The organism is Cytobacillus oceanisediminis 2691, from assembly GCF_000294775.2.
GTDB classification, from domain to species: domain Bacteria; phylum Bacillota; class Bacilli; order Bacillales; family Cytobacillaceae; genus Cytobacillus; species Cytobacillus pseudoceanisediminis.
In genome coordinates this window covers 4,127,420-4,358,105 of sequence record NZ_CP015506.1, presented here as the reverse complement: position 1 = coordinate 4,358,105, position 230,686 = coordinate 4,127,420, and the positions used below count along the sequence as shown (strand labels likewise).

The 230,686-nt window shown below is 41.6% G+C and carries 228 protein-coding genes, 1 tRNA gene, 1 other RNA gene, 1 pseudogene and 5 other annotated features (2 of these 236 cut by a window edge); of the genes and pseudogenes, 203 read left to right on the top strand and 28 right to left on the bottom strand.

What is annotated here, in order from left to right:
* The 24 genes from A361_RS21915 to A361_RS21800 form a co-directional block, all read left to right on the top strand.
* Positions 1-360, top strand: the 3' portion of a protein-coding gene (locus A361_RS21915; protein WP_009333183.1) for a MarR family winged helix-turn-helix transcriptional regulator. Its footprint begins 99 nt before the window's first position; 360 of the gene's 459 nt are visible here — the last part of the coding sequence; the start codon falls outside the window, past its left edge; its stop codon occupies positions 358-360.
* A gap of 10 nt (positions 361-370) precedes the next feature.
* Positions 371-1,165, top strand: coding sequence for a glutamate racemase (gene racE / locus A361_RS21910; protein ID WP_019383254.1), 795 nt, complete (start codon positions 371-373; stop codon positions 1,163-1,165).
* A gap of 281 nt (positions 1,166-1,446) precedes the next feature.
* The gene (gene recQ, locus A361_RS21905) at positions 1,447-3,588 is read left to right on the top strand and encodes a DNA helicase RecQ (RefSeq protein WP_019383253.1); all 2,142 of its coding nucleotides are present in this window, start codon (positions 1,447-1,449) and stop codon (positions 3,586-3,588) included.
* 170 nt (positions 3,589-3,758) lie between these two features.
* Positions 3,759-4,826, top strand: coding sequence for a GerMN domain-containing protein (locus A361_RS21900; RefSeq protein ID WP_009333180.1), 1,068 nt, complete (start codon positions 3,759-3,761; stop codon positions 4,824-4,826).
* A 175-nt stretch (positions 4,827-5,001) separates the two neighbouring features.
* Positions 5,002-5,772, top strand: a complete 771-nt coding sequence (gene rph, locus A361_RS21895) for a ribonuclease PH (RefSeq protein ID WP_009333179.1) — start codon at positions 5,002-5,004, stop codon at positions 5,770-5,772.
* Position 5,773: 1 nt separating this feature from the next.
* A complete protein-coding gene (locus A361_RS21890) occupies positions 5,774-6,385 on the top strand; it encodes an XTP/dITP diphosphatase (RefSeq protein ID WP_019383251.1) in 612 nt (203 codons plus the stop codon).
* Complete coding sequence (locus A361_RS21885; RefSeq protein WP_019383250.1) at positions 6,382-6,900, top strand: metallophosphoesterase; 519 nt, start codon at positions 6,382-6,384, stop codon at positions 6,898-6,900. The genes A361_RS21890 and A361_RS21885 overlap by 4 nt, the downstream gene beginning before the upstream one ends.
* A 144-nt stretch (positions 6,901-7,044) precedes the next feature.
* Positions 7,045-7,121, top strand: a tRNA-Arg gene (locus A361_RS21880).
* A gap of 467 nt (positions 7,122-7,588) precedes the next feature.
* Positions 7,589-7,844: a binding site (T-box leader), on the top strand.
* 80 nt (positions 7,845-7,924) lie between these two features.
* The gene (gene ilvB, locus A361_RS21875) at positions 7,925-9,646 is read left to right on the top strand and encodes an acetolactate synthase large subunit (protein WP_019383249.1); all 1,722 of its coding nucleotides are present in this window, start codon (positions 7,925-7,927) and stop codon (positions 9,644-9,646) included.
* Positions 9,643-10,161 (top strand): acetolactate synthase small subunit, encoded by a 519-nt coding sequence (ilvN, locus tag A361_RS21870; RefSeq protein WP_009333175.1) that lies wholly within the window; start codon positions 9,643-9,645, stop codon positions 10,159-10,161. The genes ilvB and ilvN overlap by 4 nt, the downstream gene beginning before the upstream one ends.
* A 240-nt stretch (positions 10,162-10,401) precedes the next feature.
* Positions 10,402-11,424, top strand: coding sequence for a ketol-acid reductoisomerase (ilvC, locus tag A361_RS21865; RefSeq protein WP_019383248.1), 1,023 nt, complete (start codon positions 10,402-10,404; stop codon positions 11,422-11,424).
* The gene (locus tag A361_RS21860; protein WP_009333173.1) at positions 11,411-12,955 is read left to right on the top strand and encodes a 2-isopropylmalate synthase; all 1,545 of its coding nucleotides are present in this window, start codon (positions 11,411-11,413) and stop codon (positions 12,953-12,955) included. The genes ilvC and A361_RS21860 overlap by 14 nt, the downstream gene beginning before the upstream one ends.
* Positions 12,956-13,065: 110 nt before the next feature.
* Complete coding sequence (gene leuB / locus A361_RS21855) at positions 13,066-14,178, top strand: 3-isopropylmalate dehydrogenase (protein WP_019383247.1); 1,113 nt, start codon at positions 13,066-13,068, stop codon at positions 14,176-14,178.
* Between the two features lie 96 nt (positions 14,179-14,274).
* Positions 14,275-15,690: a 3-isopropylmalate dehydratase large subunit gene (leuC, locus tag A361_RS21850; RefSeq protein WP_019383246.1), complete on the top strand. Its 1,416-nt coding sequence runs from the start codon at positions 14,275-14,277 to the stop codon at positions 15,688-15,690.
* A gap of 16 nt (positions 15,691-15,706) precedes the next feature.
* On the top strand, positions 15,707-16,300 hold the full coding sequence (gene leuD / locus A361_RS21845) for a 3-isopropylmalate dehydratase small subunit (protein WP_019383245.1): 594 nt from the start codon (positions 15,707-15,709) through the stop codon (positions 16,298-16,300).
* A 101-nt stretch (positions 16,301-16,401) separates the two neighbouring features.
* Positions 16,402-17,430, top strand: a complete 1,029-nt coding sequence (locus tag A361_RS21840) for a tetratricopeptide repeat protein (RefSeq protein ID WP_019383244.1) — start codon at positions 16,402-16,404, stop codon at positions 17,428-17,430.
* Between the two features lie 162 nt (positions 17,431-17,592).
* A complete protein-coding gene (tig, locus tag A361_RS21835; protein ID WP_019383243.1) occupies positions 17,593-18,879 on the top strand; it encodes a trigger factor in 1,287 nt (428 codons plus the stop codon).
* Between the two features lie 574 nt (positions 18,880-19,453).
* Complete coding sequence (gene clpX / locus A361_RS21830) at positions 19,454-20,719, top strand: ATP-dependent protease ATP-binding subunit ClpX (RefSeq protein ID WP_009333167.1); 1,266 nt, start codon at positions 19,454-19,456, stop codon at positions 20,717-20,719.
* Positions 20,720-21,020: 301 nt separating this feature from the next.
* Positions 21,021-22,688, top strand: coding sequence for an ATP-dependent protease LonB (lonB, locus tag A361_RS21825; protein WP_009333166.1), 1,668 nt, complete (start codon positions 21,021-21,023; stop codon positions 22,686-22,688).
* A 285-nt stretch (positions 22,689-22,973) separates the two neighbouring features.
* Entirely contained in the window at positions 22,974-25,301 is a 2,328-nt protein-coding gene (gene lon / locus A361_RS21820) for an endopeptidase La (protein ID WP_009333165.1), read from the top strand.
* A complete protein-coding gene (gene yihA / locus A361_RS21815) occupies positions 25,298-25,879 on the top strand; it encodes a ribosome biogenesis GTP-binding protein YihA/YsxC (protein ID WP_009333164.1) in 582 nt (193 codons plus the stop codon). Before lon ends, yihA begins: the two co-directional genes overlap by 4 nt.
* A 329-nt stretch (positions 25,880-26,208) precedes the next feature.
* Positions 26,209-26,994, top strand: a complete 786-nt coding sequence (locus A361_RS21810; RefSeq protein ID WP_019383241.1) for a transporter substrate-binding domain-containing protein — start codon at positions 26,209-26,211, stop codon at positions 26,992-26,994.
* Positions 26,995-27,096: 102 nt separating this feature from the next.
* The gene (locus A361_RS21805; protein WP_175502145.1) at positions 27,097-27,723 is read left to right on the top strand and encodes an amino acid ABC transporter permease; all 627 of its coding nucleotides are present in this window, start codon (positions 27,097-27,099) and stop codon (positions 27,721-27,723) included.
* A 14-nt stretch (positions 27,724-27,737) separates the two neighbouring features.
* Positions 27,738-28,475 (top strand): amino acid ABC transporter ATP-binding protein, encoded by a 738-nt coding sequence (locus A361_RS21800; protein WP_009333161.1) that lies wholly within the window; start codon positions 27,738-27,740, stop codon positions 28,473-28,475.
* A 472-nt stretch (positions 28,476-28,947) separates the two neighbouring features.
* Here the strand turns inward: A361_RS21800 and A361_RS21790 are convergent, their stop codons facing one another.
* Positions 28,948-29,433 (bottom strand): LiaI-LiaF-like domain-containing protein, encoded by a 486-nt coding sequence (locus A361_RS21790; RefSeq protein WP_009333160.1) that lies wholly within the window; start codon positions 29,431-29,433, stop codon positions 28,948-28,950.
* Positions 29,434-29,661: 228 nt separating this feature from the next.
* Here A361_RS21790 and hemA point away from each other — a divergent pair, with 228 nt between their 5' ends.
* The 9 genes from hemA to ysxE all read left to right on the top strand — a co-directional run bounded on the left by hemA (position 29,662) and on the right by ysxE (position 39,404).
* The gene (gene hemA / locus A361_RS21785; protein WP_009333158.1) at positions 29,662-31,011 is read left to right on the top strand and encodes a glutamyl-tRNA reductase; all 1,350 of its coding nucleotides are present in this window, start codon (positions 29,662-29,664) and stop codon (positions 31,009-31,011) included.
* A gap of 14 nt (positions 31,012-31,025) precedes the next feature.
* The gene (locus A361_RS21780; protein WP_009333156.1) at positions 31,026-31,859 is read left to right on the top strand and encodes a cytochrome c biogenesis protein; all 834 of its coding nucleotides are present in this window, start codon (positions 31,026-31,028) and stop codon (positions 31,857-31,859) included.
* A gap of 555 nt (positions 31,860-32,414) precedes the next feature.
* On the top strand, positions 32,415-33,350 hold the full coding sequence (hemC, locus tag A361_RS21775; protein ID WP_009333155.1) for a hydroxymethylbilane synthase: 936 nt from the start codon (positions 32,415-32,417) through the stop codon (positions 33,348-33,350).
* Positions 33,347-34,129, top strand: a complete 783-nt coding sequence (locus A361_RS21770) for a uroporphyrinogen-III synthase (protein ID WP_019380292.1) — start codon at positions 33,347-33,349, stop codon at positions 34,127-34,129. The genes hemC and A361_RS21770 overlap by 4 nt, the downstream gene beginning before the upstream one ends.
* Positions 34,129-35,109: a porphobilinogen synthase gene (gene hemB, locus A361_RS21765; protein WP_009333151.1), complete on the top strand. Its 981-nt coding sequence runs from the start codon at positions 34,129-34,131 to the stop codon at positions 35,107-35,109. The genes A361_RS21770 and hemB overlap by 1 nt, the downstream gene beginning before the upstream one ends.
* A 64-nt stretch (positions 35,110-35,173) precedes the next feature.
* Complete coding sequence (hemL, locus tag A361_RS21760) at positions 35,174-36,460, top strand: glutamate-1-semialdehyde 2,1-aminomutase (protein ID WP_009333149.1); 1,287 nt, start codon at positions 35,174-35,176, stop codon at positions 36,458-36,460.
* Between the two features lie 79 nt (positions 36,461-36,539).
* Complete coding sequence (locus A361_RS30320) at positions 36,540-36,710, top strand: hypothetical protein (protein WP_162272014.1); 171 nt, start codon at positions 36,540-36,542, stop codon at positions 36,708-36,710.
* A gap of 254 nt (positions 36,711-36,964) precedes the next feature.
* On the top strand, positions 36,965-38,236 hold the full coding sequence (spoVID, locus tag A361_RS21755; protein ID WP_019380293.1) for a stage VI sporulation protein D: 1,272 nt from the start codon (positions 36,965-36,967) through the stop codon (positions 38,234-38,236).
* Positions 38,237-38,345: 109 nt separating this feature from the next.
* Positions 38,346-39,404, top strand: a complete 1,059-nt coding sequence (ysxE, locus tag A361_RS21750) for a spore coat protein YsxE (RefSeq protein ID WP_009333146.1) — start codon at positions 38,346-38,348, stop codon at positions 39,402-39,404.
* A gap of 13 nt (positions 39,405-39,417) precedes the next feature.
* On the opposite strand, the gene A361_RS31005 is transcribed toward ysxE, so the two are convergent.
* Positions 39,418-39,609 (bottom strand): hypothetical protein, encoded by a 192-nt coding sequence (locus A361_RS31005; protein WP_019380294.1) that lies wholly within the window; start codon positions 39,607-39,609, stop codon positions 39,418-39,420.
* Positions 39,610-39,848: 239 nt separating this feature from the next.
* Positions 39,849-40,105 (top strand) — a binding site (T-box leader).
* Positions 40,106-40,160: 55 nt separating this feature from the next.
* On the opposite strand from A361_RS31005, the gene A361_RS21735 reads away from it, so the two are divergent.
* The 22 genes from A361_RS21735 (at position 40,161) to pheA (ending at position 62,594) form a co-directional block, all read left to right on the top strand.
* Positions 40,161-42,806, top strand: a complete 2,646-nt coding sequence (locus A361_RS21735; RefSeq protein WP_019380296.1) for a valine--tRNA ligase — start codon at positions 40,161-40,163, stop codon at positions 42,804-42,806.
* 72 nt (positions 42,807-42,878) lie between these two features.
* Positions 42,879-44,186, top strand: coding sequence for a bifunctional folylpolyglutamate synthase/dihydrofolate synthase (locus A361_RS21730; RefSeq protein ID WP_019380297.1), 1,308 nt, complete (start codon positions 42,879-42,881; stop codon positions 44,184-44,186).
* Between the two features lie 152 nt (positions 44,187-44,338).
* Positions 44,339-45,988, top strand: coding sequence for a sensor domain-containing diguanylate cyclase (locus tag A361_RS21725; RefSeq protein WP_019380298.1), 1,650 nt, complete (start codon positions 44,339-44,341; stop codon positions 45,986-45,988).
* Between the two features lie 280 nt (positions 45,989-46,268).
* The gene (locus A361_RS21720; RefSeq protein WP_026041594.1) at positions 46,269-47,021 is read left to right on the top strand and encodes a prepilin peptidase; all 753 of its coding nucleotides are present in this window, start codon (positions 46,269-46,271) and stop codon (positions 47,019-47,021) included.
* Between the two features lie 194 nt (positions 47,022-47,215).
* A complete protein-coding gene (locus tag A361_RS21715) occupies positions 47,216-48,295 on the top strand; it encodes an SPOR domain-containing protein (protein ID WP_019380301.1) in 1,080 nt (359 codons plus the stop codon).
* Positions 48,296-48,527: 232 nt separating this feature from the next.
* A complete protein-coding gene (locus tag A361_RS21710) occupies positions 48,528-49,097 on the top strand; it encodes a Maf family protein (RefSeq protein ID WP_019380302.1) in 570 nt (189 codons plus the stop codon).
* 51 nt (positions 49,098-49,148) lie between these two features.
* Positions 49,149-49,838, top strand: a complete 690-nt coding sequence (gene radC, locus A361_RS21705) for a RadC family protein (protein ID WP_009333132.1) — start codon at positions 49,149-49,151, stop codon at positions 49,836-49,838.
* A 160-nt stretch (positions 49,839-49,998) separates the two neighbouring features.
* Complete coding sequence (locus A361_RS21700; protein ID WP_009333129.1) at positions 49,999-51,021, top strand: rod shape-determining protein; 1,023 nt, start codon at positions 49,999-50,001, stop codon at positions 51,019-51,021.
* A gap of 178 nt (positions 51,022-51,199) precedes the next feature.
* Positions 51,200-52,084, top strand: coding sequence for a rod shape-determining protein MreC (gene mreC / locus A361_RS21695; protein WP_019380303.1), 885 nt, complete (start codon positions 51,200-51,202; stop codon positions 52,082-52,084).
* Positions 52,081-52,596 carry a rod shape-determining protein MreD gene (mreD, locus tag A361_RS21690; protein WP_019380304.1) on the top strand — a complete coding sequence of 172 codons (516 nt, stop codon included), beginning with the start codon at positions 52,081-52,083 and terminating at the stop codon, positions 52,594-52,596. Before mreC ends, mreD begins: the two co-directional genes overlap by 4 nt.
* 273 nt (positions 52,597-52,869) lie before the next feature.
* Positions 52,870-53,547 carry a septum site-determining protein MinC gene (gene minC, locus A361_RS21685; protein ID WP_009333124.1) on the top strand — a complete coding sequence of 226 codons (678 nt, stop codon included), beginning with the start codon at positions 52,870-52,872 and terminating at the stop codon, positions 53,545-53,547.
* A 1-nt stretch (position 53,548) separates the two neighbouring features.
* Positions 53,549-54,352, top strand: a complete 804-nt coding sequence (minD, locus tag A361_RS21680) for a septum site-determining protein MinD (RefSeq protein ID WP_019380305.1) — start codon at positions 53,549-53,551, stop codon at positions 54,350-54,352.
* A 137-nt stretch (positions 54,353-54,489) separates the two neighbouring features.
* Positions 54,490-55,266, top strand: a complete 777-nt coding sequence (locus tag A361_RS21675; RefSeq protein ID WP_009333122.1) for a M23 family metallopeptidase — start codon at positions 54,490-54,492, stop codon at positions 55,264-55,266.
* On the top strand, positions 55,259-56,125 hold the full coding sequence (locus A361_RS21670; RefSeq protein ID WP_009333121.1) for a M50 family metallopeptidase: 867 nt from the start codon (positions 55,259-55,261) through the stop codon (positions 56,123-56,125). The genes A361_RS21675 and A361_RS21670 overlap by 8 nt, the downstream gene beginning before the upstream one ends.
* 60 nt (positions 56,126-56,185) lie before the next feature.
* Positions 56,186-57,634: an Rne/Rng family ribonuclease gene (locus A361_RS21665; protein WP_019380306.1), complete on the top strand. Its 1,449-nt coding sequence runs from the start codon at positions 56,186-56,188 to the stop codon at positions 57,632-57,634.
* Positions 57,635-57,832: 198 nt separating this feature from the next.
* Positions 57,833-57,911, top strand: a sequence feature (ribosomal protein L21 leader region).
* Between the two features lie 13 nt (positions 57,912-57,924).
* Positions 57,925-58,233 carry a 50S ribosomal protein L21 gene (gene rplU / locus A361_RS21660; protein ID WP_009333117.1) on the top strand — a complete coding sequence of 103 codons (309 nt, stop codon included), beginning with the start codon at positions 57,925-57,927 and terminating at the stop codon, positions 58,231-58,233.
* Positions 58,234-58,246: 13 nt separating this feature from the next.
* Positions 58,247-58,585, top strand: a complete 339-nt coding sequence (locus tag A361_RS21655) for a ribosomal-processing cysteine protease Prp (protein ID WP_009333116.1) — start codon at positions 58,247-58,249, stop codon at positions 58,583-58,585.
* Positions 58,586-58,879 carry a 50S ribosomal protein L27 gene (rpmA, locus tag A361_RS21650; RefSeq protein WP_009333115.1) on the top strand — a complete coding sequence of 98 codons (294 nt, stop codon included), beginning with the start codon at positions 58,586-58,588 and terminating at the stop codon, positions 58,877-58,879.
* A 238-nt stretch (positions 58,880-59,117) separates the two neighbouring features.
* Complete coding sequence (locus tag A361_RS21645) at positions 59,118-59,669, top strand: sporulation initiation phosphotransferase B (RefSeq protein ID WP_009333114.1); 552 nt, start codon at positions 59,118-59,120, stop codon at positions 59,667-59,669.
* A gap of 141 nt (positions 59,670-59,810) precedes the next feature.
* Complete coding sequence (gene obgE / locus A361_RS21640) at positions 59,811-61,103, top strand: GTPase ObgE (RefSeq protein WP_009333113.1); 1,293 nt, start codon at positions 59,811-59,813, stop codon at positions 61,101-61,103.
* 25 nt (positions 61,104-61,128) lie between these two features.
* Positions 61,129-61,584 carry an ACT domain-containing protein gene (locus A361_RS21635; RefSeq protein ID WP_009333112.1) on the top strand — a complete coding sequence of 152 codons (456 nt, stop codon included), beginning with the start codon at positions 61,129-61,131 and terminating at the stop codon, positions 61,582-61,584.
* Positions 61,585-61,715: 131 nt separating this feature from the next.
* Positions 61,716-62,594: a prephenate dehydratase gene (pheA, locus tag A361_RS21630; protein WP_019380307.1), complete on the top strand. Its 879-nt coding sequence runs from the start codon at positions 61,716-61,718 to the stop codon at positions 62,592-62,594.
* Positions 62,595-62,661: 67 nt separating this feature from the next.
* Here pheA and A361_RS21625 read toward each other — a convergent pair whose 3' ends face one another.
* Together A361_RS21625 and A361_RS21620 are read right to left on the bottom strand one after the other, a co-directional pair.
* The gene (locus A361_RS21625; RefSeq protein WP_009333110.1) at positions 62,662-63,204 is read right to left on the bottom strand and encodes a transcription repressor NadR; all 543 of its coding nucleotides are present in this window, start codon (positions 63,202-63,204) and stop codon (positions 62,662-62,664) included.
* A gap of 65 nt (positions 63,205-63,269) precedes the next feature.
* Positions 63,270-64,412, bottom strand: coding sequence for an IscS subfamily cysteine desulfurase (locus A361_RS21620; protein ID WP_019380308.1), 1,143 nt, complete (start codon positions 64,410-64,412; stop codon positions 63,270-63,272).
* 141 nt (positions 64,413-64,553) lie between these two features.
* Here A361_RS21620 and nadB point away from each other — a divergent pair, with 141 nt between their 5' ends.
* From nadB to yajC, 14 genes are all read left to right on the top strand, one after another.
* The gene (gene nadB / locus A361_RS21615) at positions 64,554-66,137 is read left to right on the top strand and encodes an L-aspartate oxidase (RefSeq protein ID WP_019380309.1); all 1,584 of its coding nucleotides are present in this window, start codon (positions 64,554-64,556) and stop codon (positions 66,135-66,137) included.
* On the top strand, positions 66,106-66,942 hold the full coding sequence (nadC, locus tag A361_RS21610) for a carboxylating nicotinate-nucleotide diphosphorylase (protein ID WP_019380310.1): 837 nt from the start codon (positions 66,106-66,108) through the stop codon (positions 66,940-66,942). The genes nadB and nadC overlap by 32 nt, the downstream gene beginning before the upstream one ends.
* A gap of 307 nt (positions 66,943-67,249) precedes the next feature.
* Complete coding sequence (gene nadA, locus A361_RS21605; protein WP_019380311.1) at positions 67,250-68,356, top strand: quinolinate synthase NadA; 1,107 nt, start codon at positions 67,250-67,252, stop codon at positions 68,354-68,356.
* A gap of 421 nt (positions 68,357-68,777) precedes the next feature.
* On the top strand, positions 68,778-70,787 hold the full coding sequence (gene safA, locus A361_RS21600) for a SafA/ExsA family spore coat assembly protein (protein ID WP_064328224.1): 2,010 nt from the start codon (positions 68,778-68,780) through the stop codon (positions 70,785-70,787).
* The gene (locus A361_RS21595) at positions 70,771-71,763 is read left to right on the top strand and encodes a phosphotransferase (RefSeq protein ID WP_033196616.1); all 993 of its coding nucleotides are present in this window, start codon (positions 70,771-70,773) and stop codon (positions 71,761-71,763) included. The genes safA and A361_RS21595 overlap by 17 nt, the downstream gene beginning before the upstream one ends.
* 110 nt (positions 71,764-71,873) lie before the next feature.
* Positions 71,874-72,617, top strand: coding sequence for a YhcN/YlaJ family sporulation lipoprotein (locus A361_RS21590; protein ID WP_009333102.1), 744 nt, complete (start codon positions 71,874-71,876; stop codon positions 72,615-72,617).
* A 163-nt stretch (positions 72,618-72,780) separates the two neighbouring features.
* Entirely contained in the window at positions 72,781-73,329 is a 549-nt protein-coding gene (locus A361_RS21585) for an intercompartmental signaling factor BofC (RefSeq protein ID WP_019382921.1), read from the top strand.
* A gap of 239 nt (positions 73,330-73,568) precedes the next feature.
* Positions 73,569-74,132, top strand: coding sequence for a tyrosine-type recombinase/integrase (locus A361_RS21580; RefSeq protein WP_019382920.1), 564 nt, complete (start codon positions 73,569-73,571; stop codon positions 74,130-74,132).
* Between the two features lie 162 nt (positions 74,133-74,294).
* Positions 74,295-74,906, top strand: coding sequence for a Holliday junction branch migration protein RuvA (gene ruvA, locus A361_RS21575; protein ID WP_019382919.1), 612 nt, complete (start codon positions 74,295-74,297; stop codon positions 74,904-74,906).
* Positions 74,907-74,959: 53 nt separating this feature from the next.
* Positions 74,960-75,961: a Holliday junction branch migration DNA helicase RuvB gene (gene ruvB / locus A361_RS21570; RefSeq protein WP_019382918.1), complete on the top strand. Its 1,002-nt coding sequence runs from the start codon at positions 74,960-74,962 to the stop codon at positions 75,959-75,961.
* The gene (locus A361_RS21565; protein ID WP_009333097.1) at positions 75,958-76,164 is read left to right on the top strand and encodes a DUF2905 domain-containing protein; all 207 of its coding nucleotides are present in this window, start codon (positions 75,958-75,960) and stop codon (positions 76,162-76,164) included. Before ruvB ends, A361_RS21565 begins: the two co-directional genes overlap by 4 nt.
* Before the next feature lie 27 nt (positions 76,165-76,191).
* Positions 76,192-77,220 carry a tRNA preQ1(34) S-adenosylmethionine ribosyltransferase-isomerase QueA gene (gene queA / locus A361_RS21560; protein ID WP_019382917.1) on the top strand — a complete coding sequence of 343 codons (1,029 nt, stop codon included), beginning with the start codon at positions 76,192-76,194 and terminating at the stop codon, positions 77,218-77,220.
* 91 nt (positions 77,221-77,311) lie between these two features.
* Entirely contained in the window at positions 77,312-78,451 is a 1,140-nt protein-coding gene (gene tgt, locus A361_RS21555; protein ID WP_009333094.1) for a tRNA guanosine(34) transglycosylase Tgt, read from the top strand.
* Positions 78,452-78,525: 74 nt separating this feature from the next.
* Positions 78,526-78,810, top strand: a complete 285-nt coding sequence (gene yajC / locus A361_RS21550) for a preprotein translocase subunit YajC (RefSeq protein WP_009333093.1) — start codon at positions 78,526-78,528, stop codon at positions 78,808-78,810.
* Positions 78,811-78,850: 40 nt separating this feature from the next.
* Here yajC and A361_RS29545 read toward each other — a convergent pair whose 3' ends face one another.
* Complete coding sequence (locus A361_RS29545) at positions 78,851-79,177, bottom strand: TIGR04086 family membrane protein (RefSeq protein WP_311316025.1); 327 nt, start codon at positions 79,175-79,177, stop codon at positions 78,851-78,853.
* Positions 79,178-79,435: 258 nt separating this feature from the next.
* On the opposite strand from A361_RS29545, the gene A361_RS21545 reads away from it, so the two are divergent.
* Positions 79,436-80,086 (top strand): DUF421 domain-containing protein, encoded by a 651-nt coding sequence (locus tag A361_RS21545; protein ID WP_019382916.1) that lies wholly within the window; start codon positions 79,436-79,438, stop codon positions 80,084-80,086.
* A gap of 55 nt (positions 80,087-80,141) precedes the next feature.
* On the opposite strand, the gene spoVB is transcribed toward A361_RS21545, so the two are convergent.
* The gene (gene spoVB, locus A361_RS21540) at positions 80,142-81,707 is read right to left on the bottom strand and encodes a stage V sporulation protein B (RefSeq protein ID WP_019382915.1); all 1,566 of its coding nucleotides are present in this window, start codon (positions 81,705-81,707) and stop codon (positions 80,142-80,144) included.
* A gap of 122 nt (positions 81,708-81,829) precedes the next feature.
* On the opposite strand from spoVB, the gene A361_RS21535 reads away from it, so the two are divergent.
* The 8 genes from A361_RS21535 (at position 81,830) to dtd (ending at position 92,062) form a co-directional block, all read left to right on the top strand.
* Positions 81,830-82,126, top strand: coding sequence for a post-transcriptional regulator (locus tag A361_RS21535; RefSeq protein WP_019382914.1), 297 nt, complete (start codon positions 81,830-81,832; stop codon positions 82,124-82,126).
* Positions 82,127-82,431: 305 nt separating this feature from the next.
* Complete coding sequence (gene secDF, locus A361_RS21530) at positions 82,432-84,696, top strand: protein translocase subunit SecDF (RefSeq protein WP_019382913.1); 2,265 nt, start codon at positions 82,432-82,434, stop codon at positions 84,694-84,696.
* 140 nt (positions 84,697-84,836) lie between these two features.
* A complete protein-coding gene (locus A361_RS21525; protein ID WP_009333088.1) occupies positions 84,837-85,739 on the top strand; it encodes a cation diffusion facilitator family transporter in 903 nt (300 codons plus the stop codon).
* A gap of 24 nt (positions 85,740-85,763) precedes the next feature.
* Positions 85,764-86,081: a LapA family protein gene (locus A361_RS21520; RefSeq protein WP_019382912.1), complete on the top strand. Its 318-nt coding sequence runs from the start codon at positions 85,764-85,766 to the stop codon at positions 86,079-86,081.
* A gap of 162 nt (positions 86,082-86,243) precedes the next feature.
* Positions 86,244-88,613 (top strand): single-stranded-DNA-specific exonuclease RecJ, encoded by a 2,370-nt coding sequence (recJ, locus tag A361_RS21515; RefSeq protein ID WP_026041804.1) that lies wholly within the window; start codon positions 86,244-86,246, stop codon positions 88,611-88,613.
* Positions 88,604-89,116: an adenine phosphoribosyltransferase gene (locus A361_RS21510; protein WP_009333085.1), complete on the top strand. Its 513-nt coding sequence runs from the start codon at positions 88,604-88,606 to the stop codon at positions 89,114-89,116. The genes recJ and A361_RS21510 overlap by 10 nt, the downstream gene beginning before the upstream one ends.
* A 295-nt stretch (positions 89,117-89,411) precedes the next feature.
* The gene (locus A361_RS21505; RefSeq protein WP_019382910.1) at positions 89,412-91,607 is read left to right on the top strand and encodes a RelA/SpoT family protein; all 2,196 of its coding nucleotides are present in this window, start codon (positions 89,412-89,414) and stop codon (positions 91,605-91,607) included.
* A gap of 14 nt (positions 91,608-91,621) precedes the next feature.
* Positions 91,622-92,062 (top strand): D-aminoacyl-tRNA deacylase, encoded by a 441-nt coding sequence (gene dtd / locus A361_RS21500; RefSeq protein ID WP_009333083.1) that lies wholly within the window; start codon positions 91,622-91,624, stop codon positions 92,060-92,062.
* Positions 92,063-92,124: 62 nt separating this feature from the next.
* Here dtd and A361_RS21495 read toward each other — a convergent pair whose 3' ends face one another.
* On the bottom strand, positions 92,125-93,867 hold the full coding sequence (locus A361_RS21495) for an SH3 domain-containing protein (protein WP_236887922.1): 1,743 nt from the start codon (positions 93,865-93,867) through the stop codon (positions 92,125-92,127).
* 187 nt (positions 93,868-94,054) lie between these two features.
* On the opposite strand from A361_RS21495, the gene A361_RS30315 reads away from it, so the two are divergent.
* From A361_RS30315 to A361_RS21470, 5 genes are all read left to right on the top strand, one after another.
* A complete protein-coding gene (locus A361_RS30315) occupies positions 94,055-94,273 on the top strand; it encodes a hypothetical protein (RefSeq protein WP_162271991.1) in 219 nt (72 codons plus the stop codon).
* A 112-nt stretch (positions 94,274-94,385) separates the two neighbouring features.
* Positions 94,386-94,625: a binding site (T-box leader), on the top strand.
* 132 nt (positions 94,626-94,757) lie between these two features.
* Positions 94,758-96,032, top strand: coding sequence for a histidine--tRNA ligase (gene hisS, locus A361_RS21485; protein WP_019382907.1), 1,275 nt, complete (start codon positions 94,758-94,760; stop codon positions 96,030-96,032).
* 28 nt (positions 96,033-96,060) lie between these two features.
* On the top strand, positions 96,061-97,836 hold the full coding sequence (gene aspS, locus A361_RS21480) for an aspartate--tRNA ligase (protein WP_019382906.1): 1,776 nt from the start codon (positions 96,061-96,063) through the stop codon (positions 97,834-97,836).
* 187 nt (positions 97,837-98,023) lie between these two features.
* A non-coding RNA gene (gene ssrS, locus A361_RS21475) (6S RNA) lies at positions 98,024-98,211 on the top strand.
* Positions 98,212-98,499: 288 nt separating this feature from the next.
* Positions 98,500-99,261 carry a tRNA threonylcarbamoyladenosine dehydratase gene (locus A361_RS21470; protein ID WP_009333078.1) on the top strand — a complete coding sequence of 254 codons (762 nt, stop codon included), beginning with the start codon at positions 98,500-98,502 and terminating at the stop codon, positions 99,259-99,261.
* Between the two features lie 60 nt (positions 99,262-99,321).
* Here the strand turns inward: A361_RS21470 and A361_RS21465 are convergent, their stop codons facing one another.
* Positions 99,322-99,840 (bottom strand): hypothetical protein, encoded by a 519-nt coding sequence (locus tag A361_RS21465; RefSeq protein ID WP_019382905.1) that lies wholly within the window; start codon positions 99,838-99,840, stop codon positions 99,322-99,324.
* Positions 99,841-100,011: 171 nt separating this feature from the next.
* Between A361_RS21465 and A361_RS21460 the strand changes: the two genes are divergently transcribed.
* A complete protein-coding gene (locus A361_RS21460) occupies positions 100,012-100,953 on the top strand; it encodes an ABC transporter ATP-binding protein (RefSeq protein WP_019382904.1) in 942 nt (313 codons plus the stop codon).
* On the top strand, positions 100,931-101,890 hold the full coding sequence (locus A361_RS21455; protein WP_019382903.1) for an ABC transporter permease: 960 nt from the start codon (positions 100,931-100,933) through the stop codon (positions 101,888-101,890). The genes A361_RS21460 and A361_RS21455 overlap by 23 nt, the downstream gene beginning before the upstream one ends.
* A gap of 44 nt (positions 101,891-101,934) precedes the next feature.
* On the opposite strand, the gene A361_RS21450 is transcribed toward A361_RS21455, so the two are convergent.
* The gene (locus tag A361_RS21450) at positions 101,935-103,200 is read right to left on the bottom strand and encodes a replication-associated recombination protein A (RefSeq protein ID WP_026041801.1); all 1,266 of its coding nucleotides are present in this window, start codon (positions 103,198-103,200) and stop codon (positions 101,935-101,937) included.
* Between the two features lie 254 nt (positions 103,201-103,454).
* On the opposite strand from A361_RS21450, the gene A361_RS21445 reads away from it, so the two are divergent.
* The 25 genes from A361_RS21445 (at position 103,455) to A361_RS21340 (ending at position 126,088) form a co-directional block, all read left to right on the top strand.
* On the top strand, positions 103,455-104,141 hold the full coding sequence (locus A361_RS21445; protein ID WP_009333073.1) for a YczE/YyaS/YitT family protein: 687 nt from the start codon (positions 103,455-103,457) through the stop codon (positions 104,139-104,141).
* Entirely contained in the window at positions 104,141-104,560 is a 420-nt protein-coding gene (gene cymR, locus A361_RS21440; RefSeq protein ID WP_019382901.1) for a cysteine metabolism transcriptional regulator CymR, read from the top strand. The genes A361_RS21445 and cymR overlap by 1 nt, the downstream gene beginning before the upstream one ends.
* A 68-nt stretch (positions 104,561-104,628) precedes the next feature.
* Positions 104,629-105,771, top strand: coding sequence for a cysteine desulfurase family protein (locus A361_RS21435; protein ID WP_019382900.1), 1,143 nt, complete (start codon positions 104,629-104,631; stop codon positions 105,769-105,771).
* 56 nt (positions 105,772-105,827) lie between these two features.
* The gene (mnmA, locus tag A361_RS21430; RefSeq protein WP_019382899.1) at positions 105,828-106,943 is read left to right on the top strand and encodes a tRNA 2-thiouridine(34) synthase MnmA; all 1,116 of its coding nucleotides are present in this window, start codon (positions 105,828-105,830) and stop codon (positions 106,941-106,943) included.
* Between the two features lie 115 nt (positions 106,944-107,058).
* A complete protein-coding gene (locus A361_RS21425; RefSeq protein ID WP_019382898.1) occupies positions 107,059-107,724 on the top strand; it encodes a tetratricopeptide repeat protein in 666 nt (221 codons plus the stop codon).
* A gap of 24 nt (positions 107,725-107,748) precedes the next feature.
* A complete protein-coding gene (locus A361_RS21420) occupies positions 107,749-110,175 on the top strand; it encodes an ATP-dependent RecD-like DNA helicase (protein ID WP_019382897.1) in 2,427 nt (808 codons plus the stop codon).
* 63 nt (positions 110,176-110,238) lie between these two features.
* Positions 110,239-110,400: a hypothetical protein gene (locus A361_RS30620; protein ID WP_019382896.1), complete on the top strand. Its 162-nt coding sequence runs from the start codon at positions 110,239-110,241 to the stop codon at positions 110,398-110,400.
* Between the two features lie 37 nt (positions 110,401-110,437).
* Positions 110,438-110,590 (top strand): hypothetical protein, encoded by a 153-nt coding sequence (locus A361_RS30615; RefSeq protein ID WP_009333066.1) that lies wholly within the window; start codon positions 110,438-110,440, stop codon positions 110,588-110,590.
* A 101-nt stretch (positions 110,591-110,691) separates the two neighbouring features.
* Positions 110,692-111,162: a PRC-barrel domain-containing protein gene (locus A361_RS21415; protein ID WP_009333065.1), complete on the top strand. Its 471-nt coding sequence runs from the start codon at positions 110,692-110,694 to the stop codon at positions 111,160-111,162.
* A gap of 15 nt (positions 111,163-111,177) precedes the next feature.
* On the top strand, positions 111,178-111,369 hold the full coding sequence (locus tag A361_RS21410; protein WP_009333064.1) for a hypothetical protein: 192 nt from the start codon (positions 111,178-111,180) through the stop codon (positions 111,367-111,369).
* 15 nt (positions 111,370-111,384) lie between these two features.
* The gene (locus A361_RS29540) at positions 111,385-111,510 is read left to right on the top strand and encodes a YrzQ family protein (protein WP_236887920.1); all 126 of its coding nucleotides are present in this window, start codon (positions 111,385-111,387) and stop codon (positions 111,508-111,510) included.
* 173 nt (positions 111,511-111,683) lie between these two features.
* A complete protein-coding gene (locus A361_RS21405; protein WP_019382894.1) occupies positions 111,684-112,772 on the top strand; it encodes an AI-2E family transporter in 1,089 nt (362 codons plus the stop codon).
* Between the two features lie 383 nt (positions 112,773-113,155).
* Entirely contained in the window at positions 113,156-115,789 is a 2,634-nt protein-coding gene (gene alaS, locus A361_RS21400) for an alanine--tRNA ligase (RefSeq protein WP_019382893.1), read from the top strand.
* Between the two features lie 42 nt (positions 115,790-115,831).
* Positions 115,832-116,035, top strand: coding sequence for a hypothetical protein (locus A361_RS30310; protein WP_019382892.1), 204 nt, complete (start codon positions 115,832-115,834; stop codon positions 116,033-116,035).
* On the top strand, positions 116,032-116,298 hold the full coding sequence (locus A361_RS21390; protein WP_009333061.1) for an IreB family regulatory phosphoprotein: 267 nt from the start codon (positions 116,032-116,034) through the stop codon (positions 116,296-116,298). The genes A361_RS30310 and A361_RS21390 overlap by 4 nt, the downstream gene beginning before the upstream one ends.
* 2 nt (positions 116,299-116,300) lie before the next feature.
* Positions 116,301-116,717, top strand: a complete 417-nt coding sequence (gene ruvX / locus A361_RS21385; RefSeq protein ID WP_026041800.1) for a Holliday junction resolvase RuvX — start codon at positions 116,301-116,303, stop codon at positions 116,715-116,717.
* A 14-nt stretch (positions 116,718-116,731) separates the two neighbouring features.
* Positions 116,732-117,016 (top strand): DUF1292 domain-containing protein, encoded by a 285-nt coding sequence (locus A361_RS21380; RefSeq protein ID WP_009333059.1) that lies wholly within the window; start codon positions 116,732-116,734, stop codon positions 117,014-117,016.
* A 298-nt stretch (positions 117,017-117,314) separates the two neighbouring features.
* Positions 117,315-118,448, top strand: coding sequence for an endolytic transglycosylase MltG (mltG, locus tag A361_RS21375; RefSeq protein WP_019382891.1), 1,134 nt, complete (start codon positions 117,315-117,317; stop codon positions 118,446-118,448).
* Positions 118,449-118,985: 537 nt separating this feature from the next.
* Positions 118,986-119,621, top strand: coding sequence for an O-methyltransferase (locus A361_RS21370; RefSeq protein ID WP_009333057.1), 636 nt, complete (start codon positions 118,986-118,988; stop codon positions 119,619-119,621).
* A gap of 5 nt (positions 119,622-119,626) precedes the next feature.
* Positions 119,627-120,556, top strand: a complete 930-nt coding sequence (locus tag A361_RS21365) for a peptidase U32 family protein (RefSeq protein WP_019382889.1) — start codon at positions 119,627-119,629, stop codon at positions 120,554-120,556.
* Between the two features lie 35 nt (positions 120,557-120,591).
* On the top strand, positions 120,592-121,860 hold the full coding sequence (locus tag A361_RS21360; RefSeq protein ID WP_009333055.1) for a peptidase U32 family protein: 1,269 nt from the start codon (positions 120,592-120,594) through the stop codon (positions 121,858-121,860).
* A 3-nt stretch (positions 121,861-121,863) separates the two neighbouring features.
* Positions 121,864-122,499 carry a uridine kinase gene (gene udk / locus A361_RS21355; protein ID WP_009333054.1) on the top strand — a complete coding sequence of 212 codons (636 nt, stop codon included), beginning with the start codon at positions 121,864-121,866 and terminating at the stop codon, positions 122,497-122,499.
* 229 nt (positions 122,500-122,728) lie between these two features.
* Positions 122,729-123,205, top strand: coding sequence for a transcription elongation factor GreA (gene greA, locus A361_RS21350; protein ID WP_009333053.1), 477 nt, complete (start codon positions 122,729-122,731; stop codon positions 123,203-123,205).
* Between the two features lie 56 nt (positions 123,206-123,261).
* Positions 123,262-125,055 carry a peptidoglycan D,D-transpeptidase FtsI family protein gene (locus tag A361_RS21345; protein WP_019382888.1) on the top strand — a complete coding sequence of 598 codons (1,794 nt, stop codon included), beginning with the start codon at positions 123,262-123,264 and terminating at the stop codon, positions 125,053-125,055.
* 364 nt (positions 125,056-125,419) lie between these two features.
* Positions 125,420-126,088: a YrrS family protein gene (locus A361_RS21340; RefSeq protein WP_019382887.1), complete on the top strand. Its 669-nt coding sequence runs from the start codon at positions 125,420-125,422 to the stop codon at positions 126,086-126,088.
* 28 nt (positions 126,089-126,116) lie between these two features.
* Here A361_RS21340 and A361_RS21335 read toward each other — a convergent pair whose 3' ends face one another.
* The gene (locus tag A361_RS21335) at positions 126,117-126,323 is read right to left on the bottom strand and encodes a YrzA family protein (RefSeq protein ID WP_009333050.1); all 207 of its coding nucleotides are present in this window, start codon (positions 126,321-126,323) and stop codon (positions 126,117-126,119) included.
* 223 nt (positions 126,324-126,546) lie between these two features.
* Here A361_RS21335 and mtnN point away from each other — a divergent pair, with 223 nt between their 5' ends.
* The 4 genes from mtnN to sigK all read left to right on the top strand — a co-directional run bounded on the left by mtnN (position 126,547) and on the right by sigK (position 129,778).
* Positions 126,547-127,245: a 5'-methylthioadenosine/S-adenosylhomocysteine nucleosidase gene (gene mtnN / locus A361_RS21330; protein WP_009333049.1), complete on the top strand. Its 699-nt coding sequence runs from the start codon at positions 126,547-126,549 to the stop codon at positions 127,243-127,245.
* A 231-nt stretch (positions 127,246-127,476) separates the two neighbouring features.
* The gene (locus tag A361_RS21325; RefSeq protein ID WP_009333048.1) at positions 127,477-127,737 is read left to right on the top strand and encodes a YrhC family protein; all 261 of its coding nucleotides are present in this window, start codon (positions 127,477-127,479) and stop codon (positions 127,735-127,737) included.
* A 374-nt stretch (positions 127,738-128,111) separates the two neighbouring features.
* Entirely contained in the window at positions 128,112-128,252 is a 141-nt protein-coding gene (locus A361_RS29535) for a YrzI family small protein (protein ID WP_019382886.1), read from the top strand.
* An 806-nt stretch (positions 128,253-129,058) separates the two neighbouring features.
* Positions 129,059-129,778, top strand: a complete 720-nt coding sequence (gene sigK / locus A361_RS21320; protein WP_009333047.1) for an RNA polymerase sporulation sigma factor SigK — start codon at positions 129,059-129,061, stop codon at positions 129,776-129,778.
* Between the two features lie 304 nt (positions 129,779-130,082).
* On the opposite strand, the gene A361_RS21315 is transcribed toward sigK, so the two are convergent.
* Positions 130,083-131,048 (bottom strand): F510_1955 family glycosylhydrolase, encoded by a 966-nt coding sequence (locus tag A361_RS21315; protein ID WP_019382884.1) that lies wholly within the window; start codon positions 131,046-131,048, stop codon positions 130,083-130,085.
* A gap of 448 nt (positions 131,049-131,496) precedes the next feature.
* Here A361_RS21315 and A361_RS30610 point away from each other — a divergent pair, with 448 nt between their 5' ends.
* Both A361_RS30610 and A361_RS21310 read left to right on the top strand, forming a co-directional pair.
* Positions 131,497-131,652, top strand: coding sequence for a hypothetical protein (locus A361_RS30610; RefSeq protein WP_009333045.1), 156 nt, complete (start codon positions 131,497-131,499; stop codon positions 131,650-131,652).
* Positions 131,653-131,777: 125 nt separating this feature from the next.
* Entirely contained in the window at positions 131,778-133,574 is a 1,797-nt protein-coding gene (locus tag A361_RS21310) for a M3 family oligoendopeptidase (RefSeq protein ID WP_019382882.1), read from the top strand.
* 40 nt (positions 133,575-133,614) lie between these two features.
* On the opposite strand, the gene pssA is transcribed toward A361_RS21310, so the two are convergent.
* Complete coding sequence (gene pssA / locus A361_RS21305; RefSeq protein ID WP_019382881.1) at positions 133,615-134,154, bottom strand: CDP-diacylglycerol--serine O-phosphatidyltransferase; 540 nt, start codon at positions 134,152-134,154, stop codon at positions 133,615-133,617.
* A gap of 271 nt (positions 134,155-134,425) precedes the next feature.
* Here pssA and A361_RS21300 point away from each other — a divergent pair, with 271 nt between their 5' ends.
* The gene (locus A361_RS21300; protein WP_019382880.1) at positions 134,426-135,202 is read left to right on the top strand and encodes a phosphatidylserine decarboxylase; all 777 of its coding nucleotides are present in this window, start codon (positions 134,426-134,428) and stop codon (positions 135,200-135,202) included.
* A 74-nt stretch (positions 135,203-135,276) separates the two neighbouring features.
* Here A361_RS21300 and A361_RS21295 read toward each other — a convergent pair whose 3' ends face one another.
* Positions 135,277-135,417 carry a sporulation histidine kinase inhibitor Sda gene (locus A361_RS21295; protein WP_009333041.1) on the bottom strand — a complete coding sequence of 47 codons (141 nt, stop codon included), beginning with the start codon at positions 135,415-135,417 and terminating at the stop codon, positions 135,277-135,279.
* Between the two features lie 529 nt (positions 135,418-135,946).
* Here A361_RS21295 and A361_RS21290 point away from each other — a divergent pair.
* From A361_RS21290 to A361_RS21255, 8 genes are read left to right on the top strand one after another with little or no spacing between them, the layout of a single operon-like run.
* Complete coding sequence (locus A361_RS21290) at positions 135,947-136,462, top strand: YqeG family HAD IIIA-type phosphatase (RefSeq protein WP_009333040.1); 516 nt, start codon at positions 135,947-135,949, stop codon at positions 136,460-136,462.
* A 3-nt stretch (positions 136,463-136,465) separates the two neighbouring features.
* Positions 136,466-137,572, top strand: a complete 1,107-nt coding sequence (yqeH, locus tag A361_RS21285; protein ID WP_009333039.1) for a ribosome biogenesis GTPase YqeH — start codon at positions 136,466-136,468, stop codon at positions 137,570-137,572.
* A 47-nt stretch (positions 137,573-137,619) separates the two neighbouring features.
* Positions 137,620-138,459, top strand: coding sequence for a shikimate dehydrogenase (gene aroE, locus A361_RS21280; RefSeq protein ID WP_019382878.1), 840 nt, complete (start codon positions 137,620-137,622; stop codon positions 138,457-138,459).
* Positions 138,453-138,743, top strand: coding sequence for a ribosome assembly RNA-binding protein YhbY (gene yhbY / locus A361_RS21275; protein WP_019382877.1), 291 nt, complete (start codon positions 138,453-138,455; stop codon positions 138,741-138,743). Before aroE ends, yhbY begins: the two co-directional genes overlap by 7 nt.
* A gap of 40 nt (positions 138,744-138,783) precedes the next feature.
* Complete coding sequence (locus tag A361_RS21270; RefSeq protein ID WP_019382876.1) at positions 138,784-139,353, top strand: nicotinate-nucleotide adenylyltransferase; 570 nt, start codon at positions 138,784-138,786, stop codon at positions 139,351-139,353.
* The gene (gene yqeK / locus A361_RS21265) at positions 139,343-139,909 is read left to right on the top strand and encodes a bis(5'-nucleosyl)-tetraphosphatase (symmetrical) YqeK (protein WP_009333034.1); all 567 of its coding nucleotides are present in this window, start codon (positions 139,343-139,345) and stop codon (positions 139,907-139,909) included. Before A361_RS21270 ends, yqeK begins: the two co-directional genes overlap by 11 nt.
* 4 nt (positions 139,910-139,913) lie before the next feature.
* Positions 139,914-140,270: a ribosome silencing factor gene (gene rsfS / locus A361_RS21260; RefSeq protein ID WP_009333033.1), complete on the top strand. Its 357-nt coding sequence runs from the start codon at positions 139,914-139,916 to the stop codon at positions 140,268-140,270.
* Complete coding sequence (locus A361_RS21255; protein ID WP_019382875.1) at positions 140,267-141,016, top strand: class I SAM-dependent DNA methyltransferase; 750 nt, start codon at positions 140,267-140,269, stop codon at positions 141,014-141,016. The genes rsfS and A361_RS21255 overlap by 4 nt, the downstream gene beginning before the upstream one ends.
* Before the next feature lie 82 nt (positions 141,017-141,098).
* Here the strand turns inward: A361_RS21255 and comER are convergent, their stop codons facing one another.
* Positions 141,099-141,923 carry a late competence protein ComER gene (gene comER, locus A361_RS21250; protein ID WP_019382874.1) on the bottom strand — a complete coding sequence of 275 codons (825 nt, stop codon included), beginning with the start codon at positions 141,921-141,923 and terminating at the stop codon, positions 141,099-141,101.
* An 89-nt stretch (positions 141,924-142,012) separates the two neighbouring features.
* Here comER and A361_RS21245 point away from each other — a divergent pair, with 89 nt between their 5' ends.
* The 3 genes from A361_RS21245 to A361_RS21235 all read left to right on the top strand — a co-directional run bounded on the left by A361_RS21245 (position 142,013) and on the right by A361_RS21235 (position 145,728).
* Positions 142,013-142,651, top strand: coding sequence for a helix-hairpin-helix domain-containing protein (locus tag A361_RS21245; RefSeq protein ID WP_009333030.1), 639 nt, complete (start codon positions 142,013-142,015; stop codon positions 142,649-142,651).
* A gap of 115 nt (positions 142,652-142,766) precedes the next feature.
* Positions 142,767-143,330: a ComE operon protein 2 gene (locus A361_RS21240; RefSeq protein WP_009333029.1), complete on the top strand. Its 564-nt coding sequence runs from the start codon at positions 142,767-142,769 to the stop codon at positions 143,328-143,330.
* Positions 143,331-143,397: 67 nt separating this feature from the next.
* The gene (locus tag A361_RS21235; RefSeq protein ID WP_019382873.1) at positions 143,398-145,728 is read left to right on the top strand and encodes a DNA internalization-related competence protein ComEC/Rec2; all 2,331 of its coding nucleotides are present in this window, start codon (positions 143,398-143,400) and stop codon (positions 145,726-145,728) included.
* Between the two features lie 135 nt (positions 145,729-145,863).
* On the opposite strand, the gene A361_RS29170 is transcribed toward A361_RS21235, so the two are convergent.
* The gene (locus A361_RS29170) at positions 145,864-145,998 is read right to left on the bottom strand and encodes a YqzM family protein (RefSeq protein ID WP_019382872.1); all 135 of its coding nucleotides are present in this window, start codon (positions 145,996-145,998) and stop codon (positions 145,864-145,866) included.
* 357 nt (positions 145,999-146,355) lie between these two features.
* Here A361_RS29170 and holA point away from each other — a divergent pair, with 357 nt between their 5' ends.
* The gene (gene holA / locus A361_RS21230; protein WP_019382871.1) at positions 146,356-147,393 is read left to right on the top strand and encodes a DNA polymerase III subunit delta; all 1,038 of its coding nucleotides are present in this window, start codon (positions 146,356-146,358) and stop codon (positions 147,391-147,393) included.
* A 141-nt stretch (positions 147,394-147,534) separates the two neighbouring features.
* Here holA and rpsT read toward each other — a convergent pair whose 3' ends face one another.
* Positions 147,535-147,801, bottom strand: a complete 267-nt coding sequence (gene rpsT / locus A361_RS21225; RefSeq protein ID WP_009333026.1) for a 30S ribosomal protein S20 — start codon at positions 147,799-147,801, stop codon at positions 147,535-147,537.
* A 236-nt stretch (positions 147,802-148,037) separates the two neighbouring features.
* Here rpsT and gpr point away from each other — a divergent pair, with 236 nt between their 5' ends.
* From gpr to deoC, 15 genes are all read left to right on the top strand, one after another.
* The gene (gpr, locus tag A361_RS21220; RefSeq protein ID WP_019382870.1) at positions 148,038-149,165 is read left to right on the top strand and encodes a GPR endopeptidase; all 1,128 of its coding nucleotides are present in this window, start codon (positions 148,038-148,040) and stop codon (positions 149,163-149,165) included.
* 69 nt (positions 149,166-149,234) lie between these two features.
* On the top strand, positions 149,235-150,440 hold the full coding sequence (gene spoIIP / locus A361_RS21215) for a stage II sporulation protein P (RefSeq protein ID WP_019382869.1): 1,206 nt from the start codon (positions 149,235-149,237) through the stop codon (positions 150,438-150,440).
* A 17-nt stretch (positions 150,441-150,457) separates the two neighbouring features.
* Positions 150,458-150,802 carry a YqxA family protein gene (locus tag A361_RS21210; protein WP_009333023.1) on the top strand — a complete coding sequence of 115 codons (345 nt, stop codon included), beginning with the start codon at positions 150,458-150,460 and terminating at the stop codon, positions 150,800-150,802.
* 197 nt (positions 150,803-150,999) lie between these two features.
* Complete coding sequence (gene lepA, locus A361_RS21205) at positions 151,000-152,835, top strand: translation elongation factor 4 (RefSeq protein ID WP_019382868.1); 1,836 nt, start codon at positions 151,000-151,002, stop codon at positions 152,833-152,835.
* 123 nt (positions 152,836-152,958) lie between these two features.
* Complete coding sequence (locus A361_RS21200; protein ID WP_236887919.1) at positions 152,959-153,219, top strand: hypothetical protein; 261 nt, start codon at positions 152,959-152,961, stop codon at positions 153,217-153,219.
* Positions 153,212-154,345, top strand: coding sequence for a radical SAM family heme chaperone HemW (hemW, locus tag A361_RS21195; RefSeq protein WP_019382867.1), 1,134 nt, complete (start codon positions 153,212-153,214; stop codon positions 154,343-154,345). The genes A361_RS21200 and hemW overlap by 8 nt, the downstream gene beginning before the upstream one ends.
* 122 nt (positions 154,346-154,467) lie before the next feature.
* Positions 154,468-155,499: a heat-inducible transcriptional repressor HrcA gene (gene hrcA, locus A361_RS21190; RefSeq protein ID WP_009333019.1), complete on the top strand. Its 1,032-nt coding sequence runs from the start codon at positions 154,468-154,470 to the stop codon at positions 155,497-155,499.
* A 95-nt stretch (positions 155,500-155,594) separates the two neighbouring features.
* On the top strand, positions 155,595-156,206 hold the full coding sequence (grpE, locus tag A361_RS21185) for a nucleotide exchange factor GrpE (protein ID WP_009333018.1): 612 nt from the start codon (positions 155,595-155,597) through the stop codon (positions 156,204-156,206).
* Positions 156,207-156,231: 25 nt separating this feature from the next.
* Positions 156,232-158,061, top strand: a complete 1,830-nt coding sequence (gene dnaK / locus A361_RS21180; RefSeq protein WP_009333017.1) for a molecular chaperone DnaK — start codon at positions 156,232-156,234, stop codon at positions 158,059-158,061.
* A 286-nt stretch (positions 158,062-158,347) separates the two neighbouring features.
* Positions 158,348-159,466, top strand: a complete 1,119-nt coding sequence (dnaJ, locus tag A361_RS21175; protein ID WP_019382866.1) for a molecular chaperone DnaJ — start codon at positions 158,348-158,350, stop codon at positions 159,464-159,466.
* Between the two features lie 19 nt (positions 159,467-159,485).
* Positions 159,486-160,427 (top strand): 50S ribosomal protein L11 methyltransferase, encoded by a 942-nt coding sequence (gene prmA / locus A361_RS21170; RefSeq protein WP_009333015.1) that lies wholly within the window; start codon positions 159,486-159,488, stop codon positions 160,425-160,427.
* Positions 160,428-160,506: 79 nt separating this feature from the next.
* Positions 160,507-161,256 (top strand): 16S rRNA (uracil(1498)-N(3))-methyltransferase, encoded by a 750-nt coding sequence (locus A361_RS21165; RefSeq protein WP_019382864.1) that lies wholly within the window; start codon positions 160,507-160,509, stop codon positions 161,254-161,256.
* Positions 161,257-161,262: 6 nt separating this feature from the next.
* Positions 161,263-162,615: a tRNA (N(6)-L-threonylcarbamoyladenosine(37)-C(2))-methylthiotransferase MtaB gene (mtaB, locus tag A361_RS21160; protein WP_009333013.1), complete on the top strand. Its 1,353-nt coding sequence runs from the start codon at positions 161,263-161,265 to the stop codon at positions 162,613-162,615.
* Positions 162,616-162,730: 115 nt separating this feature from the next.
* Positions 162,731-162,889 (top strand): hypothetical protein, encoded by a 159-nt coding sequence (locus A361_RS30605; protein ID WP_009333012.1) that lies wholly within the window; start codon positions 162,731-162,733, stop codon positions 162,887-162,889.
* 147 nt (positions 162,890-163,036) lie between these two features.
* Positions 163,037-163,708, top strand: a complete 672-nt coding sequence (deoC, locus tag A361_RS21155; protein WP_019382863.1) for a deoxyribose-phosphate aldolase — start codon at positions 163,037-163,039, stop codon at positions 163,706-163,708.
* A gap of 129 nt (positions 163,709-163,837) precedes the next feature.
* Here the strand turns inward: deoC and A361_RS21150 are convergent, their stop codons facing one another.
* Positions 163,838-164,758 (bottom strand): Na/Pi symporter, encoded by a 921-nt coding sequence (locus tag A361_RS21150; protein ID WP_019382862.1) that lies wholly within the window; start codon positions 164,756-164,758, stop codon positions 163,838-163,840.
* Between the two features lie 236 nt (positions 164,759-164,994).
* On the opposite strand from A361_RS21150, the gene rpsU reads away from it, so the two are divergent.
* The 27 genes from rpsU to A361_RS21020 all read left to right on the top strand — a co-directional run bounded on the left by rpsU (position 164,995) and on the right by A361_RS21020 (position 190,964).
* A complete protein-coding gene (gene rpsU / locus A361_RS21145; protein ID WP_009333009.1) occupies positions 164,995-165,168 on the top strand; it encodes a 30S ribosomal protein S21 in 174 nt (57 codons plus the stop codon).
* Between the two features lie 15 nt (positions 165,169-165,183).
* Complete coding sequence (locus A361_RS21140) at positions 165,184-165,627, top strand: GatB/YqeY domain-containing protein (protein WP_019382861.1); 444 nt, start codon at positions 165,184-165,186, stop codon at positions 165,625-165,627.
* Between the two features lie 250 nt (positions 165,628-165,877).
* On the top strand, positions 165,878-167,209 hold the full coding sequence (locus A361_RS21135; protein WP_019382860.1) for an NfeD family protein: 1,332 nt from the start codon (positions 165,878-165,880) through the stop codon (positions 167,207-167,209).
* A 20-nt stretch (positions 167,210-167,229) separates the two neighbouring features.
* Positions 167,230-168,228 carry a flotillin-like protein FloA gene (floA, locus tag A361_RS21130; protein ID WP_009333006.1) on the top strand — a complete coding sequence of 333 codons (999 nt, stop codon included), beginning with the start codon at positions 167,230-167,232 and terminating at the stop codon, positions 168,226-168,228.
* A 34-nt stretch (positions 168,229-168,262) separates the two neighbouring features.
* Positions 168,263-168,742 (top strand): hypothetical protein, encoded by a 480-nt coding sequence (locus tag A361_RS21125; protein ID WP_009333005.1) that lies wholly within the window; start codon positions 168,263-168,265, stop codon positions 168,740-168,742.
* Positions 168,743-169,027: 285 nt separating this feature from the next.
* Positions 169,028-169,318 carry a sporulation protein YqfC gene (yqfC, locus tag A361_RS21120; protein ID WP_009333004.1) on the top strand — a complete coding sequence of 97 codons (291 nt, stop codon included), beginning with the start codon at positions 169,028-169,030 and terminating at the stop codon, positions 169,316-169,318.
* Positions 169,319-169,336: 18 nt separating this feature from the next.
* A complete protein-coding gene (gene yqfD, locus A361_RS21115; protein WP_019382859.1) occupies positions 169,337-170,530 on the top strand; it encodes a sporulation protein YqfD in 1,194 nt (397 codons plus the stop codon).
* On the top strand, positions 170,527-171,489 hold the full coding sequence (locus tag A361_RS21110; protein WP_009333002.1) for a PhoH family protein: 963 nt from the start codon (positions 170,527-170,529) through the stop codon (positions 171,487-171,489). Before yqfD ends, A361_RS21110 begins: the two co-directional genes overlap by 4 nt.
* A gap of 266 nt (positions 171,490-171,755) precedes the next feature.
* Positions 171,756-173,927 carry an HD family phosphohydrolase gene (locus A361_RS21105; protein ID WP_033196614.1) on the top strand — a complete coding sequence of 724 codons (2,172 nt, stop codon included), beginning with the start codon at positions 171,756-171,758 and terminating at the stop codon, positions 173,925-173,927.
* On the top strand, positions 173,924-174,394 hold the full coding sequence (gene ybeY, locus A361_RS21100) for an rRNA maturation RNase YbeY (protein ID WP_009333000.1): 471 nt from the start codon (positions 173,924-173,926) through the stop codon (positions 174,392-174,394). The genes A361_RS21105 and ybeY overlap by 4 nt, the downstream gene beginning before the upstream one ends.
* On the top strand, positions 174,372-174,764 hold the full coding sequence (locus A361_RS21095; protein ID WP_019382857.1) for a diacylglycerol kinase family protein: 393 nt from the start codon (positions 174,372-174,374) through the stop codon (positions 174,762-174,764). Before ybeY ends, A361_RS21095 begins: the two co-directional genes overlap by 23 nt.
* Positions 174,765-175,186: 422 nt before the next feature.
* On the top strand, positions 175,187-175,585 hold the full coding sequence (locus A361_RS21090; RefSeq protein WP_009332998.1) for a cytidine deaminase: 399 nt from the start codon (positions 175,187-175,189) through the stop codon (positions 175,583-175,585).
* A complete protein-coding gene (gene era / locus A361_RS21085) occupies positions 175,578-176,498 on the top strand; it encodes a GTPase Era (protein ID WP_009332997.1) in 921 nt (306 codons plus the stop codon). The genes A361_RS21090 and era overlap by 8 nt, the downstream gene beginning before the upstream one ends.
* 159 nt (positions 176,499-176,657) lie before the next feature.
* Positions 176,658-176,801 carry a YqzL family protein gene (locus A361_RS29165; RefSeq protein WP_009332996.1) on the top strand — a complete coding sequence of 48 codons (144 nt, stop codon included), beginning with the start codon at positions 176,658-176,660 and terminating at the stop codon, positions 176,799-176,801.
* Positions 176,802-176,831: 30 nt separating this feature from the next.
* Positions 176,832-177,584 carry a DNA repair protein RecO gene (gene recO / locus A361_RS21080; RefSeq protein ID WP_009332995.1) on the top strand — a complete coding sequence of 251 codons (753 nt, stop codon included), beginning with the start codon at positions 176,832-176,834 and terminating at the stop codon, positions 177,582-177,584.
* Positions 177,585-177,669: 85 nt separating this feature from the next.
* Positions 177,670-177,855 (top strand) — a binding site (T-box leader).
* Between the two features lie 106 nt (positions 177,856-177,961).
* Positions 177,962-178,852, top strand: coding sequence for a glycine--tRNA ligase subunit alpha (gene glyQ / locus A361_RS21075; RefSeq protein WP_019382855.1), 891 nt, complete (start codon positions 177,962-177,964; stop codon positions 178,850-178,852).
* Positions 178,845-180,917 (top strand): glycine--tRNA ligase subunit beta, encoded by a 2,073-nt coding sequence (gene glyS, locus A361_RS21070; RefSeq protein WP_009332993.1) that lies wholly within the window; start codon positions 178,845-178,847, stop codon positions 180,915-180,917. The genes glyQ and glyS overlap by 8 nt, the downstream gene beginning before the upstream one ends.
* 255 nt (positions 180,918-181,172) lie before the next feature.
* The gene (locus A361_RS21065) at positions 181,173-181,808 is read left to right on the top strand and encodes a helix-turn-helix transcriptional regulator (protein WP_009332992.1); all 636 of its coding nucleotides are present in this window, start codon (positions 181,173-181,175) and stop codon (positions 181,806-181,808) included.
* A 28-nt stretch (positions 181,809-181,836) separates the two neighbouring features.
* Entirely contained in the window at positions 181,837-182,655 is an 819-nt protein-coding gene (locus tag A361_RS21060; protein ID WP_009332991.1) for a pyruvate, water dikinase regulatory protein, read from the top strand.
* 370 nt (positions 182,656-183,025) lie between these two features.
* Entirely contained in the window at positions 183,026-183,493 is a 468-nt protein-coding gene (locus A361_RS21055; RefSeq protein ID WP_026041796.1) for a YaiI/YqxD family protein, read from the top strand.
* Between the two features lie 39 nt (positions 183,494-183,532).
* Positions 183,533-185,350 carry a DNA primase gene (gene dnaG, locus A361_RS21050; protein WP_009332989.1) on the top strand — a complete coding sequence of 606 codons (1,818 nt, stop codon included), beginning with the start codon at positions 183,533-183,535 and terminating at the stop codon, positions 185,348-185,350.
* A gap of 112 nt (positions 185,351-185,462) precedes the next feature.
* Positions 185,463-186,587, top strand: a complete 1,125-nt coding sequence (gene rpoD / locus A361_RS21045; RefSeq protein WP_009332988.1) for an RNA polymerase sigma factor RpoD — start codon at positions 185,463-185,465, stop codon at positions 186,585-186,587.
* A gap of 74 nt (positions 186,588-186,661) precedes the next feature.
* Positions 186,662-187,189, top strand: a complete 528-nt coding sequence (locus tag A361_RS21040; protein ID WP_009332987.1) for a hypothetical protein — start codon at positions 186,662-186,664, stop codon at positions 187,187-187,189.
* A 104-nt stretch (positions 187,190-187,293) separates the two neighbouring features.
* The gene (locus A361_RS21035; RefSeq protein WP_009332986.1) at positions 187,294-188,433 is read left to right on the top strand and encodes an acyl-CoA dehydrogenase; all 1,140 of its coding nucleotides are present in this window, start codon (positions 187,294-187,296) and stop codon (positions 188,431-188,433) included.
* A 187-nt stretch (positions 188,434-188,620) separates the two neighbouring features.
* Positions 188,621-188,986, top strand: a complete 366-nt coding sequence (gene cccA / locus A361_RS21030) for a cytochrome c550 (RefSeq protein WP_009332985.1) — start codon at positions 188,621-188,623, stop codon at positions 188,984-188,986.
* 158 nt (positions 188,987-189,144) lie between these two features.
* On the top strand, positions 189,145-189,852 hold the full coding sequence (locus tag A361_RS21025; RefSeq protein ID WP_009332984.1) for a tRNA (adenine(22)-N(1))-methyltransferase: 708 nt from the start codon (positions 189,145-189,147) through the stop codon (positions 189,850-189,852).
* On the top strand, positions 189,849-190,964 hold the full coding sequence (locus A361_RS21020) for a Nif3-like dinuclear metal center hexameric protein (protein WP_019382854.1): 1,116 nt from the start codon (positions 189,849-189,851) through the stop codon (positions 190,962-190,964). The genes A361_RS21025 and A361_RS21020 overlap by 4 nt, the downstream gene beginning before the upstream one ends.
* Before the next feature lie 42 nt (positions 190,965-191,006).
* Here the strand turns inward: A361_RS21020 and A361_RS21015 are convergent, their stop codons facing one another.
* Together A361_RS21015 and vrrA are read right to left on the bottom strand one after the other, a co-directional pair.
* Positions 191,007-191,957, bottom strand: coding sequence for a 4-hydroxy-3-methylbut-2-enyl diphosphate reductase (locus A361_RS21015; protein ID WP_019382853.1), 951 nt, complete (start codon positions 191,955-191,957; stop codon positions 191,007-191,009).
* 169 nt (positions 191,958-192,126) lie between these two features.
* Complete coding sequence (gene vrrA / locus A361_RS21010; RefSeq protein ID WP_019382852.1) at positions 192,127-192,696, bottom strand: VrrA/YqfQ family protein; 570 nt, start codon at positions 192,694-192,696, stop codon at positions 192,127-192,129.
* Between the two features lie 318 nt (positions 192,697-193,014).
* On the opposite strand from vrrA, the gene A361_RS21005 reads away from it, so the two are divergent.
* Both A361_RS21005 and A361_RS21000 read left to right on the top strand, forming a co-directional pair.
* Positions 193,015-194,325, top strand: a complete 1,311-nt coding sequence (locus A361_RS21005) for a DEAD/DEAH box helicase (protein WP_019382851.1) — start codon at positions 193,015-193,017, stop codon at positions 194,323-194,325.
* A 260-nt stretch (positions 194,326-194,585) separates the two neighbouring features.
* Positions 194,586-195,479, top strand: coding sequence for a deoxyribonuclease IV (locus tag A361_RS21000; RefSeq protein ID WP_009332979.1), 894 nt, complete (start codon positions 194,586-194,588; stop codon positions 195,477-195,479).
* A 70-nt stretch (positions 195,480-195,549) separates the two neighbouring features.
* Here A361_RS21000 and A361_RS20995 read toward each other — a convergent pair whose 3' ends face one another.
* Positions 195,550-195,804, bottom strand: coding sequence for a DUF2624 domain-containing protein (locus A361_RS20995; RefSeq protein WP_019382849.1), 255 nt, complete (start codon positions 195,802-195,804; stop codon positions 195,550-195,552).
* A gap of 159 nt (positions 195,805-195,963) precedes the next feature.
* Between A361_RS20995 and A361_RS20990 the strand changes: the two genes are divergently transcribed.
* The 3 genes from A361_RS20990 to A361_RS20980 are packed head-to-tail and all read left to right on the top strand — an operon-like array spanning position 195,964 to position 198,069.
* Positions 195,964-196,764: a metal ABC transporter ATP-binding protein gene (locus A361_RS20990; protein WP_019382848.1), complete on the top strand. Its 801-nt coding sequence runs from the start codon at positions 195,964-195,966 to the stop codon at positions 196,762-196,764.
* Entirely contained in the window at positions 196,761-197,603 is an 843-nt protein-coding gene (locus A361_RS20985) for a metal ABC transporter permease (protein ID WP_009332976.1), read from the top strand. Before A361_RS20990 ends, A361_RS20985 begins: the two co-directional genes overlap by 4 nt.
* 52 nt (positions 197,604-197,655) lie before the next feature.
* Positions 197,656-198,069, top strand: coding sequence for a Fur family transcriptional regulator (locus A361_RS20980; protein WP_019382847.1), 414 nt, complete (start codon positions 197,656-197,658; stop codon positions 198,067-198,069).
* Positions 198,070-198,400: 331 nt separating this feature from the next.
* On the opposite strand, the gene A361_RS20975 is transcribed toward A361_RS20980, so the two are convergent.
* Positions 198,401-198,976 (bottom strand): 5' nucleotidase, NT5C type, encoded by a 576-nt coding sequence (locus tag A361_RS20975; RefSeq protein ID WP_019382846.1) that lies wholly within the window; start codon positions 198,974-198,976, stop codon positions 198,401-198,403.
* A 386-nt stretch (positions 198,977-199,362) separates the two neighbouring features.
* Here A361_RS20975 and A361_RS30040 point away from each other — a divergent pair, with 386 nt between their 5' ends.
* Together A361_RS30040 and A361_RS29530 are read left to right on the top strand one after the other, a co-directional pair.
* Positions 199,363-199,722, top strand: a complete 360-nt coding sequence (locus tag A361_RS30040; protein ID WP_157380206.1) for a hypothetical protein — start codon at positions 199,363-199,365, stop codon at positions 199,720-199,722.
* A 128-nt stretch (positions 199,723-199,850) separates the two neighbouring features.
* Positions 199,851-201,184 (top strand): IS3 family transposase gene (locus A361_RS29530; protein ID WP_099049179.1). Its coding sequence is split into 2 segments (ribosomal slippage): positions 199,851-200,223 and positions 200,223-201,184, totalling 1,335 coding nucleotides; the frame shifts between segments, so codons are not numbered across the junction.
* Between the two features lie 86 nt (positions 201,185-201,270).
* On the opposite strand, the gene ispG is transcribed toward A361_RS29530, so the two are convergent.
* The 3 genes from ispG to A361_RS20945 all read right to left on the bottom strand — a co-directional run bounded on the left by ispG (position 201,271) and on the right by A361_RS20945 (position 203,770).
* Positions 201,271-202,383, bottom strand: coding sequence for a flavodoxin-dependent (E)-4-hydroxy-3-methylbut-2-enyl-diphosphate synthase (gene ispG, locus A361_RS20955; RefSeq protein WP_180321107.1), 1,113 nt, complete (start codon positions 202,381-202,383; stop codon positions 201,271-201,273).
* 118 nt (positions 202,384-202,501) lie between these two features.
* Positions 202,502-202,828, bottom strand: a complete 327-nt coding sequence (locus A361_RS20950) for a hypothetical protein (RefSeq protein ID WP_019380397.1) — start codon at positions 202,826-202,828, stop codon at positions 202,502-202,504.
* 171 nt (positions 202,829-202,999) lie between these two features.
* A complete protein-coding gene (locus A361_RS20945; protein ID WP_019380398.1) occupies positions 203,000-203,770 on the bottom strand; it encodes a DUF1189 domain-containing protein in 771 nt (256 codons plus the stop codon).
* Between the two features lie 234 nt (positions 203,771-204,004).
* Here A361_RS20945 and A361_RS20940 point away from each other — a divergent pair, with 234 nt between their 5' ends.
* The 10 genes from A361_RS20940 (at position 204,005) to phoU (ending at position 215,518) form a co-directional block, all read left to right on the top strand.
* The gene (locus tag A361_RS20940) at positions 204,005-205,636 is read left to right on the top strand and encodes a Na/Pi cotransporter family protein (RefSeq protein WP_009332969.1); all 1,632 of its coding nucleotides are present in this window, start codon (positions 204,005-204,007) and stop codon (positions 205,634-205,636) included.
* A gap of 152 nt (positions 205,637-205,788) precedes the next feature.
* Positions 205,789-206,271: a DUF456 domain-containing protein gene (locus A361_RS20935; protein WP_009332968.1), complete on the top strand. Its 483-nt coding sequence runs from the start codon at positions 205,789-205,791 to the stop codon at positions 206,269-206,271.
* A 210-nt stretch (positions 206,272-206,481) separates the two neighbouring features.
* A complete protein-coding gene (locus A361_RS20930) occupies positions 206,482-207,090 on the top strand; it encodes a superoxide dismutase (RefSeq protein WP_009332967.1) in 609 nt (202 codons plus the stop codon).
* Between the two features lie 141 nt (positions 207,091-207,231).
* Positions 207,232-208,449 (top strand): MFS transporter, encoded by a 1,218-nt coding sequence (locus A361_RS20925; RefSeq protein WP_009332966.1) that lies wholly within the window; start codon positions 207,232-207,234, stop codon positions 208,447-208,449.
* Positions 208,450-208,582: 133 nt separating this feature from the next.
* The gene (locus A361_RS20920) at positions 208,583-210,763 is read left to right on the top strand and encodes a peptidoglycan D,D-transpeptidase FtsI family protein (RefSeq protein ID WP_019380399.1); all 2,181 of its coding nucleotides are present in this window, start codon (positions 208,583-208,585) and stop codon (positions 210,761-210,763) included.
* Positions 210,764-211,001: 238 nt separating this feature from the next.
* Positions 211,002-211,970: a PstS family phosphate ABC transporter substrate-binding protein gene (locus A361_RS20915; RefSeq protein ID WP_009332964.1), complete on the top strand. Its 969-nt coding sequence runs from the start codon at positions 211,002-211,004 to the stop codon at positions 211,968-211,970.
* Between the two features lie 133 nt (positions 211,971-212,103).
* Positions 212,104-213,060, top strand: a complete 957-nt coding sequence (gene pstC, locus A361_RS20910; RefSeq protein WP_019380400.1) for a phosphate ABC transporter permease subunit PstC — start codon at positions 212,104-212,106, stop codon at positions 213,058-213,060.
* 1 nt (position 213,061) lies between these two features.
* Positions 213,062-213,946, top strand: coding sequence for a phosphate ABC transporter permease PstA (pstA, locus tag A361_RS20905; RefSeq protein ID WP_009332962.1), 885 nt, complete (start codon positions 213,062-213,064; stop codon positions 213,944-213,946).
* 18 nt (positions 213,947-213,964) lie between these two features.
* Positions 213,965-214,792 carry a phosphate ABC transporter ATP-binding protein PstB gene (gene pstB, locus A361_RS20900; protein WP_009332961.1) on the top strand — a complete coding sequence of 276 codons (828 nt, stop codon included), beginning with the start codon at positions 213,965-213,967 and terminating at the stop codon, positions 214,790-214,792.
* Positions 214,793-214,858: 66 nt separating this feature from the next.
* A complete protein-coding gene (gene phoU / locus A361_RS20895) occupies positions 214,859-215,518 on the top strand; it encodes a phosphate signaling complex protein PhoU (protein ID WP_026041601.1) in 660 nt (219 codons plus the stop codon).
* Positions 215,519-215,587: 69 nt separating this feature from the next.
* Here the strand turns inward: phoU and A361_RS20890 are convergent, their stop codons facing one another.
* A complete protein-coding gene (locus A361_RS20890; RefSeq protein WP_019380401.1) occupies positions 215,588-216,073 on the bottom strand; it encodes an endolytic transglycosylase MltG in 486 nt (161 codons plus the stop codon).
* Complete coding sequence (locus A361_RS20885) at positions 216,066-216,467, bottom strand: hypothetical protein (protein WP_372675454.1); 402 nt, start codon at positions 216,465-216,467, stop codon at positions 216,066-216,068. Before A361_RS20885 ends, A361_RS20890 begins: the two co-directional genes overlap by 8 nt.
* A gap of 314 nt (positions 216,468-216,781) precedes the next feature.
* On the opposite strand from A361_RS20885, the gene A361_RS20880 reads away from it, so the two are divergent.
* From A361_RS20880 to A361_RS20815, 15 genes and pseudogenes are all read left to right on the top strand, one after another.
* Entirely contained in the window at positions 216,782-217,441 is a 660-nt protein-coding gene (locus tag A361_RS20880) for a DUF4912 domain-containing protein (RefSeq protein ID WP_019380403.1), read from the top strand.
* On the top strand, positions 217,419-218,654 hold the full coding sequence (locus A361_RS20875) for a glycosyltransferase family 4 protein (RefSeq protein WP_019380404.1): 1,236 nt from the start codon (positions 217,419-217,421) through the stop codon (positions 218,652-218,654). The genes A361_RS20880 and A361_RS20875 overlap by 23 nt, the downstream gene beginning before the upstream one ends.
* A gap of 230 nt (positions 218,655-218,884) precedes the next feature.
* Positions 218,885-219,526, top strand: coding sequence for a hypothetical protein (locus A361_RS20870; protein WP_019380405.1), 642 nt, complete (start codon positions 218,885-218,887; stop codon positions 219,524-219,526).
* Between the two features lie 77 nt (positions 219,527-219,603).
* Positions 219,604-219,753: a 50S ribosomal protein L33 gene (rpmG, locus tag A361_RS29525; RefSeq protein WP_009332954.1), complete on the top strand. Its 150-nt coding sequence runs from the start codon at positions 219,604-219,606 to the stop codon at positions 219,751-219,753.
* A gap of 118 nt (positions 219,754-219,871) precedes the next feature.
* Positions 219,872-220,447 (top strand): 5-formyltetrahydrofolate cyclo-ligase, encoded by a 576-nt coding sequence (locus A361_RS20865; RefSeq protein WP_019380406.1) that lies wholly within the window; start codon positions 219,872-219,874, stop codon positions 220,445-220,447.
* Positions 220,440-221,228: a DUF92 domain-containing protein gene (locus A361_RS20860; protein ID WP_009332952.1), complete on the top strand. Its 789-nt coding sequence runs from the start codon at positions 220,440-220,442 to the stop codon at positions 221,226-221,228. Before A361_RS20865 ends, A361_RS20860 begins: the two co-directional genes overlap by 8 nt.
* A 50-nt stretch (positions 221,229-221,278) precedes the next feature.
* A pseudogene (locus A361_RS20855) lies at positions 221,279-222,222 on the top strand (L-lactate dehydrogenase).
* Between the two features lie 92 nt (positions 222,223-222,314).
* Positions 222,315-222,515, top strand: a complete 201-nt coding sequence (locus tag A361_RS20850) for a hypothetical protein (protein ID WP_009332950.1) — start codon at positions 222,315-222,317, stop codon at positions 222,513-222,515.
* A gap of 226 nt (positions 222,516-222,741) precedes the next feature.
* Positions 222,742-224,262, top strand: a complete 1,521-nt coding sequence (locus A361_RS20845; RefSeq protein ID WP_019380407.1) for a rhomboid family protein — start codon at positions 222,742-222,744, stop codon at positions 224,260-224,262.
* A gap of 173 nt (positions 224,263-224,435) precedes the next feature.
* A complete protein-coding gene (locus A361_RS20840) occupies positions 224,436-225,896 on the top strand; it encodes a spore germination protein (RefSeq protein ID WP_009332948.1) in 1,461 nt (486 codons plus the stop codon).
* Between the two features lie 160 nt (positions 225,897-226,056).
* The gene (locus A361_RS20835) at positions 226,057-226,257 is read left to right on the top strand and encodes a YqgQ family protein (RefSeq protein WP_009332947.1); all 201 of its coding nucleotides are present in this window, start codon (positions 226,057-226,059) and stop codon (positions 226,255-226,257) included.
* A gap of 19 nt (positions 226,258-226,276) precedes the next feature.
* Positions 226,277-227,239 (top strand): ROK family glucokinase, encoded by a 963-nt coding sequence (locus A361_RS20830; RefSeq protein WP_019380408.1) that lies wholly within the window; start codon positions 226,277-226,279, stop codon positions 227,237-227,239.
* 139 nt (positions 227,240-227,378) lie between these two features.
* Positions 227,379-228,566 carry a M14 family metallopeptidase gene (locus A361_RS20825; protein WP_019380409.1) on the top strand — a complete coding sequence of 396 codons (1,188 nt, stop codon included), beginning with the start codon at positions 227,379-227,381 and terminating at the stop codon, positions 228,564-228,566.
* 224 nt (positions 228,567-228,790) lie between these two features.
* Positions 228,791-229,954, top strand: coding sequence for a hypothetical protein (locus tag A361_RS20820; protein WP_019380410.1), 1,164 nt, complete (start codon positions 228,791-228,793; stop codon positions 229,952-229,954).
* Positions 229,955-229,970: 16 nt separating this feature from the next.
* Positions 229,971-230,285, top strand: a complete 315-nt coding sequence (locus tag A361_RS20815; RefSeq protein WP_009332943.1) for an MTH1187 family thiamine-binding protein — start codon at positions 229,971-229,973, stop codon at positions 230,283-230,285.
* Between the two features lie 98 nt (positions 230,286-230,383).
* On the opposite strand, the gene A361_RS29160 is transcribed toward A361_RS20815, so the two are convergent.
* Together A361_RS29160 and A361_RS20810 are read right to left on the bottom strand one after the other, a co-directional pair.
* Entirely contained in the window at positions 230,384-230,557 is a 174-nt protein-coding gene (locus A361_RS29160; RefSeq protein ID WP_009332942.1) for a DUF2759 domain-containing protein, read from the bottom strand.
* Positions 230,558-230,682: 125 nt separating this feature from the next.
* On the bottom strand, positions 230,683-230,686 hold the final stretch of the coding sequence (locus tag A361_RS20810) for a hypothetical protein (protein ID WP_009332941.1). The gene runs 476 nt beyond the window's last position; only the last 4 of its 480 coding nucleotides appear in the window; its start codon lies off the right edge, out of view; its stop codon occupies positions 230,683-230,685.

Genomic DNA, 230,686 nt, shown 5'->3' with positions numbered 1-230,686 from the left:
AGGGAAATTCTAAGTGATTTCACCATTACCCCTCCTCAGTTTGTTGCATTGCAATGGCTTTTTGAAGAAGGCGATATGACCATCGGTGAGCTATCAAACAAAATGTATCTTGCATGCAGCACGACAACAGATCTTGTTGACCGAATGGAGAAAAACACCCTTGTGAAGAGGGTTAAAGACCCAAATGACCGAAGAGTGGTCAGGATCCACCTGCTTGAAGAAGGAGAACGGATTATTGAAGAAGTTATAAAAAAACGCCAGGATTATCTAAAAGAAGTTTTAAAAAATTCTTCACATAATGAGGTCTTGTTCCTAAAAGATAACTTAATGAAATTACACCATGATATGCGAGGAGAATGAGGCGGTACTTGTGAAACAACCTATAGGAATTATTGACTCCGGAGTCGGAGGCTTAACAGTCGCAAAAGAAATCATGCGGCAGCTGCCAAATGAAGATATTGTTTACCTTGGAGATACAGCCCGATGCCCCTATGGCCCCCGGCCTGGTGACGAGGTAAAATCTTTTACCTGGCAAATGACGAAATACTTGCTTGAAAGAAATATTAAAATGCTGATCATTGCCTGTAATACTGCTACTGCTGTAGCCCTTGAAGAAATACGCAGGGAACTCACGATACCGGTTATCGGTGTCATTTTCCCTGGGGCCAGAACAGCTATAAAAGTAACAAAAAATCATAAAATTGGTGTCATTGGCACAGAAGGCACAGTCAGAAGCAAGGCATATGAAAATGCGCTGATTCAGTTAAACAGGAGATCTGATGTGCATAGTCTGGCATGCCCTAAATTCGTTCCTCTTGTAGAGAGCGGGGAGTATGAAGGCTCTGTTGCCAAAAAAATCGTGGCTGAGACTCTTCAGCCTATTAAAGGCAAAGGAATGGATACACTCATTCTCGGGTGTACCCATTATCCTTTATTAGAACCAATTATAAAAAATGTAATGGGAAAAGACGTAAATGTCATCAGTTCCGGTGAGGAAACAGCAAGGGAAGCAAGTACCATTCTGCATCACTATGGAATGCTAAAAGCTGTTGCTGAGAACCCTGAATATAAATTCTGCACAACGGGCTCAACAGCCATTTTTTCTAAAATTGCTTCAAAATGGCTGGGGTCTCCCGTAAATACCGTAGAAAAAATATCGCTTTAATAAATGCAGACATCTTCTGAACTTTTTCAGAAGGTGTTTTTTTAAGATAAGTATAAAATTTTGAACGCGGATAACTGTCTAGCTCCAGCGCCTTGCCCAGCCCCTCGAGGTGAGGCCCCCAGGATGGGGGTCATGCAGACGTTGCCACAGGACGTGGCGTTCTTAGTCTGCGTTCCTTCGCGGGCAAGGCGCTTCCGCTTTTCTTTTAGGATTACATTTTAAAAAAGCTTTGGTATCATGAGAATGATAGACAAATTATATTAGTTGAGTTGGTGATCAATTTGCTGGCACAAGCCGAAAACTATCTGAAAAAATATTTTGGATATACCTCTTTCCGCCCTGGCCAACAGGATATTATTCAAAATATCCTTTCTCAAAACAATACTCTTGGCATTCTCCCAACTGGAGGCGGAAAGTCAATCTGCTTCCAAATACCCGCTCTTGTACTCCCCGGAACGGCCATTGTGATCTCTCCCTTAATTTCCCTGATGAAAGATCAAGTAGATGCTCTTAGCCTTGCCGGCATCCCGGCTGCTTTTATCAACAGCACGCTGTCTTCAGCTGAGTATCAGCATGTTATGGCCGGAATACGCAATGGTGAATATAAGCTCGTGTATGTGGCGCCGGAACGATTTGGTTCCATGGCCTTTTTGGAATTATTAAACGATATTTCAATTAGTGCTATCGTCTTTGATGAGGCGCACTGCATCTCTCAATGGGGACATGATTTCAGACCAAGTTATCGTTCCGTTGTCGAAGAGCTAAACAGCCTGTACCAGAAACCTGTAATCGCTGCTTTGACAGCAACAGCAACACGTGATGTCGCAGAGGATATTCGCAGGCTTTTAAACATAGGAGAGGAACATACGTTTATTACCGGTTTTGCAAGGGAGAATTTATCTTTCCACGTTTTGAAAGGTGTTAACAAAAGGGACTTTATATTGCAGACCATAAAGAAACATAAAAACGAAGCGGGAATTATATATACTTCAAGCCGCAAGGAAACGGACCAGCTGTACCAATTTTTAAAAAGCAAGAACTGCTCAGCTGCCAAGTATCATGCAGGCTTAAAGGAAGAAGAACGAAAAGAAGCACAGAATTCCTTTGTATACGATGAATCAGACATTATGATCGCCACGAATGCTTTTGGAATGGGGATTGATAAATCCAATGTCAGATTTGTCATCCACTATAATCTTCCGCGGAACATTGAAGCCTATTATCAGGAAGCGGGGAGGGCTGGCAGAGATGGCGTGGATAGTACATGCTACCTGCTGTTTGCCCCTCAGGATATCCAGCTGCAGAAGTTTTTGATAGAGGAGAGCAGTCTGAATCAACAAAAAATGGAGCAGGAATACAGCAAGCTAAAGGATATGGTGAATTACTGCCATACAGAAAAATGTCTCCAGTCCTATATCATTGAATATTTTGATGAAAATGCCGATCCTATTCGATGCGGCAAATGCAGCAGCTGTCTGGATGAACGGACAAGCATGGATATTACTCAGGAAGCATTAATGATTTTCTCATGCATTAAGCGGATGGGAGAAAGATTTGGCATTACTTTGACAGCCCAGGTTTTAAAAGGCTCCAATAATAAGAGAATCCGCGAAATGAATTTTAATAAACTTTCAACATTTGGATTGCTGAAAAACCGCAAAGAAAAAGAGATTGCTGATATGATAAACTATCTTCTGGCCGAGGACTATCTGGCTTTAACAGATGGGAAATATCCAACAGTAAGGCTGTCAGCCAGTGCGGTTCCCGTGTTGAAGGGGCAGAAAAGATTATTTATGAAAATAAGCGAACCGGTGCCTGTTCAGGAAACAGATGAAAACATTGAGCTCTTCGAGATGCTGAGAAAGCTCAGGAAAAAGTTTGCAGATGAGGAAAATGTCCCTCCTTTCGTAGTATTTGCTGATGCATCATTAAAAGAAATGAGCCGGTATTTTCCAGTCAGCAAGGACATGATGTTAAATATTAAAGGTGTAGGGCAAATGAAGTATGAAAAGTATGGGGAAGACTTTATCCAGGCTATCAGAGAGTTTGCCGAAGAACATAATATTTCGCCTAATCCGGCTGCAGAAGCACCTTCAAAAACAGAGGAACCAATAGATGATCGCCCAAGCTACCTGATTTCCTTTGACTATTACAAGGATGGAGATTCAATAAGAGAAATAGCCAAAAAGCGAAATTTCTCACCGATAACAATTCAAGAGCATATATTTCGCTCTGTCAGAGAAGGCAATGTAATTGACTGGTCAGAAATATTCAATGAAACTGAAGAAAAGCTCGTTTTACAGGCTGCTGAAAAAGCTGGAAGAGACAAACTTAAACCAATCAAAGAAGAACTTCCGGAAGAAATAGATTATTTTAAAATCAAAGCCGTCCTGGTAAAAGATGAACTGCAGAAACAAATATGACAAAGAAGCTCCTTATGGGGGCTTCTTTTTTAATGGATGCCATTTCAAACCTTTCTTTCGGTTTGTCCAAATTTGTCAAAAATCTATTAACACTTTTATCCCAAAAGCCGGTCTAAATTTCAGATAGGCTCGTATACATGTAGTACAAACTGTCTCAGGGGGGATTATGTATGTCTATAAATAAAAAAACGTCTATAGTGTCAGCTGTGCTGGTATCATCTGTTCTATTATCAGGATGCGGATTGTTCGGAAGCCAGGGGAAGGAAAAGGTCGATCCGCCAAAAGCAGTATCTTATACCGATGAAGGCGAGAGTGTAGCCGAAGAAACAGCTGGAAAAGAAACAGCCGAAAATGAAGAGGGTGTTACGGCAAATCTTAAAACAGAGCTTTACTTGATTGATAAGAACGGGTATGTCGTTCCCCAGACTATTGACTTGCCAAAAACTAATTCAGTTGCTACACAGGCGTTAGAATACCTGGTAGAAAACGGTCCTGTTACAGAATTTCTTCCTAATGATTTCCGTGCAGTCCTTCCGGCTGATACAAAAGTTTCGGTAAATATTAAAGATAAAGTTGCAACCGTCGATTTTTCAAAAGAATTTAAGGAATATGCTAAGGAGGATGAAAAGAAAATTCTCCAATCAGTAACCTGGACACTTACACAATTTGATTCCATTGATAAAGTTAAGCTGACATTAAACGGACATGAATTAAAGGAGATGCCTGTGAATGGCACTCCGGTCAGTTCGGCGTTAAGCAGAGCCAATGGAATAAACATGGATACAACGGAAGTAGTGGATATCACGAATACGAAGCCGGTTACCGTTTATTATCTGGGCGGGGATGAAGAAAACTATTATTACGTGCCTGTCACCAAGCGTGTCAGCAATGATATGGACAATAAAGTTGAAGCGGTTGTATCCGAACTGATAAAAGGGCCGAACTATGCTTCTAATCTGGTGACAGACTTCCTTCCGGATGTAGAGCTGCTTGAGGCTCCAAAAGTTGAAGAAGGAAAAGTCACATTAAACTTCAATGAGAATGTTTTCAGCAGCTTCGAAGAGAAAATGATTTCCAAGCACTTGCTGAATACACTTGTCCTTTCACTGACAGAACAAAAGGGCATCGAAAGCGTGGCTGTCACAGTCGATGGCAAAGCAGAGATTGTCAATGAGGATGGCCAAAAACTATCTGAGCCTGTAACCCGTCCTGAAAATGTGAATACAGGAAGTTTTTAATAGAGCAGATTTTGTTATACTATATAATAACAGGAAAAAGAGGTTGGCATTTAATGCCGCCTCTTCTTTGTTGGTAAAATGAAGGCATGCCAATGTACCTGGACAAAAACATACTTAGGGCGATGCTCTGGATAAATTATTTTTTTACATATGGAAAAGAAGGGGGAATCAGCTTATGCGTGCAGATGGACGTGAACCGAAGCAGCTTAGGCCTATACATATTGAATCAGATTACTTAAAGCATCCTGAGGGCTCTGTGCTTATAACTGTGGGAGACACGAAGGTGATTTGCACAGCAAGTATCGATGAGAGGGTCCCTCCTTTTATGAGGGGACAGGGGAAAGGCTGGATAACAGCTGAATATTCCATGCTTCCAAGAGCAACCGAACAGAGAAACATCAGGGAATCGGCAAAAGGGAAAATCTCAGGTAGAACAATGGAAATCCAGCGTCTGATCGGCCGTGCTCTCCGCGCAGTGGTGGATCTTGATGCGCTTGGCGAAAGAACGGTTTGGCTTGATTGCGACGTAATCCAGGCGGATGGAGGGACCCGGACAGCATCTATTACAGGAGCCTTTGTCGCTATGTCACAGGCGATGGATAAACTGTACAGCAGCAAGAAACTTGCTCACTACCCAATCAATGATTTCCTTGCTGCCACAAGCGTGGGAATTCTTAAAAATAAGCAGGCTGCAGTGGATTTGAATTATATTGAAGACTCCTCAGCGGAAGTAGATATGAATGTCGTTATGACTGGCAGCGGTGAGTTTGTGGAGCTTCAGGGAACGGGAGAAGAAGCGACTTTTTCTTATACCCAGCTGCAGGAAATGCTGGGTGCTGCACAGGAAGGGATATCAGAGCTGTTTGAGTTTCAAAAGGCTGCGCTTGGAGAGAAAATCACAGAAAGTATTCTAAGTAAAAGAGAAAAGCTGGAGGGGAGGTCATAGCATGCAGGAAGTGATTATCGCTACTAAAAATGCAGGCAAAGCCAGAGAGTTTGAACGGATGTTCAAACCTCTTGGGTATGAAGTTAAAACGCTGCTGGATTATCCTGATTTTCACGATGTAGAGGAAACAGGAAGCACGTTTGAAGAGAATGCCATTCTGAAAGCGGAAGCCGTTTCTGAAGCTTTTGGAAGAATGGTAATTGCCGATGATTCAGGATTGATCATTGATGCGCTTGGAGGAAAGCCAGGCATCTATTCAGCCCGCTATGCAGGAGAAGAAAAAAACGACCAGAAAAACATGGAAAAGGTTCTGGATGAGCTCGAAAGTATTCCGGATCATAAGCGGCAGGCGCGGTTCTATTGTGCTCTTGCAATCGCTGCACCCGGAAAAACTACTGTAACAGTTGCAGGAACTTGTGAAGGCCATATCTTAAGAGAAAAAAGAGGGACTAATGGATTTGGCTATGATCCTATTTTCTTTACAGAAGAAAAAAACAAAGCAATGGCTGAATTAATGCCGGAGGAAAAAAGCCAGATCAGCCATAGGGCGAATGCTCTCAAAAAGCTGGAGGAGCTGCTTCCTTCTTTTGTGACCGGAGCTGAGAACTCATGAAGGTTCTGATAGTCAGTGATAGCCATGGGTTAACCTCTGAACTCAGCCAAATCCGCGAAATGCATCCTGATATGGATTTGATGATTCATTGCGGAGATTCTGAGCTTCAGGCAGATCATGACTCATTAAGAGGCTACGCTGCTGTAAGAGGAAATTGTGACTTTGAGGCAGCGTTCCCGGAGGATAGAGTAGAAGAAGCTGGGGGACTCCGCTTTTTCGTCACACACGGCCACAGATATTCCGTTAAGTCTACCTTAATGAATCTATCATACAAGGCACGTGAAATGGAAGCAGATATCGTATGCTTTGGCCATTCACACGGTCTGGGAGCTGAAATGTCCGATGGGATATTATTTATTAACCCCGGAAGCATATGGCTGCCCAGAGGAAGAAAGGAAAAAACATATGTCATACTGGAAGCCAGGGGAAAGGATGTTACACTGGATGTGTATGACTTATCTAATGGGAAAATTCCTGAACTGACACAAAATTTTTCACTGGTAAAAAGCGAGTAATTTGAATATAATAACTGAGGGAAGCCAGTCTTCCCTCAATAATAAAAAAATATCTTACAAAGTGTTGACTTCTTAACATTTGTTTAATATAATAAATCTTGTCGTTGAGTTAATTAATCTCAATCAAGAAAAAATATTCAATACGTCCCAGTAGCTCAGCTGGATAGAGCAACGGCCTTCTAAGCCGTCGGTCGGGAGTTCGAATCTCTCCTGGGACGCCATTTACACATCTGGCAGCACTACATATCTTACCGAATTCTTACTCACCTTTTTGGTGAGTTTTTTTATTTTTAATTTAGTTTTAATAGCAGTAGTCTGCCAGTGGAACCTTCAGTACTTAAGCCATTTTAAAACCTCTTAAATTTAAACCGATTTCAGCTGTTATACCCCTTCATAAAAAAATTATCTAAAATTTTTTTGTCCCAGAGAATGTGAATATATCAACAATGTAAGCGGATACACAAAAACAGACTAATCGAAATTATCAAATAATTCATAAAAAGGGTGTTGACGGCTGATAAAAATGGGCGTAAGATAGTCCTCAATATAAGAAATTCACACCTTTAAGTTAAATAGAATTATAACCTTCATCTTAGTGAAAATATTCTTGTAATAAGCTTCTTGGGTTTTTTTTATTTAATAATTCAACGGTTTAAAGCGTTAGTGTAATGAGGTTGAAATCAGAATATGAAAAGCGTAGAAGAGGATAAGTAGTTTTATGACAGGCATTCACAGAGAGCCGGACCTGCTGAAAACCGGTAATGCCCTCTTAAAATGAACTCACCTCTGAGCGCAGTCCTGAAAGATGATCGATTAGGGGCTGCCGGGTGTTCTTCACCCGTTATCAAAACGGACAGCATTTGGCTGTTCATGAGTGCACGCACTATAAGCGTGAATCAGGGTGGTACCGTGGAACAGGTTATCAAAGCCTTTTCATCCCTTATACCTACAATCGATAGGTGTCTTTAGGGGTGGAAGGGCTTTTTATATTGGAATTATATAAACATGAGGAGGTTATCAACAAATGCTGCAGGAAGCTGCCTTAACAGAAACAAAAACGGAGACACATCCTGTCACCGGTGCTGATCTGTTATTAAGAGCCTTGGAGAAAGAAAATGTTGAAGTGATTTTTGGTTATCCTGGAGGAGCTGTTCTTCCACTCTACGACAAACTGTATCATTCAGAGATTCTTCATGTGCTGCCGCGTCATGAACAGGGAGGAATTCATGCTGCTGAAGGGTATGCCCGGATAACTGGAAAGCCGGGTGTTGTAATTGCCACTTCAGGCCCAGGAGCCACTAATATTGTTACCGGGCTTGCGGACGCAATGATGGATTCACTTCCGCTGATTGTTTTTACAGGCCAGGTGGCAACGGGAGTCATTGGATCAGACGCCTTTCAGGAGGCAGATATCCTGGGGATAACCACTCCAATTACAAAATACAATTATCAGGTCCGCAGCATTGAAGATATCCCGAGAATTGTTAAAGAAGCTTTTTATATAGCTTCAACCGGCAGGCCAGGACCAGTACTGATCGATATACCTAAAGACATCGCTGCGGGAGTTTCAGATCAGCCTGAGGAAGAAAAGGAAGTGAATCTGCCGGGATATCAGCCGACATTAAAACCAAATTACCTGCAAATAAGGAAATTAACTGAAGCGGTCAGCAGATCGAAAAAGCCTGTCATCCTGGCTGGTGCGGGCGTGCTTCATGGAAGAGCATCCAAAGAATTAAAAGAGTATGCGGAGCAGCAGCAAATTCCTATTATTCACACACTCCTGGGCCTCGGCGGGTTCCCGGCAGATCATCCATTATTTATCGGAATGGCAGGGATGCATGGCTGTTATGCAGCCAATATGGGACTTACAGAATGTGACTTGCTGATAAATATTGGAGCCCGATTTGATGACAGATTAACTGGAAACTTACAGCATTTTGCACCACATGCAACAGTCGCCCATATTGATATTGATCCTGCTGAAATCGGCAAGAACGTTCCGACTTCCATTCCGATTGTCGCAGATGCAAAAGAAGCTCTAGAGCAGCTGATTCTGCAGGATGGAAAACCGCCGGCCCATAAAGAATGGATGGAAACCATCATGGGGTGGCAGGAGGAATATCCATATTTCTATGATAAAGAGTCTGGACGATTGAAGCCCCAGAGAGTCATGGAAATGCTTCATTCAAAAACGGAAGGGAATGCCATCGTCGTAACAGACGTAGGACAGCATCAAATGTGGGCAGCCCAATACTACCGCTTTAATAAGGCAGACAGGTGGGTGACATCAGGAGGGCTTGGTACAATGGGATTTGGTTTCCCTGCCAGCATCGGAGCTCAGTTGGCCGACCCGGAAGCATGCGTACTCGCTATTTGCGGAGATGGAGGGTTCCAAATGTCAACGCAGGAGCTTGCCATTATACAGGAAATGAACCTGCCGGTGAAAATTATCATTTTTAATAATATGGCCCTTGGCATGGTCCGGCAATGGCAGGAGATATTTTATGAATCCCGTTTCTCTCACAGCAAAATTCCAGTACAGCCATCATTCGTAAAATTGGCAGAAGCCTACGGAATAAAAGGATATGTCATTCAATCTGAAGAAGAAGCTGAAGAGTTATTGGATGAAGTGCTTCATAACCGCGAACCAGTACTTATCGACTTCCGGGTGGATCCGGATGAAAACGTGTATCCGATGATTGCGCCTGGAAAAGGACTTCATGAAATGGCAGGTGTAAAACCATGAAAAGAGTCATATGCCTGACTGTTATGAATCGGCCGGGTGTGCTAAACAGAATCACGAATTTATTTTCTAAAAGAAACTTTAATATCGAAAGCATTTCAGTTGGGCTGTCTGAACATGAAGGGATGTCGCGCATCACTTGTGTGGTCCATGTTGAGGACTCCAGTGCCAGTGAACAAATTACGAAACAGCTAAACAAGCAAATCGATGTGATAAAAGTGACTGATATCACGGATCAGTCGATAGTGGCAAGGGAGCTCGCCCTCATAAAAGTTCAGGCGGTCCCTTATACAAGAAATGAAATATACTCTTTGATTGAACCTTTTAGAGCTTCTGTCATAGATGTCAGCAAGGATAGCATGACTGTTCAGATTACAGGTGAATCTGATAAAGTAGAAGCTTTCATTGAACTGATTAAACCTTATGGAATCAAAGAGCTTGCCCGGACGGGAACAACGGCATTCCCAAGAGGAACACAGCGTACTTCCCAGCAGTCCAAATCATATTCAATTGTTTAATTATTAATTACTGAGTTGATTGTAGCGGAAGGTGCGAGACTCCTGCAGGAGTAGCGGGACAGGTGAGACCCCGCAGACGCGCAGCGTCGAGGAGGCTCACCGCCCGCCCCGCGGAAAGAGAGCAGCCTGGAGCGGAAATCAACGGACAGCATTGATAAAAGAAACACTACAATTTATACGAATAGAGCCAAAAATTAATTATAAAAAATAATAAATTTTAATAGGAGAGGGAGATAAAACATGGCAAAAATGTACTATAACGGAGATGCAAATGCAGCTTATTTAAACGGAAAGAAAGTAGCGGTTATCGGATACGGTTCTCAGGGACATGCGCATGCGTTAAACATGAGGGACAGCGGAGTTGAAGTTGTAATCGGCCTTAGAAAAGGGAAGTCTTGGGATAAAGCAGAAGAAGACGGCTTCCAGGTATATTCGGTCGCTGAGGCTGCTGCACAGTCTGATGTAGTGATGATCTTATTGCCGGATGAACTCCAGCCAAAAGTATACAAGGAAGAAATTGAACCGAATCTATCAAGCCAGGCATTAATGTTTGCTCATGGATTTAACATTCATTTTAATCAGATCGTGCCTCCAAAAGAGTGTGATGTACTGCTTGTAGCACCTAAGGGACCAGGCCATTTGGTCAGAAGAACATATGAACAGGATGCAGGTGTCCCAGCACTGTTTGCAGTCCATCAGGACGTAACGGGAGAAGCGAAGGAACTGGCCCTTGCTTACGCTAAAGCCATTGGATCTCTTCGCGCAGGTGCATTAGAAACAACGTTTAAAGAAGAAACCGAGACAGATCTATTTGGCGAACAGGCAGTGCTATGCGGCGGGTTGACTTCTTTGGTGAAAGCAGGATTTGAAACTCTTACAGAAGCTGGGTATCAGCCGGAACTGGCATACTTTGAATGTCTCCATGAGCTAAAACTCATCGTTGACCTTATGTATGAAGGCGGTTTGGAAGGAATGCGCTATTCCATCTCAGATACTGCTCAATGGGGAGATTTTGTCAGCGGCCCGCGGGTAGTAGATGCAAGAGTGAAAGAAGAAATGAAGGCAGTTTTGAAAGATATCCAGGAAGGCAATTTTGCTAAAGGCTGGATTTTGGAAAACCAGGCAAATAGACCGGTATTCAATGCCGTAAATCAGAGAGAAAATGAGCATCCGATCGAGCAGGTTGGAAGAGAGCTTCGCAAGATGATGCCGTTTGTCAATAGCAGCAAGAAGAAAGAAGTGGTCGTAAGTGCGAACAATTAAGATATTTGACACAACCTTAAGAGATGGCGAACAATCGGCCGGTGTAAACCTTAACTTTTCCGAAAAGTTAGAAATTGCCAGACAGCTGGAGCGCTTGAATGTTGATATTATTGAAGCTGGTTTTCCTGCAGCGTCAAAAGGTGATTTTGCTTCTGTTCAGAAAATTGCCCAGACTATTAATAACTGCTCGGTCACAGGCCTGGCGAGAGCAGTTATCTCTGATATAGATGCCGCATGGGGAGCATTAAAGGACGGGGCTGAGCCAAGGATACATACATTCCTGGCAACCTCTCCGATTCACAGACAATATAAGTTAAAGAAAACGAAAGAAGAAGTGGTTGAAACAGCAGTTGAAACAGTTAAGTATGCTGCTTCAAAGTTCCCGATCGTCCAGTGGTCTGCGGAGGATGCTACCAGGACGGAATTGCCTTTTCTTGCTGAAATAATTGAAAAGGTCATCCAGGCTGGGGCGACGATCATTAATATACCGGATACTGTGGGATACACAACACCGCAGGAATATGGAGAGATTTTTCAATATTTAAGAAATCATGTTCCTTCTATTGATAAAGTATCCTTATCAGCTCATTGCCATGATGACTTGGGAATGGCCATAGCTAATTCCCTTTCAGCTATAGAAAATGGAGCAACACAGATTGAGGGCACTATCAACGGGATTGGTGAAAGAGCAGGAAATGCGGCATTGGAGGAACTGGCGGTAGCCCTTTACATCCGAAATAATCATTATCAGGCTTCCACCCGTCTGAATCTTCAGGAAATCAGCAGAACGAGCAGCCTGATCAGCAAGCTGACAGGCATGGTGGTACCAGCCAATAAAGCGATTGTCGGAAGAAATGCTTTTGCACATGAATCAGGAATACACCAGGATGGGGTACTGAAGGAAAAAACAACTTATGAAATTATTTCCCCTGATCTAGTCGGATTCCAATCCAATTCCATGGTGCTTGGAAAACACTCTGGACGCCATGCCTTTAAAAATCGTCTGAGTGAACTGGGGCTTGAAGTAGCAGATGAAGAAGCAAACCGGCTATTCACAGTTTTCAAGGATTTGGCTGACCGCAAAAAAGAGATGACAGACGATGACCTTGCAGCCATTGTACTTGAAGAGAAGCTCTCCAAGGAACAACGATTCTATGATTTGATCGGAATCCAAATTCAATATGGCACGAACTCTGTTCCAACGGCAACTGTTACTCTGTCAGGATCAAATAACGAAGTGATCCAGGAAGCCGGTACTGGAGCAGGAAGCATAGAAGCTCTGTATAACACATTGGAAAAATGCTTGAATGGAACAGCTAACCTTCTTGATTACCGCATTCAATCCGTAGGGGCAGGAAGAGACGCTTTAGCTCAGGTTTATGTAAAGCTGAACTACGAAGGAGTGGAAACCAGCGGCCGCGGATTGGCTCAGGATGTGCTCGAAGCTTCCTCAAAGGCTTACTTGAACGCTGTTAATAGAGTGATATATATGAAAGAAAAAGCACAGGCGCAAGCGGTAGAGGCGAATTAATAGAAGCTCCTGTTCCTCCCCGCGGGTTTGCTATAGTGCCCCGTGCTGAAATCAATAACCAAAACAATAATCTATAAGAATAAACAAAAAAACAGACGGAGGGATTAAAAATGAAAAAACGTATCGCAGTACTTCCAGGAGATGGGATCGGCAAAGAAGTGGTGAAGGGAGCAATTGAAGTCCTGCAGGCCGTTGGAGAACGGTTCGGACATCAATTCCAATTTTCATATGGCAAAATTGGCGGTTCTGCTATTGATGCAGCCGGAACTCCACTGCCTGATGAAACACTGGAGCTTTGCAAAGAAAGCGATGCGGTCATGCTGGGAGCGGTTGGAGGGCCTAAATGGGACCGGCAGCCTCCCCACCTTCGTCCTGAAAAGGGTCTCTTGATGATCCGAAAGGAATTGAATCTCTATGCAAATCTGCGGCCAACTCAATATTATTCCAGCCTTTCTGATACTTCTCCATTAAAAAATGAAGTAATTGAAGGTGTGGATATGCTGATGGTCAGAGAATTAACTGGCGGCCTGTATTTCGGAAAGCCAAGCGAGAGGACCCAGCAAAACGGAAAAGATGCTGTGGTAGATACATTGTTTTATCAAAAAGAAGAAATGCGGCGAGTCATTAAACTGGCCTTTGAACTTGCCGGAAGCCGCCGTGGCAAGGTGACTTCTGTTGACAAGGCAAATGTTCTGGAATCAAGCCGAATGTGGAGAGAGGTAGCGGAGGAAATTGCAAAGCAATATCCGGAAGTGGCATTGGAGCATATGCTTGTTGACAATGCAGCGATGCAAATGATTAAAAATCCGAAGCAATTCGATGTTGTAGTAACGGAAAATATGTTTGGTGATATTTTGAGCGATGAAGCTTCTGTATTGACTGGCTCTTTAGGGATGCTTCCTTCTGCCAGTATCTCGGAAAATGGGCCATATTTATACGAACCAATCCATGGTTCAGCACCGGATATTCAAGGGAAGAATGCAGCCAATCCTATTGCCATGATTTTATCAGCAGCGATGATGCTTCGATTATCTTTCGGAATGGAAGAGGAAGCTGAAGCGGTTGAAAATGCTGTTAATCAAGTACTTGAAGCTGGCTATCGTACAAGAGATATTGTTTCATTTGGAAAAAAGGTGGTAACTACTTCTGAAATGATTGAAGAGGTGAAGGCTACCCTTTTGGATAACGAAGCGATTCTAAATATCATGGGGGCTTATGCATAAAGCTGAAATGATGGCTGGACACAGTTTCAGCTGATTTTAAAAACTGAGACACGGCCTTCATCGGCCGTGTTTCTTTTAAAAAGGGAGTGGAACAGAATGGGAAAATCAATAATAGATAAGATTTGGGAAAAGCATGTAGTCCACAGGGAAGAGGGGAAGCCGGATTTGATGTACATAGACCTCCACTTAGTGCACGAGGTTACATCCCCTCAGGCTTTTTCAGGTTTAAGAATGAAAAACAGAAAAGTCAGAAGGCCTGATAAAACGTTTGCTACAGTTGACCATAATATTCCTACTGATAACCGAAAAGTCATCAATGATCCTGTTGCACTGAACCAAATGACTACTTTAGAAAAAAACTGTCTGGAATTCGGCATCCCTCTTGCAGGCCTGGATAGTCCTGAACAGGGGATAGTCCATGTTATCGGGCCGGAGCTGGGGCTTACTCAGCCAGGCATGACAATTGTTTGCGGTGACAGCCATACATCGACTCATGGAGCTTTTGGATCAATAGCATTTGGCATTGGAACAAGTGAAGTGGAGCATGTCATGGCTACCCAGACTTTATGGCAAAGCAAGCCTAAAACATTAAAACTGGAGATAAATGGCGAGTTGAAAAAAGGGGTTACCGCTAAAGATGTCATACTTTATATTATTGCCAAAAACGGAATTGGCTTTGGTACGGGCCATATTATTGAATATTGCGGAGATGCCATTGCGAAAATGTCAATGGAAGAAAGAATGACGATTTGTAATATGTCCATTGAAGGAGGAGCAAGGGCAGGGCTTGTCAGTCCTGATGAAACGACGTTTGCTTATCTGCAAGGACGGAAGTATGCACCAAAAGGAGCTGAATTTGCGCAGGCGGTAGAGAATTGGAAAGAGCTTGTATCCGATCCTGATGCGGCATACGATAAAACCATTCAAATTGATGCAGCAGATATTGCGCCAATGGTCAGCTGGGGGACAAATCCTTCTATGACTTCCAAAGTGAATGAACTGCTTCCAAAACTTGAGGAATGCAAAAACGAGCTTGAACAAAAATCACTTTCTAGAGCTTTAGATTATATGGGGCTGCAGGAAGGGCAGAAAATTGAAGACATTCAGATTCAGCATGTATTCATCGGGTCCTGTACAAATTCCCGGCTGGAAGACTTAAAACAGGCCGCGGAAATAATTAGAGGGAAGAAAGTTCATCCTCAAGTCCGTGCACTTGTTGTTCCGGGGTCACAGCAGGTCAAAAAGCAGGCGGAGGCTGAAGGACTGGATCTTATCTTTAAGCAGGCTGGTTTTGAATGGAGGGAATCAGGCTGCAGCATGTGTTTGAGCATGAATAATGATATTGTGCCAAGCGGCGAGCATTGTGCATCAACATCAAACCGAAATTTTGAAGGACGCCAGGGATCAGGGGCCAGAACACATCTTGTCAGTCCATTAATGGCGGCTGCGGCAGCTTTGTACGGACATTTTGTGGATGTAGGTGCTTTGCTAAGCGCAGAAACAGTTCAATAAGAAGGAGGAGAACAAAATGAGCGGATTTAAAACACTGCAAGGGAAAGCTGCTGCTTTAGATAGAGCAAATGTGGATACTGATCAGATTATCCCCAAGCAATTTCTTAAGAGAATTGAAAAAACGGGGTTTGGACAGTATCTGTTCTATGACTGGAGATTTACAAAAGATGGTTTGCCTAATCCTGAGTTTGAGTTGAATAAGGAAGAAAACCAGGGTGCCCCTATCCTCATTGCTAATGAAAACTTCGGCTGCGGTTCTTCGAGGGAGCATGCACCATGGGCTTTGGGAGATTATGGATTTAAAGTCATCATTGCCCCTTCATTTGCTGATATTTTTCATCAAAATTGCTTAAAAAATGGACTTTTGCCAATCACTCTTCCGGCTGAAACAGTCGAATATCTGCTCAAGCGTGCTAAAAGCCAGCCATACGAATTAAAGGTTGATTTGCAGAATCAAGTAATTGAAGATGAACATAATTTTTCAGCATCATTCTCTATTAATGATTACTGGAAAAAAATGCTGATTAATGGATGGGATGAAATAGAGATTACCCTTCAATTAGAAAAAAGCATTTCAAATTTTGAAGAAAAAAAGTTAGCGGTACAGTAGGAATATATGAAAGATTCATGGCGGGAAACCATGAATCTTTTTGTTTTTCTGCTGATTCATGCTACACTATCTTCAAAAATATAAGTTGAGGCGGTACTAGCATGGGAAAGCGGGAACGGAAAAATCAAAACAATAAAATCATTCTATTTCCCGGCCTTGAGAAAAGACTGCTGGAAAAGGGGCTTGAGTCCTTTCAGCAGAAAAGGTATCAGGAATCGATCCGGTTCTTTGAAGAAGCAATGGAGATGGAGCCTGAGAATACCGATGTACATATCGGGCTTGTTCTGGCATATTATGAAGCGGGAGAGTTGGAAAAAGCGAAAGAACTGGCTAATAAAATGCTCCAAACAGGCATTGGGGATTACATACAGGTAATGGATCTTTATTTAATGATCCTTGTGCAGCTGCACCAATACAGCGAGATTGCAGCAATGATTGAAGTTCTCCTTGAAGAGAGGGAGATCCCGAAGGAGAAGTTTGAGCATTTCAGCAGAATGCTTGAGTTCAGCAGAAAGATGGCGGCTTCACCGTCTGAAGCCGAGATTGAAGCACCTGAAATGGAGGAATTCAAGAACAGGAAGCTAAATCTGTTCTCCTACCAGGATCAGCATGACCAAGTGCAGATCGCTGCACAGCTGGCAGAGCATAATATCAGGCCATATATAGAAGATATTAAAGCATATCTTGAAGCGCATGACGGGAATCCTTTCTTTAAAACGATGCTGTTAAATGTGCTTACCGAGCATGGTTATGATAAATATGTACCGATTCGGAAATTTAATAAGAGTGTACGCGTTATTCCTGCCGATCTTCCCCCGGTACATCAGCAGCCGATGCTGTTAAAAATAGTCAATAAACTGGAGATTCAGCTCGAGCAGGAAGATCCGGTATTATATGAAAATACAAAAAGCCTTGCAGAAAGGCACTTTTTCCTGCTATATCCGCTTGAGGCTTCACCGGATAACGCTGCGTCCTGGGCGGCGGCATACCATATGCTTTCATATGAGTACCATGGCTTAACCAGTTCTTTCAGCAAACTGGGAGATATTTATGAAGCTCCAGAAGAGGAAATTGAACAGGCTCTTGTCTTTATAAGAAAGATAGAAGAAATTTCTTATCCCAATATTTAGCCTTCAATGTTGAAAGACAGGGAGTGTATGTTATAATATAATGGTTGTATTATGTGTATATATACATTTTTATTAAATGGATATGGCTTGAAAAACAAGAGATATTCATAACATTCTGTGTTGAATGAAATGATAATAGATTTTTTGGAGGGAAATGATTGTATGTCTGCTAAATTTGAAAAGTTAGAAGGGAACCGCGGGGTTCTTACAATTGAAGTAGATGCAGAGAAAGTGAATGAAGGCTTAGACGCTGCATTTAAAAAAGTAGTTAAGCAAGTAAACGTACCAGGATTCCGTAAAGGAAAAATGCCTCGCGGAATGTTTGAAAAGCGTTTCGGAGTTGAATCTTTATACCAGGATGCAGTAGATTATCTTCTTCCAGAAGCTTATGCTAATGCAATTGATGAAACAGGCATTGAGCCGGTAGATCGTCCTGAAATCGATGTTGAGCAAATCGAACAAGGAAAAAACCTTATCTTCAAAGCTACAGTTACTGTTAAGCCTGAAGTAAAGCTTGGCGAATACAAAGGCCTTGAAGTCAAGCCACTTGAAACAAACGTTACAGATGAAGATGTTAAAAGCGAGCTAACTTCACTTCAGGAAAGACAAGCTGAACTTGCCGTTAAAGAAGAAGGAAAAGCTGAAACTGGCGATACAGTTGTTATGGACTTTGAAGGATTCGTTGATGGCGAAGCTTTCGAAGGCGGAAAAGCTGAGAATTACTCACTTGAACTTGGTTCAGGACAGTTCATCCCTGGCTTTGAAGACCAATTGACTGGAACATCGGCTGGAGAATCCAAGGAAGTTGAAGTTACTTTCCCAGAGGAATACCATGCTGCCGAGCTAGCTGGAAAGCCTGCAACATTCAAAGTAACTGTACATGAAATCAAAACAAAACAGCTTCCTGAGCTTGATGATGAGTTTGCTAAAGATGCAGACGAAGAAGTTGAAACTTTGGATGCATTAAAAGAAAAAATCAAAACTCGCTTAGAAGAAAGCAAGAAGCATGAAGCTGAGCACCATGTCCGTGATACTGTTGTTGAAGCAGCAGCAGCTAATGCTGAAATGGAAATTCCAGCAGCAATGGTTGACACAGAAGTTAACCGCATGATGCAGGAGTTCGAACAGCGTCTGCAAATGCAAGGCATGAACCTTGAACTATACTTCCAGTTCTCCGGACAGGATGAAGCTGCACTGCGCGAGCAAATGAAAGAGGAAGCTGAAAAGCGCGTACGCGTTAACCTGACTCTTGAAGCAATCGCAAAAGCAGAAAACATCGAAGTAAGTGATGAAGAAGTTACAGAAGAACTTAACAAAATGGCAGAAATGTACAACATGTCTGCTGACCAGATCACACAAGCTCTTGGAAGCCTTGAAGGCCTAAAAGCAGATCTTCAAATTAAAAAAGCAGTAGATTTCCTTGTGGAAAATAGTAAAACTGTTGCATAATAAAAGAAAAGCGGAGGCGGAGCTAGACAGTGGTCTAACTTCGAAAGCAGAAATTTTCTCCCTTTTAATAAGAAACAAGGCGCGAGTTTATCGTGCCTTGTTTTATACCATCAAGACAATACATAATTAAAATCTCCCTTGTATCTTTTGCCTGGTGAAAGTTTTACGGCATATTGAACATGGACAGGAATACAAATACATATATAGATAATTTAATTATCGGTCCTAGGGGCCGACTTAATTTAGCCATTTTTGGTTAAGCTTATGAAAGTACATATAAAATTCAGCCTGTTTTTTCTTTGCGAAATCCCATCACATGCATGCATACATAATTGAAATGTTTTAAGAGTTATCATTTCCTGTCCACTGTAAAAATGTGTTACAATGCAATACATAACTGCTGAAGGTTTTGATTTTTAAGAAAGTGTGAATTATTAAAGAGGGCATGTTTGCACGTATATTTCAAAGAGCCCGCCATAATTCCCAACCTTTCTATGGCTGAATAAAGAACTATTTGCATGTGATCTCGCAAGCTTAATATATCGTTTTGAAGTTTTTTCAAGGGGTGAAGGATTTGTTTAAATTTAATGATGAAAAAGGGCAATTGAAATGTTCTTTCTGTGGCAAGACACAGGATCAGGTCCGCAAACTTGTTGCTGGGCCAGGAGTATATATATGTGATGAATGCATTGAACTTTGCACTGAAATTGTGGAGGAAGAGCTGGGTACAGAAGAAGAAGTGGAATTCAAAGATGTGCCAAAGCCAGCTGAAATCCGCGATATTCTGGATGAGTACGTAATTGGCCAGGATCAGGCGAAAAAATCGTTATCTGTTGCGGTATATAATCACTATAAGCGCATCAATTCCAACAGCAAGATAGATGAAGTTGAACTATCAAAAAGTAATATTGCCATGATCGGTCCGACTGGTAGCGGTAAAACCTTGCTTGCTCAGACATTGGCCCGTATTCTTAATGTTCCGTTTGCAATTGCAGACGCAACATCATTGACTGAAGCCGGATATGTCGGGGAAGATGTTGAAAATATTCTCCTAAAGCTTATTCAGGCAGCAGATTATGATGTGGAAAAGGCAGAAAAAGGAATTATTTATATTGATGAGATTGATAAAGTTGCACGTAAGTCAGAAAATCCATCAATTACTCGTGATGTATCGGGTGAAGGTGTGCAGCAGGCTCTATTGAAAATTCTGGAGGGAACAGTTGCGAGCGTACCGCCACAAGGCGGCCGCAAACATCCTCATCAGGAATTTATCCAGATTGACACGACCAATATCCTGTTTATTTGCGGCGGTGCATTTGATGGCATTGAGCAAATTATTAAACGCCGCTTAGGCCAGAAGGTAATTGGCTTTGGATCCGACCAGAATCAAAAAGAAATCGAGCCAAAGGATCTTCTTGCAAAAGTGCTTCCTGAAGACCTGCTGAAATTCGGTTTAATCCCTGAATTTATTGGACGTCTTCCAGTTATTGCAAGCCTTTCCCAGCTTGATGAAGCTGCATTGATTGAGATTTTAACTAAACCTAAAAATGCACTTGTCAAACAATATCAGAAAATGCTTGAACTTGATGATGTTGAGCTTGATTTTGAAGAAGGCGCACTTGAAGAAATTGCTAAAAAAGCAATTGAAAGAAAAACAGGTGCCCGAGGACTGCGCTCCATTATTGAAGGAATCATGCTGGATGTAATGTTTGATCTTCCATCACGCGAAGATATTAAAAAATGCATTATTACGAAAGAAACGGTTATTGATAATGGTTCGCCAAAACTTGTTTTGGAGGACGGAACAGTCGTAGAAGAAGAGCGTAAGACGTCAGCATAATAAAAAGTGGCCAGCCTTGAGGCATGGCCATTTTTTATGCTTTTAAATATTTATTCTTGAGGCCCCCAAGGATGGGGTCATGCGGACATTGCCACAGGACAAGGAAAGCTGTGGTATCGATACATCGCAGGACCGAAAGCGGCAGCTTTTGGGAGGAGGCGGCGCTTTAATCTGTGTTCCTTCGTGAGCAAGACGCTTCCGCTTTCCATGCTTACTTTTAAATGAATTCCTTGTTTATTCCAACTCAGTCAGGGAGATACTAGCATTATCAACGAGAACAAATAATGCAGGAGGGAACACAATGAGTTGGACGGGGATCGCTTTATTTATCCAATTGTTTTTTGGAATTGTCATTGGGCTTTACTTTTGGAATTTGCTTAGGAGCCAGCGGACACAAAAGGTTTCTATCGACCGTGAATCAAGGAAGGAAATGGATGTATTGAAAAAGATGCGTTCCATTTCATTAACTGAACCTTTATCAGAAAAAGTTCGTCCAGCCAGTTTTGCAGACATTGTAGGGCAGGAAGATGGAATTAAATCTCTGAAAGCGGCATTGTGCGGACCCAATCCTCAACATGTAATTATTTATGGTCCTCCCGGCGTGGGAAAAACGGCTGCTGCCAGATTGGTACTGGAAGAGGCCAAGAAAAATGCAAAGTCCCCTTTTGAGGCAGCTTCTGTTTTTATAGAACTGGATGCTACTACGGCGAGATTCGATGAGAGGGGCATTGCAGATCCTCTAATAGGTTCTGTTCATGATCCAATTTATCAGGGAGCCGGGGCAATGGGCCAGGCGGGAATCCCGCAGCCTAAACAGGGGGCTGTTACAAATGCACATGGTGGGGTGCTTTTTATTGACGAAATCGGTGAGCTTCACCCCATTCAAATGAACAAGCTTCTGAAAGTGCTTGAAGACCGGAAAGTATTTCTGGAGAGTGCTTATTATAATGAAGAAAATACTCAAATACCAACCCATATTCATGATATCTTTAAAAATGGCCTGCCGGCGGACTTTCGCCTGATTGGAGCAACTACCAGGACCCCGAATGAAATACCGCCTGCCATTCGTTCCAGATGCATGGAGGTATTTTTCAGAGAGTTAGCTGAAGAAGAGATTTCAGCTGTAGCCAAAAAGGCTTCGGAAAAGGTCAATCTCACTATTAGTGAAAATGCTCTAGGCATTCTCGCCAATTATGCAAGAAATGGACGAGAAGCGGTTAATATGATTCAAATTTCTGCTGGGTTAGCGATTACTGAAGATCGTGATTACATAAAAGATGAAGATATTGAATGGGTTGTGCAATCGAGTCAGCTTTCACCGAGAATGGAAAGGAAAATCAATTCTCATTCTGCTGTTGGTCTTGTAAATGGTCTGGCCGTATATGGGCCGAACACAGGTGCTTTGCTTGACATTGAAGTTACTGTGATTCCTGCAAAAGAAAAGGGCAGTATTAATATAACAGGCATAGTAGAAGAAGAAAGCATTGGCGGCCAAGGAAAGTCAATCCGCAGAAAAAGTATGGCCAAGGGTTCAATTGAAAATGTTATTACTGTTTTGAGATCAATGGGCGTACCGGCTGACGAATATGATATTCATGTCAACTTCCCCGGCGGAGTTCCTATTGACGGCCCTTCTGCCGGCATTGCCATGGCGACAGGGATTTATTCTGCCATTTATAAACGGCCAGTCGACAATACTGTAGCCATGACCGGGGAAATCAGCATTCACGGGTATGTCAAGCCAATTGGAGGCGTATATCCAAAGGTGAAGGCTGCTAAAAAAGCAGGAGCACAGACAGTTATTATCCCAAAAGAAAATATGCAATCCATCTTAAAGGAGATAACAGGCATTAAGATTATCCCTGTAACCCATTTGAATGAAGTATTTGATGCAGCGCTGCAAAAAGAGTATCTCAAAGAGCAAGCCATAACCGCTTCAATCGAATTAAAGAAAAAAGAGAGCATATGATGTGTGGCCCAGTAACCCATTCAGGGTTTGTCAGTTACTGAAAACTAGCTGTACAAACGCCTCCCGCTAATCGCGGTCAGAAACTTCGGTTTGCAGTTTAGGCTACAAACCGAAGTTTTATTTGCGTAAAGAAGGATAAAGTGTAATTATAAATGAATATCTTTTTAATACAGGCTTTCAGCAATTTCTCTTTAATAGACACTGCTATTTAAATACGATAGAATTGTACAAAGAAATTATTAGCAATAATGGGGTTAAAAAGATGCATTTTGGAGGTGCAAAGGAATGGCGAAAAAGAAAGAAATCATCGTCCCCCTCCTGCCGCTTCGAGGCTTGCTTGTTTATCCGACCATGGTTCTGCATTTGGATGTAGGCCGTGAGAAATCGGTTCAGGCCCTTGAAAAAGCAATGGTAGATGACCATTTAATTTTCTTAACAACACAAAAGGATATATCTATAGATGAACCATCAGAAGATGATCTATATAGAATGGGCACGCTAACACGTGTAAAGCAGATGCTCAAGCTTCCAAACGGTACCATCCGAGTTCTTGTTGAAGGGCTTAAGAGAGCGGAAATTATTGATTTTCAGGATGAAGCCGAACATTATTCTGTTAGTGTAAAGGTTTTTGAGGATCCTGAGACCAAGGACGTAGAAGATCAGGCATTGATGAGGACCATGCTTGAATATTTTGAGCAATACATAAAGGTATCGAAGAAGATTTCAGCCGAAACGTACTCCTCTGTAGCAGATATAGAAGAGCCTGGGCGCATGGCAGATATCATTTCTTCCCATTTGCCTTTAAAGCTTAAAGAAAAACAGGAAATTCTTGAAACCATAGATGTAAAAGAGCGGATGAACCAGGTTATTGAAATCATCCATAATGAAAAAGAAGTTCTGAACCTTGAAAAAAAGATTGGCCAGCGTGTGAAAAAATCGATGGAGAGAACGCAAAAGGAATATTATTTGCGTGAACAGATGAAGGCAATCCAAAAAGAGCTGGGGGATAAGGAAGGCAAGACAGGAGAAATAGCTGAGCTGACGGAAAAGATTGAAAATGCCGGCATGCCTGAGCATGTCGAGCTGACAGCTTTAAAAGAACTGGACCGCTATGAAAAAGTTCCATCCAGTTCAGCTGAAAGTGCAGTTATCCGCAACTATATCGAATGGCTTGTCACATTGCCATGGTCAAAGGCAACAGATGATGACCTGGATATCCTGAAGGCGGAAAGAATTCTGAATGAAGACCATCATGGCCTGGAAAAAGTTAAGGAACGGGTTCTGGAATACCTTGCAGTGCAAAAGCTGACGAATTCCCTTAAAGGGCCGATTCTTTGTCTTGCAGGCCCTCCTGGTGTCGGTAAAACAAGCCTTGCCCGTTCTATCGCGACATCGCTTAACCGCAATTTTGTCCGTGTATCACTCGGCGGAGTTCGGGACGAGTCTGAGATTCGCGGACATAGAAGAACTTATGTAGGTGCAATGCCTGGCCGCATCATTCAGGGCATGAAAAAGGCAGGTACGATTAACCCTGTGTTCCTGCTTGATGAAATCGACAAAATGTCTTCTGACTTCCGCGGGGATCCTTCATCTGCGATGCTGGAGGTTTTAGACCCCGAGCAGAACCATAATTTTAGTGATCATTACATTGAAGAAACATATGATCTTTCAAAGGTCATGTTTATAGCCACAGCCAACAATCTCGGGACGATTCCTGGTCCGCTGCTGGACAGAATGGAAGTTATCACGATTGCAGGCTATACAGAGCAGGAAAAGATTCATATAGCAAAAGACCACCTGCTGCCTAAACAAATTAAAGAACATGGTCTTTCCAAATCTCAGCTTCAGATTCGTGAAGATGGCCTTCAGAAGGTAGTCCGCTATTATACTCGTGAGGCAGGAGTCCGGGGCTTGGAGCGTCAGCTGGCTACTATCTGCAGGAAAACGGCTAAAATTATCGTATCCGGCGAAAAGAAGAAAGTGATTGTGAATGGTAAAAATACTGAGGAGTTTCTTGGAAAGCCAAAATACCGCTACGGTCAGGCTGAGCTTGAAGACCAGGTTGGTGTTGCTACGGGGCTGGCCTATACAACAGTTGGCGGCGACACCCTTCAGATAGAAGTATCCCTCTCTCCTGGAAAAGGGAAGCTTGTTCTTACAGGTAAACTTGGGGATGTCATGAAAGAGTCTGCTCAAGCGGCATTCAGTTATGTTCGTTCTAAAGCAAAGGAACTGGGAATTGATGAGAATTTCCATGAAAAGCATGACATTCACATTCATGTTCCAGAAGGTGCAGTCCCAAAAGATGGTCCATCTGCAGGGATTACTATTACAACCGCACTGGTTTCTGCGCTGTCTGGAAAGCCAATCCGTAAAGAAGTGGGAATGACAGGGGAAATCACTTTAAGAGGCCGAGTGCTTCCTATTGGCGGTTTGAAAGAAAAGTCTTTGAGCGCCCATCGGGCAGGATTGACTAAGATCATCCTCCCTAAAGATAATGAAAAAGACATAGAAGATATCCCTGAAAGCATCAGGGAAGAGCTTGATTTTGTTTTGGTATCACATGTGGACGAAGTCTTAAAACATGCCCTGAATGGCGGTGTCGAAGCATGAAAGTAACCAGCTCAGAAATCGTCATCAGTGCTGTTAAGCCTGATCAATACCCTGAAAGTGAATTGCCGGAATTCGCCCTTGCCGGCCGTTCCAACGTCGGCAAATCTTCATTCATTAATAAAATGCTTAATCGAAGGGGACTTGCAAGAATATCCTCTAAACCGGGGAAGACACAAACCCTGAATTTTTACCTTATTAACGAAATTCTTCACTTTGTTGATGTTCCAGGCTATGGATATGCTAAGGTATCCAAAAAGGAACGTGAAGCTTGGGGAAAGATGATAGAAACATACTTAACCAGCAGAGAGCAGTTAAAAGCAGTTGTGCTGATAGTTGATTTGCGCCATCCCCCTTCAAGTGACGATGTCATGATGTACGACTTTTTAAAGCATTATGATATTCCCTGTGTAGTGATTGCTACAAAAGCGGATAAAATACCTAAGTCCAAGTGGCAAAAACATATGAAAATCACGAAAGAAACCTTGGATATCGATCCGAATGATCAGATCATTATGTTTTCCTCCGAAACGGGTTATGGAAAAGACAAGGCCTGGTCTGCATTGAAAAGCTTTATGTAATTCAAAAAATCCCGCTGCATTGTGCAGCGGGATTTTTTGTGATTTCTCCATTTGGGTCTTTCGTCATAGAGAAGCTTTCAGTGCGATATTTTGCAGGGTGAAAGAATGGGATAATATGGATAATATTTTTGTCGAAGGGTGAGGAATCTGCAGAATACTGGAGGATAAGGAGTCATGTTGGAGTTCAAAGAGGGTAAGTTAATGAGAACAGCTTAAATTCTGTAATATCATTAATTATCATAAAATATGAATTTTGAGAATATTTTAAAATCATGATAGAGTTAAAGGGCATTTATAAAAGAGAGATACTGAAGGGGGAATTTAGACTAGTGAGACATTGGTTAAAAGGAATTATAGCAGCTGCTTTTGTATTGGTCCTGGCGGCATGCGGCGGATCAGAGGAAGCGTCTAAAAGCGGAATGGATCTAGTGAACGATGACAAATTTACGTATGCAGCTTCAGGAGAGTTCAAACCTTTTAGTTATACAAATGATGATGGAAGCATGAGCGGATTTGATATTGATGTGGCCGAAGCTGTATCAAAAGAACTCGGGCTTGAGCCGGTTCAGAATAAATTTAAGTTTGGCGGTATTGTCGAAGGTGTGAAATCCGGCCGTTTTGATGCAGCGGTAGCCAGCCATACCATTACGGAAGAACGTTTGAAGGCAGTCAATTTTTCGACGCCATATTACTATTCTGGCCCGCAAATTTATGTGCGTCCAGACAGCAGCGTTGAAACGCTTGCTGACCTCAAAGGCATGGAAATAGCAGTATCGAAGGGTTCTACATATACTTCAAATGCAGAGGAGGCTACAGATAATATCCAGTTCTATGATAGTGATGTTGTGGCCCTGGAGGCCTTGAGCAAGGGAAAACATGATGCGGTCATCACAGACTTTGTAACAGGTAAAGAAGCGATTGGCGCCGGAATGAAAATCGAAGGCAAAGAGCTGCTGGGCCGCAGTGAGCAGGCAATTGCTGTTGCAAAGGATAATAAAGAGCTGCTCGAAAAAGTGAATGAAGCTCTTGAAACACTTCGAGAGAATGGAACACTCACAGAAATCAGCAAAAAATATATCGGTGAAGATATAACAGTTGATCCTGAGAAGGAATAACATTGCGGGCGGATGTGTGTCAAACATTCGCCTGTTTTGTTTTTTACACAAACTAAAATAGCCAACTGAAGGGGGATTTTTGTGGATTTGCTTACAAAGTTTATGGATACATATCCCGTATTTTTAAAGGGAATGCTCTTAACCTTTCAATTAACCATTGTAGCGGTGTTTATTGCTATTTTTATAGGATTGTTTTTTGCCTTTTTAAAGATTTCGAGAATTAAAGTTCTGGAATGGATTGCGGACATCTATATTTTCCTTGTAAGGGGAACGCCGCTTGTTGTTCAGATTTTCATCTTCTATTTCGGTTTGACAGCATTGGATATTTCACAGTTTTGGTCAGTTGTCCTTGGACTTGCTTTTCACAATGGTGCCTATATAGCCGAAATTTTCAGGGGCTCCATTCAATCCATCGACAAAGGACAAATGGAAGCAGGGCGTTCGCTGGGTATGACTGCTGGCCTTGCAATGAGAAGGATCATTCTGCCTCAGGCTTTCCGCCGGGCTATGCCGCCTCTTGGCAATCAATTTATCATTGCTTTGAAGGATTCATCACTTGCTTCCTTTATCGGCATGTACGAGCTCTTTAATGTGGCCACGACTTACGGTTCCAATGAATATGACTACATGAGTTATCTGCTGATCGTAGCTGTTTACTATTTAGTACTTGTACTTATTTTCTCTATCCTTGTAAATATGATTGAGAAAAGAATGGCAAGCAGTGATTAAGGGGGAATGAAGGCATGAGTGAATCGTATATGATTAAGGTGGAAAAATTGAACAAATCATTCGGGGATCTGCACGTACTAAAGGACATTGACATAACAGTAAAAGAAAGTGATGTTGTTTGCCTGATCGGTGCAAGCGGGTCCGGTAAAAGCACACTTCTCCGCTGCTTGAACTTTCTAGAATTAAAGGACAGCGGCAATATCATTTTTGAGGGCGAAAAGGTTGAAAAAGAAACACATGATTTAAATAAAGTAAGAGAAAAAGTAGGAATGGTTTTTCAGCATTTCCATTTATTTCCTCATATGACTGTTCTCGAAAATGTGATGGAAGCACCATTACATGTGAAAAAGCTTCCAAAGGATCAAGTAAAAAAAGATGCCCAGGACCTATTAAAAAAAGTAGGGCTTTCTGACAAGGAGAATGTATATCCATCAAAACTTTCGGGCGGACAAAAACAGCGTGTAGCCATTGCAAGAGCGCTGGCAATGAAACCCGATATCATGCTTTTTGATGAGCCGACATCGGCACTTGATCCGGAGCTTGTAGGGGAAGTGCTTTCCACAATGAAAGAGCTCGCCCTTGAAGGGATGACAATGGTCGTTGTCACCCATGAAATGGGCTTTGCAAGAGAAGTAGCAGACTGGGCTGTCTATATGCATGACGGTAGAATTGTAGAAGTGGGGCATCCGGAGGATTTGTTTAACAATCCAAAAGAACAAAGAACCAAAAATTTTCTCGATTCAGTACTCTAACCAGTTTGAATATAAAAAGACAGGGAAAAGTTTACTATCCCTGTCTTTATTTTTTTGCCCCAGCGCCTGCCCCCTCGAGGTCACAAGCCTGTCTAGTTGCGGCTCCCAGGGACGAAAGACTAGCCAAACCTTTCCAGACGGAAAGAACACTTCCGGCAGGGCTCGTCTTATGCTTGTCATCCCTGTGCAGTTGCCTTCACATTTTCGGTTTGTCTAGTTGCGGCTCCTAGGAACTCGGGGTCATAAGCCGTTTCCTTCCGGCAGGAAAAACGCCTTCTTACAGGAACCGTCTTATGCCTGTCGTCCCTGGGCAGTCGCCTCCACATTTCAAGCAATCCTCCCCAAAAGGCAAAGAATGCCTTTCCGTGAGTCTCGTCTTGTGCTTGCAGGGGGTGAGCAGTAAGGGAAAGCTTCCTTGGATGTTCTTCGCAGGAACAGGCGCTTTTGGCTTGCTCCGAAGATGCTTACGCTTTTACTTTTTCTTCACTAATAAAAAATATAATCCAATTAGCATTAAAAGAATTGGCCATAGCTGCCAAACATCAGAAACACCATTTTCCAGGAGCCCCATCCACTCTGCAACCCTGTCATAAAAAAGAAGCAATGCGGCAAGAATTAAAAATAAGATGCCCTGGAACAATCCTGCCCCTGTTTTCTGATGACGAAGGAGGAAGCCGAGAGCAATTATCAGAATAAATGTTCCGATATGATCCGGCCAAATTTCCAGGCGGTTCACCACATGAAAGTGAAGGCCAAATCCTGTTAAAATGACACCTGGCAATATGGAATCATAATCCCTTGCTCCATATCCCTGAATTAAAAAGGCTGCTCCGACGATAATGAGAAGGGTCGGCCAGGAATAGAACGGCTGTAAGGCAGTAAATCCGCTCTGCTGAAGGAAAAAGTAGGCTCCAAATCCGAGTAAAATAATTCCTGGAAAAACACGCTGATTTTTCATAAAAAACACCACTTCCAATAAGGTATACTTGAATCCGGCAAGTTTTTTTGTTACTGTACATAAGGGAGTATTTGTCTATTTAAGGATACCTATGACCAGGCTCCTGTTTAAAAAATATAGTACCATATGTGTTCAATATCTGTTCACATTTAAGCATTAATTGAAAAAATAGAAATGATATAATTAATATTAATGAACAAGGCAATAATTCTGGGGGTGTCAATTTCAATGCATATCTTGGTCGTCGGTCTAAACTATAAAACTGCCCCTGTTGAAATCCGTGAACGTCTAACCTTTAATCCTTCACAATTGGGCGAGGCAATGAAGACATTAAATGACAAAAAAAGCATTTTAGAGAATGTCATTCTGTCTACATGCAATCGGACCGAAATTTATGCAGTTGTGGACCAGCTTCATACTGGCCGCTATTATATAAAGGAATTTTTGGCAGAACATTTCAAAATGGATCAGAGTGAATTTTCTCCATTCCTATTTATTTATGAAGAGGATGGGGCCATTGAGCATCTATTCAAGGTAGCATGCGGCCTTAACTCCATGATCCTTGGCGAAACACAGATTTTAGGACAGGTAAGGACAAGTTTTCTGGAGGCTCAATCAGAAAATACAACCGGAACAGTTTTTAACCACTTGTTTAAGCAGGCAGTAACGCTCGCTAAGCGGGCACACTCTGAAACGGAGATAGGGGCAAATGCAGTTTCTGTCAGTTATGCAGCAGTGGAACTGGCTAAGAAGATTTTCGGATCCCTCCAAAATAAACATGTTCTTATTTTAGGAGCCGGTAAAATGGGGGAGCTGGCAATCCAAAACCTTCATGCCAACGGAGCCAGTAAAGTAACAGTTATTAACCGTACATTCGAAAAAGCGCAGGATCTCGCAAGCCGCTATGCGGGCCAGGCAAAAACATTGCATGAGCTTCAATGTGCCCTTGTTGAAGCAGATATTTTAATTAGTTCTACTGGGGCAAAAGAGTTTGTTGTCACGAAGGAAATGATGGCTTACGCAGAAAAAATGCGCAAAGGCAAGCCTCTATTTATGGTGGATATTGCTGTCCCAAGAGATCTGGATCCGAAACTGGCTGATCTGGACAGCGTTTTCCTATATGATATTGATGATCTTGAAGGCATTGTTGAAGCAAACCTTCAGGAGCGTAAAAAGGCAGCCGAGAAGATTCAGCTTATGATTGAAGGGGATATTGTTGAATTCAAGCAATGGCTGAACTTGCTTGGTGTTGTTCCGGTAATTTCCGCTTTGCGTGAGAAAGCACTGGCTATACAGAGTGAAACCATGACAAGCATTGAAAGAAAGCTGCCGCATTTGAGTGATCGTGATAAAAAAGTGCTGAACAAGCATACAAAGAGCATCATCAATCAGCTATTAAAAGATCCTATTTTACAAGCTAAAGAAATGGCTGGACAGAAAGATTCGGAACAGGCATTAGACTTATTTGTAAAAATCTTTAATATAGAAGAACTTGTTTCAGATCAGCAGAACGTGCCCGCAGCAGCCAAACCAAAGCACGCATTCGCTCAATCACCGCAGACTTCCTTTCAATCATAAAAGGGGTCCTGTCCATGTCTGACATCTATATGACACGGCTGCACGAATTAACGGTGGTTCTGTATGCCCTATGTGTCTTATTATATTTTATTGATTTTCTTCATCATAACCGGAAGGCGAATAGGATTGCCTTCTGGTTACTTGCATTTGTATGGGTGCTTCAAACGGTGTTCCTGATACTTTATATGATTAATACAGGAAGGTTTCCTGTATTGACCATTTTTGAGGGCCTATACTTTTATGCCTGGGTGCTTATCACTCTTTCTTTGGGAATTAACAGGCTGCTCAGAGTCGATTTTATCGTCTTTTTTACAAATGTTCTCGGCTTTATCATAATGGCGATCCATACATTCGCACCTGTGCAGATTGATTCGGCTGTCAAAGCACAGCAGCTCATATCAGAACTTCTGCTGATTCATATAACGGTTGCAATCCTTTCATATGGAGCGTTCTCGCTATCCTTCGTTTTTTCATTGCTTTATCTGATTCAATACGATTTGCTGAAAAGGAAAAAATGGGGAACGAGGCTGCTCCGGATAACAGATTTGTCAAAGCTTGAACATATGTCGTATGTATTAAATGTAATCGGTGTACCTATGCTGATGATAAGTTTAATTTTAGGTATTCAGTGGGCCTACATTAAATTGCCCCATATGGTCTGGTATGACTCAAAGGTGATCGGTTCTTTCATTGTCCTTGCTTTATATAGTATTTATCTCTATATGAAAGTTGGAAAGGGCCTATATGGAAAATCTTTAGCCCTCTGGAATTTGGCATCATTTTTAATTGTATTAATCAACTTCTTTTTATTTGGTAAACTTTCATCTTTCCATTTTTGGTATTCATAGAAAAGCGGAGGCGACTGTTCAGCCCCGACAAGCATAAGATGGGCTGTGGCGCGGCGCAGTTTGCCGCAGAGCAGACCAGCTTATGACCTCGAGGGGCTAGGAGCCGCAGCTGGACATAGCAAAGAAAAGCGGAGGCGACTGTTCAGCCCCGACAAGCATAAGATGGGCTGTGGCGCGGCGCAGTTTGCCGCAGAGCAGACCAGCTTATGACCTCGAGGGGCTAGGAGCCGCAGCTGGACATAGCAAAGAAAAGCGGAGGCGACTGTTCAGCCCCGACAAGCATAAGATGGGCTGTGGCGCGGCGCAGTTTGCCGCAGAGCAGACCAGCTTATGACCTCGAGGGGCTAGGAGCCGCAGCTGGACATAGCAAAGAAAAGCGGAGGCGACTGTTCAGCCCCGACAAGCATAAGATGGGCTGTGGCGCGGCGCAGTTTGCCGCAGAGCAGACCAGCTTATGACCTCGAGGGGCTAGGAGCCGCAGCTGGACATAGTAAAGAAAAGCGGAGGCGACTGTTCAGCAGGAGCCATAGCTAGACATATTTGCAGGAGGCAGTCATGAGAAAAATTATCGTAGGTTCAAGACGAAGCAAGCTGGCACTAACTCAGACAAATTGGGTGATCAGCCAATTGAAAAGCATTGATCCATCCTTTGAGTTCGAGGTGAAGGAAATTGTCACTAAGGGTGATAAAATTCTTGATGTTACCCTTTCAAAGGTCGGAGGAAAAGGGTTGTTCGTAAAGGAAATAGAGCAGGCCATGCTTGATGAAGAAATAGATATGGCTGTACATAGCATGAAGGATATGCCCGCTGTTCTTCCGGCAGGGCTGACAATTGGCAGCATTCCTGAAAGAGAAGACCATCGGGATGCCCTTATCTCAAAAGGGCATATAAAACTGAATGACTTAAGGGAAGGATCTATTGTAGGAACAAGCAGCCTGCGCAGAGGGGCACAATTGCTGGCACAGCGTCCGGATCTGGAGATTAAGTGGATCAGAGGAAACATTGATACCAGATTATCTAAACTGGAAACGGAAGAATATGATGCGATTATTCTTGCAGCAGCAGGTCTCTCCCGAATGGGCTGGGCGGCTGATGTTGTTACAGAATTCCTGGAGCCGGAAGTTTGTGTGCCGGCTGTTGGCCAGGGGGCACTATCCATTGAGTGCCGTGAAAGTGATAAGGAGCTTCGTGCATTGCTGGATAAATTTACATGCTCTGAGACGAATCAGACTGTACGTGCAGAGCGTGCGTTCCTTCATAAAATGGAAGGCGGCTGCCAGGTTCCGATTGCAGGGTTTGCCACAATTAATGAAACGGGTGAAATGGAGTTAACCGGACTTGTAGGTTCCCCTGATGGAAAAGTGATTTATAAGGAGACCCTAACAGGTTCTGATCCGGAAGAACTTGGTGTTAAGATGGCTGACATGCTAACCGAACAAGGGGCCAAAGAGCTGATTGACAGAGTGAAAGAGGAGCTTGACGGGCAATGAAACAGACTTCCCCTTTAGAAGGCATGACTGTTTTAGTGCCAAGAGGGAAAAAACAGGCTCACTCCTTTTCGGCTCTTATCCAAAGCTATGGGGGGATACCTGTTGAGATCCCCTTGATTGCTTTCGAGCCATTGCAGGATAAGGAAACTTTATATAAAACACATAAGCGGATTCAAACTTATGATTGGGTGATTTTCACAAGCGCGACAGCTGTGGACGCTTTTTTTGAAAATCTGAGTCAGGGCGGGCCTTTCCCTAACATAGCGGTTATCGGAGAGAAGACTAAGAAATTGCTTATGGATAAGGGATTAAAAGTGCAATTTATGCCTCAGGATTATGTTGCTGAAGGGTTTGTTGAGGATTTTTTGCCATTAGTAGAAGAAGGGATGAAAGTATTAATCCCCAAAGGGAATCTGGCGCGTGACTATATCGCAGCCTCCCTTTCGGAAAATGGTGCAGACGTTGATGAAATCATTGTTTATGAGACAACTTTTCCACGTGAAAGCATCGGTCTGTTAAAAAAACAGCTTTCAGGAAAAGGGTTAGATATTCTTGCTTTTACCAGCCCTTCCACAGTAGATCATTTTATAGGGGCTTTAAAGGAGCTTGGATATGAGAATGCTGTTAAAGACAGTGTGGTGGGCTGCATCGGGCCTGTGACTAGAGAACGCGCAAAGGCTTATGGGCTGCAGGTTCATGCGGTTCCTGAAGAATATACAGTACATAACATGCTTAAGAGCATTATTAGCTACTTGGCAGAAATCAGGAGGGAAAATTAATGGATCTTCAATTTAATAGACATAGACGCCTTCGCAAAAGTCCGAATATGAGAGCGCTTATCCGTGAGAACTTCTTGCGTACAGAGGATTTAATTTATCCAATTTTCGTGGCAGAAGGAGACGATATTAAAAGAGAAATCCCTTCGATGCCGGGAATATACAATTTGTCGCTTGATCACCTCGAAGAGGAAATGAATGAAGTTGTTTCTCTTGGAATAAAATCGGTGCTCTTATTTGGAATACCTAAAGAGAAAGATGCATGCGGGGAGCAGGCTTATCATGATCATGGGATCGTGCAGGAAGCTACAAGATTTATAAAAGCTAAATATCCGGAAATTATCGTAATTGCTGATACATGCCTTTGCGAGTATACCGATCATGGCCATTGCGGATTAATTGAAAATGGAGAAGTGCTGAACGATGCATCCCTTGAACTGCTTGTGCAGACAGCTGTCAGCCAGGCTAAAGCAGGAGCAGACATAATTGCCCCGTCAAATATGATGGATGGATTTACAGCAGCTATCCGGGCAGGTCTTGATGAAGCCGGATTTGAAGATATCCCGGTTATGTCTTATGCGGTTAAATATGCATCTGCATTCTATGGTCCTTTCCGTGATGCAGCTGACAGCACGCCGCAATTTGGCGACCGAAAAGCATATCAGATGGATCCTTCCAACCGCATGGAAGCCATGCGAGAAGCAGAATCTGACTTAATGGAAGGGGCAGACTTCCTGATTGTTAAACCGGGAATGCCTTATCTGGATATTGTTCGGGATGTGAAAAACAACATCAACCTGCCGATTGTGATTTATAATGTGAGCGGTGAATATTCAATGGTTAAAGCTGCTGCACAGAACGGCTGGATCGATGAACAGAAAATCGTCATGGAAATGCTCACAGGCATGAAGCGTGCAGGAAGTGATTTAATTATTACTTACCATGCGAAAGATGCGGCAAGGTGGATTAAGGAACAGGACTAATAATATGATGTCTTAGTAAGTCTTAGTAATTGAAAACTTCTTATTAAACGAAAAGAGGGATGACATGCGCTCTTACGAAAAATCTAACAAGGCTTTTAAAGAGGCAAGCGAATTGATGCCTGGGGGAGTAAACTCTCCTGTACGTGCATTTAAATCAGTTAATATGGACCCCATTTTTATGGAACGCGGACGAGGCTCTAAAATCTACGATATCGATGGAAATGAATATATCGATTATGTTTTGTCCTGGGGCCCATTAATCCTGGGACATACTAATGAACGTGTGGTCGAGGGTATTAAGAAAGTAGCTGAAATGGGGACAAGCTTTGGCGCTCCTACCGAAATCGAGAACGATCTTGCCAAGCTGGTCATTGAACGTGTGCCTTCCATTGAAGTAGTGCGAATGGTTTCTTCCGGAACAGAAGCTACTATGAGTGCCCTGAGGCTTGCTCGAGGATATACCGGCCGAAATAAAATCATGAAATTTGAAGGCTGCTATCATGGCCACGGCGATTCCCTTTTAATTAAAGCTGGTTCTGGTGTAGCAACTCTGGGGCTGCCTGACAGTCCGGGGGTTCCTGAAGGAGTTGCCAAAAATACAATTACCGTTCCTTACAATGACCTTGAAAGCGTAAGATATGCCTTTGAGCAATTCGGAGACGATATCGCAGGTGTGATTGTGGAACCGGTAGCTGGAAATATGGGTGTCGTTCCTCCTCAGCCAGGTTTCCTTGAAGGCTTAAGAGAAATTACAGAACAAAACGGCTCTCTGCTTATTTTTGATGAAGTAATGACTGGTTTCCGCGTCGGCTATAATTGTGCGCAGGGTTACTTTGGAGTGACACCGGATATTACATGTCTTGGAAAAGTTATTGGCGGTGGGCTCCCAGTCGGTGCATATGGCGGAAAAGCGGAAATTATGAAGCAGATTGCACCAAGCGGTCCAATTTACCAGGCAGGAACACTATCCGGAAACCCTCTTGCCATGACAGCAGGTTACGAGACATTAAGCCAGCTGACTCCACATTCCTACAAAGAATTCGAAAGAAAAGCAGACAGACTGGAAGAAGGGCTTAAAGCAGCTGCAGAAAAATATGATATCCCGCACACCATTAACCGTGCAGGTTCAATGATCGGTATATTCTTTACAAATGAAGATGTTATTAACTATGAAAAAGCCAAAACATCCAATCTGGAGTTCTTTGCAGAATACTACAGGGAAATGGCAAACCAGGGAGTCTTCCTGCCGCCATCCCAATTCGAAGGACTCTTCCTCTCAACTGCACACACTGATGAAGATATTGAAAAGACTATCCAGGCAGCGGAAAAGGCATTTTCAAAATTAAAATAAGCAAGACCTGACACTCATCGATTGATGGGTGTTTTTTTATGCCCTTGGAAATATAGTTATTAGAGCTTTTATCCATCGTTTGGGAGAAACCCCTTTCCTGTGGCTGGATTCAATAGACTGTGAAAATGCAAAATTTTTATTTTGCACGGTGTTGATTGGAGTGGAAGGCGCTAATCCCGCGAAAATGTATCCGCATTTTATTCGTGCGGTGTTGATTCAAGGAAGCTTATTTATTGTCCTGCGGGAGTAGCGTACAGGGAGACCCCACAGACGCATAGCGCCGAGGAGGCTCCCGGCAGCCCCGCAGGAAAGCTTGAGTGCCTGCAGCGGAAATCAACACTCATAGCAAACAGCCGCTAAAAAAGTCTTATCTAAGGAACTTTTTCTAAATTAATCTAAGATTCCCTTAGAGCGCTATTTTTCTAATCATAAAGTATCCTAATCCTTCATAGGATTGTTAATGACATAGTGATTAAACGTAAAGATTCGAAGGGAGGAGTCGCTTTGTCTCAGGGGAATCCATCGTGCTTACGATTTTCTTTAGAAGAATCAGTATGGTTTCAAAAAGGACAGGAAGTATCGGACCTGATTACCATCTCGTTAGACCCCAATATAACAATTCAGGAAAGCGATCAATATGTAACAATCCAGGGAGCACTTGAACTGGCAGGTGAGTATAGACGCAGCGATGAAGAAGCATCCGAGGAAGATCAAGAGGGTTTGGCAGTCACCAAATTCGTTCAGACAGTTGAAGAAAGAGGAGAAGGAGTTTGTGAATTCAAACACTATTTTCCTGTCGATATAACCATTCCGAATAATAGAATCCAAAGCATCTACGATATTGATGTTGCGGTAGAGTCCTTCGATTATGTTCTGCCGGAAAGAAGCTGTATGAAATTGACAGCTAATTTAACCATTACCGGATTATATGGTGATCAGCAGCATATTCCTGTTCAAGAATGGGAGGAAGAAGCGGAAGCTGAAACTGAAACGGAAGAATTAGAGATTCAGTACAGATCTTCTGAGGTGGCAGAGGAGACAGAGGAAGAAGAAATTATACAGCAGGAATGGCCGTCATATCAGCAAGAAGAACAGGACCTAGAGGAAGAGGAAGAAAGAGAGGAAGAAAGAGAGGAACAGGTATACTCGAGCGCCGAGGAAGATGTACGGGAAGAGGATCCGCAGGAAGAGCAGTCAGAAACCGATGAGGTTTTTATTCCATTTGAGGCAGAAGCAAGAAAGCAGCCTGAAGTGGAAGAGCAGGCCGTCATTAGACCTTCAGTGCCGGCGGCGCTCGAATTAAAACAAGAGCAGCCAGAAGAAGAAGAACAGACTCCGAAAACTGCACCGGAAATATCTTTTTCTTCTCAGCGCAATGAGGAGGAAGCACCGCCAACCGCACAGGAAATCTATCAAATGACGGAAGCATCCGAATCAGATAGTCCTTCCTTTGAAAAGAAGCCTGTTCAAGCGGCTGCACAGGAAACCCATGAGGAAACAGAGGAATCCTCATCCTCTTCAGAACAGGAGGCTAAGAAGAAGAAACTCTCCAAGAAGAAAAGCATGTCGTTAACAGAGTTCTTTGCCCGGAAGGAAGAGACAGAGGAACATGTTAAGCTCAAGGTTTGCATTGTGCAGAACGGCGACACAATTGATGCCATTGCTGAAAGGTATGATATACCAGCCCAGCAGCTATTACGGGTGAATAACCTTGAAATCAATCAGGATATTTATGAAGGGCAAGTGCTGTACATTCCTGTTGCGGTAGCCCATTAAATGGTTAAAAGGCTGAGCAGGTATTAATAACCCGCTCAGCTATTTTCGTTTAACCAATATATTTTAGAATAACATCATTTTTTCTCATTCTGGAAAGTGAGTGGTTAAGGTGGAAGAAAAAAATCGGCTGCGGAAAGTCTCCCCTATTTTAAATCATTATTCAATAGAGCCGCATTTTGTAGAGGAGTTTGGGAGAGTTCAGAAGGTATACAGCAGCAAAGGTGTATTTGCCTTGAAGAAAATAAAGCCTCAGCATGGAGCAGATTTTATAAGGCATGTACAAACCCTCTTTCAAAAAGGCTATAACAGAATTGTCCCTATTTACCCGACGGTGGATGGAAGATATGGGGTGCTCCATCAGAATGAATTATATTATTTAATGCCATGGATGCCTAATGAAGAAAAAGAGGATAGATTTGAGAGGCATCAGCAGATGCTGAGGGAATTGGCAAGACTGCATACATTGTCCTCGAGGGAAGTTCCTATAAACAAGGAAGACAGAACCGAACATTATGAAAAAACTTTGCAGGAATGGGAGAAAGAAAAGGAGTTCTTGGAGGGATTTATCGAAGCCTGTGAAAGAAAAGAGTATATGTCTCCTTTTGAGCTAATGTTTTCCCTATATTATCACGACGTCAGCCAGGGACTAAAATTCTCCACAAACAAATTTAAAGATTGGTATGAAAAAACAAAAGAAAGCGACAAAGCACGAACGGTAATCGTCCATGGGAAAGTTTCAACCGAGCATTTTCTTTACGATGATAGGGGATATGGGTACTTCACGAATTTCGAAAATGCAAGACAGGGGTCGCCGCTCCATGATATATTGCCGTTTTTATCAAGGACACTGAAAACTTATCCAAAAAGATCAGAAGAATGTGTAGAGTGGATTTACACCTATATGAAATACTTTCCATTCAGAGACGATGAGATGCTGCTGTTTCAAAGCTACTTTGCTCATCCGGGTCCTATTATCAGGGCGGCCGAACAATATTATAAAGGGGAGAGTAAAAGGGGAGAAAGAAAGGCTGTCCAGCATTTGCAAAGGCAGTATTGGCTCTTGAAAAATATTGAATATGCTGTAATGAGAATCGATGAGATCGAGAGGCAAAAACAAGAAGCAAAAGCAGCTGCCGAAGCTCAAGCACAAGAAGGAGCCCAAAGCTAAAAGATGCGGGCTCCTAAACCAATTGAAGATGGAAAGCAATAGCAATCAGAATGAACAGCGATAGCAGCAGTACATCAAAGGTGGTAGGCAGCAAAATTGTTCTTATGCCTTGAAAAACACAGAACGGGATTATGAACTGTGCACATACATTCCTGAAAGTTCTTAACCAGGGAGGCAGTGTGTAAGGATTATATTTTCTTCTCATTGTCGCATGCCCCTTTCCCGAATGTTCATATGTATATTCTATGATTCATTTTTCGGTAAAGTGCCTATTTTCGTTTCTTTCCTGTATAACAGTATTTTAAAACTCCCCTAAAGAAGTCTTTTTCGGGCAAAATCATCATCACTTCGGTAGAAATAATGAATAATATATAAAAAACTCGGGTATCCTTATTGACTATAACAGTCTTTTTTCGGTAGTATATTTTATATATAAAATTGTATATCGATGCTAAGACAGGGAAGAGTACAATGGCGATTTGCCTTTTAGAGAGGAAAACCAGCAGCTGAAAGGTTATCCAGGCAAAACTGTTGGAAGGTCGCCCTAGAGCATCTTTTGCGAAAGGCTGCAGCCAAGTAGTAAAAGACGGGAAATCCGTTATCTGTTTAAGTGTCAATCTCTATAAGAATGTCTTTCCCTGATTTTCTTTAGTGATTGAAAAAAAGGTGGTACCGCGAAGCAAACTCCATTCGTCCTTTTATGGCGAATGGAGTTTTTTATTTTTTTGGATTGCTTTCAGAAAGGAAGAATGACACATGGATAATAATGAATTATCAATGCCGACGAAATATGATCCGCAGGCGATTGAAAAAGGACGATATGACTGGTGGCTGGAAGGTAAATTCTTTGAAGCAAAAGACGATGAAACAAAGCAGCCATATACAATTGTGATTCCGCCTCCGAATGTAACAGGAAAGCTTCATCTCGGTCATGCATGGGATACAACTCTTCAGGATATCCTTACTCGAATGAAGCGAATGCAGGGATACGATGTTCTATGGCTTCCAGGAATGGACCATGCGGGCATCGCCACTCAGGCAAAGGTTGAAGAAAAGCTTCGCAATGACGGCAAAAGCCGCTATGATTTAGGCCGTGAAAAATTTGTAGAAGAAACATGGAAGTGGAAAGAGGAGTATGCCAGCCATATCCGCCAGCAATGGTCAAAGCTTGGATTGGGACTTGATTACAGCCGCGAACGTTTTACACTGGATGAAGGCCTTTCAAAAGCTGTAAGAGAAGTTTTCGTTTCACTTTATAATAAAGGATTGATTTATCGCGGCGAGTATATTATTAACTGGGATCCGTCTACAAAAACGGCTCTTTCTGATATCGAAGTTATTTATAAGGATGTTCAGGGTGCCTTCTACCATATGAGATATCCTTTAACGGATGGTTCAGGACATATCGAAATTGCCACTACACGCCCTGAAACGATGCTTGGCGATACAGCTGTAGCAGTACATCCGGAAGATGACCGCTATAAGCATTTAATCGGCAAAACGGTTAAACTGCCGATCACAGGACGCGAAATTCCGATTGTTGCAGATGATTATGTAGAAATGGATTTCGGATCCGGCGCAGTAAAAATTACGCCGGCTCATGACCCAAATGATTTTGAAATAGGAAACCGCCACAATCTTGAAAGAATTCTTGTAATGAATGAAGACGGCACAATGAACAGCCGAGCCGGTAAATACCAAGGTATGGACCGCTTTGAATGCCGCAAGCAGATCGTGAAGGATCTTCAGGACGAAGGAGTGCTTTTCAAAATTGAAGAGCATATGCATTCTGTGGGCCATTCAGAGCGCAGCGGCGCAGTTGTTGAACCTTACCTTTCAACACAATGGTTTGTAAAGATGCAGCCTCTTGCTGATGAAGCCATCGCTCTTCAAACTAAAGAGGAAAAAGTAAACTTTGTTCCAGAGCGATTTGAAAAAACGTATTTGCGCTGGATGGAAAATATTCGTGACTGGTGTATTTCACGCCAGCTTTGGTGGGGGCATCGGATCCCGGCCTGGTACCACAAAGAGACAGGTGAGGTTTTCGTAGGGCACGAAGCACCAGAAGATATTGAAAACTGGGAACAGGACAAAGATGTTTTGGATACCTGGTTCAGTTCAGCTCTATGGCCATTTTCAACAATGGGCTGGCCGGATACAGACTCAAGCGATTTCAAGAGATACTATCCGACTGCTGCTTTGGTGACTGGCTATGACATCATTTTCTTCTGGGTATCACGAATGATCTTCCAAGGTCTCGAATTTACAGGGGAGCGTCCATTCCAGGATGTATTAATTCATGGTCTTGTTCGTGACTCACAGGGACGCAAGATGAGTAAGTCCCTTGGAAATGGCGTTGATCCAATGGATGTAATTGATCAGTATGGTGCTGATTCACTCCGCTATTTCCTTTCAACAGGAAGCTCGCCGGGACAGGATCTGCGCTTCAGTATGGAAAAGGTTGAGGCAACATGGAACTTTGCCAATAAAATCTGGAATGCATCCCGATTTGCATTAATGAACATGGATGGATTAACATATGAAGAAATTGATTTAAGCGGTGAAAAGTCTGTTGCTGATAAATGGATATTAACCCGTTTGAATGAAACTATTGAGACGGTTACAAGATTATCTGACCGCTATGAGTTTGGCGAGGTTGGCCGAGTGCTGTATAACTTCATTTGGGATGACTTCTGTGATTGGTATATCGAAATGGCAAAGCTTCCGCTGTACGGAGAAGATGAAGCTGCCAAGAAAACCACCCGTTCCATCCTGGCATATGTTCTGGACAATACAATGCGTCTGCTGCATCCATTTATGCCATTTATCACGGAAGAAATTTGGCAGAACCTTCCTCATTCAGGTGAATCCATTACGGCTGCACAATGGCCGGCAGTTAACAATGAATACACTGATAACCAGGCTGCAAATGAAATGAAGCTGCTTGTAGAAATTATTCGCTCTGTCCGCAACAGCCGTGCTGAAGTAAACACGCCTATGAGCAAGAAGATTAAAATGATGGTAAAAGCTAAGGATGAGGAAATTCTGGGCACACTGGAAAATAACCGTGCCTATATTGAACGATTCTGTAACCCAGAAGAACTAGTGCTGGCTCTGAATGTTGAGACGCCTGATAAGGCGATGACAGCAGTTGTGACTGGTGCAGAAATCATCCTTCCGCTTGAAGGCCTGATTAACATTGAAGAAGAAGTTGCCCGCCTTCAGAAAGAGTGGGATAAATTAAATAAAGAAGTTGAAAGAGTCCAGAAGAAACTTTCAAACGAAGGCTTTATTAAAAAAGCGCCTGAAAAGGTAATTGAAGAAGAGAAAGCAAAAGAACAAGACTACAGCGAGAAGAGAGCTGCTGTAGAAGCTCGCATTAAAGAGCTAAAAGGAGAATAATTAATAGTTGCGGAAGGCGGGTCCATATGAAGGATTCGTCTTCCTTCCTGTATAACGGAGGTGCATTTATATATGTTTTCTACTTATGAGGAAGCACTGGAATGGATTCATTCAAGGCTAAGACTTGGGATGAAGCCGGGACTGCAAAGGATGGAATGGATGATGGAAAAACTCGGGCATCCCGAAAGAAGAATTAAGTCCATCCATATTGGCGGAACGAATGGTAAAGGCTCAACTGTAACGTTTCTAAGATCCATTCTTCAGGAGGCGGGTTATTCTGTCGGAACTTTTACATCGCCATATTTTGAGAAATTTAATGAACGGATTTCTCTGAACGGAATTCCAATTAACGATGAAGATCTTGTTCGGCTTGCTAATGATATATATCCGCTTGCGATTGAATTGGAACAGACGGAACTCGGCGGTCCAACCGAGTTTGAAATCATTACCGCCATGGCTTTCCAATATTTTGGCCATGTACAGCCGGTGGATCTCGTTTTGTTTGAAGTGGGCCTTGGCGGAAGGTATGACTCTACGAACATCATCTATCCTATATTATCAATCATTACAAGCATCGGACTCGACCATACAGCTATCCTTGGGAATACATACGAGGAAATCGCTTTTGAAAAAGCGGGAATCATTAAACCTGGAGTCAGTGTGATTACAGCTGTTAAACAAGAAGAAGCGCTCGCTGTTATTCAAGATAAAGCTTTAAGCATGAAGTCACCAGTTTATCAGCTGGGGAATGAGTTTGCTATTTCTGATCATAAATCCCTGGACCTGGGAGAATTCTTCTCCCTTAAGACAGTCTTTCAGAACTTCCCTGATCTTGAGACAGGAATGAGCGGAAAACACCAGACTGAAAATGCTTCCCTTGCTGTAATGGCAGCAGAGCTATTGAATAAATTTTATTCTTTCCTTATAGAGGTAAATCATATTAGAGCGGGATTGAAAAAAGCTTTCTGGCCCGGGCGATTTGAAATTCTATCTGAAGACCCGCTGGTAGTAATAGATGGAGCGCATAATGAAGAAGGGATAGCTGCCTTAACTGCTGAGCTGAACAACCGTTTTGAGGATAAAAGCAAAAATATTGTATTCGCTGCACTTGCTGATAAAAAGCTTGATAAAATGATCGGTAAGCTTGATTCTGCTGCAGATCGCATCACCTTTACCGAATTTGAGTTTCCGAGAGCAGCAGCAGCTGAAGATTTATATAATCTCAGTAAAAACAGCAGGAGACAGTTTCATACGGACTGGAAGGAGCTATTGGAGGCTGAACTTCGTGAAGCAGGAAAAAACAGCGTACTGGTTATTACCGGATCACTTTACTTCCTCTCAGAAGTGAAGCCTATTCTTTTGAATCTTTTGAAAAAATAAATGAAATATGACAAAAGTTAGAAAATTTGATAAAATGTTCGTGTTATCCGACTATTTTCCTGAATAAATTGGAGGAGGGGGAAAAGATCGTTAGTTCACAAGCCAAAAAAATAATATGGTTATTATGGATATTAATATTTCCTGCAGGTTCCATGCTAACCTATCATTTTTACCCTCCAGATTTTTCAGGACAGGGAATCAGTTTGTTTGCCTTTTTCATATTGATGTTTTTCGTTTCTTCCATGCCGATGGTAATCAATAATACACCAATCTTTTTAATTCAGTGGGTTACGATGGCAGTGTTTTTAACCTTTGGGCTCTTTGCTGAAATGATAATGGTACAATTGGGGATCCTGGTACTTCTATTAAGGCTGAAAATACAAAAGGATCAGCTGTTTCGTCTGCCGCTTAACTCACTTTTGTTCTTTACATTATCTTTATTGAGCGGGCTGGCTTACTTTGCAATGGGTGGCAAAATAGGCGTAGATCTAATAGAAAATCCCCAATATTTCTGGATTGCTGCAGCATACCCGATAATCCATTTTACTTTAAATCAGGTATTAATCAGTGTAATTCAGGCTGCATTGTATGGCAGGAAAATATCCTTTCTGGAAAAAGACCTTATATGGGAAACTGTTACCTCTCTCATAACATTCCCGATTGGCCTTATCCTTTACATTTTATATTCTGAAGTGGGAATTCTTGCACTGCTGTTTGTAGGGGTCCCATTTGTAAGTCTTTCTATCATTCTTCATCTTTATTACTCAAGTGAAAAGGTTATTGAATACCTTCAAAAAGCCGCAGATATAGGGCATCAAATGGCAGAGCGCCTTGATGTGAATGAGGTTATGGAGCTTTTTATTTTGAAATTGAGCGAAATGTTGCCTGTTGACTATGCCTATATTCTTGATATTAAGGATAACGATGAACTTCACTCCATTTACCGAATTGAGCATGGACAAATAAAGCCGAATGACCTTAAGCCTACCAAAAAAAGTGAGGGAATCAGCGGATTGGTTTTGGGTACCCGAAAATCTGCCCTTTTCCATTCGCGGAAGAAATGGAAAAGCATTGCTAAGGAATTCTTGCCTGAAGATGCCGAAAGCCTTATTTGTGTTCCAATAGTCAGGAGCAATGAAGTATTGGGGATACTGCTGCTTTCTTCAGCAAAAAAGAGGTCCTATGAAAAGTCACAGCTCATGATTGTCGATATTTTATGTTCGCACTTTGCAATAGCAATAGAGAATGCAAAGCACTATGAGGAAACAAAAGCCAAAAGCGAGCGCTGCGCGTTAACGAAACTATTCAATTATAGATATATGGAAGCTAAATTAAATAAAGAATTCAGCAGATTGCAAAATGGTGAAAGAGAATTCCTTTCACTCATCATCCTTGACATCGATCATTTTAAAAAAGTGAACGATACTTATGGGCACCAAAGCGGAAATGAAATTCTCTGCGAACTGGCAGGCAGGCTGGCAAATTTAATAGATGAAGCAGGAATTGCTGCCAGATATGGCGGAGAAGAATTTGTTGTCTTAATGCCGGATACAAGCAAAGAAGATACGCTTGCCTGGGCAGAGCTTATCAGGCAGACCATAGCTAACCGTCCATTCATACTCAAACAGAACATCGATGGAAGCAGCAGCAGCACAAAAGTTTATATAACTGCCTCCATTGGGGTAGCTGCTGCACCTGAAGATGCTGATGATTCACTGGCCCTTATACGCCATGCTGACAGGGCATTATATGTTGGAGCGAAGCGGGCAGGGAGAAATAGGGTTGCGGAATATGTGAAGTAAAAATCCTTTTGTTTGTCAAAAGGATTTTTTTGTGAAAATAAACCTTTTTACCTATTAATATATTGGTCCTATAGTGTATTGGTGTAATGTTAGTGATATACATCATTGAAGTTCATAAAGAATACACATATACTGTCCAAGTATATTTATATTTTTTTGGTTTTACAAATTTTGGAGGAGGAAACAAGCTGCGGGCATATCACAATATTGAGGACCTCTATATAAAATAGGACACTGAGGAAATCCAGCTTTCTTGTGCCTGCGCAGCGCGTTGATATTTATGCTAAATCTCTTAATAATATTATTTTTATTCGGTACCATATTAGGTTCTTTCTACAATGTAGTTGGCCTAAGGGTTCCTGAAAATCAATCAATAGTAAAGCCGAGATCTCATTGTAAACACTGTAAGCATACTTTATCATATTTGGAGCTTATCCCAATTCTGTCTTATGTATTTCTAGGTGGAAAATGCAGGCGCTGTAAGGTGTCAATTTCAGCCTTATATCCGGCTGCAGAGCTTTCGACAGGTACTTTGTTTGCTGCTGCTCCATTAATTTTAGGGTGGACTTCCGAGGTGATTGTTGCCTGGACACTAGTTTCTCTTATGGTCATTATATTTGTATCTGACTATAAATATATGATCATTCCAAATAAAGTTCTCTTAGTTTTTGGTGTGATCCTAACAGCAGAACGTATTCTTATTCCTCTTTCTCCTTGGTGGGACAGTTTAGCAGGTGGGATACTTGGTTTTTTACTCCTTTTATTTATAGCTGTAATCAGTAAAGGCGGCATGGGTGGAGGAGATATAAAACTATACTCAGTTATTGGTATTGCTTTAGGTGTGAAGCTTGTGTTGCTTTCGTTTTTTCTAGCCACTTTGTTTGGAGCATTTCTAGGTGGCATAGGCATGCTTATAGGAGTTGTGAAAAAGGGAAAACCAATTCCATTCGGTCCCTTTATTGGTTTGGGAACAATAATTGCTTACTTTTATGGCAATGAATTGATAAAATGGTACTTTCACGCAGTCCTGTGAGTATAAAATCTGTAATTTTTCTATTCTGATGGCAATGAAGGAATACCTATAAATAAATTAGATCTAACTGAAAATCAAAATGAAAAATTTGACGAAATCCTTCCGTAGCAAGACGACAAAAGTCTTGTTATTTTTTTTTTTTCTTATGTTAGGATGAAAACAATTCAGGAAACGGCACGGAAGGAGGATGAGATATGGACAAGCCTAAAAGCGAGAAAACGATCACGATTAAGATAAATGGCAAGGACCGTCCGTTTCAGGAGAAAAAGGAAGAAATGCAGGAAAAAGCATGGGATCCGAGACAGCTGGATAGACAGAAAAAACAGGAACAAACTGAATTTTTCGCATCCATACAAACAGCGGCTGGCAAAGAGGCGGATGACAGCTTTGACTGGATTCTGCCTGAGGAAACGGAAGATGCGGATATAAAGGAATATAAAATAGCAGCCCCTCCTAAATCACCAGCTAAAAATGGTTTGAGTACACTGGCTAACAAATTCCAGGGAAGAAATAAGCAAGGATTCTTAACATCCATTTTTCTGGCTGTCTTTTTTGCTGTTCTGCTTGGGACTGGCTTCGGATTCATCATGCTGAAGCTGGTATTTACCGATCAGGCAGCCGAAACTGTGGCGCCTCCAATTAAAGAAACTCCGGCAGCATCAAATCAGCAGTCTCCCGCTGCAGCCGCAGAATTAGAAACATTAACAGCATACGTAGTTCAAGGCGGCGTATGGTCAAACAGTGAGGCAGCACAGCAAGTCCAGGAAGCGAACTCGCAAAAAGGAGTCTATAGCCAATCATTAAAAATGGGAGAGCAGACTTTTCTTTTTTTAGGGGTATCCGGGAGTCTTGATCAGGCGAAGGAAATAGGTGCCGATCTAAAAAGCAAAGGAATTGATGTATTTGCAAAAGAAGTTGCCTTTGAAGGTAAAGTAATTGAAGGGCTGAATGCTGAAGAGAAAAAGCTGGCTGACATTGCACTTGCTTTATATCAAAGCCTCTCAGAAGGCGCTGCCAGTGCCTCTCTCGGCAGCTCCATAGCGCCAGAGACGGCTCAGGAAATAAAAAATCATAGCAAGGCAGTGAATGAACTGCAGGCAGATCAAATTCAAAATAAAAGCCTGACATCTATAAAAGAGGAACTTTTGGATGCCTCGAAGCAAATAGAAACTTACCAGCAGGCAGGGGATTCTGCATCAGCCGGTAAAATTCAGGAGCACCTGCTGGCATTTCTTGCCGCTTATCAGTCTCTGCTCCAGTCAGACGGGCAGTAAGGACCCGGCATATTGTGCCATAATTTTATCCGATTCGAATATTTTCTGGGAAATATCACATATTAAATGGAGTCTGTTCGGGAAATTTAGACAGACTCTTTCTTTTTGCCACATTTCGATAATTTATGATAAAAATATCTACAAATTACCTCTTAAAAATTGTTTGTCTGGCAATTTTTTGATACGATTAATCTGTATCTCCCAATATGATACATAAAGGTAAGGTGATTACATGCAAAACCTCATTTTAGCCTCTTCTTCCCCGCGGCGAAAAGAACTTCTTGAAAATCTTCATTTGCAATTTGAAGTCTCCAGCAGTGATGTCGATGAAAGTTTTGATCCAGTGCTGAAACCAGGAGAGATCGTGAAGGAGCTTGCCCATAGAAAGGCACAGGCTGTATTTAATAAACACCCTGATTCATATGTAATTGGCTCAGATACAGTTGTAGTTAAAGACGGCAATGTTTTAGGAAAGCCAGGCAGCAGCAAGGAAGCCTTCACTATGCTCAAAAGTCTGTCTGGAACCACCCATTCTGTTTACACAGGTGTATCCATCGTGACGCCTGAAAATGTAATTACATTTTATGAAAAAACCGATGTGGTGTTCTGGGAGTTAACAGATGAAGAAATTGACTCTTATATCGGCACCGGTGAACCATTTGACAAGGCAGGTGCATATGGGATACAAGGCATTGGCAGCATGCTTGTAAAAAGCATAAATGGAGATTATTTCTCTGTTGTCGGCCTTCCTGTCTCCAGAACGGTTCGTGAACTAAGGAAAGCAGGATATTCGCTTCCTTAATATACTTTTTTTCATCCTCAGCTCCTGGCCCCAGAGTTTAGGGAGGAAAATATGCAAACGGATACTCTATTGATTAAAGATTTCCCTCAGGATGAACGCCCTCGTGAGCGCTTTGTCCTAAATGGTCCGCAAAGCTTATCCAATCACGAACTGATAGCGATATTACTCAGAACAGGCACGAAAGATGAATCTGTCCTCCAATTAGCGAACAGGCTTATTACCCATTTTGAAGGACTCCGGCTATTAAAGGATGCATCCCTGGATGAAATAACGGCCATTAAAGGAATAGGATCGGCAAAGGCAATACAGCTGCTGGCAGCAGTTGAAATTGGCCGGAGGATTTCAACTCTCACATATGACGACAGATATACTATCCGTTCTCCTGAGGATGGAGCAAATTATGTCATGCATGATATGCGATTCCTGTCTCAGGAACATTTTGTATGCCTTTATTTAAATACAAAAAATCAGGTGCTTCATAAGAAGACCATCTTTATTGGAAGCCTGAATGCTTCAATTGTTCATCCGAGAGAGGTTTTTAAAGAGGCATTTCGCAGATCGGCTGCGTCGATTATCTGCATTCATAATCATCCGAGCGGTGATCCGACTCCAAGCCGGGAAGATATTGAAGTAACCAAGAGACTTGCAGAGTCCGGGAAAATAATCGGCATTGAAGTGCTGGACCATCTTATCATCGGTGAAAATAAATTTGTCAGTTTAAAGGAAAAAGGGTATTTATAACACTATGTTTTTATTTGACGTTACGCTATAATATTGGTTATGATTTTTGAGATGCCTCGCATTTTGGAGGCTCATTGTACTAGAAAAATTAAAGAAAATTCCATTAAAATACCTTACTTAGGAAAATGAGCAATTTGTATCAGAAAGGGAGATACCATTTATGTTTGGAATCGGTACTAGAGACCTTGGAATAGATTTAGGAACAGCTAATACACTTGTCTATGTTAAAGGAAAAGGAATTGTTGTCAGAGAGCCGTCAGTAGTAGCACTGCAGACAGATACTAAAAATATTGTAGCTGTCGGCAATGATGCAAAAAATATGATCGGCCGTACACCTGGCAATATTGTTGCGCTCCGTCCAATGAAGGATGGCGTTATTGCGGATTATGAAACAACCGCTGTCATGATGAAATATTATATTAAACAAGCCAATAAAAATAAGGGCTTCTTTGCAGGCAAGCCATATGTAATGGTTTGTGTGCCATCCGGCATTACAGCTGTTGAAGAACGTGCTGTTGTCGATGCAACCCGCCAGGCAGGGGCACGCGATGCTTATACCATCGAAGAGCCGTTTGCCGCTGCAATCGGGGCTAATCTTCCTGTTTGGGAACCGACAGGAAGCATGGTGGTTGATATCGGGGGAGGAACTACCGAAGTTGCCATCATCTCCTTGGGCGGAATTGTTACGAGCCAATCCATCCGCATTGCCGGTGATGAAATGGATGACGCGATCATCAATTATATCCGCAAAACTTACAACTTAATGATTGGTGACCGTACAGCAGAAACCGTTAAAGTAGAGGTTGGCTCTGCAGGAGATCCTGAAGGTGTTGAAAACATGGAAATCCGCGGACGTGACCTGCTGACAGGCCTGCCAAAAACAATTGAAATTACTGCTGAAGAAATTTCAAAAGCATTGAATGATACTGTATATGCGATTGTGGATGCAGTAAAAAATACTCTTGAAAAAACTCCTCCTGAACTGGCAGCAGATATTATGGACCGAGGTATTGTCCTGACTGGAGGGGGGGCGCTTCTTCGCAACCTCGACAAGGTGATCAGCGAAGAAACAAAAATGCCTGTCCTTATTGCAGAAAACCCATTGGACTGTGTCGCAATTGGTACTGGAAAAGCTCTTGACCATATCGATTTATTCAAAACAAAAGCAAAAGAATCCAGATAAATTGAAGCCTGAATAAGAAAATGATAAAGCCCATTCACTTCTTAAAAAGTGCATGGGCTCAAATTTGGTTTTTTTCTTGAACCATAAATGATAATTTTGCAGATATATGTTATATTTTGTTGAGCAGTGCCTGAATGGCGCAATCTTTTCTGAAAAAATACTAATCGAGGTGTAACGGATGCCACAGTTCTTTTTGAACAAACGCCTGATTATTTTGCTTGTCAGCATTATTATTCTCGTGGCATTGATTGGATTTTCTTTAAAAGATAGAGAAAATTTGACCTGGCCTGAACAATTTTTAAAAGATACTACCGGGTTTATACAAAATGCTGTTTCCAGCCCAGTGAATTATGTGGCAGGATTCTTTGAAAATGTCGAAGACTTGCAAAATACATACAAAGAAAATAAAGAGCTAAAGACAAGGCTGGATGAGCTTGCGCGCCTTGAGTCTGAGGTTCAGCGACTGAAAAAGGATAATACAGAACTTCGTGAGATTCTGGATAAGAAAGACTCTTTAAGTGAATTTGAGCCAAAGCAGGCAACTGTTATAGGAAGAAATCCCGACAGATGGCATGAATTGCTTATCATTAATAAGGGAAAAAATGCTGGCATTGAACCGAACATGGCTGTTATTACGTCTAAAGGCCTGATCGGCAAAGTGAAAAGCAGCAATACCTTTACTTCAACAGTTCAGCTTCTTAGTTCAATGGACCCGACAAATCGCATCTCTGCAAAAATTCAGGCGGGCGATAATAACTTTTTCGGTCTGATAGAAGGCTATGATAAAGAAAAAGGTCTTCTTTTGCTTAAGCGAATTCCTTATGATGCAAAGGTAAAAAAGGATCAAAACGTTATTACTTCAGGTCTGGGCGGTGTTTTTCCTGAGAGCCTTCCGATTGGGAAGGTTGTAGATGTTGTTCCTGATGAATTTGGTCTCACTCAAACCGCCTATGTTAAGCCGGGGGCAGATTTCTACGATATTGGACATGTAATGGTCGTCAAAAGAGGTGCTTTACAGCCTGAGCTAATGGAAATGGTTGATGAGAAGGAGGAGGAACTGTGAGAAGATTCCTTCTTCCTCTCATACTCCTGGCCTTATTTATCGGTGAAAGCATATTTGTTCAAATAACTCCGCATGATTTGTTAGGCAGCGGAAAAATAGCTGTTCCCCGTTTCCTGCTGGCCGGATTGCTTTTTTTGACCATCTTTGGCTCAAAAAAACACGGAATTCTTTACGGCTTATTATTCGGCTTGCTTTTTGATATTGTATATGTTGAAATTATCGGCATTTACCTGTTTCTATTTCCAGTCATTGCTTTTATTACAACTAAACTAATGAAAATTCTTCAGACAAATATGGCTATGGCTTCCATCATTGTGCTTTTAGGCATCACTCTCCTTGAGGCCGGTGTCTACCAGATGAACTTATTAATTCACCATACTGATATGGTTTTTGCAGCTTTTCTATCGTCACGCCTCGTGCCAACTCTGATTTTAAATGCCATTTTCATTATTTTAGCTGTTTATCCATTTAAAAGACTTTCTGAAAAATTTTCAGATAGCTTAAACGACTAATTGTTTGAAGTGATATAATTTCACAGTTCATTTAAAAGAAACCGGATTAATCCGGTTTCTTTTAAATGAATAATTTTTAGTAAAAAAGGAATTTAGAAGGTTTCTGTCGAATTCTACCTTTATGGGCAAATTGGATAGGGATAATTGACATAATTTATTTTTAAAAGAATGGCCCTGCGAGGCTGATTGAAAATATAGCAGTTCATGGACTGCTTTAAAATAGAGTGCCACCAGCACTTATGTGTTTCTTATCATTGAGGTGAACATCTTGAAATGAAAAAAAACCAAAACGTTACAATAAAAGGGACGAAAGATGGTCTGACACTGCATCTCGATGATTCCTGTTCATATGGAGAGCTGAAGAAAGAACTTGATAGAAAGCTTTCAGAAAACTCGAGATCGGTTGAAGACCGGCTTCTTTCAGTGAGGGTACAAGTCGGCAATCGTTATCTCACAGAAGAGCAGCAGGAAGAATTGAAGGAGTTAATAAGGCAAAAGAAGAACCTGATCGTTGAGTCTATAAGCTCGAATGTCATTACCAAAGAAGAAGCTGAAAAACAGAAGGAAGAAAATGAAATTGTATCTGTTGCGAAGGTGATTCGTTCCGGGCAGGTTCTCGAAGTGGCGGGAGATCTGCTTCTTATCGGAGATGTAAACCCCGGAGGCACTGTCATGGCAGGTGGAAACATCTTTATAATGGGGGCGCTAAAAGGCATAGCCCATGCCGGATGCCATGGGAATAAGGAAGCTGTGATCGTTGCTTCGCTTATGAAACCATCCCAATTAAGGATCAGCAATTGTATTAACCGGGCTCCAGACAAGGATCAGGATGACGAAAAAAGAGAAATGGAATGTGCTTACATAGATGAAAATGATCAAATAACTGTAGATAGATTACAAGTATTAATGCATCTGAGACCTAATATAACTAGATTGCAAGGGGGAAGCTAGGATGGGAGAAGCGATTGTCATTACGTCCGGAAAAGGCGGAGTCGGAAAAACGACTACTTCCGCAAATGTAGGTACTGCTCTTGCCCTTCAGGGGAAAAGAGTGTGCCTGGTGGATACAGACATTGGCCTTCGAAATCTTGATGTGGTGATGGGATTGGAAAACCGCATTATTTATGATCTGGTCGATGTAGTCGAAGGCCGGTGCAAAATACATCAGGCTGTGGTTAAAGACAAACGGTTTGATGATTTGCTGTATTTGCTTCCTGCTGCTCAAACAAGTGATAAGACGGCTGTTACTCCAGAGCAGATGAAAAAGCTGGTCGATGAATTAAAGCAGGATTATGACTATATTGTCATAGACTGCCCTGCTGGAATTGAGCAGGGGTACAAAAATGCTGTTGCCGGTGCTGATAAAGCAATTGTTGTTACCACTCCGGAAGTTTCAGCCGTACGTGATGCTGACCGGATTATCGGCTTGCTTGAAAAAGAGGAAAATGTAGAGGCTCCAAAACTGATAATAAATAGAATTAGAAGCCATATGATGAAAAATGGCGACATGCTCGATGTAGATGAAATTACCGCACATTTGTCGATTGATTTAATTGGAATTGTGGCAGATGATGATGAAGTAATCAAGGCATCCAATCATGGTGAGCCTATTGCATTAAACCCTAACAGTAAGGCTTCTGTTGCTTACCGTAATATCGCCCGCCGCATACTTGGTGAAGCTGTTCCGCTTCAGCCTCTTGAAGAAGAGAATAAAGGTGTATTCTCAAAACTAAAAAAGTTTTTTGGTGTTAAATAATTATAATTTATCGAACAAAAGCCGGGGAGACTTCTCCGGTTTATTTTTTTATCTCAGACACCCACTTCAAGTCATACTCTATTTGGACAACTCATAAACTTGTACAAATAGAGCTATATAGAAATGGTGGGGATATTATGAATTCAAGAGCGGATGAAATACGCAAGAGAATTGAGCGGAGAAAAAAAGAGAAAGAAAGATTCTCAAATAAGAAAGATTCAACAGTTCTTTGGACAGAAGATGAAGAGCGGTATGGGTTTAGTAAGCTGCCTTCATACGAGAGCAAACTCGATGAGGGGAACCACCCTTTATTTCGAAAGGAACTATTTCTATTCAAGCTGCTAGCTTCTGCCTGTATTTTTTTATTCGCTGCTATTCTTTTTAAAAACCAGGCTGCGACATTTGATCCTGCTAGAGATTTTGTAAAGGCAGCCATGGAGAAGGATTTTCAATTCGCCGCAGTTTCCGGCTGGTATGAAGAACAATTCGGAAAACCACTGGCACTGCTGCCATTTTCAGATGGCAAAAAAGATGAGAAGAACGTTGAAGAAAACAGTGAGTATGCATTGCCTGCTTCTGCAAAAATCCTGGAAGACTTTAATGATAATGGACAGAGAATAACAATCGAAACAGGTAAAGAAGCATCCATCGAAGCAATGAGTGAAGGGCTTGTGCGGTTTGCTGGAAAGAAAGATGGTTTCGGAAATACGGTTATTATTCAGCATGGTGATAAAAGTGAGTCCTGGTATGGCAATTTGGCTGAAATTAATGTGAATTTATATCAATATGTTGAAAAAGGAACCGGTATTGGCACTGCAGGTGACACCGGTGATGGAGAAAAAGGGTCTTTCTATTTCGCGATTAAAAAAGATGATGATTTTATAGATCCGATCCAGGTGATCCCATTTGAATAAAATAACAGGATTAATTAAATATATTCATATACATCCTTTGTTATGGGCCATTATCGGACTATCTGTCGCAACTGCTCATTTTATGGAATTATGCATGCTGCTCCTGATTATCTTCGTTCATGAAATGGGCCATGCAGCTGCAGCATCCCTTTATTCCTGGAGAATAAAAAAGATCGCCCTTTTGCCATTTGGCGGTGTAGCGGAAATGGATGAACACGGAAACCGGCCGCTGAAAGAGGAAATCGTAGTCATTATAGCAGGGCCGCTTCAGCATATTTGGATGATGGGGGCGGCGCTGTTATTTTATGAGCTCTCTTTTGTATCTGCTGATATTTTTCACCTGTTTATTCAGTTCAATTTAATGATCCTGATTTTTAATCTGCTACCTGTATGGCCATTAGATGGAGGAAAGCTTGTTTTTTTATGGCTTTCTCTTAATAAGGCATTTCCGGAAGCGCACAGAAAAACACTTTTCATTTCGGCTGCGGGTCTATTCAGTTTCATAATATTAACTTTGCTGACCTCTCCTGTAAACCTGAATATATGGGTAGTCCTCGCTTTTTTGGTGTTTTCGCTATATCATGAATGGAAGCAGAGCCGATTCATATTTATCCGTTTTCTCCTCGAAAGATACTATGGGAAGCACAGCGACTTCCGGACATTAAAACCTATCGTTGTAAGAGAGGAAGAATTGGTTATTGACGTTCTGGAAAGATTTCAGCGAGGATGCAAACACCCAATCATAGTTGAAAAGGACGGGAAAGAGAAGGGTGCTTTAGATGAAAATGAATTGCTGCATGCGTGCTTTGCAGAAAAAGTGCTGACTGCTAAAATTGGAGATTTGCTTTATGTTTACTGAAGAGCGAGTTTTTATTGAAATGAATAAATAATGGTTTAAAGTGAGGAAATAGTTTTGGACATGTTAGTTGTAAATTATGCATCAAGAGAGCGCCGGTTTGCACATTTAAAAGATAAGAGGGTCGAGAAGCTATTTATCGATCAGCCGAAGCAGCGTTCATCAGTAGGGGATATTTACTTGGGCACCGTTGCAAAAGTAATGCCTGGATTGAATGCAGCTTTTGTAGAGATTGGGGAAGATCAAAGCGGATTTATACACCGGGACAAACTGGCAGCCTATGTTTGTTCTGCCGAAGAATCTCAAGTAAAGGAAAAACGGAGCATCTCTTCTTTTGTCCATCAGGGAGAAAGAATACTTGTTCAAGTTGAAAAGGACGCTGCCGGAACTAAAGGACCGAGATTGTCAGGGGTGCTTGAGTTTTCAGGAGATTCGCTGATATATATGCCAAATGGCCGTTATGTTGCTGTATCCAAGAAAATTGAGGATAGTGAAGCAAGAGAAAACTGGCGCCAATTTGGCTATCGTGCTAAGAAAGAGAATGAAGGGCTGATTTTCAGAACATCCTGTGATAACAAGAAAGAAATTGAACTCATAGATGAACTTGAAAGGCTAAGACTGGAGTACAGGGACCTTTTAAGGGCAGCAGAAGGAAAGAAAAAACCGGGAAAAGTTTACGAAGCGGATTCTTTTATTGAGAAAATTAAAGAAGAAGCAAAGAAACTGGCCGATGGAGAAATCGCAGTGGACGACTTAACACTGAAGAGTGTGCTCCAGAAACACACCTGCCTGCCAATTCGGCTGCATTCTGGCAAGGAAAATATCTTCTCCGCTTTTAATGTTGAATCTGAAATTGATAAAGCGCTGAAACGGATTGTATGGCTTGAAACTGGCGCATATCTTATTTTTGATGAAACCGAAGCTTTAACAGTCATCGATGTAAATACCGGAAAGTTCGCCGGTAAGCAGGACCGCAGGGAAACTGTGTTAAAAACGAACCAGCAGGCGGCCGAAGAAGCTGCAAGACAGATCCGGCTCCGCGATATAGGCGGCATGATCCTAATCGATTTTATCGACATGAAAGAAGCATCTGACCGCAACCATATCCTCTCCACCATGGAAAATGCGCTGAAAAAGGATGAAAGACGCACTAAACTTGTTGGATTCACCCCGCTTGGAATCCTCCAGATGACCCGAAAAAAAACGAAACCGGCCATTTCAGAATCACTTACCGAAAGGTGTCAAGTATGTGAAGGCACCGGAAGAGTGCTGAGTGCTGAAACCATTGCCTTCAGGCTGGAAAGAGAACTGTGGGAACATCGAGGCAATGACCATGAAGCTGTCTTAATCGAAACCACCCCAGACACAGCAGCGGTATTCTCAGGGGAAAATGATGCCCATAAAAAGAGAATCGAAGACAGCATTGGACTAAAAATCATGTTTTCCTATAAGGAAAAGTGCAAGCCATTTTATGAAATCAGAAAGTTTGGCAGTGCCAATGAGCTAGGTTAGTTCAAAGCAGGCGGATTTAACCACCCCGCCTGCTTTTTTAGTGCAGTATTTCCCACTTCCCTAATAACCCCATTAGCATTATAATTGTATAGGCACGCAAAAAAGTCACTTTTAGGTGCAAACAAAGAGAATCATATAATTCTTATTGACATGATTAATCATTATATGATAGGATTTTTATGTTATGTTTGTAGCGCACCCGTGCTACAACCGCACAGAACAGGTACATAAGCCCGCTTTCGTGTCGGCGCCTGGGATGGCGAGTCTTAGTCTAAGAGGAGGTGCAGTTCATGTACGCGATTATCGAAACTGGCGGTAAGCAATTACGTGTAGAAGAAGGTCAAGCTATCTACATCGAAAAGCTTAGCGCTGAAGCAGGCGAAACAGTTACATTTGAAAAGGTTCTTTTCGTTGGCGGAGACAGCGTAAAAGTAGGAAGCCCTGTAGTTGAAGGTGCTACTGTTACAGCTAAAGTTGAAAAACAAGGCCGTCAAAAGAAAATCACTGTATTCAAGTACAAAGCAAAGAAAAACTATCGTAAGAAGCAAGGTCATCGTCAGCCTTACACTAAAGTTGTGATTGAAAAAATCAACGCTTAATCAGGCGATTCAGATGATTGAAGTAACGATTATTCGTAAAGATTCCGGAAATATTCATTCGTTTGAAATAAGCGGTCATGCATTCTTTGCAAACAGAGGCAAGGATATCGTCTGTGCAGGCGTATCTGCCGTTTCCATCGGTGCCATTAATGCTGTCCATGCCCTAACCGGCGTGACACCAGAAATCAGCCATGGAGATGGCTTTCTCCGCTGTGTTCTTCCTGATCTTCAGGATGACATGAATGAGAAAGTGCAGCTTCTTCTTGAAGGCATGGTTGTTTCATTGCAGACGATTGAAGAAGACTACGGAACGTATATAAAGATTACCTTCAAAAAGCAGGAGGTGGAATAAATGCTATTAAAATTAGATCTTCAGTTGTTCGCTTCTAAAAAGGGAGTAGGTTCTACAAAGAACGGCCGTGACTCAATCTCTAAGCGTCTTGGCGCTAAGCGTGCGGACGGACAATTCGTAACTGGCGGCTCAATCCTGTACCGTCAGCGCGGTACTAAGATCTACCCAGGTGTAAACGTGGGTAAAGGCGGCGATGACACACTATTCGCGAAAGTTGACGGTGTTGTTAAGTTCGAACGTCTTGGACGTGACCGCAAGCAAGTGAGCGTATATCCTGCAGCTCAAGAGGCGTAAGCCTTTTCGAGAAAACCCTAGCCCACAAGGTTAGGGTTTTCTTTTTTTGGCAAAAAAATCCGCCAGTGCACTTCACATTTTATCTGATGAATTTATAGCTCCAGAAGACAGCAGCTCTTCTTCGCATAAGCAATATTTTCTTATTTAACATAAATTTGCTTACTGTACTTATGTTTTTTGATATACTTACAGCAAGCACAGTCTTCTGTCAGCCTAATAACCATACAGGAGTGCATATATGGAAAAAGACTGGAATATGATTGAAGTGCTGCGTCATGCCCGGCATGACTGGCTGAATAAAATACAATTAATTAAAGGCAACCTTTCCCTTAACAAGGTAGACAGAGCTAAGGAAATCATAGATGAAATCGTGGTGGAAGCACAGCAGGAAGCAAGACTTTCGAACTTAAACCTTCCTGAGTTTGCTTCGCTTTTATTGACTTATAATTGGGAAAACCACTACTTTCAGCTTGAATATGAGGTGCTTGATGATACCATTTCCGGCCGATTGGATGACATTATCCTTTCTGAGTGGACAGGCTCTTTTTTTGCCATTTTGGACTCATCAGTAAAGCCTTACCATGATAATCATTTATCTGTATCCATCAGGCATGAAAAAGAAGGGGCTCGTTTCTTTTTTGATTTTAGCGGAATACTAACAGATATCGATAAATTGGATCAGTTCTTCAAAAAGAAGAACGATGACATAACGGCTGCTGTTCAGGTATTAGCTGAAGAGGAGCTTGCACTGGAGTTATTTGTGCCATTCATTGCGAATGGCAGAGAGTGATTTCCGCCGCAAAAAGCAATACTAAGTGTGAAACTCTGCAGGCTGGAGCATTTCTTAAGTGTAAGAGTGGATCCAGTCAGTGCCTGTAATTTGGCTGAATGCCAGACAATTGGGACATACTGCAGACGGGAGGAATAATATATGTTTGTCGATCAAGTCAAAGTTTATGTTAAAGGCGGAGACGGGGGCAACGGAATGGTTGCTTTCCGCCGTGAAAAATATGTGCCGAACGGAGGCCCAGCCGGCGGAGATGGCGGTAAGGGTGCCAATGTTGTTTTTGAAGTGAATGAGGGATTACGCACGTTAATGGATTTCCGTTATCAGCGCCATTTTAAAGCTCCCCGCGGTGAGCATGGCATGTCTAAAAATCAGCATGGAAGAAATGCAAAAGACATGATTGTTAAAGTCCCGCCGGGAACAGTCGTAACTGATGCCGAGTCAGGGGAAGTAATCGCAGATTTGACTGAGCACGGGCAAAAAGCTGTCATAGCCCGCGGGGGCCGCGGAGGCAGAGGGAATACCCGTTTTGCCACACCGGCTAATCCTGCTCCAGAATTGTCCGAACATGGCGAACCGGGCCAGGAAAGAGATGTTGTGCTGGAGCTCAAGCTTTTAGCTGATGTTGGTTTAGTCGGTTTTCCGAGCGTCGGAAAATCCACGCTGCTATCGGTTGTATCATCGGCAAGGCCGAAGATTGCGGAATACCACTTTACGACGATTGTTCCCAATCTGGGAATGGTTGAGACTGAAGACGGCCGCAGCTTTGTCATGGCAGACTTGCCTGGATTAATTGAAGGCGCCCATTCGGGAGTAGGCCTTGGTCATCAATTTTTACGGCATATTGAGAGAACCAGAGTTATTGTCCATGTTATCGATATGGCTGCTGTTGAGGGCAGGGATCCATTTGAAGACTATCTAACCATCAATAAAGAATTAAAAGAGTATAACCTTCGTCTCACTGAAAGGCCTCAAGTCATTGTGGCTAATAAAATGGACATGCCTGATGCAGAGGAAAATCTTAAGAAATTCAAAGAACAGCTTGAAGAAGAGTATCCGATTTTTCCGATCTCCGCTTTAACAAGACAAGGGTTAAGGGATTTATTATTTGCCGTTGCGGATAAGCTTGAAGAAACGCCTGAATTCCCGCTGTCACATGAAGAAGAAGAAGACACAGGTGTGCACCGCGTTCTTTATAAGCATGAAGCTGACCAGACGGAGTTTGTCATTACGAGAGACCCTGCAGGAGTGTTCGTCGTATCTGGCGATGCTATTGAGAAGCTCTTTAAGATGACTGATTTCTCAAGAGATGAATCTGTCCGCAGGTTTGCAAGACAGCTGCGCGGAATGGGTGTGGATGATGCTCTTCGTGAAAAAGGAGCAAAAGACGGTGATACAGTTAAGCTGCTTGATTATGAATTCGAGTTTATTGACTAACCTTCACGATTGACGGGGTGGAGAAATGAGAAAAGATAGATTCGATAAGAAATTTTATTTGGTTCGCGAAGATGTTTTGCCTGAAGCAATGAAGAAAACTTTGGATGCGAAGGAAATGATCGAAAGGGGAAAAGCCGAATCGGTTTGGGATGCTGTCCAAAAAGTTGATTTGAGCAGAAGTGCTTTTTATAAATATAGAGACACTGTGTTTCCTTTCCATACTGTTGTCAAAGAACGGCTGATCACTTTATTCTTTCATTTGGAAGACAGATCGGGGACTTTATCACATTTATTGGGCGTTGTGGCTTCATCGGGGTGCAATGTCCTAACCATACACCAGACCATTCCGCTCCAGGGAAGGGCAAATGTCACGCTTTCCCTGAATGTAACTGAAATGGGCATCGAGATTGAGGAGCTCTTGGGTAGGCTTCGAAAATTGGAGTTTGTAGAAAAAGTAGAGGTGCTGGGGACGGGTGCGTAAGAAAATGCGCTCTGTACCCTGCCCTTTTTTAGTTTTTTATTTTGCAAATTACATACATATGTTAAAGTAGTAAAGTATAAAGAAAATTTTCAGTGATTTATGATAAGTCTGACGAAAAGGAGGTAATTACCGTGAAGATAGGATTTTTGGGCCCAAAAGCCACCTTTACAGATATTGCTGCAAGGAGTTTATTTCCGAATGAGACAGCCGTTGCCTACCCAACGATACCTGCCTGTTTTGATGCATTAAATGAGAATGAAATAGAACTGGCGGTAGTTCCTCTTGAAAACGCATTGGAAGGCTCAGTGAATATTACATTGGATTATTTAATCCATGAAGTGGATTTTCCAATTATCGGCGAACTGACAGCCCCGATTCGCCAGCATTTTATGGTCCATCCTGATCATGTGAACGAATGGGATAAAACTGATGCAGTCTATAGCCATTCCCATGCTATTGCACAATGCCATAAATTTCTGCATAAAGAGCTGAAAGGCATCCCTTGCGAAAGCACTACTTCAACTGCAGCAGCAGCTCAATATGTAAAAGAAAATCCAGATTTGCGGGCCGGCGCCATCGCTAATGAATTAGCGGCAGAAGTATATGGACTGGCGATCGTTAAAAAGGATATCCATGATTTTGATTTTAACCATACAAAGTTCATAGTATTATCCAGTAAAGAACTGTCAATCAATGAAGACCGCAAAGAGTTTGCCGGGCACAAGACGACTGTTATGGTGACGCTGCCGGCTGATAGGTCAGGGGCACTTCATCAAGTGCTTTCGGCATTTGCCTGGAGGAAGCTCAATTTGACTAAGATTGAATCAAGGCCGATGAAAACAGGATTGGGAAATTATTTCTTTATCATTGACGTGGATATGAAGCAGGACGATGTCCTTATCCCCGGAGCAGTTGCCGAATTGGAGGCACTGGGCTGCAGCGTTAAGATTTTGGGTAGCTATCCATATTTTCAGCTTCGCAATAAAAATACAAAAGTTCTTCAGGATTAAAGCTAAAGAAAAGGATCCGGTATACATATCCGGATCCTTTCTTATTTAAAAATAATAAGGATTAACGCTATTCCTGGTCAATAAGAAATCCTGCTTCCTTTAATAATTTCTCAGCTTCATCGAGTTTCCGTTCTGAGGCTGCAGAAAGAGTATGAAGATGAATGCCATCTGTCAGTTCTGATAAGAAGGAAGCTTTTGTGGCTTTAATTTTATCCATGAATTGCTTGACTTCCTGACGGGTTGAAACCATAACCGAGGCAGTTAAGTCACCATAAACAGGATGTTCAATCCTTACATCTTTTACTGTAACCCCATGATCGACAAGCAGATTCAATTCTTCTTCAGTCCTCGCGGGGTCATGATGGCAGGCAATGACCCGCTCAGCTGAAGATGCAGGAGAAGCCTGATGAAGATACATATAACCTTGGCTCGTAGCAATGATTGGCTCTTTTCTTGCCTTTAGAAGGGTGATATCCCCAACAATTACCTGTCTGCTTACATTTGTTTTTGCTGCAAGGTCGCCTCCTGTAATGGGCTGTCCGCTTTCTTTAAGAAGCTGAAGCAGAAAGGTCCTTCGCTCCTCTCCGAGCACCTTTTTTTGTTCCTTCATTTTTCCTCACCCTTATAATCCGATAATGTCTCATTCTAACATAAGAACCGGCAGAATATAAAAGATTAGAGCGGTCCGAGTTCCCGGGCCATTTCTGCCAGCTTTTCCCCCAGTGACTTTGCCTCCTCAACAGCAGTATTCCACCCGAAAGAAATCCGGAAAAATTCCTTTCCTTTTTTTTCTGTAACCCCTAGGGCCATCATCGTTTTAGAAACAGTTTTCATGCCTGTGCTGCATGCGCTTCCTGTAGATATGGCATATCCATGTCTGTTGCATTCAAGCATGATATATTGCCCTTCGACCCCTTTTAACCGAAGTCCCAATGTAGAAGGAAGCTGGTAAGAGCCTGCAAAATCGTATAACACAAATTTCTCCTGTGAAGACTCAAGCTCCTTCAGCAGTGCTTCACGCAGTGTTTGGAAATGGCTGTTATGTCTGTTTAAATTTACATAAGCTTTCTGTGCAGCTACTGTCATTCCGGCAATTCCTGGAAGGTTCACAGTGCCTGGCCTGAAACCTTTTTCATGTGATACGCCTGGTAAGAAGGAGCTCCACCGCCTGCCAGGTTTGAGGTAAACCCCGCCCACCCCTTTTGGCCCGTAAAATTTATGGGCAGAAAAGGACAGGCTATCAACAAAGCTGGCGACTTCTTTTAAATCTGATTTTCCAAAAGTATGGACACAATCACTATGCAGCAATATCTTCCTTTGCCTGCAAAGCTGGCTGATCTCAGGGACAGGCTGCAATGTGCCAATTTCAGGATTGCCATGCTGTATGGTAATTAAGACGGTATCATCCCTGATGGCCGAACTTAATTTTTTTAGGTCAATACGGCCATCCGCCCCAAAAGGGATTTCTGTAATTTCATAGCCATTATCAAGGCTTAATTTCTCTAGGACACTATGAATAGAGGAATGTTCAGCCATTCCCGCTATAATATGTTTTCCTGATTTTTCAGAGGCAGACAGCAAGGCTAATATAGCGAGTAAATTGCTTTCTGTACCTCCACTGGTAAAGTAGATTCCTTCACTCTCAACTCCCAAAAGGATGGCTAATTCTCTCCGGCAGTTTTCAAGAAGCCCTTCTGCTGCGCTCCCGGTATCATGAAGGCTGAGGGAGTTGCCAAAGTATTCAGTTGAGGCTTTAATATAGGCATCTGCCGCTTCCGGATCAAGCGGACAAGATGCTGCATAATCGAAATATTTCATGTTCTCACCTGCTCTCTCTCTTTAAATAAAGCCTTCGAAAAGTAAGAAGTTCCTCTTAAACTATGAAAACCTCTTGTCATAATTCTAAATCTGTGTAAATATAGGTGTCAAGACACCTGTAAAAACAGGAGGTATAAAATAATGAATGCCGACGTTTTGATTATTGGAAGCGGGGTAGCCGCTTTGCAGTTGGCAAAGAAGATGCGACAGGACTTAAATGTGATTATTCTCACAAAGTCAACTATAAAAAATGGAAACTCATATATGGCGCAGGGCGGCATTGCGGCTGCCCTGGGAGTAAATGATCACCCATCCAAGCACTACATGGATACACTCGAAGCAGGAAGGTTTCATAATGATTCTGATGCAGTGCTGTCCCTGACCAGTGAGGCACCCTCCCTGATAAAAGAGCTTAATCAAGAGGGATGCCTGTTTGATATGGATTCTGAAGGAGCATTTGCGTTAGGCATGGAAGGGGCTCATTCAGAAAGCAGAATTGTTCATGGAGGCGGGGACAGCACTGGAAAAACAGTCATTGATTTTATGCTGTCAAATAAAAATCAAAACGTTCGAATCATGGAAAATGTTCTTGTGTTTCAATTGCTGATAAATGAAACGGAAGGCAGTTGTATAGGGGTAAAAGGAAAAGATTCAAATGGTGTAATTCATCGATTCATTTCATCTCATGTTGTGCTTGCAACAGGGGGCTGCGGCCAGCTATATGAATATACATCCAATGCCGATTCCGTAACCGGAGATGGTATTGCCTTAGCGTACAGAGCAGGTGCGGAGATAGCGGATATGGAGTTCATCCAATTTCATCCCACACTTCTATATAAAGACGGTAAAGCATTAGGGCTAATCTCGGAAGCTGTCAGGGGAGAGGGCGGCAGGCTCGTTACAGAAGACGGAAGACCAGTAATGACAGGACTTCATCCACTGGGAGATTTAGCGCCAAGACATGTTGTGTCACAAGCAATTTTTCATTCTTTAGAGGAAGGGAAATCCGTGTTTCTGGATATCTCCTCAATTGAAAACTTTAAATCCAGGTTTCCGACAATAACAAAAATCTGTGAACAAAACGGAGTAGATTTAAGAATTGGGAAAATTCCAGTTTCACCCGGAAGCCACTTTTTAATGGGAGGAATTAAAACAGATTTATTGGGCCGCACCAGCATTCCTGGCCTGTATGCGATTGGTGAAGCTGCATGCACAGGCGTACATGGCGCTAACCGGCTTGCAAGTAACTCCCTTCTGGAAGGTTTATATTTAGGCAAAAGGCTTGCGGAGTGGATTAATGAACAGCCGTCAAGTGATCCTGCTAAAGGACTGACATTTCCCGAGACAGCATTCAGATGTCAAATCAAAGAAAGTTTACCTTCAATTGAAGAAATTAAATTGAGAATGATGAAGAATGCAGGGATTATCAAAACAAAAGAAGGGCTTTTAGATCAGCTTGCCTGGCTTAAAGGCTGCAAAATTGAAGAATGGATTAAAGCAGAACTTGATGATCTTTCAATAGAGGAAGCAACACGGGCTTTCATGCTTATCGCAGCTTATCTGATAACAGACGCTGCAGTAAGGAGGACAGAGAGCCGGGGAGGCCATTTCCGGCAGGATTATCCCTTCGAAAGTCATGAATGGCTTGGAAAAAGAATCATTCAATCCCGAAAATCTGAAAAGGGTGGTAAATATGAACAAATTAAAGCTGCGATTGCAAATTGAACAGTTTTTTCTCGAGGATATCGGTGACCGCGACCTGACAAGCGGACTTATTTTTGGAGAAGATCAGACTGGAATGGTCGTTTTCCTTGCAAAGGACAATGGCATTTTTTGCGGAGAAGAAATAATCAGGTCAGGATATAAGATGCTAAATCCAGCCGCTGAAGTCAATATAAAAGTAAAGGATGGAGAATGGATTGAGAAAGGTCAAGTCCTTGCTGAAGCTGCAGGGCCTGTATCCGATTTATTAAAAGGAGAAAGAGTGGTCTTAAATCTGCTCCAAAGAATGAGCGGAATTGCAACAAAAACAAGTGAGGCTGTCCGGGTATTAAATAGTTCACATACGAAAATCTGCGATACAAGAAAAACTACACCTGGCCTTAGAATGCTTGAAAAATATGCAGTCAGATGCGGAGGGGGATTTAACCATCGATATGGCCTCTATGATGCAGTCATGATTAAAGACAACCATATTTCTTTTGCAGGATCAATTTCGAAAGCTGTGGAAGAAGTACGGTCAAAAGTTGGGCATATGGTAAAAGTTGAAGTCGAAACGGAAACAAAAGAACAGGTTCTTGAAGCAGTTGAGTCAGGGGCAGATGTTATCATGTTTGACAACAGGAGCCCTGAAGAGATTAAAGAGTGGATCAGCAGCGTGCCGAAGGGGATCCTGACAGAAGCATCCGGCGGAATCACGTTGGATAACCTGTCAGCTTACAGCGATACAGGGGTTGATTTTATTTCATTGGGTTTTCTTACTCATTCCGTGAAATCGCTTGATATAAGTGTGAAGGTTACTGTGGAATAAAAGCGGAAGCGCCTTGCCCACAAAGGTACGCAGACTAGGAACGCCACGTCCTGTGGCAACGTCTGCATGACCCCCATCCTGGGGGCCTCAACCCACAAGACGAGCCTCCCAGGAAGGTGTTCTTGCCCTTTTGGAGGATTGGCTTGTTACCTCGAAGGGGGAGACCTCCTCTAAAGAGCTAACGCTTTTAGTCGTGCGATGAATACGCTGTCGAAGCGTTCCATGTGGAGCTGGACTGTTACCGACGTTCAAAGGATATAAATTCCTAAAAAAATAAATGCATAATTGGCAAAGGGGTATGGAGGAAATGAATATTTTTCAGACAGCAGAAAAACAAACAACTATTCTTCCGGAAAAATATCGAATGATGACTATAAAGGAACTGGAGGATCGAGCAAGAGAAATAAAAGATAAGCTTGGGAATAAGCTGTTTATTCCGGGTCATCATTATCAGAAGGATGAGGTCATCCAGTTTGCGGACGCTACCGGTGATTCACTAAAGCTTGCCCAGCTTTCACAGGAAAATGCAGAGGCAGAATATATTGTGTTTTGCGGAGTTCACTTTATGGCTGAAACGGCAGATATATTAACAGATTCTAGTCAAAAGGTGCTATTGCCTGATATGCGCGCAGGCTGCTCTATGGCCGATATGGCTGATATCAGCCAAACAGAAAGAGCCTGGACGAAGCTGCAGAATATGTTTGGCGATACAATGCTTCCTTTAACATACGTAAACTCTACTGCGGGCATCAAGGCTTTTGTAGGCCGCCATGGAGGAGCAACAGTTACTTCTTCGAATGCTGAAAAAATGGTGAGCTGGGCGTTTGAGCAGAAGCCGAGAATTGTATTTCTGCCTGACCAGCATCTTGGAAGAAATACGGCTTATAACCTCGGAATTGGGCTTGAGGAAATGGCTGTATGGAACCCCATTACGGATCAGCTGGAATATGAAGGGCCGCTTGAGGACATTAAAGTAATTCTTTGGAAAGGCCATTGTTCAGTTCATGAAAACTTTACTGTTGAAAATGTCAAAAAAGTTCGGGAACAATATCCGGCAATGAAGATCATTGTCCATCCGGAATGCAGAAGGGAAGTTGTGGAACTTTCCGACATGGCCGGGTCGACCAATTATATAATAGATGCAATAGAACATTCAGAACCTGGGTCTTCATGGGCGATCGGTACAGAGATGAATTTGGTTAAAAGGATTATCACCCAGCATTCAGATAAAAAAATCATCTCACTTAACCCTCATATGTGTCCTTGCCTGACCATGAACCGAATCGATTTACCGCACCTTGTTTGGTGCCTTGAAGCAATTGAGCAGGGGGAAAGCCAAAATCTAATTCAGGTTGAAGAACAAACAGCAGCATTTGCTAAATTGGCATTAGATAGGATGCTCGAACGTCCATAAGCGTTTGCAAAAGGTTAGCCGGTCATTAAATCAGCGGAAATTACACAGAAATACTCTGCGTAAATTTAGGCAATAAAAAAATTCTCCCCGCCCGGGAGGATTTTTTTATTGCCTTGCTGCCCTTTGCTGTTAATAGGATTAGAAGAAACGATGAAGCATAAATCCTGAGAAAAATGCATATCTTTTTGTGTAGATTGTTAGCAATTTGCCCATTTCTTCATACACTATATGGACTCATCGCGATTAACGGGCACTAATCTGCAATTTTCAAATAAATGGATGAAATGCCCGTAAATGCTGATTAGGAACACAGACTAGGAACGCCACGTCCTGTGGCAACGTCTGTGTGACCCACATCGTGTGGGCCTATACTAACCATCATTGATGGAAGTATCACCTTACGCATAGGAGGGAATTCAGAGTGAAAATCCATATCGTACAGAAAGGGGATACTCTTTGGAAGATTGCAAAAAAGTACGGCGTGAATTTTGAAGAGCTGAAAAAGATGAATACACAGCTCAGCAACCCTGATATGATTATGCCCGGTATGAAAATAAAAGTTCCTGCAAGCGGGGGCTCAATAAAAAAAGAGGCTCCTATTGGAGGAAAACCGGAAGCAAAAATAAATATGGGTGCCAAAAAGGAAATGCCAAAAGCAGAACAACCTTTTGCCAAAGAGAAACCTATTACCATGCCATCAGCTGAAGCACCTAAGGAGAAGCCGGTAAAAGAAGCACCGAAAAAGGAAATGCCAAAAGTAACGGCGCCAAAGGTTGAAATTCCGAAAGAAGTGCCAAAACCTGCACCAAAAGAAGTTCCCAAAAAACCTTATACGCCAAAAATGCCAAAGCCTATTATGCCTGAAATTGATATAAATAATTATTATATGATGAATATTCAGCAGCCGGCTCCGCAGCAAAAGCCGCTTCCAGCAAAAGAGATTAAACCGCAGCAGCAAAAGCCGCTTCCAGCAAAAGAGGTTAAACCGCAGCAGCAGAAACCGCTTCCGGCTAAAGAGGTTAAAGTGAAGGAAAAACCAGTGAAGCCTGCAGAAACAAAACCACAGCAAAAACCACTGCCTATATCAGAATCCAAGCCACAGCCCCAGCTCCCGCCTAAACCAGTCAATATCCTTCCGCAGGCAAAGCCGGCTCCAAATCAAGAAAGTCCTGAATCGCCGGAAAGCGAATCTTCTTTATATACACATCAAGGAGGTCAATATCAGCCAATGTTTCCTTTTAACCCATGTTACCCGCAAATGCCTTATCCTCAAGTACAGGGAGCAATGATGCCGCAGATGCCGCATCAGATGCCGCATCAGGTGCAGGGAGCAATGATGCCGCAGATGCCGCATCAGATGCCACACCAGGTGCAGGGAGCGATGATGCCGCAGATGCCGCATCAGATGCCACATCAGGTGCAGGGAGCGATGATGCCGCAGATGCCGCATCAGATGCCACACCAGGTGCAGGGAGCGATGATGCCGCAGATGCCGCATCAGATGCCACACCAGGTGCAGGGAGCGATGATGCCGCAGATGCCACACCAGATGCCGCAGGTACAGGGAGCGATGATGCCTGATCATCAAATGCCGCATATGGGTATGATGGCTGGAGTTGAAAGTCCGGATTATGATGAATCTTCGCCGTTCATGCCAATGGCTCAAATGCCATCAGGTGTGATGGGTGCAGAAGATATGGGACAACAGATGCCACATCAAGTGCAAGGGGCGATGATGCCGCAGATGCCGCATCAGATGCCACATCAGGTGCAGGGAGCGATGATGCCGCAGATGCCGCATCAGATGCCACATCAGGTGCAGGGAGCGATGATGCCGCAGATGCCGCATCAGATGCCACAGGTGCAGGGAGCAATGATGCCGCAGATGCCGCATCAAATGCCATCGGGAGTGATGGGTGCAGAAGATATGGGAATGCAAATGCCGCATCAGATGCCGCATCAAGTACAAGGAGCAATGATGCCACAGATGCCGCACCAAATGCCATCGGGTGTAATGGGTGCAGAAGACGTGGGAATGCAAATGCCGCATCAGATGCCGCATCAAGTGCAAGGAGCAATGATGCCACAGATGCCGCATCAAATGCCATCAAGTGTAATGGGTGCAGAAGACATGGGAATGCAAATGCCACACATGCCGCAGGTGCAGGGAATGGAAGAATCTCCGGGTATGTCTCAAAAGCCATTAATGCCTGGTTCAGTGATGGGTGCTTCTAATGATTGCGGATGCGGAGGACCGAAATTTGCTCCGGGAGGATACGGTCCGGGACCAGGATTCGGTCCAGGGCCGGCATATGGTCCGGGATTTGCCTATGGCCCAGGACCAGCATTCGGTCAAGGTTTTGGCCAAATGGGCGGAGAGGCATTTGGAATGCCAAGAAGCTTTGACGAAAGCAGTGAATACGACGGTTAATAATGGAGGAGACGATTTAGTTCAAAATCGTCTCCTCTCCTATTTGCAAGATCAGCTGCCCTTTAAAATTGAAGAGTTAAAGCCGATTAGAAAGAAGGTTTATTTACTGAGGACACAGGAACGGGCCTTTGTATTGAAAGGATTTTCATCCTATCACCGGCTAAAGCTTCAGGAGGCATTTACTTCATCATTAATGAATGAAGGATTTGCAAAAACATATATTTTTTATGAGGTTGCCAAAGAACCGCCATTGTTTTTTGACCGGACATATTTTGGGTGTCTGGAATACATCCCGCCTTCTGAAGAAGTGTTCACCTATTTTTTGAAGAGCGATCGTTTGGAAGGGCTAAATTTGCTGAAGAATTTCCACGATACTACAGAGAAGCTTGTAAGCCGTTACCAAACGGTTGTGCCGGCATATCGGCAGGCAGACAAGTGGAGAGAGAGAGCGACCCTTTTCCTTAATAATCTCCCAGTAATAAGATATTTTGTCCAAAAAGAAATTATTAATGAATTATTAGCCTGGGCAGATTGGGCCTTGAAAGGCATTGAAGAGGACGCCTGGCTTTTTCAATCCGGGAGGAAGGTTATTCTGCATGGTGATGTAGCACATCATAATTTTCTCAGAGCTAAAGATCAATCTTTATATTTGCTTGATTTTGACCTGATAGCAATAGGTACTCCACATTCCGATTACCTGCAGTATGCGAACCGCATCCTCCCCTTTATGAAATGGTCATTTGACGATTTGGGAAAATATTCAATATTTAAATCCAATCTTGAAGAAAAGGGCTTTCTTCATGCATTGGCATTTCCAACTGATATATTTAGGGAATGGAATCGTGTAATAAGGGATAGAACATATCTTGATTCTGTAAAGATTCGTCCTGTTTTGGATTTAACTGTTGGTCAGTTTGCTGAGAGACAGCGTTTTATTAAAGCTCTTAAATATGCCGTTAATGAGATAAACAAATAATGTACAAAAAAATGGACGTAAATGGACAGAATGAAAGCCTCCTTTCGCTCACAAGCTAAGAAAGAGCAGCAATGCTCAGGGCTTGTAATATTAGCGAGGGGGTTTTTCGCTTGCACAAGAAATTAATTGCAGTACCGATGGCTGCCATCATGACAATGGGATTGGCAGGATGCGGAACGAACGAAGATGCATCTGTTGATCGAAAGAATGAAATTGGTCAGCCCATGGGATATTATTCAAATGAAAATCACGGAAACCGCGGTGGAAATGTCCGGGTTGAAGATGGTACAGATAATGATGGGCCTCTGACAGAAATGATGGATCATACTCTGGGTGCAGAGGGAAAAAATAATGGCTCCAACAGAGTGGAAAATAATGCAAGAAGAGTCAGGAATGAAAATACCGGAAACCCAACTGTTCCTCTTGCTGACAGGGACCGCAGCTTTTTGCAGAGAGATAATCGTTTTAGCCATAGCGATGCAAATTATCATGGCCATCTCGATGACAATACACGACAAGCCAAAAATTCTTATTATCAGGCTTATGAAGGTGAGCTTGCTGAAAAAATTGGCAACGTTGCAGCTTCTGTTCCTAACGTTGAGGATGTCCGTTCCGTGACCTATGGAAGCGATGTTTTGATTGCTGTGGATTTGAATGATTATGATAAGGAAGAACAGACGAAAGAAGCGATTCATGAAGCTGTTCAGCCATATTTACGCGGAAGATCTGCTACGGTGGTAACGGACGAAGGAACGTTTAGCCGTTTAAGAAATATTGATAACAATCTTCGTGATGGCGGCCCGCGAGAGCAAATTGATTGGGATTTAAAAAGTTTATTCCGCAGGGAAAAATAATGATTCAGCAAAGAGGGCAAAGCTGCTGGGCTTTGCCCCTTTTTACATAATTAATTTTTTTCAGGATAAACATGAAAATGTTGGTCACACTAATCATAAAGATCTGGGAAAACAGGCTCAGGCGGATGCTGCAGAAGTTACTATTTAATCGAGGTGATCGATCATGAGAACCATATGGGGCTTGCTAATAATAGGAGCTGCTTCCTTTTATCCCTTCTTCCAGACGGATGCATTCAACTTTTTATCTGAGGGTACTTCTGTATATGCTGAGGCAGCAGGAAAACACATTGAAGGGCCGCTTAAGATGGATGTCATTTTGGAGAGAGAATATCTGGATGGGGAAGTAAGCCAGGAAACCATAGAGGAAATCATATGGACCCTTGAAGATTTCTGGGCTAAATATGATCAATGGCAGCTTGTTGATATGGATATGGATTATATAGTGTTCCGCCGGAAAATGGATGATATATCGCCATTATTAAAAGCAAATGGGTACTTCGGTGTAACCGAGGACGGCACATTAACCATTTTCAATGGAAGGCCGAAAAAAACAAATATTATTCAGTCTTTCTTTCAAATCGATTTAGGGAAATTAGAAAGCACGAAATGTGAAGAATTAAAAAAAGGAATCCCCATTGTAACAAAAGATCGATATGTGGAAGTTCTGGAGACCTTTAAAAGCTATACTGCCGGTGAAAAGCAAGCGAATTGAAAAGCAGTAAAACATGCAAGGGAATGGGATTCTCTTGCATGTTTCTGTTTTTTTAAACAATAAGAAAATAATTATTTTGAACGTTGATAATCTGACTAGGTCCAGCGTCTTCCTGCTCAAGATGTCGGGGGAGAGCAAGGCGCTTCCGCTTTTCTTATGAACTGCATTCAATCATTTGTAATGTTACTTATTTTTTGATAGCTTATACTTATGTAACATTAGTTGCAGGAGGGAATCTTGTGGAATATGTTGATCCTATCAAGGACATCAAAAGCATAAATAAAATTAAAGAGATTTTAAGACAGCAGTCACAGCGGGATCTTTTGCTTTTTGTATTAGGTATAAATACGGGCATAAGAGTGAGTGATTTGCTATCTCTGAAAATTAGTGATGTTTGGGATGGGAAGGAGATAAAAGAGTTTATTTATTTAAACGATCTCAATAGTGATGAAATTAAAGCATTTTACTTAAATAGCAGCGTGAAAAAAGAACTGAAAAAATATTTTACTCAGCATGATTTCTCTGAATGTGATTATCTCTTCAAATCCAAAAAGAATAACCAGCCAATTACCCGCCAGCAAGCCTACCGGATCATAAATAATGCAGCAAAGGAAGCTGGAATTCCAGGGAAGATCGGAACACATACACTTCGAAAAACATTTGGCTATCATGCCTATAGAAAAGGGATTGCCATTTCAATCATTATGTCCATCTATAATCACCATTCTTCCGCTGAAACTTTGCGCTATCTCGGTATTGAAAGAGGCGGGAAGCAATTAATAAAAGTGGACGTTAACCTATAAAATGAGTTTAATGCATTGGCTGATATAAAGCGTCTTGTGTACCATAAGGATTTTCCTCCATAAGCAATGTATCTGGCCCCATTCTGTTCAGCATTTTATTCTTCGTGCCTAAAATATAATATGGTACAATGAGGTACAGTTAAACTAGAGGAGAGAAAGGCATTGTATGAATTCGTAAGAGGCAAGCTGGATTTTATCGGGCCGGAATATGTGGTTATTGAAAACAATGGTATTGGCTATCAGATTTTAACGCCAAATCCATTTAGCTATACCCCGGAGTTCGGGCAGGAAGTAAGGATATACACGTATCATTATGTACGGGAAGATATTATGGCACTGTACGGTTTTCAGACTCGGGAGGAGAAGACCCTTTTTACCAAGCTGCTGAATGTTACCGGAATTGGGCCGAAGGGAGCTCTTGCAATTCTTGCTTCAGGTGAACCGGAACAGGTGGTGCAGGCAATTGAAAATGAAGATGAAGCGTTCCTCGTTAAGTTTCCTGGAGTCGGAAAGAAAACAGCGAGGCAGATGATTCTTGATCTGAAAGGGAAGCTGCCGGATATTGTACCTGACTTTTTCCCTAATCTGTTTTCTGCGGATAAACTTCAGGCTGAAAGCGGACCTTCAGGGGACCTGGAGGAAGCATTGCTTGCATTAAAGGCGCTGGGCTACTCAGATAAGGAACTGAAAAAGATTACACCGGAAATGAAGAAGGAAAAGCTTACAACGGACCAATACATAAAGAAAGCTCTGCAAAAGCTTTTAAAACTATAATGTATTGGAACGGGTCCGATTCATTTAAGCTGATATTAAGTAGGTGATTATGTATGGAAGAGCGGATAATATCCGGTGAAGCTGATCTTCAGGATCTTTCATTCGAACAGAGTCTGCGACCGCAGACACTAAAGCAGTATATTGGACAGGATAAAGTAAAGCAGAACCTCGAGATCTTTATCAAAGCTGCCAGAATACGCGAGGAGACCTTAGATCATGTCCTTCTATATGGGCCGCCTGGATTGGGGAAAACCACACTGGCTGCCATTATAGCCAATGAAATGGGAGTAAATATCAGAACCACTGCAGGCCCCGCCATTGAAAGGCCTGGTGATTTGGCTGCGATCCTGACTGCATTGGAACCTGGTGACGTCCTGTTTATTGATGAAATTCATCGCTTGCCGCGTTCTATAGAAGAAGTTCTATATCCGGCAATGGAGGACTTTTGTCTTGATATTGTCATCGGAAAAGGGCCAAGTGCCAGATCAGTCAGATTGGACTTACCGCCTTTTACACTGGTTGGCGCGACTACAAGGGCGGGGTCGTTATCGGCTCCGTTAAGGGACCGTTTTGGTGTGCTTAGCAGGCTTGAATACTATTCAGAAGAGCAGCTGACTGATATTGTTGTCCGTACAGCTGAGGTCCTTGATACAGGTATAGATCTAAAAGCCGCCATTGAGGTTGCCAGAAGGTCAAGAGGCACGCCTAGAATTGCAAACAGGCTCCTCCGGAGAGTCCGGGATTTTGCCCAGGTCAAATCAGATGGCCAGGTTGATGAAACACTGGCAAAGGAAGCTTTGGAGCTTTTGCAGGTTGACCGTTTAGGCCTTGACCATATTGACCATAAATTATTAAGAGGGATTATAGAGAAATTCCGCGGCGGTCCTGTTGGCCTTGAAACAATTGCAGCGACCATTGGGGAAGAAGCACACACGATTGAAGATGTTTATGAACCATATTTATTGCAGATTGGGTTTCTTCAGCGGACGCCAAGAGGAAGAATTGTAACGGACCTGGTGTACCGCCATTTTCAGATGGAGGTGCCTGCTGATTGAGCGGCATATCAAAGTGGCTGATGGTCATTGGTGCCATCATTTTTGCTATCGGATTTATAAGCCAGTTTATTAATATTGGCAAGCTGCCGGGGGATATAGTGATCAAGAAAGGCAATACGACATTTTATTTTCCAGTCGTTACATCGATTTTGATCAGTGTTATCCTTTCTGCCATCTTTTATTTTATAGGAAGGCTTCGGTAGTCTATATGAATAACAGAGGGTGACATCATGAAAGTAGATTGGTTTGATTTTCATTTGCCTGAGGAATTAATTGCACAAACGCCTTTGGCTGATCGGACTGGCAGCAGGCTAATGGTCCTTGATAAAATAACCGGAGATCTTCAGCATAGTGTATTTAAAAATATTAAACATTATCTCAAAGCTGGAGATTGTCTTGTGCTGAACGACACAAAGGTCCTTCCTGCCAGGCTGTTTGGAGAAAAAACAGGCACTGGTGCGAAAATAGAGGTGCTTCTTCTAAAACAGCTTGAAGGGGATTCCTGGGAAACGCTGGTCAAGCCAGCCAAGAGAGTGAAAGAAGGAACTGAGATAACGTTTGGAAACGGCAATTTGACTGCTGTTTGCACTGGAACTTCAGATCATGGCGGCAGGGTACTGGAGTTTAAGTATGACGGGATATTCTATGAGGTGCTGGAGGAATTGGGAGAAATGCCATTGCCGCCTTATATTAAGGAGCAGCTTGATGATCGTGACCGTTATCAGACTGTATTTGCCCGTGAACGCGGTTCTGCTGCAGCCCCTACAGCAGGCCTTCATTTTACTGAGCAGCTTCTTGAAGAGATTAAGGAAATGGGTGTGCATATTGCTTTTATTACTCTGCACGTTGGTCTGGGAACTTTCAGGCCGGTTAGTGTGGATGATTTGAATGAGCATGAAATGCACGCTGAATTTTACCAGGTAACAGAAGGGACTGCACGGCTGTTGAATGAAGTTCGTGAGCAGGGAGGAAGAATTATCAGTGTGGGGACTACATCCACAAGGACTTTAGAAACCATTGCTTCCATGCATAATGGCCGTTTTGAAGAAGCAAGCGGGTGGACAGATATTTTCATTTATCCCGGCTATGAATTTAAAGCGATTGATGGCATGATTACAAATTTTCATCTGCCTAAATCGACCTTGATTATGCTTGTAAGTGCACTGGCTGGCCGTGAGAACGTTCTGAATGCCTATAATCAGGCCGTGGAGGAGCATTATCGGTTCTTCAGCTTTGGAGATGCTATGCTCATTATTTAATAAATAGGTTATCTCTGTACTTCGATAACTGTCTAGCTCCTAGCGCCGATAAAGGGGCGCTCTGCGCTTTAAATGGAAGGAGAACTGTAAGTTGACTGCAATTCGTTATGAATTAATTAAAACATGTAAGCAAACCGGTGCCCGTCTGGGACGGGTCCATACGCCGCATGGATCTTTTGAAACTCCTGTGTTCATGCCTGTGGGAACACTTGCTACAGTAAAAACCATGTCCCCTGAAGAATTAGTGGAAATGGGTGCGGGCATTATTCTGAGCAATACTTACCACCTGTGGCTTCGACCCGGTCAGGAAATTGTGGAAGAAGCAGGCGGCCTGCATAAGTTTATGAATTGGGACCGGGCCATTCTGACAGATTCCGGCGGGTTTCAGGTGTTCAGTCTTAGTGAATTCCGTAAGATTGAAGAAGAAGGCGTTCATTTCAGGAACCACCTGAATGGAGACAAGCTGTTTTTATCACCTGAAAAAGCAATGGACATTCAAAATTCCCTTGGTTCAGATATTATGATGGCGTTTGATGAATGCCCGCCTTACCCAGCATCCTTCGAATATATGAAGAAGTCAGTAGAGCGGACTTCCCGCTGGGCTGAGCGATGCTTACAAGCACATAAACGCCCGAATGATCAGGGACTCTTCGGAATTATTCAGGGTGGAGAATATGAGGAGCTGCGTAAACAAAGCGCGAAAGACTTAACATCTCTTGATTTCCCGGGGTATGCTGTTGGCGGTTTATCTGTAGGCGAGCCTAAAGATGTAATGAACCGTGTACTTGAGTTCACAACACCGCTTTTGCCGTCTGATAAGCCAAGATACCTTATGGGAGTAGGATCCCCTGATTCCCTGATTGATGGTTCAATCAGAGGGATTGATATGTTTGACTGTGTTCTCCCTACAAGGATTGCCAGAAACGGAACATTGATGACAAGTAATGGCAGACTGGTTGTTAAGAATGCAAAATTTGCAAGAGATTTTGGCCCAATTGACGAGAATTGCGATTGCTACACATGCCGTAATTACAGCCGTGCTTACATCAGGCATTTGATCCGCTGTGACGAAACATTTGGAATCAGGCTTACAACTTACCATAATCTCTATTTTCTGCTAAAATTAATGGAGCAGGTAAGACAGGCGATTAGAGATGATCGCTTGGGTGATTTTAGAGAAGAGTTTTTCGAAAGGTATGGATTCAATAAGCCTAACGCGAAGAACTTTTAATAATAAAAATTGAGAGTTCGTTTAAGGAGCAGCTTTTCCTTAAATCGGGACAATCTTTGAAAGGGGGGAAAACTATGGAGCTTTTAGGAACATTAGGACCATTATTGCTGATGTTTGTTTTATTCTATTTCCTGTTAATTCGTCCGCAGCAGAAACGCCAAAAGGCAGTTCAGCAAATGCAAAGTGATTTAAAAAAGGGAGATAAGGTTGTTACAATCGGCGGTCTTCATGGATTCGTTGATGCCATCGACGAAGACAAAGTGGTTATTAAATGTGGTGACGGAAGCCGTCTTACATACGATCGTGCAGCGATCCGCGAAGTAACGCAGGCAACTGGCGATGCATTAGCAAAATCTTAATATCAAAAAAAGAAGGTCCTGAATTTCAGGACCTTCTTTTTTAAGCTGTTCTTTTAGTGTTGAGATTAACTCCCAATATACCGCCCATCATTGCAGTCAGCGTAAAACAGGTGTGGTATATCATTTGCTCCATATCAAATAAACTGTCATGTCCCAGATATTGAAATAGAAAAATAACGATTGAGTAAATAAGGCCTGTCAAGCCTCCAAGCAGCCATCCTTTTTGCTTCCCTTTACCTCCGGATATGAACCCGCCCGCAAAAAGAGAAACAAATGAAACAGCAGAAATAATATACTGCAGGGAAGACTCCTGCAGCGAGGTGAACCGCAGAAGCAGTGAAAAAACGAGACTGCTCGCTACAGCAATGGCAAAAATGGCGATAATTCCATAAAGTACGGCGCTTCCGAAGTTCTTTGACTCTTCTATATTGACCCTCTCCCTTCTGAATCAGTAAATAGGAACAGCTTTTACCCCAGAGGCTATTCAGCTTAATCCTTAGTACAAGCATATTCACACAATGAAAAAATAGAATCTAAAATGTTCAAAGAAAAAGCCAGATAAAATCATAAAAGTTTTAATATGCGGAAGGATATAAAGGATTGCATCAAAAGGAGTGCTGTAGAAGTGGAAGAATATCTAATAATTGTAGGAAGAACATTATTTCTCTATGCAGTCATTCTTCTCATTTTTAGACTAATGGGCAAAAGAGAAATTGGTGAACTAAGCATCCTGGATTTAGTCGTCTATATCATGATTGCTGAACTTGCAGTAGTGGCGATTGAAACTCCGGATTCAGAAATCCTGAAAAATGTGCTGCCAATGCTCCTTTTGATGGTTGTGCAGATTGTGCTGGCCATACTTTCCCTGAAGAGCAAAACGTTCAGGGATGTCGTTGATGGCAAACCGACCATTATTATTAATAAAGGAAAAATTGATGAAAATGCCATGAGGAAACAGAGGTATAACTTTGATGACCTGCTTTTGCAGTTAAGAGAAAAAGATATTTCCAAAATCTCAGATGTGGAATTTGCCATCCTTGAATCTTCCGGTACTTTGTCAGTGTTTGAAAAAAAGGACAGCAAAGAGGGGGGAATTACAATCCCTTTAATCATAGATGGGACAATTCAGAAAACTAATCTGGAAACGATAAACAAAAGTGACTTTTGGCTTCGTCAGGAGCTTAGAAAAGAGGGGTATAAAGAGATATCAAATATATCATTCTGCAGCTATGAAAATGGCCAATTTTATGTAGATCTGCTTGACGAAAGGAAATAAATCGAGGCCAGCTCAAGATAGGCAAAATTGAGCTGACCCTGCTGATATAGGCAGATTATCTAAATGCAAACCTTGATAATAATCTGCCAACCCATGGAATCCGAATCAGATCACTCTTTTTAATAAGCTTGAAGAATAATAAGAAAATTATATATACAGAAGTGATGGCGGAAGAAATCACAATTACCCTCACTGCTGTATTTAAGTCAGGGGAAAGTAAATCTTTGAGCATCCAGAAGCCAATGCCCCCTGACAAAAACATGGCAATAAACGTCATTAGATAGTCCCTGATGAAAAAAGTAAACGAAATAGCTTTCAGTACTGTTGCAAAGTGAAGCATTGTCACCAGGACTGTGCCGGTCAGAATTCCCATCGCAACACCATTGATGCCAAATGCAGGCTGGCTGGCAAGTAGAAAGATGACTGCCGTTTTAACGGCAGCGCCAATCAGACTGTTGATCATTGCGGCACGGGCCAGATTTAATGCCTGTAAAGTTGCCTGAAGAGGTCCCTGATAATAATAAAACAGAAAAAATGGCGCCATCAATTTAATAAAATGAGAACCGCTTGAGGAGCCGTACATTACTTCCATCAATTGATCGGAAAGGACATAAAGAACCACCACTGCCAGGCCGCCAGTAATAAATGCAAACCGAAGTGCCTGCTGAAGCCGGTATTCGATCAGACGCATATTATTCTGGGAATTTGCTTCGCTGATAGCCGGAACAAGAGATGTTGACAAAGAATAAGTAATAAAAGATGGAAGCATCAGAAGAGGCATGGCAAAGCCGGTAAGAGCACCATATTGCTTCGTAGCCGCAGCGGCCGCCACCCCTGCAAGTGCAAGACTCTGTGCTACCACAATCGGTTCAAAAAACCAGGCGACTGAACCGATCATTTTGCTGCCTGTCGTTGGAAGAGCGACGGTCATCAATTCGTTAAATGTACTTTTTCCGGAAGACACAAATTTAAAGAATTGTTTCCTGACTCTGAATTTCTTTTTAAGCTTAAATGTGGTCATTAAATAGAGCAATGATGCAAGCTCCCCAATGACTGCTGCCAGCATGGCTCCCGCTGCCGCATACTCAATTCCGTATGGCAGAAATGCCTTAGTCATCAAAGCAATCAGGCTTATTCGGACTATCTGTTCAATCATCTGGGAATAGGCAGCAGGCTTCATGTTCTGTCTGCCCTGAAAATAACCCCGAATGACAGAAGAAACTGCAATGATCGGCACGATAGGGGCGATCGCCATCAAAGGAAGCTGTGTGCGTTCATCGGTAAAGAGTGTATCTGATAATAATGGAGCAAGCAAAATTAAAGCAGGAGTGAAAACAATTGAAAGTGAGATAGTCGTCGCTAAGGAAACAACTAATATTTTCTTGATTTTTGCTGTATCTCCCTTTGCCTCCGCTTCGGCCACATTCTTAGAAATAGCAACCGGCAGCCCAAGCTGTGTGATAGTGACGACTAGAATCATGGTGGGAAAAGCCATCATATAAAGGCCAACGCCTTCTTCTCCAATAAACCGGGCAATGACAATTCTGTTTATAAAGCCCAGGACCCTGGTCACCAGGCCTGCAGCGAGCAGGATCATGGTACCTTTCAGAAATTTGGACATTCAACTCCCTGCCTTCTCAAAATGGGTATTATCATATACAATTATCTATATGCAAGGAAGAGGACAAAGCATGACAAGCTATCATAATTTCCATGTGAATAATGGCGGGGAGGCGGCTGAAAGTGAAAATCGGCCATGAATATGATTATTTTCGCACTACGGTAAAACCTGCATTGGAAAGCAAATTAGATGAATTTCGGCTGCTGGGATATAAAAAAGTGACTGAACAGGAGCTCTGGGAATTCCTCACAAAGAAGAAGTGGAAAAACACAAAAGAAAATGTCAGGCTATTTGAAATTGTAGAAGAAATCATGGAGGTAAAAGTGAGTGAATACATTCACTATGCTACCATCGAGGCTTTTAAAGAGGCTGACTTTGTTTTTGATAGTGAAGAAGAGAGAAGGGAACTGTTAAAATAGTCACCTTTCTACTTTTTACAAAAATTAACATGGTATATGACAAATTGACAGGTTTTACAATCTGTCTCATAATGAAAAGCGGAGTAAACGGTATTATTTCATTTCAGTTTTCATACATAGAATGAAATTCAAGAACGGATAGTAAAGCCAGCTAGGGTTCAAACAAAGTCATAATACTGGGGGCTGCATTGAAAAGATATGCAGCTTTCCGACGCAAGACTGTATGGTTAATGATGCATCACAGAGGTTGAAGTGATGCTTGTGATTTCAATAAGCGGGCGATAGCTAAGGAGGATTTATTCATAATGTTAAAGCGCAGCCGTATCGTTGCCTTTTTCCTGATTGTTGTATTATTGGGAAGCCTGGCAGGGGCAACGACAAACAACATTTTAAAAAATATTAAGCTTGGCCTTGATTTGCAGGGCGGATTTGAAGTCCTCTATGAGGTAACGCCAAAAGATGGGCAGAAGGTTGATAAAGCCGTCCTTGCAAGTACTGCCGAAGCACTGGATAGGCGGATCAATGTTCTTGGAGTCAGTGAGCCGAATATCCAGATTGAGGGAGATAAGAGGATCCGCGTTCAGCTTGCTGGTGTAACAGATCAGAATAAGGCAAGGGAAATTCTATCCACAGAAGCTAATCTATCATTTAGAGATGTTAATGATCAATTGATGATGGATGGTTCAGACCTTGCTGAAAATGGGGCAAAGCAGACATTCGATGAAAACGGAAAGCCAAGTGTTTCATTGAAGCTGAAGAGTGCAAGCAAATTTAAAGATGTAACTCAAAAAATTGTCAATATGGGAGCGCCAAATAACCTGCTTGTCATTTGGCTTGATTTTGAAGAAGGCCAGGATTCATTCCAGGCTGAGTCAGCAAAAGAAGATCCAAAATACTTATCTGCTCCACAGGTAAGCCAGATCTTTAATCAGGATACCGTGTCCATTGTTGGGAATTTTACGATTGAAGAAGCAAAGACACTGTCGGATTTGTTGAATGCCGGTTCCCTGCCAGTACAGCTCGATGAAGTTTATTCGACATCGGTAGGTGCGAAATTCGGTGAGCAGGCAATGGAAACGACTATTCTTGCCGGTATTATTGGAATTGCCATTATATTTATCTACATGATTGCGGTATATCGTTTCCCTGGGTTTATAGCAACAATTACATTATCTTTCTATATTTATCTGATTTTACTCGTATTTGACTGGATGAATGGCGTATTGACGCTGCCTGGTATTGCTGCGCTCATTCTGGGGGTCGGTATGGCTGTTGATGCGAATATTATTACCTATGAGAGAATCCGCGAAGAAATAAAAGTGGGCAGAACAATCAAATCAGCTTTCCAGGCTGGTGAGAAAAACTCACTTTCGACGATATTTGATGCAAATATCACAACCATTTTAGCAGCAGCCGTTTTATTCATGTATGGGACAAGTTCTGTAAAAGGATTTGCTACCATGCTTATTATAAGCATCCTGGCAAGCTTTATTACTGCGGTTTATGGCACAAGGCTGCTAATGGGGCTTTGGGTCCATAGTAAAGCACTGAATAAAAAGCCAGGCTGGTTTGGTGTTAAGAAAAGTGAAATCAAAAACATTGCTGAAAATTACGATACTCTGGATTTGCCGACCAAGTTCGATAAATTTGATTTTGTAGGGAACCGCAAGAAGTTCTTCATCCTTTCTGCTGTATTAATTGCAGTGGGAATCATTGTTGTTTCTATTTTCCGCTTAAATCTAGGAATCGATTTTGTCAGCGGTACCCGCATCGAGCAGCAGGCAAGTGAACCTTTAACAAAAGAAAAATTTCAAGCTGAATTATCAGCGCTTGGAATCGAGACAGATGATATTGTCATCTCGGGCGATAATAAAGAAATCGGTGTTGCTAGATTTAAAGATGTTTTAACTAAAGATGAAATAGCAGAGGTTAAAACTCATTTTCATGAAGAATTCGGTCAAGATCCGAATGTCAGCACAGTTTCACCAACTGTAGGAAAAGAGCTCGCTAAAAATGCACTAAAAGCTCTTGCCATAGCCTCTGTAGGCATTATCATCTATGTAACCATTCGCTTTGAGATCAAGATGGCTATTCCAGCAGTTCTTGCGCTTCTGCATGATGCCTTCTTTATAATCGCTGTATTTAGCTTTACGCGTCTTGAAGTGGACATTACCTTCATTGCAGCAGTACTGACGGTAGTAGGTTATTCGATCAACGATACAATCGTAACGTTCGACCGGATGCGTGAGAATATGCAGAAAAAGAAAAAGCTCAAATCATTCGAAGATATTGCTGATGTTGTAAACAAAAGTCTTCGCCAAACGCTTGGCCGCTCTGTGAATACTGTTTTAACTGTTGTATTTACTGTCGTTGCGCTCCTGGTGTTTGGAAGTGAGTCAATCAGAAATTTCTCGTTTGCGCTTCTGATCGGTTTAATTGCAGGTACCTATTCATCGATTTTCCTTGCTGCGCAGATTTGGGCAGTATGGAAAGGCAAAGAACTGAAAGAAAAAGGCGTTATTAATACCGTAAAAGAAAAACGCAAAGTCAGTGACGAACCTCAAGTATAATACTTTCAAAGACTCAGGCGAATGCCTGAGTTTTTTTGTTAATCTGGAAAACTGGATGCCGTCTATTTTACAAAAAAGGTTAATGATTCCGGGAAATAGGATAAACTAAAAACAAGTTCAGGGAGGAAGGAAGTATCGCTTTGGAAAATAACGATCGTTTTAAGAAAGCTGAATTTGCAGCCATTATTGGCATCGTGGGCAATATTATTCTTGCTGCCATCAAATGGGGAATAGGCATTTATTCAGGAAGTAAAGCGCTCGTGGCAGATGCGGTCCATTCTGCTTCAGATGTAGCCGGATCCTTTGCTGTATATTTAGGGCTGAGAGCTGCAAAACAGCCGCCGGATAAGGATCACCCATATGGTCATGGAAAAGCTGAAATGATTGCAGCCATTATTGTTGCGGTTTTGCTGTTCCTCGTGGGAATTGAAATCGGCAAATCATCATTTGAGTCATTTTTTTCGCCAATTGAACCTCCAAAAGCAATTGCAATAGCTGCAGTGCTGGTTTCTATCATTGTGAAAGAAGCGATGTTTCGTTATAAGTATAATTTGGGAAAGAAACTAAACAGTGATGCTTTAATTGTAAATGCCTATGAACACCGTTCAGATGTCTATTCATCAATTGCAGCTTTAATAGGCATTGGATGTGCAATAATTGGCGGAAGAATGGGGATCGAATGGCTTGAGTATGCAGATCCTGTTGCTGGTCTCATTGTTTCCCTTATGATTCTCAAGATGGCATGGAGGCTGGGGAAAGAATCCATTCATAGCACACTTGATCATGTGCTTCATGAAGAAGATACACTTGAGATGCGCAAAACTGCTGAATCCGTTGATCTGGTTAAAAGGATTGATGAACTGCACGCCAGGGAACACGGACATTATGTTATTGTAGATATTAAAGTTTCAGTGGATCCCAATATGACTGTTGAGGATGGCCACCGGGTGGGCAAAGAAGTGAAACGCAAGCTGCTTGGATTGGAAAATGTTCAAAATGTATTTGTGCACATTAATCCTTATAGTGAAGAGCGCATAAATTAGAGAAAATATTGGGGAGAGGATTGCATGAAATTTCAATGGGCTTTATTATTTGGTTTTTTATTTGCACTAATAGTCGCTGTTTTTGCAGTAATCAATGTTGATAATGTAACGGTAAACTACTTGTTTGGGGAAAGCCAGTGGCCGCTGATTCTAGTGATTTTAGGATCAGTCCTTATGGGAGGAATGATTGTCGGGTCTGTGGGCCTTGTCCGTATTTACTCACTTCAAAGGAAAGTGAAAATACTAAAAAAGGAAAATGAAAAGCTGCATGCGGGACATGCGGTAAAGGATAATGCCAATAATGAAGAGTTTGAAAAAGAGCTGGATAGGGATATTCATTAAAATAAAACAGGCTTGGGCTTTTGCCCAAGTTTTTCTCTTGTCCGCAAAAAAGTGGCCTGCAATTCATATCTTTCTTTCCAAATCTGTATGGAATATCCCTATTTTAACTTATTGAAACACATGTCCCCCTCTTGTATAATTAATAAGCTGAGGGGTGAACGTATGTTACATTCAAGAACGCGATGGATTGTTCGGCAAACACAGGAGGATAAGGTGCAGCAGCTTTCAAAGGAATTGAATATTTCTCCACTGGCCGCATCGCTGTTAATTAATCGCGGAATGGATACCGTTGATTCAGCACGGTATTTTTTATTGGATAAAGACCAGGAATTTCATGATCCTTTTTTAATGACAGATATGGCAAAAGCTGTTTCCAGAATAAAAGAAGCAATTGAAAAACAGGAACCTATCTTAATTTTTGGTGATTATGATGCGGATGGAGTGACAAGCACTTCTGTCATGATGATGGCACTTAGAGATCTCGGTGCTGACGTCCAATTCTACATACCGAATCGATTTACTGAAGGTTATGGACCAAATATCCCGGCTTTTGAACAAGCCGCTGATACTGGCATCCGTTTAATTATTACCGTAGATACAGGGATATCGGCTGTAAACGAAGCAAAGGCTGCAAAAGAGCTTGGAATGGATTTGATTATTACAGATCACCATGAGCCTGGCCATGAGCTTCCTGAAGCATGGGCAATTGTGCATCCTAAGCATCCGGAAAGCACATACCCATTCCGGGAACTGGCCGGTGTTGGAGTAGCATTTAAACTTGCACATGCGCTATATGGTGAAATGCCTGATCACCTCTTGGAAATAGCTGCAATCGGCACAATTGCCGACCTTGTTTCTTTAACGGGAGAGAACAGGCTTATTGCCAAGCGCGGGATTCAAAAGCTGAAATCAACTAAGAATACAGGTTTGAAAGCCTTGTTTAAAGCGGCTGGAATTGAACTTCCATCCATTAATGAAGAAACAATCGGCTTTACAATCGGGCCTCGCCTCAATGCAGCCGGCAGGCTTGAAAGTGCGGATCCGGCAGTGGATTTGCTTCTGACAAATGATCCTTATGAAGCACAAGCCATTGCTGAAGAAATTGAAATGTTAAATAAAGAGAGGCAAGCTATTGTCAATGACATTGCAGCACAAGCGGTTAAAGAGGTTGAAACTAATTTTCCAATCAGTGAGAATTCAGTAATTGTTGTAGGCAAAGAAGGCTGGAATGCCGGTGTAGTTGGAATAGTAGCTTCGAAGCTTGTTGAAAAGTTTTACCGCCCAGCTATTGTTCTCAGTTATGACAGTGATAAAGGGCTGGCAAAGGGATCAGCAAGAAGTATTAAAGGTTTTGATCTGTTCAAAAATCTTTCTGAATGCCGGGATATCCTTCCCCACTTTGGGGGCCATCCAATGGCGGCAGGAATGACCTTGTCAATTGAATCGGTCGATGACCTCAGGGATAGACTGAATACTCTTGCAAATGAACAGCTGACCGAGGAAGATTTTATTCCAGTAACCAGCATTGATGGCGTCTTCCATCTAAAGGATATCAGCCTCTCTTCTATTGAAGAAATGCAGCTGCTTGCCCCATTTGGGATGGGAAATCCAAAACCTAAAGTCTTGATAAAAGAGGCCAATATTGCCGCTATGAGAAAAATCGGATCTGATCAAACTCATATAAAGGTCACCATCGAAAATGATGGATCTTCCCTTGATGGAATCGGCTTTGGCCTCGGACATTTGCATGAGCAGATTTCACCATATTCCAAGCTATCGGTTATTGGCGAATTATCCATTAATGAATGGAATAATATTAAAAAACCGCAAATCTTCCTGCAGGATATGGCAGTGAACTCCTGGCAGCTATTTGATATCCGGAGTTTAAAGCGGCTCGAAAGGCTCCAAAGCGTCATTCCTGACGTAAATACTACTTGGATATTCTTTAATGAGGAACATATATCCAAATTCAGGACATATGCAGGGGAAAGTATGGTGAAAATATCATCTGAAGAGGATGCAGAAGCATTAAAACTAGATGGCTCAAACATCGTGCTTGCTGATATGCCGCCTTCAAAGGAAATGCTTGCTCATGTATTCTCCGGAAAAAACCCTGCCAGAATTTATGCTCATTTTTATAAAGAGGACAGTGACTATTTCAGCACTATTCCAACAAGAGATCATTTTAAGTGGTATTTTGCCCTGCTTGCTAAAAAAGGCTCGGTCGATATCAGGCGTCATGGGAATGATATAGCGAAGCATAAGGGATGGAGCAGGGAAACGGTAGATTTTATGTCTCAAGTGTTTTTTGAATTGGATTTTGTTAAAATAAATAATGGTGTCATTTCGTTAAACAATACATCAATTAAACGTGATTTAGCTGATTCGCGAACCTATCAGCTTAAACAGGCACAATACACTCTTGAGAGCGATTTGCTCTATTCATCCTTTCAGCAGCTCAAAGACTGGTTTGATGAAGTTATGCAAGGGGCTGTAAAACTTGAGGAGGCAAAGGAAGAAAAATGGACTTAAAACAGTATATAACAATTGTTGAAGATTGGCCGAAGCCAGGCATAAAATTTAAAGATATTACAACACTTATGGACAACGGTGAAGCGTATAAATATGCGACTGACCAAATTGTTGAATATGCCCGTGAAAAGAAAATTGATCTGGTTGTTGGCCCGGAAGCCCGCGGATTCATCATCGGCTGCCCTGTTGCTTATTCATTAGGTGTAGGTTTTGCCCCTGTCCGCAAAGAAGGAAAACTTCCCCGTGAAACAGTCAAGGTTAATTATGGCCTAGAATATGGCAAGGATATATTAACCATTCATAAAGATGCCATCAAACCTGGGCAAAGAGTTCTGATCACTGACGATCTCCTTGCGACAGGCGGAACAATCGATGCAACCATCCAGCTGGTTGAAGAACTTGGCGGAGTAGTGGCTGGCATTGCATTCCTTATTGAATTAACATACCTTGATGGCCGTAAAAAGCTTGACGATTACGATATTCTGACATTGATGCAGTATTAATTTTTTTCATACCAAGAGAGCGCCATACGAAATGGTGCTCTTTTTAATTTATCTGTCAAAATAGGTATATTAAGTGCTTCCAAAACCAATTATGGAAAAACAATAAAGAAATTCGGACAAAAAACGACAAAATTTTTGTTATTCCCATAAAAATAACAGTCTATCCCTTTACATCTTCACTTTTTTTTTCGATAATAGTAGCAATATTAATTTTTTTTATAACTTGTTATAAATCCAATTACAAAATTATTACATTATGCAAATGCATAAAATTCAGGGAGATAAAGGTGATTCCATGGCGAACGATCAAGTTCTGACCGCCGAGCAAGTCATCAACAGAGCAAAAGAATATTTAAACGATGAGCATGCAGAGCTTGTAAAAAAAGCGTACGAGTTTGCCAAGCATGCCCACCGTGAACAATATAGGAAGTCCGGTGAACCATACATTATCCATCCAATTCAAGTGGCAGGCATCCTTGCTGATCTGGAGATGGATCCATCAACGGTTGCTGCCGGCTTTCTTCACGATGTGGTTGAAGACACCGAAATCTCATTGGAGAATATCGAAGAAGCCTTCAATTCAGAAGTGGCAATGCTTGTCGATGGTGTAACAAAACTGGGGAAAATTAAATATAAATCACAGGAAGAGCAGCAGGCTGAAAATCATCGGAAAATGTTCGTGGCAATGGCCCAGGACATCCGTGTAATCTTAATTAAGCTTGCTGACCGTCTTCATAATATGCGGACACTTAAGCATCTGCCAGCTGAAAAGCAGCGCCGCATTTCGAACGAAACGCTTGAAATTTTTGCACCTCTTGCGCATAGGCTTGGAATTTCAAAGATTAAGTGGGAGCTTGAAGATACGGCTCTAAGGTACCTAAATCCGCAGCAATATTATCGGATTGTAAACCTGATGAAGAAAAAAAGAGCGGAACGGGAAGAGTACCTGGATGATGTTATCAATGTCATGCGGGGCAGGCTGTCAGAGGTTTCAATTAAATCAGAGATATCCGGCCGCCCTAAGCATATATACAGCATCTATCGAAAAATGGCGCTTCAAAACAAGCAATTCAATGAGATATATGATCTTCTTGCTGTACGCATTGTTGTAAGCAGCATTAAAGATTGCTATGCGGTTCTCGGGATTATTCATACATGCTGGAAGCCGATGCCCGGCCGTTTTAAAGATTACATTGCCATGCCTAAACAGAATATGTATCAATCTCTTCATACCACGGTTATCGGGCCAAAAGGTGACCCGCTGGAAGTCCAGATCCGTACCATGGATATGCATAGAATTGCAGAGTTTGGTATTGCTGCCCATTGGGCTTATAAAGAAGGAAAAAGAGTGAATGAGGGCTCTTCATTTGAGGAGAAGCTGACCTGGTTCCGTGAAATCCTGGAGTTTCAGGATGATGCTGCAAATGCTGAAGAGTTCATGGAATCACTGAAGATCGATTTGTTTTCCGATATGGTGTTTGTTTTTACTCCTAAAGGGGATGTCATCGAACTTCCTTCCGGCTCCGTTCCCATTGACTTTGCTTACCGAATTCACTCGGAAATTGGAAACAAGACAATCGGTGCCAAAGTCAACGGAAAAATGGTCACGCTGGATTACAAATTGAAGACCGGCGATATTATTGAAATCCTGACATCCAAGCATTCATATGGACCGAGCAAAGATTGGCTGAAGCTTGCTCAGACTTCACAGGCTAAAAATAGAATACGAACCTTTTTCAAAAAGCAGAGAAAAGAAGAAAATGTGGAAAAAGGAAAAGAGCTTGTTGAGCGGGAGATTCGCAATATGGATTTCGACCTGAAGGAAATTTTGACATCTGATAATGTAAAAAGGGTCGCAGAGAAATTCAATTTTGCCACAGAGGAAGATATGTATGCTGCTGTTGGCTATAACGGAGTAACGGCACTTCAGGTTGCCAACAGGCTGACAGAAAAATGGCGCAAGAAACGCGATCTTGAACAAACCTCCGATATTACAAATGCTGTTTCGGAACTGAAGACTTTTCCATCTGCCAAAAAACGCGAATCCGGTGTCCGGGTTTCAGGCATTGATAACCTGCTGATTCGCCTTTCCCGCTGCTGTAATCCTGTCCCCGGAGATGAAATCGTCGGGTTTATTACAAAGGGCAGAGGAGTTTCTGTACACCGTGATGATTGTCCTAATATTGAAACGGATGATGCAAAACAAAGGCTCATCCCGGTTGAGTGGGAAACAGCCTTAAATGACCGGAAAGAATACAATGTTGAAATTGAAATTACCGGTTATGACCGCAGGGGATTATTAAATGAGGTCCTTCAGGCTGTTAATGAAACGAAAACCAACATTTCAGCTGTATCAGGACGATCAGACCGCAATAAATCAGCAACGATTAATATGTCCATTGCCATACACAATGTCAGCCATCTGCAAAAGGTTGTGGATCGGATTAAACAAATCCCTGATATTTATGCAGTAAGAAGGATTATGAACTAAAGGGAGCAGATAGAATGCGTGTTGTAGTGCAGCGAAGCAAAGAAGCCAGCGTAACGGTGGACGGCAAAACCGTCGGAAGCATCAAAAAGGGGTTTGTTTTGCTCGTTGGAGTCACCCATGAAGATAAGGAAGAGGACGCAGCTTTTCTGGCTGATAAAATTGCCAATCTTCGCGTCTTCGAAGATGAAAATGGCAAAATGAATTTTTCCCTGCTGGATCAGGAAGGTGAAATTCTTTCGGTTTCCCAGTTTACTTTATATGGAGACTGCCGGAAGGGCAGACGGCCCAATTTCATGGAAGCGGCTAGCCCGGCGCATGCCGTAAATATCTATGATGCTTTTAACCGGTATTTAGAAGCTAAAGGCCTGAAAGTAGAAACAGGTGTATTCGGGGCCATGATGGATGTTCAGTTAACCAACGATGGACCTGTTACGTTAATTTTAGAAAGCAAGTAAGTTAATTTATAACGAAACGCAAAAAAGCCCCGGCACCCAAAGTAGGATGCCGGGGCTTTTTGCTAATTTTTGAAATAGCGGGCAAGTCCCTGATAAATTCCTGCTGTTGCTGATTGCTGATACTGTGCAGAAGAAATCAGGGCCTCTTCAGCCGGATTGCTCAGATATCCAAGCTCGATGAGAACTGCATTGCGTTTATTCTCTCTTATCACATGATAATCTCCAGCTCTATAGCCCCGATCTCTCAGGTTTGTCATGGCTATTACATTGGAGTGGATATTGGCTGCAAGTTCCTGTTGAAAAGGATGATAATAATAAGTAGTCGCTCCTCTTGCAGTGCGATCTGGCGTGCTGTCATAATGAATGCTGATGAAAGCATCTGCATTATGATAATGTGAAATGCCTACTCTGGAAGGAAGCGGTAAATAGGTATCTCCGCTTCTGGTAAGAATAACATTTGCACCTGCAGATCTTAATTTGTCTGCGAGCAATTGAGCGGTCCTGATTGTAATATCTTTTTCACGAGTCCCTCGTGCCCCTGTTGTCCCGTTATCACGGCCACCATGGCCGGGATCAAGGACGATTGTTTTATTTTCCAGGTGCTGTTCTGCTCCCGGTTTTGTTACTGCAGGTGCAGATCCTTCAACCTTGACGATCCATCCTGCTACAAAACCCGTCCCGCCGTTTGGAAGGCGGACTTCATACCAATCATCATTCAGGCTGATAATTTCAAAGCTGTCCCCTTTATTTGCCCTGTGAATGACAGATGACTGGCTGCTGGCTTTTTTTCTAATATTTGATCCGTTATGTAATATAATTGCAGAACTGCCGTTTACACTCTGCTGGGAAGAGCCGGAATTTTTCTCGGCTGTTATGTCTATGAACCAGCTTGCTACCCATCCATAAGAACCAGTCTGATATTCAATTTTTGCCCAATTATCAGCTTGCTCAAGAATAGGAAAGGTTTGGCCTTTTGTAACAGAACCAATCGGTTTCCCATTTAACGATCCTTTATTCCTAACGGTTAAAGAAGTTGCCGTAACAGTGCCGGTTTTCCCGGACGCCGACTGTTTTGGCTTGCTTTCTGATTGTGAGGATTGAACCGCAATATATTGGCTGCTGATCCATCCGGCATTGCCCGAGAAAGAGATTTCTGTCCAGCTGTCATTTTGAGAAATAACAGCTACTGTCTCCCCCGAATTTAGTTTCCCGATGACGTCACTATTAAGCGATGGATTGTTTCTTACATTCAAGGAGTTTGCCGTGATTTTCCCGGTTTGGCTGCTGCTTGATGAATTTTTCTTTTGGCTGCCGCTGTATTGGACGAATTCATTTGCGACCCATCCATCTCCATAAGGTGTTTGGATCTTAACCCAGCTTCCTTCTGTGCTCATGACCTTATAGGCTGTTCCTTTCTGTATAGTTCCCAGGACACCGTAACTTGTACCAGGTCCCTTTCTCACCCTCAGGCCATCTGTTGTGATGATTGCCTGGGAATTTGAACTGGCTGCTTTTTCTCCTCTCTGACTGGTGGTCATATCGGAAACAAGCCAGCTGGCCACATAGCCGTTTTCCCCCTGGAAATTAATTTTAATCCAATCTCCTTCACGGGAAAGAGCGTTAAATTGATCTCCTTTCTGGGCTTGTCCCAGAATGGGGTAGCTTAAGCCTGGGCCTTGACGGACGTTAAGATTATTTGTGGGGATTGTTACAGAACTGTTTTCAGCTTTAACCTTTGTTTCCGCCTGTGTTATGCCAGCCAAAAGCATAAGACATATCACGAGAATAAGTGGTTTTTTCTTCAACAGGCCGCCTCCTTTCATAATAAAAATCCTTATTAAAAGAAAAACAAACAAGGTGCTGGCAGTCAAGATAACTTTGGTCCTAGAATACTTCTGCATCTTGTGCAATTTCCCTTCTATTATCGGTTTATCAGCAATCATTTTTAGCTGGGAATTAAATTTGTCCTGTTATGAAACATTTCATCTGAAAATGGAAAGAATAGAACAGACTATAAAAAAAAGGGTGAGCACTATGAGATTTGGAGAAAAAGGGATGTCTGCACAATCTGGTGAAAATCAGCTGTTCGGGGTGGATTTTCATGATTTTATACAAAGAGAACAAAACTCAAACATGATTGAACTCGCATCAGAGTTTGGACTATCTCTCAAGGATGTCAGGAAACTGAAAAAAAAGCTGGAACGATCATAACATGTTTTTAGTCTTGACATTGATGAAAATGCTCCGTATTATAATATAAATAAAATGACAATTACAATTAAATGTCTAGCTGCAGCGCCTGACCAAGGCGTTTCTGCTTTTCGATAAACCATTGATGGAGAAGAGTAGTTAAACCCCACATGAAAAGAGAGAGAGTGCCGCCCGGCTGAAAGCATTCTCACATGATGATTTAACGAAAGAACACTTCGTAGGTTTCTCTCTGAAAAAGGCGTGATCTTTAGTAGGAGCTGAACGTTAACAGGCGTTAACTGTAAAAGAGGAAGTCTATATATTGGCTTCAACTAGGGTGGCACCACGGGAAAACCAAACTCTCGTCCCTTGTATTTAATATACAAGGAGGCGGGAGTTTTTTTTTATTTTGTCGATGCTTTCGATTATGGCCTATTTATTAGCTAAAGCGTAAAGGGTCAATAAATTATACATAGTTATCATTTTGCATTAGGAGGTAATTTTCATGTCTATCCGAATACCGAGGGGAACGCAGGACATTTTGCCGGGGGAAGTTGAAAAATGGCAATTGATAGAAAAAAAGGCAAGGGAACTTTGTGAGAAATTTCAATATCGTGAAATCAGAACACCTATATTTGAACATACGGAATTATTTCTGCGCAGTGTTGGAGACACGACAGATATTGTTCAAAAAGAAATGTACACGTTTGAAGACCGCGGCGGACGAAGCCTGACACTTCGTCCTGAAGGAACGGCTTCTGCTGTAAGGTCATTCGTTGAACATAAAATGTACGGTGATGCGAGCCAGCCTGTAAAGCTTTATTATATGGGACCAATGTTCCGTTATGAACGCCCCCAGGCAGGACGTTTTCGCCAGTTTGTCCAATTCGGCGTCGAAGCGATCGGCAGCGCGGATCCGGCAATTGATGCGGAAGTTATCGCACTGGCAATGTCACTTTATAGAAGCATGGGCCTGCAAAAGCTTAAATTGATTGTGAACAGCCTGGGAGATAAAGAAAGCCGATCTGCACACAGAGAGGCTCTGGTCAATCACTTCAAGCCGCGGATCGGGGAGTTTTGCCAGGATTGCCAGAATCGCCTTGAAAAAAATCCAATGCGCATCCTGGACTGTAAACAGGACCGTGAACATGAACTTATGAAATCTGCTCCATCCATCATTGATTATTTAAATGATGATTCAAAAACCTACTTTGAGAAGGTTCAAAAGTATTTAAAGAACCTGGATATTGACTTTATTGTTGATCCAAATCTTGTTCGCGGCCTGGATTATTACAATCATACGGCCTTTGAAATTATGAGTGATTCCGAAGGTTTCGGAGCAATTACCACTCTTTGCGGCGGCGGACGATACAATGGCCTCACTGAGGAAATTGGCGGTCCTGAAGCGCCGGGAATAGGTTTTGCTTTAAGTATCGAGCGATTCATTGCTGCTCTTGAAGCAGAGAAGGTGGATCTGCCTCTTAGTAAGGACATTGATTGCTACCTTGTATCCCTTGGAGAGGAAGCAAAGGATTACACAGTCGGCCTTCTTCAAAAACTTCGAATGGCAGGATATTCTGCTGAAAGAGATTATCTTGACAGAAAAATTAAAGCCCAGTTTAAAGCGGCAGACCGGTCGAATGCAAAGTTTGTTGCTGTCTTGGGTGAAGATGAACTTAAAGCGAACAAAATTAATGTAAAATCAATGGAATCGGGAGAACAAACAGAGCTTAGTCTTGATTCTTTCATAGAAAAATTTACAGAGCTTTATCAATCATAAATCAGTTTTATATTTGGGAGGAATTAGAATGTTTGGGCGAACGTATTTTTGCGGGGAAGTAACGGAAAAAGCTATAGGAGAAAAAGTAAGCTTAAAAGGCTGGGTACAAAAGCGCCGGGATTTAGGCGGGCTGATCTTTGTGGATCTTCGTGACCGCACTGGCATTGTTCAGGTGGTATTCAATCCGGAAGTTTCCCCTGAAGCTCTTGCAGCAGCTGAAAAGATCCGCAATGAATTTGTTCTTGATATAGAGGGAGAAGTAATTGCGCGTGAAGAAGGCACCATCAATGAGAACCTGAAAACAGGGCGCATTGAGATTAAAGCAGAGAAAGTGACTATCATCAATGAAGCAAAAACACCTCCTTTTGTCATTGATGATAAAGCGGATGTTTCCGAAGATGTCCGCCTTAAATACCGCTATTTGGATTTGAGACGCCCTATTATGTTTGATACCTTTAAGATGCGTCATCAAGTAACAAAAGCAATGAGGGATTATCTGGACAGCGAAGGATTTCTTGATGTTGAAACACCAATCTTAACGAAGAGCACACCGGAAGGAGCCCGTGACTATTTAGTTCCAAGCCGTGTGCATCCGGGTGAATTCTATGCTCTTCCACAATCTCCTCAAATCTTTAAGCAGTTATTAATGGTAGGCGGATTTGAACGCTATTACCAAATAGCACGATGCTTCCGTGATGAAGACCTGCGTGCAGATCGCCAGCCTGAATTTACTCAGGTCGACATCGAAATGAGTTTTATGAGCCAGGAAGACATCATCGGCCTAATGGAAAACATGATGAAAAAGATCATGAAAGAAGTGAAAGGCCTGGATGTCCAGCTTCCATTCCCGCGCATGACCTATCAGGAAGCGATGGACCGTTTTGGATCTGATAAGCCGGATACACGCTTTGGGATGGAATTGACGGATTTATCCGAAATAGTAAAAGAGTCAAGCTTCAAAGTATTTGCCGGAGCAGTAGCTTCCGGGGGACAGGTTAAGGCCATTAATGTAAAAAATGGTGCAGGAAAGTATTCACGAAAAGATATTGATGCCCTAACAGAGTTTGCTGCTGTTTATGGTGCAAAAGGGCTTGCATGGTTAAAAGCGGAAGAAGACGGTTTAAAAGGTCCGATTGCCAAGTTTGTGACTGAGGATGAGCAAAAAGCATTCTATGCTGCTCTGTCAGTAGAACCAGGAGACTTGCTCCTCTTTGTGGCTGATAAGAAAAATGTTGTGGCAGATGCACTCGGCGCTCTGCGATTAAAGCTTGGAAAAGAGCTTGATCTGATTGATCAAAGCAAGTTTAACTTCCTTTGGGTTACAGACTGGCCGCTTCTGGAATACGATGAGGAAGAAGGCCGCTATTATGCAGCCCATCATCCTTTTACAATGCCTGCCAGAGAAGATTTAGATCTTCTTGATAAAGATCCTGCTCAAGTCCGTGCACAAGCATATGACCTTGTATTAAACGGCTACGAGCTTGGCGGCGGATCATTGCGTATTTTCGAAAGAGACGTTCAAGAAAAAATGTTCAGTGTGCTTGGCTTCTCAAAAGAGGAAGCTGTTGAACAGTTTGGATTCCTGCTTGAAGCATTTGAATATGGCACTCCTCCGCATGGCGGAATTGCCCTTGGATTAGACAGACTTGTAATGCTGCTTGCTGGCAGAACAAATCTAAGGGATACGATTGCCTTCCCTAAAACAGCCAGTGCGAGCTGTGTGCTAACAGAAGCTCCTGGTGAAGTTAGCCAGTCCCAGCTTAATGATTTGCACTTAGCGCTTAATTTGAAAAAAAGTGAGTAATTTCCTATATAATGATTAAATGGTGAAAAAAACACATTTTTCAGAAAAATAAACTGGGAAGTAACTCCTGATTTTAAGGCAGGTTCCATAACTTCAAGGAAGAAAGTGGATAAAAATGTTCAAATTAGCTCCATTTCATCAGCTTGAAAAAGAAGAAACCGTGTGATATGATCATATCAATAAATAAAGAGTCCTGATGTGTTCGTTGTAAAACCTGAAATTTTGACCAACATTATTCCTTCGGGAGTCCGGAGTTTTCCCGCAGCGTAAAAGCCTCATGGATGAGGACTTACAAACGCAGGAAACAGGACACCCACCTGCTGAGTGCGGGTTCAAAACGAGGGCATCAATAGCGACGGCACGATTGGGACTCTTTAGTACATACGATTGTAAAAATCCATGCTCGTGAGCATGGATTTTTTGTTTGTCCTGCTCTTTATGTTCGTACTTGAACTGAGCTATTGCTGATATGATGATAAGGATTAAATATGATAGCGCAGTTAACACTATTGGATAGAAAGTTTCGATTTAATTATTGCTTAAAATGTTAATGTCATTAATCCTATAGAACTACTTGCTTTAAAGTTCAAGTATGATATATTCATTATCGGGTATAAGATAATACATGCTTTTTAAATAACATCTGATGGAGTTGATTTATATATGCTTCACCAATTTTCCAGGAATGAATTGGCTATTGGCAAAGAAGGCCTTGAAAAAATGAAAAATAGTACCGTGGCAGTACTGGGCATCGGCGGAGTTGGTTCCTTTGCAGCGGAAGCACTGGCGCGTTCCGGTGTTGGACGGCTTGTTCTGGTTGATAAAGACGATGTTGATATTACAAATGTGAACAGGCAGGTCATCGCTTTATTATCCACTGTCGGGAAACCAAAGGTGGATTTAATGAAAGAAAGAATCAAGGATATCAATCCTGACTGTGAAGTTATTGCTTTAAAAATGTTTTATACAGAAGAAACCTATGAGCAATTCTTTGATTATGGACTCGACTTTGTAGTTGATGCTTCCGATACGATTTCTTATAAAATTCATCTAATGAAAGAATGCCTGAACAGAGGGATTCCAATGATCTCAAGCATGGGTGCTGCAAATAAAATGGATCCGACCAGGTTCCAGATTGCTGATATCTTCAAAACTCATACTGACCCGATTGCTAAGGTTATCCGCACACGCCTGAGAAAAGAAGGAATCAGAAAAGGCGTTCCGGTTGTATTCTCCGATGAAAGCCCGATCGTTATCCGGGAAGATGTCCGCAAAACAGTTGGAAAAGATGATGCGGAAATAAGAAAGGCCAAAATGCCGCCTTCTTCCAACGCATTTGTTCCTTCTGTTGCAGGTTTAATCATGGCTAGCTACGTAACTAGAGAACTACTAAGCGATATTAAAATTGCACGTGTAAATGACTGAAAAGAGACCGGCTTTCTGCAGGCCGGTCTTTGCGCATATTAATGTTTTGGAATCCTCGAATCAATGAACAGCTCTTTTCTCTTCATTGCTTTCATGCTTTAGAAGCTGGTCGGCTTCTTTCAGGATGCTTGCCATTTCCTCATATTGCATAAGCTGATGTTTAAATTCCGCTTCTTTTTCCTTCAACCTTCTAATTAACTGCTGATTTTGAAGTTTTAAGTGCATTTGTTCTTCATGCAGACGTTTATTTTCCTTCATTTGCTCTGAAATAGGCTGTGTTTTCGCAAAGTTCCTTAGGAAGCGTATAACTTGAGCCAGATTTTCAGGGGGAACAGAGTCAGGATTTTCATGGGTTTGACAGGCTGCATTATTGCTTGAGATTTCTTGGGTTCTATAATCTGTCCTTTTTGTTATGACTGTGTTCCAGCGGTATTGGCAGGCTGAAACTGTACGGCCGAGTTCAGTACTTGCCTTCTTAAAAGCTGATGCTTTTGAATCCCCATTTGATGTGTATTCAAGTACTGTCTCTTCGAGTAATTGATCCTCTTCCGGTTTCCATAAATCTTTCCGTTCCTTCATTCCTTTAACCACCTCGGAAAATACGATTGTTAGGCTTATCGTCACCCTAATAGATGAAAATATTCCATTCTCAGTTGTTGAAAGGTAAAATAGTGTAAGTCAAATAATAATCCCGACTTTAAAGGCGTCTGCAAAGAACCGGACTTTAAAAGATGGGAGGAGGTTGCCTAAATGGATACTCTTGTAGAAATACAGGACGTTACAAAAGTAATAAAAGGAAGAACGATTATTGATTCTGTCAGCTTTGAGGTGAAAAAGGGGGAGGTATTCGGTTTCCTTGGCCCAAACGGTGCGGGGAAGACCACCACTATTCGAATGCTGGTGGGCTTGATCGGCATTACTTCCGGGGACATTAAAATTCTTGGCAGCAGCATCAAAACAGATTTTGAAAAGGCGGTTTCCCATATTGGAGCCATTGTGGAAAATCCTGAGATGTATAAGTTTTTGTCAGGCTATCAAAATCTGGTTCATTATGCACGAATGTCAAAAGGTATAACTAGAGAAAAAATTGATGAAACGGTTGAGCTTGTAGGACTGGCGGATCGGATTCATGATAAAGTCAGAACATACTCGCTAGGCATGAGGCAGAGGCTTGGTCTGGCACAGTGTCTTTTGCATGATCCCAAAATCCTCATTCTGGATGAACCTACGAATGGGCTTGACCCTGCCGGCATCAGGGAGATTCGGGATCACCTGAGGATGCTTGCAAGAGAAAGAGAAATGGCTGTCATTGTTTCCAGCCATTTACTATCTGAAATGGAAATGATGTGTGACAGAATCGGCATTATTCAAAACGGGAAGTTGATTGATGTTCAGCACATCAGTGATTTTGTACAGGGGAAAGAAAAAGTTTACGAAGTAGAAGTGGATGATCCTGGAAAAGCAAACGGAATTTTACAAGGGGCACATCCTGGTTTGCCTGTACAGCTTACAGAAACTAGTGTGATACTTTCGCTTGTCCGGGAAGATATACCTGAAATGATAAAAGTGTTTGTCCAGGAAGATATGAAAATATTTGCCGTTCGTGAAGTGACCAAAACATTGGAAGACCGTTTTCTGGAAGTAACAGAGTACAAAGGGGGTGCAGGTGATGCTCGGACTGATTCAAAATGAATGGATGAAAATTTTTAGGCGGCCGGGCACATACGTCATGATCGGACTTCTTTTAATTATGACGACTGTTGCAGGCGCCTTTATAAAATATCAGGAAAGCGGAGGGACAGTCCCGGATAATTCGGAATGGAAAAAGGGACTGCAGACTCAAAACGAAAGCTATAAAAAACAGCTTGAAGAGATGGGGGAAATGGCTCCCAGAGATATGAAGGAACAGTATCAGAGGGAGATTGCCATAAACGAATACAGAATTAAGAATGATATTTCACCGAATCAGGAATACTCTGTCTGGGGATTTGTATCTGACACCTCACAGCTGATTGAATTTGCCGGCCTGTTTACGATTATTATTGCCGGGGGAATCGTGGCGAGTGAGTTTACATGGGGAACCATCAAACTACTTTTGATTAGGCCTATTAAAAGAGTTAAAATCCTGGGAGCAAAGTATATTACCGTGATTTTATTCGGTCTGCTGGTGCTGGCCGTCCTCTTCGGATATTCAGCACTGCTGGGCGGACTCCTCTTTGGATTTCCTGCAGAAGCATTTCCTTATTTATATTATTACAATGGAACAGTGATAGAACAAAGCATGGGACTTCATCTGATAGCTTATTATGGTCTTAAATCCATTAATATGCTTATGCTTGCAACCATGGCTTTTATGATTTCAGCTGTTTTCAGGAATAGCTCGCTGGCGATAGGACTTTCCCTGTTTCTGATGTTTATGGGAGGACAGGTCACAAGGCTGATTGCAATGAAATATGATTGGGCCAAGTACAGCCTTTTTGCCAATACAGACCTCCTTCAATATTTTGAAGGAATGCCAATGGTTCACGGGATGACGATTGGATTTTCCATCATGATGATATTTATATATTTTCTGCTTTTCCAGGTACTTGCATTTTATGTGTTTAATAAAAGGGATGTTTCTGCTTAAAAGCCCAAATAGCAAAAGGTCTGGCATTGCTGCCAGACCTTTTGCTATTTAAGAAGTTTTTCATAGACAGATGCTAATGCCTGTTCGAATTTGCCTGTTTTCTTAGGCTGATAATATACCCTGTTTTTAATTCTGTCAGGCAAGTACTGCTGTTTGACCCAGCCTGTTTCATAATCGTGAGGGTATAAATATCCGATGCCCCTGCCAAGCTCTTTTGCTCCTTTGTAGTGGGCGTCCTTCAAGTGATCAGGGACTTCACCGCTTTTGCCTGCGCGGATATCCGCTATTGCGGAATCCAATGCTGTGTATGCTGAATTGGATTTTGGAGAGAGGCAGAGCTCAATAACCGCATTTGCAAGCGGAATCCTTGCTTCCGGGAATCCAATCCTTTCAGCTGTTTCTATAGCTGCAAGGGTTCTGGCTCCGGCTTGCGGCGATGCCAGTCCAATATCTTCATAGGCAATAACCAAAAGTCTTCTGCTTATGCTTTGCAGGTCGCCTGCTTCAATTAATCTTCCTAAATAGTGCAATGCCGCATTTACATCGCTTCCGCGAATGGACTTTTGAAAACCGGATAAGACATCGTAATGGGCATCTCCATCTTTATCGTGTGTAAAGCTTTTGCGCTGAATGCATTCCTCGGCAACAGACAAATCAATCTTAATGATTCCTTCTTCATCTTCTTTAGTTGAAAGGACGGCCAATTCCAATGCATTTAGCGAGCTTCTGACATCACCATTTGAAGCGGTGGCAAGATGTGTAAGTGCATCATCGGTAACTTCAGTTTGTCTATTGCCAAGGCCTCGTTCCTTATCCAGTAAAGCCCTTGTCAGTGCTTTTTTTATATCATCAGCAGACAGCGGCTTTAGTTCGAAAATTTGGCATCGGCTTCTAATAGCCGGGTTAATTGCATGATATGGATTGCTGGTTGTGGCGCCAATTAAAGTGATGCTGCCATTTTCAAGATAGGGCAGCAGGAAATCTTGTTTGCCTTTATCAAGTCTATGGACTTCATCCAGCAGCAGAATCACCTTTCCGGACATTTTGGCCTCTGCCGCTACCACTTCCATATCTTTTTTATTGTTAGTCACAGCATTTAAAGTACGGAAAGCGTATTTGGTGCTCCCTGCAATGGCACTTGCAATCGAAGTTTTGCCTATACCTGGGGGGCCGTACAGAATCATCGATGACAGCTGCTTAGCCTGCACCATGCGGTGGATAATTTTTCCTTCAGAAACAAGGTGCTCCTGGCCAATGATTTCATCAATCGTTCTAGGCCTCATCCGGAATGCAAGAGGTTTAATGTTCAAAGTTATCACTCCAGCCTTTTGCTGGCAGCCTTCAGTCTGCCTATCAATTTTCAGCAAAGTTTTCGCTTTCTATTTAAGATACCATAACATTTCCAGCTGCGAAATCAATTAGGCCACAGCCGGGATTGTACTGAGTCCAATCCCGGCCCGCCCCTTTTCCTCCTAAAATATGCTATAATGTCAAAAGTCTATAATATTACTAAGGATTTAAACTTCATATATATTTGCAGGTCTTGCGGGGAGCGTTGGGGCACATGATACTGAAAAATAAAGGGCAAATCGGTTCCAGGTTTTTGATTTATCTAATAGGGCTGCTTGTCATGAGCCTGGGGATTGTTTTGTTAATTACAGCTGATTTAGGGGCAACCCCCTGGGATGTTCTGCATGTAGGACTCTACTACCAGCTGGGCCTGACGATAGGCAGCTGGTCCATTATTGTTGGGATATTCATATTAGCTGCTGCAGCCCTTATTTCAAAGGAACTTCCACAAGTCGGTGCTTTCTTGAATATGGTCCTGATCGGACTGTTTATTGACGCTTATCTGCTTTTGCCATTTATGCAGACCCCTGATGGGCTGGCGGGAAAATTGGCCATGTTTGGTTTTGGCATAGTTGTTTATTGCTATGGAATGGGGCTGTATATTTCGGCTCAGCTCGGAGCTGGGCCAAGGGATAGCCTGATGATTGCATTAACAGCAAAAACCGGCTGGAAAGTCAGAAATGTCAGAGCTTTAATGGAAATTGCTGTACTGACTGTTGGATGGCAGCTTGGGGGCCCTGTATTCTGGGGCACAATTGTGCTAAGTCTTGCAGTCGGGCCAATTGTCGGTGCTGCTTTGCCGCAGTGTCAGGCTTTAACTGACCGATTTTTGGCAAAACTTAGAGAAAAGGATATCTATGCGAATCAAATGCTTAAAGAAAAGGATAGAGGTGCAAGCTGATGAAAATATCTACTAAAGGACGTTATGGGTTAACTATAATGATTGAATTAGCCAAAAAGCATGGGGAGGGTCCCACTTCGTTAAAATCGATTGCCCAGACGAATGACCTGTCTGAGCACTATCTCGAGCAGCTTATAGCGCCGCTTCGGAACGCAGGGCTTGTTAAAAGCATCCGAGGTGCATACGGCGGATATATTTTAGGGAAAGAGCCTACAAAAATTACTGCCGGGGATATCATCAGAGTTCTGGAAGGGCCGATCAGTCCAGTGGAAGGAATTGAAGATGAAGAGCCTGCAAAGAAAGAACTATGGATGCGTATTCGTGATGCTGTGAAAGATGTGCTTGATAACACAACGCTTGAAGATCTTGCCAGCCATACAGATACCGGCGAATCAGATGCTTATATGTTTTATATTTAGTCCTTAATCAGGGAATAATTCATGTGGAAAATACAAGCAGCAGGACGAAATGAAGTAGGTGAGATAAATTGGAAAGAATATACCTTGATCATGCAGCAACTTCGCCAATGCATCCGGAAGTGATTGAACGGATGACTGAAGTCATGACATCTGAATATGGAAATCCTTCCAGCATTCATTATTTCGGGCGGAGTGCACGCCATATTGTCGATGAAGCAAGGTCTGCTTTAGCAAACAGTATTGGTGCTAAAGCCAATGACATTATTTTTACAAGCGGCGGTACAGAAGCTGATAATCATGCGATTTTTGGAACAGCTGAATCCTGCCGCGATAGGGGCAAACACATCATCACAACCCAAATTGAACATCATGCGGTTTTGCATGCGTGTGAGGAGCTTGAAAAACAGGGCTTTGAGGTAACGTATTTGCCTGTTGATCCAAATGGGCGTGTTTCGGTAAAGGAAGTAGAAGATGCTTTGCGGGAGGATACCATTCTTGTAACCATTATGTACGGAAATAATGAAATAGGGACCCTTCAGCCGATTAAGGAAATAGGCGAGTTATTGGCGGAGCATCCTGCTAAATTCCATACCGATGCTGTTCAGGCTTACGGGCTTGAAAAAATTGATGTGCAGGACTTGAAAGTGGATTTGCTTTCCGTCTCCGCCCATAAAATTAATGGCCCAAAAGGGATCGGCTTTTTATACGCCCATCCTGATGTGAAACTTTCTTCACGGCTTTTTGGCGGTGAACAAGAAAGGAAGCGCAGGGCAGGAACTGAAAATGTTCCATCTATTGCAGGCTTCGAGGAGGCTGTTCGGATCACTCAGAAGGAGATGGAAACTAAGCGGGAAGAGCTGCATTCTTTAAGGAAGCTGTTCATGAATAAACTGAAGCAGGAAGGTGCTGTTTTTGAACTGAACGGATCACTTGATTATTCCCTGCCTCATGTTTTAAACTTAAGCTTTCCCGGAACAAATGTTGAAGCCATGCTAGTTAATCTTGATTTGGCTGGAATAGCAGCATCAAGCGGATCGGCCTGTACTGCAGGCTCCATCGATCCATCCCACGTCCTTGTCAGTATGTTTGGAAAAGGATCAGACAAACTGCAAAATTCCATCCGTTTCAGCTTCGGCCTCTTTAATACAAAGGAACAAGCTGAAAGTGCTGCAGAACAGACTGCTAAAATCGTGAAGCGGCTGGCTAAATAGATAGGATATTTGAAAAAAGTGCAAGTCTAAGCGTTTAGAATTGAGGTGAAATAGAGATGAAAAAAGATCCAAAGGATACCCGCGTAGTGGTCGGAATGTCCGGAGGCGTTGATTCTTCTGTTGCAGCCCTTCTTCTGAAGGAACAGGGGTACGATGTGATCGGGATTTTTATGAAAAACTGGGATGACACCGACGAGAACGGTGTTTGTACCGCCACAGAGGATTACAATGATGTCATCCGGGTATGCAACCAAATCGGAATTCCTTATTATGCAGTAAACTTTGAAAAGCAATATTGGGATAAAGTGTTTACCTACTTCCTTGAAGAATACAAGGCAGGACGAACACCCAATCCTGATGTCATGTGCAATAAGGAAATAAAATTTAAGGCTTTCCTTGAACACGCTATGAGCCTTGGCGCAGACTACCTGGCTACTGGCCACTATGCACGCGTGGAATTCAGGGATGGCGAATACAAAATGCTAAGAGGCCTTGATGATAATAAGGATCAAACGTATTTCCTGAATCAGTTAACACAGGATCAACTCGAAAAAGTTATGTTTCCTATTGGCGACATTGAAAAATCAAAAGTGAGAGAACTGGCAAAGGATGCCGGTTTGGCAACTGCAGCAAAGAAAGACAGCACGGGCATCTGTTTTATTGGTGAACGCAACTTCAAGGAGTTCCTTGGAAATTACCTTCCCGCTCAGCCAGGGAACATGGAAACCATGGACGGAAAGATTGTCGGCAAGCATGATGGTCTGATGTATTATACCATTGGGCAGCGACATGGACTTGGCATTGGCGGAGCAGGTGAACCATGGTTTGCAATCGGTAAAGACCTGAAGCGGAATGTCTTGTATGTTGGACAAGGCTTCCACAATGAAATGCTCTATTCAGACTCCATTATTGCTGTTAATGCAAGCTGGGTTACCGATTCAGAACAGCCGCAGGAATTTGAATGTACGGCTAAGTTCAGATACCGCCAGGCTGATAGCAGAGTAAAGGTTCAGATTCTTGGAGATGGAAAAGTACAAGTTATTTTTGACGAGCCAATCCGAGCTGTTACCCCGGGGCAGGCTGTTGTTTTTTATAATGGAGACGAGTGTCTTGGCGGCGGAACAATTGATAAAATATTCAAAGATGGCAAACAGCTGGATTATGTGGGTTAAGAAAAGACGGGCCCCCGATTCTTACATAGAATCGGGGTTTTATTATGGAAATAGCGGGCAGCGGAAAATGAAAATTCAAATATGCTATACTTTGATTTGAATGGAGTGATGAATAATGGATAAGAACCAAATGGGTATTCAATATATGCAAGAAGGAAAATGGGAAGAAGCAGCGAAGGTTTTTATGGAAGCAATTGAAGAAAATCCTTCTGATCCTGTTTCCTATATTAACTTTGGAAATGTGCTATCAGCTGTAGGGGAAAACGAAAAAGCGCTGAAGTTGTATGAAAAAGCAATAGGACTTGATGAAAACGCGGCAGCTGCGTATTACAGTGCGGGAAACTTATATTATGAATTGCAGCATTTTGACGAAGCCAAAAAGATGTTTGAAACAGCATTGAAAAAAGGCCTGGAAACTGGAGATAACTTCTTCATGCTCGGTATGTCCCTAACAGCACTTGACCAGGGTAAACTGGCTTTGCCTTATTTGCAGCGCAGTGTGGAGCTGAATGAAAACGATGCCGAAGCACATTTTCAATATGGATTATGCCTTGCGCAGCTCGATTATATTGATGAAGCAATCCAGCAGATGAAAAAGTGCATTGAAATTGAGCCGGAGCATGCAGATGCCTATTACAACCTTGGAGTAGCTTATGGATTTAAAGAACAGGAAAATGAAGCACTCTCTTACTTTAATAGGGCACTGGAAATTCAGCCGGACCATATGCTTGCCGGGTATGGAAAAAAGCTGATTGAAAAAGGCGGCAGTGACTTGAGCTAAATGTATTATGGGGAGGATAAGGAAATGGAGAAACAGGATTCCATGGATCTTTTTGCCGAACAGGGAAAGTTCATAAAAGGCAGACATCTTGTCACAATCTTTCATAATGAGCAAAACTTATATACGGTTGTGCGAATCCGGGTTGATGAAACGAATGACTCTTATGATGAAAAAGAAGCGGTCATTACAGGTTATCTGCCAAAGATGCATGAGCAGGAAACGTATATTTTCTACGGTGAATTCAAGGATCACCCTAAGTTCGGTGTCCAATTCCACGCAAGCCATTACCGGAAAGATCTTCCCCAGACCAAACAAGGTGTAGCCAATTATTTATCAAGCGAATTATTTAAAGGGATTGGAAAGAAAACCGCCGAGCAAATCGTTGAAACACTTGGCGAAGATGCGATTACACGCATTCTGAATCAGCCGTCTCTTCTCGATAAGGTTCCAAAACTGTCACCTGAAAAAGCAAAATTGCTTTACGACACGCTTATGGAACATCAAGGCCTTGAGCAAGCCATGATTGCGCTAAATCAATATGGTTTTGGTCCGCAGCTTTCCATGAGAATTTATCAAGTATATAAAGAAATGACGATTGAAGTCCTCCAAAGCAATCCGTATAAGCTGGTTGAGGATATAGAAGGAGTCGGCTTTGGCCGTGCAGATGAACTGGGATATCAAATCGGCATATCAGGTAATCATCCTGATCGTATTAAAGCAGCCTGCCTCTACATACTTGAAATGGAAAGCATGCAGGCAGGCCATGTTTATACTGAAGCAAAACCTCTTCTGCAAAGTGTGAAGAAGCTTTTAGAAGAAAATAAGCGTGATAGCATTGAATACAGGGATATATCCAATGAACTGATTAAGCTTGAAGAGGAAGGGAAAATCATGGCTGAAGGCCAAAAAATATACCTTCCATCCCTTTACTTTTCTGAAAAGGGACTTGTAACCAATATTAAACGGATCCTTAAGCAAACACAATATGATGAACAGTTTCCGGAGTCGGAATTTCTTTTGGCCCTTGGCAATCTGGAGGAACGTCTGGGTGTTCAGTACGCCCCGACCCAAAAAGAAGCCATTCAAACAGCTCTTATGTCTCCTATGCTGATACTGACTGGCGGCCCTGGTACAGGAAAAACAACCGTTATTAAAGGAATTGTTGAGTTATATGCCGAACTGCATGGCTGCTCCCTGGAGCCAAAAGACTATAAAAAGGAAGAGCCTTTTCCCTTCCTGCTGGCTGCGCCTACAGGAAGGGCTGCAAAACGGATGGCCGAGTCAACAGGGCTGCCTGCGGTAACCATTCACCGCCTGCTTGGCTGGAATGGGACCGAAGGGTTTGACCGGCATGAAGAGAGTCCATTGGAAGGCAGGATTTTAATTGTAGATGAGACATCAATGGTTGATGTTTGGCTTGCTAATCAGCTTTTCAAGGCTCTCCCTGAAAATATGCAGGTGATCCTTGTGGGGGATGAAGATCAGCTGCCCTCAGTGGGGCCAGGCCAGGTTTTAAAAGATCTTTTGCGTTCAGAACGTATTCCTACCGTTCGTTTAACAGATATATACAGGCAGGCTGAAGGATCCTCAATCATTGAATTGGCTCATGAAATGAAAAAAGGCAAACTTCCGGCGAACATTTCTGCACAGCAGACAGATCGTTCCTTTATCAAATGCCAGCCGGGCCAAATTGCGGATGTTGTTGAAAAAGTTGTTCTGAATGCCAAGAAGAAAGGTTATTCTTCAAAAGATATTCAGGTGCTTGCCCCTATGTACCGCGGACCTGCAGGAATTGACAGGCTAAACGAAATATTGCAGGAAATACTAAATCCAAATCCTGATGGAACGAGAAAAGAGCTGTCCTTCGGTGATGTGAAATACAGAATCGGCGATAAAGTCCTTCAGCTTGTCAATCAGCCTGAGAATAATGTGTTTAATGGGGATATGGGTGAGATTGTTTCTATTTTTTACGCAAAGGAAAATACGGAAAAACAGGATATGATTGTCGTATCCTTCGATGGTGCAGAAGCTACTTATACAAGGCAGGATCTTAATCAGATCACACATGCCTACTGCTGTTCAGTCCATAAATCCCAGGGAAGTGAATTCCCTATCGTCATTTTGCCAATTGTTAAAAGCTATTACAGGATGCTTAGGAGAAATCTTCTTTATACCGCCATTACCCGCAGCAGACAGTTTTTGATACTGTGCGGTGAAGAAGATGCGTTGAAAATCGGTGTGGAACGTGCGGATGAACAGGCCCGACTGACAACTCTTTCAGAAAAGCTTAGAGATGCCATTCCATTAAATGGTGAAACAATACAGGAAGATACAGCAGAGTTATCCCTGCCTGAAACCTTAACCCTTGAAGAAAGGCTTCTCCAAGCCGATCCAATGATAGGAATGGGAAATATAACACCGTATGATTTTATGGAAAAAGAATATAGCTAAAAAGAACAGTCTTAATAACAGACTGTTCTTTTTGTATACCATCAGATTTCGAGGGGGGATTTCATGGGAAAGTGGAATGAAGAAGCTGCACCAAACAACAATATGGCTTCAGAAGAGCTGTCAGCCTCCAATCTAACCTCCAGCGCTGACCTGGTTAAAGGGGATACTAAGAAAGATTCAGCCAAAGGGGAAATAAATAATCCTGGCAATAGAAGCACTGTGTAGTCGTTTGATTATAAATTTATATATAGGAGCAGTGAACATGAATAATAAAAGCAGAACCTCTCTTCTCAATCTCCATGGTGTGAAACGGCGTAAAAAGCCGCAGCAGCCGGATTATGAATTTTCAGAGGAACTTTCGGATGGTGGAGAGCGTAATGAGCGCTTTAATAAGCCGAGATATACTGGCAAGTAAAAGGGAAAGAAAAAATGTTTTGGCTCCCATGGCAAAGGTTTTTCGTCATGTTTTTTAAGGGACAGTGAAAACTAAAAATGTTCGGGAAGGCGGGATTCTCTTTGCGGACATTTTCTTTATTAAAGGGTTTGCCGGTTTTTGAATTGAAAACCGGCAATAAAGCAGGCGATATTTGTGATTTATCCATCACAGGCACCGGTAAAGTACAGGGATTACTGCTGCGAAAGGGCGCTCTTCTGAAAAAGACATATATCATCAATATTGAGGACGTAACATCTTTTGGCTGGGATGGAGTAATGATTGAAGATTCCTCTGTTCTGCAAGCAATTCCAAAACATGAGGATTATACATGTGAGACCCATAACCGGTTAACAGGCAAAATGATTATGAGCCAGGAAGGTGAACGGCTGGGCTTACTTGAGGATGTATACTTCAGGGAAGAATTGGGCACGATTGTAGGGTACGAACTGTCGGATGGCTTCTTTTCAGATGTGCTGGAAGGAAAACGTGTCATAAAAACCGATGACCCGCCTGCAATAGGAAAAGACGCCATAATTGTAAATGTAAAATAGTGAGGTGTCTTTTCCGTGCTGAAATGTCCAAATTGCCAGAGCAAAGATATTGGAAAAATTGGAATTAACCAATATTACTGCTGGAATTGCTTTATAGAACTTTCCTTGGCCAAGGGGGTTATTAATACCCATCAGGTAGAGGAAGATGGTACACTTAGCTCCCTTGATGATTTATTTGAAGAAGATGAGCGCAGGTATCTTTCGTAATTTTGGACGAAAGAGGTGAGCAGATTGAACAAAATATTAACCTCTGCAATGATGCTTGGTGCAGGTATGGCGGCTTATAATTACGCCCAAAAAAATAATATGATATCAGGCCGAAAAATGAAACGCATGCAAAAAAAATAACGAAAGCTTTATTCTAAAAATGATTTTGGGGCTGGTTCTTAAAAAGGGCCAGCTTTTTTGTGTAATGGAATGGCTGATTTCCTCTCATGTACAAATGTCTTGCGCTTATCTTATTAAGCACATGTATAAATCCCCAGGAACCTATCACAATAAAAACAAGGAGGCGGGCCATATTGAATATTCAAATGAAATGGTACTACCGGCTTGGATTTCTGCTTCTCTTGTTTATTGTGATTTTAGTCTTCCTAAAGCTTCAGGCATTATGGATGCCTGTACTGGAAATCTTATTTGCGGTATTCATACCGTTTGTTATTGGAGCATTTATTACATATCTCCTTCACCCGATTGTGGAGAAATTGCATGAAACTGGCCTTCATAGGGGGCTTGCCGTTTTTATTATATATTTTTTATTTTTCGGAGGAATCAGCCTTGCTTTATATAAAGGGATTCCGGCTTTTATTCACCAATTGCGTGATCTTGCGGAAAATGCTCCTCAATTTGCCAATCAGTACCGGGGATGGATAAACCTTATTCAGAGTAAAACATCAACATGGCCTGATGGCCTGCAAACCAGGATAGATGATTTCATTGCAGCGGTGGAGAAACGGTTGAATAATCTTTTATCAAAGGTAATCACATTTTTTCTTAATGTATTGAATTATGCTGTGATTATCGCTGTTATTCCCTTCATTTCTTTTTATCTGCTTAAAGATTTTTCGATTATGAAAAAGGCTGCCTGGTATTTGACGCCAAGGAAATGGAGAAAGGAAGGCGTCTTATTCTTAAGAGATGTAGATAAGTCCCTGGGAAGCTATATTAGAGGACAGCTTTTGGTATGTGCGGCCATCGGGGCCATTTCTTCTCTGCTTTTCTGGATCTTTGATATGCGCTACCCTCTTTTGCTTGGCACTATTATAGGGGTCACTAATGTAATCCCTTATTTTGGCCCAATTATTGGAGCGGTACCGGCTGTAATCATTGCCTCTGCTTTATCGGTCAAGATGATCGTGATTACGATTGGCATCATTATTGTTCTTCAGTTTCTTGAGGGGAATATCCTATCACCCCTCATTGTTGGAAAAAGCCTTCATATGCATCCGCTTCTTATTATGCTGGCCTTGCTGGCTGGCGGGGAAGCAGCAGGGATATTGGGATTAATCATTGCAGTTCCAATTTTAGCTGTCATTAAAGTAAGCATCATACATGCGAAAAAACACTTTTCAAAAAATAAACAGCCAAAAATCACTGGAACATCATCATGATGTTGACAACAATAAAGATAAATCGCTATAATTCGTCTATAAAGCTATATTAAACATGTTGAAGGAATAAGTATGTTATAGGCCATCTGCGTGAAATGCTACTATTGCATTCACATAAGAGAGGGAGTTCCCAGGCTGAAAGAACTCCTAGATGAAGGATAACAGAAAGCTAATCCCGAGTGCAGCTAATCCCTGCCGTTTATCCGCGTTAAGGATCTGAGAGATGGGAGATTTCCTAATGAACTGGATAAAGGTCTGGTCATTGGTTCATAAACTTCCATAATCAGGGTGGTACCGCGAGCAAGCTCTCGTCCCTGTCCAGGGATGAGGGCTTTTTTTGTTGTTTTTAAAAGCTTTTACATAATTTTAGGAGGCTGGTTAGTATGAAACAATTATCAGGTGCAGAAATACGCCGAATGTTTTTAGACTTCTTCAAGGAGAAAGGACACGCTGTTGAACCCAGCGCTTCCCTAGTTCCGCACGAAGACCCTTCTCTGCTTTGGATTAATAGTGGTGTTGCCACTCTAAAAAAATATTTTGACGGCCGTGTCATCCCAGAGAATCCAAGGATTACAAATGCCCAAAAATCCATCCGCACCAACGATATCGAAAATGTAGGCAAAACAGCAAGGCACCATACATTTTTTGAAATGCTTGGCAATTTCTCAATTGGTGATTACTTTAAAGAAGAAGCCATCATTTGGGCCTGGGAGTTTTTGACTGATAAAAATTGGATTGGGTTTGAAGATGAAAAGCTATCTGTTACGATTCATCCCGAAGATGACGAAGCTTTTAAAATCTGGCGGGAAAAAGTGGGGGTTCCGGAAGAAAGAATTATCCGCCTCGAAGGAAACTTCTGGGATATTGGAGAAGGCCCAAGCGGCCCAAATACAGAAATTTTCTATGATCGCGGACCCGAATATGGAAATGACCCGGAAGATCCTGAACTATACCCAGGCGGTGAAAATGATCGCTATTTAGAAGTTTGGAACCTTGTGTTTTCTGAATTCAATCATAATCCGGATGGCACCTATACACCTCTTCCAAAGAAAAATATTGATACCGGTATGGGTCTTGAACGGATGGCATCTGTCGTACAAAATGTGCCTACAAACTTTGATACAGATTTATTTATGCCGATTATCCGAGGAACAGAAGAAATCTCGGGCAAGAAATATGGAGCTTCTAAAGAAACCGATGTTGCATTTAAAGTTATTGCTGATCATATCCGCACAGTAGCATTCGCAGTGGGGGATGGTGCACTGCCTTCCAATGAAGGACGGGGTTATGTTTTGAGAAGATTGCTTCGCCGTGCAGTCAGATATGCCAAGCAAATCAATATAAATGAGCCATTCATGTATGATTTGGTGCCGGTAGTAGGGGAAATAATGCATGACTTCTATCCGGAAGTAAAAGAAAAAACAGAATTTATTCAAAAAGTCATCAAAAATGAAGAAGAACGTTTCCATGAAACACTTCATGAAGGTCTGGCCATCCTGTCATCTGTAATTAAGAAAGAAAAGGAAAAAGGCAGTGTTACGATTCAGGGGGCAGATGTCTTCCGACTTTATGATACGTATGGATTCCCCGTAGAATTAACTGAGGAATATGCGGAAGAAGAAGGAATGAAAGTGGATCATGCCGGGTTTGAAAAGGAAATGGAAGGTCAGCGTGAGCGTGCACGTTCAGCGCGCCAGGATGTAGATTCCATGCAGGTCCAAGGCGGCGTATTAGGTGAGCTGAAAATTGAAAGCGAATTTGTTGGATATGATAAGCTTCAGACAGCAGCTAAAGTAGCAGCCATCGTAAAAGACGGGCAGCTAATTGATGAAGCCCATGCTGGTGAAGAAGTCCAGCTGATTCTGAATGAAACACCATTTTACGCAGAGAGCGGCGGACAGATTGCGGACCAGGGAACTCTTAAAGCAGAGGGTTTAAAGGTTTCCATTAAGGATGTTCAAAAAGCGCCAAATGGACAAAACCTTCATAGAGCTGTCATTGAAGAAGGGACGCTGAAGGCTGAAGCATCTGTATTGGCTTCGGTAGATGAGCAAATACGTTCTAAGGTAATCAAGAATCACACAGCAACTCACTTGCTTCATCAGGCTTTAAAAGATGTATTGGGAAGCCATGTCAACCAGGCTGGATCTCTGGTAGGCCCTGATCGCCTGCGCTTTGACTTCTCTCATTTCGGTCAAATTACCTCTGAAGAACAGGAGAAGATTGAGGCTATTGTCAACGAACAAATTTGGGAAAGCCTTGATGTTGATATCAATTTCAAAGATATTGACGAGGCAAAGGCAATGGGGGCTATGGCACTATTTGGAGAGAAATATGGAAAAATCGTCCGTGTTGTTCAGGTTGGAGATTATAGTCTTGAGCTTTGCGGCGGGTGCCATGTTCCGAACACTTCTTCGATCGGATTGTTTAAGATTCAATCGGAAAGCGGAATTGGGGCAGGAACTCGCAGAATTGAAGCTGTAACCGGCGAGGCTGCATACAAGCTGATGAACGACCAGATTCATGTTTTAAAAGAAGCTTCAGGCAAATTAAAAACCAATCCAAAAGATTTATCTTCAAGAATTGATGTGCTGCTTGGAGAAATGAAGCAGCTGCAGCGAGAAAACGAATCTTTAGCTGCGAAATTGGGCAATATTGAAGCAGGGAGCCTGGTATCAAAGGCAAAAGAAATCAACGGCATTACTGTTCTTGCTGAGAAGGTCCAGGCGTCAGACATGAATAACCTGCGCAATATGGCCGACGATTTAAAACAAAAGCTCGGATCTGCAGTTGTTGTATTAGGCAGTGTAAATGAGGGTAAAGTGAATATTATAGCTGGGGTAACAGATGACCTTATCAAAAAAGGTTTCCATGCGGGCAAAGCGGTCAAAGAAGTCGCTGCAAAATGCGGCGGCGGAGGAGGCGGCCGTCCGGACATGGCCCAGGCTGGCGGAAAAGACCCGGAAAAACTTGAAAGTGCTCTGCAATTTGTGGAAGAATGGGTTAAATCCGTTTGATATCCCTGAGAAGTAGTGTAAAATGAAGGTAACCAAGAGAAATTGTTCATCATCAGGAAGAAACAGCTTGTTCTTCACCATGTTTTCCTGTCACGAACAAGATCATTTATTGATCGCTCTGTATATTCAGGCGGCAGGCCAAACCGTTATGAAGAGCAGGACAAGCTGGCTGTTCACCGGATTTCAGTTCCGGCACATTTAAGCTATCCTCATCCTTCATACAGAAAAGCGAGGTGTAAGATATGAGCTCATTTGATAAAACAATGAGGTTCAATTTTCCTGAGGAACCAATCGAACAAGATGTGAATGAAGTTCTTTTTCAAGTTTATGGGGCCCTCCAGGAAAAAGGGTATAACCCTATTAACCAAATTGTCGGTTATCTGCTGTCCGGGGATCCAGCTTACATTCCCCGCCATAAGGATGCCCGCAATATCATCCGTAAACTTGAACGGGATGAGATCATCGAAGAATTGGTTAAATCATACTTAAAACAGCAGCGTGAGGGGTAAACATGCGGACTATGGGACTGGATGTCGGCTCTAAGACAGTCGGCGTCGCTCTAAGTGATGCGTTTGGATGGACAGCGCAGGGCTTGGAAACCATCAAAATCAGCGAGGAAGAAAAAGAGTTTGGTTTTGAAAGAATTAGTGAAATAATAAAAGAGCATGAAGTCAGTAAAATTGTTGTCGGCTTGCCTAAAAATATGAATGGAACCATTGGCCCCCGCGGAGAAGCAAGCCAGTTCTATGCTTCAGAGCTGGAAAAGCTATTTGGTCTTCCAGTCGTATTATGGGACGAACGTCTCTCTACAATGGCAGCTGAAAGAGTTTTGCTTGAAGCGGATGTCAGCCGCAAGAAACGGAAAAAGGTCATTGATAAAATGGCAGCCGTCATGATTTTACAAGGCTTTTTAAATAGCCAAATTTAATGAGGTGAACAGAAATGAACCATGGAGATAACAACATTACTGTAATTGACGAGGAAGGCAACGAGCAGCTTTGCGAAGTATTGTTCACGTTCGATTCCGAAGAATTCGGCAAATCATATGTCCTGTACTACCCAGTGGGGGCAGATGAAAATGATGATGAAGAAATTGAAATTCATGCATCGGCATTCAGCCCAAGCGAAGACAGCAAGGACGGCGAACTGCAGCCAATCGAAACAGAAGAGGAATGGGATTTAATTGAAGAAATGCTTAACACATTCCTTGATGAGCAGGAAGATTAATAAAACTGGCCCCCGGGCCAGTTTTTTTATTTTCTCTGGATTTCTGATATTAGTTCAGATGGACCATAATTAATAAAATCAGGAGTGAAAAATGTGGAAAAAATTGGCGAATCTTTTTGGTTTTTGTAATATCCTGCGACTTCCAAAAGAAAATATAGTATAATAAGCCGAGATGTATCAGGAATTATTCTTAGGCCTGTTGGCAAGCAAGCATACTGGTTAATTTACAGGATAACATCATGATTTAGCCTGTCTTTTGCAAAAGAAGCCAACGTCTTTGGAACGGAGGGGATATGTGATGTCGGCAGACGATAAAAAAGGGAAAAAAGAAATAATGCGCGAAAAAATGATTGAGCGCCAAGGGGAAGCGAAAGTAGTCCGGAAAATTGTAATGATTGTTGCAATCATATTATTAATCTCAGCTGCTGCAGTGATTGGCGGCGGATATTTTTATATTAATTCAGCTTTAAAGCCTGTTGATCCCGACAATGATAAGCCAAAGAAAGTAGAAATACCAATCGGTTCATCTGTTACAGGAATCGGCACTGTTCTTGAAGAAAATGGAATCATCAGGGATGCACGTGTATTTAAATATTATGTGAAATTTAAAAATGAAGCTGGATTCATGGCAGGAGAATATGAATTAAAGCCTTCCATGAATATGAAGGAAATCCTGGATAGCTTGAAAACAGGTAAAGTTATGGAAGAAATGGCTTTCAAGATCACCATTCCTGAGGGAAAACAGCTTGAGCAAATTGCAGGAATTATTGCCGAAAAGACTGATAAAAAACCTGAAGACGTTTTGAAGAAACTCAATGATAAAGCGTTTATTGAGTCGTTAATGGCAGAATATCCTAAATTGCTGACAAAGGAAATCCTTGCACAAAATATTAAGTATCCCCTTGAAGGATACTTATTTCCGGCAACCTATCCTTTTTACAAAGAAGATCCGACTATAGAGGAAATTGTCAAAGTTATGCTTGATAAAACGGCATCAGTTATTAATGAATATAGAGGTGACATGGAGCAGCGGGAATACACCCCGCACAAATTATTGACAATGGCATCGCTCATTGAGGAAGAAGCAACGGCGAAAGTAGACCGTGATCAGATTGCCAGTGTTTTCTACAATCGGATAGACACAGGAATGCCGCTTCAGACAGATCCAACTGTCCTGTATGCACATGGAGAGCATAAATCAAGGGTCCTATATAAAGACCTGGAGATCGACTCGCCATACAACACTTATAAGTATCCTGGACTGACGCCAGGACCAATTGCCAATGCCGGCGTTTCATCGATTGAAGCAGCATTGGTGCCTGCAGAGACAGATTACCTGTATTTCCTGGCTACCTCTACAGGAGAAGTGCTTTTCTCAAAAACTCTGGATGAGCATAATCAAAAGAAAGCACAGCATATAACAAATAATTGAACAGCAAAAAGGGGAATGTGCAGATATAGCATTCCCCTTTTAATTATGGTAAAATAGATCAGGTGTTTTATTACAGTGAAACTTCAATTAGTGGGGGCCTTATCCCCGCTAATTGTTAGTTGAGGCCCACAGGATGTGGGTCACAAAGACATTGCCACTGGACAAGGAAAGCTACGGCAGCGATACATCGCACGACCGAAAGCGCAGCTTTTGGAAGGACGTGGCGATCTTAGTCTTTGTTCTTCTTTCGTACCTTTACGGACAGTTTGACCTCACATATACTTCTTTGATTTTCATTCAGTCTTGGAGTGGGGTCTTATTGTCCGTTAGACTGCGATATAGCTTTGCAATAGCGTAAATCACGGACAAGCATGGATACAGGCTCACCTAAGCCGGAATGCCGCACAGCGCATTTTCACATCCTATCTGTGAACGCTATTTTTTCATGTCTAAATAGAAAAGCGGCTGAGACCTGTGAGTCCCTGGGAGCCGCAGCTTGACAATAAAATTCCGTCTGAACGAGGTGATGCCAGCTTGATGAACGATAAGCTGCATGCATATATAGAGGAAATAATACCTGAAAGACCCCAGTTACTGGACAAAATGGAGCAATTCGCCAGGGAACATAATGTACCGATCATGGAACTGGCAGGGATCGAGGCAATGCTTCAGCTTTTGCGCATCCAAAGGCCTAAAACGATTTTGGAAGTAGGCACAGCAATTGGCTATTCTGCTCTCAGAATGGCATTTGCAGTTCCTGAAGCGAAAATTGTAACAATTGAACGCGATGTTGAACGTTATCAGCTTGCCGAGCAATATATAGATGAAGCCCGGAAAAAGGAGCAAATCCTTATTATAAAGGGAGATGCTCTGGAAGTTGAGGAGGATGTCAAAAAACATGGACCCTATGATGCTATATTTATCGATGCAGCAAAGGGACAATATCAGCGTTTTTTTGAATTATATTCCCGCTATCTCTCTTCTGATGGCGTAATCATTACAGACAATGTTCTTTTTAAAGGTCTTGTTTGCGAACCTGATATAGAAAATAAACGTATCCGGAATCTGGTTAAAAAAATTGATGTTTTTAATAAATGGTTAATGAGTCATCCTGAATACCACACAGTTATTTTGCCTGTTGGGGATGGCGTGGCAATTAGTAAAAAGAGGTGATCATAATGAAAAAACCTGAACTCTTAGTAACACCCGCAAGAGTTGAAGATATCGAGCAGCTTGTGTCAGCTGGTGCAGATGCCTTTGTTGTAGGTGAACAGCGTTTTGGACTGAGGCTTGCAGGAGAATTTACAAGGGAAGATGTGCAAAAAACGGTGGAAATTGCCCACGAGCATGGGAAAAAAGTGTATGTAGCGATGAATGCTTTATTTCATAATGATAAAGTGCCTGAACTCGAGGGCTATATCAGTTTCTTAAAAGAAATAAATGCAGATGCTATCATCTTTGGGGATCCTGCTGTATTGATGGCAGCCCGCTCGGCTGCACCTGATATGAAACTTCATTGGAATACTGAAACTACTGCAACAAACTGGTATACATGCAATTACTGGGGCAGAAAAGGTGCTAAACGCGCAGTCCTGGCAAGAGAGATTAATATGGATGCCATCATTGAAATAAAAGAAAATGCTGAAGTGGAAATTGAAGTGCAGGTTCATGGCATGACTGCAATGTTCCAATCTAAGCGCTCCTTGCTTGGCAATTATTATGAATACCAGGGAAAAGCTCTGGAAGTTGAAAACCGTAAACAGGAAAGAAATATGTTCCTTCACGATAAGGAACGGGAAAACAAATACCCGATCTTTGAAGATGAAAATGGCACCCATATCATGAGCCCTAATGACATCTGCATTATTGATGAACTGCAGGAAATGATTGAAGCTGGCGTTGATTCATTTAAAATTGACGGGGTATTAAAAAGTCCTGAATATATTATCGAAGTCACTAAGCTCTACAGAAAAGCTATTGATCTATGTGTTGAAGACCCGGACCAATACGATGAAATAAAAGAGGATCTACTCGCTGAAATTGAAGAAATTCAGCCAGCAAACCGTAAGCTTGATACAGGATTCTTCTTTAAAGAAACCGTCTACTGATTTGACTAAATTAAAAAGAAAGAGGAGGAAGCTTTATGGCAGCGGTAAAAGAGAAAATTTCCGAAATTGTCAACGGCAAAAGGGTTATTGTAAAGAAGCCTGAATTGCTTGCTCCGGCAGGAAACCTTGAAAAGCTGAAGATTGCCGTCCACTATGGTGCAGACGCCGTGTTTATTGGCGGACAGGAATATGGCCTTCGTTCGAACGCAGGCAACTTCACTTTTGAAGAAATGAAAGAGGGCGTGGAATTCGCCAAAAAATACGGAGCTAAGATTTATGTTACAACCAATATTTTCGCGCATAACGAAAATATTGATGGTCTTGAGGAGTATTTGCTGGGTCTTAAAGAAGCAGGAGTAGCTGGAATCATTGTAGCAGATCCGCTTATCATTGAAACCTGCCGCCGTGTTGCACCTGAGATAGAAGTCCATTTAAGCACGCAGCAGTCCCTGTCTAACTGGAAAGCAGTGGAGTTCTGGAAAGAAGAAGGATTGGAGCGTGTCGTCCTTGCGCGTGAAACAAGTGCGGAGGAAATCAAAGAAATGAAGGAGAAGGTAGACATTGAAATTGAAACCTTCATCCACGGGGCTATGTGCATTGCTTACTCCGGACGCTGTACACTCAGCAATCATATGACAGCCCGTGATTCCAACAGAGGCGGCTGCTGTCAATCCTGCCGCTGGGATTATGATTTATACCAGCTTGAAGGCGAGAATGAAGTTCCTTTATACAGCGAAGGAGATGCTCCTTTTGCCATGAGTCCGAAAGATCTTAAGCTGATTGAATCAATTCCCCGTATGATTGAACTGGGAATCGACAGCTTAAAAATAGAAGGACGCATGAAATCCATTCATTACATTGCAACAGTAGTCAGCGTGTACCGTAAAGTGATTGATGCCTATTGTGCAGATCCAGATAACTTCAAGATTAAGCAGGAATGGCTTGTAGAGCTCGATAAATGTGCTAATCGCGAAACAGCTCCCGCTTTCTTTGAAGGGGTTCCTGGGTATAAAGAGCAAATGTTTGGAAATCATAGCAAAAAGACGAATATCGATTTCGTTGGGCTTGTACTGGAATACAATCCGGATACACAGGTTGTTACCCTTCAGCAGAGAAACAAATTTCAGCCTGGAGAAGAAGTGGAATTCTTTGGTCCGGAAATTGACAATTTTACACAAGTCATCGATAAAATATGGGATGAAAAAGGCAATGAGCTGGATGCAGCGCGCCATCCGCTTCAAATTGTTCAATTTAAGGTTGATAAGCCGGTATACCCTAACAACATGATGCGAAAGGAGCTCTAATCAATGAAACGCAAACCCGTTGTAATTGGGGTGGCCGGCGGTTCCGGCTCAGGAAAAACGAGCGTAACCAAAGCGATCTATGATCGTTTCAAAGGGCATTCAATCCTTATGATCGAACAGGACTATTATTATAAGGATCAGACTCATCTGCCTTTTGAAGAAAGATTGAAAACGAATTATGACCATCCGCTTGCATTTGATAACGACCTGCTAATTGAACATATTGAAAACCTGCTGAGATATGAACCGATTAACAAGCCTGTATATGATTATGCCATGCATACAAGGTCCGAAGAGGTAATTGAAGTCGAACCAAAGGATGTCATCATTTTAGAAGGCATTCTGATCCTTGAGGATGAGAGGCTCCGTAATCTGATGGACATGAAATTATATGTAGATACGGATGCCGACCTGCGTATTATCCGCCGCTTATTCAGGGATATAAAAGAACGGGGACGCACCATGGATTCAGTTATAGAACAATATGTAAATGTGGTACGGCCGATGCATAATCAATTTATAGAGCCGACCAAAAGATATGCTGACATCATTATTCCTGAAGGCGGGCATAATTATGTTGCCATCGATTTAATGGTCACAAAAATTCAAACAATTCTTGAACAAAAGTCATTTTTATGAAACAATAGCATTGAAAATGTTCAATAGGACTTATCCTTTTACCGAATGGCTATGTTGCTTGCGATCAGCATTTTAAAATTATCAGAGCCAGTGAACATAAAAAGATGATCTGCGCGCCCTTTAACAAAGGACGCGCTCCTGTTCATTTTCCTAAAAATATGATAAAAAGAAGTACATACATTATAGAACACATACTTTTAAAGATGTGTAATTCGAAGGAGTGAAGGTTTTGGCTACAGAAAAGGTTTTCCCAATGACACAAGCAGGTAAAGAAAAACTTGAGCAGGAACTTGAATATTTAAAATCGGTTAAACGCAAAGAAGTGGTTGAACGTATAAAAATCGCAAGAAGCTTCGGGGATCTTTCCGAGAACTCAGAATATGATTCAGCGAAAGAAGAGCAGGCATTTGTTGAAGGCAGGATTACCACTCTTGAAAATATGATCCGCAATGCAAAGATCATCCAAGAAGAAGAAATGGCCGGAGATATTGTGGGACTTGGCCGTTCCGTTACTTTCGTAGAGCTTCCAGATGGAGACGAAGAAACTTACACTATCGTGGGAAGTGCTGAGGCGGATCCATTTGAAGGGAAAATCTCAAATGATTCGCCAATTGCCAAAAGCCTGATTGGCCGTACAGTTGGAGATGAAGTGACTGTTCAGACTCCGGGTGGAGAAATGAACGTACGTATTGTTTCCATTAAATAAGAATAGCTGGTTTGAAATCAGAAAACCTCGTCAAGACTTTTGACGAGGTGTTTTTTATGTGGAGAAAAAGAGCAGTAGGCTGGCTAATCGTTAGTTTCATGGTCCTTGGTTTTCTTATGGGCAGACTGATACAGCTGCAGCTTGTTTCAACAGAGCATTTTACAGACAGAGAAATTAATTTATTGGAATCGAGTGTCCGCCAGCGTTCCCAGGAAATGATTATTGATGCAGGAAGAGGGAATTTCCTGGATCGCAGCGGAAACCCAATGACATTTGAAAATAAATCTGTTCTTATATTATTCCCCTTCCTTGCAAGAATGGAATGGGATATAAATAAGATATCTAAGATTACAGGTGCTTCGGAGTATTCCTTGCGACATTCAGTTGAGAATGCAAAGGAGCCTTTTGCTTTTGGAACCCCAGAGCCAATTCAGCTGTCATTCGAGCAGATGGAGGACATCAATGCATTGAAAATTCCGGGTGTCTTTGCTGTTGAGAAGAAATACAGCCGTTCCGAAAAACCTGCAGCCCAGCTTATTGGAATTACTGGACAAAATCAGAACGTTTTAAATGAAAGATATCCGAGCAAAGATCTGTCTTCTGACACAATGATCGGCATTACCGGCATGGAGAAAAGTTTTGATGAGTTTCTGCTTCCTGAAGGAGCATCAAAACTTGTTTATCATGTGGACGGGACAGGCGGCCCGCTGTTTGGGATTGATGTAAAATATGTTGAGCCGGCAAATCCCTTTTATCCGGTCAATATTAAAACAACCTTGGACTACGATTTGCAGATGATGACCGAAAAATTGGCTGATCAGCATGGGATTAAAAAAGGGGGAGTTGTCCTCCTTGATATAGAGACTAATTCAGTTTTGGCTATGGTGTCACGTCCATCCATTAACAAAGATAATCCTTTTGATGAAGAAAGCAGCGGAACAGTAAATCATATGATTAAACAGCAAATTATGGGATCAGTTTTTAAAACAGTGGTGGCAGCTGCGGCAATTGATCAAGGTCTGGACGATCCGAAAAGGCAATTTGACTGCAGCAGGAAAATAAACGGGGAGCCTGATCTTAAATACCAGCATGGGATGCTGAATTTTAATGATAGCTTTGCCAGAAGCTGCAATAATACATTTGCTTCCATTGCTAAGGAGCTAAAAGATATTAACCCGGATCTCCTTGAGGAGTATGCAGATAAACTTTCATTAATGGGTCCTGTGAGCTGGCAGGGGGATATTTATCATTTTAATGATTTCAAACAGCTTCAAGACGAAGAAAAAGGACGAGTGTTTCTGTCAGAAGATGCAAAAAAAGACAGTAATTTTGCAGGCTTGACAGGGATCGGACAGCATGAAGTGAGAGCCACTCCACTTGCTGTTGCCAACATGATGGCAACTATAGCAAGAGGAGGAGATAAAGAAATGGTCCGGGTTGCTTCTAAAATAGAATATAAAAACAGTACATCTCTTATAGAATTCAAGGAGCAGAAGCTGGAGGGAGATAAAATTGCCCCTTTTACCGCTATGAAGCTTCAAAGGCTGCTTAGGGAAGTAGTATTAAATGAAGAAGGGACCGGCCGCTGGTTTAAAGAACTTCCATACGAGGTTGCAGGCAAATCGGGCACTGCAGAAACAGGTATTATGGCAGATGGGCAACAGCTTCACAATAAATGGTTTGCGGGTTATTTTCCTTATAAAAACCCAAAATATGCCCTTGTAGCTGTAAACCTGGAAGTTACTGAAGACACAGGAGGAGTAAATCCGCTTTTTTCTGATATTGTGAAAGAAATCTATAACAATAATCATAATGAAGAAAATCCTCCATCTGGCTCTGCAGACTCTTAAACAAATATGGTATAGTGTAACTTTCCTCATGCTGCCGTCGTCCATATAACTGCTGGCAGTGCCTGAGTCCATAGGTTATTCCTTTTAAGATAACCTGTTTCCATGTTAGAATGTTGACAGCCACTGTTTAGGTTTTAATATTGATTCTATCAACGTATGTAGATTTTATGCATATGCACTGAGTTGATTGGAGCGGAGGGCGCTTTACTCCTGCGGGAAGCTCGCAGCACTCCCCGCGGGTTCGCTGCGGCCTGTAGCGGAAATTAACGGACTGATTTATAAGTAAAAATATATTATATTAGTGTATCAAACAGCACCTTTAGATATTTACTTGTAATCTTGACAGATCTGGGAGGAGAAAGCCTTGAAAGGGAATAGCAGAGAATCCCGTTTTGGAAAACGGGAAAAAAGAAAAAAAACCAATATCATTTTAAATAGTCTTATTGCATTTGTTATCGTCCTAATTATTGTTGTATCAGCCAAAATATTCCTCGGCGGAAATAATGACCAGGCAGTTCCTGCTGATGAACAGACAGCATCTGAATCGAAACAAAATGAGAGCAGCCAGGAAGACCAGGACAATGACATAGAGCAGGATAAGAGTAAAGACAAAGAGAAAGCAGATAAAGAATCTGATAAAGAAGAAAAAGAGGCTGAAGAGAATGAAGCTGAAGATGAGTCTGAGGAAGATAAAGAACAAGTCGTAACAGAAGGCGGAAGCGGGCCTGATGTTGAAAAAACGATTGAAAATCCAGCATGGAAACCAGTCGGCACATCTCAGTCCGGAGAACATACTGCTGTCTACGATCAAAATCATGTGGATTGGCAGGAAATGCTCAGTGCCATTTCATATGCTACAGGTATCGAACAGGGCAATATGACTGTTTGGTTCCTTGGCAATAATGGGCCAAACAGCTCTGTTGGGACAATTTCCACAAAAGATCAAAGCGAAAAGTACCGAGTATATATTGACTGGGTTGACGGAGAAGGCTGGAAGCCATCCAAAGTGGAAGTTTTAAATGCAATAAATTAATTAGGTAATAAGGACGCCAGCGGCGTCCTTATTTTTTTGCCTTAAAGTGCACCACTGCCGAGTAATACGTTCTCCCATTCTCATCGAGATGCATTTGATGGGAAACGTGATGGACGGTTAAAAGAATTGCTTTATTATGCTCAATTTGTGCATTTATCTTCTTTTCAAGATCTTTTAAAGCAAGAGCCTCAAAGAACTCAACCTTATCTTCTATCAAATCAAACTGAAAATTCATTGTGATTCCCCTTCCCTTCCATACTGTTTTCACTATTTATTTTATGGGGTGCATTTAAGTCTGGCAACTTTCAATTCTGGATAGGTGGCTGTATGGATAGATTATCGAATATGGCAAACATCCCGTCTATGATGGTAGAATAGACTTTGGATATTGCATATGGGCATTCTATTACTGATGAATGCAATCAAAAGCTTAGAAAAATGAGAAAGAGGTTTTATTTATGAAAATAGCTATTATTGGAGCAATGGAAGAGGAAGTAACATTACTTAGAGATAAAATAGAAGAAAAGAGCCAGGAAACGATCGCCGGGTGCGAGTATACAGCAGGGAAAATGAATGGCGCGGAAGTGGTGCTTCTCCGTTCAGGCATAGGCAAAGTAAACGCAGCCATGTCCACAGCTATTCTTTTGGAGAGATATAAGCCGGATTATGTAATTAATACCGGTTCTGCTGGAGGCTTTAATCCTGAACTGAATGTGGGAGATACGGTAATCTCCACGGAAGTTAGGCATCATGATGTAGACGTTACTGCTTTTGGCTACGAATATGGCCAGGTGCCCCAATTGCCGCCTGCTTTTGAAGCAGACAGCAATCTGGTGCAGATCGCTGAAGCGTGTGCAAAGGAAATCGGGGATATCCAGGTTGTCAGAGGGTTAATTGCAACAGGTGATTCCTTCATGAATGATCCTGCAAGAGTTGACTATATCCGTGATAAATTTACAGACTTGCAGGCAGTAGAAATGGAAGCAGCGGCGGTGGCACAGGTTGCCCATCAATTTCAGATTCCTTTTGTTGTCATTCGTGCACTTTCTGATATTGCTGGAAAAGAATCCGATGTTTCATTTGAGCAATTTTTGGAGAAGGCGGCACTTCATTCCGCTACGCTGGTAATGAAGATTGTCGATTCTCTAAAGCAATAATAAAGGATAACGGCGTTTTGGCGGCTTTTCATCATGGGAAGCCGTCTTTTCGTAATATCAGCACCTATATGTTTGCACTTCGATAACTGTCTAGCTTCAGGCGCCTTCTGCTTTTCTAATTTAGATGTTTTTCCCTCGCTTACAATATTTACATCACCTTCACAACTGCCATATATGTTAAAGTAGGATTATAGTCTTTTATAAGATCTATTCCATAGAAGGTGATAATAAATGAAAAATGAAGCAAAGCATTTATTTGAAAAAATGGTGGATTTCAAGCGTTTTGCAATTTCTATGCTTGCTGTCGGATCATTTTTTTACATTGGTTTGATTATCCCTGACACTGCAAACACAGTTTCTGATTTATATATAATGGCTGGATCTTCCTCAGCTTTCCTGTTTGGCTCAATCCTTTTCTTTATCCTTTCAAAACGTTGCCGAAGTAAATTGAATGAAACGGATGAAGGACAGGAATACCTAATGAGGAAATAAATAAAATGAACGTCCGGATTTCCGGGCGTTTTTTTTATTTAATAAAAAATTAATAAAAATAATCAAAAAAGGTTTACAAACCATATAACTGTGGATATAATTACCAATATAAGTGAAAATATTCTAAAAAGGAGGTCGAATGAAATGATGTTAAAAGCAATTGTATTAGAAGCACAGCTAAATAAATATTTTACAAATTCGACCTACATGGAATGGATCGCTTAGATTTGCTTAATTGACATTACATATCCATGCCGCAGGGAGAATTGTGCCCTGCGGTTTTTTATGCCTTATGGCCAGGCCGCTGGGAGTGTATCTCTTTGCGGCTTTTTTGTGCCTGCAGGCTGGATATGAATAAGGAGGTGGAATATCTAATGACACTAAATATATTATTTTTGACAGTCACAATAAAAAAACGTCAATTATCAGCAGAAGATGTTGTACGCGAACAATTGGCTAAAAAAATTATCGATCAAAACCGAGATCGTCAATTCTCTATTTACCGTCCATTTTAATTTAAGTATAAAAAATTAGGAAAGGTGGTTTGCTAAATGTTTTACATTTTACAAGGACGTCAGGCAATTTTCTGGGTGGAGAAAGATTCCACCTAACAAAGCTGTAACCGGTTAGGAGGTATGGTGCATGTCTTTGCATATTTTAATTTTAACCCTGAAATTCCGTAAAAAAAGGAACTGATCCACTTGATCCGGATTAACAGAATGTTCATATTCCTCTCCTTTTCTGAAGCAGAAACCATGTTACATTAAAGAAAATAAGGAATTTAATAGGGGTGTGAAAGATGTTTTGGATCGTAATGGGATTGGTTGTATGCGGCACTATCGGCTGCATCATATCGGCTGAGGTGAGCGTAGCCGAGTAACTTGGAATAAAAGAAAAAGGACTGACTTTGGGATTGAAAAGTCAGTCCTTTTTGTTTGGGAAAATCCAGAGAAATAATACGATTCCAGAAACTCCAAGCAATATCAGCAAGGTCTTTAAAGAAAAACCTTCGAAAATAAATTTGGCTAGGCTGTCAAGCAGAACAATAAAAAAAACGAGAGCTAAAATGATTCTCTGGGCATTCAAATATCAAGACCTCTTTCTTCCAAAGCTATGTATTGGGAATACCAGCCATAATTATTTATTACATGAATGATTATATCCTATTACTGTGACGGATAGCTTGTCTAATTGCAGAGAAAATGAAGAATAAAATATTTTCTGAAGAAAATATCTCGATTGGACAGACAAAAACAACTCCATCCATACATAGGAATTAGTTATAGACGTTTTTGAACGCATTCAAAGCGGGGGTGGAACGATGTCCGGTATTTTAACTGCACTCGGGTTTTTGGTTAAGGAGATTGTGTTTCTTGTATCTTATGTAAAAAATAATGCATTTCCTCAACCGCTGTCTCCTGCAGATGAAAAGAAATACCTGCGATTGATGGCTGCAGGCGATGCACATGCCCGTAATATGCTTATTGAACATAATCTAAGGCTGGTCGCCCATATTGTAAAGAAATTCGAAAACACAGGCGAGGATTCTGAAGATCTGATATCAATAGGGACAATCGGACTGATAAAGGCCATTGAGAGCTATTCAGAAGGTAAAGGCACAAAACTTGCCACCTATGCAGCCCGCTGTATTGAAAATGAGATACTGATGCACTTGCGGGCATTGAAGAAGACGAAGAAAGATGTATCCCTTCATGATCCCATCGGGCAGGACAAAGAAGGAAACGAAATATCCCTTATTGACGTTCTTAAGTCGGAATCTGAGGATGTTATTAATACCATACAGTTAAATATGGAGCTGGAAAAAGTGAAGGAGTATATTGATGTTTTAGATGACAGGGAAAAAGAAGTAATTGTGGGTAGGTTCGGGCTTGACCTGCAAAAAGAAAAAACACAAAGAGAAATTGCCAAAGAGCTTGGCATCTCTAGAAGTTACGTCTCCCGTATTGAAAAGAGGGCACTGATGAAAATGTTTCATGAGTTTTATCGGGCGGAAAAAGAAAAAAGGAAAAATAACAGCTAAAGGGACAGTTCAACTGTCCCTTTGGTTTTTGTATAGGAACTATAAAATGGAGCGTTGTGAATAAATCCGCGAAATGTTGTCTGCATCCAGCTCCAGCGCCCGGGTCATAAGCCAAATCACTCCAGAAATCAGGCAAGGAACGCTTCGGCAGAGATGCTTCGCCCGACCACAGCTTGCTTTGGGAGGTTTCCTGCGTGAAGTCTTATGCCTGTTGGACTTGCACAGGATGTACAGACTGCAGCGTTCGCCATTGAACGTGGCGGTTTTAGTTGAAGTTCCTATGAACAAGTAGCTTTCGTTTTGGTTATTCTATTCTTCCGTTTTTTAACAAAAGCTGCCAATTTTCACCGCTGTCTGCTGATTCATATAAATCTTTGAGATACGTTGAAACTGCAAGTGTTCCGCTAGATTTATTATCGGCAGCAATGTATGTAATAGGGTTGTCATAGCTGAGAAAAGGGATTTTAATATGTGAGTTTTCCATCGTTTCAAGATCGATTTTACTCATTTGCACCTTTTCCTGATCTGCATACGCATAGTACAAGCTATTTTCCGTGAAGGTGAGTGCTGTAGCCATGATTGGATCAGATACTAATTTTACATTTTCACCTCTATCCTCTGAGAAGAAGATGCCGCTTCTTGTGGACATAGCCATGATTTCCGGATCAGTTGGATGTGCCGCGATCATACCAAGTGTGTCACCCTCAAGCCCATTTAAGCTGACTGGCTCCCATGTTTTGCCTGCGTCCTGAGAGCGGTAAACACCTGCCTCAAGCTCTTCGCTTTTTTCCTGGTTGATCATGTAGATTATATTTGTATCATAGCCGGCAGCTAAAAAAGGAAAGGAACTTGTTCCGCTAAAAGCCAGGTCTTTAAAAGAAGCTCCTTTATCAGTGCTTTTCACAATACCAAGAGGGTTTTTTATGACGGAGTTCTTATCAGGCTGGCCGCTGACAATAAATCCATCTTTGACTGCCTGAAAACCCATGTAGTCATGGTTAAGGGAAGTGGCCTCATGCCAAGTGCCATCTTTATAAAACTTTAAGCCATCGCTGGACGATAGGTAGAGTGCAGTATCATTTCCCGGGTATCCAATTCCTTGAATATGATCGATTTGCTGAGCTGATGCCTCAATAATAGTATAGTCAGCCTCATCTGAAGTTTTACTTGATGGTTCATCAGCAGTTTTTTTACTATGCTCTTTCTCAGCAGAACAGCCAGCTGCGAACAATAACAGGAGAACTGCCAAAATCATTCTGCCTTGTTTCATTGATTTCACTCCAATTCATATCAGTTTAACGGATATTATGATTATCGATGTCATTATATAGTATTTCAGCGTAAAATAAAAAACCCTTGCCTATGGAAGGGTTCAGATAAATAGCTCCCTATAAAGAGTGAAGAAAAAACTTATTCCGTTCCTCTTTTTTAAAATCGGAAAGGTGCTTAGTTACTTTGCCGGATCCTTTGCAGACAGGGCAGGTTTTCTTTATGAATTTATATGCTGTAATATTGCCTGTACCTTTGCATTTTTTACAGATTGAGATAATTTTCATTTAACACTCCTCCCATAAAATTCCTTCTAGTATATCCTATGAACCATTCTAAGAGAGGTGCTGGGAACATACCGATTTTCACCGGGATTTTAGTGTAAAAGCCTAATCGCTGGTCCATAAATTACATATCTTAGTAATAGAAGGCGAAGGGAGGTAAAGGTTATGCCTTATGGTTATGGCGGTTATCCCGTTCCTCCTCCTTATCCATGCGGTTATTATGGAGGCGGAGGATTCTGGCTGGCCCTCGTAGTTGTACTGCTGATCCTGCTGCTTGTTTTTGGAGGATTTGCATACTATGGCGGCGGCTATTTCAGGTAGAGATATAACCAGAAGTTGGCTCATACCAAGGGTATGGGCTTCTTTTATATAGAATATTTTATAGAAATTTCGGAAAAATCGCGGTATAATATTTCTGTAATCGAAATTTTTTATGGGGGGATCATATGACTGTAACAGCCTATTCGTCAGTTTGGGATTTGGATGTCTTTTTTAAGGGTGGAAGCGACTCAGCAGAATTTGATCAGCATTTACTGGAAACAAGAAAGCATATTGATTCATTTTTTAATCAAATACATAACTGGGAGCCTGCTAATTCAGCTGCAGATTCAGCTGCAATAAGTGAAATCATTGAGCTTTTCCAGCAGACGGCAAGAAAAGTGCGTCAGGCTGGTGCTTTTGTGAGCTGTCTTCAGGCCCAAAATACCGAGGATAAGAAAGCGAAAGATCTTAGAGGGACAACTACGGAACTTAGTGCAGCTTTTCAAAACGCTTTAACGGCATTTGATCAGAAGCTTGCAAGTTTAGATCAAAGTTCATGGGAGCAAATTATAAATGATAAGGATTTAATTGAGCTTTCATTTGTATTAAACGAACGCCGCGAAAATGCCTCAGAAAAACTTTCGCAAGAGGAAGAAACGGTCATTAATGCCCTTGCAGTTGATGGTTACCACGGATGGGGACAGATGTATGACGTAATAGTAGGAAATATAAAAATTCCTTACACTGAAAAGGGCGAGATAAAGCAGCTTTCAGTTGGACAGGCTGCTAATAAGTTTTCAAGTCCTGACAGAAAATTGCGCAAGGAAGTTTTTGATAATTGGGAAAAATCATGGAACAGCCAGTCTGATTATTTATCTAAAACCTTAAATCATTTAGCCGGTTTTAGATTAAATATATATAAACTAAGAGGCTGGAGCGACTTCCTCAAAGAACCTCTGGACTTAAACAGAATGAAAAAAGAAACCCTGGATACCATGTGGAATGTCATTTCAAGAAATAAAGCACCTCTTATTAAATATTTGGAGAGAAAAGCAAAGCTTTTAGGCTTAGAGAAATTAAGCTGGTATGACCTGGATGCCCCGCTCTCCAAGTCAGAAACAAAATTAACTTATCAGCAGGGTGCAGATTTTATTCTTGAGCAGTTTGCTCACTTTGGAGAAGAAATGACAGCCTTTTCTAAAAAAGCGTTTGAAGAAAAATGGATTGAAGCAGAGGATCGTCCAGGAAAGGCGCCAGGCGGTTTCCATACTTACTTCCCTGAAAGCAGTCAATCAAGGATCTTTATGGCATACTCAGGGACACCATCCAATGTTTCAACCCTGGCACATGAACTGGGGCATGGATTTCATACATATGCAATGAGGGACCTTCATTTGCTGAATCGAAATTATGCCATGAATGTTGCTGAGACAGCTTCTACTTTCGCAGAAATGATTGTCTCTGATGCAGCAGTGAAAAATGCTGGATCAGAGGAAGAGAAACTGGCGCTTTTAGAAGATAAAGTGCAAAGGTCTGTTGCGCTGCTAATGAATATCCATGCACGATTCCTGTTTGAAACACGATTCTATGAAGAAAGAAAACGAGGAGTTGTAAGTGCGGACCGTCTGAATGAAATCATGACGGATGCCCAAAAAGAAGCTTATGGAAACGCACTTGATGAGTATCATCCATCTTTCTGGGCTTCAAAGCTCCATTTCTTTATTACTGGCGTGCCATTTTATAATTTCCCATATACTTTTGGATATTTGTTCTCGCTGGGAATCTATGCACAGGCTCTTAAAGAAGGAAAAGGGTATGAAGAAAAATATATAGCATTATTAAAGGATACTGCATCGATGACAGTCGAAGATTTAGCTATGAAGCATTTATATGCAGATTTAACAAAACCTGAGTTCTGGGAAAGTGCCGTTCAATTATGCATGGACGATGTGGAAGAATTCCTGGCATTAACAGAAAATTAATAAAAGCAGAAGCCGCGCTCTTATTATGAGCACGGCTTTTTTACATTTTTTTCAGCCTGAAAGGGCTTATCATTAGAATGGAAAGTGTCAGCATTATAAAGAGAAATAAAGGTGAAGGCCAATATGGAATTGCCAGAAAGCATAAAGTGGCCAGGCAGCCGGCAGCCGTTATCGGCAAGCCTGTAAAATAGCCATTATTGTCACTGATGTTAAAACGGGCTAGCCGCAAAGCTCCACAGCCGATATATAGAGCAGTTAAGAAAGCTCCTGGTGCCCCAAAATCATAAAGGACTCCCATGTATAGGAGCAGTGCAGGAGCAACTCCAAAAGAAATAATATCACTCATGGAATCCAGCTGCTTTCCTAGATCCGATTCAATATTCATTTTTCTCGCTGCCATCCCATCAAAACGGTCAGCAAGAGCTGCGATAAAGATCAGCAGCATACTCAATTTCAAATTATCATTAATAGAAAATAAAATAGCAAAGCACCCTAAGAACAGGTTAGACAGAGTTAAGATATTGGCTGTCTGTGCCTTTAGCTTCTTGATGGTTAAATCAAGAACATCCTGTAAAAACATGTCAAACACTCCTTGCACCTGGGAATCACAGCCTGCAGACTATAAGAAGTTTTTTCTTATGGGCAATGTGTTAAAGTGTACGTTAATTGGGAAAAATCTGGAAGGATAAAAAGAAGCAATCCACAGTATTTCAAGAAAGCCAAAAATAAAAAAAGTGTCAAATCTGAGGAAGTCTATGGCAAACTTAGTTTTATATGTTATATAATAATATTTTATTCTATGCTTTTTATGCCTGTTCGTAAAGAACATATTTTTTTAGGGGGCATGTCGTTTGTTAAAACCTGTATATCGCCTGCTGATTGAATTGACAAATGGAAGATGGACATCCGGGATACTGCAGAAATTTGCAAAATCAAATTTGAGCAGGCGGGTCATTCCGTCATTTTCAAGGGTTTATAATATAAATGAAAGTGAAATGGAAAAAAGCCTGAATGAATATCCAACACTGCATGAATTTTTCATTAGAAGGCTTAAAGAAGGTGCAAGAGTTACAGATCTGAGCCCTAACTCGGCAGTCAGTCCTGTAGATGCTGTTATCGAAGATGTTGGTAGTATCCGGAAGGACCGTGTTATTACAGTAAAAGGAAAAAACTATTCCATCTCTGAGATGCTGGGTGAAGATAAAGCAGGAAAATATGCAGGCGGCACTTATATGATCTTTTATTTAAGTCCGAGCCACTATCATAGGATACACAGCCCGGTCACTGGAAAAGTAGCAGATCAATGGATTCTTGGGCTGAAGTCTTATCCGGTCAACAAATGGGGATTAAAATATGGTAGAGATACACTTTCCAAAAATTATCGGAGCATAACTGAGGTGAGGCATGGAGATGCAGCAATCGCGATTGTGAAGGTTGGCGCTATGTTTGTAAATTCCATTGAACTTATACATGAAGGGGATCAGCTTGAAAAAGGAAAGGAAATGGCCTATTTTACGTTTGGCTCTACTGTCATTCTCCTGTTTGAGCAAGGGAAATTCGAACTTGAAAAGTCAATCAGGACTCCTGCTCACATTAAAGTAGGGGAGCGGATTGGGACGCTATTGTGAATGTTTGGGCCGCTTATTTCAGTTTTTAATGGATATGGAGAATAAAAAAAGCCCTATTAAGGGCTTGTCCATTTTTAAGAAGTAACTTTTATTCTGTTTGATAGTGAGCGACGGTGGATTTCTGTTTCGATTAAACGAATGAAGTCTTTGCTAAGCTGCAGTTCCTTTGCTTTATAATATGATTCGATTAGTAAATCATCTGACAGTTTACGCATTCCTGTCCCACCTCCAGGCACTTGATATTTCAGTTCTAAAAGAATTATTTTATACATATAATGTAAGATTTTATGTTGTACCCCTACTCTAGCAAAATTAAACGATTAGAACAACTGTTCTCTTATCCACAGGAAACAGTGGATAACCTGTGATTATTTTGTTTATAAAAAGGGAAAAAGTATAAAAATCATATTGGATTATGTGCATAAAGTTATCCACAGGGTTGAAGGGCAGTTGTTTTTTGTCGAAAAATTTTTATTATAAGGATAAATAATATCTATTCCATGGAAATTTACTGAGCTTTGAGTGTCTTTCCCCATTTTGTGGAATCGTATAAAATAGAACAGCTGGATTGTATCCTCCGGTTTTTATTTTGAAAGAGAAGATGAAATTGGGTATGATGAAATCGGTGTTTTTCAATAGTGAAAACACTGCTGAAACTAATTATTATTAAAGCCCGAGCGGTATTTGAGGATTCAGAAACAATATTGTTGGACCATAAGAATTTATGATTGAGGTGTAAATATAGTGTTAAAGCATTTTTTGCCTGATCAGCATGTTAAAAGTATATTTGAAATTACTCCCCACAGTTTACAGGAAAAAGGAGTTAAAGGAATTATCACGGACCTGGATAATACACTAGTCGAATGGGACAGGCCAAATGCAACACCGAAGCTGATTAGCTGGTTTGAAGAAATGAAGCAAAGTAACATCAAGGTTACCATTGTCTCAAATAATAATGAAAATCGGGTTAAGGCTTTTTCCCACCCCCTCGATATTCCATTTATCTACCAGGCAAGAAAGCCAATGGGCAGGGCCTTCCGAAGAGCTCTATCAGAGATGGGGCTGAGAAAAGAAGAAACAGTTGTGATTGGTGATCAATTGCTGACTGACGTCCTGGGGGGAAACAGAAGCGGCTTCCATACTATTTTGGTCGTGCCTGTCGCTCAGACTGACGGATTTTTTACAAAATTTAACCGGCTTGTGGAAAGACGAATATTAAATTGGTTCAGAAAAAAGGGAATGATTCAGTGGGAGGATTAAGAAGTGAGTGAAGAACAATTTGTTTGCATAGGCTGTGGAGTAAAAGTTCAAACAGAAAATCCTGATGAGCTGGGCTATGCTCCTCATTCAGCTCTGCAGAAGGAAACGATTATTTGCCAGCGCTGTTTTAGGCTGAAACATTATAATGAAGTTCAGGATGTAAGCTTGACGGATGATGATTTTCTTAAGATCCTGAATGAAATTGGACAAAGTGATGCACTTATCGTGAAGATTGTGGACATCTTTGATTTTAACGGGAGCTGGCTTCCTGGGCTCCACCGTTTTGTAGGCAACAATAAAATCCTGCTTGTAGGAAACAAAGTTGACCTTCTTCCAAAGTCGGTGAAAACAAACAAGCTGATTAACTGGATGAAGCAGGAATCAAAACAGTTGGGACTGAAACCGGAAGAAGTCTATCTGGCAAGTGCTGCGAAAGGGTATTCCATTAACGAGATTGCAGCAGCTATCGACCATTACCGGGAAGGAAAAGACGTGTATGTAGTAGGGTGTACAAATGTAGGTAAATCCACATTCATCAATCGTATATTAAAGGAAGTAACAGGTGAGGGCGATGTCATCACAACTTCCCACTTTCCTGGCACAACCCTTGATATTATCGAAATACCTTTATCTGACGGAAAAGCTTTAGTAGATACGCCAGGTATAATAAACCATCATCAAATGGCCCATTATGTAGATAAAAGGGACTTAAAGGTTATAACACCTAAAAAGGAAATAAAGCCTAAGGTTTACCAGCTGAATGAAGCGCAGACCCTGTTCTTTGGCGGACTGGCAAGGTTTGATTACATTGCCGGGGGCCGACGTTCATTTGTTTGCCATTTCTCCAATGAACTAACTATTCACCGCACCAAAACTGAAAAGGCCGATGAGCTGTATCGGAATCATGCGGGAGAGATGCTCACACCGCCAAGGGAAGAACAAATGGAAACCTTCCCGGAGCTTGTGAAACATGAATTCACAATAAAAGAACCAAAAACAGATATAGTATTTTCAGGGCTTGGCTGGATTACAGTAAATGAAGGCGGGGCCAAGGTAGCTGCATATGTTCCTAAAGGTGTCCATGCCATGATAAGGAAGTCTTTAATTTAGGCTGTGAACCTGCAGCTGCTTACGCTTTTCAAAAGGGGTGAGGAATTTTGAAAAAGCTGTTTGGGGTGATTGGGGATCCGATTTCCCATTCAATGTCCCCCGCTATGCACAATGATCTATTTGGGGCTTACAGTCTTGATGCACATTATCAGGCATTCCATATATCAAGGGAAAATCTGACGGATGCTATTATAGGGTTCAGGGCAATGGGCATTGCGGGATTTAATGTTACAGTGCCGCATAAGGAGGCTATCATCCCTCTTTTAGATGAACTGGATCCCCTGGCAGAGGCTATTGGAGCAGTTAATACAGTAGTCAATCAGACCGGAAAGCTAATAGGCTATAATACGGATGGGAGCGGGTATGTAAAAGGCCTGCTGAATCAAAAACAATCAATTAAAGACAAAAAAGTGCTCATAGTGGGGGCGGGCGGAGCTGCAAGAGCCATTTATTTTACAATTGCCAAAGAAGGTCCTGAGCTTCTGGATATTTGCAATCGGACTCCAAAGAGGGCGGAACAAATTATAAATGATTGCCCTTTCCGTGTCCCGGCGCGAGTGCTGAGCAGACCGGACGCAGAGGGAAGCCTCGAGACATACGATCTAATAGTTCAGACTACATCGATAGGGATGCATCCGGAAATTGGCCAAAGCCCGCTTTCAGTACATAAGCTTAAGCCTGGAGCCTTTGTCAGTGATATCATATACAACCCGCTTGAAACAAAGCTTCTGACTGAGGCTGCTGAAAAGGGTGCGGGAATTCAGAATGGAATCGATATGTTTGTATATCAGGGTGCACTTGCTTTCGAGATGTGGACTGGTATTGGACCTGACATTGAAAGAATGAGACATAAAGTTTTAAATCAGCTGGGAGGATTATCATGCTAACAGGAAAGCAAAAACGTTTTTTACGATCAAAAGCCCACCATTTAAACCCGATTTTCCAAGTAGGAAAGGGCGGGGTAAATGAAAATATGATTAAACAAGTTGGAGAAGCACTGGAAGCCCGTGAATTATTAAAGGTTTCAGTCCTTCAAAACTGTGAAGAAGACAGGGATACGGTGGCGCAGCAGCTGTCAGAAGGTACAAAGGCTGATGTTGTACAAATCATCGGGAATATAATTGTTTTATATAAAGAATCGAAAGAAAACAAACAAATCGACTTGCCGTAAATTTCTTCAGCATAAAACTGGAAAGCATGGAGGAGTGTAAATGGAAAAGGTAGGCATACTTGGAGGGACCTTTAATCCGCCTCATTTAGGCCATCTCATTATCGCGAATGAGGTAATGTCTTCTCATGGTTTGGATGAAATCTGGTTTATGCCGAACCATGAACCTCCCCATAAAAAGCGGTCTGATAATGTAAGCAGCGGTGATCGTACAGAAATGCTGAAACTGGCATTGCAGAGCCATCCCCGCTTTAAATTGCAATTGATTGAGCTGGAGCGCGATGGTCCTTCATTTACCTACGATACAATCAGGATTTTGAAGGAAAACTATCCTCAAAAGCAATTTTATTTTATTATTGGAGCTGACATGGTTGAGTATCTGCCCAAGTGGCATAACATTGACAAACTTCTTGAATTGATTACTTTTATAGGAGTGAGGCGGCCATCTTACAATCTGCAGACTCCGTATCCGATTCTTTATGCTGACATTCCTGAAATGGGGATATCCTCGAGTATGATCAGAAGCCGTGTAAAGGAAGGCGGAACTATTCGCTATCTGGTACCGGATGCTATACGGAGTTATATAAAGGAGAATCATTTATATGAATCGTGAACAGGCTCTTGCAATTGTAAAGGAACAGCTGACTGAACATCGCTACCTTCATACAGTAGGAGTGATGGAAACAGCCATTAACCTTGCAGCGAAATATGGTGCTGATACAAAGAAAGCGGAACTGGCGGCTATTTTTCATGATTATGCTAAGTTTCGTCCTAAGGAAGAGATGAGGGAAATTATCATTAAGGAAGGAATGCCAAGTGAGCTTTTGGAGTACAATAGTGAACTTTGGCATGCTCCCGTCGGTGCTTTTCTGACGGAGAAGGAAGCAGGAATTAATGATAAAGAGGTTTTGGATGCTATAAGGTACCATACTTCCGGCAGGCCGGGAATGGTGCTTCTTGAAAAGATCATATATCTTGCGGATTATATTGAACCTGGAAGGCACTTTCCAGGTGTTGGTGAAGTGCGTGATTTAGCGGAGACAAATCTGAACAAAGCCTTAATCAAGGCCGTCCAAAATACCATCATGTTTTTAATGAAAAAAGGGCAGCCGGTTTTTCCAGCGTCCTTTCAAACTTATAATGACCTTGTAATGAATAAGGAGGACTGATTAGATGAATGAAAATACATTGCTGATGACAGCAGTTAAAGCAGCAGACGATAAACGGGCAGAAGATATAACAGTACTTAATATGAAAGGCATTTCTCTGATTTCGGACTACTTTGTAATTTGCCACGGCAACTCAGATAAACAAGTGCAGGCCATTGCTCGGGAAATGAAAGAAAAATCTGAAGAACACGGGTTTGCTGTTAAAAGGATGGAAGGTTTTGATGAAGCAAGGTGGATTCTAGTCGATATGGGTGATATAGTTGCTCATATTTTCCATAAGGATGAAAGAAGCTACTATAATCTGGAAAGACTTTGGGGCGATGCACCGGTCGAGAACGTTCAGGGCATGCTTAACCAATGAGCTACGGAAAGTTCGCTTATCTCTATGACAGGCTGATGGAAGATGTTCCTTATGACAGCTGGATTAAATTGGTCAATGAAAAGCATGCGGAATTTAATGTGCCCGGAAAAAAACTGCTGGACCTTGCCTGCGGCACAGGCCAGCTTTCTATAAGGCTAAGTAAACAGGGGTATGATGTTACTGGTGTGGACTTATCAGAGGATATGCTGGCTGTTGCACAGGCAAAGGCAGAACAGAACGGTCTGCAAATCCCCTTTTACCTGCAAAACATGGCTGAACTTGAAGGATTCAGTGAATTTGACATTATTGGCATTTTTTGTGATTCTTTAAATTATCTGAAGACGGAATCAGAGGTGAAGGACACCTTCATGAGGGCCCGCGCCCATTTGAAAAGGGATGGTCTTTTTATATTTGATGTTCACTCCATTTATAAAATCATGCAGATATTTATGAACCAGACATTTGCTGAAAATGATGAGGAAATTTCATATATCTGGCACAGCTATCAGGGTGAATATCCTAATTCTGTGGAGCATGATCTTTCATTTTTTGTCCTGGAAGAAGAAACCGGAAAGTATGACCGCTATGACGAACTTCACTTCCAGCGTACGTATCCTATTGATCAATATGAAAATTGGCTTAGAGAATGCGGATTTGAACTGCTAGACATTTCAGCAGATTTTGAAGAGGGCCCTCCAGGCAGTCAGGCTGAACGAATCATTTTTATTGCAAAGAAAAGGAACTAATATATATTACAGCCGGACTGTGAAGCAATCCGGCTGTTTTTTTTTAGAAAAAAGAAGGATTATTTCCATTAACATCGAATAGCTAATGGAGAGAATACTGTTTCTTTACCTCAATAAGATCTTCGTCATACTTGGAATGTGTTGCCTGGAATAAGTGCTCAAATACTGTGCCAAGCTCGCTTTCAAGAATCTTAATTCCCTCTCCTGTAATTCCTCCTTTGACGCATACCTTCTCCTGTAATGTCGGCAATGTATAAAATCCCTTTTTCAGTAAATCCCCAAGTCCGATCAGCATCTCTCCTGCAAGCTTTGTGGCTGTTTCTTTATCAATCTCCGTTTCTGCAACTGCCGCGTTGATGAAGCGCTGTGTCAAATAGCTGAAAAAGGCAGGTCCGCAGCTGACAATATCTGAAGAAACCCGTGTAATATTTTCCTCGATAAAGACAGGCGTGGAGATGCTTTCAAAAAGCTTATGAAGTATCCCTTTCCAATGCTCGCTGCACTGTTCACCGAATGATAAAAGCGAAACCCCCGATAAGGCCCGATTTGTTATGCTTGGAATCGCCCTGGCTGCTGAACAGGGCAGAATAGATTCAAGCTGTTTTACACTAATAGGGCTGGTTATTGAAACTACACATTTATCTTTTGACAGGGACGGCAAAATATCCTGAACGACATTATACACATCATGAGGCTTTACACAAATGAAGATAAGTGAAGAACGATGTGCGGCCTCTCTTGCGTTATTTACAACTGTAATATCCGGATGAGTTTCCTTTATATCCATCGCTTTTGCCGCTGTCCGATTGGTAATTGTCATGGAGGATGGGGAAACGGTTCCGCCATCGAGGAAAGCCTCGGTCAGTATTCTCCCCATGTTACCTGTGCCAATTATACCGATTTTCATTGCTTTATCCCTCCTTCAAAAGCAAGCTCTCTCATATAACGATATGTATCAAAAACACATTTATTCCAAAAAGAAAGGATTGATCCTTAATGGCTCAATGGATAAAAACACATAAAATTTACGCTTTAGGAGCCGCCATTGCACTGGCTGCCTTCCTCTATTATTTTTTCATGCCTGTTCAAGAGGCTGAATTATTGCCTGAGATTGAACAGACAGTTCAATTAAATGAAAAGGAAGATGATGATAAAGAAATGGAAACAGAAGGTGATGAACAGGCGGAACAGATGCCACAGCCAATGAAGGCAGATATTAAAGGAGCTGTACAAAAGCCGGGAGTATACGAAGCGGCAGAAGGTGACAGGGTGATAGACCTTCTGGAAAAAGCAGGCGGACTGACAGATAAAGCAGATGGAACCAAAATCAATTTTGCCCTCAATATTACGGATGAAATGGTCATATATGTTCCAGAAAAGGGTGAAATTCTCGAGGAGGCCACGGTCGAAGATGGAAAGGCGAGAGGCCAGCAGGATAATGGAAAGATAAATTTAAACCAAGCCAATGAATCAGAACTGCAGATGCTGCCGGGAATCGGCCCATCTAAGGCCGCAGCCATAATTGAACACCGCGAGACAAATGGACCCTTTAAGGATGTTGCAGACTTGAAATTAATATCAGGGATAGGAGAGAAAACCTTTGAAAAACTCAAAGAACATATTAGTGTAAAATAATTTCATTCCATTGACCTTAGCGAGCATGAGGCTTACACTTATTTAGAGAAAAAGCTTGTTTTTGAATTAAGGGCATATACGCCTGTGCAAAAGACGGAAGGGGAGAGACTGCAAGATGGATCGGATTTCCTGGAACCAATATTTTATGGCGCAAAGCCATTTGCTTGCTTTGAGGAGCACTTGTACAAGGCTTGCGGTAGGCGCAACCATTGTAAGGGATAAGAGGATCATTGCCGGAGGCTATAATGGATCGATTGCGGGCGGTGAACATTGTATTGATGAAGGCTGCTATGTTATTGATAACCATTGTGTCAGAACCATTCATGCGGAAATGAATGCGATTTTGCAGTGTGCAAAATTCGGGGTACCTACAACTGATGCGGAAATATATGTAACTCATTTTCCATGCCTCCAATGCTGCAAAGCGATCATACAGGCGGGAATTAAAACTGTTTATTACGCACAGGATTATAAAAATCACCCATATGGAATTGAGCTCTTTGAAAAGGCTGGAGTGAAAACAGTACAGGTAATAGCAGAAAAAGTGTCCTTTGATGACAGCAAACAAGAAAAACATGATTTTATAGAAGAATTAATAAATGAGCTTGAAAAAAGCGGAAAAGATAGGGACTTGGTGAAAAGCTATAAAGAAACAAAGGACAAGCTTTTCGAGAAATAAAACATTCAAGGAGTAACACCTGAAATGAAGGTCTTACTCCTTCTAAAAAAATAAAGGAGCAAATGATATGAAAGGCAGATGGATCTATGCGGCTGCTGCCTCATTGCTGGGAATTTTGACATCTTTTTTTCATCCGGCTATTGCTATCGTTATTTTTCTTCTGACATTTTTCCTCTTAAAAAGAAATATTTTATCATCCTATAACGCTGCCATTATGATAGTGATTTTCCTTGCCTTTATCATGCGCAGTGAATTTGCATCCGAACACAATAGGACAAGCCTTTCCGGAAATGAGAGCGAGTTCGAAGTAACAATGAAAGAATCTGCAAAAATAGATGGAGATCTTCTTACAGTCTTCATTGAATTAGCAGATAAACAAGAAAAGCTGGCAGCCAGGTATAAAATTAAATCCGAAGCAGAAAAAAAGACCCTTACAGACAACCTGGGAACAGGTATGGCATGCCGGGTAAATGGCACCTTACAGACCCCTCCAACATCCACCAATCCTAATTCCTTCAGCTATCAGGAATATCTAAACCACAACAGCATCTTTTGGATCCTCGAAATGGAACAGTTAAACCTCTCTGATTGCAGTTACCGTAAAAGCAGCCTTGTATTAACCATTTTAAAAATAAGAGAAACGGGAATTAATTATCTCCTGGACCATTTTCCTGAACAATCAGCTCCACTGGCTATTGCCCTTATATTCGGCGAACGTAATTTTATTGATCAGGCTACTATTGCTTCTTATCAGAAAATCGGAATTATCCATTTGCTTGCGATATCCGGCCTTCATGTAGGTATGCTAGCTGGGATGTTCTTTCTTGCTGGTGTACGTGCTGGAATCACCAGAGAAAAAATGACCAGCATCTTATTATTGGTTTTGCCTTTATATGCCATCCTGACAGGGGCAGCACCATCTGTTCTGCGGGCTGTGTTTATGATGCTTGTGATCTTGCTCGCAAAGAAGCTGAAGGCACCTATTCAATTAGCTGATGTTATCTCTATTGTGTTTATTGGCTACCTTTTTATCTCTCCTTATATCATCTATAATGCCGGGTTTCAGCTGTCGTTTGCTGTCGCCCTATCGCTTATTCTCTCAGCTCCCATCATCCTCAAAAGATTTTCTGAATCATACGCTGCTATCCTGGCAGTTTCTTTTGTTTGCCAGATGGCTGCCATTCCGATCCTTCTGTGGCATTTTTATGAGGTATCGATTATTTCCATAATTGCCAATCTGATTTTTGTGCCTTTATATTCTTTCATAATCCTTCCGGTGGTGTTGATTCTCTTCATTTTTGATTTATTAACAGGGGGGAAAGCAGTTTTATTGCTCAATGTATTTGAAAGACTTATCAGTTTTCTAAATTGGATTGCTGAATTGCTTTCGGCTATTCCTAACTCGACCCTTGTTCTTGGCAGGCCATCCCTGATTATGCTGATCGTCTATCTGCTCCTGATTCCCGCATTCTTTGCAGGCTGGGAAAGGTCAAAAAATAAAAAGGCTCTTATCAGGAGCGGTGTGCTTCCAATCCTTGCCATACTAATTCAGTACTTGTCGAATGTGTTTACTCCTGCCGGTGAAATTACATTTATAGATGTTGGACAGGGTGACAGCATTCTGATAAAGCTTCCATATGGAAGAGGGAATTATCTGATAGATGCAGGAGGCACGCTTATGTTTGACACTGAGGATTGGAGGATGAGAAGTGATCCTTATGAAACAGGAAAGGATACGGTAGTGCCTTTTCTGAAAAGCAAAGGGATCAGTAAAATAGATAAGTTTTTTTTGACTCACGGGGATATGGATCATATTGGAGGAGCATCAGCTGTGATTAGGGAAATGAGGGTAAAGTCTGTTGTGTTTTCACAGGAAGCGGAAATTTCAGAGGCTGAAAAGGATTTGATTGTTCAGGCTAAATTAAAAAAAAGCAATATTGTATTCACTAAAGCTGGAGATAATTGGTCAAAAGGAGATTCCGTATTTCAAGTTTTGTCTCCATTTGGAGATCGGATGGGGGACGTGTATACAGAGAAAAATGATAGCTCTATTGTCCTTTTTGCCAAAGTGGGTGGCCTTAACTGGCTGTTTACCGGAGATTTGGAGGAAACGGGGGAAAGTCAGCTTATAAAAGCTTATCCCAATTTGAAAATTGATGTTTTAAAGATTGCCCATCATGGAAGCAAAACCTCCACAACAGAATCATTTCTGGCTGCTGTTAAGCCGAGAATTGCCGTTATTTCTGCAGGCAGAAACAACAGGTATGGGCATCCTCATAATGATGTAACGGGCAGGCTTAAAGAAATTAATGTGAATGTTCTGAGAACCGATAAGCAAGGGGCGGTTAACTATGTTTTTAAAGGAAATTCAGGAACCTTTTCCGTTCAGCATCCATAGTATATGTTAGAAATGCTTCAGCTCCCTTTCCATACTCTCAATGCCTATTATCACTTACAGCCACAAAAAAAAGAGACTGCTGAGGCAGCCTCGATGTGTCAGAGGTATGACACAATTACTTACTTTATGTAGCCATTAAGCTCCTAAAAATTTAATGACTGTTGCAATAACAAATAACGTTGCGAAGAAACCGAATGATACGATGAATCCTACTCCAGAGTCGATGGCATCATTACGTTTGCTTTGGACGTTCTTTTCAAATTCGTTCACAGTCTACCCCTCCTATTTCCTTATATAGTATAAGTCATTCAAATAAAAAAATCTAGAGTTCCCCTGCCCTTTTCCTGCAATAGCAGGAGTTGTCACAAATATGCCGGCACATCAAGGGGAAAATAATAGAACAAAGGTGCACCGCAGCTTCCTGAGTATCCCGGGCCTCAGGCGGCAGCGTTCTATATAGATTGGAAATTGGCGTTCTTCTGGGCGCCAATTTCTTATGTCTTGTCAAATTGGCATTGGTTCTTTAGGATATATAGTGAACATGCAATCAGCGGGATAGGGGCTTTATCCCTGCCCGTTAGACTGCAATAAAGTGAATATAATGTAAGGCGAACGGAGAGAAAGAAATTGGTTTTTGATATTTGGAAGCAGATAAAAGCAAAAAGTTTTGCTCCTATTTACTTATTATATGGAACAGAACCTTATCTTATAAACGAAACGAAGCAGCTTCTGATCAACAATGTGCTAAGCGAAGATGAAGCTGATTTTAATTTATCCTCTTATGACCTTGAGGAAACCCCAATCGATACAGCCCTTGAAGATGCGGAGACATTTCCGTTTATGGGGGAAAGAAGACTGATCTTTTTACATAACCCAGTTTTTTTAACATCAGAAAAATCGAAGGCTAAACAGGAGCATAATCTGTCAAAGCTGGAAGCCTATATGAAAGAGCCTGCCCCGTATTCAGTGGTGGTATTTTCCTCAACTGCAGAAAAGCTGGATGACCGGAAAAAAATAACTAAACAATTGAAAAAAACGGCTGCAATCCTTGAAGCAAAGAAACTAAATGAAGGAGAATTGAAAGCCTGGATCAGGGAACGCGCAGCACTTAATGGCGTGCAGATTGATGAATCGGCAGTTGAGCTAATATTGACATTGGCAGGCACCAACCTATTTATCTTGACAAACGAGATCGATAAATTAGCTTTATATGCGAATGACATGAAGCGAATCGATGAACAAATGGCAGAGAAAATGGTATCAAGGTCATTGGAGCAAAACATTTTTTCCCTTGTAGACAAAGTTGTTCACCGCAAAATAGAAGAAGCCCTGAGAATTTATTATGATTTATTAAAGCAAAATGAAGAACCCATTAAGATTTTATCTGTTATTACAGGGCAGTTCAGATTGATTTATCAGGTGAAGGAGCTTGCGAGAAGAGGCTACGGCCAGCAGCAGATTGCCGGCTACTTAAAGATTCATCCTTTCCGGGTGAAACTTGCAGCTGGACAGGCGCAGATGTTTGCAGACGAAGAACTTGCAGCGATTATAAGCTTGCTTGCTGATGCAGATTACCAAATGAAAACTGGAGGCATGAATAAAACCATGCTGATTGAAATGTTCCTGTTTCGTCTGCAAAGTCAGGCTCTCAGAAAAAATCCATAAAGAAATAACGTTTCTGCCTCCGGCACCTTGAGTATTGAGACAAAATTAGTAATTCTGATTACGTAAAAAAGCGGTCCAACTGGACCGCTTTTTTACGTAAAATAAAAGGCTATCCCTTAAGATAGCCGATATCTTCAAACATTAAGCGTTTAAAGAGTTCATTTTTTTCATTAAACGAGACTTTTTACGGGCAGCAGCATTTTTGTGGATAAGACCTTTTGCAGCAGCTTTGTCTAGTTTACGAGCAGCATCAGCGAAAGATTCAGTTGCAGCAGCAGCATCGTTGTTTACGACTGCAGCATCAACCTTCTTTACAGCTGTACGCATTGCTGATTTAACTGTAGCGTTATGAGCGTTGCGAGCTTCGCTAGTTTTAACACGCTTAATAGCAGATTTAATGTTTGGCATTCCATTCACCTCCTGAAAAAGCATCGAGATTCTATAACTCGACATTCACATTCATTAACAATAATTAAGAACAAGTGATATTTTATCAAACACGGGGGCATAATGCAATACTCTGTAATCAAAATTGCTGGAGGCGATTCTGCATGTTTTTGGACTTTAAAGGCAATGATAGTATATATCCGAATTTTAGTATAATGTGTGTTATTTTCCAATAGCTGAGAATGTGAGGGATAAATATGAAGGAATCAATAGATTTAAGCCAATACTCAGTCCGAACGGACCTTGCCATTGAAGCCAGGGAAATGGTTATTTCCGACAGGCAGAAAGACAATATTCATCAGCAGGAGAATCTCTCCCAAATAGAAGGCGTAATAATTAAAGAAAGAGAAGAAAATGATATAAAAATTTCTTTTGTTGAAGTAACAAAAGAAGGTGCAGAGGCATTGGGGAAAAAAGAGGGAAAATATCTGACCCTTGAAGTGACGGGCATACGCCAGCAGGATACGGAGCTGCAGCACAAAGTAGAGTCTGTATTTGCGAGTGAGTTCTCCCAATTTATTAAGCAGCTGGGAATCAATGAAGATGCATCCTGTTTAATTGTCGGTCTGGGCAATTGGAATGTCACTCCCGATGCACTGGGTCCGCAAGTATGTGAAAACTTGCTTATTACAAGGCATCTCTATCAGCTGCAGCCTGAAAGTGTAGAAGAAGGCTATCGGCCAGTAAGTGCTATTTCCCCGGGAGTGATGGGCCTGACCGGGATAGAAACAAGTGACATTATTTATGGCATTGTTGACAAAACAAAGCCCGATTTTGTCATTGCAATCGATGCTCTTGCTTCCCGATCAATTGAAAGAGTGAATTCTACCATTCAAATTTCGGATACAGGGATTCACCCTGGTTCTGGTGTCGGGAATAAGCGAAAAGAAATCAGCAAAGAAACTTTAGGGATACCTGTCATAGCGATTGGCATCCCAACCGTTGTTGATGCTGTGTCCATTACAAGCGATACAATTGATTACATCCTCAAGCATTTCGGTAAGGAAATGAAAGAAGGCGGACGTCCATCGCGTGCCCTGGCTCCTGCAGGAATGACTTTTGGAGAGAAGAAGAAGCTGACAGATGAAGACCTGCCGGAAGAACATCATAGAAAAACCTTCCTTGGCATGATTGGAACCTTGCCTGAAGAGGAGAAGCGGAAGCTTATTTATGAAGTCCTGTCTCCTTTGGGCCACAACCTTATGGTGACTCCAAAGGAAGTGGATGTATTTATTGAAGATATGTCAAATTTAATTGCTAACGGTTTGAACGCAGCACTCCATCAAAAAGTGAATCAGGATAATGCCGGTTTTTATACCAGATAGGAAATAACATGTTCTATCTTTTCTAGCAAAGTCATAACATTTACTAGACTAGCAAGGAGAGGTGGAACAATGAAACCTTTTAAATCGAACGGACTTGTAGTAACCATTCAAGGGACAAGCTTGCTGAAAGCCATAGGCGGATTTTTGCTTTTTCTTTTTATGATATTTTCAATAAGCGGAGCATTAACTTCATTAAAGCCGGAATACAGAATCAGCTCCTCCTCAGTTAATTCTGCCGCGAACAGCCTGACAGGAGAAATGCTTTATCATTTTCTTGGATGGGAAAACCACTCATTTCTCCAGGGGGTTTCTGAAACCAGTTCTCCCCCGGGCATTGCCAATTTAGTTTTTAAGCTATCCACAAATGTCAATTTGGATGATCCCAGAAGCCTTTTGGGAAGGGAGCTTCCATTCTTCTCTATTTATGACAGTAAGATTCTTGTTGCTGGTGAAGGAACGGATTATACAAACATGCCTGTGGAATCTTCTCCTCCTATCGAAGTGCTGATGGCAGAACAGGAGGCAGCCCTGCAAAACACCGAAGGACTTGAGCCTGACGGTGATTCGAAACAATCGAAAACACCGCCGATGTCAACAGGTGATAAAAAACCCGTCTATATTTACTTTTCGCACAATACTGAATCCTATCTTCCTTATTTAAAGGGTGTAACCAATCCTGATGCAGCCTATCATTCCAAAATTAACGTTACTAAGATTGGTGATAAGCTTAAAGAAGAGATGGAGAGCAAAGGAATAGGGACCTTTGTCGACAAGACGGATATCCAGGGGAATTTAAGCAAGAAAGGATTAACGTATGGACGCTCCTATCAGGAATCCAGAGAAGTTGTTCAGGCTGCAATTACGTCCAACCGGGATTTGTCTTACTTAATCGATATTCACCGTGATTCAAAAAGAAAAAAAGATACAACGAAAGAAATAAACGGAGAGTCTTATGCCAAATTAGCTTTCATTATTGGCGGAAATAACCCGAACTATGAAAAGAACTTAAAATTTGCGAAAGAGCTGCATGATAGATTGAACGTTAAGTACAAAGGGTTAAGCAGGGGAATCATGAAAAAAGAAGGTGCAGGGACAAATGGCAACTTCAATCAGGATTTATCGGGAAATGCCATTCTCATTGAATTTGGCGGAGTTGATAATACGTTTGAAGAATTAAACCGTTCGGCAGAAGCAATCGCAGAAGTGTTCAGTGAATATTATTGGCAGGCCGAGGAAGTAAATTCATCAGCTGGCCGTGAATCTGAAAAGAAATAGTATTAGGATGATGCGGAATGAAAATATTTATGCTAAAAGCTCTTTTTCTGGCAGCCCTTATGTTTGTCTCAGTATTATTTGGAATGCAGCAGGCAAATGAAGGAATCCACAGAATGAAGGGTTTCCATGACGAAGATTTCAAAAGTGCCCTAACCTTAAATGAAACCAATGAAGGTGAAGTGCAGGCATCTGTCCTGGGGAATGATCTGTCCAGCCATGATCTTCAGCAGAAAAAAGAAAAGCTTGAAGAGATGAAAGCATATAACTTTTTTTCATCTCTGGGAAAAAGTATATCCGAAGGTTTATCAGAGCTGACAGAAAAATCGGTCGCATTCATTACAGACTTAATAACCGGAAAATAGGCTGCTCAAGAGGGCAGCCTTATTTTTTTTGGACGGTTAAAGACGTAAAGCTTAGCATTGAATCTTCACAAACGTACTGATATAATCAAAAATAGTGTATAAACTAAAAGGACTATTTAAAATTGAACACACTTGGCTCCAGGCGCCTGTCTTAAGGCGCTTGCGCTTTTCTTATAGTAGGAGTTGAATTATTTATAATGAACAGAGAAGAGAGACTAAAAAGGCAAGAGAAAATAAGGAATTTTTCGATCATTGCCCATATTGACCATGGCAAGTCGACTTTGGCGGATAGGATCCTTGAAAAAACCAATGCGCTGACATCGCGCGAAATGAAGGATCAGCTCCTTGATTCCATGGACCTCGAAAGAGAGCGCGGCATCACGATCAAGCTTAATTCCGTCCAGCTAAAATATAAAGCTAAAGATGGAGAGATATACACTTTTCACTTAATTGATACCCCGGGACACGTCGATTTTACATATGAAGTATCCCGAAGTCTGGCAGCCTGTGAAGGTGCAATCCTGGTTGTGGATGCAGCTCAGGGTATTGAAGCGCAGACCCTTGCAAATGTATATCTGGCCTTGGATAACGATCTTGAGGTTCTTCCGATCATCAATAAAATTGACCTTCCAAGTGCGGATCCGGAACGGGTGCGCAATGAGATCGAAGAAGTCATCGGCCTTGATGCTTCTGAAGCGGTACTTGCTTCAGCAAAAGCAGGAATCGGCATTGAAGAAATCCTTGAACAGGTCGTTGAAAAAGTGCCCGCTCCAGTAGGTGATCCGGATGCCCCTTTAAAGGCGCTTATATTTGACTCCCTTTATGATGCCTACCGTGGAGTAGTAGCCTACATCCGTGTGGTGGAAGGTACGGTTAAAGTAGGGGATAAAATTAAAATGATGGCAACTGGCAAAGAGTTTGAAGTTACTGAGGTTGGTGTGTTCACTCCTAAATCCACTCCATTGCCTGAATTGTCAGTTGGAGACGTCGGCTTTTTGACTGCTGCAATCAAAAATGTTGGCGATACACGTGTAGGTGATACCATCACAAGTGCGAAAAATGGTGCAGCCGAAGCTCTTCCTGGGTACAGAAAGATGAATCCGATGGTTTATTGCGGACTTTATCCAATAGACAGCGCCAAGTTCAATGATTTGCGTGAAGCACTTGAAAAACTGGAACTGAACGATTCTGCCCTGCAGTTTGAGCCTGAAACGTCACAAGCGCTTGGCTTTGGATTCCGCTGCGGTTTCCTTGGATTGCTTCACATGGAAATTATTCAGGAGCGCATTGAGCGCGAATTCAAAATTGATTTGATTACAACAGCACCAAGTGTTATTTATGATGTCATCCTGACTGATGGCACAGAGGTTAAAGTGGATAACCCATCCAATATGCCTGATCCGCAAAAGATTGACCGTGTAGAAGAGCCTTATGTAAAAGCTACAATGATGGCGCCGAATGATTATGTGGGAGCCATAATGGAACTTTGCCAGCAAAAACGCGGCATCTTTATTGATATGCAATACATGGATGAAACAAGAGTTAACATTATATATGAAATTCCTTTATCGGAAATTGTTTATGATTTCTTTGATCAGCTGAAATCCAATACAAAAGGATATGCTTCTTTTGATTATGAATTAATTGGGTACAAGCCATCAAAACTTGTTAAAATGGATATCTTGTTAAATGCAGAAAAAGTAGACGCATTAAGCTTCATCGTTCATAAGGATTTTGCTTATGAAAGAGGAAAAGTAATCGTTGAGAAGTTAAAAGAGCTAATTCCCCGTCAGCAGTTTGAGGTTCCTATTCAAGCGGCGATCGGCCAGAAAATTGTAGCCCGCTCAACCATTAAAGCCATCCGCAAAAATGTATTGGCGAAATGTTATGGCGGAGACATCTCCCGTAAGCGTAAATTATTGGAGAAGCAGAAAGAAGGTAAAAAGCGGATGAAACAGGTCGGTTCTGTTGAAGTTCCGCAGGAAGCCTTCATGGCGGTCTTGAAGATGGATGATAACAGCCCTAAAAAGTAAAATATTTGCTTTGTTTTAAGAGGTTAGATATGCTGTCATAATAATAACAGCACTAACCTCTTTTTTATTGAATGTGTTTTAAAACTTGTTGCTTTCCAGTGGCTAAATCATTAAAACATTAAGTTGATTGGAGCGAAAGGCCCGAGATTCTCGAAAATGCTGCCGCATTTTCTTCGTGCGGTGCTGATTCAAGGAAGCTTATTCATCGTCCTGCGGGAGCAGCGTGCCAGGGGAGACCCCAAAGACGCAGAGCGTCGAGGAGCTTCGGGAGCCCCGTGGGAAAGCTTGAGTGCCTGCAGCGGAAGTCAACGGATGAAATTCAAAAAGCTATATAAATTAAGTGGAAAGCGATTGAATGATGAAAGTAGTGAAATAAATGATTAAAGCAGCTTATATACACATCCCATTTTGTGAACATATCTGTCATTACTGTGATTTTAATAAAGTGTTCTTGAAGAACCAGCCAGTTGGAGAATATCTGGACTCTCTTGACAAAGAGATGAATCTTGCTTTGAAAGAAGTACCTGCATCCCGCCTTGATTCCATCTTTGTAGGAGGCGGTACGCCAACTGCGCTGAACGGGAAACAGCTTGAAAAGCTTTGCGGCACTATCAAAGGGCAGCTTCCCTATGACTCTTTCACGGAATATACATTCGAAGCTAACCCGGGAGATCTCTCTGAGGAAAAACTTCAAATATTGCATGATGCTGGAGTCAACCGGCTCAGCTTTGGCGTTCAGACCTTTAACGATGAACTCTTAAAAAAAATTGGAAGGTCACACAGAGCAAGAGACGTTTTTCAGTCAATTGAAGCTGCAAAAAAAGTCGGGTTCGATAACATCAGTATCGATCTTATATATAGTCTTCCTGGCCAGACACTTCAGGATTTTAAGGATACACTCGAAACATCATTTACACTGGATATTGCCCACTATTCCGGCTATTCGCTGATCATTGAACCCAAGACGGTATTCTATAATCTAATGAGGAAGGGAAAACTGCCAACTCCTGGAGAAGATGTGGAAGCTGAGATGTATGAATTATTAATGGAACAAATGGGCAAACACGGCTTTGCGCAATATGAAATCAGCAATTTTGCAAAACCAGGCTATGAAAGCCGGCATAACATCACTTATTGGGATAATGAATGGTACTTTGGCTTTGGGGCTGGCGCACATGGCTATGTAAAAGGGCTTCGCCGTTCAAACCACGGCCCCCTGAAAAAATATATGGAGCCTATTGAAAACGGCCGGCTTCCGATCCTGGAAGAGCATAAGGTACCCCTGGAAGAACAGATGGAAGAGGAAATGTTTCTTGGACTGAGAAAAACAGAAGGTGTCTCAATAAGTCGCTTTAAAGAGAAATTTGGCAAAGATCCGCTGGAGCTGTTTAAAGTCCAAATTAAACAGCATGCTGAAAAAGAATTAATTATTGCAGAGGAAGACCATATTAAATTGACAAGGCGAGGACGCTTCCTTGGAAATGAAGTATTTCAGTCCTTTATAGGGTAATCAGGCATGGGGATTGCGTCGGGAAAAAAGAAAGCCAAATTATTGACACTGCACGTTTGATTTGATAATTTATTAGTAGAATTAGCACTCAGGAACAAAGAGTGCTAACAGAGGTGATAACTGTGTTAACAGATCGTCAATTATTAATTTTTCAAGTAATTGTTGATGATTTTATTCAAACTGCACAGCCTGTCGGGTCGAGAACCTTGTCGAAAAAAGAAGAAATTTCTTTTAGTTCCGCGACGATCAGAAATGAGATGGCTGATTTAGAGGAACTTGGGTTTATTGAAAAAACACACACCTCATCGGGGAGGATTCCATCTGAAAAAGGGTACCGCTACTACGTGGATCACCTTTTATCCCCGCAAAAATTAAATCAGCATGATATCCACAAAGTGCAATCTATCTTTGCGGAAAGAATCTATGAGCTCGAGAAAATCGTTCAAAGATCGGCAAAAATTCTATCTGAGCTGACAAACTATACATCCATTGTCCTCGGGCCTGCAGTAAGGGATAACAAGCTGAAGAGAATTCAGATCGTTCCCTTGAATAAAGAAACAGCGATAGCAATTATTGTCACAGATACTGGCCATGTGGAGAACAGGATGTTCCACTTGCCGGAAAACATTGATGCCGGTGATTTGGAGAAGGTTGTTAATATCCTTAATGACCGGCTTGCCGGTGCACCATTGGAAAGTCTGAACAATAAGTTATATAAAGAAGTTGCCGTTCTTTTAAGGCATCATATCAATAATTACGATCTAATGCTGAATTCAATTGCCGATACAATCAAGATACCGGCCTATGATAAGCTTTTCTTCGGCGGTAAAACAAATATGCTCAGCCAGCCCGAGTTTCATGATATTGAAAAGGTTAAAAACCTCATGAATATGATCGAGCAGGAAAAAGGCATATATGATTTAATCCGTAAAAATAAGTCAGGGATCAATATAAAAATCGGCCGGGAAAATAATAATTCAGCAATGGAAAACTGCAGTCTGATTACAGCAAGCTATTCGATCGGCACCGAACAGCTCGGTACCATTGCCATTCTGGGGCCGACCAGAATGGAATATTCAAGAGTCATAAGCTTATTGAACTATATCAGTGCAGACCTATCAGCTGTTTTATCTAAACTGTATCAAAACAGGTGATGGTGGAGATATTGATTAAGGGTGGAAAAACCTTTCCACTCCTTTCCTTATGGTTTTTATTTCGAAGAAACACCCATTCTTTAAGGGAGGTGAACATGTTGGCAGAGGAGAAAGACACACTAAACCAAGAATTAAATGAACAAACCAACGAACCTGAAGGAACCGAAAATGAGGCTCCTATTGAAGAGGTATTTGCGGAGGCAGAAGCAGAAGCTGGTGCTGATGAGGGAAGCACTGATGCAGAGCTTACAGCAGCGAAAGCGAAAATAGCTGAACTGGAAGGCAAGCTGGAAGAGGAAGAGAATCGCATCTACCGCCTTCAGGCTGATTTTGAAAATTCCCGGCGCCGTGCAAGGCTTGACCTTGAAGCGTCTGAAAAATATAGAGCACAGAGCTTAATCTCCGATTTGCTGCCTGCAATTGACAATTTTGAGAGGGCTCTTCAGATGGAAGCTGAAAATGAACAGGCTAAATCTATCCTTCAAGGGATGGAAATGGTTTACCGCAGCTTGCTGGAGGCTATTAAAAAAGAAGGCGCAGAACAGATTGAAGCAGTTGGGAAAGAATTCGATCCTCATTTACACCAGGCTGTGATGCAGGTGGAAGATGAGAATTTTGATTCCAATATCGTGGTCGAAGAATTTCAAAAAGGCTACAAGTTAAAGGATAGAGTCATTCGTCCATCAATGGTTAAAGTAAATCAATAACTACATATTTGGGGAGGTAAAGAACATGAGCAAAATTATCGGAATCGATTTAGGTACAACAAACTCATGTGTCGCTGTCCTTGAAGGCGGCGAACCAAAAGTAATTCCAAATCCGGAAGGCAACCGTACAACACCTTCAGTTGTTGCGTTTAAGAACGGCGAGCGCCAGGTCGGAGAGGTCGCAAAGCGCCAGTCTATTACAAACCCGAACACAATCATTTCCATTAAACGCCACATGGGAACTGATCATAAAACTGAAATCGAAGGAAAAGAATACTCGCCTCAAGAGGTTTCTGCTATTATTCTTCAATATTTGAAATCTTATGCAGAAGACTATCTTGGCGAGAATGTTACTAAAGCAGTAATCACAGTTCCGGCATATTTCAACGATGCTGAGCGTCAGGCTACAAAAGATGCAGGCAGAATTGCCGGCCTGGAAGTTGAACGAATCATCAACGAACCTACTGCTGCAGCGTTGGCTTATGGTCTTGATAAAATGGATGAAGACCAGACAATTCTTGTTTATGACCTTGGCGGCGGTACTTTTGACGTGTCTATCCTTGAACTTGGCGATGGAGTATTTGAGGTAAAATCCACTGCCGGAGATAACCGTCTTGGCGGAGACGATTTTGACCAAGTAATTATTGACTACCTGGTTGATCAATTCAAAAAAGAGAATGGCATTGACCTTGCCAAAGATAAGATGGCTCTTCAGCGTTTAAAAGATGCCGCTGAAAAAGCGAAAAAAGATCTTTCAGGTGTGACTTCAACGCAAATCTCGCTTCCGTTTATCACGGCTGGGGAAGCAGGACCTTTACACCTTGAAGTTACACTTTCAAGAGCTAAATTTGAAGAACTGTCTGCAGACCTTGTAGAACGCACAATGGGACCTACACGCCAGGCGTTAAAGGATGCTGGATTGACTCCTTCAGAACTTGATAAAGTTATCCTTGTCGGCGGTTCAACTCGTATTCCTGCCGTACAGGAAGCAATCAAGAAAGAAACAGGAAAAGAACCGCATAGAGGAGTTAACCCTGATGAAGTTGTTGCAATGGGTGCAGCCATTCAGGGCGGTGTAATAACAGGTGACGTCAAGGATGTTGTCCTATTGGACGTAACTCCTTTGTCACTTGGAATTGAAACAATGGGTGGAGTGTTCACTAAGCTGATTGAACGCAATACAACCATCCCAACATCAAAATCCCAAGTGTTCTCAACTGCTGCTGATAACCAGTCAGCTGTTGATATCCATGTGCTTCAAGGGGAACGCCCGATGGCTGCAGATAATAAAACACTGGGGCGCTTCCAGCTTGGCGATATTCCTCCTGCTCCTCGTGGAGTGCCTCAAATCGAAGTATCTTTCGATATCGACAAAAATGGTATCGTTAACGTACGCGCTAAAGACTTGGGCACAAATAAAGAGCAGGCCATTACGATTAAATCTTCAACAGGATTATCTGATGAAGAAATCGAAAAAATGGTAAGAGAAGCTGAAGAAAATGCTGAAGCAGATAAGAAGCGCAAAGAAGAAGTTGAACTCCGCAATGAAGCGGATCAGCTGGTATTCACTACCGAAAAGACTCTAAAAGATCTTGAAGGCAAAGTGGATGAAGCTGAAGTGAACAAAGCAAATGAAGCAAAAGATGCCCTAAAGGCTGCAATTGAAAAGAACGATTTGGATGAAATCCGTGAGAAGAAAGATGCCCTGCAGGAGGTTGTCCAGGCGTTAACAATGAAACTTTATGAGCAGGCTCAAGCTGCTCAGGGTGCACAGGGTGCAGAAGGCACTGAAAGCAAAAGTGACGACGATAATGTCGTAGATGCTGAGTTCGAAGAAGTTAAAGACGATAAATAAATCATAAATGATGGTGTGATCTACACACCAGCTACAGGTTCACATCAAAAGTCAAAGTCAGGTTTTTCTTGGCTTTGGCTTTTATTTCTGTTTGAAGCAATCCATTAAATATGCATAAAAGTGTTTTTTGCCCCTTGCCCTATGAGTGGACCGGGGTCCTTTCTTTGGGGAAGCGGCAAATGCCAATGCATAATTCTCTGCATTAGAAGTGTGTATTGCGGTTGCGGAATATAATTAGAGAATGATACAATAACCTTTATGTGAAATGAATCGGGGAGTGGTAATCATGAGTAAAAGGGATTACTATGAAGTTCTTGGAATCAGCAAAGGTGCATCCAAGGATGAAATTAAGAAGGCTTATCGAAAGCTTTCAAAAAAATATCATCCGGATATTAATAAAGAGCCTGATGCAGACGAGAAGTTCAAGGAAGTTAAAGAAGCATATGAAGTCCTCAGCGACGACCAGAAAAAGGCCCACTATGATCAATTCGGGCATACGGACCCTAATCAGGGCTTTGGCGGAGGCGGATTTGAAGGGTTTGGCGGATTCGAAGACATCTTCAGCACCTTCTTCGGAGGAGGCTCCCGCCGGCGTGATCCAAATGCCCCAAGACAGGGTGCAGACTTGCAGTACACCATGTCCTTATCCTTTGAGGAAGCAGTATTTGGCAAAGAGACCGATATTGAAATTCCGCGTGAAGAAACGTGTGAGACATGCAGCGGATCAGGCGCAAAGCCAGGAACGAAGCCGGAAACATGCCGTCACTGTCATGGATCAGGTCAGCTGAATGTAGAACAAAATACGCCATTTGGCAAGATAGTAAATAGAAGGGTTTGCCACTATTGTAACGGCACCGGCAAAGAAATCAAGGAGAAGTGCATTACTTGCCGAGGAACTGGTAAAGTACAAAAACGCAGGAAGATACATGTGAAAATTCCTGCAGGCATTGATGATGGCCAGCAGCTTAGAGTGGCTGGTCAAGGGGAACCCGGTGTAAATGGAGGCCCTCCTGGCGATCTTTATGTCGTATTCCATGTTCGTTCACATGAATTCTTTGAGCGTGATGGCGATGATGTATATTGTGAGATGCCTATTACGTTTGTGCAGGCAGCCCTTGGCGATGAGATCGAAGTGCCTACACTGCATGGAAAAGTAAAGCTGAAAGTCCCATCAGGCACACAAACAGGAACAAAATTCCGTCTAAAAGGAAAAGGTGTCCCTAATGTCAGAGGATATGGAACAGGGGATCAGCATATTATTGTCCGTATTATTACTCCGACAAAGCTGACAGAAAAACAGAAGCAGCTTTTAAGCGAATTTGCTGAAATCAGCGGAACAGTTCCTCAGGGAGAACAGGAAGAAAGCTTTTTTTCGAAAGTAAAACGAGCCTTTAAAGGTGAATAAAGGAATGGAGTTGGTAGTAGTGAAATGGTCAGAAATCAGTATTCATACTGCAAATGAAGCTGTTGAACCGATTTCGAATATTTTGCATGAAGCCGGAGCAAGCGGAGTTGTAATTGAGGATCCTTTAGAACTTGTAAAAGAAAGAAAGGACCAATTCGGTGAAATCTACCAGCTCAATCCGCAGGATTATCCTGAAGAAGGCGTAATTGTAAAAGCGTATCTGCCAGTAAATAGTTTTCTCGGTGAAACTGTCGATGAAATAAAAGAAGCCATCAATAACCTGATATTATTTAACATTGACATTGGGGCAAATAAAGTCAGCATCAGTGAAGTAAATGAAGAAGAATGGGCTACTGCCTGGAAAAAATACTATAATCCTGTAAAAATTTCAGAACGTTTTACAATTGTCCCAACCTGGGAGGATTACACACCTGTCAGCAGTGATGAACTTATCATAGAGCTTGACCCTGGAATGGCCTTTGGAACGGGAACACACCCTACAACGGTGATGTGTATACAAGCACTTGAAAGAACAGTAAAACAGGGTGATAAAGTTGTAGATGTAGGAACAGGATCGGGAGTTTTAAGCATTGCAGCAGCTATGCTCGGTGCTGAGAAGGTGAAAGCACTTGATCTTGATGAAGTGGCAGTAAATTCAGCTAAATTAAATATTAAGCTGAATAAAGTGCAGGATATAGTTGAGGTTTCACAAGGAAACCTGCTCGATGGTGTCAGTCAGGGAGCTGATGTGGTCGTTGCCAACATCCTGGCAGAAGTGATTCTCAGATTTACTGATGATGTTGCATCTGTCGTAAAGGAAGGCGGGCACTTTATCGCTTCAGGCATTATCCAGCAGAAGAAACAGGAAGTAAGAGATGCTATTTCCGCAGCGGGATTTGAAGTTGAAGAAACCATTCAAATGGAAGATTGGGTTGCTATTGTGGCAAGGAGAAAGCAATAATGTAAAAAAGGGGGTAATGAACTTACCCCCCTTTTACAGTTGAAAGAATTCTGGACAGGCAAGAAAGAGGGTGCAGATTGTGCAGCGGTATTTCACAGAGAGTGCTGTAAAAGAAAATGTCTTTCTAATTAAAGGGGAAGACCGCCATCATATTGTAAAAGTAATGCGCATGAAAGAAGGCGATCAGATTATCTGTGTTGATCAATCCCAAAATAGTGCACTTTGCGCAATTGCAGAAATTACCGATGAACATGTGGCTGCAGAAGTTGTACAATGGATTGAAGGGTCTTCTGAGCTGCCTGCCAATATTACGATTGTGAGCGGACTGCCTAAAGGGGATAAGCTTGAGTGGATCATTCAAAAAGGCACTGAGCTGGGAGCACACCGTTTTATCCCTTTTACTTCAGCCCGTTCAGTAGTAAAATGGGATGCGAAGAAATCTGTGAAAAAAGCAGAAAGATGGCAGAAGATTGCTAAAGAAGCTGCTGAACAGTCACACAGGACCATGGTGCCTGAAGTGTTTGCACCTCTTGATTTGAAGTCATTGCTGAAATTATCTGGAGATTATTCATATAAATTGATTGCCTTTGAGGAAGAAGCGAAGCAGGGAGAGGACTCTGTGCTCTATAAAACACTTACCTCTATGAATAAAGGACAATCGCTTATTGTTGTATTCGGGCCTGAAGGCGGTCTTTCTGACAATGAAGTTTCATTGCTGCAGGAAGCAGGCTTTGTTGCCTGCGGATTGGGGCCACGTATTTTAAGAACAGAGACAGCACCTCTCTATTTGCTGTCAGCTGTTTCCTATCATTTTGAATTAATGGGGTGAAATTAGATGCCTGCAGTTGCATTTCATACACTTGGCTGCAAAGTCAATCATTACGAAACAGAAGCCATTTGGCAGCTTTTCAAAGAAGCTGGCTATGAACGGACAGACTTTGAATCCGTTTCAGATGTATATGTAATTAATACATGTACGGTTACAAATACTGGTGATAAGAAAAGCCGCCAGGTAATCAGAAGGGCAATCAGGAAAAACCCTGATGCGGTTATCTGTGTAACGGGCTGTTATGCACAAACCTCACCGGCTGAAATTATGGCGATTCCTGGTGTGGATATCGTTGTTGGCACCCAGGATCGAGTAAAGATGCTTGAATATATCGAGCAGTATAAACAAGAACGGCAGCCGATTAATGGTGTTGGAAACATCATGAAGAATCGTGTCTACGAAGAGCTTGATGTTCCGGCATTTACCGATCGGACACGTGCTTCCCTTAAAATTCAGGAAGGCTGCAATAATTTCTGTACTTTCTGCATTATCCCCTGGGCGCGCGGTTTAATGAGATCCAGGGATCCAAAAGAAGTAATCCGGCAGGCGCAGCAGCTGGTTGATGCCGGCTATAAAGAAATTGTTCTGACTGGAATCCATACAGGCGGGTATGGCGAAGACATGAAAGATTATAATCTGGCTATGCTTCTTAGGGATCTGGAGGCTCAGGTAAAAGGTCTTAAACGTTTAAGAATTTCTTCAATTGAAGCCAGCCAGATTACCGATGAAGTTATTGAAGTTATGGATCAGTCCAAGGTTGTTGTAAGACACTTGCACATTCCTCTTCAGTCTGGCTCAAATACTGTCCTTAAGAGAATGCGCCGCAAGTATACCATGGAGTTCTTTGCTGAGCGTCTTGAGCGCTTGAAGGAAGCTCTCCCAGGTTTGGCTGTTACATCAGATGTTATCGTTGGCTTCCCGGGAGAAACAGAAGAAGAATTTATGGAAACCTACAACTTTATTAAAGAACATAAATTTTCCGAGCTTCATGTATTTCCTTATTCAAAGCGTACAGGAACACCTGCAGCGAGAATGGACGACCAGATTGATGAAGAAATTAAAAATGAGCGTGTCCATCGCCTGATTGCATTATCAGATCAGCTTGCAAAAGAATACGCATCTCAGTATGAAGGCGAAGTTCTTGAAGTGATTCCGGAGGAAAGCTTTAAGGAAAGCAGTGACAGCAGTTTATTTGTCGGCTACACTGACAATTACTTGAAAGTCGTCTTCCCGGCGGCAGAAGAAATGGTCGGCCAGATTGTAAAAGTTAAGATTACAAAAGCTGGCTACCCTTACAATGAAGGTCAATTTGTTAGAGCCCTTGATGAATTGAATGAAACAGAAGAGGCTGCAGTTTAGTGGAATTACCTAAGGGTAATTCCTTTTTTTATTAAGCTGTTATTGTTTAGTTTATTGCTCTTAAAATAACTAAGTTACTGAGTTGATTGGAATGGAGGGCACTTGATCCTCGAAAATGCTGAAGCATTTAGTTCGTGCGGTGCTCATTCCAGGAAGCTTAATCAATGTCCTGCGGGAGGAGGCTCCCGTTGCTCCCTGCGGAAAGCAGGTGCCCCGTGCTGAAATCAAAGGGGATGAATTCCTAATCAAAAACATCAATCTACGAGAAAAGTGATTTTGATTAATTTATTAATATCTTTTGGGAAAAACTACTTTCGAAAACGATTACAAAAAACATAAATAGTGCTCGATATTTTATTATCTAAGTGATATTATGTAAGAGGTACGTACAACTAACTGTTTTTTAAAAGGAGTAGTTACAATGACAAATAACGTAGCAAAAATGATCGATCATACATTACTTAAAGCCGATGCAACAAAAGACCAAATTGAGAAAATCTGTGCCGAGGCTAAAGAATACAATTTCGCGTCAGTTTGTGTAAACCCGGCATGGGTCAAACTTTCAAGCGACTTGCTTAACGGGACTGAAGTGAAAGTCTGCACGGTAATCGGCTTCCCGCTGGGAGCTTCCACACCTGAAACAAAAGCATATGAAACAAAGAATGCCATCGAAAACGGTGCAACAGAAGTAGATATGGTCATTAATATTGGCGCTTTAAAAGGCGGAGACATTGAGCTAGTGGAGAGAGATATCCGTGCGGTTGTTGATGCTGCCAAAGGAAAGGCACTAACAAAGGTTATTATCGAAACCTGTCTTCTTACTGAAGAAGAAAAAGTTCGTGCATGTGAACTTTCTGTAAAAGCAGGGGCTGACTTTGTTAAAACATCTACAGGATTTTCAACAGGCGGAGCAACTGCAGAAGATATCGCCCTGATGAGAAAAACTGTCGGCCCGGAAATCGGTGTTAAAGCTTCAGGCGGTGTCAGAAGCGCTGAAGATGCACAGAAAATGATTGATGCAGGTGCAACGAGAATTGGGGCAAGCTCTGGGGCTGCTATTGTCAACGGTTTAACAAGCGATTCGGATTACTAAGAAAAGCGGAAGGTGCCCGTTTATCGGCTTAGACCTGTGAGCCGATGGCACCTGTAGACAGTTGTCGAAATTTAAAATATTATATTTGTTGAAAAAAATGCCGGGATTTACCGGCATTTTTTTATTGTTCTATCGGTCATGAAGCCTGATGACAAACCTTCCAAACTGATTTGCAACTGGAAGAACAAGCAGTGAAGATATTACATTAAATAAAACACTGATGTGTGCAAGCTGCACATCCGGAGAACCTGCTGCACTTTGTCCAAAAACAGCAAGGGCATGAATAAAAGGATAAAAGGCTGCGACACCTAGGCAGTTGAGCCAGATATGGGCAAAGGCAGTCAGCTTTGCTTCTTTTCCAGAACCAATGGATGCCAAATAAGCGTCTACGCATGTTCCGATATTAGATCCAAGCATTATGGCAATGCCGGTATCCAAATCCATTGCTCCTGCAGTTAAAAACCCCATTATAATGCCAGTTGTTGCGGTGCTTGATTGGATAATCGCAGTAAGGACAATCCCAGCCGCTACTGCGAACATATAATTCCCATCCAAGGTAAGCAGCCAATGATTGACCATATCATTATTTTTAACTGAACTGGCAAGATATTCAAACCCGCGCATTGCGGCAAAAACCGCTGATAAACCCAGCAATGCCAGACCGGTGCTTCGCATGCTGTTTTTCTTCAATACAGCCAGGATGCTTCCGGCAGCAGCAAGCGGAATAATATAAGATTCTATATTAAAAGTGATTAATTCTGTCGTAAATGTTGTCCCGATGTTGGTTCCTAAAATGATGCCGATTGTCTGGGGAAAAGTAAGCATCCGTGCAGCTACCATTCCAATTGTAATGATCATTACCGCTGAGCTGCTCTGCAGGACAGCTGTGACGATTGTGCCAATAACAAGGCCTTTCCAGGGTGAATTTGTCATCACTGCCAGCCATTTTTTTAATGAATCGGCAGATAAATTAAATAGACCTGACCTTAAAAGTGTCATACCATAAATAAATAACCCGATTAGCAGAAAAAATAATAACAGCTGGACCAAGCATTCACCCCCTACAATTAATACTATGGGACAGTATGCTGGGACATGCTTAAGTGCGAAAATTTGTTTCGTTTGTGATGAACGGGGTATTAAACAATCACAATCAAATAAAAACTCATCTCATAGCAGGCTAATTACTGTTGACCTTGATAAGCTGTTATATTATAATTGCAAGGTACATGGAATAAACCATGTTGTTGATGTAAGTGTGTTGTGCTCGGAGGGAGGGAAAGAGAATGTCTAAAACCGTCGTTCGTAAAAACGAATCGCTTGAAGATGCTCTTCGTCGCTTCAAACGTTCAGTATCAAAAACTGGTACTTTGCAGGAAGCAAGAAAGCGCGAATTCTACGAAAAACCTAGTATTAAACGTAAGAAAAAGTCTGAGGCTGCTAGAAAGCGTAAGTGGTAAGAGAGGGTGTATGTAATGAGTCTTCTCGAGCGTTTAAATGAAGATATGAAACAAGCGATGAGGAATAAAGAAAAAGAAAAGCTTACTGTCATTCGTATGATTAAAGCTTCGCTTCAAAACGAAGCAATCAAGCTTGGTAAAGATCTTAACGAAGAACAGGAGCTGACTGTCCTTTCTCGCGAAGTTAAACAACGCAAGGATTCCCTCCATGAATTTGAAAAAGCAGGTCGTGAAGATCTTGTTGAAAAAATTCGTACTGAACTTCAGTATGTCGAATTATATATGCCAAAACAGCTCTCTGAAGATGAAGTTTCAAAAATTGTTGCAGAAACGGTTGCTGAAACTGGTGCTTCATCAAAAGCTGATATGGGAAAAGTGATGGCTGCTATTATGCCTAAAGTAAAAGGCAAAGCAGATGGTTCACTTGTAAATAAACTTGTACAACAACACCTTTCATAAAACTATGCAATAAAAGACCGAAAGCCATTGGCTGACGGTCTTTTTTATTTTGCGCTGACTTATTTTATGCATATCCTTAGGGCTATGTGACTAAATACTGCTGGCATGATTTACATTCATTTCTAGGTTATACTAATAATACAGCCGCTTTGTAAATACTAATCAAAGGGAAAAATAAAAAATGAAACTTTTTAATAATTGAATCGTAAATACATATAGAATCAATTTTGCGGTTAAAGGGGGGAAAGATTTGATTGCCAGAAGAGCAATAACCGCCTTTTCATTGTTTTTTGCTCTGCTGCTTTTAGGAAGCCCTTTTCAAGGAAAAGCCGATAATGAAAAAGTACTGATTGTTCCTATTGAAGAAACTGTGGAAAAAGGGCTTTATGCATTTTTAAACAGAGCGGTCCAAACAGCTGAAGAAGAAAATGCCTCAGCCATTATATTTGAAATAAATACACCCGGAGGCGCAGTGGATGCAGCCGGGCAAATCGGAAGGCTGTTAACCTCGACAAATATAAAAACAATATCTTTTGTCAATAAGCAGGCCTTATCTGCAGGTGCCTATATAGCTTTGAATACGGATGAAATATACATGGTCCCGGGTTCAACAATGGGTTCTGCAGCAATTATTGATCAGCAGGGAAATACGGCTGGCAAAAAAGCTGAATCATACTGGTTTGCGGCTATGCAGAGTGCTGCCGCACAAACGGACAGAGATCCTGTTTATGCCCTTGCTATGGCAGATGAGTCGGTTGATCTGCCAGATTTGGGGGCGCCGAAAGGGAAGCTTCTTACTCTTACAGCGGAACAGGCTAAAGAGGTAGGGTATTCGGAAGGCACAGTAGATTCAAGGGCGGAATTACTGAAAGTGCTCGGCTTTGAGGGAGCTGATATACAGACAATTGATGAAAGCTTTGCAGAAAAGGTGGCCCGTTTTATTACCCATCCTGTCGTTATACCAATTCTATTGTCCATCGGAAGCCTCGGACTTGTTCTTGAGCTGTATTCACCGGGCTTCGGCATCCCTGGCCTCATGGGGTTATCGGCTCTGCTCCTTTTCTTTTATGGCCATATGGTGGCCGGTCTGGCAGGATATGAAACTTTAATTCTGTTTGTAATTGGCATAGGTTTAATAATAGCTGAGTTTTTCCTTCCTGGAGGAATTGCAGGAATAGCTGGAATAGCAGCAGTATTGGGCAGCCTGTTCCTGGCTGCTGACAATGCAGCCCATATGGGGATGTCTATTTTAATTGCTATGGGAGTTTCAATATTGGCATCTATATTAATGATAAAGGTGTTTGGTAAAAAGATGAAATTCTTTAAAAAAATTATATTAACCGATAGCACAAATACAGAAAAAGGCTATATCTCAAATAAAAGCAGACTTGAATTGCTTGGCCTTGAGGGTTATGCACTTACAGCTCTAAGGCCATCTGGTACAGTCGTCATCGGGGATGAGCGGATTGACGTTGTCAGTGAGGGAGGCTTTATCCTTAAAGGGGCAAAAATAAAAGTTGTTAAAGCAGAAGGCTCACGTATTGTTGTAAGGGAAGTATCTAATCTTGATTTAGATAAATAAAATCATCAGGAGGTAGGAATATGTTAGAAGCAGGGACAGTATTTGTTCTGGTTGCCGTTGTACTTGGTGTCATTTTACTTGGGATATTATTCACCTTTGTACCGGTAATGCTATGGATTTCAGCATTGGCAGCAGGTGTCAGAGTCAGTATCTTTACATTAATTGGGATGAGGCTTCGCCGGGTTATCCCAAGCCGTGTTATTAACCCGCTTATTAAGGCACACAAAGCAGGGCTGAATGTATCAACAAACCAACTGGAAAGCCATTATTTGGCCGGAGGTAATGTTGACAGGGTTGTGAATGCATTGATTGCAGCCCATCGTGCAAATATCGATTTAAGTTTTGAGAGAAGTGCCGCTATTGATTTGGCAGGCCGAGATGTTTTGGAAGCAGTACAGATGAGCGTTAACCCTAAAGTAATTGAAACACCTTTTATTGCAGGGGTGGCGATGGATGGTATTGAGGTTAAAGCAAAGGCCAGAATTACTGTAAGAGCCAATATTGACCGCCTTGTCGGGGGAGCTGGAGAGGAAACAATCGTAGCACGTGTCGGGGAAGGGATCGTATCTACAATCGGTTCATCTGATAATCATAAAAAGGTCTTGGAGAATCCAGATATGATTTCTCAGACCGTTCTCTCAAAAGGTCTGGACGCAGGCACCGCTTTTGAAATCCTTTCGATTGATATTGCAGATGTCGATATCGGCAAAAACATTGGTGCGGAACTTCAGACTGAACAGGCTGAAGCAGATAAGAAGATTGCCCAAGCTAAAGCGGAAGAAAGACGTGCAATGGCAGTAGCGCAAGAACAGGAAATGAAAGCCCGCGTTGAGGAAATGCGAGCGAAGGTTGTGGAAGCAGAGGCTCAGGTGCCGCTTGCCATGTCAGAAGCGCTCCGTTCTGGAAATATTGGTGTAATGGACTATATGAATATCCAAAACATCTCGGCTGATACCGAAATGAGGGACTCAATCGGCAATATGAGTGATGATGGCAAAAATGGCCGCAAAAATGACTAAATGATCCCATATTGGGAGAAGGGAGGAAACTCTCTTGGAATTCTTATTGGAGAATCCTTTTATTCTTATTGCCTTAATAGCTTTCATTTCCTCCTTCTTCAAAAAAAAGAAGGAGGAAAAGCCTGTTAAACAGACTCCCCGTTCAGTACAGCAAGAGCAGAGGGCACAGGCAGAAAGAACTTCGGCAGATTCTGCATTGGCCGAAACGCTAAAAGAAGAATACAGGCAGCAGGAAGAGAAAGCCAAAAGAATAGAAGAAGAATACAGGCAGCGTAAACAGCAGGCTGAAGAAAGCATGAAGGCTCTTCAGAATCAGCGGAGAGCTGCAGAAAGAAAAGCAAGTAAAATAGCGAAAACAGCTTCCAATACAAACGCAGAGCATCGAAAAGAACCATCTGGAGCAGGAAGTTTTGAGTTTAGGAAACAATCGCTTGCTGACGGAATAATCTGGTCTGAAATCCTTGGGCCACCAAGATCAAAAAATCCTCACCGATCCCTGAACAGGAAGCAATAAGAAAAGTGGAAGCTCCTTGCCCGCGAAGGAACGCAGACTAAGATCGCTGCGTCCTGTGGCAGCGTCTGCATGACCCGCATCCTCCCAAAAGCTGTCGCTTCGTGCGATGTTTATGCTGACGAAGCCTTCCTTATCCTGCGGGCCCAAGCACAAGACGAGTCTCACCAAAAGGCGTTATTTGCCTTTTTGGGAGGGTTGGCATTGATACATTCTATTCTTATCAAAAATAAGTGCTAGAACCTCCGTTCATTTCATAAATATGAGATGAAAGGGGGTTCTTTTTTTATGGCAAAAAAGTGGGGACAATTCGTCCGCGGCTGGATGACTAAAAATATGGAGCTTCCTCAAGATGTCATGATGGATCTGCCCCGCATCACAATGATTGGACAAATCCATATCTATATAGAGAACCACAGGGGATTATTGGCTTTTTCAGATAAGGAATTAAGACTGCTTTTGAAGCAGGGGCAGCTTTTAATTAGAGGGAAAGCTTTCGTCATAAAAACGATACTGCCAGAAGAAATACTGCTGGAGGGGAAAATTGACTCAGTAACTTATATTTCAGACACTGATTAAGAATTCAGGGGGAAGGAAATGAAGAACCAGTGGATCGAATTTTACAGGGGGCTTGTAACAGTTAAAGCAAGCGGGAAGGGAATAGAAAGGTTTATTAATGCGCTTACCCGCAGCGGAATCAATATCTGGAATGTAAAAAACCATGGAACGCAATCAGTCACCTTCAAAATGAAATTGGAAGATGCCAAAAAAATAAGGAGCCACGCCAGGAACAGCGATTGCAGAATCGAGTTCCTGCAGCGGGCAGGAGCTCCATTCCTTGTGAAAAGGCTGCTGAAAAACAGCGGATTTGCTGCTGGTGCCCTCGCATTTTTTGCAGTCATTCTCCTTTTATCCAATATGGTTTGGGGAATAGAGATTAAGGGTGCAAATCCTGCTACTGAATATCAGATTATCAAAGAATTGGACAAGATGGGGGTTAAAAAAGGAAAGCTGCAGTTCTTTGTTGATAACGTGGAGTCTATTCAGCGTCAACTTTCAAACAACATTGAAGCCATTACTTGGGTAGGTGTGGAGTTAAAAGGGACAACCTACCATCTACAGGTCGTAGAGAAAAATGAGCCTAAGAAGCCTGAGTATTTAAGTCCGCGCCATTTGGTAGCGAAGAAAAAAGCCGTCATTGTAGATATGTTTGTCCAAGAAGGGCGTCCAGTCGTTGATATACACGATCATGTTCAGCCAGGACAGCTTTTGGTCTCAGGGATAATCGGGAAAGAAGGTCAAACAGAGACTGTTCCTTCGAAGGGGGAGATTTTCGGGGAAACATGGTATAAATCTGAGGTCATTCTTCCGCTTAAGAGCACTTTCAAAGTATTCAGCGGCAATGAAAAAGTCAAGCATGCACTTACGATCGGAAATCTTGAGATCCCAATATGGGGGTTTGGGAGCCCGGAGTTTGAAGAATATGAATTAGAGGAAAATGAAAAAAGCGTAAAATTCCTGAAATGGGAGCTTCCTATTTCATATGTGAATAAAACGTTCCGTGAAAGGGAGCAAGTCACAAGAATTTATTCGAATAAAGAGGCATTTGAAGCTGCGAAAGATTTGGCAAGAAAAAAAATAAAAAGCAGCTTAGATGAAAATGCTAAAGTTATGGGAGAAAAAGTTTTGCACCAATCAATTGACAATGGTAAAGTAACTATAGCAATACATTTCCAAATTATTGAGAATATTGCAGAAGGACAACCAATTATTCAAGGAGATTCGGAATGACAGAAGACTTGAAAACAATGAACCTGCAGCTAGAAGACCCAAACGAAGCAATTGCCCTATTGGGGAATTCGGATGCAAACCTAAAAGTTATTGAGCAAGAACTGAATGTTTCCATTGTAACCAGGGGAGAATCTGTTTATGTGTCTGGAGAAATGGACAAGGTAGAACTCGTTGGAAAGGTTCTGGATAAACTGCTTTATGTAATCCGGAAAGGAATAAATATAAGCCAGAGAGACGTTATGTATGCTCTTCAAATGGCTCATAAGGGTACACTTGAGTATTTCAGTGATTTATATGAAGAAGAAATCACAAAAAATGCAAAAGGCAAGTCCATTCGCGTTAAGACACTGGGCCAGCGTCAATATATTCATGCAATCCGCGGGAATGACCTGGTTTTTGGCATAGGTCCAGCAGGAACGGGAAAAACATATTTGGCTGTTGTCATGGCTGTAAATGCTTTGAAAAATGGGAATGTGAAAAGGATTATCCTTACCCGTCCTGCAGTCGAAGCAGGCGAGAGCCTTGGTTTTCTGCCGGGGGATCTGAAGGAAAAAGTCGATCCTTACTTAAGGCCATTGTATGATGCTTTGCATGATATATTAGGTGCAGAGCATACACAAAGAATGATTGAAAGAGGCACGATTGAAATTGCACCGCTTGCGTACATGCGCGGAAGAACTTTAGATGATGCCTTTGTCATTCTGGATGAAGCGCAAAATACAACTCAAGCCCAAATGAAGATGTTTCTAACCCGGCTTGGCTTCGGCTCAAAAATGATTATTACTGGAGACAGAACACAAGTTGACCTTCCAAAAGGAGTAAAATCGGGCCTCATAGTGGCTGAAGATATACTAAAGGGTGTAAGTGGGCTATCATTCGTTCATTTGGAACAAAGTGACGTTGTTCGGCATCCGCTTGTGGCCAGGATTATCCAGGCATACGAAAAGGAAGATAACTAGTTAACCGTTAAACCGCCGACTTTGGCGGTTTTTTCGTTAAGTAAAAAATCCCACCGGTATGAATGATAGCAGGATTTATCATGGAATTATTTGCTATTAATGAAATGTTTAGGTAACCTGTTAATAGATAGGCCATTTTTTCTTGGTGAAAACCATCAGAAAAGCTGTTATGATTTTACATAATTAATACTGAAATGCTTTTTAAAGTTATTGGAATTTTTTTACCCAGGACAGGAGGGGTAAATGTGCCAAACCTTCAGCAGAGTATGTCAACAATCAGAAATTTGCTTAATATGACCTTTTTTCGTGTTCTCTTATTTATTCTCTTGGGGATTGTTATGTATTTTTCCATGTATAGCAATGTTAAGCCTGAAAAACTGGATTTAAGTCTGTTCTCTGTTGCTGAACAGACTATAAGGTCTCCAATAACAATAGAGGATAAAGCTAGCACAGAAAGAAAGAGAAAAGAAGCAGAAAATAATGTTAAGGATATTTACGTTGTAAAAAAAGAGATTGCACAAAACAGAGTTGACCTGGTTACCTCCATTTTCGGATCTGTATCGGAAGTGAACGATGAAGTAAAAGAAGAGATGGAAGAGAAAAAGAAAGCTGCTCAAACTGAGGCCGATAATAATGTTGAGGCACCGGACCCAGAAGCCACCCGTCCTGAAGATAAATTGGCTATGGTTAAGGAAAAGCTCACTGATGACGTAACACGTGAGGTATCAGATGGCGTTTTCCTTTCTTTGCTGCAGGCAAAGGAGGGGGAGCTGAGCATTGCAAAAGACCTTACGGTAACGGCCATCAATAAAATTATGAATAATGAGATTCCGGCTGAACAGGTGGAGAACGCGAAAAAGCGGGTTGAAGAAGAATTGAAGTTCACCAGCTTGAATTCAGATTTAAAAAAAGCTGCAATAGAACTGGGACGTTATGCTATATATCAAAATCAATTTTATGATCCTGCTGCCACGGAAGAATTACGACAGCAGACTGTTGAGAGTGTCGAGCCGGTTAAGATCCTGCAGGGACAGATAATCGTAGAGGAAAATCAGCTTATCAGCCGGGACATATACAGGCAGCTGGAACTTGCAGGACTTCTTGACAGTGTTAATTCGATTCAGCCTTTTATAGGGCTATCGCTGATAATCGTCATTGTCTTATCAGCCCTATATTATTATTTCCATGAAATGAACGTGCAGCGGGAAACAAAGCAAAGTTATCTTTTGCTGTTTAGCCTAATTTTTATCTTATCCATATTGCTGATGAAGGTCATCAGTCTATTCCAATATGCTGATTATTCAGAGATAGGATACATTTACCCTGCAGCCATGGGAGCTATGCTAATCAAAATACTGATTGATGAAAAGCTTGCCATGTACTATACGATCATTATGGCTATTGCAGGAAGCGTAATTTTTAATGAAGGCGTTACTGGCACATTTCAGCTGACATCAGCCATTTATATCCTCTGCAGCGGCTTGGCTGCTATATTGTTTTTGAGCAAGCAGAATCGCCGCTCCAAAATCTTGCAGGCTGGTTTATTTGTATCCGCAGTAAACATACTTGTTATCTTTTCAATGCTTTTCTTAAGAAACGGCCACTATGATACGATTGAATATGGCTTTTACTTTGTTATTGCTCTGATTTCAGGTATTTCGTCTGCAGTGCTGGCAATTGGCCTGCTGCCGTATTTCGAGGCAGGTTTTGGAATTTTGTCTACTATGAGGCTGATAGAACTATCTAATCCTAATCATCCTCTGCTGAGAAAGATACTGACCGAGTCTCCCGGAACTTATCATCATAGTGTAATGGTTGCCAATCTTTCCGAGTCAGCGTGTGAAGCTATTGGGGCGAATGGCCTTCTGGCAAGGGTGGGATGCTATTATCACGATATCGGTAAAACAAAGCGGCCTCAGTTTTTTATCGAGAATCAGGTTAATATTGAGAATCCGCATGATCGCCTCCCTCCGCATACCAGCAAGAATATAATAATCGCCCATGCTGCCGATGGGGCTGAAATGCTGAGGAAGCATAAGATGCCGAAGGAGATTGTAGATATTGCCGAACAGCATCATGGAACAACATTGCTTAAATATTTTTACTACAAAGCAAAACAGAATGGGCTGGAAGTAAAGGAAGAGGACTATCGCTATCCGGGACCAAAACCGCAATCAAAAGAGTCGGCAGTAATTGGCATTGCTGATAGTGTGGAAGCTGCAGTCCGTTCCATGGCGCATCCTACAACAGAACAAATAGAGGAACTGGTCAAAAAGATAATCGCAGACAGACTTCAGGATGGACAGCTGAATGAATGTGATTTAACCTTAAAAGAACTGGAAACCGTTTCACACTCGTTCTGCGAAACGTTAAACGGGATTTTCCATTCACGTATCGAGTATCCTGAAATGACAAAACAGAAGGTGAAACAGGCATGAATTTAAATATTGATTTTTTGGACGAAACAAATGAGCTTCAGGAAAATGATATAGCCAAAATTGAAGAGCTAATTAATTTTGCTGCCTCTAAAGAATCTGTGGAGCCGGAAAGCGAAGTATCCATCACATTTGTGACCAATGAACGCATCCGGGAAATTAACAGGGAGTATCGGGATAAAGATCGGCCGACAGATGTTATTTCTTTTGCAATGGAAGAGCTGGGTGAAGGTGAAATCGAACTGATTGGTGCCGATATGCCCAGAGTCCTGGGGGATATCATTATCTCAGTTGCAAAGGCGAAGGAGCAGGCTGAGGAGTACGGTCACTCTTTTATAAGGGAGCTTGGTTTTTTGGCGGTCCATGGCTTCCTTCATCTTCTTGGATATGATCATGAAAATCCAGAAGATGAGAAAAAAATGTTTTCCCGCCAAAAGGATATATTAGATGAATTCGGGCTCACAAGATAGAAAGGTCCGAAAACACAGTGTCCTAAAATCCTTTTCGTTTGCTTTTTCCGGCATTAGGGCAGCATTATTGAATGAAAGGAATCTGCAAATACATTTGGCAGTGTCGATAGCTGTTATTATGTTTGGGGTATTCTTTGGCATTTCCAGCCTTGAATGGATAATCATTCTCCTGGCCATAGGGGGCATGCTCTCACTCGAACTGCTGAACACTGCCATTGAAAGGGTTGTGGATCTGGCGACAGAAGAGTATCATCCCCTTGCAAAGCAAGCAAAGGATATTGCTGCTGGAGCAGTATTGGTGTATGCAATTGTAAGTGTAATTATAGGCGGAGTTATATTCCTTCCTAAAATTCTCATATTTTTGCAGTAATGTGAAGCTGTCCGGATGGGCAGCTTTGCTTTTTGGTATTTCTATATAAACAGCAAAGTCTGAAGTATGGTGAAAAAATTTAGAGCATGGGTTTGAAAACGCTCACTGAATCCGCTAAAATGACAGAACAGCAGTAAATATTGCATGCTGGGGAGATGTTTGTGGAATCTCATTCAGAACAGGGACCTGGTTCAAAATTAAATCAGCCTATGTATTTTTAGAAAATTCAATTTTTTTATTACGTTTTTGCTACAAACGATGAAAATCACAGTAAAATGTTGTAAAATAAAAGAGAAGCGGCTGCTTCTTACCGAAGAAGCTATTGAGCGCATTGCTTAATTTCACAAGGCCCATTGCAGGTCCAAACCTTGGGTTTATTGGCTTGGGGAGCAACTCGCTTTACAGGAAAGGAAGAATTATTTGTGAACAGCGATCAACTAATAAAAGAAGCAATGATTGCAAGAGATAGAGCATATGTGCCATATTCAAAATTTAAAGTAGGAGCGGCACTATTAAGCAGTGACGGGCAGGTCTTTCATGGCTGCAACATCGAAAATGCTGCATACAGCATGTGTAATTGTGCTGAGAGGACTGCGCTTTTTAAAGCGTATTCTGATGGCGTAAAAAGTTTTTCAGCCATAGCTGTAGTTGCTGACACAGACCGTCCAGTTCCCCCATGCGGTGCATGCAGACAGGTAATAGCCGAATTATGTCCGCCTGAAATGAAAGTGGTTTTAACCAACTTAAAAGGGGATATTAAGGAATTAACAGTTGAAGAATTACTGCCAGGAGCATTTTCACCGGAGGATTTACATGAATAACACTACTACACCAAAAGGACACAAATCAGGGTTTATTTCCATAATCGGCAGACCGAACGTAGGGAAGTCAACGTTCTTAAATCGCGTAATCGGGCAGAAGATTGCGATTATGAGTGATAAACCGCAAACAACGCGCAACAAAGTTCAAGGTGTCCTGACTACCAATGACGCACAATTTATATTTATTGATACGCCAGGAATCCATAAGCCAAAGCATAAACTGGGAGACTTTATGATGAAAGTTGCCCAAAATACACTTAAAGAAGTGGATGTCATCCTGTTTATGGTAAATGCCCAGGAAGGCTTTGGACGCGGTGAAGAATTCATACTTGAGAAATTTCAGTCAGTCCGTACACCGATTTTCCTTGTAATCAATAAGATTGACCAGGTACATCCTGATGAACTTCTTAAAATTATTGAGTCTTACAAGGAAAAGTACGAGTTCAGCGAAATTATCCCCATTTCTGCTTTAGAAGGCAATAATGTAGAGACGCTGTTAGGACAGATTAAAGAATATATTCCGGAAGGGCCGCAGTTTTATCCAGCTGATCAAGTAACGGACCACCCAGAGAGATTTATCGTTTCCGAACTGATCAGGGAAAAAGCACTGCATTTAACAAGAGAAGAAATACCGCACTCGCTTGCTGTAACCATTGATAAAATGGAACGCCGCGAAGATAAGGATGTCATTCATGTCATGGCTACAATCATTGTGGAGCGTGACTCCCAAAAAGGCATTGTGATTGGAAAGCAAGGGAAAATGCTCAAGGAAATCGGAAAAAGAGCAAGAGTTGATATTGAGAATCTTCTTGGATCAAAGGTTTTCCTGGAGCTATGGGTCAAAGTCCAAAAAGACTGGCGCAATAAAATGTCACAGCTCCGCGACTTTGGCTTCCGTGAAGATGAGTACTAAACCCAGCCCTAATTAAAGTATTATTCATTTCTGATTTATATGCATGCAGGTGATTGACAATATTTTCGTCTCATGATTTTACAAAGACAGGCTATGATATAGATAAATGTATTGGGATAAAGAAATTGCTAGTTGAATAACTGAAAGGTGGGGTTTTCGATGATGGATTTTACCTGGAGAGTGTTTTCCCAGACAGGAAATATTGACACATATCTTCTCTTCAAGGAGCTAGAAAAGGAAACTCAGGATATACCCGGCAGCAATGATGAAGAGCTAGCAGAAGCTGATTTTCCCATCTCATAGGTTTGTCGAAAGACAGGGATGGTGTCACGGTTGCTTGATAAATGTGAAGGCATCGTCATCAGGACAACTAATTATAGTGAAACAAATAAGATTGTTACTTTATATACCCGTGAATGGGGAAAAGTTGGTGTGATGGCACGAGGAGCGAAAAAGCCGAACAGCAGACTTGCTGCTGTCACCCAGCTTTTTACATACGGGAATTTCTTAGTTCAGCGTGGAAGCGGTTTGGGTACCCTGCAGCAGGGGGACATGATTTCATCTATGCGGTCCATTAAAGAAGATATTTTTCTGACTGCATATGCAAGCTATATTGTCGATTTGACTGATAAAAGCATTGAGGATAAGAAGCCCAACCCATTTTTGTTCGAATTGCTGTATCAAACCCTAAATTTAATAAACGAAGGATATGACCCGGAAATTCTTACAAACATTTATGAAATGAAAATGCTGAATGCTCTGGGTTTATATCCAGTACTTGATCAATGTTCTGTCTGCGGAAGCACTGACGGGCATTTTGCATTTTCTATCCGCGAAAACGGGCTTATTTGTCACCGCTGCCTTGATAAGGATCCTTATCATTATAAAGTGTCCCAGGCGACAATTAAGCTTCTTCGCCTGTTTTACTTTTTTGACTTGTCCCGGCTCGGCAATATCTCTGTCAAACCAGAAACCAAAGCTGAATTGAAAAAGATTATTTCTGCCTATTATGAAGAGTATTCAGGCTTAAACTTGAAGACAAAGAAGTTTCTGAATCAAATGGCTAAGTTTAATGATTTAATGTAATGCGTTTCTTTATAGGCGAAGCGCATTGGCTTTTGTTATTATTGACAATTTAAATCCATTCCGCTATGATTCAAAGTAATAAAATATAATTGCTGTGAAGGAGAAGAGTACTTAACCTTTTCTAATTAAAGCGAACCCGGGATAGTGGGAGCCGGGCATGGATGGTTAAGGAAGGGCGCTCCAGAGCAATATTGTCTATCGACAACTAAAGAGGCTGTGGTCAAAATCGCAGCAAATAGGGTGGAACCGCGGGTAAACTCTCGTCCCTATGCCATTGGGCATAGAGACGGGAGTTTTTTATGTTCACAGAAAAGCGGTGGGTAGACAGCTGTTAAGTTCATAAAGCTATAATTTATACAATAAGAAAGAGGTGTCCTATGAATATTCAAAGCATGATATTAACACTTCAAAAACATTGGTCTGAACAGGGTTGTATCTTGATGCAGGCATATGATACTGAAAAAGGGGCCGGAACAATGAGCCCGTATACTTTTTTAAGAGCGATTGGACCAGAGCCGTGGAATGTTGCTTATGTGGAGCCTTCACGCCGTCCTGCCGATGGGCGTTTTGGTGAGAATCCAAACCGGCTTTATCAGCATCATCAATTTCAGGTGATCATGAAGCCGTCGCCGGATAATATTCAGGAGCTGTATCTTGATTCATTAAAAGCATTGGGCATTGATCCGCTTGAACATGATATCCGGTTTGTAGAAGATAACTGGGAAAATCCTTCTCTGGGCTGTGCAGGCTTAGGATGGGAAGTTTGGCTTGATGGTATGGAAATAACGCAGTTCACATATTTCCAGCAGGTAGGCGGATTGGAATGTAAGCCTGTGTCAGTTGAGATTACCTACGGAATAGAAAGGCTTGCATCCTACATTCAGGACAAGGAAAATGTCTTTGACCTTGAATGGACTGACGGGTTTACGGTTAGAGATATCTTCCTGCAGCCTGAGTTCGAGCATTCGAAATACACATTTGAAACATCAGATCAGGAAATGCTCTTCAATTTGTTCAATATTTATGAAAAAGAAGCACATAGACAAATGGATGAAGGCCTAGTACACCCGGCATATGACTATGTATTAAAATGTTCTCATACCTTTAATTTGCTTGATGCAAGGGGAGCGATCTCTGTTACAGAAAGAACCGGCTATATCGCCCGATGCCGAAATCTGGCCAGAAAAGTAGCCAAAACTTTTTATGAAGAGAGAGAAAAACTCGGTTTCCCAATATTAAAGGATAAGGAGGAAGAATCTCATGAATAAGAAAGATCTTCTGCTGGAAATTGGACTTGAAGAAATGCCTGCCAGATTTGTCACTAATTCAATGAATCAGCTTTCAGATAAAGTGAACTCATGGCTTTTGGAAAAGAAAATATCTTTTGACGAGATCAGCGCTTTCTCTTCTCCACGCCGTTTGGCTGTTCTTGTAACGGGAGTAGATACCGCCCAGGAGGACATAAATGAGGAAGCGAAAGGACCTGCAAAAAAAATTGCCTTAACCGAGGATGGAGAATGGTCAAAAGCTGCGGTTGGATTCAGCCGGGGCCAGGGAGCTTCTGTTGAAGATATATTCTTTAAAGAAATTAATGGGGTTGAATATGCCCATGTCAGCAAATTTATAAAAGGAAAGGAAACAGCAGCACTGCTGCCGGAACTCCAGCAGATTGTCACCTCGTTATCATTCCCGAAAAATATGCGCTGGGCAAACCAGGAGCTGCGCTTTATCAGGCCGATCAAATGGCTTATGGCATTATTCGGAAATGAAGTCATTCCTTTTGCAATTACAAACGTTCATACTTCTAACCTTACAAGGGGCCACCGCTTTCTGGGCGAAGAGATTGAAATTAACAATCCTTCTGATTATGAAAAGTCCCTGCTGGCGCAATATGTGATAACTAATCCGCAGGAAAGAAAAAGTGCAATTCTATCACAATTGCAAAAAATAGAAGAAGAAAATGACTGGGTGATCCCTGTAGATGAAGATTTATTGGAAGAAGTAAATAACCTGGTTGAGTATCCAACAGCATTATATGGCCAGTTTGAAGAAGAATACCTGGAGCTTCCGGAAGAGGTTTTAATTACATCGATGAAGGAGCATCAGCGTTATTTTCCGGTAAAGTCCAAAGAGGGCAGGCTGCTTCCTTACTTTGTTACTGTCCGAAATGGATCCCATGAACATTTGGAGAAAGTGGCTAAAGGAAATGAGAAAGTATTGCGGGCAAGACTTTCTGATGCAGCTTTCTTCTACAGGGAGGACCAAAAAACGGATATCGCGGCATCACTGGAAAAACTTAAGAACATTGTTTATCATGAAGAAATTGGAACTCTTGCTGAAAAGGTGGAACGTGTTCGCCAGCTGGCAGCTAATTTGAGTGAAAATCTTCATTTCAGCGATGAGGCAAAGGCAGTGACAGACCGGGCTGCTGAAATCAGCAAGTTCGACCTTGTTTCGCACATGGTTTATGAATTTCCAGAGCTGCAAGGCTTTATGGGTGAAAAATATGCCCTGCAAAAAGGAGAAAAGGAAGCTGTGGCGCGTGCAATTAATGAACATTATATGCCGCGCAATGCAGAGGACCAGACGCCTGCAAGTGATGCTGGTGCAGTGCTGTCCATTGCTGAAAAGCTCGACACAATTGTGTCTTCCTTTGCAATAGGGATTATTCCAAGCGGCTCCCAGGATCCATATGCCTTAAGAAGACAGGCAACGGGTGTTATCCAGACTTTACTGGCAAAAAATTGGGATTTAAAACTCGAAGAATTAATTGCATTATCTTCTGAGACTGTTCTTAATTCGAAGATTGGAAAGAAATCAAAGGGTGAATTGATGCAGGAACTGGTTTCATTCTTTAAATTAAGAATCAAATATATGCTGCAGGAGAAGACAGTTCGTTATGACTTAATTGAAGCCGTTTTGGGCAGTGAAATCGGTTCAGTACCTTCACTTGTAAAAAGAGCTGAAGTATTGGAGTCCCATAAGGATGCTGCAGGTTTCAAGGAAAGCATTGAAGCTCTTAGCCGAGTTATCAACATTGCTTCTAAAGCAGAGGATAAAGGGGATATAGACAGCAGCTTATTTGAAAATGTTTACGAAAAATCTCTTTTCAACAAATATTTATCAGTGAACGAGGAATTAAGAAAAGAGGTAGCAGAAGAAGCTGCCTTTAACCTGCTAATTAGCCTGAAACCAGAAATTGATCAATACTTCGAGCATACTATGGTTATGGATGAAAAGCAGGAAATTCGCAGCAATAGGCTGCACCAGATGGCAAATTTGGCTGATTTGATTAAGAAGTTTGCAAATATGAACGAAATTATTGTTAAATAACGAGCTTAAATTTTGCGTTTTTTGCTGGAATAGGATTAAATTTTAAGAAAGAAGACAGCAGCTTTAGCTGTCAGGAAAGAGCCTGTTATATTGCTGACGGGCTCTTTCATATTTTGGACATATTGGGCGAAGTAAAGAGAACTATATAGGAAACACATCTTTTCATTTATGACAAATAGTATATAATAATTATATAAAAGTATAACATTATTATAATGGGAAATGAGTGCCATTAGCATACCCTGTTCAGAATAGGTGGTGAGGAAGATCGAATTAAATAAAAGGCAGGAAAAGATCATAGAAATCGTAAAGGAAAACGGACCGATCACTGGTGAGAGTATAGCGGAACAGCTTAACTTAACCAGGGCAACACTAAGGCCGGATCTGGCTATATTAACGATGGCAGGCTATTTGGATGCCCGTCCGCGTGTAGGATATTTTTATACAGGAAAAACCGGGGCACAGCTGTTGACAGAAAACCTTCAGAAGCTTTATGTAAGAGATTATCAATCCATTCCTGTAGTCGTTAATGAGAATGTATCGGTATATGATGCAATTGTGACTATGTTTCTGGAAGATGTCGGCACGCTATTTGTAGTGGACCAGAGTTCACTGCTTGTAGGGGTTTTGTCAAGGAAGGATTTGCTTAGGGCTAGTATTGGCAAGCAGGAGCTTAATTCTATCCCTGTTAATATCATTATGACAAGAATGCCTAATATTACGATGTGTGAAAAAGATGATTTGCTCATAGAAGTTGCTAAAAAGCTGATTGAAAAGCAAATCGATGCCCTTCCTGTTGTAAAAAAGACAGAGAAAGGGTTCGAAGTAAACGGCCGGATAACCAAAACAAACCTGACAAAAGCATTCTTGGCCCTGGCCGGCGAAAAGTAGCAAAGTAAGAAGGAGATGGTGTTGAAGAATGGAAAAATTGCCGATCATCTACGTCGTTTCGGACTCAGTGGGAGAAACGGCCGAACTTGTAACAAAAGCTGCCACAAGCCAGTTTAATGGCAGTGATATATCTATTAAGCGCTTCCCATATGTTGAAGAAAAAATACATATTGATGAAGTCATTTCGCTGGCAAAACTGGATAATGGCATGATAGCCTATACAATGGTTAAGCCGGATATGAGGAAGTATATTAACCAGAGGTCTGCAGAAGAAGGAATATATGCTTTTGATATCGTTGGCCCTTTAATGGATCAAATCCAAAGAGCCTGCGGCATTACCCCTCTTTTTGAACCTGGACTGGTCAGAAAGCTTGATGAGGATTATTTTAAAAAGATTGAGGCTATCGAGTTCGCTGTTAAATATGATGATGGCCGAGACCCTCGTGGGATATTAAAAGCGGATATAGTGTTAATAGGCGTTTCAAGGACATCAAAAACACCTCTTTCTCAATATCTGGCACATAAGCGCCTTAAAGTGGCTAACGTTCCCCTTGTTCCTGAAGTCGATCCTCCAGAAGAGCTGTTTCTTGTCCCGCCTGATAAGTGCTTCGGCCTGAAAATCAGTCCTGAGAAATTAAACTTTATCCGGAGAGAACGTCTAATATCGCTAGGTTTAAGCGATAATGCCAGCTATGCTAATATAGAGAGAATCAAAGAAGAAATAGGTTACTTTGAAAAGATTGTATCTAAAATTAAATGCCCGGTTATAGATGTCACGAATAAGGCAGTAGAAGAAACAGCCAATATGATTCTAAATCAATACCGTAAAAGCTTTCCGAAAAGCTAGCACATAAATTTTTTATGTGCCTTTTCTTTTTTATACTAGGCATTTAGGCTGTTTAGCTTAGGGTAGAATAGGGAGCGGGAGACTCCTCTGGAACCCCGAAATAAAGCTCCATTCTAAGGATGGCTTTTTTCAGGGGAAAACCTGTAAATTAAATTATATTCATCCCAGATAAATTAATGGCAAAATAGAGATTAATGTACTATAATAAAAAATTGTGATAAAAATGTCCCTGAATAGGTTTAGAGTTCATTGCGAAGGAATAAACTATTTATTGTGGCATGTCAAGTTTTCGACCAAGAAAAAATTCGACATATCTCACAATGCAAAAGTTATTCATGCAAAGAAGGATTATGCGGAGTGATGTAGAATTATTAGAACATCAGGCAAACCGAACATTATAGTAGATGCTGATTCCTGTCCCGTTAAAGAAGAAATTGTCGAAATAGCCAATTCCTTTACGTTGGACGCAGTATTTGTTGCTTCTTATGCCCATATGAAAAATGACCTAAATGGGGCTGTCTGGAAATTCGTTGACAGCAGTAAGGAAGCTGCTGATTTATTCATAATGAATTATGTGAAATCAGGAGATGTAGTTGTAACTCAAGATATTGGATTGGCATCAACTCTTTTGCTCAATGGTGTTTATGTCCTTTCTCCCAGGGGAATTTTATTTGAGGAAAATGAAATTCGGACCGCGCTTGAAATGAGGCACCTTTCAGCGAAAGCGCGAAGAAGAGGAGTTTATGGGAAAGGCCCAAAACCATACAGCCGAGAGGACAGATCCAGGTTTGTGCAGCAATTGACAAAAATTTTGTCGAATCTTGAAGGAATTCAGTAACGTTTATCGAATACCTGAGTAAGTAATGGAGTTGTTCATATGGCAGAACGGATCGCCGAGGAGAAAGTAAATGAGATTCGGCAAGCTGTAGATATTGTTGATGTCATTGGCGACTATATTCAATTAAACAAGCAAGGACGCAACTATTTTGGGCTTTGTCCTTTTCATGGCGAAAATACTCCTTCCTTTTCTGTATCGCCCGAAAAGCAAATCTATCATTGCTTTGGATGCGGAGCGGGAGGCAATGCCTTTTCTTTCTTAATGGAATTAGAAGGATATTCCTTTCAGGAAGCAGCCTTGAAACTCGCTGAAAAAGGAAATGTCAAGCTTGAAATTGATGCGGCATCTGCAGCATCAGCAAAATCAATGCCTGTAGATTTACAGCAGATGATGGAAGCTCATGAGCTTCTACGTAAATTTTATCACCATCTGCTCGTAAACACAAAAGATGGTCAGCATGCACTTGAATATTTGCTTAATAGAGGCTTTACAATGGAATCGATTGAGAAATTTCAAATCGGCTATTCATTGAAGTCCTGGGATTTTGTTTTCAAGTTCCTTACTAAAAGAAAATTCCCGGCAGATGTTATGGAAAGGGCAGGACTGATTATCAAAAGGGAGAAAGATGGGAACTATTTTGACCGCTTCAGAGATAGAATCATGTTCCCGATTTTTGACCGCAGCGGAAATACGATTGCTTTTTCGGGAAGATCACTTGGGGACGATGAGCCCAAATATTTAAATAGCCCTGAAACTGTAATCTTCAATAAAAGCAAAACTTTATATAATTTTCATTTGGCGAGACCACAGATTAAAAAATTGCAGAGGGCCGTTCTTTTTGAAGGGTTTGCAGATGTAATCGCTGCTGATCGTGCTGGTGTCGGCAATGGCGTTGGTACGATGGGCACCGCTTTAACTGAAGAACATGTTGCTTCTTTAAGAAGAAATGTTCAATCAATCACGATCTGTTATGATTCCGATAATGCAGGTATTGAAGCCGCATACCGGGCTGCAAATCTGCTAATGGAAGCAGGATGCCAGATCAGAGTGGCGCTCATGCCTGACGGATATGATCCGGATGATTATATTAATGAGTTCGGAGAAGAAAAATTTCGTCATGATGTAATCGAGTCCAGCATAACCTTTATGGCATTTAAGATGCTTTATCTCCGCAGGGGGAAAAGGCTTCAAAATGAAGGAGATCGTCTCCTTTATATCGAAGAGGTATTAAAGGAGATCAGCCAGCTGGATAAAGCGGTCGAAAGAGATCATTATCTGCGCCAGCTTGCGAATGAATTCTCACTTTCTCTGGAAGCCTTGAAAGAGCAGCAAAAACAGGTCTATTATACGGAGAAGCGAAGGAACACCCATAAAGGGAAAGGTGCTTTCGAACCTCAAAAAAGGCTTCAAACACCAAAAAGGGCTGACAGTCTTAAACCCGCCTACCATACAGCGGAGAGAAGGCTAATCGCCCACATGCTCAGGAATAGTGACATAGCATTTAAAGTTCAAGATATGCTTCAGGGAAATACATTTAACATCGATGAACACCAGGCAATTATTACCTATCTTTTAGGTTTCTACGAAAAAGGCCATACGCCTGATCCGAGTGCATTTATAAATTTTATAAAAGATGAAAAGCTTAAGCGAATTGTGGTGGATATAGAAATGATGTCCATTAACGATGAAATAAGCGAACAGGAATTATCAGATTATCTTAAACAGGTGTTGAATTATCAAAAGATGTTAAAAATAAAGGAAAAACTAAATGAAGAAAAAGAAGCAGAACGACAAAAGGATTATGCTAAAGCGGCTTTAATCGCAATGGAGATCCTTCATTTGCGAAAGTCACTATAAGAAGGCCTTGTGCCTCAAATAAATGTTTCTGGGGATTAGGCGTCTCCTAAGGAATAGTCCCATTTGCAAGATGTATTAAGAATGTGTTTGATTTTTGGAAGGAGGGGGACATATGGCTGAAAAGTCGGCCCGTTCAAAAGAGGTTGATACAGAGTTGACCCTTGAACAAGTGAAAGATCAATTAGTTGAAATAGGAAAAAAGACAGGTGTCCTTGCCTATGATGATATAGCAGAAAGATTGTCTCAATTTGAAGTCGATTCCCACCAGATGGATGAATTCTATGAATTCCTCGGAGATCAGGGTGTTGAATTAGTCGGAGACAATGAAAATGAAGATCCAAATGTTCAGGAGCTTGCAAAAAATGAAGAGGAATTTGACCTTAATGATTTAAGTGTCCCTCCGGGTGTGAAAATTAATGATCCTGTCCGTATGTACCTAAAAGAGATTGGGCGTGTTGATTTACTCTCTGCAGAGGAAGAAATCGCACTTGCCAATCGAATTGAGGAAGGCGATGAAGAAGCAAAAAGACGTCTCGCAGAAGCTAACCTCCGATTGGTTGTAAGTATTGCTAAAAGGTATGTGGGACGCGGAATGCTATTCCTTGACCTTATTCAGGAAGGAAATATGGGACTGATAAAAGCGGTTGAAAAATTCGACTACCGCAAAGGATTTAAGTTCAGTACGTATGCAACATGGTGGATCCGCCAGGCCATCACAAGAGCAATTGCTGACCAGGCCCGTACAATTCGTATTCCTGTCCATATGGTTGAAACCATCAATAAGTTGATCCGTGTCCAGCGTCAGCTTCTTCAGGATCTTGGCCGCGAACCAACACCAGAAGAAATTGCTGAAGATATGGATTTAACTCCAGATAAAGTAAGAGAAATTCTTAAGATTGCACAGGAACCTGTTTCATTAGAAACACCTATTGGTGAGGAGGATGACTCTCACTTAGGTGACTTTATTGAAGATCAGGATGCCACTTCTCCATCAGAGCATGCGGCATATGAACTCCTTAAGGAACAGCTTGAAGATGTTCTTGACACACTTACTGACCGGGAAGAAAATGTTCTTCGTCTTCGATTCGGACTGGACGACGGCCGAACCAGGACTTTAGAAGAAGTTGGCAAGGTATTTGGCGTTACCCGGGAGCGTATACGTCAAATTGAAGCCAAAGCCTTAAGAAAACTGCGTCATCCCAGCAGAAGCAAGCGTTTAAAAGACTTCTTAGAATAAAAAAGAATTGCCAGTGGATAGTTTACTTCTTAAAATGGAAGTAAACTATTTTTTTTTGACTGGATGTGCTTTGGTTGGATGAAAACAGAAAAAAGGTCATTGTTAACGAACTTCTGTATTGGAAGAAAAGCCGAATGCTCCCTGATCGATATTGTGACTACCTGCTGGCTCTTTATACGGAAGGAAGTCAGCCGAAGGAAATAAAAAAGCATAAAAGTGTAATGGGTCTGTATCTGGCCAATCTTATTTTCTTGCTGCTTATTCCAATTTCTGCTTTATTAATTTATTTTACTGAATTGTCTATTATTTTGCAAACTGCCATTTTGTTTCTTTTTATTTTCACGTGTATATTCTTTGTTTTTTATTTTTTCAGGAAAGCAAAATTAATGCATATTCCCATCATATCAGCAGCATTGAATTTACTGATGGGATCTGTTGCACTAGTATCGGAGGTATATCGCGAAAACCAGAAAGCTCTCTATGCTGCCCTAGTAATTAATTGTGTTCTTTGGCTGTTTGCGGGTTTGAAATTGAAGTTTCAATATTTATGGATTTCCGGGGCGCTAGGATGCTTTTTAATAGTTATTTCTATATTCGTATAATAAAATATTTTAAAAAGTTTTTAAATGTTGAGAAAACTCTTGCATCCCTTATATAATAGTAATGAAAGCGTATACAACAACTTTTGTGTTTAAGGGGGATGTAAATGAATTTTGACTTGACGGCCGAACAGAATATGATCTATAAAACCATAAGGGAATTTGCTCAGGAAGAAGTGGCACCGGGGGCTTTGGAAAGAGACCGTACAAAAGAATTCCCGATAGAAGTTTTTAAAAAAATGGCGGATCTTGGTTTAATGGGACTTCCTTTCCCTGAAGAATATGGTGGGGCAGGGGCAGATACTGTAAGTTTCGCTATTGTAACAGAAGAATTGAGCAGAGCGTGCGCTTCTACCGGAATCACTTACTCGGCGCATATTTCTCTTGGCGGAGCACCGCTTTATTTATTTGGAACTGAAGAGCAGAAGCAAAAATATCTGGTGCCAATTTGTACAGGTGAGTCGTTTGGAGCTTTCGGTCTGACAGAACCAAATGCAGGCTCTGATGCAGGCGGTACGAGAACAACAGCCGTAGAAAAAGATGGAGAATATATCATTAACGGAAATAAGTGTTTCATTACAAATGCAAGCTATGCTAAGCATTTAGCATTGACTGCTGTCACCGGTGAAAAGGATGGCAAAAAAGAAATAAGCGCAATTATTGTTCCAACGGATGCAGAAGGATTTACTGTGATCGATAATTACGAAAAGATGGGACTCAATGCATCAAATACTACTGAACTTGTCCTTGAAGACGTACGCGTTCCGACTGAGCACTTGCTCGGCAAAAAAGGAGAGGGCTTTAAACAATTTTTAATTACTTTGGATGGAGGGCGTATTGGAATTGGAGCCATGGCTCTGGGAATAGCGCAGGCTGCCTATGACAAGGCACTCCAGTATGCAAAGGAACGTAAGCAGTTTGGCCGTTCATTATCAGATTTTCAGGCTATTCAATTTAAACTTGCAGATATGGCAATGAAAATTGAACTGGCAAGGAATATGGTTTACAAAGCTGCATGGCTGAAAGACCAGGGCAGACCTTTCGCAAAAGAAGCATCCATGTGCAAGCTCTATGCTTCTGAAATCTGTATGGAAATCGCTGATCAGGCCGTCCAAATCCACGGAGGATACGGCTATATGAAAGACTACCATGTAGAACGCTACATGAGAGACGGAAAGCTCACAGAAATAGGTGAAGGTACCTCAGAAGTACAAAGAATGGTCATTGCACGCCTTATTGGGTGCTAAATTTATTATGAATCCAATAATAGGAAGGACAAAAACTCCACCCTCAGGATGGAGTTTTTGTCCATTTTATGAACAAGATTTGACAAAGTTTACAATAGGGCTTTTCCTTCTGACTTTTTTAAAGTAAAATAGAGATTGTTTGTATACTTACTTAAACTGAATGTGCTTACATAAGGGAGGTTAAATCATGAATCGCAATCCAATCATTCCATTTGTGTTAATTATGGTTTTTGGTGTGGTAGCAATGTTCCTTGTTTCTTTTAAAGGTCTTGGCGATATGGAAGAGCTTGCTAAAGAACAGGAAGGCGGCGGTGCTGAAACTGAAGAAACTGCAGCTGCAACCCCTGAAGAAATTTATCAGAAGAGCTGTATCGGATGTCACGGTGACCAGTATCAAGGTGGAGTTGGTCCTGCTCTAACAGGTGTAGGCGATCGTTTATCACAAGATGATATCGCAAATATCGTAGTAAACGGTAAAGGCTCAATGCCTCCAGGATTAGTGCCTCAAGACAAAGCTGCCGAAATGGCTGAATGGTTAGCAGGCCTTAAGTAATACCTATAATGAAAGTCCTTTGCATATGTAAAGGACTTTTTTTATACTATAAGAAAGGCTATCGCAAATTACGATAGCTTTTTTTAGCTTTTCTCTCAGGAGGAGCAGATAGGCAGGCGCTCTGCGCTTGTTACAATACATATATAAGTGGTGACAGAATGAATACAGAGAAATTATCAAATCGGCTTGAAGCTGTAACAAATTATATCCCCCCTGGTTCACGAGTGGCTGATATAGGCTCAGACCATGCGTATTTGCCCTGCTACGCAGTAAAGAAAGGCATTGTCCCTTTTGCTATTGCTGGTGAAGTGGTGGAAGGGCCGTTTCAATCAGCCAAAAAACAGGTGAAAATGGAAGGGCTTGAAAATCAGATTTCTGTAAGAAAAGGCAGCGGCCTTGAAGTAATTGGGCCAGGCGAAGTAGACTGTATAACCATTGCGGGCATGGGAGGCGCTTTAATTGCGAGCATTCTTGAAGATGGGAAGAGCAAGCTTGCTGCTATAAAGAGGCTTATCCTCCAGCCGAATTTAAGTGCCATCTCGATTAGAACCTGGCTGATTGCTAACGGCTGGGAGCTAATCGCTGAAGAAATTCTCGAAGAAGACGGAAAGATTTATGAAATCCTTGCAGCTGAAAAAGGAGAGCCTTTGAAACCATACAAGAATAAAGAACAAGGTTTGCTGATGGGCCCTTTTCTAATGGAGCAAAAATCCGAAGTATTTCGAACCAAGTGGATTGGTGAAAAGAAAAATTGGGAGAGAATCCTTTTGCAGCTCGATAAGGCTGCATACTCCAGCGAAACAGAAAAGAGAAAACAGGAGCTGAAGGAGAAAATCAAAATGGCAGAGGAGGTACTAAAACAGTGAAAAAAATAAATGGACATGAGATTATCCAATTATTTGAGCAGTTCTCCCCAAAAGGATATGCGATGGAAGGAGACAAAATCGGCCTCCAGATCGGCAGGCTTAACACCCCCGTTGAAAATGTCATGATTGCCCTTGATGTGCTGGAAGAAGTCGTTGATGAGGCAATTGAAAAGAAGGTACAGCTGATTATTGCTCATCATCCGTTAATCTACAGGCCGCTGCAAAAAATTTCAACGGATACTCCATCCGGAAGAATTATTGAAAAGCTTATCAAACATGATATAGCCGTATATGCAGCACATACCAATTTGGATATCGCCAAAGGCGGGGTCAATGATATGCTTGCTGATGCACTGAAGCTGACCAATACAGAAGTTTTATATCCAACATATGAAACTGAATTGAAAAAGCTCGCTGTGTTTGTACCTGAAGAAAATGCTGAATCACTAAGGCAAGCGCTTGGTAACTCAGGGGCAGGTTCAATTGGCAATTACAGTCATTGTTCGTTCGCCTCCCGTGGAACAGGGCGGTTTAAGCCTAATGGGGAGGCCAATCCGCATATCGGCCAGCAGGGTAAGCTTGAGACTGTTGAAGAAGTCTGCATTGAGACCATTTATCCTGAACATATAGAAAAGAAAGTGCTGTCGGCCATGTTCAAAAACCATCCTTATGAAGAAGTTGCTTATGATATTTATAAGCTTGAAAACAAGGGGGAAGTTCTTGGGCTTGGAAAAATTGGAGAAATCAGCGAGATGACTCTAAAGGAATTTGCAGAGCATGTAAAACATACACTTGAAGTGGATGGAGTCCGGGTAGTAGGTGACCTCTCATCCAAAATCAGGAAAGTTGCTGTCCTGGGCGGAGATGGAAATAAATACTTCATGTCAGCAAAGATGAAGGGGGCTGATGTATATGTTACAGGTGACATGTATTATCATGTGGCACATGATGCCATGATGATGGGCCTCAATATTGTTGATCCGGGACATAATGTGGAAAAAATAATGAAAAAGGGAGTTGCCCAAAAATTAGTACAGATGTGTTCTGGAAAAGGGTATAGCGTATCCATTTTTCCTTCTGAAATTCATACGGATCCATTTAAGTTTGTTTGACTAAAAAAGAACCGGTCTCATATAGGGACCGGTCTTTTTGATTTATAGCTTTGCAGACTTCTTCACTTTAGGAAGTATCTTATTTAATGGCACTTTTTTCTCGCGTGACCATGTGGATTCATCAATGGGATTAAATTGTTCCAGGAACGTGATGACTTCCTTTGTGATCGGTGTCGGTGTAGAGGCTCCTGCTGTGACTGCAACTGTCGTTGCATCTTTTAGCCAATTCACATCCAGTTCAGTTATATCAGCAATGCGGTAGGCTTTTGTACCGGCAATTTCTTCTGATACCTGTGCAAGACGATTGGAGTTATTGCTCTTTGGGTCCCCCACGACGATTAAAACGTCAGCCTGGCCAGCTTGTTCCGCAACAGCTTCCTGGCGCACCTGGGTAGCCATGCAGATTTCTTTGTGGAACTCTGCGTGAGGATATTTTTCCTTTATCTGATCCATAACATGTACGACATCCCATTGGCTCATTGTAGTCTGATTAGTCACCAGTATTTTATCAGCCTGTATGCTAAGTTCATTTACATCCTCAATGGTCTGTACTAAATGGACTGCTTGAGGAGCTACACCTACTGCACCTTCAGGTTCTGGATGGCCTTTTTTGCCAATGTAAATGATTTGAAAACCTTCCTTTTCCTTCTCTCTGATTAAATCATGTGTTCTTGTTACGTCAGGGCACGTAGCATCGATTGTCACAAGGCCTTTTTGTTTGGCTGCTTCACGCACTTCAGGTGAGATGCCATGTGCTGTAAAAATGACAGTGCCTTTATCGACTTTATCTAAGATTTCTTTGCGGTCTTTCCCATCAAGTGTAATAATGCCTTCCTCTTCGAAAGCATCTGTTACATGTTTGTTATGAACGATCATACCCAAAATATAGATGGGTCTTGGCAATGACGGATCAAGTGCAGCGTTTCTGGCAATAACCATTGCATCCACCACACCGTAACAATACCCCCGAGGAGAGATTTTTATGACATTCATCTGCTTATCCTCCCTAATGAAAGCTTATATCTGAATTGAAGTGAGTTCTATTTCTAATGCGGAAAAATCCCATATTGCATTTCTATTATATAAGAGATAAACCGATATTACAAAAGGAGTAATTCTTCTTAATAAAAAGCAAAAAAAGAATGCCTCAGCATCCTTTTCTTTAAATATATAATTTAGGTTTGGAAATACCTTCTGCTGAAGATGATTTAACGGCTGGCTTTTCAGAGACAGGTGCCTTTTTGGTTTTTTTGCTCTGGGAATCTGGTTTCTTTTTTTCTGCTTTCGTCTGATTGGATTCCTCTTTAGGTTCAGAAGCGGTCTCATCAGCTTCAGGGGCATCTTTCAAACCTCTATAAAGTTTCCACATAGCAGGAAGATTCCTGACCAGCGGACCATACTGCTGAACCATTGGTCCAATTTGCTGTGCGGTATTTAGAACCTTTTGAGTGTTTGTTAAAAAGCCGTTTATGGAAGAAGGGTTGCTTATTGCCTGCAATATGCCTCCACCTGCGGGGGAGCCTCCTGCTGCTCTTGCTCCCCCCATTCCGGCTGCAGGCTGTGCATTGCCTTTTCCCAATATTTTTGAAAGCAATCCTCCCCTGCCTCCACCGCGTTTCATTCCCGGAGGACCGCTCATCATTGGCCCCATAGGAGGTCTTCCCTGCATCGGTGTCATAAAAGGATGGGGAGGCATTCCTCCGCGCATAGGGGGTCTTGATCCTGGCATCATATCTATTGGCCTCCTTTCTTTGCACATTTCTGCTTCTTAATAAAATTTCATATAATAAAGTATGCGTTTATCCCATTTTGGTTTAGGCATAAAGCAGAAGAAACCAATTTATTTATTAAAATCGCCCAAAAAGCTTATCATAAAAATATAAATGCCTGTATGAGTGGTTATTTGCAGGAAACTTTATTATAATAACAGGATGTAGGAAAAGCTCGGAACCAGCAAGTTGCAGTTGATACTAGTAGATCTTACTTCACTAATATATGTTTCGGATGCTGCCTGAACTGAGGCGAATCTGAATAATTGAGGAGTTTTTATATGAACGAAACGAAATTTGACCGATTTAATTTGAAGCCTTTTATTATAGAAGCGGTTAAGGATTTTGGCTTTTTCGAGCCGACAGAAATTCAGGAAAGAATGATTCCTGCAGTACTGAAGGGTGAAAGCGCCATTGGCCAGTCGCAGACAGGTACAGGAAAAACTCATTCATACGTACTGCCTATTCTTCAAAAAGTTGATCCATCCCGCCAGGAGGTTCAGGCCATTATTACTGCACCGACACGTGAGCTGGCCAACCAGATTTATCATGAAATTCTTAAAGTAACAGAGCATTGTCCAGAAGGAGAAGAGATAACTGCCCGCTGCTATATCGGCGGAACAGATAAGCAGAGAACGATTGAAAAACTGAAAAGACAGCCTCATGTGGTTGTAGGGACTCCTGGAAGAATTAATGACCTTGTAAAGGAACAGGCGCTATTTGTGCATACTGCAGAAATTCTTATTGTGGATGAAGCTGATTTAATGCTTGATATGGGATTTATAGAGGATGTTGATCAGATTGCAGCAAGGATGCCGGAAAAGCTTCAGATGCTTGTGTTCTCAGCTACGATTCCGGAGAAGCTAAAGCCTTTCCTGAAGAAATATATGGAAAATCCGAAATATGTTCACGTTGAGCCTAAGCAGGCAGCAGCAGCTAATATTGAGCACTGGCTTTTGCCGTCCAGACATCGAAACAAAGTGGAACTTGTCTACCAAGCATTGACTTCGCTTAATCCTTACTTAGCCATTGTTTTTACCAACACCAAGAAAAAGGCAGATGAAGTGGCAGACGGATTAATCAGCAAAGGTCTAAAAGTCGGGCGGATTCACGGAGACCTTAACCCTCGTGAGCGAAAGAAAATGATGAAGCAGATTCTCGACCTTGAGTTTCAATATATTGTGGCAACAGACCTGGCAGCCCGGGGCATTGACATACAGGGAATCAGCCATGTAATCAACTATGAACTTCCGACAGATCTTGATTTTTATATACACCGGGTTGGCCGGACAGCGCGTGCAGGATTCTCGGGAATTGCTGTGACGGTGTATGAGACTTCCGATGAAGATGCATTAAACAGACTTGAAAAAATGGGATTGGAATTCCAGCACAAAGATCTGCAAAAAGGTGAATGGACAGACCTGGATAATCGCAATAAGCGAAAAACAAGACAGAAACAAACAGATGACATTGATAAAAAAGCTGCATCACTAGTGAAAAAACCAAAAAAAGTAAAACCAGGATATAAAAAGAAAATGAAATGGGAAATGGATAAAATTAAAAAACGCGAAAGAAGAATAAAGCGCAAATAAATTTTTGCAAGACTTTTGACCTGCTAACTCGTCTTAACCACTGAGTTGGTTGGGAGCTGATGGGATTTGATTCTTGAAAAGTTAATTCAAGGAAGCTTAGTCAAAGTCCTGCGGGAGGAGAGGGAGTGAGAGACCCTGCAGTCGAATCCGAGAAGGCTCTCATTCCTCCGGAAATCAAAATGCACGCAGTGGAAATCAACGGGCATGGTTTATAAGTAAAACAAATTTTTAAAAGAAATATTAAAGGGAGAGGTATCGTCATGCTGAAAATTGGATCACATGTGTCCATGAGCGGAAAAAAAATGCTTTTAGCAGCAAGTGAAGAAGCTGTTTCATATGGCTCCAATACATTTATGATCTATACAGGAGCCCCGCAAAACACAAGAAGAAAAAAAATCGAAGATCTGAACATTGAGGCCGGGCTGAAGCATATGGCAGAGCACGGGATTGCTGATATCGTTGTACATGCTCCTTATATTATCAATATCGGGAATACTTCAAACCCTTCAACATTTGAATTAGGCGTTAATTTCCTTCGCTCTGAAATCGACCGCACCGAAGCGATTGGTGCTAAGCAGATTGTTCTTCATCCAGGTGCACATGTAGGAGCTGGAACAGAGGCCGGCATCAAACAAATCGTGGAGGGCTTGAATGAAGTCTTAAATGGCGAAGAAAATGTGCAGATCGCACTAGAAACCATGGCCGGAAAAGGTTCGGAGTGCGGGAAATCCTTTGAAGAGCTGGCTATGATTATAGAGGGAGTCAATTATAACAACCATTTATCTGTATGCTTTGATACTTGTCATACGCATGATGCAGGATATGATATTGTAAATGATTTCGATGGTGTATTGGAAGAATTCGATAAGATTATTGGGCTTGACCGCCTGAAAGTGCTCCATATTAATGACAGTAAGAATGAGCGCGGAATGCGTAAAGACCGTCATGCGAATATCGGATTTGGCCACATTGGCTTCAGTGCGTTAAACTACATTGTTCATCATCCTCAATTACAGGATATCCCTAAAATTCTGGAGACTCCTTATGTTGGCGAAGATAAAAACAATAAAAAAGCGCCTTATAAGCAAGAAATTAATATGCTGCGCAGCCAGGAATTCAATGAAAATCTACTAGAAGCCATTACGGCTGGATAACTATAATAAAAAGCTGTGCTCGAGAATGCACAGCTTTTTGCATGAGTAATTAAGTATTATAAGCCAAGTCCTATTTTGTAAATTGCAAAAACAGCCTGTTTACTTCCCTTGCAGTTTCCGGACCCGCAATCCTGGCAATTTCTTTTATTATTTTTGTCCGTTCCCGATCATCAAAGATGTTTACTTGCTTTCCTCTCAAATGGTCTGCAATTTTCTGAGCCTGCGCTTTAGTAATTCTGATGTTGAACTGCTCTCCATATTTTAATAATTCATCTGCTGTAATATTGCTTAGTTTGTGATTAATGATGTTTTCGAATATTTTCATGTTCATCACTCCTCCTCAGTACTTTATGAGTTAAGAATATGAATAGTGACAATAAGTTTTGAAATTCCAATAAATAAGCATGTACCTTTACTTTGAATGCAGGTTCCTGTATACTGTGTTAGTAAATCGTAATGATTCTTAATATGTAAGGTGATAAAAATGGCACAGCCAATTATTGAAATAGATCATGTTTCTTATAGATATGAGAAAGAAAATGTCCTGGAGGATATTAATCTGACCATTAATTCAGGAGATTTCCTTGGAATCGTCGGGCCAAATGGTTCGGGAAAATCAACCCTGCTAAAGCTTATCCTGAATTTGCTTAAAGTGCAGAAGGGGAGCGTTAAACTGTTTGGCAATGAAATAAGCCGCTTTAAGGATTGGCAGAACATTGGGTTTGTTTCTCAAAAGGCAAATTCATTTAACACAGGATTCCCGGCAACGGTCTTTGAAGTCGTTTCAAGCGGCCTTACAAAGAAGCTGGGGCTTTTTAAATTTATGGGCAAGGCCGATCAGGCAAAAGTTCTGCATGCTATTGAATCTGTTGGCATGCAAGAGTTTGCCGGACGCAATATAGGCGAGCTTTCAGGCGGGCAGCAGCAGCGGGTTTTCATTGCCCGGGCATTGGTAAGCGATCCAAAATTGCTAATATTGGATGAACCCACAGTAGGTGTAGATGTAAAAAATGTCCAGTCTTTCTACGAGATGCTTGATGATTTAAATAAGAAGCTTGGTATAACTCTATTGCTGGTTACACATGACATTGGCACAATTTCTGATAAAGTCACTCATGTGGCTTGCCTGAATAAGAATTTGCATTTCCATGGAAATACAGCAGAATTTGAAAGCTTAAATATCAATGAAATGTCAGAAATCTACGGGCATGATGTACATGTTCTGACACATAATCATGACCATCATCATGACCATCATCACCACGATAAAGGAGCAGGCAGATGATTGCAGGAATCCTTCAATATGAATTTTTACAAAATGCTTTTTTAACGGGAATCATCATCGGAATCATTGCTCCTCTACTGGGTGTGTTCATTGTTGTCAGGAGGCTGTCTTTAATTGCCGATGCTTTAAGTCATGTGACACTTGCTGGGATCGCTGCAAGCTTGCTGCTTGAAAAGAAATTTATCGGATTGAGCGGGTTGAATCCGTTATATATGGGGATGGCTTTTTCCGTAGCAGGGTCATTGTTTATTGAAAAACTGAGGGCTGTTTATAAACATTATCAGGAGCTTGCTATTCCTATTATTTTATCTGGAGGCATTGGGCTTGGAGTAATATTTATTTCACTCGCTGACGGGTTCAATACTGATTTATTCAGTTATCTCTTTGGCAGTGTCAGTGCGGTCAGCCGGCTGGATTTATGGACGATTTTAATCATCAGCGTGTTTGTTATTGCACTTGTGGTGCTGCTCTATAAAGAATTGTTTCTGCTGTCATTTGATGAAGAGCATGCCAAGGCATCTGGAATAGCTGCTAAAAGTGTCCACTTCATATTTATTGTCATGGTAGCTTTGGTCATAGCTGCTTCCATGAGAATAGTGGGTATTTTATTGGTTTCATCACTTATGACTTTGCCGGTTGCTGCCAGCATCAGAATCGCAAAAGGATTCAAACAGACGATTTTCCTGTCCATGCTTTTCGGTGAAATTTCAGTTTTAGGCGGGCTGACGATTTCCTACTATATAGATTTAGCTCCAGGCGGAACAATCGTCATGATTGCCGTGTTAATACTGATTGTGACAATATTGTTTAAAAAAATTGCAGGCCTGAGGCCGGCATAATATAAAGGAATTCTATCCGAAGTTATTTCAAAGCAAACAATGAGGTGAAAGTATGAATGTTGATGAAGCCATGCAGCTTTTAAAGGATAAAGGCTATAAGCATACAGGGAAGAGGGAAGAAATGCTTCAGCTATTTGCTGATAGCGATAAATATTTAACGGCAAAAGATGTTCTGGAAAAAATGAAGGATAATTACCCTGGACTCAGCTTTGATACAATCTACAGAAACTTATCATTATTCGTGGACCTGGATATTTTTGAGATGACAGAGCTATCAGGGGAAAAACACTTCCGCTTTACTTGCTCACATGAACATCATCATCATCACTTTATATGTCTGGATTGCGGCAAAACGAAGGAAATCGAAGTCTGTCCCATGAAGCAGGTACAGGAAAATCTCAAGGGATATGATGTTTCTGGACATAAGTTCGAAATATATGGGAAGTGCCCGGAATGTTTTCAATAAGGAAATAAAAAAGAGGCATGGAGCTATTTATTATAGTCCCATGCTTCTTTTTGTAATCTAGGAAATAAAAAAATATAAAGATGTGAACTTTGTGGAGAAATAATAATCTGCATCCAGCTACAGCGCCTAGCCTCTTGGTTCATAAGCCAAATTACTCCAGAAACCAGGAACAAGAAATGCTTCGGCAGCGATACATCGCCCGACCAAAGTAGCTTTGGGAGGTTTCCTGCGTGATTCGTCTTATGCCTGCCGGACTTGCGCAGGATGTGCTGGCTTCAACGTTCGCCACATGAGGTGGCGGTTTTTAGTTTGAGTTCATCTGATCAAGGCGCTACCGCTTTTGTTCCTGCAGCCAGTCTTCCACCCATGCATATGCTTCCTTCCAGCTTCTTACTCTAATGACGCCATTGGGAAGGGGTTCCTGGTTATAGGGTGTATCGAATAAGATGACAGGAATTCCACATGCCTCATGAATCATAACTGCATTATCATGTTTGTCTTCAAAAAATATATCCACTTCATATTTTTTTGCTGCTTCGATTTTATCATGGCTCCCGATCAGTTCAATATGATCGAACTCCAATGTGTTCTCTAGAAACCATTCCTCTGTTATTTGCTGAAGGTGAGAACCCCTGGCACTTATAAAATACAATTCATGCTTGCGTTTCCAGTTGGTCAAAGCTTCCTTTGCGCCTTTTGCAATGGGTGATTCTTTGTATATAATGGGCTCATTTTCATAAAACCAATCTGCAAATTGTTCTTCTGAAATCGTCACCAAAGGTGTTAAATCATATTGCTTAATATCATTTAAAGTAATATTCAGATTAAATGCTTCATTTAAATACGGAACCATGGCTTCAGGGCGCGTAACCGTTCCGTCTATATCAATGCCAAAACGCTTCTTCATCATTATGATCTCCTTTAATGCATATATCCCTTATCTTAACAAAAGTCCCGGCCTTGAAAAAGAGTGTTGCCTGAACAGGTATGAAAGTTAAACATTTACATCTTAAAAAGGGCTTATATCGCAAACACTATAAATGCTCCATTAAGCAATACTTTTTAGTAACACAGCAAAGGAAGCGAGGGATCATGATGGCAGACCAAGAGCGCAGTAATGAAGAGTATGACCTTCGATACAGTGAGCGGATTGGCGAAGCAGATCCAGATTATTCTGAAGAAGCTGCTGCAGAAATAGCAGCTCCAGGTATCTACGGCAGATCGCTGGATCGGGATGAGGAAAACGAAACAGCTGCAGTCCATGAAGATTATTCTGAAGAAGCTGCTGCAGAAATAGCAGCTCCAGGTGTCTACGGCAGATCGCTGGATCGGGATGAGGAAAACGAAACAGCTGCAATTCATGCAGATTATTCTGAGGAAACCTCTGCCGAAATAGCAGCGCCTGGTGTCTATAATAGATCAGCGAACAGGGATGAAGAAAATGAAACAGTTGCAGCCGGCAGAGGAGTCGGATATGCTGCCCTGGCACTTTCCATTTTATCTTTGTTTGTGCTGCCGGTTCTTTTTGGAGCAACAGGAATTGTCCTTGGTTTTATCGCACGCCGCAGGGGTTCAGAAAGCCTTGGGGGCTGGGCGATTGCAATAGGGGCTATATCCATTATTGTCGGTATGTTTATTCTGCCGTTTTTTTAGAAAAAGAAAAAAAGCCTGGCTCCCAAAATTTGAACTATACCCTAGATAGTGGACACTGATAAAAAAGTGCCCCTTTCTGGGGTTTTTTGTGTTTCAATAGTTTTAATGAATAAGGCGGAGGATTTTTTATGAGTAAGAATATCTATAATGAATTCCAAATGAAAGAGCTTGAAAAGAATCCTAATGTTTTGAGGGCTTCTGAGAGGTCAATCTCCTATAGTTCTGAATTTAAGATAAAAGCAGTGGCGGAGTACAAAAGTGGGAAAACACCATCGCAAATCTTTATTGAACAAGGCTTTGATCTCGAGATGATTGGCAAGGAACAGCCAAAACGTTGTCTTAAGCGTTGGAGAGAAACATTCGAAAGGTTCGGGGAGGAAGGTTTCCTTACGGAACGTCGAGGTAAAGGGAGCACTGGACGTCCTTCTTCTAAACAACTTTCCATTGAGGAGAAACTAAGGAAGGCTGAGGCAAGGATTAAATTCCTTGAGGCAGAGAATGACTTCTTAAAAAAGCTGGAAGAACTAGAAAGGCAGGCGTTGATGAAGAAACGATTCTAACGGCAGCTGAGAAGTTTTCTTTAATTGAGAAAACCATCAGAACATATCAGTTGAAAAAATCTGTTTCCTACCTGTGTGAACTGGCAGGCGTAAGTCGAAGTGGCTACTATGATTGGCTGAAGGCAGCACAATTACGGGCACAACGTGACGAGAAGGATCAATTGGATATAGAGTTAATTCGAGAAATATTCATAAGTAAAAAAGAAAAAGTAGGTGTCCTCCAGATCAAAATGATTATGGAGAATGATTATTCATCGGTAATGAACCACAAAAAGATTAGGCGTCTGATGGCAAAATATAATCTTGTAACAAAAGTAAGGAAAGCCAATCCTTATCGTAAAATGGCTAAGGCAACCCATGAGCATCGATCTTGTCCCAACCTCCTTAACCGAGAATTTAATCAAGAAGAACCAGGAAAAGTCCTGCTTACTGACATTACTTATCTCTATTTCGGAAAGGGACAAAAAGCATACTTATCCTGCGTAAAAGATGGAGCTACCAAAGAAATTGTCGCTTATCATCTATCCACTTCGTTAGAAATGGATATTGTATATAAGACGCTTAAAAAGTTAAAACAAGCTGTTGGCGATCATTTTCATCCAGAAGCCATACTGCACTCTGACCAAGGTTTCCACTATACCCATCCCCAATTCCAAAGCAAAGTAAAAGAACTTGGCTTAATACAATCGATGTCCCGAAAGGGAAACTGTTGGGATAACGCACCAATGGAAAGTTTCTTTGGGCACTTTAAGGATTTAGCAGAGTATAAATCATTAGATAATTTAGGAGATGTTAGAAAAGAAGTGGATCGAGTGATTGAGGAATATAACCAGCATCGTTATCAATGGGGCTTAAATAAAATGACCCCGGGGCAATACCGGGGCCATTTACTAGCCGCATAGGCGCTTTTTAAACTGTCCGTAAATCGGGGCACAGTTCAATTATTTGGTGCCAGGCTTTTTCTATTTCGGAAAGGGACAATATTGCCTTACGGCAGCAGGCTTTCTGCCTGTGCTTTTTCCTCTTCCTGTTTGGCAAAATACTCTTCAGCGATTTTGTCGATTTCAATCTTAAGTTCTTCAACCATTGTCTCTTCTGGAACTTTCCTTACAATCTGGCCTTTACGGAAAAGAAGCCCTTCACCGCGGGCACCTGCAATGCCGATATCAGCTTCCCTGGCTTCACCAGGCCCGTTAACGGCACAGCCCAATACAGCAACTTTAATTGGCGCTTTAATTTTTTGAATATAGTCTTCCACTTCATTTGCAATGCTGATTAAGTCAATCTCGATCCTTCCGCATGTTGGACAGGAAATTAATGTTGCTGCATTGGAAGATAACCCAAACACTTTAAGAAGTTCACGGGCAACCTTTACTTCTTCCACGGGATCTGCGCTAAGTGAAATTCTTAACGTATTTCCAATACCTTTGCTTAAGATTGCACCAAGTCCAGCGGCACTTTTTACAGTACCTGCAAAAAGTGTGCCTGATTCTGTTATACCTAAATGGAGAGGGTAGTCAAATGCTTGTGCTGCTTTCTCATAAGCCTCAATGGCCAAATTAACATCGGATGCTTTCATAGAAACGATGATGTCATGGAAATCAAGGTCTTCTAAAATTTTGATATGATGCAGGGCGCTTTCAACCATACCATCTGCAGTAGGATATCCATATTTCTCAAGGATTCTTTTTTCAAGAGAACCTGCATTTACACCAATGCGGATAGGGATGCCTTTTTCTTTTGCAGCCTTGACCACTGCTTCCACTTTTTCACGTTTACCAATATTTCCAGGATTAATTCGGATTTTATCTGCTCCGCCTTCGATTGCCTTCAATGCTAGCTTGTAGTCAAAGTGGATATCAACAACAAGCGGTATGTTAATTTGTCTTTTAATATCTGCTATGGCATTTGCAGCTCTTTCATCCGGGCAGGCAACACGCACGATTTGACATCCTGCTTCTTCCAGCCTTTTAATTTCAGCTACAGTCGCTTCAACGTCATGTGTTTTCGTAGTGGTCATACTCTGGATGAACAGCTCATTGCTTCCGCCAATTGTTAATGGCCCAACTTTAACAGGCCTTGTTTTAGTGCGATGTATAATTTCACTCAATGGAGATTCGCTCCTTTTTATCTTTTCATATAACAGCTGAGATGTATGCTGTTAGAGAAGGTTCCACTTTATTGTATCAATGAACCGCTGAAATTGACAAGAATGATGATTAGTTGTCCTGAGTATATTTTGGAAATTTATAGGTCGTCCCTGATTTAATGTCTTCAGGCTGCATTCCATTGTTTAATTCCGAGAAGTCTGACACAACCTGGTCTATGGCTACAGGAATGGGACCATCAAGGTTTAGTTCTATAATTGATAGAACTGTTTCTCCAGGATTGACCTTTTTTTCAAAATAGGGTTCACCTGTTTCTGTGGGGAGGGAACTTGCCTCCAATGCTCGCTTTTGTCCAGCGGGCAGTGTGCCATGATTAAGGTCATAAAAGATTACATATATAACTAGGATTGAAAGCAGTACTCCCGCAAGCTTCTTCATACTGGCCAAACCCCCTGCAAATAGCATGTTTACCCAATATGTATGCTTGTCCAAATATGATTAGACCAAAAAAAGTCCTCAATTTGTATTATTCTGCATTAATAACTGCTTTATTTATAAAATTACTCCTCTTTTTAATTGCAAAAATAAAAACGCGCCATTGGCACGTTTTTATTTAGAGCTATGAGATGGGACTTCCTTTATGGACAAGAGGAGGATGATAAGAGAAACAAACCAGTTAATAATCGCTCCGTTTTGCACTGCTGTCTGCAGGGCTGTCATGATAGTAAAGAAAATGGCTGGCAAAGTAATGCTGTAAGCAGACATGCGCCATAAATGACGATACTCCAATTTCTTGGCAAGAGCTTTTTTAATAAACAGACCTGCAAGTGCTAACAGGGAGATCTCGATAAATCGAATGCCCGCTGCAAAAATATAAATGACAATCGCTATTAAGGGAATAATAATCGGCATAAGCGATTCTGCAGATGCAAGGAAGTCTGATAAGTCATTTTTTGTTAGTGTGCCGCTTGTCAGTAATGTATATGGATATGTCTGTTCCTGTCCTTCGGCAAGTATGTAGACTTCATTTTTTAATAAGGCAATCGTATTGCCGCTTTCGGATAAAACAGAAGGGTCTACTGCTCCTGTCGAATCAATAATGATTGTAAAGTTATTTTTATTGAGGGTTACAGGTACTTCCTCCTCTGTGTGAAGCTGTCCTTCTGCAATTTCAAAATCCGGTAAATTACTGTCAATTGTTTCATCAATAGCATTTAAACCATTAATGATTGCCGAACCGGAATAAAACACGGTTGGCAGTGCTGATAGCAGGGTAAGGAAAAACACATACAAAATAGTCTTTCCTATGCCCTGATGACGAAATAAAGCGATATCTTTAGGAGAAAATAAGCTTTTATAAAACTGAAGAAAAATATTCATTTGGACACACCCTTTTTGAGATTCACTATTATATTTTAGCCAAATATCCAGATGTTACAAGTAAACGCGTTTGCAAGGTTTTTTTGGATTTTGTAACAAAAATGTAATATAAGTATGTAATGTTAAGGAATTGTAAATTTAATCCGCAACAGGTTTACATTTCTATAGGTTTCCATTAATAATTGTATGGGGTTTGATGAATCATGTCGAATAAACAGTTATAGGGGTTGGATAATGGTGGAACTTAATGTTCAGCAAATGCTTTTTGAGTTTTTGGGCGGGCTTGGTATTTTCCTTTATGGAATCAAGTTCATGGGTGATGGGCTCCAAAAATCAGCTGGTGACCGGCTGAGGGATTTATTAGATCGCTTTACTACAAATCCAATCATGGGTGTATTGGCGGGTGTTCTTGTCACCATTCTTATACAGAGCAGCTCTGCAACCACTGTTATTACAGTTGGATTAGTATCTGCCGGATTCATGACATTGCGCCAGGCAATAGGTGTTATTATGGGAGCAAATATCGGGACAACGGTAACTGCTTTCATCATCGGAATAGATATCGGGGAATACGCTTTGCCGATCATTGCTTTAGGCTCTATTCTATTGTTTTTCTTTAAAAGCAAAAAAGTTCACAATGCCGGTCAGATTGTATTTGGCTTTGGTGCATTATTCTATGGACTTGAATTAATGAGCGGGGGAATGAAGCCTCTTCGTACATTGGAAGCTTTTCATGACTTGACCGTAAGCATGAGTTCAAATCCAATTCTAGGTGTGGTTGTCGGAACAGTGTTTACTGTTATTGTTCAGAGCTCAAGTGCCACAATCGGTATTCTCCAAGGGCTGTTTTCTGAAGAGCTGATAAACCTGGATGCAGCATTGCCTGTTCTGTTTGGAGACAATATTGGAACGACCATCACAGCTGTTTTAGCCGCTATTGGAGCATCTGTTGCTGCAAGAAGAGCTGCAGCCGTGCATGTATTGTTTAACTTAATTGGTACTACTATCTTCTTGATTTTATTAAAGCCGTTTACATTATTGATTGAAACACTGCAGGGGAAAATGGATTTAAATCCTGAGATGACCATTGCCTTTGCGCATGGAATTTTTAATAGTACTAATACACTTATTCAACTGCCATTTGTAGCCGTGCTGGCATGGATTGTAACGAAGCTAATTCCGGGAGAAGATGCGGTTGCTGAATATAAAGCAAAACATTTGGATCCTGTTTTTATAGAACAATCCCCTTCGATTGCTCTTGGACAAGCTAAAGAAGAAGTGCTTCGCATGGGGGCATTCTCTTTACGGGGACTTGAAGAAACGGTTCAATATTTGAAAACCGGCAATCAAAAACATTCCGAAAGTGCATACCAGTTAGAGGACGCGATCAATAATCTTGACCGCAAAATTACGGATTACCTGATTAAGTTATCTACAAGTTCACTTTCAGCACATGAGTCGAACGAGCACACCGTGCTGATGGATACAGTAAGAGATATTGAGCGTATCGGTGACCATTTCGAAAATGTAATAGAATTGATTGATTATAAACAGGCAAATAAAGTGTCCATTACCGATTCAGCTATGGCTGATTTAGAACAAATGTTCAAATTGACCATTTCTACTGTAAAAGAAGCTCTTCAGGCACTGGACCACAATGATAAAATTGCTGCAGAGCATGTTGTAAAAAAAGAAGAAGAGATAGACAAGATGGAACGAAAGCTTCGCAAACAGCATATTCTTCGCCTGAATGAAGGAGTCTGCTCTGGCCAGGCGGGCATTGTCTATGTAGACATTGTCAGCAACCTTGAGCGTATCGGCGATCACGCGGTGAATATTGCTGAAGCTGTTTTAGGAGAAGAATAAATGGTAAAATAAGCAAGGGGAAATCCCTTGCTTATTTATTTTAAAATAAATAATGTAGAAATTTTGAAGTTAGATAAATGTCTAGCGCAAGCAGCCTGCCCCCTCGAGGTGTGGGCAAAGCGCTTTCATGTTTTCTAGAAAGGGTGCTGATCATGGAGATAATTTATTGGACGCTGATCATTCTGTTATTTATTATCGCTTTTGCGGGCTTGGTTTTTCCGATTATTCCAAGTGTGCTGTTTTTGCTTGGCGGTTTTATCCTGTATGGAATTCTTTTTTCTTTCGAACCTTTTAACTGGCTATTCTGGACGATTCAGGTGCTATTTGTCCTGCTGCTATTTGGTGCAGACTACGTAGCAAATATGATTGGGGTAAAAAAGTATGGCGGATCAAAAGCGGGTGTCTGGGGAAGTACAATCGGCCTGCTGGCAGGTCCATTTGTCATCCCTGTATTAGGAATTTTAATTGGGCCTTTTTTGGGAGCGGTCATTGCTGAACTCGCAGTAAATAAGGCCAGTTTCAATGATGCATTGAAGATCGGTTTCGGATCTGTAATCGGTTTTGTCAGCAGTGCAGCAGCCAAAGCGGTGATACAAGGGGTAATGATTATTTATTTTCTAATTGTGGTCCTTTGATGACCCGCTCGGGTGATTTGAATTTAATGGAATAATAAAAACAAATTAGGATATTGTATATATGTAGTAAAGCATTTTGTTTGAAACAAAAAACCAACTTTGGTAATCTTAAACTAAAGACCTTAGAAATATTCTAAAATCAGAATTTTATAAATGATTGGAGTGTTTCAGGGGGCTTAATAAAACAGATACATAGGGAGGAATTTTATTATGGCATTCGAATTACCGCAATTACCTTACGCTTATGATGCATTGGAGCCAAACATCGACAAAGAAACGATGAATATTCATCATACAAAGCATCACAATACTTATGTAACAAACCTTAATAATGCTTTAGAAGGAAACGAAGAGCTTCTTTCTAAAACTGTTGAAGAAGTAGTTTCTAACTTGGATGCCGTACCTGAAGCTGTTCGCACTGCAGTACGCAACAACGGCGGCGGCCATGCAAACCATTCTCTATTCTGGCAGATCATTTCTCCAAATGGCGGCGGTGAGCCTACAGGTGAATTAGCAGACGCTATCAGCAGCAAATTCGGAAGCTATGACAGCTTCAAAGAAGAATTTGCTAAAGCAGCAACAACTCGCTTCGGTTCTGGCTGGGCTTGGCTGGCAGTAAACAATGGCGAATTGGAAGTTACAAGCACCCCTAACCAGGATTCTCCTTTAATGGAAGGTAAGACACCAATCCTTGGGCTTGATGTTTGGGAGCATGCTTATTACTTAAAATATCAAAACCGCCGTCCTGAATACATCAATTCTTTCTGGAATGTTGTTAACTGGGATGAGGTTTCTAAGCGTTACAGCGCTGCAAAGTAATAAATGAAACAGCACGGCAGATTACATCTGCCGTGTTTTTTTGCTCCAAATTCCGGAGGCTTTCCCCTAATTTCTAAATCATTGCATAACCGCACTGTCTTTGTAGGAGACTACCCTTAGAACCAAAGGGGAGTTTTTTTTATGAGCAGATTTAAAAAACTGATCGGTGATGTCGATTTAACCAAAGACTTAACATTGCTTTTATTTATAGGGGGGCTTTATTCTTTAAGTGCTGCCCTTTCAAACACATTTGTTAATATTTATCTCTGGAAGCAGTCTGGTGAGTTCAGCGATCTGGCTTTATATAACCTGGCCATAGTGGTGCTTCAGCCTTTGACGTTTATCCTGGCAGGGAGATGGGCGAAAAAAATTGACCGTGTCATTGTGCTGAGAATCGGCGTGATTTTTTTGGCTCTATTTTATCTGACAGTGCTTTTCATTGGAACGAATGCCTCTAAATTTCTATTGCTTCTCGGGGCTCTGCTGGGAGTCGGGTATGGGTTCTACTGGCTTGCATTCAATGTACTCACTTTTGAAATTACTGAGCCGGAGAATCGCGATTTCTTTAATGGATTCCTTGGAATACTAACATCCGTTGGGGGTATGATTGGACCGATAGCAGCGGGTTTCATTATTTCAAGGATGGAAAAGTTCACGGGCTATTCCGTTATCTTCGGCATCTCCCTGACACTTTTTTCAATAGCGGTATTTTTAAGCTTTTTTCTTAAAAGGCGGCCAGCTGACGGAAGGTATTTATTTGGAAGAATCCTTGCAGAACGAAAAAACAGCATGAACTGGCGTATGATTACAAATGCCCACTTTTTCCAGGGGCTCAGAGAGGGAACCTTTATCTTTGTCATATCAGTATATGTTTTTATTTCAACTGGCAGTGAACTGGCTCTTGGTACATACGGATTGGTCAACTCAAGTATATCTTTTTTGGGGTATTTTCTTGTATCAAGACTTTTAAAGAAGGAATATCGCAAAAGGGCCATTCTTATTGGCGGGTTATTACTGTATGGTGCCATCTTCTTTATCGTTTTTGAGGTTACGTATCAAAAGCTGCTGATGTATGCAGCCACTATTGCTATAGCGTATCCTCTCCTGCTTGTGCCATATATCTCATTAACATATGATGTCATTGGCAGAGGCTGGAAGGCTGCAGAGATGAGAATTGAGTATATCGTTGTAAGGGAAATCTTCTTAAATGCAGGACGTATAGTATCCATTTTAGGTTTTTTAGCTGCCGTATCTTTTTTCAATGAAGAAAAAAGCATCCCTATTCTTCTCTTAATCATTGGGGCCGGGCATTCGGTCATATATTTATTCGTCAGGAAAATACAATTTCAGTCTGCATGAGAGAGAGGAAAATTCTCTCTCTTTTTTTTACCAGTAAAAATATCTCTGTCGAAAAAGGGTTCTTTATAGTATTTATTGTTATTTTCTTTTAGAATGGGGTTATGAGAATTTTTTAAAGGAAGTGTGCGTAATTTTGAATAGGAAGAAAAAGAAGAAGACCCATGTTCCTTTCCGTCTGAATATGCTCTTCTTTGCTGTGTTCTTATTGTTTTCCATGCTGATCCTCAGGCTTGGAATGGTTCAGATAGTTTATGGTGATGATTATAAGCGGGAGATTGAAAGAACGGAAGATGTTACAGTCAACAGCCCGGTGCCGAGAGGAAAGATGTTTGACAGAAATGGCCAGGTGATTGTTGATAATACGCCGCAAAATGCCATCACATTTACTAATAATGGATACAAGCAGGACGAAATGCTTGAGGTGGCAGAAAGGCTGGCCAAGCTAATACACAAAGATACTGAAAAAGTTCAGGAACGAGATAAGAAGGATTACTGGATTATGAAAAATCCTGAAGAGGCTGAAAAAAAGATCTCTAAAAAAGACAAAGAGAAGCTTGAAAAAAAGTATGAAGGCGACCAGAAAGAATTGGACAAAGCCATCTATCAGCTCACATTGGATCGAATTACAGAAGATGAATTAAGCGAATTGACAAAAGATGACCTTGAAGTACTTGCCATCTACAGAGAGTTTACAAGCGGATATGCATTAACACCGCAAATTGTCAAAAATAAAGAAGTCACTCCTGAGGAATTCGCGGTTGTCAGCGAAAATCTTCAAATACTTCAGGGAGTTGATACAACAACCGACTGGGAAAGGTATTATGCCTTCGGAGATACATTAAAATCAGTGCTGGGTAATGTGACAAGCTCTGATGAAGGGCTGCCGGCTGAACAGCTAGAATACTATATGGCCCGTGATTATAGCCGTAACGACCGTGTAGGAAAGAGTTATATTGAGATGCAATACGAAGAAGTGCTTCACGGCCAAAAGGCAAAAGTGAAAAATGTTACAGATAAAGCCGGCAATGTCCTTGAAACGGTACCCATCACTGATGGACAAAGAGGAAAGGACCTTGTGCTTAGCATTGATATGGATCTTCAGAAGGAAGTAGAGAAAATCATTGAAGAGGAACTGCGTGAAGCTAAGGCATCAGCAGGGACAGGATTATTGGACAGAGCATACGTTGTGCTGATGGATCCTCATACCGGAGAGGTTCTTTCAATGGCCGGCAAAAAGATTGTGAAGGATAAAGAGACAGGAAAATCTGTCATGCAGGACGATGCATTGGGCAACATCACTACTACTTATAATGTAGGTTCTGCTGTGAAGGGTGCTACAATTCTTACCGGATATAAGACGGGCGCCATTAACCCCGGAACCGTTTTTTACGACCGGCCTTTAAAAATTAAAGGAACACCTGTAAAAAAATCCTGGAGAAATTTTGGTGCTTTGAATGATATTAATGCGCTGAAATTTTCTTCCAACGTTTATATGTTTGAAACTGTCATCAATATAGGCGGCGGGAAATATGAGTATGAGCAGCCATTGCGGATAAATGAAAAAGCTTTTAGCACTGTAAGGGATTCCTTCGCTCAATTCGGACTTGGGGTCCGGACAGGAATTGATCTGCCGAATGAGCAAACAGGCTTTAAAGGGATGAGTACATTGCCTGGTTTCATGCTTGACCTTTCGATTGGCCAGTATGATACTTATTCCAATATGCAGCTTGCCCAATATGTTTCGGTCATTGCCAATGGCGGAAATAGGATGGAGCCTCATATAGTAAAGGAAATCCGCGAGCCATTGATGGAAAATAATGAACTTGGACCTATTGTCCAGGAAATGGAGCCGAAAGTCCTTAATCGGGTAGAGCTTGAAGCTGGCTGGATGGACCGTGTCCAGGAAGGCTTCCGCAGAGTCATGCAGGAAAAAGGCGGAACAGCTTACGGTTTGTTTGGCAGTAAGGACTATAAGCCGGCCGGAAAAACCGGAACTGCCGAGGCATTTTATGATGGACCGGAACGCAGCAAGTTTGGCAAAGAGCCGCCTGAAGTCATGAACCTAAGTCTTGTAAGCTATGCTCCGTCTGAAAATCCTGAGGTAGCTATGGCGGTATTAGTTCCATGGGCTTATCAGGGAAGCGTGGATCACGGTGCCAATAAAGAAATTGGAGAGCGTGTCCTTGATGCTTATTTTGATCTTAAAAAGGAACGGCATAAAAAGGGCGATGATAGTGAAGAATCTGTTCAAAAAGTGGAAAATATAGATGAAGTACTTGAAGGGCAGGAAGATGCCCGCAAAGAAGATGAATGAGTTTTGATAAACTGTCTCCTTATAAAAAGGGAGGCAGTTTTTCTTTTTCCTGAATATGAATTGCAAGCAGGCAATGACGGAAAGATAAATTAATGTTATACCTCTTATTCGACATATTTACACAAGAATCGTCCACATTTACAAAAGCTTTACAATCAGTTAAAACCGCGTTAACAGTAAACCCTTATTCTAATACTCGTAGGACAAAACAACCAATTTTCTTAGGGGGAATTCAGGAATGAAACGTCTTAAAAAAATGAGCCTTTTACTCATGCTGGCGGCTGTAATGGCATTCACTGCAGCTTGCGGAGGCGGAGATACAAATGAAGGTGCAAGCGGAAATGGCGAAAAAAGTGAAGAGCTGGAAGGCAGTGTAGTAATAGATGGTTCTGGGACTGTTTATCCATTTATGGCACGCATGGCTGAAAACTATATGGGAGAACAGGAAAATGTCTCTGTAGAAGTTAGCCGCTCCGGAACTTCAGCTGGCTTCAAGAAATTCCTTGCAGAAGACGGAACAGATTTTAACGATGCTTCCCGCCAAATTAAAGATGAAGAGAAAGCTTCTGCTGAAGATCTTGGCATTGATGTACAGGAAATGAAGGTTGCTTTGGATGGCATCACGATTGTCATCAATAAGGAAAATGACTGGGCTACAGAACTTACACAGCAAGAAGTTGTTGATATCTTCCTTGCAAGTGCAGGAAAGAAAAAATGGTCAGATGTTCGCCCTGAATTCCCGGATGAAGAAATTCAGACATATGGCCCAAATGAAAACCACGGCACTTACGAATTTATGTTTGAGAATATTCTCGAAGAACAGGATCTTCCTGAAAATATCAACTTACAGCAGGACTACTCAACTTTAGTGGATCTTGTCTCTAAAGATAAAAATGCCATCGGATTCTTTGGCTATGGTTACTATGACAGCAACAAAGATAAATTGACTGCAGTAAAAGTAGACTTTGGAAGCGGACCTGTTGAACCATCATTAGATACAATCAAAGAAGACGGAGATTATGCTCCATTTACACGCCCGGTATTCACATACTTGAATACAAATATGGCTAAAGAAAAACCGCAAGTGCTTGATTATGCTATTTATACAATGGAAAATGCACAGGATGTTGCAGCAGAAACTGGATTTGCTCCATTATCAGATGAAGATATCCAGGCTTCTCTAGATGCTTTGAACGGATTGAAGTAAGTGATTGAAAGTATTGTCATGGGAAGATGAGAAGTTTGCCTTCTCATCTTCTTGTGATGTTACTAGTTTTTTCCTTTGTAGTATGAGCTAAAGAGTACTTCTTTGGATGAGAAGGCTGAAAGGGGTTTTACACTTGGTAAAAAGTGCTGTTCAACACGATAACAAAAAGCTGAATGTACGTGAAATCATTCAGCAAAAGAAAAAATCACGAAGTGTTAATAATTACACTGAAAAATTAATACCAAAGATCTTATTTGGCATAGCCGCAATCTCGGTTTTTACGACTATTGGAATTGTACTTACCTTAATTACGGAAACAATCGCCTTTTTTAAAGACGTTCCTTTTATAGATTTCTTTACAGGCACTGAATTAAAGCCTTTAGGAGAAAATGCTGTCTTTGGTGTTCTTCCCTTACTGACGGGAACAATCATTTCCACACTAATCGCCATGCTTGTTGCGATTCCAGTGGGACTGATGACAGCGATATTTTTAAGTGAATACGCATCTGAAAAAACAAGAAAGGCATTAAAGCCTCTTCTTGAAATCCTGGCAGGTATCCCTACTATTGTCTATGGATTTTTTGCTTTTACATTTGTAACACCTTTACTGAGATCCTTTATTCCAGGACTTGAACCTACGAATATTTTGAGTCCAGGGATTGTAATGGGAATTATGATTATTCCGATGGTAGCATCACTTTCAGAAGATGCGATGAGTTCTGTGCCAAATGCAATGAGGGAAGGTGCCCTTGCATTAGGTGCTACTAAGCTTGAAGTAACCTGGAAAGTAGTTGTTCCGGCAGCTATTTCAGGTATCATTGCTTCTTTTGTGCTCGGTATATCAAGAGCAATCGGGGAAACAATGATCGTAACGATTGCAAGCGGAAGTTCAAAGAACTTTACATTTGACGTAACACAGTCCATGCAGACCATGACTGCTTATATCGTGGAAGTTACAGGAGGGGAAGCGGCAGCTGGAACAACATTATATTATAGTCTTTATGCTGTTGCTATGACATTGTTTGTGTTTACGCTGATTATGAACCTGCTCGCTCAGTATATCTCTCGCAAGTTCAGGGAGGAATATTAATATGAAATATGTGGATTCAGAACAAGTGCATAAAAAGATGGGCAGCCGCCTGCTAGCCAATAACCTTGCTAAAACACTCTTCTTTATGGCCACTTTATTTGGCCTTGTCGTATTAATTGTTTTGATCTATCGGGTTCTTGCTGATGGTTTAGGCTGGATCAACATGGATTTTCTGATGAATCGTTTATCGACGGATCCTGAAAGAGCCGGTATCTGGGGAGCAATAACAGGAACACTATGGCTGATGCTTGTTGTTGCACCTGTCACGATGATTTTAGGAGTAGGCACAGCAATTTATCTTGAAGAATATGCAGCCAAGGGACGCATTTCTTCATTTATTAAAACGAATATCTCCAACCTGGCGGGCGTTCCGTCAGTTGTTTTTGGAATCCTTGGTTTAACTGTTTTTGCAAGAGCATTGGATTTAGGTTCTGTAGTTCTCGCAGGAGGTCTTACGATGGCACTGCTGGTTCTTCCTGTTGTAGTAGTTGCCAGCCAGGAAGCTATTCGTGCAGTTCCTCAATTCTTAAGAGAAGCCTCTTATGGTATGGGAGCGACAAAGTGGCAGACTATTAAAAATGTGGTCCTTCCCGCAGCTCTGCCGGGAATTCTTACGGGTGTCATTCTTGCACTGTCCCGGGCAATCGGGGAAACTGCGCCATTGGTTGTTATCGGTATTCCGGCATTGTTAATTCCCGTTCCTGATGGAATTTTTGATAAATTTACGATTTTGCCTGTTCAGATTTACTATTGGACAATTGACTCTGCCCTTGTAGCGGAATATGCCAACCTGGCAGCTGCAACTATCGTTATATTATTGATTGTATTGTTTGCGATGAATTCAATCGCTATTTTGATCCGCAATAAATTCCAAAAAAGATTTTAGTCCGGGAGGTTTAATAAAATGCCTGTAGTTACAGAAAAAGCCAATCTGAATACTAAAACAGCTAATCTAAGCCAAAAAGCAAAAGAGAATAAAAAAGTTGTTTATCATACAAAAGATCTTAACCTTTGGTACGGGGAAGGCCATGCGTTAAAAAATATAAATCTGGCCATTAATGAAAATGAAGTAACGGCCATTATCGGTCCATCCGGATGTGGAAAGTCCACATATATCAAAACCCTGAACCGCATGGTCGAGCTTGTTCCTTCTGTGAAGATTTCCGGTGAAATTTTATACCGCGAGCGCAATATTCTTGATAAATCATTTAAAGTGGAGGATTTAAGAACAAGTGTAGGAATGGTTTTCCAAAAGCCTAATCCATTTCCAAAGTCCATTTATGAAAATGTGGCATATGGACCGAAAATACACGGAATCCGTGATAAAAAAATCCTGGATGAAATTGTTGAAAAAAGCTTAAGGGGAGCGGCAATCTGGGATGAAGTAAAAGATCGCCTGAACCAGAATGCGTACGGCTTATCAGGCGGGCAGCAGCAGCGTCTTTGCATTGCACGCTGTCTTGCAATTGAACCGGATGTCATTTTAATGGATGAGCCTACTTCTGCACTTGACCCCATTTCCACTTTAAAGGTAGAGGAGCTAGTGCAGGAGCTTAAGGAAGAATTCAGCATCATTATTGTTACGCATAATATGCAGCAGGCAGCCCGTATTTCTGATAAAACAGCCTTCTTTTTAAATGGTGAAGTAATCGAGTTTGCCGAAACTGATAAGATTTTCTCCACTCCTTCAGATAAGCGGACTGAAGATTATATCACAGGAAGATTCGGCTAATTATTGTGTGCAGGTTTAATGAAAGAATATAATCCATACTTGAATGGATGAAGGGGGATTACCATGATGGCAGTACGTGAAAGGTTTGAATATGATCTGCAGGAGCTTCAAAAGAAACTGATTGAAATTGGCAATTTTGCAGTAGAGGCCCTGCATAGATCGGTTGAAGCGCTTGAAACACAAAATATAGAATTGGCTCTTGAAATCATTGATGACGATAATCAGGCTGATATTTTATATGAGGAAATAAATGATTTAGCCATTCTGCTAATTGCCAAACAGCAGCCTGTGGCCATTGACCTTCGCCGCATCATTGTCGCTATAAAAATCGCAACAGACATTGAACGGATTGCTGACTTTGGAGTGAATATAGCGAAGTCTACTATACGCATTGGGTCAGAACCTCTTATTAAGCCGATTGAACATATAAAAGAAATGTACGAAATCTCTACAGAAATGCTGCGTCTATCCCTGGAGGCTTTCACTGAAGAAGATATTGCAAAGGCAAAAAAAGTTGCCGATATGGATGATCAGGTAGATGACCTATATGGTGAAACAATTAAAGAGCTGCTGCAGATCAACCTGCAGAAACCGGAATATCTCCCTCAGATCACTCAGCTGTCTTTTGTTTGCCGATATTTAGAAAGAGCAGCTGATCATGTAACCAATATCTCAGAACATATTTTTTACCTGGTTAAAGGACGTCAATATGATTTGAATAATTAAATTAGAAAAGCATAAGCGGCTTGCACGCTAATGCTGGACAGTAAAAAAGCTAAAAGGATTCAGCTCCTTTTAGCTTTTTGTTATGATTTTTGCGATTTCTTTATAGCTCATATCAGCGGTCAGTTTAAATGTGCCCAGCTGTATTTTTTTGCTGAACCCGTATTCTTCAAGGTAAATGCCGAAATCTGCTGCCTGATCGATTACATTCGCCTCTTCAAGCTGTGCTGCGATTTCCCCAGGTGTCATGCCGCTCTCAATTGTAAGCTGATAGACTTCCTGTGAACCTTCTTCCGGCTCGGTATCTTTCTCAGCAGGTTCTTCTTTTTCTTCCGTATTCTTATTTGCTGGATCCTCGGATTTAGTCTGCTGCAATAGAGTATATTCTTCCTCTGTTAAAACAGTATAGCCGTTTGCCTGAAGAAATTCTTTCGCACTGCTTACATCAATTTTTCTATTTTCAGACTGATTCGGCTTTATGAAAAAATAGGGTGTACTGAAGGCTATGACAGCTGTAAGGATGCCAAATGCAAATGCCCGGGTATTTCTTTTATTCATAGCCATGACCTCTAAATTTCATTTCTGTTTGAATGGTTCTTACTTCATCAGGAGAGAGTGATGATTGTCTGGCAATTTGCTCTACTGACAATCCTTGCCTGGTAAGCAGCATCACCTGATTTTTTATAATTTCGTGAACTTCCCTTTTCACTAAGGAATGAGCAGAAGACTCTGCAGGGACTTGCTGAATAAATGGTTCTTCACCCACCAGCAGTTCTTCTTCCAATACTTTTAATTTCTTTTTAATCTGATACATTTCCTGAATCTGCTGCATGGACATTTGGTCCATTTCTTCGCGCAGCTCTTTATAAGGATCTTTCAAGAACACTGAAAGAATAAATAGCCCTATAGACAAGATCAATAATGCCAGCATGATTGATTCCAAAAAAGTCACCTCATATTCATTGAACAGAAATATTTTACCATCAAAAATGACAAATTTCGATATGCAATCCATAAACAGGTGAAAATTAAAGATTTTTGTCGCTGGAACTCTGTCGAAATAGCTTCCCGGCATTTTTTAAAAATTTTTTTCTTATTCATTTTCAAGCAGGCATGTGCATTCGCAGGAAGCGACAATTTCCGTTCATTGTAGGCTATCCATATCAGTGATAACATTGGGTTATATAAATAGTCATAAAATTTTGCCTTTCGTCATATATATTCCTTTTTTATTTGCTTATGAAAAAAATCCAAGAGGTGCCGGGTATGATCGATGAAATTATTAAGCTTCGCCGCAGAGGGCTTTCATTTCGCAAAATTGCCAGTGAGCTTGATACAACAGTAGGAAAAGTGCAATATCAATGGACCAAACTTATCCAAAATAAAGCAAAACGCGACAGCGAGGAATCTGCCGTGAATAATATGACAGCTGAAGAAAATGACGTTCCTAAACAAACGAAAGATCAATTGATATTAACACGCTTAACATTTGATAAGGTAAAAGTATTATGGAAATTATCTAATCATAAAGAGAAAATGGCTTCACTTTACTTGGAAGAGCCTGACTCTTCCAGGAGAAAATCTTTAAGAATATATGATGTTACCGGGATTTATTTTGATGGGGCCAATGCGGTCGCTGATCATGAAGTAATCCTGTCCCATCAATCAGAGTGGATCTTCAAAGGGCTCAAACCTGGCAAGGTGTATTGTGTAGAGCTGGGCATAAAATTGACGGAAACTCATTTTTTCCCATTGCTTCGCTCAGAAGCAATTCATACTTCTGAGGAAATGCCTTATCAAACATCGGGAATAGGCGAAGCTGAGAGGCAGCCTGCTGAATGGACTGTGAATGTGAGTACATACACTTATTATGAATCAATGAGTGAAGGGGAGAAGGTAAAGAATGATGGAAACGGTAACTGCTGAGCGAAATAAAAATACCTGCCATAAAGGTTTGCCTAAGATCCTTCTTCTTACGTGGGAATATCCTCCACATGTTGTAGGCGGCTTATCAAGACATGTGCATGGACTTGCAGGAGGCTTGAAACAGGATTATGAGGTCCATGTTCTGACAGCTAATCCGGGCGATCTTTCCAGCTCTGAACTTAAAGATGGTATCTATATACACCGAGTCAAACCCCTTAATGAAAAAGATCCTAACTTTTTGCATTGGATATTAGGATTGAATTTGGCGATGGAGCAAAAAGCCATTGAACTGACATCTTTCCACCACTTTGAGCTCATCCACGCACATGACTGGCTTGTAGGTGCATGCGGCCTGTCACTAAAGGAGAGTTTACAGTGTCCTTTAATCACGACCATACATGCAACCGAATATGGAAGGAATAATGGGATTTACACAGAATTACAGAAGTTTATCCATAGAAAAGAAGAGCAGCTGATACTAGGGTCAGATCAGGTTATTGTCTGCAGTGAATATATGAAGGAAGAAGTACTTCAGCAATTTGCTGTAGAAAGCGAGAAAATGTCTGTTATCGCAAATGGAATCAGCAAGGAACCCCAGCTTGATGACCCTGACTCTTTATTGGAGGGGCTGCAGGTAAAAAAAGGAGGCAGGCTGATATTTTCCATTGGGAGGATGGTCAGGGAAAAAGGGTTTGATACCTTGATCGAGGCAGCGCCTATTATTAAAGAAAAGTACCCGGATACTTATATGATTATAGCCGGCAAAGGTCCTATGCTTGAAGCCCACAGAAAAAAAGCGAAAGAACTGAATGTTGACGATATAATTCGTTTTCCGGGATTTATTAATGATATGCAAAGAGTAGCCCTCTTTCTAAAGTGCGAGTTCGCTGTTTTTCCAAGTCATTATGAGCCATTTGGCATTGTTGCCCTTGAAGCAATGATTGCAGGAAAACCGGCGATAGTATCTAATACTGGCGGGCTAAAGGGAATAGTAAAACATGGATTTTCCGGCTTGTTTATGACCCCTGGAGATCCTGGCAGTTTCGCAGAGCAGGCGTCCGCTCTCCTTGAAGATCCAAAAGCAGCCCTTACAATTGGCAGACAAGGTCAAAAGGTCGCAGAAAGCCTATTCAGCTGGGGACGCATTTCGGAGGAAACAAAAAGAGTATTCCAAGAAACCCTAATCAGCCAGAAGCTTGAAGACCTTGTTTAAAGCTTTTGCAGTATTAGCAGGCTGAAAATTTTTAAGCATCGAGTTTATTGTAGCGGAGGGCACTTGACTCCTGCTCAGAGGAGAGGGAGCGGGAGACCCCGCAGGCGAAGCCGAGCAGGCTCTCGTTCCTCCCCGCGGAAAGCATGTGACTGTAGCGGAAATCAACGGGTAAAATATGACAAACCTTTTATTAAAATTCTTAAAAAATATAAAGAAAAAGGTGCATGAAGATGAATACATTAAATTGGATTCAATCTGATGTTTATGAAGAAATGGAGAAAGCGCCGATCGGGAAATTGAAAATGATTCCGGGTTTATGGATAGACGGGAAAACTTACTGGATGGAGAATGGCAGTAATGAGATATTTCCTGATGAAAATATTTCTGTTCAAATTAAGACAGAAAAAATACATTCTAAAATTTCATATTTTAAAAGCTATATCACTAACCATGTGGACGAGCCCAGAAAGATTAAGCTTTTATTGCAGCACAGATATGAGTATTCTTCCCGTGAACATCTCTCCTTCATTTCTCCCGCAGAAAATGTCATCTTTCATTTGGCTGATTCCAAGCTGTTTTTGGTTAATGGCCAGCTAAACGGCAGAAAAATGAAAGAGTGTACGATTCAGCCTTACTGGAACGTATACAGTGACCAAATTTGGAACTGCAGAAAGAAAGGGACTTTAAAGTATCATCCTATGGTCCAGGGAAATGCAATAAGCGTCTTCTCGCTTAATGCAGTATTCAATGGCAGAGGGACAATAGAAGGGGAATCATGGATTATTAACGGGGTCAGCAAATCAGAAATCCTTCGGTATAACAACCTGCTGATAGGCAGGGTTAAAGAGGGCACTTTTAAAAAAACGTACTAGCATTTCGAATTAAAAAGTGATATTATAGAAAAGTCGTATGAACGAACTAGTTTGAACATAGTTTGGAGGGAAATTACATGCGTGTAAACATTACGTTAGCTTGCACAGAATGTGGAGATCGTAACTATATTTCTAAAAAAAATAAACGAAATAATCCAGATCGTCTTGAGCTTAAAAAATATTGCCCAAGAGATAAGCGTTCGACTACACATCGTGAAACAAAATAAGCGGTAGGATCATTCCTACTGCTTTTTTTGTTGACTTTTTTTATGGGTATACTTCCCTTTTCTGGATAAATCATTGAGGGGATTTGCAGATGTCATCTTCTGTTGGAGGGGGTTTGGTATGGAAATGGATAAAAAAGCGCTTAGAAAGCAAATGCTGGATAGAATGAAGGAATTGAGTAAGCCTGAGTATGAACAGCTATCATATGAAATTGCCCGCAGCCTTTACAGCAGTCCTTTATGGCTTCAGGCTAAAACGATAGGTATAACGGTTTCAAAGCCGCCTGAGGCGGATACGTGGCAGATTATCAGAAAAGCATGGGAAGATGGAAAAAGGGTTGCTGTCCCGAAGTGCATTCCCCAAGCAAAGCAAATGGTGTTTCGTGAACTGAAAAGCTTCATGGAATTGGAGTCTGTGTACTATGGATTATGGGAGCCAAGTCCAGAAAAGACAGAAGAAGTTCTCAGTGAGGAAATCGAAACTTTAATCGTACCCGGGCTGGCATACATGAAAAACGGCTTCCGCCTGGGGTTTGGGGGAGGCTATTATGATCGTTTTCTCGAGCAATATAAAGGAAGAACCGTTTCACTGGCTTTTGAACTGCAGGTCATAAACGGTTTTCCAGTGGAAAACCATGACAAGCCGGTGGAAATGATTATTACCGATCAGCGGGTCTGGGCATCCGGAAATGCTTGAATCTATTGTTATTTTTATTTTTATATTAATCACGGCGCTTGCTGGATATTTTTTTCGATTACTGACCCTTTCAGGCAGTATAGCTGCATTCATTGTAGGTGCGGCAACAGGATGGGGATTTGGCTTTTACGGTCTCCTTGTGCTGGGGTTCTTTTTTGCGAGTTCCAGCTTTTGGTCAAAATTTAAAAGCCATAGAAAAGAGACATTCGAAAAAAAGCATGCAAAAGGGTCAAGAAGGGATTGGCAGCAGGTGGCAGCAAATGGAGGAATTGCAGCTATTGCCAGCATAATCCATCTCCTGATACCATCACCGGTTTGGCTGATAGCATTTCTAATTGGCCTGGCCGCAGCGAACTCGGACACCTGGGCATCAGAAATTGGCTCATTAAGTCAAAAACCTCCCATTTCGTTGAGGACCTGGAAGCCAGCAGAGACGGGAACTTCAGGTGCTGTCAGCATTCTGGGCACAATTGCAGCTTTGTCAGGTTCTTTTACAATAGCACTTCTTTCATTCATGCTGTTCAGCGTTTCACTTTATGAGGTTATGCTGATTGGGATCTTTGGATTTGCGGGAAATCTGATTGATTCCATATTGGGGGCCTTTTTTCAGGCTGAATACAAGTGCCTGGTGTGCAATGAAAGTGTTGAAAAAACCGAACATTGCGGGCAGCCGGCCTCATTGGTAAAAGGCAGGCGTTTTGCAGATAATGACTTTGTTAATTTTTGTTCAGGTTTAGCTTCTGCCTCGGTGGGAATTCTTCTATATATTCTATTGACATAGAGGGACTGAGATGCTGCTGTTCCTTACCTTAAGTGAAAAGGGGAGTTGTTATGAAAAATCGGGTGAACAGAGTCGTGCTGATTGGAACTGGCTTTGTAGGCTCAAGCTATGCCTTTGCACTATTAAATCAAGGTGTTACAGAGGAATTGGTTCTGATTGATTTAAATAAGGATAAATCTGAAGGAGATGCGATGGACTTGAATCATGGCATGCCATTTGCTCCTTCCCCAACATCGATCTGGTTTGGAGATTATTCAGATTGCAAAGAGGCTGATTTGGTTGTCATAACTGCTGGAGCAAATCAAAAGCCTGGAGAGACACGTCTGGATCTAGTGGAAAAAAATTCAAAAATCTTTAAAGGCATTGTGAATCATGTTATGGATAGCGGTTTTGATGGCATTTTCCTGGTTGCGACAAATCCAGTAGATATTCTGACCTATGCAGTCTGGAAATTCTCCGGACTGCCAAAGGAAAGAGTAATCGGATCCGGAACGATATTGGATACAGCCAGATTCAGGTTTCTGCTGGGGGAGTATTTCAAAGTCGATACGCGCAATGTTCATGCATATATTATAGGTGAACACGGGGATACTGAATTGCCTGTATGGAGCCATGCTGATATTGCAGGGAAAAACATTGATGATTGGATAGGGAAAGAAGAGAATTTTAGAAAGGAAGATCTTAATTCGATATTCCTTAATGTCAGAGATGCAGCTTATCAGATTATTGAGCGAAAAGGGGCGACTTATTAGCCATGGGCCTGGTCAGACTGACGAAAGCCATCCTTCAGAACGAGAATTCGGTCCTTACGGTGTCAGCTTACTTAGATGGAAAGTATGGTCATGATGATGTTTACATTGGGGTACCTGCTATAGTCAATAGAAACGGCATTCGCGACATTATTGAACTTGACTTAAACAGCGAAGAGATTGATCAGTTTACCCAATCAGTAAATGTTCTCAAGAAAACGCTGGAACCAATAAGGAAGGATTAGCCAGCTTGCATGGGCGGCGGATTTTATTTTGTTCTGAAGCATGGATAAAAATTATTTCCTCTTCTCACAATAAGGAAGAGGAGGGATTTTTAATGTCTCGATTACTATCCATATTTATGATAGGGCTTGGTACTTATTTTGCCTATCATAACCGTTATCGATTGATTAATGTTATTTTTGGGAACGTCTTTTTGCGGAAACTGCTAGTCACTTCAGTAATGAGTTTTCCGCTTGTCCGCGACAGGATGATGAGCTCTGTTTTCTCTTCTGGGCAATCGGAAGGGCAGCAATAATGTAAAGAAAAGCTGCAGCGCCTCCCCCCGACACCTCAAGGGGGGAGGCGCTGCAGCTAGACAGTTGTCAACATTCAGGATTTTATTTTTTTAGTAATTAGACCGTAATGGTCTTTTTATTTTGGATAAATATTTAGGTGCTTTTTCTTTTACAAAAGGTTTCTTTTTTGCCTATAGTTAAATAAAGTATTGTAATCATTGCAACATATAGAGAGTGGGGGAAGAATTGGCCGTTCAAGAGGATTATTTATTTTGGAAACTTGCGGATTATTTCATATCTGATCAGGGGTACAGGATGATTCAGCTATCTGGTGATCAGGATGAATTATGGCTTGAAAAGATGGAGCATAAAATGATTAAGGCAATCAGGCTCTTAAAATATAATCTTGACTGGAGCAATTGGCTGCAGCGGGATATCGAAGTTACTGCCCAAAAAGCAGAATCTGTCAGGAAGCAGCTTGGCAAAAGGGAGATGCCGGTATTAAATATCTATGTCACTAAGTACCTGCCTGTAGATGACTATGAATTCCGCATCACAGTCCCCTTCATGCCTGAAAATGCGAAAACCTCTGTCCAAACCCTAATCATTGAGTCCGGCAAACCGGATAGCCTTAGTGCGGTTGAGGCCATTTTTGAAAAACCGTTAACGTTTCTGTACGGAAATTATACGGAAATGGATGTTGATGCACTGAAACATGCCGCTCTTTCTAAAGCAGTAAAAACAGCGAAGAAAGAAAAGGAAATGTTTAATTTTGGGAAGCCCTTCTTTACGTATATATTCATTTTTATTCAAGTTGCTGTTTTTTTAGTTTTGGAAGCAATGGGCGGGAGCACAGATACATCGACTTTAATCAAGTATGGAGCTAAATTCAACCCATTAATTCTTGATGGAGAATGGTGGAGATTTTTGACCCCGATTGTTCTCCATATTGGGCTGCTGCATTTATTAATGAATACACTTGCCTTATTTTATCTAGGTTCGGCAGTAGAACGCGTGTATGGAAATTTAAGGTTCCTATTCATCTATTTGGCTGCAGGTTTTGGCGGGACATTAGCCAGTTTCATTTTTAGTCCTACCCTTTCAGCTGGGGCAAGCGGAGCTATTTTTGGCTGCTTCGGTGCACTTTTATATTTTGGGCTCATTTATCCAAGTCTTTTCTTCCGTACAATAGGATTTAATATAATTGTCGTATTGGGGATCAACCTTGCATTTGGGTTTACCATTCCAGGAATTGATAACGCAGGCCATATCGGCGGGCTGATTGGCGGATTTCTTGCTACTGGCATTGTGCATTTTCCCAAGAAGAAACGGCCATTGCTCCAGTTCCTGTTTTTAGCAGCATCATTCTGTCTGGCGGCTGGATTGTTGAAATATGGTTTCAATGAACCAGGAAGGCTTTTAAATGAACAGACTGCAATGGTGATGGCCCAGGAGCATATTAATGCTGAAGAGTATGAAAAGGCTCGTTCAATGCTTGCTGATTTTGTTAAGGAAGGGAATGCCTCTCCAGAAGCTTATTTTCTGTTATCATATGCGGAAATAAAAGCGGGACAACTGGAAGAAGCAAAAGTGCATCTTCTCCATGTCGTTAAGGAAGAAGCCTCTTTCCACGAAGCACATTATAATCTGGCACTGATCTATTTAGAAGAAGATAACACGGAAAAAGCAAGGCATCATGCTCAAAAAGCCGCTGGTCTTAAATCGGAAGACGAAGAGTATCAAAAGCTATTAAACCAAATAGAATAAAAAAACAGCTGATATTTTACTGAATTTTCAGCTTACTACCCGGGAAATAATATCTTCATTTCCGGTGAATTTTCATGAATCATGCCAATCATTGGTATGATTTTTTTTTTGCATGTCTATGATGTTGAATAGTATGCAAGGAAAAGAATGGAACAGAATGCTGAGGTGGGATTTTGGAGAAAGTCAGAAGAGAGCCTGTAAAGGTTTCGCTGAAAGAAAATATAGAATATCTTAGAGATGCACTTGGAGTTGAAAAAAGCTTTGATGTGATTCAGCTGGATGTTGAATATGCAGAAAGGGAAATGGCCCTATATCTTGTAGATGGCTTTGTAAAAGATGATATATTGCACTATCTGATGAAAATGCTTGCAGGATTGGATGCTGGTCAGCTGGAAGGGGATACGCTTTCCAGGTTAATAAAAACGTATATACCCTATGTTGAGGTTGAAACCACTGATGATCTGAATAAAGTTGTGGATATGGTGCTGGCTGGTCCAACTGCATTAGTCGTGGATGGTGTCGATGAAGTGATTCTCATTGATGCCCGTACATACCCTGTAAGAGGCCCACAGGAGCCTGATATCGAACGTGTTGTCCGCGGTTCAAGGGATGGTTTTGTCGAAACACTCGTCTTTAATACAGCCTTAACGAGGAGAAGAATTAGAGACCGGACACTCCGCATGGAATATATGCAGGTGGGCAGGCGGTCTAAAACAGATGTTGTTGTCAGTTATATTGAAGACATTGCAGATCCTGAAATGGTCCAAAAAGTTAAGGATTCTATTTCTAAGATTGACACTGATGGGTTGCCAATGGCTGAAAAATCAATAGAGGAATTCATTTCTGGCCGGCATTGGAATCCATATCCGATGGTAAGATATACCGAGAGGCCTGATACAGCAGCAACCCATCTTTATGAAGGGCATGTCTGCATCATCGTCGATGGTTCGCCCAGTGTGATCATTACACCGACAACCTTCTGGCATCACCTGCAGCACGCTGAGGAATACCGGAATAAGCCCCTTGTAGGTGCATATTTGCGATTTGTCCGCTTTTTGGCTGTCTGGGCGTCCATTTTTCTTTTGCCTTTATGGTACTTATTTGCTATAGAGCCACAGCTGCTGCCTGATGCATTATCATATATCGGGCCGAATGAAACAGGACAGCTGCCATTAGTCATTCAGTTCCTTATGATAGAGCTCGGTTTGGATATGCTGAGGATGGCTGCAATCCATACTCCATCCGCACTGGCCACTGCACTCGGACTGGTGGCTGCCCTGATGATTGGCCAAGTAGCTGTTGAAGTTGGATTGTTCATTAATGAAGTAATTCTTTATTTAGCAATAGCAGCAATTGGAACTTTTTCAACACCAAGCTATGAAATGAGCCTGGCCAACAGGCTGATAAGAATCGCCCTGCTGATTGCAACAAGTATTTTCCATACTTATGGATATGTAGCTGGCATCATGCTGCTGATAATCATGCTGGCGAGAATGAAATCTTTTGGAGTGCCATACCTGTGGCCATTCATCCCTTTCAATCTGAGAGCATTCAGGGATGTATTGCTCAGATCGCCAATACCATTGAAGAACAGGCGGCCGCGTTTCCTGCATCCCAAAGATCCAGATCGCTAAATGTAAAAAAATCCCTTACTGGCTGCTGTGCCAGGAAGGGATTTTTTACGTTAGTCCAGGAATCTTATTTATTTCCGGGAGCTTGTCCATCTTGAGAAGGATGGACATTTAGATTATACTTTATTGTGGTATAAACTTATCGATAAAGCAGAGGTACAGAATGAAAACCATTTATGATATACAGCAATTCCTGAAGAAATATGGGACAATTATCTACATAGGGAATCGTGAAGCTGACTTGGAGCTTATGGCTGCGGAATTAAAAGAGCTATATGATTCTCAGCTTATTGATGTGAAAGATTACCAGAGCAGCATCTTGATTTTACGGACTGAAATTCAGAATCTTAAAGAGAAAAAATAGACAGAAAAGGTGATGGAGTTTGGCAGAGAAATGGCTGGTTGGGGTAGATTTAGGCGGAACAACTACAAAACTTGCTTTTATCAACTATTATGGGGAAATCATTCATAAATGGGAAATTCCCACTGACAATAGTGAAGAAGGAAAAAATATTACGATAAATATAGCTAAAGCCATCGATCATAAATTGGAGGAACTGGATATAAGCAAGGATAAAATCATCGGCATTGGCATGGGGGCTCCAGGTCCTGTAAATCTTGCAACAGGTGTTGTATATAACACTGTTAATTTAGGCTGGAAAGATAATTACCCGCTGAAGGATTTGCTTGAAGTGGAAACATCGCTTCCAGTCATCATTGATAATGATGCTAACTGCGCTGCTCTGGGCGAAATGTGGAAGGGAGCCGGAAATGGCGCTAAAGATCTTGTATGTGTAACACTTGGCACAGGTGTCGGCGGCGGAGTAATTGCCAACGGAGATATTGTGCAGGGAGTCAGCGGAGCTGCAGGTGAAATTGGCCACATTACTTCCGTTCCTTTTGGCGGTGCTCAGTGCAATTGCGGAAAAGCGGGCTGCCTTGAAACAATAGCATCAGCTACAGGCATTGTCCGACAGGCTCTTGAAAACCTAAAATCGGGTGGAGAAGGGGTTCTTTCCAATTTATATAGGGAGAATGGGTTTATCACAGCAAAAGATGTTTTCGATTCAGCAAGGAATGGGGATGAAGCATCTCTTCTGGTAGTCAATGAAACAGCTATGCACCTGGGACTGGCATTGGCAAATATAGCAAATACCTTGAATCCGGAAAAAATAGTATTAGGCGGAGGAGTATCCAAAGCAGGTGATGTCCTGCTGAAGCCTGTTATTGAAAACTTCGCTAAATTTGCGTTTCCAGGAGTGAAGGAATCCACCGTCATAGATATTGCCACATTGGGCAATGATGCCGGCGTAATTGGAGCAGCCTGGCTTGCTAAAAATAAATAAATTGAAAAAAGCGCCTGATTGCGTGCAGGTGCTTTTTTCTTTGCCCACTTTCGACACTGCGGATTCAAATTAACACAGGTAAACAGTCATCTTTTTTTCTTTTTCTCATAAAATTGAAATGATGGAAAGGGGGAGAAAGATGAAAGTCAAAGTCCGGTCCGGAGACTCCATCTGGTATTACAGTCAGCTCTTTATGGTGCCAATCAATCTCATTGCTGATTCCAATCCCGGCGTAAATCCTGCATTGCTGCAGATAGGCCAGGAAATTAATATTCCCGGCTTTACACTGCAAAATTATACGGTAAGACCAGGAGACACCTTTTGGAAGCTGAGTACTTCCAGAAACCTCTCTGTAGATGCTCTTCTCCTGGTTAATCAATCCCTTAATCCAAACAGTCTGGCCCCCGGTACAGCCATAAAGCTGCCAAGGCGGGTAATAACTCCAATTGTATCAGGCAGGAGAAGTTATGCTTACAAAGCTTTAACAGCCGATATTACCATGCTGTCGGATATTTATCCGTTCATAAAGGTAAAATCAATTGGCCAAAGTGTCCTTGGAAAGCCAATTCAGGAGATACGTCTGGGAAAAGGGAATAAGAAAGTGCAAATTAATGCATCCTTTCATGCAAATGAATGGATTACAACCCCTATATTAATGGCTTTGCTGAACAGCTTTCTCTTATCCATAACAAATGTCCGGCCGATAAGAGGCGTGTCAACAATGCCTTTATATAATTCCGTTGACCTTTCCATAGTGCCGATGGTGAATCCTGATGGAGTAGATCTTGTCTTAAATGGGCCACCTCCAGAACTCAGGGAAGAAGTGATTGCCATAAATAGGGGAAGCACTGATTTCACAGGCTGGAAGGCCAATATTAGGGGTGTAGATTTAAATAATCAGTATCCTGCCAAATGGGATTTTGAAAAAGAGAGAAGTGAACAAAATGCTCCGGCACCAAGAGATTATCTTGGGGAAGCCCCGTTAACAGAACCAGAAGCCATAGCAATGGCGGAACTGGCAAAAGATAATCAATTCGATCGAATGCTTGCCTTCCATACACAAGGAGCAGAATTTTATTGGGGATTCGAGGGATTGGAGCCGCCGGAATCACAGGTACTCGCGCTAGAGTTCGAGCGTGTCAGCGGGTATAAAGCAGTTCAATACATTGATAGTTTTGCGGGTTATAAGGATTGGTTCATACAGGAGTTCCGGAGACCGGGATTCACAATTGAACTTGGAAGAGGCATCAATCCCCTGCCCCTGTCACAATTTGATGATATTTATGAAGAAGTGCTGGGCATTTTTCTTGCATCGCTTTATATGTGAAAAATTAACCTTGAAAATGTTTCTTTATTGTATTTTAGTGAAACAGACATTAAAATAACTATCATACTAACTTCACAAGCCAATAGTTCTATGGTAACCGGCCGCTTTTCCAAATCGAAGACGGAAAAACGGCTTTTTCCTATTAAATACATTAATTCTATTATTTTTGAAACATTTTCATGCCGTTTACGTACTTATATTTAGGGAGATAAGGAGGTGCGGATTTGTTGGACACTCAATCTACATATCAAGGGAAGCTTCTTTTTTTATTTTTTGTTATGATGGTTTCCCTATTTTTAATAACCGGCTGTGAACAGCCGGAAAAAGCAGAGATGCAGCAAAAAAAGAATCAAGAAACAGAAGCCTCTGAACCGTCCGCACCACCTGATAATGCTGAAAATAGGAACGTTAAGCCTATCCGGATTAAAGAAGGGGAATTTCAGGGAGCAAATGGCTGGCTCAGCGATGATAAAATTGTTTACACTGTAAGTGAGGGAACAGCTTCCAGGGTTTTTTCTTATAACCTCTTTTCTGGCGATCAAAATCTTCTCTATGAAAGTTCACATCCGATTGCGTCCGTAACGGTCAGCCCGGCTGGCAAATACATTCTGATTCGAACATCACCAGGAACCTATGAAGGAACTTTAACCGCGATAAAAGCAAATGGGAAAGTTGTTTGGGAGAAAAATATATCTGGCTTTGACTTTGCTGTTGAGTGGAACCCTTATCATGAAGAATCATTATTAATTTCTTCATTTACTGAAGACTGGGACTTTACTTCCTACCATATCGACATTGCAAAAGGTACATCAGAAGAATTAAACCTAAGGGAGCCTTTTGCCAAATGGGGGGATTCAAATCATCTTTTTTTCCTTGATTGGGGCAATGAAAACCCGTCACTTTTTGCACCGCTGGTTAAACAATCTATTGATGGAAATAATGAAACCAAGGTTTTGGCAGACATTTTTCAATTCGATGCTGCCAAAGACAGGCTAATGACCATCACTGTGCCGGCAGATCAGTCAGATCAGGCTATGTATACTTTTATGGATAATGACTTCAGGAAGTTATCTTCAATCTCAGTACCTCATTTGACAAGGTTTTCGGATTGGCTGGTACCGTATTATGACTGGACTCCTCAGGGCATCATAACTTTTCAGCCATTGTATAGCGCTGAAAGTGATATGTATGCAGGGGGATTTCAGCTTATATCCGTTGACAGTGAAACAGGAGATAAGGAAGTGCTTCTGGAAGACATGGAAAATGCGCCGCTCAGCTGCTCACCTAATGGGACAGCCTGTTTAGCGGGTTTTTATCTCGAAGAATTAATAATGCCTGACAAAAGAGAAATCTTTCGGTTAGTAGAACATAACGATAAATCAAGTTAGATAGAGGGGTAAAGATATGGCTATTGCAGACGTTACTGTTATTCCAATTGGAACGGAAACACCAAGTGTCAGCAGTTATGTGGCAGACATTCAGCGTGTATTAAAAAAGTATGAAGAAAGCGGCAAAATCCGATTTCAGCTGACACCCATGAATACCATTATTGAAGGGGAACTTACTGATTTGTTTGAGGTCATCCAGGCAATGCATGAAGTCCCTTTTGAAAAAGGCCTAATGAGGGTGGCAACTAATATCCGCATTGATGACAGACGTGATGTCAAAAGGAAAATGGAAGAGAAGGTCCGAAGGGTTGAAAGTCAGTTAAATGGCTAAAATAAAAGGGCTCCCCATTGAGGGAAGCCCTTTTATTTTTTTAAAAGTCAAGCATCAGACGCCATCTGCTAATGCTTAGCAGGCTCGTTGCGCTTTTCTTAGTGAACAGCAGGATATCCACTGTTAATTATGGTCATTACAGAGAACCATCCGAAAACAGCAAGTGTTCCTACAGCAAAAACCAAGCCAAGGAAGTTCTTGTTTTTCAGTGCGCTAAACGCACCAAAAGCTGCAAGAACTGCGACTAATGCAAAAATGATTGGTAGTCCCATTAAAACAGCCCCCTTTATTTCGTGATCAGCAGGCAAAAGCCATATCAAAATCATTCTTCAGGTTATATACCCATTATGTAAAACCCAAGTATATACATTCGTCCTTTATTTTATATTTTTTTCTTCTAT

Bases quoted from the DNA above. Each gene is read 5' to 3' on its own strand.
- A361_RS21005 (WP_019382851.1), top strand. From the start codon at position 193,015: ATGAACGAAACGAAATTTGACCGATTTAATTTGAAGCCTTTTATTATA.
- hisS (WP_019382907.1), top strand. From the start codon at position 94,758: ATGTCTATCCGAATACCGAGGGGAACGCAGGACATTTTGCCGGGGGAA.
- A361_RS21620 (WP_019380308.1), bottom strand. From the start codon at position 64,412: ATGAAATATTTCGATTATGCAGCATCTTGTCCGCTTGATCCGGAAGCG.
- A361_RS20875 (WP_019380404.1), top strand. From the start codon at position 217,419: ATGATGGAAACGGTAACTGCTGAGCGAAATAAAAATACCTGCCATAAA.
- aspS (WP_019382906.1), top strand. From the start codon at position 96,061: ATGTTTGGGCGAACGTATTTTTGCGGGGAAGTAACGGAAAAAGCTATA.
- spoIIP (WP_019382869.1), top strand. From the start codon at position 149,235: ATGAAACCTTTTAAATCGAACGGACTTGTAGTAACCATTCAAGGGACA.
- A361_RS21655 (WP_009333116.1), top strand. From the start codon at position 58,247: ATGATTGAAGTAACGATTATTCGTAAAGATTCCGGAAATATTCATTCG.
- yihA (WP_009333164.1), top strand. From the start codon at position 25,298: ATGAAAGTAACCAGCTCAGAAATCGTCATCAGTGCTGTTAAGCCTGAT.
- mnmA (WP_019382899.1), top strand. From the start codon at position 105,828: ATGAAAAAAGATCCAAAGGATACCCGCGTAGTGGTCGGAATGTCCGGA.
- pstB (WP_009332961.1), top strand. From the start codon at position 213,965: ATGCCTGTAGTTACAGAAAAAGCCAATCTGAATACTAAAACAGCTAAT.
- A361_RS20870 (WP_019380405.1), top strand. From the start codon at position 218,885: ATGAATACATTAAATTGGATTCAATCTGATGTTTATGAAGAAATGGAG.
- ilvC (WP_019383248.1), top strand. From the start codon at position 10,402: ATGGCAAAAATGTACTATAACGGAGATGCAAATGCAGCTTATTTAAAC.
- A361_RS21420 (WP_019382897.1), top strand. From the start codon at position 107,749: ATGGAGAAACAGGATTCCATGGATCTTTTTGCCGAACAGGGAAAGTTC.
- A361_RS21455 (WP_019382903.1), top strand. From the start codon at position 100,931: ATGCTCGGACTGATTCAAAATGAATGGATGAAAATTTTTAGGCGGCCG.
- ybeY (WP_009333000.1), top strand. From the start codon at position 173,924: ATGAATTTAAATATTGATTTTTTGGACGAAACAAATGAGCTTCAGGAA.
- A361_RS21675 (WP_009333122.1), top strand. From the start codon at position 54,490: ATGAATTCAAGAGCGGATGAAATACGCAAGAGAATTGAGCGGAGAAAA.
- A361_RS21335 (WP_009333050.1), bottom strand. From the start codon at position 126,323: ATGAATTTTCAGTTTGATTTGATAGAAGATAAGGTTGAGTTCTTTGAG.
- A361_RS21345 (WP_019382888.1), top strand. From the start codon at position 123,262: ATGTGGAGAAAAAGAGCAGTAGGCTGGCTAATCGTTAGTTTCATGGTC.
- rpsU (WP_009333009.1), top strand. From the start codon at position 164,995: ATGTCTAAAACCGTCGTTCGTAAAAACGAATCGCTTGAAGATGCTCTT.
- A361_RS31005 (WP_019380294.1), bottom strand. From the start codon at position 39,609: ATGAGAAGAAAATATAATCCTTACACACTGCCTCCCTGGTTAAGAACT.
- A361_RS20880 (WP_019380403.1), top strand. From the start codon at position 216,782: ATGATCGATGAAATTATTAAGCTTCGCCGCAGAGGGCTTTCATTTCGC.
- A361_RS20865 (WP_019380406.1), top strand. From the start codon at position 219,872: ATGGAAATGGATAAAAAAGCGCTTAGAAAGCAAATGCTGGATAGAATG.
- A361_RS21315 (WP_019382884.1), bottom strand. From the start codon at position 131,048: ATGAAACAAGGCAGAATGATTTTGGCAGTTCTCCTGTTATTGTTCGCA.
- lepA (WP_019382868.1), top strand. From the start codon at position 151,000: ATGAACAGAGAAGAGAGACTAAAAAGGCAAGAGAAAATAAGGAATTTT.
- grpE (WP_009333018.1), top strand. From the start codon at position 155,595: ATGTTGGCAGAGGAGAAAGACACACTAAACCAAGAATTAAATGAACAA.
- A361_RS21240 (WP_009333029.1), top strand. From the start codon at position 142,767: ATGGATCGGATTTCCTGGAACCAATATTTTATGGCGCAAAGCCATTTG.
- A361_RS21805 (WP_175502145.1), top strand. From the start codon at position 27,097: ATGGATACATATCCCGTATTTTTAAAGGGAATGCTCTTAACCTTTCAA.
- A361_RS21370 (WP_009333057.1), top strand. From the start codon at position 118,986: ATGAACGATAAGCTGCATGCATATATAGAGGAAATAATACCTGAAAGA.
- ilvN (WP_009333175.1), top strand. From the start codon at position 9,643: ATGAAAAGAGTCATATGCCTGACTGTTATGAATCGGCCGGGTGTGCTA.
- secDF (WP_019382913.1), top strand. From the start codon at position 82,432: ATGTTAAAGCGCAGCCGTATCGTTGCCTTTTTCCTGATTGTTGTATTA.
- A361_RS21585 (WP_019382921.1), top strand. From the start codon at position 72,781: ATGAGAACCATATGGGGCTTGCTAATAATAGGAGCTGCTTCCTTTTAT.
- dnaJ (WP_019382866.1), top strand. From the start codon at position 158,348: ATGAGTAAAAGGGATTACTATGAAGTTCTTGGAATCAGCAAAGGTGCA.
- A361_RS21270 (WP_019382876.1), top strand. From the start codon at position 138,784: ATGGAAAAGGTAGGCATACTTGGAGGGACCTTTAATCCGCCTCATTTA.
- rpmA (WP_009333115.1), top strand. From the start codon at position 58,586: ATGCTATTAAAATTAGATCTTCAGTTGTTCGCTTCTAAAAAGGGAGTA.
- A361_RS21140 (WP_019382861.1), top strand. From the start codon at position 165,184: ATGAGTCTTCTCGAGCGTTTAAATGAAGATATGAAACAAGCGATGAGG.
- A361_RS21710 (WP_019380302.1), top strand. From the start codon at position 48,528: ATGCAAAACCTCATTTTAGCCTCTTCTTCCCCGCGGCGAAAAGAACTT.
- pssA (WP_019382881.1), bottom strand. From the start codon at position 134,154: ATGTTTTTACAGGATGTTCTTGATTTAACCATCAAGAAGCTAAAGGCA.
- mreC (WP_019380303.1), top strand. From the start codon at position 51,200: ATGCCACAGTTCTTTTTGAACAAACGCCTGATTATTTTGCTTGTCAGC.
- A361_RS21465 (WP_019382905.1), bottom strand. From the start codon at position 99,840: ATGAAGGAACGGAAAGATTTATGGAAACCGGAAGAGGATCAATTACTC.
- A361_RS20815 (WP_009332943.1), top strand. From the start codon at position 229,971: ATGGCTATTGCAGACGTTACTGTTATTCCAATTGGAACGGAAACACCA.
- comER (WP_019382874.1), bottom strand. From the start codon at position 141,923: ATGAAAATCGGTATAATTGGCACAGGTAACATGGGGAGAATACTGACC.
- A361_RS20930 (WP_009332967.1), top strand. From the start codon at position 206,482: ATGGCATTCGAATTACCGCAATTACCTTACGCTTATGATGCATTGGAG.
- A361_RS21425 (WP_019382898.1), top strand. From the start codon at position 107,059: ATGGATAAGAACCAAATGGGTATTCAATATATGCAAGAAGGAAAATGG.
- gpr (WP_019382870.1), top strand. From the start codon at position 148,038: ATGAAGGAATCAATAGATTTAAGCCAATACTCAGTCCGAACGGACCTT.
- rsfS (WP_009333033.1), top strand. From the start codon at position 139,914: ATGAATGAAAATACATTGCTGATGACAGCAGTTAAAGCAGCAGACGAT.
- nadA (WP_019380311.1), top strand. From the start codon at position 67,250: ATGAATATTTTTCAGACAGCAGAAAAACAAACAACTATTCTTCCGGAA.
- A361_RS20835 (WP_009332947.1), top strand. From the start codon at position 226,057: ATGAAAACCATTTATGATATACAGCAATTCCTGAAGAAATATGGGACA.
- mtnN (WP_009333049.1), top strand. From the start codon at position 126,547: ATGAAAATAGCTATTATTGGAGCAATGGAAGAGGAAGTAACATTACTT.
- A361_RS29535 (WP_019382886.1), top strand. From the start codon at position 128,112: ATGACACTAAATATATTATTTTTGACAGTCACAATAAAAAAACGTCAA.
- A361_RS21770 (WP_019380292.1), top strand. From the start codon at position 33,347: ATGAAACAGACTTCCCCTTTAGAAGGCATGACTGTTTTAGTGCCAAGA.
- A361_RS21700 (WP_009333129.1), top strand. From the start codon at position 49,999: ATGTTTGGAATCGGTACTAGAGACCTTGGAATAGATTTAGGAACAGCT.
- leuB (WP_019383247.1), top strand. From the start codon at position 13,066: ATGAAAAAACGTATCGCAGTACTTCCAGGAGATGGGATCGGCAAAGAA.
- leuD (WP_019383245.1), top strand. From the start codon at position 15,707: ATGAGCGGATTTAAAACACTGCAAGGGAAAGCTGCTGCTTTAGATAGA.
- lon (WP_009333165.1), top strand. From the start codon at position 22,974: ATGGCGAAAAAGAAAGAAATCATCGTCCCCCTCCTGCCGCTTCGAGGC.
- A361_RS21015 (WP_019382853.1), bottom strand. From the start codon at position 191,957: ATGAATGTCATAAAAATCTCTCCTCGGGGGTATTGTTACGGTGTGGTG.
- A361_RS20915 (WP_009332964.1), top strand. From the start codon at position 211,002: ATGAAACGTCTTAAAAAAATGAGCCTTTTACTCATGCTGGCGGCTGTA.
- A361_RS21715 (WP_019380301.1), top strand. From the start codon at position 47,216: ATGGACAAGCCTAAAAGCGAGAAAACGATCACGATTAAGATAAATGGC.
- yqeK (WP_009333034.1), top strand. From the start codon at position 139,343: ATGAATCGTGAACAGGCTCTTGCAATTGTAAAGGAACAGCTGACTGAA.
- A361_RS21730 (WP_019380297.1), top strand. From the start codon at position 42,879: ATGTTTTCTACTTATGAGGAAGCACTGGAATGGATTCATTCAAGGCTA.
- glyQ (WP_019382855.1), top strand. From the start codon at position 177,962: ATGAATATTCAAAGCATGATATTAACACTTCAAAAACATTGGTCTGAA.
- A361_RS20950 (WP_019380397.1), bottom strand. From the start codon at position 202,828: ATGAAGAAGCTTGCGGGAGTACTGCTTTCAATCCTAGTTATATATGTA.
- A361_RS30615 (WP_009333066.1), top strand. From the start codon at position 110,438: ATGAATAATAAAAGCAGAACCTCTCTTCTCAATCTCCATGGTGTGAAA.
- A361_RS29160 (WP_009332942.1), bottom strand. From the start codon at position 230,557: ATGGGACTACCAATCATTTTTGCATTAGTCGCAGTTCTTGCAGCTTTT.
- hemA (WP_009333158.1), top strand. From the start codon at position 29,662: ATGCATATCTTGGTCGTCGGTCTAAACTATAAAACTGCCCCTGTTGAA.
- A361_RS21720 (WP_026041594.1), top strand. From the start codon at position 46,269: ATGCTAAATCTCTTAATAATATTATTTTTATTCGGTACCATATTAGGT.
- A361_RS21510 (WP_009333085.1), top strand. From the start codon at position 88,604: ATGGACTTAAAACAGTATATAACAATTGTTGAAGATTGGCCGAAGCCA.
- A361_RS21255 (WP_019382875.1), top strand. From the start codon at position 140,267: ATGAGCTACGGAAAGTTCGCTTATCTCTATGACAGGCTGATGGAAGAT.
- lonB (WP_009333166.1), top strand. From the start codon at position 21,021: ATGAGTTGGACGGGGATCGCTTTATTTATCCAATTGTTTTTTGGAATT.
- mltG (WP_019382891.1), top strand. From the start codon at position 117,315: ATGTCGGCAGACGATAAAAAAGGGAAAAAAGAAATAATGCGCGAAAAA.
- A361_RS21000 (WP_009332979.1), top strand. From the start codon at position 194,586: ATGCTGAAAATTGGATCACATGTGTCCATGAGCGGAAAAAAAATGCTT.
- A361_RS21365 (WP_019382889.1), top strand. From the start codon at position 119,627: ATGAAAAAACCTGAACTCTTAGTAACACCCGCAAGAGTTGAAGATATC.
- tig (WP_019383243.1), top strand. From the start codon at position 17,593: ATGTCTGCTAAATTTGAAAAGTTAGAAGGGAACCGCGGGGTTCTTACA.
- A361_RS21840 (WP_019383244.1), top strand. From the start codon at position 16,402: ATGGGAAAGCGGGAACGGAAAAATCAAAACAATAAAATCATTCTATTT.
- rpoD (WP_009332988.1), top strand. From the start codon at position 185,463: ATGGCTGAAAAGTCGGCCCGTTCAAAAGAGGTTGATACAGAGTTGACC.
- cccA (WP_009332985.1), top strand. From the start codon at position 188,621: ATGAATCGCAATCCAATCATTCCATTTGTGTTAATTATGGTTTTTGGT.
- floA (WP_009333006.1), top strand. From the start codon at position 167,230: ATGTTAGAAGCAGGGACAGTATTTGTTCTGGTTGCCGTTGTACTTGGT.
- spoVB (WP_019382915.1), bottom strand. From the start codon at position 81,707: ATGTCCAAATTTCTGAAAGGTACCATGATCCTGCTCGCTGCAGGCCTG.
- A361_RS21885 (WP_019383250.1), top strand. From the start codon at position 6,382: ATGAAGGTTCTGATAGTCAGTGATAGCCATGGGTTAACCTCTGAACTC.
- deoC (WP_019382863.1), top strand. From the start codon at position 163,037: ATGACAAATAACGTAGCAAAAATGATCGATCATACATTACTTAAAGCC.
- cymR (WP_019382901.1), top strand. From the start codon at position 104,141: ATGAAAATATCTACTAAAGGACGTTATGGGTTAACTATAATGATTGAA.
- hemL (WP_009333149.1), top strand. From the start codon at position 35,174: ATGCGCTCTTACGAAAAATCTAACAAGGCTTTTAAAGAGGCAAGCGAA.
- A361_RS21800 (WP_009333161.1), top strand. From the start codon at position 27,738: ATGAGTGAATCGTATATGATTAAGGTGGAAAAATTGAACAAATCATTC.
- A361_RS21105 (WP_033196614.1), top strand. From the start codon at position 171,756: ATGTCAACAATCAGAAATTTGCTTAATATGACCTTTTTTCGTGTTCTC.
- A361_RS20940 (WP_009332969.1), top strand. From the start codon at position 204,005: ATGGTGGAACTTAATGTTCAGCAAATGCTTTTTGAGTTTTTGGGCGGG.
- rpmG (WP_009332954.1), top strand. From the start codon at position 219,604: ATGCGTGTAAACATTACGTTAGCTTGCACAGAATGTGGAGATCGTAAC.
- hemC (WP_009333155.1), top strand. From the start codon at position 32,415: ATGAGAAAAATTATCGTAGGTTCAAGACGAAGCAAGCTGGCACTAACT.
- A361_RS20825 (WP_019380409.1), top strand. From the start codon at position 227,379: ATGAAAGTCAAAGTCCGGTCCGGAGACTCCATCTGGTATTACAGTCAG.
- minC (WP_009333124.1), top strand. From the start codon at position 52,870: ATGAAAAAAAACCAAAACGTTACAATAAAAGGGACGAAAGATGGTCTG.
- A361_RS21060 (WP_009332991.1), top strand. From the start codon at position 181,837: ATGGAAAAATTGCCGATCATCTACGTCGTTTCGGACTCAGTGGGAGAA.
- ilvB (WP_019383249.1), top strand. From the start codon at position 7,925: ATGCTGCAGGAAGCTGCCTTAACAGAAACAAAAACGGAGACACATCCT.
- udk (WP_009333054.1), top strand. From the start codon at position 121,864: ATGAAACGCAAACCCGTTGTAATTGGGGTGGCCGGCGGTTCCGGCTCA.
- A361_RS21520 (WP_019382912.1), top strand. From the start codon at position 85,764: ATGAAATTTCAATGGGCTTTATTATTTGGTTTTTTATTTGCACTAATA.
- mtaB (WP_009333013.1), top strand. From the start codon at position 161,263: ATGCCTGCAGTTGCATTTCATACACTTGGCTGCAAAGTCAATCATTAC.
- era (WP_009332997.1), top strand. From the start codon at position 175,578: ATGAATAACACTACTACACCAAAAGGACACAAATCAGGGTTTATTTCC.
- A361_RS21390 (WP_009333061.1), top strand. From the start codon at position 116,032: ATGAGCTCATTTGATAAAACAATGAGGTTCAATTTTCCTGAGGAACCA.
- A361_RS21095 (WP_019382857.1), top strand. From the start codon at position 174,372: ATGAATTCGGGCTCACAAGATAGAAAGGTCCGAAAACACAGTGTCCTA.
- ruvX (WP_026041800.1), top strand. From the start codon at position 116,301: ATGCGGACTATGGGACTGGATGTCGGCTCTAAGACAGTCGGCGTCGCT.
- A361_RS20925 (WP_009332966.1), top strand. From the start codon at position 207,232: ATGAGCAGATTTAAAAAACTGATCGGTGATGTCGATTTAACCAAAGAC.
- A361_RS20990 (WP_019382848.1), top strand. From the start codon at position 195,964: ATGGCACAGCCAATTATTGAAATAGATCATGTTTCTTATAGATATGAG.
- A361_RS21890 (WP_019383251.1), top strand. From the start codon at position 5,774: ATGCAGGAAGTGATTATCGCTACTAAAAATGCAGGCAAAGCCAGAGAG.
- A361_RS30610 (WP_009333045.1), top strand. From the start codon at position 131,497: ATGCCTTATGGTTATGGCGGTTATCCCGTTCCTCCTCCTTATCCATGC.
- glyS (WP_009332993.1), top strand. From the start codon at position 178,845: ATGAATAAGAAAGATCTTCTGCTGGAAATTGGACTTGAAGAAATGCCT.
- A361_RS21360 (WP_009333055.1), top strand. From the start codon at position 120,592: ATGGCAGCGGTAAAAGAGAAAATTTCCGAAATTGTCAACGGCAAAAGG.
- A361_RS20995 (WP_019382849.1), bottom strand. From the start codon at position 195,804: ATGAAAATATTCGAAAACATCATTAATCACAAACTAAGCAATATTACA.
- dnaK (WP_009333017.1), top strand. From the start codon at position 156,232: ATGAGCAAAATTATCGGAATCGATTTAGGTACAACAAACTCATGTGTC.
- dtd (WP_009333083.1), top strand. From the start codon at position 91,622: ATGCGTGTTGTAGTGCAGCGAAGCAAAGAAGCCAGCGTAACGGTGGAC.
- A361_RS21625 (WP_009333110.1), bottom strand. From the start codon at position 63,204: ATGAAGGAACAAAAAAAGGTGCTCGGAGAGGAGCGAAGGACCTTTCTG.
- A361_RS21725 (WP_019380298.1), top strand. From the start codon at position 44,339: ATGCTAACCTATCATTTTTACCCTCCAGATTTTTCAGGACAGGGAATC.
- nadB (WP_019380309.1), top strand. From the start codon at position 64,554: ATGAATGCCGACGTTTTGATTATTGGAAGCGGGGTAGCCGCTTTGCAG.
- nadC (WP_019380310.1), top strand. From the start codon at position 66,106: ATGAACAAATTAAAGCTGCGATTGCAAATTGAACAGTTTTTTCTCGAG.
- queA (WP_019382917.1), top strand. From the start codon at position 76,192: ATGAAAGTAGATTGGTTTGATTTTCATTTGCCTGAGGAATTAATTGCA.
- leuC (WP_019383246.1), top strand. From the start codon at position 14,275: ATGGGAAAATCAATAATAGATAAGATTTGGGAAAAGCATGTAGTCCAC.
- A361_RS21635 (WP_009333112.1), top strand. From the start codon at position 61,129: ATGAGAAAAGATAGATTCGATAAGAAATTTTATTTGGTTCGCGAAGAT.
- A361_RS20985 (WP_009332976.1), top strand. From the start codon at position 196,761: ATGATTGCAGGAATCCTTCAATATGAATTTTTACAAAATGCTTTTTTA.
- ruvB (WP_019382918.1), top strand. From the start codon at position 74,960: ATGGAAGAGCGGATAATATCCGGTGAAGCTGATCTTCAGGATCTTTCA.
- recJ (WP_026041804.1), top strand. From the start codon at position 86,244: ATGTTACATTCAAGAACGCGATGGATTGTTCGGCAAACACAGGAGGAT.
- A361_RS20935 (WP_009332968.1), top strand. From the start codon at position 205,789: ATGGAGATAATTTATTGGACGCTGATCATTCTGTTATTTATTATCGCT.
- rplU (WP_009333117.1), top strand. From the start codon at position 57,925: ATGTACGCGATTATCGAAACTGGCGGTAAGCAATTACGTGTAGAAGAA.
- A361_RS20860 (WP_009332952.1), top strand. From the start codon at position 220,440: ATGCTTGAATCTATTGTTATTTTTATTTTTATATTAATCACGGCGCTT.
- A361_RS21460 (WP_019382904.1), top strand. From the start codon at position 100,012: ATGGATACTCTTGTAGAAATACAGGACGTTACAAAAGTAATAAAAGGA.
- phoU (WP_026041601.1), top strand. From the start codon at position 214,859: ATGGCAGTACGTGAAAGGTTTGAATATGATCTGCAGGAGCTTCAAAAG.
- A361_RS21110 (WP_009333002.1), top strand. From the start codon at position 170,527: ATGACAGAAGACTTGAAAACAATGAACCTGCAGCTAGAAGACCCAAAC.
- A361_RS29165 (WP_009332996.1), top strand. From the start codon at position 176,658: ATGATGGATTTTACCTGGAGAGTGTTTTCCCAGACAGGAAATATTGAC.
- A361_RS21780 (WP_009333156.1), top strand. From the start codon at position 31,026: ATGTCTGACATCTATATGACACGGCTGCACGAATTAACGGTGGTTCTG.
- minD (WP_019380305.1), top strand. From the start codon at position 53,549: ATGGGAGAAGCGATTGTCATTACGTCCGGAAAAGGCGGAGTCGGAAAA.
- dnaG (WP_009332989.1), top strand. From the start codon at position 183,533: ATGGCAGAACGGATCGCCGAGGAGAAAGTAAATGAGATTCGGCAAGCT.
- alaS (WP_019382893.1), top strand. From the start codon at position 113,156: ATGAAACAATTATCAGGTGCAGAAATACGCCGAATGTTTTTAGACTTC.
- hemW (WP_019382867.1), top strand. From the start codon at position 153,212: ATGATTAAAGCAGCTTATATACACATCCCATTTTGTGAACATATCTGT.
- yajC (WP_009333093.1), top strand. From the start codon at position 78,526: ATGGAGCTTTTAGGAACATTAGGACCATTATTGCTGATGTTTGTTTTA.
- A361_RS20890 (WP_019380401.1), bottom strand. From the start codon at position 216,073: ATGAATAAAAGAAATACCCGGGCATTTGCATTTGGCATCCTTACAGCT.
- A361_RS30605 (WP_009333012.1), top strand. From the start codon at position 162,731: ATGCTGAAGCATTTAGTTCGTGCGGTGCTCATTCCAGGAAGCTTAATC.
- obgE (WP_009333113.1), top strand. From the start codon at position 59,811: ATGTTTGTCGATCAAGTCAAAGTTTATGTTAAAGGCGGAGACGGGGGC.
- A361_RS21790 (WP_009333160.1), bottom strand. From the start codon at position 29,433: ATGAAAAATCAGCGTGTTTTTCCAGGAATTATTTTACTCGGATTTGGA.
- vrrA (WP_019382852.1), bottom strand. From the start codon at position 192,696: ATGATGCCAGGATCAAGACCCCCTATGCGCGGAGGAATGCCTCCCCAT.
- A361_RS20945 (WP_019380398.1), bottom strand. From the start codon at position 203,770: ATGAATATTTTTCTTCAGTTTTATAAAAGCTTATTTTCTCCTAAAGAT.
- A361_RS21245 (WP_009333030.1), top strand. From the start codon at position 142,013: ATGGCTCAATGGATAAAAACACATAAAATTTACGCTTTAGGAGCCGCC.
- yhbY (WP_019382877.1), top strand. From the start codon at position 138,453: ATGCTAACAGGAAAGCAAAAACGTTTTTTACGATCAAAAGCCCACCAT.
- rph (WP_009333179.1), top strand. From the start codon at position 5,002: ATGCGTGCAGATGGACGTGAACCGAAGCAGCTTAGGCCTATACATATT.
- A361_RS21735 (WP_019380296.1), top strand. From the start codon at position 40,161: ATGGATAATAATGAATTATCAATGCCGACGAAATATGATCCGCAGGCG.
- A361_RS20980 (WP_019382847.1), top strand. From the start codon at position 197,656: ATGAATGTTGATGAAGCCATGCAGCTTTTAAAGGATAAAGGCTATAAG.
- pstA (WP_009332962.1), top strand. From the start codon at position 213,062: ATGAAATATGTGGATTCAGAACAAGTGCATAAAAAGATGGGCAGCCGC.
- rpsT (WP_009333026.1), bottom strand. From the start codon at position 147,801: ATGCCAAACATTAAATCTGCTATTAAGCGTGTTAAAACTAGCGAAGCT.
- A361_RS21325 (WP_009333048.1), top strand. From the start codon at position 127,477: ATGAAAAATGAAGCAAAGCATTTATTTGAAAAAATGGTGGATTTCAAG.
- A361_RS21470 (WP_009333078.1), top strand. From the start codon at position 98,500: ATGCTTCACCAATTTTCCAGGAATGAATTGGCTATTGGCAAAGAAGGC.
- A361_RS21235 (WP_019382873.1), top strand. From the start codon at position 143,398: ATGAAAGGCAGATGGATCTATGCGGCTGCTGCCTCATTGCTGGGAATT.
- A361_RS20975 (WP_019382846.1), bottom strand. From the start codon at position 198,976: ATGAAGAAGCGTTTTGGCATTGATATAGACGGAACGGTTACGCGCCCT.
- yqfC (WP_009333004.1), top strand. From the start codon at position 169,028: ATGGCAAAAAAGTGGGGACAATTCGTCCGCGGCTGGATGACTAAAAAT.
- A361_RS30620 (WP_019382896.1), top strand. From the start codon at position 110,239: ATGGGAAAGTGGAATGAAGAAGCTGCACCAAACAACAATATGGCTTCA.
- A361_RS21380 (WP_009333059.1), top strand. From the start codon at position 116,732: ATGAACCATGGAGATAACAACATTACTGTAATTGACGAGGAAGGCAAC.
- A361_RS21665 (WP_019380306.1), top strand. From the start codon at position 56,186: ATGTTAGTTGTAAATTATGCATCAAGAGAGCGCCGGTTTGCACATTTA.
- hemB (WP_009333151.1), top strand. From the start codon at position 34,129: ATGGATCTTCAATTTAATAGACATAGACGCCTTCGCAAAAGTCCGAAT.
- A361_RS21025 (WP_009332984.1), top strand. From the start codon at position 189,145: ATGAATACAGAGAAATTATCAAATCGGCTTGAAGCTGTAACAAATTAT.
- A361_RS20850 (WP_009332950.1), top strand. From the start codon at position 222,315: ATGTCTCGATTACTATCCATATTTATGATAGGGCTTGGTACTTATTTT.
- A361_RS21645 (WP_009333114.1), top strand. From the start codon at position 59,118: ATGGAAAAAGACTGGAATATGATTGAAGTGCTGCGTCATGCCCGGCAT.
- radC (WP_009333132.1), top strand. From the start codon at position 49,149: ATGCAAACGGATACTCTATTGATTAAAGATTTCCCTCAGGATGAACGC.
- A361_RS21445 (WP_009333073.1), top strand. From the start codon at position 103,455: ATGATACTGAAAAATAAAGGGCAAATCGGTTCCAGGTTTTTGATTTAT.
- A361_RS21310 (WP_019382882.1), top strand. From the start codon at position 131,778: ATGACTGTAACAGCCTATTCGTCAGTTTGGGATTTGGATGTCTTTTTT.
- A361_RS21900 (WP_009333180.1), top strand. From the start codon at position 3,759: ATGTCTATAAATAAAAAAACGTCTATAGTGTCAGCTGTGCTGGTATCA.
- A361_RS21295 (WP_009333041.1), bottom strand. From the start codon at position 135,417: ATGCGTAAACTGTCAGATGATTTACTAATCGAATCATATTATAAAGCA.
- sigK (WP_009333047.1), top strand. From the start codon at position 129,059: ATGTCCGGTATTTTAACTGCACTCGGGTTTTTGGTTAAGGAGATTGTG.
- A361_RS21210 (WP_009333023.1), top strand. From the start codon at position 150,458: ATGAAAATATTTATGCTAAAAGCTCTTTTTCTGGCAGCCCTTATGTTT.
- A361_RS21505 (WP_019382910.1), top strand. From the start codon at position 89,412: ATGGCGAACGATCAAGTTCTGACCGCCGAGCAAGTCATCAACAGAGCA.
- A361_RS21035 (WP_009332986.1), top strand. From the start codon at position 187,294: ATGAATTTTGACTTGACGGCCGAACAGAATATGATCTATAAAACCATA.
- A361_RS30315 (WP_162271991.1), top strand. From the start codon at position 94,055: ATGGAAAGAATAGAACAGACTATAAAAAAAAGGGTGAGCACTATGAGA.
- yqfD (WP_019382859.1), top strand. From the start codon at position 169,337: ATGAAGAACCAGTGGATCGAATTTTACAGGGGGCTTGTAACAGTTAAA.